At 71.3% G+C, this 174,514-nt stretch carries 156 protein-coding genes, 2 tRNA genes, 2 pseudogenes and 1 riboswitch; of the genes and pseudogenes, 75 read left to right on the top strand and 85 right to left on the bottom strand.

What is annotated here, in order from left to right; translation table 11 throughout:
- Positions 1-686 precede the first annotated feature (686 nt).
- The 3 genes from ACWGJM_RS24700 to ACWGJM_RS24690 all read left to right on the top strand — a co-directional run bounded on the left by ACWGJM_RS24700 (position 687) and on the right by ACWGJM_RS24690 (position 2,648).
- Positions 687-1,007, top strand: a complete 321-nt coding sequence (locus ACWGJM_RS24700) for a PadR family transcriptional regulator (RefSeq protein WP_453413856.1) — start codon at positions 687-689, stop codon at positions 1,005-1,007.
- Complete coding sequence (locus ACWGJM_RS24695; protein WP_453413855.1) at positions 1,004-1,858, top strand: hypothetical protein; 855 nt, start codon at positions 1,004-1,006, stop codon at positions 1,856-1,858. Before ACWGJM_RS24700 ends, ACWGJM_RS24695 begins: the two co-directional genes overlap by 4 nt.
- Before the next feature lie 256 nt (positions 1,859-2,114).
- On the top strand, positions 2,115-2,648 hold the full coding sequence (locus tag ACWGJM_RS24690) for a hypothetical protein (protein ID WP_453413854.1): 534 nt from the start codon (positions 2,115-2,117) through the stop codon (positions 2,646-2,648).
- Between the two features lie 390 nt (positions 2,649-3,038).
- Here ACWGJM_RS24690 and ku read toward each other — a convergent pair whose 3' ends face one another.
- Positions 3,039-4,028, bottom strand: coding sequence for a non-homologous end joining protein Ku (gene ku / locus ACWGJM_RS24685; protein ID WP_453413853.1), 990 nt, complete (start codon positions 4,026-4,028; stop codon positions 3,039-3,041).
- Between the two features lie 61 nt (positions 4,029-4,089).
- On the opposite strand from ku, the gene ligD reads away from it, so the two are divergent.
- The gene (gene ligD, locus ACWGJM_RS24680; protein ID WP_453413852.1) at positions 4,090-4,971 is read left to right on the top strand and encodes a non-homologous end-joining DNA ligase; all 882 of its coding nucleotides are present in this window, start codon (positions 4,090-4,092) and stop codon (positions 4,969-4,971) included.
- A gap of 139 nt (positions 4,972-5,110) precedes the next feature.
- Here the strand turns inward: ligD and ACWGJM_RS24675 are convergent, their stop codons facing one another.
- On the bottom strand, positions 5,111-5,914 hold the full coding sequence (locus tag ACWGJM_RS24675; protein ID WP_453413851.1) for a nuclease-related domain-containing protein: 804 nt from the start codon (positions 5,912-5,914) through the stop codon (positions 5,111-5,113).
- Positions 5,915-6,180: 266 nt separating this feature from the next.
- Here ACWGJM_RS24675 and ACWGJM_RS24670 point away from each other — a divergent pair, with 266 nt between their 5' ends.
- From ACWGJM_RS24670 to ACWGJM_RS24655, 4 genes are read left to right on the top strand one after another with little or no spacing between them, the layout of a single operon-like run.
- A complete protein-coding gene (locus tag ACWGJM_RS24670; protein WP_453413850.1) occupies positions 6,181-6,936 on the top strand; it encodes a hypothetical protein in 756 nt (251 codons plus the stop codon).
- On the top strand, positions 6,933-8,291 hold the full coding sequence (locus ACWGJM_RS24665) for an ATP-binding protein (protein WP_453413849.1): 1,359 nt from the start codon (positions 6,933-6,935) through the stop codon (positions 8,289-8,291). Before ACWGJM_RS24670 ends, ACWGJM_RS24665 begins: the two co-directional genes overlap by 4 nt.
- Positions 8,292-8,316: 25 nt before the next feature.
- Positions 8,317-9,678, top strand: coding sequence for an FtsW/RodA/SpoVE family cell cycle protein (locus ACWGJM_RS24660; RefSeq protein WP_453413848.1), 1,362 nt, complete (start codon positions 8,317-8,319; stop codon positions 9,676-9,678).
- The gene (locus ACWGJM_RS24655; protein ID WP_453413847.1) at positions 9,675-11,132 is read left to right on the top strand and encodes a penicillin-binding transpeptidase domain-containing protein; all 1,458 of its coding nucleotides are present in this window, start codon (positions 9,675-9,677) and stop codon (positions 11,130-11,132) included. The genes ACWGJM_RS24660 and ACWGJM_RS24655 overlap by 4 nt, the downstream gene beginning before the upstream one ends.
- Before the next feature lie 40 nt (positions 11,133-11,172).
- On the opposite strand, the gene ACWGJM_RS24650 is transcribed toward ACWGJM_RS24655, so the two are convergent.
- Complete coding sequence (locus tag ACWGJM_RS24650; RefSeq protein ID WP_453413846.1) at positions 11,173-12,285, bottom strand: ferritin-like domain-containing protein; 1,113 nt, start codon at positions 12,283-12,285, stop codon at positions 11,173-11,175.
- A gap of 125 nt (positions 12,286-12,410) precedes the next feature.
- Here ACWGJM_RS24650 and ACWGJM_RS24645 point away from each other — a divergent pair, with 125 nt between their 5' ends.
- From ACWGJM_RS24645 to ACWGJM_RS24630, 4 genes are all read left to right on the top strand, one after another.
- Positions 12,411-13,349: an AurF N-oxygenase family protein gene (locus tag ACWGJM_RS24645; RefSeq protein ID WP_453413845.1), complete on the top strand. Its 939-nt coding sequence runs from the start codon at positions 12,411-12,413 to the stop codon at positions 13,347-13,349.
- A 204-nt stretch (positions 13,350-13,553) separates the two neighbouring features.
- Positions 13,554-14,207 (top strand): TetR/AcrR family transcriptional regulator, encoded by a 654-nt coding sequence (locus ACWGJM_RS24640; RefSeq protein ID WP_453413844.1) that lies wholly within the window; start codon positions 13,554-13,556, stop codon positions 14,205-14,207.
- Between the two features lie 10 nt (positions 14,208-14,217).
- A complete protein-coding gene (locus tag ACWGJM_RS24635; RefSeq protein WP_453413843.1) occupies positions 14,218-14,520 on the top strand; it encodes a hypothetical protein in 303 nt (100 codons plus the stop codon).
- 115 nt (positions 14,521-14,635) lie between these two features.
- A complete protein-coding gene (locus ACWGJM_RS24630; RefSeq protein ID WP_453413842.1) occupies positions 14,636-15,775 on the top strand; it encodes an NlpC/P60 family protein in 1,140 nt (379 codons plus the stop codon).
- A 22-nt stretch (positions 15,776-15,797) separates the two neighbouring features.
- Here ACWGJM_RS24630 and ACWGJM_RS24625 read toward each other — a convergent pair whose 3' ends face one another.
- From ACWGJM_RS24625 to ACWGJM_RS24605, 5 genes are read right to left on the bottom strand one after another with little or no spacing between them, the layout of a single operon-like run.
- The gene (locus ACWGJM_RS24625; protein ID WP_453413841.1) at positions 15,798-17,060 is read right to left on the bottom strand and encodes a styrene monooxygenase/indole monooxygenase family protein; all 1,263 of its coding nucleotides are present in this window, start codon (positions 17,058-17,060) and stop codon (positions 15,798-15,800) included.
- 48 nt (positions 17,061-17,108) lie between these two features.
- Positions 17,109-17,753, bottom strand: coding sequence for a GTP-binding protein (locus ACWGJM_RS24620; protein ID WP_453413840.1), 645 nt, complete (start codon positions 17,751-17,753; stop codon positions 17,109-17,111).
- Positions 17,734-18,153, bottom strand: a complete 420-nt coding sequence (locus tag ACWGJM_RS24615; RefSeq protein ID WP_453413839.1) for a DUF742 domain-containing protein — start codon at positions 18,151-18,153, stop codon at positions 17,734-17,736. Before ACWGJM_RS24615 ends, ACWGJM_RS24620 begins: the two co-directional genes overlap by 20 nt.
- On the bottom strand, positions 18,150-18,683 hold the full coding sequence (locus tag ACWGJM_RS24610) for a roadblock/LC7 domain-containing protein (RefSeq protein WP_453413838.1): 534 nt from the start codon (positions 18,681-18,683) through the stop codon (positions 18,150-18,152). The genes ACWGJM_RS24615 and ACWGJM_RS24610 overlap by 4 nt, the downstream gene beginning before the upstream one ends.
- On the bottom strand, positions 18,680-21,496 hold the full coding sequence (locus ACWGJM_RS24605; protein WP_453413837.1) for a nitrate- and nitrite sensing domain-containing protein: 2,817 nt from the start codon (positions 21,494-21,496) through the stop codon (positions 18,680-18,682). Before ACWGJM_RS24605 ends, ACWGJM_RS24610 begins: the two co-directional genes overlap by 4 nt.
- Positions 21,497-21,881: 385 nt before the next feature.
- On the opposite strand from ACWGJM_RS24605, the gene ACWGJM_RS24600 reads away from it, so the two are divergent.
- Positions 21,882-22,670, top strand: coding sequence for a protein phosphatase 2C domain-containing protein (locus ACWGJM_RS24600; protein WP_453413836.1), 789 nt, complete (start codon positions 21,882-21,884; stop codon positions 22,668-22,670).
- A gap of 36 nt (positions 22,671-22,706) precedes the next feature.
- Here ACWGJM_RS24600 and ACWGJM_RS24595 read toward each other — a convergent pair whose 3' ends face one another.
- Positions 22,707-23,198, bottom strand: coding sequence for a MarR family winged helix-turn-helix transcriptional regulator (locus ACWGJM_RS24595; RefSeq protein ID WP_453413835.1), 492 nt, complete (start codon positions 23,196-23,198; stop codon positions 22,707-22,709).
- Between the two features lie 254 nt (positions 23,199-23,452).
- On the opposite strand from ACWGJM_RS24595, the gene ACWGJM_RS24590 reads away from it, so the two are divergent.
- Entirely contained in the window at positions 23,453-24,274 is an 822-nt protein-coding gene (locus ACWGJM_RS24590; RefSeq protein WP_453413834.1) for a lysozyme, read from the top strand.
- Positions 24,275-24,336: 62 nt separating this feature from the next.
- On the opposite strand, the gene lon is transcribed toward ACWGJM_RS24590, so the two are convergent.
- On the bottom strand, positions 24,337-26,760 hold the full coding sequence (lon, locus tag ACWGJM_RS24585) for an endopeptidase La (RefSeq protein ID WP_453413833.1): 2,424 nt from the start codon (positions 26,758-26,760) through the stop codon (positions 24,337-24,339).
- Between the two features lie 210 nt (positions 26,761-26,970).
- Here lon and ACWGJM_RS24580 point away from each other — a divergent pair, with 210 nt between their 5' ends.
- Positions 26,971-27,771 (top strand): GNAT family N-acetyltransferase, encoded by an 801-nt coding sequence (locus ACWGJM_RS24580; RefSeq protein WP_453413832.1) that lies wholly within the window; start codon positions 26,971-26,973, stop codon positions 27,769-27,771.
- Here ACWGJM_RS24580 and ACWGJM_RS24575 read toward each other — a convergent pair.
- The 3 genes from ACWGJM_RS24575 to ACWGJM_RS24565 form a co-directional block, all read right to left on the bottom strand.
- Positions 27,768-28,049 carry a hypothetical protein gene (locus tag ACWGJM_RS24575; protein WP_453413831.1) on the bottom strand — a complete coding sequence of 94 codons (282 nt, stop codon included), beginning with the start codon at positions 28,047-28,049 and terminating at the stop codon, positions 27,768-27,770. The genes ACWGJM_RS24580 and ACWGJM_RS24575 overlap by 4 nt on opposite strands.
- Position 28,050: 1 nt before the next feature.
- Complete coding sequence (locus ACWGJM_RS24570) at positions 28,051-28,320, bottom strand: maleylpyruvate isomerase N-terminal domain-containing protein (protein ID WP_453413830.1); 270 nt, start codon at positions 28,318-28,320, stop codon at positions 28,051-28,053.
- 591 nt (positions 28,321-28,911) lie between these two features.
- Positions 28,912-29,709: a rhomboid-like protein gene (locus tag ACWGJM_RS24565; RefSeq protein WP_453413829.1), complete on the bottom strand. Its 798-nt coding sequence runs from the start codon at positions 29,707-29,709 to the stop codon at positions 28,912-28,914.
- A gap of 200 nt (positions 29,710-29,909) precedes the next feature.
- On the opposite strand from ACWGJM_RS24565, the gene ACWGJM_RS24560 reads away from it, so the two are divergent.
- The 4 genes from ACWGJM_RS24560 to ACWGJM_RS24545 all read left to right on the top strand — a co-directional run bounded on the left by ACWGJM_RS24560 (position 29,910) and on the right by ACWGJM_RS24545 (position 36,780).
- On the top strand, positions 29,910-30,587 hold the full coding sequence (locus tag ACWGJM_RS24560) for a spermidine synthase (protein ID WP_453413828.1): 678 nt from the start codon (positions 29,910-29,912) through the stop codon (positions 30,585-30,587).
- Positions 30,588-30,710: 123 nt separating this feature from the next.
- Positions 30,711-31,451, top strand: coding sequence for a response regulator transcription factor (locus ACWGJM_RS24555; RefSeq protein ID WP_361809921.1), 741 nt, complete (start codon positions 30,711-30,713; stop codon positions 31,449-31,451).
- On the top strand, positions 31,448-32,557 hold the full coding sequence (locus tag ACWGJM_RS24550; RefSeq protein ID WP_453413827.1) for a HAMP domain-containing sensor histidine kinase: 1,110 nt from the start codon (positions 31,448-31,450) through the stop codon (positions 32,555-32,557). Before ACWGJM_RS24555 ends, ACWGJM_RS24550 begins: the two co-directional genes overlap by 4 nt.
- Before the next feature lie 416 nt (positions 32,558-32,973).
- Positions 32,974-36,780: a multifunctional oxoglutarate decarboxylase/oxoglutarate dehydrogenase thiamine pyrophosphate-binding subunit/dihydrolipoyllysine-residue succinyltransferase subunit gene (locus tag ACWGJM_RS24545; protein WP_453413826.1), complete on the top strand. Its 3,807-nt coding sequence runs from the start codon at positions 32,974-32,976 to the stop codon at positions 36,778-36,780.
- 102 nt (positions 36,781-36,882) lie between these two features.
- Here the strand turns inward: ACWGJM_RS24545 and fxsT are convergent, their stop codons facing one another.
- The 8 genes from fxsT to ACWGJM_RS24505 form a co-directional block, all read right to left on the bottom strand.
- Complete coding sequence (fxsT, locus tag ACWGJM_RS24540; protein WP_453413825.1) at positions 36,883-39,888, bottom strand: FxSxx-COOH system tetratricopeptide repeat protein; 3,006 nt, start codon at positions 39,886-39,888, stop codon at positions 36,883-36,885.
- A gap of 161 nt (positions 39,889-40,049) precedes the next feature.
- The gene (locus ACWGJM_RS24535; protein WP_453413824.1) at positions 40,050-41,504 is read right to left on the bottom strand and encodes an aKG-HExxH-type peptide beta-hydroxylase; all 1,455 of its coding nucleotides are present in this window, start codon (positions 41,502-41,504) and stop codon (positions 40,050-40,052) included.
- Positions 41,501-42,676: an FxsB family cyclophane-forming radical SAM/SPASM peptide maturase gene (locus ACWGJM_RS24530; protein ID WP_453413823.1), complete on the bottom strand. Its 1,176-nt coding sequence runs from the start codon at positions 42,674-42,676 to the stop codon at positions 41,501-41,503. The genes ACWGJM_RS24535 and ACWGJM_RS24530 overlap by 4 nt, the downstream gene beginning before the upstream one ends.
- 118 nt (positions 42,677-42,794) lie before the next feature.
- Positions 42,795-43,004 carry an FxSxx-COOH cyclophane-containing RiPP peptide gene (gene fxsA, locus ACWGJM_RS24525; protein WP_453413822.1) on the bottom strand — a complete coding sequence of 70 codons (210 nt, stop codon included), beginning with the start codon at positions 43,002-43,004 and terminating at the stop codon, positions 42,795-42,797.
- Positions 43,001-46,309, bottom strand: a complete 3,309-nt coding sequence (locus tag ACWGJM_RS24520) for an SAV_2336 N-terminal domain-related protein (protein WP_453413821.1) — start codon at positions 46,307-46,309, stop codon at positions 43,001-43,003. Before ACWGJM_RS24520 ends, fxsA begins: the two co-directional genes overlap by 4 nt.
- A 7-nt stretch (positions 46,310-46,316) precedes the next feature.
- The gene (locus tag ACWGJM_RS24515) at positions 46,317-47,375 is read right to left on the bottom strand and encodes an AAA family ATPase (protein WP_453413820.1); all 1,059 of its coding nucleotides are present in this window, start codon (positions 47,373-47,375) and stop codon (positions 46,317-46,319) included.
- A 111-nt stretch (positions 47,376-47,486) separates the two neighbouring features.
- Entirely contained in the window at positions 47,487-49,640 is a 2,154-nt protein-coding gene (locus ACWGJM_RS24510) for a VMAP-C domain-containing protein (protein ID WP_453413819.1), read from the bottom strand.
- Complete coding sequence (locus ACWGJM_RS24505; RefSeq protein WP_453413818.1) at positions 49,637-50,194, bottom strand: CU044_2847 family protein; 558 nt, start codon at positions 50,192-50,194, stop codon at positions 49,637-49,639. The genes ACWGJM_RS24510 and ACWGJM_RS24505 overlap by 4 nt, the downstream gene beginning before the upstream one ends.
- 196 nt (positions 50,195-50,390) lie before the next feature.
- Here ACWGJM_RS24505 and ACWGJM_RS24500 point away from each other — a divergent pair, with 196 nt between their 5' ends.
- The 3 genes from ACWGJM_RS24500 to ACWGJM_RS24490 all read left to right on the top strand — a co-directional run bounded on the left by ACWGJM_RS24500 (position 50,391) and on the right by ACWGJM_RS24490 (position 52,719).
- Positions 50,391-50,570 carry a DUF6104 family protein gene (locus ACWGJM_RS24500; protein WP_028420339.1) on the top strand — a complete coding sequence of 60 codons (180 nt, stop codon included), beginning with the start codon at positions 50,391-50,393 and terminating at the stop codon, positions 50,568-50,570.
- 177 nt (positions 50,571-50,747) lie between these two features.
- Positions 50,748-51,680 (top strand): DUF4097 family beta strand repeat-containing protein, encoded by a 933-nt coding sequence (locus ACWGJM_RS24495; protein ID WP_453413817.1) that lies wholly within the window; start codon positions 50,748-50,750, stop codon positions 51,678-51,680.
- 1 nt (position 51,681) lies between these two features.
- Entirely contained in the window at positions 51,682-52,719 is a 1,038-nt protein-coding gene (locus tag ACWGJM_RS24490) for a helix-turn-helix transcriptional regulator (protein ID WP_453413816.1), read from the top strand.
- A 26-nt stretch (positions 52,720-52,745) separates the two neighbouring features.
- Here the strand turns inward: ACWGJM_RS24490 and ACWGJM_RS24485 are convergent, their stop codons facing one another.
- The 4 genes from ACWGJM_RS24485 to ACWGJM_RS24470 form a co-directional block, all read right to left on the bottom strand.
- Complete coding sequence (locus ACWGJM_RS24485) at positions 52,746-53,309, bottom strand: Clp protease N-terminal domain-containing protein (RefSeq protein ID WP_453413815.1); 564 nt, start codon at positions 53,307-53,309, stop codon at positions 52,746-52,748.
- On the bottom strand, positions 53,309-53,518 hold the full coding sequence (locus ACWGJM_RS24480; RefSeq protein WP_018571396.1) for a helix-turn-helix domain-containing protein: 210 nt from the start codon (positions 53,516-53,518) through the stop codon (positions 53,309-53,311). Before ACWGJM_RS24480 ends, ACWGJM_RS24485 begins: the two co-directional genes overlap by 1 nt.
- Before the next feature lie 113 nt (positions 53,519-53,631).
- The gene (locus tag ACWGJM_RS24475; protein ID WP_453413814.1) at positions 53,632-54,597 is read right to left on the bottom strand and encodes a zinc-binding dehydrogenase; all 966 of its coding nucleotides are present in this window, start codon (positions 54,595-54,597) and stop codon (positions 53,632-53,634) included.
- Positions 54,598-54,764: 167 nt separating this feature from the next.
- On the bottom strand, positions 54,765-55,988 hold the full coding sequence (locus tag ACWGJM_RS24470) for an NAD(P)-dependent malic enzyme (RefSeq protein ID WP_453413813.1): 1,224 nt from the start codon (positions 55,986-55,988) through the stop codon (positions 54,765-54,767).
- A 508-nt stretch (positions 55,989-56,496) separates the two neighbouring features.
- Between ACWGJM_RS24470 and ACWGJM_RS24465 the strand changes: the two genes are divergently transcribed.
- Genes ACWGJM_RS24465 through ACWGJM_RS24455 form a run of 3 tightly spaced genes read left to right on the top strand, consistent with a single transcriptional unit; the run spans position 56,497 to position 59,218 of the window.
- A complete protein-coding gene (locus ACWGJM_RS24465; RefSeq protein WP_453413812.1) occupies positions 56,497-57,459 on the top strand; it encodes an ABC transporter substrate-binding protein in 963 nt (320 codons plus the stop codon).
- A 32-nt stretch (positions 57,460-57,491) separates the two neighbouring features.
- Positions 57,492-58,421 carry an amino acid ABC transporter permease gene (locus ACWGJM_RS24460; protein WP_453413811.1) on the top strand — a complete coding sequence of 310 codons (930 nt, stop codon included), beginning with the start codon at positions 57,492-57,494 and terminating at the stop codon, positions 58,419-58,421.
- On the top strand, positions 58,418-59,218 hold the full coding sequence (locus tag ACWGJM_RS24455) for an amino acid ABC transporter ATP-binding protein (RefSeq protein WP_453413810.1): 801 nt from the start codon (positions 58,418-58,420) through the stop codon (positions 59,216-59,218). The genes ACWGJM_RS24460 and ACWGJM_RS24455 overlap by 4 nt, the downstream gene beginning before the upstream one ends.
- 113 nt (positions 59,219-59,331) lie before the next feature.
- Here ACWGJM_RS24455 and ACWGJM_RS24450 read toward each other — a convergent pair whose 3' ends face one another.
- The gene (locus ACWGJM_RS24450; RefSeq protein WP_453413809.1) at positions 59,332-60,090 is read right to left on the bottom strand and encodes a class I SAM-dependent methyltransferase; all 759 of its coding nucleotides are present in this window, start codon (positions 60,088-60,090) and stop codon (positions 59,332-59,334) included.
- A 100-nt stretch (positions 60,091-60,190) separates the two neighbouring features.
- Here ACWGJM_RS24450 and ACWGJM_RS24445 point away from each other — a divergent pair, with 100 nt between their 5' ends.
- The gene (locus ACWGJM_RS24445) at positions 60,191-60,820 is read left to right on the top strand and encodes a CGNR zinc finger domain-containing protein (protein WP_453413808.1); all 630 of its coding nucleotides are present in this window, start codon (positions 60,191-60,193) and stop codon (positions 60,818-60,820) included.
- Here the strand turns inward: ACWGJM_RS24445 and sodX are convergent.
- Positions 60,724-61,158, bottom strand: a complete 435-nt coding sequence (sodX, locus tag ACWGJM_RS24440; RefSeq protein ID WP_453413862.1) for a nickel-type superoxide dismutase maturation protease — start codon at positions 61,156-61,158, stop codon at positions 60,724-60,726. The two genes, ACWGJM_RS24445 and sodX, sit on opposite strands and share 97 nt — an antisense overlap.
- Before the next feature lie 145 nt (positions 61,159-61,303).
- Between sodX and sodN the strand changes: the two genes are divergently transcribed.
- Positions 61,304-61,699, top strand: a complete 396-nt coding sequence (sodN, locus tag ACWGJM_RS24435) for a superoxide dismutase, Ni (protein WP_388804633.1) — start codon at positions 61,304-61,306, stop codon at positions 61,697-61,699.
- A 253-nt stretch (positions 61,700-61,952) separates the two neighbouring features.
- On the opposite strand, the gene ACWGJM_RS24430 is transcribed toward sodN, so the two are convergent.
- The 4 genes from ACWGJM_RS24430 to ACWGJM_RS24415 form a co-directional block, all read right to left on the bottom strand.
- Positions 61,953-62,075, bottom strand: a complete 123-nt coding sequence (locus ACWGJM_RS24430) for a hypothetical protein (RefSeq protein ID WP_453413807.1) — start codon at positions 62,073-62,075, stop codon at positions 61,953-61,955.
- A gap of 118 nt (positions 62,076-62,193) precedes the next feature.
- Complete coding sequence (gene ppk2 / locus ACWGJM_RS24425) at positions 62,194-63,096, bottom strand: polyphosphate kinase 2 (RefSeq protein WP_453413806.1); 903 nt, start codon at positions 63,094-63,096, stop codon at positions 62,194-62,196.
- A 33-nt stretch (positions 63,097-63,129) separates the two neighbouring features.
- Positions 63,130-63,393: a hypothetical protein gene (locus tag ACWGJM_RS24420; protein WP_453413805.1), complete on the bottom strand. Its 264-nt coding sequence runs from the start codon at positions 63,391-63,393 to the stop codon at positions 63,130-63,132.
- A 15-nt stretch (positions 63,394-63,408) separates the two neighbouring features.
- Complete coding sequence (locus ACWGJM_RS24415) at positions 63,409-64,563, bottom strand: anion permease (RefSeq protein WP_453413804.1); 1,155 nt, start codon at positions 64,561-64,563, stop codon at positions 63,409-63,411.
- A gap of 104 nt (positions 64,564-64,667) precedes the next feature.
- On the opposite strand from ACWGJM_RS24415, the gene ACWGJM_RS24410 reads away from it, so the two are divergent.
- The 6 genes from ACWGJM_RS24410 (at position 64,668) to ACWGJM_RS24385 (ending at position 69,398) form a co-directional block, all read left to right on the top strand.
- Positions 64,668-65,066: a helix-turn-helix domain-containing protein gene (locus ACWGJM_RS24410; RefSeq protein ID WP_453413803.1), complete on the top strand. Its 399-nt coding sequence runs from the start codon at positions 64,668-64,670 to the stop codon at positions 65,064-65,066.
- Positions 65,067-65,175: 109 nt separating this feature from the next.
- The gene (locus tag ACWGJM_RS24405; protein WP_453413802.1) at positions 65,176-65,550 is read left to right on the top strand and encodes an effector-associated constant component EACC1; all 375 of its coding nucleotides are present in this window, start codon (positions 65,176-65,178) and stop codon (positions 65,548-65,550) included.
- Position 65,551: 1 nt separating this feature from the next.
- Complete coding sequence (locus ACWGJM_RS24400; RefSeq protein WP_453413801.1) at positions 65,552-66,874, top strand: caspase, EACC1-associated type; 1,323 nt, start codon at positions 65,552-65,554, stop codon at positions 66,872-66,874.
- Positions 66,867-68,210 carry a Clp protease N-terminal domain-containing protein gene (locus ACWGJM_RS24395; protein WP_453413800.1) on the top strand — a complete coding sequence of 448 codons (1,344 nt, stop codon included), beginning with the start codon at positions 66,867-66,869 and terminating at the stop codon, positions 68,208-68,210. The genes ACWGJM_RS24400 and ACWGJM_RS24395 overlap by 8 nt, the downstream gene beginning before the upstream one ends.
- 37 nt (positions 68,211-68,247) lie before the next feature.
- Positions 68,248-68,664: a VOC family protein gene (locus ACWGJM_RS24390; protein WP_361809865.1), complete on the top strand. Its 417-nt coding sequence runs from the start codon at positions 68,248-68,250 to the stop codon at positions 68,662-68,664.
- Complete coding sequence (locus ACWGJM_RS24385) at positions 68,661-69,398, top strand: VOC family protein (protein WP_453413799.1); 738 nt, start codon at positions 68,661-68,663, stop codon at positions 69,396-69,398. Before ACWGJM_RS24390 ends, ACWGJM_RS24385 begins: the two co-directional genes overlap by 4 nt.
- Positions 69,399-69,417: 19 nt before the next feature.
- Here the strand turns inward: ACWGJM_RS24385 and ACWGJM_RS24380 are convergent, their stop codons facing one another.
- The 3 genes from ACWGJM_RS24380 to ACWGJM_RS24370 all read right to left on the bottom strand — a co-directional run bounded on the left by ACWGJM_RS24380 (position 69,418) and on the right by ACWGJM_RS24370 (position 72,839).
- Positions 69,418-69,750 carry a DUF952 domain-containing protein gene (locus ACWGJM_RS24380; protein WP_453413798.1) on the bottom strand — a complete coding sequence of 111 codons (333 nt, stop codon included), beginning with the start codon at positions 69,748-69,750 and terminating at the stop codon, positions 69,418-69,420.
- Between the two features lie 421 nt (positions 69,751-70,171).
- On the bottom strand, positions 70,172-71,320 hold the full coding sequence (locus ACWGJM_RS24375) for a family 2 encapsulin nanocompartment cargo protein polyprenyl transferase (RefSeq protein WP_453413797.1): 1,149 nt from the start codon (positions 71,318-71,320) through the stop codon (positions 70,172-70,174).
- Positions 71,321-71,432: 112 nt separating this feature from the next.
- Positions 71,433-72,839, bottom strand: a complete 1,407-nt coding sequence (locus ACWGJM_RS24370) for a family 2B encapsulin nanocompartment shell protein (protein WP_453413796.1) — start codon at positions 72,837-72,839, stop codon at positions 71,433-71,435.
- Positions 72,840-73,135: 296 nt separating this feature from the next.
- Between ACWGJM_RS24370 and ACWGJM_RS24365 the strand changes: the two genes are divergently transcribed.
- Positions 73,136-73,729: an N-acetylmuramoyl-L-alanine amidase gene (locus tag ACWGJM_RS24365; protein WP_453413795.1), complete on the top strand. Its 594-nt coding sequence runs from the start codon at positions 73,136-73,138 to the stop codon at positions 73,727-73,729.
- Between the two features lie 31 nt (positions 73,730-73,760).
- Positions 73,761-74,663, top strand: a complete 903-nt coding sequence (locus ACWGJM_RS24360; protein ID WP_453413794.1) for a 1-aminocyclopropane-1-carboxylate deaminase/D-cysteine desulfhydrase — start codon at positions 73,761-73,763, stop codon at positions 74,661-74,663.
- A 36-nt stretch (positions 74,664-74,699) separates the two neighbouring features.
- Here ACWGJM_RS24360 and ACWGJM_RS24355 read toward each other — a convergent pair whose 3' ends face one another.
- Positions 74,700-76,295, bottom strand: a complete 1,596-nt coding sequence (locus tag ACWGJM_RS24355) for a Na+/H+ antiporter (protein WP_453413793.1) — start codon at positions 76,293-76,295, stop codon at positions 74,700-74,702.
- 61 nt (positions 76,296-76,356) lie between these two features.
- Between ACWGJM_RS24355 and ACWGJM_RS24350 the strand changes: the two genes are divergently transcribed.
- The 3 genes from ACWGJM_RS24350 (at position 76,357) to ACWGJM_RS24340 (ending at position 78,408) form a co-directional block, all read left to right on the top strand.
- Entirely contained in the window at positions 76,357-76,617 is a 261-nt protein-coding gene (locus ACWGJM_RS24350; protein WP_390738392.1) for a UBP-type zinc finger domain-containing protein, read from the top strand.
- 262 nt (positions 76,618-76,879) lie between these two features.
- Positions 76,880-77,293, top strand: a complete 414-nt coding sequence (locus ACWGJM_RS24345) for an anti-sigma regulatory factor (protein WP_453413792.1) — start codon at positions 76,880-76,882, stop codon at positions 77,291-77,293.
- Complete coding sequence (locus ACWGJM_RS24340) at positions 77,290-78,408, top strand: RNA polymerase sigma factor SigF (RefSeq protein ID WP_453413791.1); 1,119 nt, start codon at positions 77,290-77,292, stop codon at positions 78,406-78,408. The genes ACWGJM_RS24345 and ACWGJM_RS24340 overlap by 4 nt, the downstream gene beginning before the upstream one ends.
- Positions 78,409-78,440: 32 nt before the next feature.
- Here the strand turns inward: ACWGJM_RS24340 and ACWGJM_RS24335 are convergent, their stop codons facing one another.
- On the bottom strand, positions 78,441-78,890 hold the full coding sequence (locus ACWGJM_RS24335; RefSeq protein WP_453413790.1) for a hypothetical protein: 450 nt from the start codon (positions 78,888-78,890) through the stop codon (positions 78,441-78,443).
- A gap of 115 nt (positions 78,891-79,005) precedes the next feature.
- Here ACWGJM_RS24335 and ACWGJM_RS24330 point away from each other — a divergent pair, with 115 nt between their 5' ends.
- Positions 79,006-79,974, top strand: a complete 969-nt coding sequence (locus ACWGJM_RS24330; protein WP_453413789.1) for a diacylglycerol/lipid kinase family protein — start codon at positions 79,006-79,008, stop codon at positions 79,972-79,974.
- Positions 79,975-80,294: 320 nt separating this feature from the next.
- Entirely contained in the window at positions 80,295-80,552 is a 258-nt protein-coding gene (locus tag ACWGJM_RS24325; protein ID WP_016639615.1) for a WhiB family transcriptional regulator, read from the top strand.
- Positions 80,553-80,778: 226 nt separating this feature from the next.
- Here ACWGJM_RS24325 and ACWGJM_RS24320 read toward each other — a convergent pair whose 3' ends face one another.
- Positions 80,779-82,254 (bottom strand): sensor histidine kinase, encoded by a 1,476-nt coding sequence (locus ACWGJM_RS24320; RefSeq protein ID WP_453413788.1) that lies wholly within the window; start codon positions 82,252-82,254, stop codon positions 80,779-80,781.
- 504 nt (positions 82,255-82,758) lie between these two features.
- Between ACWGJM_RS24320 and nagB the strand changes: the two genes are divergently transcribed.
- The 8 genes from nagB (at position 82,759) to ACWGJM_RS24280 (ending at position 92,162) form a co-directional block, all read left to right on the top strand.
- Positions 82,759-83,544, top strand: coding sequence for a glucosamine-6-phosphate deaminase (nagB, locus tag ACWGJM_RS24315; protein ID WP_453413787.1), 786 nt, complete (start codon positions 82,759-82,761; stop codon positions 83,542-83,544).
- Between the two features lie 189 nt (positions 83,545-83,733).
- The gene (locus ACWGJM_RS24310; protein ID WP_453413786.1) at positions 83,734-84,498 is read left to right on the top strand and encodes a GntR family transcriptional regulator; all 765 of its coding nucleotides are present in this window, start codon (positions 83,734-83,736) and stop codon (positions 84,496-84,498) included.
- 245 nt (positions 84,499-84,743) lie between these two features.
- Entirely contained in the window at positions 84,744-85,007 is a 264-nt protein-coding gene (locus tag ACWGJM_RS24305) for a DUF3311 domain-containing protein (RefSeq protein ID WP_453413785.1), read from the top strand.
- Entirely contained in the window at positions 85,004-86,632 is a 1,629-nt protein-coding gene (gene mctP / locus ACWGJM_RS24300; RefSeq protein ID WP_453413784.1) for a monocarboxylate uptake permease MctP, read from the top strand. The genes ACWGJM_RS24305 and mctP overlap by 4 nt, the downstream gene beginning before the upstream one ends.
- Before the next feature lie 87 nt (positions 86,633-86,719).
- On the top strand, positions 86,720-87,226 hold the full coding sequence (locus ACWGJM_RS24295) for a GNAT family N-acetyltransferase (RefSeq protein WP_453413783.1): 507 nt from the start codon (positions 86,720-86,722) through the stop codon (positions 87,224-87,226).
- Between the two features lie 52 nt (positions 87,227-87,278).
- Positions 87,279-87,403, top strand: a riboswitch (cobalamin riboswitch).
- Positions 87,404-87,527: 124 nt separating this feature from the next.
- Entirely contained in the window at positions 87,528-89,939 is a 2,412-nt protein-coding gene (locus ACWGJM_RS24290) for a ribonucleoside-diphosphate reductase subunit alpha (protein WP_453413782.1), read from the top strand.
- Positions 89,939-90,949 carry a ribonucleotide-diphosphate reductase subunit beta gene (locus ACWGJM_RS24285; RefSeq protein WP_453413781.1) on the top strand — a complete coding sequence of 337 codons (1,011 nt, stop codon included), beginning with the start codon at positions 89,939-89,941 and terminating at the stop codon, positions 90,947-90,949. The genes ACWGJM_RS24290 and ACWGJM_RS24285 overlap by 1 nt, the downstream gene beginning before the upstream one ends.
- 247 nt (positions 90,950-91,196) lie before the next feature.
- Entirely contained in the window at positions 91,197-92,162 is a 966-nt protein-coding gene (locus ACWGJM_RS24280; RefSeq protein WP_453413780.1) for a GlxA family transcriptional regulator, read from the top strand.
- Positions 92,163-92,199: 37 nt separating this feature from the next.
- Here the strand turns inward: ACWGJM_RS24280 and ACWGJM_RS24275 are convergent, their stop codons facing one another.
- The 10 genes from ACWGJM_RS24275 to ACWGJM_RS24230 all read right to left on the bottom strand — a co-directional run bounded on the left by ACWGJM_RS24275 (position 92,200) and on the right by ACWGJM_RS24230 (position 102,289).
- The gene (locus ACWGJM_RS24275) at positions 92,200-93,570 is read right to left on the bottom strand and encodes a bifunctional albaflavenone monooxygenase/terpene synthase (protein WP_453413779.1); all 1,371 of its coding nucleotides are present in this window, start codon (positions 93,568-93,570) and stop codon (positions 92,200-92,202) included.
- The gene (gene cyc1 / locus ACWGJM_RS24270) at positions 93,567-94,652 is read right to left on the bottom strand and encodes an epi-isozizaene synthase (RefSeq protein ID WP_453413778.1); all 1,086 of its coding nucleotides are present in this window, start codon (positions 94,650-94,652) and stop codon (positions 93,567-93,569) included. Before cyc1 ends, ACWGJM_RS24275 begins: the two co-directional genes overlap by 4 nt.
- A gap of 245 nt (positions 94,653-94,897) precedes the next feature.
- Positions 94,898-95,548 carry a peptide deformylase gene (gene def, locus ACWGJM_RS24265; protein ID WP_453413777.1) on the bottom strand — a complete coding sequence of 217 codons (651 nt, stop codon included), beginning with the start codon at positions 95,546-95,548 and terminating at the stop codon, positions 94,898-94,900.
- A 76-nt stretch (positions 95,549-95,624) separates the two neighbouring features.
- Positions 95,625-96,632, bottom strand: coding sequence for a tetratricopeptide repeat protein (locus tag ACWGJM_RS24260; protein ID WP_453413776.1), 1,008 nt, complete (start codon positions 96,630-96,632; stop codon positions 95,625-95,627).
- Positions 96,633-96,732: 100 nt separating this feature from the next.
- Positions 96,733-97,989, bottom strand: coding sequence for an HD-GYP domain-containing protein (locus ACWGJM_RS24255; protein ID WP_453413775.1), 1,257 nt, complete (start codon positions 97,987-97,989; stop codon positions 96,733-96,735).
- Positions 97,986-99,302: an HD-GYP domain-containing protein gene (locus ACWGJM_RS24250; RefSeq protein ID WP_453413774.1), complete on the bottom strand. Its 1,317-nt coding sequence runs from the start codon at positions 99,300-99,302 to the stop codon at positions 97,986-97,988. Before ACWGJM_RS24250 ends, ACWGJM_RS24255 begins: the two co-directional genes overlap by 4 nt.
- Before the next feature lie 126 nt (positions 99,303-99,428).
- Positions 99,429-99,740 (bottom strand): mycothiol system anti-sigma-R factor, encoded by a 312-nt coding sequence (rsrA, locus tag ACWGJM_RS24245; RefSeq protein WP_453413773.1) that lies wholly within the window; start codon positions 99,738-99,740, stop codon positions 99,429-99,431.
- Positions 99,737-100,420, bottom strand: coding sequence for an RNA polymerase sigma factor SigR (gene sigR / locus ACWGJM_RS24240; protein ID WP_453413772.1), 684 nt, complete (start codon positions 100,418-100,420; stop codon positions 99,737-99,739). The genes rsrA and sigR overlap by 4 nt, the downstream gene beginning before the upstream one ends.
- 256 nt (positions 100,421-100,676) lie before the next feature.
- A complete protein-coding gene (locus tag ACWGJM_RS24235; protein WP_453413861.1) occupies positions 100,677-101,309 on the bottom strand; it encodes an alpha/beta hydrolase family protein in 633 nt (210 codons plus the stop codon).
- 164 nt (positions 101,310-101,473) lie between these two features.
- Positions 101,474-102,289: an SOS response-associated peptidase gene (locus ACWGJM_RS24230; protein ID WP_453413771.1), complete on the bottom strand. Its 816-nt coding sequence runs from the start codon at positions 102,287-102,289 to the stop codon at positions 101,474-101,476.
- A gap of 50 nt (positions 102,290-102,339) precedes the next feature.
- Here ACWGJM_RS24230 and ACWGJM_RS24225 point away from each other — a divergent pair, with 50 nt between their 5' ends.
- The 5 genes from ACWGJM_RS24225 to ACWGJM_RS24205 all read left to right on the top strand — a co-directional run bounded on the left by ACWGJM_RS24225 (position 102,340) and on the right by ACWGJM_RS24205 (position 106,356).
- The gene (locus ACWGJM_RS24225; RefSeq protein WP_453413770.1) at positions 102,340-103,062 is read left to right on the top strand and encodes a M50 family metallopeptidase; all 723 of its coding nucleotides are present in this window, start codon (positions 102,340-102,342) and stop codon (positions 103,060-103,062) included.
- Positions 103,063-103,135: 73 nt separating this feature from the next.
- Positions 103,136-104,461 carry a 3-phosphoshikimate 1-carboxyvinyltransferase gene (gene aroA / locus ACWGJM_RS24220; protein ID WP_453413769.1) on the top strand — a complete coding sequence of 442 codons (1,326 nt, stop codon included), beginning with the start codon at positions 103,136-103,138 and terminating at the stop codon, positions 104,459-104,461.
- 12 nt (positions 104,462-104,473) lie between these two features.
- Positions 104,474-105,484, top strand: a complete 1,011-nt coding sequence (gene rsgA / locus ACWGJM_RS24215) for a ribosome small subunit-dependent GTPase A (RefSeq protein ID WP_453413768.1) — start codon at positions 104,474-104,476, stop codon at positions 105,482-105,484.
- A 94-nt stretch (positions 105,485-105,578) separates the two neighbouring features.
- Positions 105,579-105,902, top strand: a complete 324-nt coding sequence (locus ACWGJM_RS24210) for a DMT family transporter (protein WP_453413767.1) — start codon at positions 105,579-105,581, stop codon at positions 105,900-105,902.
- 112 nt (positions 105,903-106,014) lie between these two features.
- Complete coding sequence (locus ACWGJM_RS24205; RefSeq protein WP_453413766.1) at positions 106,015-106,356, top strand: DUF1330 domain-containing protein; 342 nt, start codon at positions 106,015-106,017, stop codon at positions 106,354-106,356.
- Here ACWGJM_RS24205 and ACWGJM_RS24200 read toward each other — a convergent pair.
- Positions 106,308-106,583, bottom strand: coding sequence for a hypothetical protein (locus tag ACWGJM_RS24200; protein ID WP_453413860.1), 276 nt, complete (start codon positions 106,581-106,583; stop codon positions 106,308-106,310). The genes ACWGJM_RS24205 and ACWGJM_RS24200 overlap by 49 nt on opposite strands.
- Before the next feature lie 89 nt (positions 106,584-106,672).
- Here ACWGJM_RS24200 and ACWGJM_RS24195 point away from each other — a divergent pair, with 89 nt between their 5' ends.
- Positions 106,673-106,948, top strand: coding sequence for a hypothetical protein (locus ACWGJM_RS24195; RefSeq protein WP_453413765.1), 276 nt, complete (start codon positions 106,673-106,675; stop codon positions 106,946-106,948).
- Here the strand turns inward: ACWGJM_RS24195 and ACWGJM_RS24190 are convergent.
- Positions 106,874-107,110 (bottom strand): annotated as a pseudogene (locus ACWGJM_RS24190) (ABC transporter ATP-binding protein); the annotation flags it as partial. The gene ACWGJM_RS24195 and the pseudogene ACWGJM_RS24190 overlap by 75 nt on opposite strands.
- Before the next feature lie 89 nt (positions 107,111-107,199).
- Between ACWGJM_RS24190 and ACWGJM_RS24185 the strand changes: the two are divergent.
- Positions 107,200-107,418 (top strand): annotated as a pseudogene (locus ACWGJM_RS24185) (ABC transporter family substrate-binding protein); the annotation flags it as partial.
- A 13-nt stretch (positions 107,419-107,431) separates the two neighbouring features.
- Here ACWGJM_RS24185 and ACWGJM_RS24180 read toward each other — a convergent pair.
- On the bottom strand, positions 107,432-108,037 hold the full coding sequence (locus ACWGJM_RS24180; RefSeq protein WP_453413859.1) for a TetR/AcrR family transcriptional regulator: 606 nt from the start codon (positions 108,035-108,037) through the stop codon (positions 107,432-107,434).
- Between the two features lie 210 nt (positions 108,038-108,247).
- On the opposite strand from ACWGJM_RS24180, the gene hisN reads away from it, so the two are divergent.
- Together hisN and ACWGJM_RS24170 are read left to right on the top strand one after the other, a co-directional pair.
- Positions 108,248-109,048: a histidinol-phosphatase gene (gene hisN, locus ACWGJM_RS24175; protein WP_453413764.1), complete on the top strand. Its 801-nt coding sequence runs from the start codon at positions 108,248-108,250 to the stop codon at positions 109,046-109,048.
- 161 nt (positions 109,049-109,209) lie between these two features.
- Positions 109,210-109,611, top strand: coding sequence for a CBS domain-containing protein (locus ACWGJM_RS24170; protein WP_453413763.1), 402 nt, complete (start codon positions 109,210-109,212; stop codon positions 109,609-109,611).
- Between the two features lie 52 nt (positions 109,612-109,663).
- Here the strand turns inward: ACWGJM_RS24170 and ACWGJM_RS24165 are convergent, their stop codons facing one another.
- The gene (locus ACWGJM_RS24165; protein WP_453413762.1) at positions 109,664-111,115 is read right to left on the bottom strand and encodes a catalase; all 1,452 of its coding nucleotides are present in this window, start codon (positions 111,113-111,115) and stop codon (positions 109,664-109,666) included.
- Between the two features lie 126 nt (positions 111,116-111,241).
- On the opposite strand from ACWGJM_RS24165, the gene ACWGJM_RS24160 reads away from it, so the two are divergent.
- Entirely contained in the window at positions 111,242-111,658 is a 417-nt protein-coding gene (locus ACWGJM_RS24160) for a Fur family transcriptional regulator (RefSeq protein ID WP_453413761.1), read from the top strand.
- 109 nt (positions 111,659-111,767) lie between these two features.
- Here the strand turns inward: ACWGJM_RS24160 and ACWGJM_RS24155 are convergent.
- The 4 genes from ACWGJM_RS24155 to ACWGJM_RS24140 all read right to left on the bottom strand — a co-directional run bounded on the left by ACWGJM_RS24155 (position 111,768) and on the right by ACWGJM_RS24140 (position 117,249).
- A tRNA-Met gene (locus ACWGJM_RS24155) sits at positions 111,768-111,841 on the bottom strand.
- A 338-nt stretch (positions 111,842-112,179) separates the two neighbouring features.
- A complete protein-coding gene (locus tag ACWGJM_RS24150) occupies positions 112,180-113,940 on the bottom strand; it encodes a sel1 repeat family protein (RefSeq protein WP_453413760.1) in 1,761 nt (586 codons plus the stop codon).
- A gap of 304 nt (positions 113,941-114,244) precedes the next feature.
- Positions 114,245-114,318 (bottom strand) — tRNA-Met (locus tag ACWGJM_RS24145).
- 51 nt (positions 114,319-114,369) lie between these two features.
- Positions 114,370-117,249 (bottom strand): UPF0182 family membrane protein, encoded by a 2,880-nt coding sequence (locus ACWGJM_RS24140; RefSeq protein WP_453413858.1) that lies wholly within the window; start codon positions 117,247-117,249, stop codon positions 114,370-114,372.
- A gap of 164 nt (positions 117,250-117,413) precedes the next feature.
- On the opposite strand from ACWGJM_RS24140, the gene ACWGJM_RS24135 reads away from it, so the two are divergent.
- The gene (locus tag ACWGJM_RS24135; RefSeq protein ID WP_453413759.1) at positions 117,414-117,956 is read left to right on the top strand and encodes a PPA1309 family protein; all 543 of its coding nucleotides are present in this window, start codon (positions 117,414-117,416) and stop codon (positions 117,954-117,956) included.
- Positions 117,957-117,982: 26 nt separating this feature from the next.
- On the opposite strand, the gene ACWGJM_RS24130 is transcribed toward ACWGJM_RS24135, so the two are convergent.
- From ACWGJM_RS24130 to ACWGJM_RS24120, 3 genes are all read right to left on the bottom strand, one after another.
- On the bottom strand, positions 117,983-119,080 hold the full coding sequence (locus tag ACWGJM_RS24130) for a YlbL family protein (protein WP_453413758.1): 1,098 nt from the start codon (positions 119,078-119,080) through the stop codon (positions 117,983-117,985).
- Between the two features lie 342 nt (positions 119,081-119,422).
- Positions 119,423-119,884, bottom strand: coding sequence for a molybdenum cofactor biosynthesis protein MoaE (locus tag ACWGJM_RS24125; protein ID WP_453413757.1), 462 nt, complete (start codon positions 119,882-119,884; stop codon positions 119,423-119,425).
- A gap of 469 nt (positions 119,885-120,353) precedes the next feature.
- A complete protein-coding gene (locus tag ACWGJM_RS24120) occupies positions 120,354-121,466 on the bottom strand; it encodes an SDR family oxidoreductase (RefSeq protein ID WP_453413756.1) in 1,113 nt (370 codons plus the stop codon).
- 191 nt (positions 121,467-121,657) lie between these two features.
- Here ACWGJM_RS24120 and ACWGJM_RS24115 point away from each other — a divergent pair, with 191 nt between their 5' ends.
- Positions 121,658-123,115, top strand: coding sequence for a zinc-dependent metalloprotease (locus tag ACWGJM_RS24115; RefSeq protein WP_453413755.1), 1,458 nt, complete (start codon positions 121,658-121,660; stop codon positions 123,113-123,115).
- Positions 123,112-123,633 (top strand): NUDIX hydrolase, encoded by a 522-nt coding sequence (locus tag ACWGJM_RS24110; protein ID WP_453413754.1) that lies wholly within the window; start codon positions 123,112-123,114, stop codon positions 123,631-123,633. Before ACWGJM_RS24115 ends, ACWGJM_RS24110 begins: the two co-directional genes overlap by 4 nt.
- Positions 123,634-123,691: 58 nt before the next feature.
- On the opposite strand, the gene ACWGJM_RS24105 is transcribed toward ACWGJM_RS24110, so the two are convergent.
- The 4 genes from ACWGJM_RS24105 to ACWGJM_RS24090 all read right to left on the bottom strand — a co-directional run bounded on the left by ACWGJM_RS24105 (position 123,692) and on the right by ACWGJM_RS24090 (position 127,589).
- Positions 123,692-124,447 (bottom strand): AIM24 family protein, encoded by a 756-nt coding sequence (locus tag ACWGJM_RS24105; RefSeq protein WP_453413753.1) that lies wholly within the window; start codon positions 124,445-124,447, stop codon positions 123,692-123,694.
- Positions 124,448-124,462: 15 nt separating this feature from the next.
- On the bottom strand, positions 124,463-125,143 hold the full coding sequence (locus tag ACWGJM_RS24100; protein WP_453413752.1) for an AIM24 family protein: 681 nt from the start codon (positions 125,141-125,143) through the stop codon (positions 124,463-124,465).
- Between the two features lie 11 nt (positions 125,144-125,154).
- A complete protein-coding gene (locus ACWGJM_RS24095) occupies positions 125,155-126,855 on the bottom strand; it encodes a TerD family protein (protein WP_453413751.1) in 1,701 nt (566 codons plus the stop codon).
- Between the two features lie 143 nt (positions 126,856-126,998).
- Positions 126,999-127,589 (bottom strand): M48 metallopeptidase family protein, encoded by a 591-nt coding sequence (locus ACWGJM_RS24090; protein ID WP_453413750.1) that lies wholly within the window; start codon positions 127,587-127,589, stop codon positions 126,999-127,001.
- Positions 127,590-127,838: 249 nt separating this feature from the next.
- On the opposite strand from ACWGJM_RS24090, the gene ACWGJM_RS24085 reads away from it, so the two are divergent.
- The 4 genes from ACWGJM_RS24085 (at position 127,839) to ACWGJM_RS24070 (ending at position 131,292) form a co-directional block, all read left to right on the top strand.
- Positions 127,839-129,053: a TOMM precursor leader peptide-binding protein gene (locus ACWGJM_RS24085; protein ID WP_453413749.1), complete on the top strand. Its 1,215-nt coding sequence runs from the start codon at positions 127,839-127,841 to the stop codon at positions 129,051-129,053.
- Positions 129,046-130,404 (top strand): ABC1 kinase family protein, encoded by a 1,359-nt coding sequence (locus ACWGJM_RS24080; protein ID WP_453413748.1) that lies wholly within the window; start codon positions 129,046-129,048, stop codon positions 130,402-130,404. Before ACWGJM_RS24085 ends, ACWGJM_RS24080 begins: the two co-directional genes overlap by 8 nt.
- An 88-nt stretch (positions 130,405-130,492) precedes the next feature.
- Positions 130,493-130,951 (top strand): SRPBCC domain-containing protein, encoded by a 459-nt coding sequence (locus ACWGJM_RS24075; RefSeq protein ID WP_453413747.1) that lies wholly within the window; start codon positions 130,493-130,495, stop codon positions 130,949-130,951.
- On the top strand, positions 130,948-131,292 hold the full coding sequence (locus ACWGJM_RS24070; RefSeq protein WP_453413746.1) for an ArsR/SmtB family transcription factor: 345 nt from the start codon (positions 130,948-130,950) through the stop codon (positions 131,290-131,292). The genes ACWGJM_RS24075 and ACWGJM_RS24070 overlap by 4 nt, the downstream gene beginning before the upstream one ends.
- A gap of 156 nt (positions 131,293-131,448) precedes the next feature.
- On the opposite strand, the gene ACWGJM_RS24065 is transcribed toward ACWGJM_RS24070, so the two are convergent.
- The 4 genes from ACWGJM_RS24065 to ACWGJM_RS24050 form a co-directional block, all read right to left on the bottom strand.
- Positions 131,449-131,772 (bottom strand): hypothetical protein, encoded by a 324-nt coding sequence (locus ACWGJM_RS24065; protein WP_453413745.1) that lies wholly within the window; start codon positions 131,770-131,772, stop codon positions 131,449-131,451.
- Positions 131,769-132,137 (bottom strand): WhiB family transcriptional regulator, encoded by a 369-nt coding sequence (locus tag ACWGJM_RS24060; protein ID WP_019072119.1) that lies wholly within the window; start codon positions 132,135-132,137, stop codon positions 131,769-131,771. The genes ACWGJM_RS24065 and ACWGJM_RS24060 overlap by 4 nt, the downstream gene beginning before the upstream one ends.
- Positions 132,138-132,311: 174 nt before the next feature.
- Positions 132,312-132,632, bottom strand: a complete 321-nt coding sequence (locus tag ACWGJM_RS24055) for a hypothetical protein (RefSeq protein WP_453413744.1) — start codon at positions 132,630-132,632, stop codon at positions 132,312-132,314.
- 182 nt (positions 132,633-132,814) lie between these two features.
- On the bottom strand, positions 132,815-134,995 hold the full coding sequence (locus tag ACWGJM_RS24050; RefSeq protein ID WP_453413743.1) for an ATP-dependent DNA helicase UvrD2: 2,181 nt from the start codon (positions 134,993-134,995) through the stop codon (positions 132,815-132,817).
- A 182-nt stretch (positions 134,996-135,177) separates the two neighbouring features.
- Between ACWGJM_RS24050 and ACWGJM_RS24045 the strand changes: the two genes are divergently transcribed.
- Both ACWGJM_RS24045 and ACWGJM_RS24040 read left to right on the top strand, forming a co-directional pair.
- Positions 135,178-135,435, top strand: coding sequence for a mycoredoxin (locus ACWGJM_RS24045; RefSeq protein WP_453413742.1), 258 nt, complete (start codon positions 135,178-135,180; stop codon positions 135,433-135,435).
- A gap of 97 nt (positions 135,436-135,532) precedes the next feature.
- On the top strand, positions 135,533-136,345 hold the full coding sequence (locus tag ACWGJM_RS24040; protein WP_453413741.1) for a phosphotransferase: 813 nt from the start codon (positions 135,533-135,535) through the stop codon (positions 136,343-136,345).
- 194 nt (positions 136,346-136,539) lie between these two features.
- On the opposite strand, the gene ACWGJM_RS24035 is transcribed toward ACWGJM_RS24040, so the two are convergent.
- From ACWGJM_RS24035 to ACWGJM_RS24010, 6 genes are all read right to left on the bottom strand, one after another.
- Positions 136,540-136,806 carry a recombinase family protein gene (locus ACWGJM_RS24035; protein WP_453413857.1) on the bottom strand — a complete coding sequence of 89 codons (267 nt, stop codon included), beginning with the start codon at positions 136,804-136,806 and terminating at the stop codon, positions 136,540-136,542.
- 101 nt (positions 136,807-136,907) lie between these two features.
- Positions 136,908-137,852: an NAD(+) diphosphatase gene (gene nudC / locus ACWGJM_RS24030; protein ID WP_453413740.1), complete on the bottom strand. Its 945-nt coding sequence runs from the start codon at positions 137,850-137,852 to the stop codon at positions 136,908-136,910.
- A gap of 84 nt (positions 137,853-137,936) precedes the next feature.
- Complete coding sequence (locus ACWGJM_RS24025) at positions 137,937-139,340, bottom strand: dipeptidase (protein ID WP_453413739.1); 1,404 nt, start codon at positions 139,338-139,340, stop codon at positions 137,937-137,939.
- A 10-nt stretch (positions 139,341-139,350) separates the two neighbouring features.
- A complete protein-coding gene (locus tag ACWGJM_RS24020; RefSeq protein WP_453413738.1) occupies positions 139,351-142,839 on the bottom strand; it encodes a UvrD-helicase domain-containing protein in 3,489 nt (1,162 codons plus the stop codon).
- 142 nt (positions 142,840-142,981) lie between these two features.
- Positions 142,982-146,392: an ATP-dependent helicase gene (locus ACWGJM_RS24015; protein WP_453413737.1), complete on the bottom strand. Its 3,411-nt coding sequence runs from the start codon at positions 146,390-146,392 to the stop codon at positions 142,982-142,984.
- A gap of 266 nt (positions 146,393-146,658) precedes the next feature.
- On the bottom strand, positions 146,659-147,045 hold the full coding sequence (locus tag ACWGJM_RS24010) for an MGMT family protein (RefSeq protein WP_453413736.1): 387 nt from the start codon (positions 147,043-147,045) through the stop codon (positions 146,659-146,661).
- A 186-nt stretch (positions 147,046-147,231) separates the two neighbouring features.
- Here ACWGJM_RS24010 and ACWGJM_RS24005 point away from each other — a divergent pair, with 186 nt between their 5' ends.
- The 3 genes from ACWGJM_RS24005 (at position 147,232) to ACWGJM_RS23995 (ending at position 153,293) form a co-directional block, all read left to right on the top strand.
- Positions 147,232-149,982 carry a lysylphosphatidylglycerol synthase transmembrane domain-containing protein gene (locus ACWGJM_RS24005; RefSeq protein WP_453413735.1) on the top strand — a complete coding sequence of 917 codons (2,751 nt, stop codon included), beginning with the start codon at positions 147,232-147,234 and terminating at the stop codon, positions 149,980-149,982.
- A 73-nt stretch (positions 149,983-150,055) separates the two neighbouring features.
- Positions 150,056-151,600: an alpha/beta hydrolase gene (locus ACWGJM_RS24000; RefSeq protein ID WP_453413734.1), complete on the top strand. Its 1,545-nt coding sequence runs from the start codon at positions 150,056-150,058 to the stop codon at positions 151,598-151,600.
- A 148-nt stretch (positions 151,601-151,748) separates the two neighbouring features.
- Positions 151,749-153,293: an alpha/beta hydrolase gene (locus tag ACWGJM_RS23995; RefSeq protein ID WP_453413733.1), complete on the top strand. Its 1,545-nt coding sequence runs from the start codon at positions 151,749-151,751 to the stop codon at positions 153,291-153,293.
- 563 nt (positions 153,294-153,856) lie between these two features.
- Here the strand turns inward: ACWGJM_RS23995 and moeZ are convergent.
- The 12 genes from moeZ to ACWGJM_RS23935 all read right to left on the bottom strand — a co-directional run bounded on the left by moeZ (position 153,857) and on the right by ACWGJM_RS23935 (position 168,580).
- Positions 153,857-155,035: an adenylyltransferase/sulfurtransferase MoeZ gene (moeZ, locus tag ACWGJM_RS23990; RefSeq protein WP_361809735.1), complete on the bottom strand. Its 1,179-nt coding sequence runs from the start codon at positions 155,033-155,035 to the stop codon at positions 153,857-153,859.
- A 63-nt stretch (positions 155,036-155,098) separates the two neighbouring features.
- Positions 155,099-155,875 (bottom strand): spherulation-specific family 4 protein, encoded by a 777-nt coding sequence (locus ACWGJM_RS23985; protein WP_453413732.1) that lies wholly within the window; start codon positions 155,873-155,875, stop codon positions 155,099-155,101.
- Positions 155,863-156,813, bottom strand: coding sequence for an NAD-dependent epimerase/dehydratase family protein (locus ACWGJM_RS23980; protein ID WP_453413731.1), 951 nt, complete (start codon positions 156,811-156,813; stop codon positions 155,863-155,865). The genes ACWGJM_RS23985 and ACWGJM_RS23980 overlap by 13 nt, the downstream gene beginning before the upstream one ends.
- Positions 156,814-156,979: 166 nt before the next feature.
- Entirely contained in the window at positions 156,980-158,272 is a 1,293-nt protein-coding gene (locus tag ACWGJM_RS23975) for a hypothetical protein (RefSeq protein ID WP_453413730.1), read from the bottom strand.
- On the bottom strand, positions 158,269-159,960 hold the full coding sequence (locus ACWGJM_RS23970; RefSeq protein WP_453413729.1) for a DUF3492 domain-containing protein: 1,692 nt from the start codon (positions 159,958-159,960) through the stop codon (positions 158,269-158,271). Before ACWGJM_RS23970 ends, ACWGJM_RS23975 begins: the two co-directional genes overlap by 4 nt.
- 350 nt (positions 159,961-160,310) lie before the next feature.
- Positions 160,311-161,903 carry a dipeptide ABC transporter ATP-binding protein gene (locus ACWGJM_RS23965; RefSeq protein ID WP_453413728.1) on the bottom strand — a complete coding sequence of 531 codons (1,593 nt, stop codon included), beginning with the start codon at positions 161,901-161,903 and terminating at the stop codon, positions 160,311-160,313.
- Positions 161,900-162,898, bottom strand: coding sequence for an ABC transporter permease (locus tag ACWGJM_RS23960; RefSeq protein ID WP_453413727.1), 999 nt, complete (start codon positions 162,896-162,898; stop codon positions 161,900-161,902). Before ACWGJM_RS23960 ends, ACWGJM_RS23965 begins: the two co-directional genes overlap by 4 nt.
- Positions 162,895-163,887, bottom strand: a complete 993-nt coding sequence (locus ACWGJM_RS23955) for an ABC transporter permease (RefSeq protein WP_453413726.1) — start codon at positions 163,885-163,887, stop codon at positions 162,895-162,897. The genes ACWGJM_RS23960 and ACWGJM_RS23955 overlap by 4 nt, the downstream gene beginning before the upstream one ends.
- 4 nt (positions 163,888-163,891) lie before the next feature.
- Positions 163,892-165,610 (bottom strand): ABC transporter substrate-binding protein, encoded by a 1,719-nt coding sequence (locus tag ACWGJM_RS23950; protein ID WP_453413725.1) that lies wholly within the window; start codon positions 165,608-165,610, stop codon positions 163,892-163,894.
- Between the two features lie 185 nt (positions 165,611-165,795).
- Positions 165,796-165,891 (bottom strand): Ms4533A family Cys-rich leader peptide, encoded by a 96-nt coding sequence (locus ACWGJM_RS23945; RefSeq protein ID WP_453413724.1) that lies wholly within the window; start codon positions 165,889-165,891, stop codon positions 165,796-165,798.
- Positions 165,892-165,947: 56 nt separating this feature from the next.
- Positions 165,948-167,549, bottom strand: coding sequence for a DUF3152 domain-containing protein (locus ACWGJM_RS23940; RefSeq protein WP_453413723.1), 1,602 nt, complete (start codon positions 167,547-167,549; stop codon positions 165,948-165,950).
- A gap of 8 nt (positions 167,550-167,557) precedes the next feature.
- A complete protein-coding gene (locus ACWGJM_RS23935) occupies positions 167,558-168,580 on the bottom strand; it encodes an alpha/beta fold hydrolase (protein WP_453413722.1) in 1,023 nt (340 codons plus the stop codon).
- A 210-nt stretch (positions 168,581-168,790) separates the two neighbouring features.
- Here ACWGJM_RS23935 and ACWGJM_RS23930 point away from each other — a divergent pair, with 210 nt between their 5' ends.
- The 4 genes from ACWGJM_RS23930 (at position 168,791) to ACWGJM_RS23915 (ending at position 170,686) form a co-directional block, all read left to right on the top strand.
- Positions 168,791-169,018: a hypothetical protein gene (locus ACWGJM_RS23930; protein WP_453413721.1), complete on the top strand. Its 228-nt coding sequence runs from the start codon at positions 168,791-168,793 to the stop codon at positions 169,016-169,018.
- A gap of 182 nt (positions 169,019-169,200) precedes the next feature.
- Positions 169,201-169,842 carry a TetR/AcrR family transcriptional regulator gene (locus tag ACWGJM_RS23925; RefSeq protein ID WP_453413720.1) on the top strand — a complete coding sequence of 214 codons (642 nt, stop codon included), beginning with the start codon at positions 169,201-169,203 and terminating at the stop codon, positions 169,840-169,842.
- Between the two features lie 154 nt (positions 169,843-169,996).
- Entirely contained in the window at positions 169,997-170,224 is a 228-nt protein-coding gene (locus ACWGJM_RS23920) for a DUF3107 domain-containing protein (RefSeq protein ID WP_453413719.1), read from the top strand.
- Between the two features lie 192 nt (positions 170,225-170,416).
- A complete protein-coding gene (locus tag ACWGJM_RS23915) occupies positions 170,417-170,686 on the top strand; it encodes a hypothetical protein (RefSeq protein ID WP_453413718.1) in 270 nt (89 codons plus the stop codon).
- Positions 170,687-170,713: 27 nt separating this feature from the next.
- Here the strand turns inward: ACWGJM_RS23915 and ACWGJM_RS23910 are convergent, their stop codons facing one another.
- Positions 170,714-171,460, bottom strand: coding sequence for a ferritin-like fold-containing protein (locus ACWGJM_RS23910; RefSeq protein WP_453413717.1), 747 nt, complete (start codon positions 171,458-171,460; stop codon positions 170,714-170,716).
- Positions 171,461-171,955: 495 nt separating this feature from the next.
- Between ACWGJM_RS23910 and ACWGJM_RS23905 the strand changes: the two genes are divergently transcribed.
- Positions 171,956-174,439, top strand: coding sequence for a DEAD/DEAH box helicase (locus ACWGJM_RS23905; protein ID WP_453413716.1), 2,484 nt, complete (start codon positions 171,956-171,958; stop codon positions 174,437-174,439).
- Positions 174,440-174,514 lie beyond the last annotated feature (75 nt).

The following is a 174,514-nucleotide window of genomic DNA, read 5'->3' as shown; positions in this document are numbered from 1 at the left end:
CCAGGCCCCTGTTCAGCCGCGTCGTTGAAGGTGGCCTGCCACTCGGTGCGAGCAGTACGGGGCAGGCTCACTGATCAGGTTGGAAAGGGCTCATTGACGCCGTCACCGGTGCCAGCGACAACCACAGTCACCGCGGCCGACGGCTACAAGCGAACCGTCACCGAGGGCGCTACCTTCTGGACCATCCGTGGACCGGTCACCCGCACCTTCTAAGGAAAGGGGTCTTCAGCAGCACATTTACTGCTAGATGAAAGGGCCTCCGGAGCCGTGTGCGCAGGTTCGAATCCTGCCGGGGGCACCCTGCATGAGGTGCCCGAAGACCTCGTCACCAGCGGAAACGCTGTGGTCGGGGTCTTGGTGTATATGCAGCCGTATGCAGCGCTGAGCGACCCGTGGACAGGATCTTGGCGCGTCTGTCCAGGTCAGTCCCTGCCTTCAAGGCTGCTGTTACGCGCCCATCGGACAGCATGATCCACCGAGGCTCCGCCGGCACCTTAGGGCCCGGGCAGCGCGACCGGCCGCCCCGCAGCCGACGCGGTTGCCCTTCGGAGACCCCCATGTGTGGACTCCACGGTGGACGGGGTGCTGCGGGAGTCATCGTGCGCGGATGCTGCCGCACTTACCACTGCTACGTACTACGCAGTATCGTATAACGTAGTAGTCGCAAGGGATGAAGGAGGTGTCTGATGCCGCGTCAACGGGACCGCGTCGGATGGGCCGAACCCGCGCTGTTGATCCTGGCCAGCCTGGCCGACGGCCCCAAGCACGGCTACGCGATCACCAAGGACGTCGAGGAACAGACATCCATCAGGCTGGGACCGGGCACGCTGTATGCCGCCATCGCGCGGCTGGAGGAACGCGGCCTGGTCGCGCCGCTGGACGAGGACGAGCGTCGGCGGCCTTACTGCCTCACCGCGGAAGGCCAGACCGTGCTCGACGACAAACTCCGGGCGATGGCCCGCTTCGCACGCACCGGGTTGACCCGGCTGGGGGTGGCAAACGCGTGATCAGCATGGCGGCCCGGTTGGCCTTGCGGGCATACCCTCCCTCGTTCCGGGAGCGCTACGGTTGCGAACTTGAAGCACTCGTCGAGGACACCGGCGCCGGTCCAAGCGTCGTCGCAGACCTCTTCATCGGCGCGCTGAAGGCATGGCTTCGCCCGGTGATGCCCGATGAGTCCGCTGAACGGCGCCGTCGCCGCATGCAGGCAAGCGTCGCCACCACCTGGGTCACCTGGTGCGCCGCGCTGTATACCCTGCCGATACTGCACTTCATCCTGTCCGAGGAACCCTGGCCGACGCCGGTGTTGGTGCGCGGACTGCTCGACGTTGCGCAGTACGCCATGTACGGCGCTGGGCTCGTCCTGCTGGTCGGCGCCCTCGCGCTCCTCGCGGACACCTCCAGAACCGGCAGCTGGGCCGCATGGCGCCCGCTGGTGGCTCTCATCCCGACGCTGCCCACATGGGTGATCGCGCCGTTGCTCCTGATGTTCGCCTCCATCGACCCGTTCTCCTATTGGGTCGGGGCCTTGGCGGTGCTTGGGCCGGCAGCGTTCCTCATCACCGTGGCGGTGACGCCCGCCGTCGTCGTCACGCGGTGCCGGCCATCTGCCAAGGTCCTGCGGCTACTTGCCCTGTCCGGGGTTGCGGTGGCGCTCGCCGTAACGGCGACAGGCATCGCCTGCGTCGCGGTCGTCACAGGGTTGATCATGAATACCGGTGACGCAGCCCAGCTGGTCACGATGCCCATGCTCGCCGTGACCGTCGCCGTTTCCACAGCAGCCCTGGTCAGTTCCGGTCGCGGAGCCAGGGCAGCGCTCCACAGGGAGCATCCGGTGGATCTTGGTGTTGACGTGTGAGTGGCGCGGCTAGGTGACGCTGCGGCCGGTGCGCAGCCTGTTCGTCGATCGGTCCAAGTCCTTGCTGCGTTACGGAGGTTCGTGAAGATCCGATGATCGGATGGAGCCAGCGCTGCTGCGGTTTCGGCTTGATGATCTAATGACGCGTCGAACGGAAGTCGGTCTGCATCCACTTCCGGGGGTCGGCAACCCCGCTCACCGGCCCGGCCGCGAACGGCCCGCCGACCCCACACTCGTTTCCTGGAGGAAAGCCACCATGCCCGCGCTCAAGCGCACCGCCGTTACCCTGCTCGCCGCCGTCGCTGTCACCGGCACCACGCTCGCCACCGCCGGGACGGCTTCCGCGGCCAGCTACTACTGCAAGACCAGCAGCCACTCCGTTGACGACCCGTCGTACTCCGGCCCGGACTCCGACAACTGGGACTTCGACGTGAAGCTGTGCGCCAAGCGGTCCGGCGGCTACATCTACACCACAGCCACGGTCTCCTGGGACGGCCCCTACTCGGACAGTACGAACAACACCTACACCTTCAACAACGCGCGCTTCCACCTCCAGACCAAGAAGAGCGTGAGCGGCCCGGACACCGTTGTGAAATCCGCCGACTACAACGGACTTGAGAACGCGCTCGAACACAGCAGCGCTGCGGGCAACGGCTCGTACGAGACCGGGACGCTCACGTACAAGGCCACAGCGGCCAGTTACCTCGCTGACGGTTACATCCAGCTGGACTGGTCGGGTGACGGCAAGGGCTACCAGACCATCCAGTTCACCGCGTCCCCGACCGTGTAGACGCGGCCCGACTCCCGGCCGAACGCGCCACTTCCCGTCGGCTGCCAGTCCCGATCCGCCACGCCTGGGCCGGAACCTTGCACCTGCTTTGCAGGGGACGGCGTGATCAAGCCGCTGCATGCTGCGATTCCTGACACGAAGGGGTGGACCCGGTCCCACTGGGTCCGCCCCTTCGGTGCGACCAACTCCGCCAGGCACGCGTGAAGCGGACCGGTGATGGGGCGACCGTGGCGTGACACGCTCCACCGCCGCCCCGGGCGGCACGTCGGTGCTCGACAGCGGAGGGCTGGCCAAGGCCGTGCCGCGTGAGCGAACGGGCGCCGCCTGGCAATGGAATGGACTCAGTCGTCAGTGAGCGATGCCCGCCACCCGGCAACCTGTCACCGGGCCTCACGCGGAGCGCTTGCGGGAGGCGGTTTTCTTGGTTGTGCTCTTCTTGGCCGTGGTCTTCTTGTCGGCCGACTTCGCCGTCGTCGTCTTCTTGGTGGTCGACTTGTGTGCGGGCTGCGCCGTTTTCTTCGCTGTGGTCTTTCTGGCGGTGGATGTCGACTTCTTGCCGCCGGTTTGCTTGGGCTCGGTGCGGCCCGCTCGTCCCGCGGCCTCGCCACGGGATTCCTTCGCGGCGCGGACGCTGTTCTCCAGGGCGGCCATCAGGTCGAGCACCTTGCCGCCCGACGGCGGGGAGGGGGCCTCCGGTGGGGTCTCGCCGGCCGCCTTGGCCGCGATGACCTCCTCCAGGGCCTCGCGGTACTCGTCGTGGAGGTCCTGGAGGTCGACCTCGCCCAGGGTGTCCATCAGGGCGTCCGCCAGGTCCAGTTCCTTGTCGCGGACCGTGACATCCACGTCCGGGGCGACGCCCTCGGGGGCGCGGACCTCGTCCGGCCAGAGGAGGCCGTGCATGGCGATGGCCTCGCCCACCACCCGCAGCATGCCCAGTCGCTCGCGGCCGCGCAGGGCGTACTTGGCGATGGCGACCTTGTTGCTGCGCTTCAGGGCCTCACGCAGGAGTGTGTACGGCTTGGCCGCCGGGGCGCCGCTCGCGGCGAGGTAGTACGCGGCGTCCATCTGGAGCGGGTCGATGTTCTCGGCCGGGACGAAGGCGACGATCTCGATCGTCCTCGCGGTCGGGATGGGCAGGTGGGACAGGTCCTCGTCGCTGATCGGGATGATCGTCCCGTCCGCGTCCTCGTAGCCCTTGCCGATCTCGGCCTGGCTGACCTCACGCTCTTCCAGCTCGCACACCTTGCGGTAGCGGATGCGGCCGCCGTCCTCGATGTGGATCTGGCGGAAGGAGATGGAGTGGCTCTCGGTGGCGTTCACCAGCTTGATCGGAATGCTGACGAGACCGAAGGAGATGGCGCCGTTCCAGATGGATCGCACGTGCAGCACCCTTCCGATGATTCGCCATGATTTGTACCGTAACGCGTGGGATTCTCATCGTATGACGCCTATCACAGAGGTGGAGGGGCGGAGAGTCGCGCTCAGCAACCTGGAGAAGGTGCTGTATCCGGCGACCGGCTTCACCAAGGCCGAGTTGCTGCATTACTACGCGACCGCGGCCGGGGTCCTGCTCCCCCATCTCCGTGACCGTCCGGTCTCCTTCCTGCGCTATCCGGACGGGCCGGACGGCCAGGTCTTCTTCACCAAGAACGTGCCGCCCGGTACGCCCGACTGGGTCACGACCGCCGAGGTGCCGCGCTCGGAGGGGCCGGCGCGGATGGTGCTGGTGCAGGATCTGGCCTCGCTGATGTGGGCGGCGAACCTCGTTGCGGAGTTCCACACCCATCAGTGGCTGGTCCAGGATCCGGGTGTGGCCGACCGGCTCGTCTTCGATCTCGACCCCGGGCCGCCGGCGGACGTGGTGCACTGCTGCGAGGTCGCTCTGTGGCTGCGGGAGCGGCTGGCGGCGGACGGGGTCGAGGTGTGTGTGAAGACCTCGGGGTCGAAAGGGCTGCATCTGGTGGCCGCGGTGCGGGGGGCGTCCTCCGAGCGGGTGTCGGAGTATGCCAAGGGGCTGGCGGTGGAGGCTGAGCGGGCCATGCCGCGGCTGGTGGTGCACCGGATGACACGGAGTCTGCGGCCCGGGAAGGTGTTCGTGGACTGGAGTCAGAACGCGGCGCGGAAGACGACCGCTACGCCTTACACCGTGCGGGCGCGGGCCGAGCCGTTCGTTTCGGCGCCGGTCACGTGGGAGGAGGTCGGTGCGTGCCGGGTTCCCGAGCAGCTCGTGTTCCGGGCCGGGGACATCGCGCCGCGGGTGCAGGACTTCGGGGATCTGCTGGCGCCGCTGCTTGAGCCTGGGCGGGCCGCTGTGCTGCCGTGACGGTAGTTTTTTCGCCCCCGCCGCCCCTACCCGTCCCGTCCCCGGGGGCTGCCGCCCCCGGACCCCCGCTTCGGCCCTGAAGGGGCCTCGTCCTCAAACGCCGGACGGGCTGAGTTTCACCGACCCGCGCTCACAAGGGTCACGCCTTCCCCCACGTCCCCCGATCCCGCGCCATCGAATGCAACGCCTCCACATCCGCCGGCTTCAGCACGCCCCCCAGCCGCGCCAACCCCTCGATCTCGGTCTCCCGCAGGATGCGGATCTCGCGCGGCGGCACCGGTATCGACACCTCCGTCGGGTCGACCAGGGCCAGGACGGGGCGGACCTCCGCGGTCAGGGCGTGGGAGGCGCGGTCGGCGTCCGCGCGGGCCCGCCGTAGCAGCGGCAGCGGCTCGCGGCGGCCAAGGGCGACCATCGGGTCGGTCACGGTGACCCGGTGTCGCCGGGCGTAGACGGTGTGCACGGCGAAGAGGCCGCCGGGGCCGATGGCCAGGTGGTGGATGTGGTCGCCGCCGGGGAGCGGGACGGAGTGCAGGGTGTGCCAGCCCGCGCCGTCCAGGCGGTCCAGTGCCTCGCCGACGGCCTGCTCGGCCGTGAGGGCCCTGCGGCGGGGGTCGGGGCGGAGCCGATGGGGTGGGGCCGGGTCCCGGTCGAGGGCGACGAGGAGGGCCTCGCCGGGGCGGTTGGGGGCTAGGTCGTCGTCCGGGTGGAGGGTGAGGCGGGCGAGTTCGGCGGGGGTCGGGACGGGGGGCGGGCCCACCGTGACCGGGCCGGTGAGGAAGGGGCCGAGGGCTTGGAGTACGTCCTCCCTGCGGTCCTCGTTCAGCAGGTTGACCCGGGCCGACTCACGGTCGTACCAGGCGACGTTGCCGCCGTCCCTTCCACAGACGTACAGCCGCTCCTGACCGTGCCGCCAGGTCGGCACGACGCGCAGTCCGCTCATGCGCCATCACCCCTCGACCATGGGAACAGGAGGGGTGGTCCAGGAGCAAGCACTCCGTTGTCTTTGACGGCGGTGGGGGCGACGGAATTGGCCGAAGGACGGGGGTCCGGGGGCGGGGGGCCGACTGGCGGAGTGACCGTTTCTCCGGGCGAATAGGGTGTACTGCGCCGCCGCGCGGTCGTACCACCGAATGATCTCAGCCACCGAAACGTACTCCCTGCCGGCGAACCCCCCAATAACATAACGAACCGAGCCACAGGAGCATCGTGCCCCGCACCCGCCCGACCCGCAGCGCCCTCGTCGCCGGGGCCGTCGTCCTCGTGGCGGTGACCGCGGCCGGCTGCGGTGACACGGGCGGGCTGCGCGGTGCCGGGTCGACCCCGACCGCGATCAGCCCCGCCAAGCTCTGGCCCGACCTGCGCCCGGCGTCCAGCCCGGCCTGGCCGTACGACGAGGCGAGTACGGAGACCGTGAAGGGCGTCAGCGTGCCCGGCGACGACATCCACGAGGCGGACCCGGTCGCCGTCGTGCGCACGGAGATAGCGGCGCACCCGGACGACTACGGCGGCAAGGGCGCGTACCACGCCACGGTGGCCCGGATGGACGACTGCGGGGCTGGTGGCGACGCGCGGCGGTGTCCCCTCATGAAGGCGTACTACCGCGACCTGACCGGGGACGGGCGCGACGACATGACGCTCGGGTTCCGGCTGTATCCGACCAACCAGACGGCCGTGCGGGTGTACACCGTCGAGCACCACAAGCTGGTGCAGGTGCTGGCCGACAACGACGCGATCACCGGGGTGGAGCTGGCCGGGCGGGCCGTGATCGTCCGCTCGCCGGCCGGGATCACCGGCTACGAGTACCGCACCACCTGGGCATGGGACCCGCAGCAGCGGGCGATGGTCTTCTCCCGCGACGAGTTCCTGCGCACCGGCAAGCGCACCGGCAAGCACGCCGGCCGCACGCCCGCGCCCGGACCCACGCCCGCGCCCGCCCTCTCCCCCTCGGCGAGCACCCGATGAGGCTCGCGCTCCCCCAGTGGGCCGGCGCGCTCGCGGTGAAGGCCGCCGCCTTCATCACGGTGATGTGCTGTGCGCTGGCCGCGCTGCTCGGGGTCCTGGTGCATGTCTCCGTCACCGACCAGACCGTGGGGCAGGCCCGCGACCAGGCGCTGGACCGGCTGGCCGACGCGACCGAGGCCTACCAGGCGGGAGACGCCCTGCTGCCGGGCACCGGGGTGGATCCCGAGGGGCTGCCCGCGCCGCTGCGGGCGCTGGCGGGGGCCGGGGAGCGCGGCACGATGGTCGCGACGTACCGCGGGCGCCCCACGATGTGGGCGGCGGGCCCCGCCGACGGCGGCCGGGCGCTCGCGGTGGAGGTCGACTACTCGCAGCAGGCGGGCACCATAGCGGGTCTCGACCGGGCGATCCTGTGGTCGTCGGTGCTGGCGATCGGGGCGACGCTGCTGGTCGGGGCGTTCGCGGTGACCCGGGTGACGCGGCGGCTGCACGGGACGGCGCGGGTGGCCCGGCGGATCAGCGCGGGCGATCTGGACGCGCGCGTGGACGATCCCCGTACGCGGGATCCGAGCCGGCCGCAGGACGAGGTGGCCGCGGTGGCGGCGGCGCTGGATTCCATGGCGTCGTCGTTGCAGAGCAAGCTGCTGAGCGAGCAGCGGTTCACCGCGGACGTGGCGCACGAGCTGCGCACCCCGCTGACGGGGCTGCACGCGGCGGCCGAGCTGCTGCCGCCGGGGCGGCCGACGGAGCTGGTGCGCGACCGGGTGGCGGCGCTGCGCACCCTCACCGAGGACCTGCTGGAGATCTCCCGGCTGGACGCCGGCCGGGAGCGGCTGGAGCTGGACACCGAGGAGCTGGGCGCGCTGGCCGAACGGGTGGTGCGGGCGTCGGGCACGGACACCGAGGTGCGGGCCGTACGGGACGTGCGGGTGGAGACCGACCGGCGGCGGCTCGAGCGGGTGCTGGGCAATCTCGTCGCCAACGCCCACAAGCACGGGCGGGCGCCGGTGGAACTGACGGTGGAGCCGGCGGCGGACGGGCCGGTCGTCACCGTACGGGACCACGGGGACGGCTTTCCGGAGTACCTGGTACGGCACGGCCCGCAGCGCTTCCGTACCGAGGGCGGGGCGAAGGGTCATGGGCTCGGGCTGACCATCGCGGTGGGCCAGGCGGAGGTGCTGGGCGCCCGGCTGACCTTCGCCAACGCGCTGGACGGCGGGGCGGTGGCGACCCTGACCCTTGCCCAGACCCACACCCACACCCACACCCGGATCCACACCCAGGCCCACGCCCAGAACCACGCCCAGTCCCCGCAAGCTGACACCTCGGCAGGTGAGGGACAAACACGGCACACATGACACCATATTTAGGTAGGTTCCGGGCATGACCAAGGCCGGAACCACCGTGGCAGCGGCGCAGACCCCCGCACCCGCCGTACGCCTCAACCGGCGCCGTGGCATCGAACTCGCCCTGATCGTGCTGGCCGTCCTGCTGTCCGTGTACGGCTACTGCGCCGTCGGTCTGGCCAGGTACGGCTCCGTACCGCCCGGTGCCGCCGGGTACGGCGCCGGGCTCGGTGTGCTCGCCCTGGTCGCGCATCTCGCCGTCCGGGTGCGCGCACCCGGCGCCGATCCGCTCCCGTTACCGATCGGTGTGCTGCTCAACGGCCTCGGCCTGGTCCTGATCTACCGGCTCGACCTGGAGACGCCGGGCGACCGGGCTGCGCCCGCCCAGCTCGTGTGGTCGACGCTGGGGGTCGCCCTGTTCATCGTGGTCGTCCTGCTGCTGCGCGACCACCGGGTGCTCCAGCGCTACGCCTATGTGTGCGTGGCCGCGGCCCTCGTCCTGCTCACGCTGCCGATCCTGTTCCCGGCCGTCAACGGCGCGCGTATCTGGATCCGGATCGCCGGATTCTCCATCCAGCCGGGCGAGTTCGCGAAGGTGCTGCTGGCGGTGTTCTTCGCCGCGTATCTGGCGGCCAACCGCACCGCGCTCGCCTACAGCGGCCGCCGGGTCTGGTGGATCCTGCTGCCCACCGGCCGGGTCCTCGGGCCGATCGTCGCGATCTGGCTGCTGAGCGTCGGCGTCCTGGTCCTGGAGCGCGACCTCGGCACCTCGCTGCTGTTCTTCGGCCTGTTCGTGGTGCTGCTGTACGTCTCCACCGGCCGCACCGGCTGGATCGCGGTCGGGCTGCTGCTCGCGGTGCTCGGCGCGGTCGCGGTCGGCTGGCTGGAACCGCACGTGCACGGCCGGGTCGAGGACTGGCTGCACCCGTTCGCCACGATCGACGCCGGCCAGGGCCCCAATCAGCTCGCCCAGTCCCTGTTCGCGTTCGCGGCGGGCGGTGTCCTCGGCACCGGACTGGGGCTCGGCCACTCCATTCTGATCGGCTTCGCCGTCAAGTCGGACTTCATCCTGGCGACGGCCGGCGAGGAGCTGGGTCTGGCCGGACTGTCGGCGATCTTCGTGCTGTACGCCCTGCTCGTGGAGCGCGGCTACCGGGCGGGCCTGGCCCTGCGCGACCCCTTCGGCAGCCTCCTCGCGGTGGGGCTCGCCTCGCTCCTCGCGCTCCAGGTGTTCGTGATCGCGGGCGGGGTGACCGGTCTGATCCCGCTGACCGGCATGGCGATGCCGTTCCTGGCGCAGGGCGGCTCGTCCGTCGTCACCAACTGGGCGATCGTCGCCCTGCTGATCCGGCTGAGCGACTCGGCCCGCCGGCAGTACGACGGGCAGGAGGCCCTGTGACGAAGTACATCCGGTACGCCGCCTTCTTCTGCGTGCTGCTGCTGGCGGCCCTACTGGTGAACGCGGCCCGCGTCCAGGTCGTCCAGGCCGGTTCCTACGACCACAACCCGGCCAACCGCCGCCCCACGATCGCCCGTTACCACCAGCCGCGCGGGAACATCCTGGTCGGCGACGAGCCGGTCACCGGCTCCCGTGACAGCGGGGAGCAGCTGCGCTACGAACGCGCCTACCAGAACGGCCCGTTGTACGCCCCGGTCACCGGCTTCTCCTCGCAGAAGTACGGGACGACGCTGCTGGAGCGCAGCGAGGACGCCGTGCTGTCCGGCACGGACCCGATGCTGTCGCCGCTGCCGCTGTGGAACGGCGCCACGCGGGCCCGGAACCCCGGCGGGCACGTGCTGACGACCCTGAACCGGGACGCGCAGGAGGCGGCGTTCGAGGGCCTGGGCGCCCGCAAAGGCGCGGTGGCCGCGATCGAGCCGGCGACCGGCCGGATCCTGGCCCTGGTGTCCACCCCGTCGTACGACCCGTCCGAGCTGTCCGGGAACGGCGAGGCGGTGACCTCGGCCTGGGCGCGGCTCAACGACGACCCGGAGAAGCCGATGCTCAACCGGGCGGTGCGGCAGACGTATCCGCCGGGTTCCACCTTCAAGGTAGTGACCGCGGCGGCGGCCCTGGACGCGCGCGTGGTCCGGAACCTGGACAGGCGGACGCACTCCCCCGACCCGTACACCCTGCCCGGCACCAGGACCAGGCTGACGAACGAGGCCGACGGCTGCGCGGACGCCTCGGTGCGGATGGCCTTCGAGTGGTCGTGCAACACGGTGTTCGCCAAGCTGGGCGTGGACACGGGCGCCGAGCACATGCTGGCCACGGCGCAGGCCTTCGGCTTCAACGACCGGCGCCTGAAGGTTCCCTTCGCGGTCGCGCCGAGCACCTTCGACACGGGGGCGGACCGGGCGCAGCTGGCGCTGTCCTCGATCGGGCAGTACAACACGCGGGCCACGCCGTTGCAGATGGCGATGGTCGCGGCGGCGGTCGCGAACGGCGGGCAGCTGCGGCCGCCGTACCTGGTGGAGCGGACCACCCGCGAAAGCGGGGAGATCGTGGCGGAGTACGGTCCCCGTCCGCCACGGCAGGTGATGCGGCCGTCGACGGCCGTGCGCATGCGGGAGCTGATGACCGATGTGGTGCGGGAGGGCACCGGCCGCAAGGCCGCGATCCGCGGCGCCACGGTCGGCGGCAAGACCGGCACCGCCCAGCACGGAGTCGGCAACGCCGGTGTGCCGTACGCCTGGTTCGTCTCCTGGGCGCAGGCCGACGAGGCCCCGGAGCCGAAGGTCGCGGTCGCGGTGGTCGTGGAGGACGCCTCGGCCGACCGCGGCGACATCAGCGGCGGCGGCGACGCGGCGCCGATCGCGAAGGCGGTGATGGAGGCGGTTCTCGGTCTGTGAGACCCGACGTTGTGTGAGACCTGTCGTGACCTGGCGTTCATCATCCGCTGAGGCGTTGGCCCTCCTCGATGGCCTCCTCGACCTCCGCGACCCGTTCCCGCTCCTGGGCCGCGAAGCGCTCGGCGTCCAGCTTCTCGGCCATCTCCTCGTCCTGGGCCATCAGCAGGTCCAGGTTCGAGTCGCCCATCTCGAACACGCCCATGTCGACGTAGGCCTCCTGGAGGCGCTTGCCCCACAGGCCGATGTCCTTGACGCAGGGGACGATGCGGCTGAAGAGCAGCTTGCGGAACAGCTGGAGGAATTCGGAGCGTTCGCTCAGTTCCTCCGCCTCGGCCTTCGGAATGCCGAAGTTCTCCAGCACCTCCACGCCCCGGAGGCGGTCCCGCATCAGGTAGCAGCCCTCGATGACGAACTCCTCGCGCTCCCGCAGTTCCGCGTCCGTGAGCTGCTTGTAGTAGTCGCGCAGGGCCATCCGTCCGAAGGCGACGTGCCGGGCCTCGTCCTGCATGACGTAGGCGAGGATCTGCTTGGGCAGCGGCTTGTCGGTGGTGTCGCGGATCATGCCGAAGGCGGCGAGGGCCAGGCCCTCGATGAGTACCTGCATGCCGAGGTAGGGCATGTCCCAGCGGCTGTCGCGGAGGGTGTCGCCGAGCAGCGCCTGGAGGTTGTCGTTGATCGGGTAGACCATCCCGATCTTCTCGTGCAGGAAGCGGCCGTAGATCTCGGCGTGCCGGGCCTCGTCCATGGTCTGGGTCGCCGAGTAGAACTTGGCGTCCAGGTCGGGGACGGACTCCACGATCCGTGCCGCGCAGATCATCGCGCCCTGCTCGCCGTGCAGGAACTGGCTGAACTGCCAGGAGGCGTAGTGCTGCCGCAGCTCGCCCTTGTCGCGGTCGGTCATCTTCGCCCAGTGCGGGGTGCCGTACAGGGTCATCATCTCGTCGGGGGTGCCGAGCGGGTCGTGCGGATCGACCTCCAGGTCCCAGTCGATGCGCTTCTGCCCGTCCCACTGCTTGTCCTTGCCCTTCTGGTACAGGGCGAGCAGCCGGTCGCGGCCATCGTCGTACTCCCAGCTGAAGCGGGCCGCGCCGCTCGCCGGCACCTGCCAGTGGGGGTCACCCGGGTCCATGGCGTACAGGTCGTAGGTCGGCATACCCCGCAGGCTCACACGTAGACGCCGAGTCAACAAGTGGTGTGCAAGGGATTGACGCCCTTGCTGACAGGCAGTCTCATAAGAGCGGCAGAACATGTGACTCCGGGCAACGAGGTGGGACAGCCATGACGACCGTGACGGAAGCGGACGCGCTCGCGGGACTGCGCGACGCGCTCGGCCTGCTCAAGGACCGGGAGCAGGTGGCCGAGCGGCTGCTCGTCTCTTCCGCCAAGCACTCCTTCGACCCGGACGAGGAGCTGGACTGGGACGCGCCCTTCGAGGAGGGCAAGTGGTTCTGGCCGCCGGAGCTGGTGTCGCTGTACGACACGCCGCTGTGGCGGCGGATGAGCGAGGAGCAGCGGATCCTGCTGTCGCAGCACGAGGCGGCGGCGCTGGCCTCGCTGGGCATCTGGTTCGAGATCATCCTGATGCAGCTGCTGGTCCGGCACATCTACGACAAGGCGGCGACGAGCGCGCACGTCCGGTACGCGCTGACGGAGATCGAGGACGAGTGCCGGCATTCGAAGATGTTCGCCCGGCTGATATCGCGGGGGGACGCGCCCTGGTATCCGGTGAGCCGGGCCCACCAGAACCTGGGCCGCCTGTTCAAGACGGTCTCCACCACCCCCGGCTCGTTCACGGCGACGCTGCTCGGCGAGGAGGTCCTGGACTGGATGCAGCGGCTGACGTTCCCCGACGAGCGGGTGCAGCCCCTGATACGGGGCGTGACACGCATCCACGTCGTGGAGGAGGCCCGCCACGTCCGCTACGCCCGCGAGGAGCTCCGCCGCCAGATGGTGACCGCGCCGCGCTGGTCCCAGGAGTTCACCCGGGTCACCTCCGGGGAGTTCGCCCGCGTCTTCTCGGTCGCCTTCGTGAACCCGGACGTGTACACCAACGTCGGCCTGGACAAGCGGGAGGCCATGGCCCAGGTGAAGGCAAGCGGCCATCGCCGCGAGGTCATGCAGACCGGGGCCAAGCGTCTGACGGATTTCTTGGACGACATCGGGGTGCTGCGGGGCGTCGGCCGACGGCTGTGGCGGTCGTCGGGGCTGCTCGCCTAGGGACCTGGCATGGCCTCACAGGTGGGCGAGGAGCCGGCTTCGCCGTCCGTCAGCCATCCCCGTCGTGCCACCGCGTTCGCAGACCCCGCCGCGCCCCTTCGGAGAGCATCCCGTACGGATCCTCCGGGATCACGATCAGCCATGTGTCGCTCATCGCCCACCTCCGCCCGCCACCGTGGTGCCGCCCCGATTACGCTGCGGAGCATGACCCCGCAGGCTCCCACCCCCGCCTACCGCCGGCTCAGCGTCGAGGAGCGCCGCAGTCAGCTGCTCGACGCCGCGCTGGGCCTCTTCGCGCACCGCGCCCCCGAGGACGTCTCCTTGGACGACGTGGCGGAGGCGGCGGGAGTCTCGCGCCCGCTGGTGTACCGGTACTTCCCGGGCGGCAAGCAGCAGCTGTACGAGGCCGCCCTGCGCTCCGCCGCCGAGGAGCTCGAGCAGTGCTTCGACGAGCCCCACGACGGCCCTCCGCTCCCCCGCCTGGCCCGCGCCCTCGACCGCTACCTCACCTTCGTCGACGAGCACGACGCCGGCTTCAGCGCCCTCCTCCAGGGCGGCAGCGTCGTCGAGACCTCCCGGACCACCGCCATCGTCGACGGCGTGCGCCGGGCCGCCGCCGAGCACATCCTCAGTCACCTCGGCGTCACGGACCCGGGCCCGCGGCTGCGCATGACCGTCCGGATGTGGATCACGGCCGTGGAGGCGGCCTCCCTCATCTGGCTCGACGAGGACAAGCAGCCCCCCGCCGACGAGCTCCGCGACTGGCTGGTGGAACAGTTCGTGGCCGTGCTGACGGTGACCGCGGGCCGCGATCCGCAGACGGCGGCGTTGGTCACCGGCCTCGCCGAGGATGGCTGACACTGGTCGCGTGAAGAGTCAGGACACCCCCTTCGAGGGCGGCCCCATGGACGGGCGCGTGCTTCCCGTGCTGCTGGGCATGACCGGCCACCCCCCGAAGACGTACCGCATCCCGGTCCCGGACCCGCACGGCGGCCCGCCCACGGTCCTCGTCTACCGCCGTGTGCCCCGGGGGCAGAGCAAGCGCACGGGACTGGTTCGGGGATGGAAGTACCAGTACGACCCGGAGGCCGGTCCGGGCGGCAGGTTCGCCTGGCCCTGGTCCAAGCCACACAGCGCGCCGGCCGGCAACCCGGACGACGCGGACGGGTGACATCGTTGCGCCGAACGGCGCAGACCTCACCACCTGCGCGCGCACTTCCCCCTCATGCTCGCGGTGCGGAAATACGAAAGGCGGATGGTCCGCCCGCCGCACCGGAGGTGATGACGTGTCAGGAAGGTTTCTGCGCCTGGTGTGTACGGCCACGGTGGCGGCCCAGGCCGTCCTCGCACCCGCGCCCGCCGTGGCCACCGCTCCCCAGCCCCCACGCTCCGTGGCCGAGCTGCTGACGGACCTGCAACGGCTGTACCGGCAGGCCGAGCAGGCCACCGAGACCTACGACACCGCCGAGGAGAAGCTGAAGACGCAGCGCGCCGAGGTGGACCGGCTGGAGGGGGAACTCGCCCTCGCCCGCCGCTCCCTGCACGACAGCAGAGGCGCCGTCGGCCGGCTTGCCCGGCAGCAGTACCAGGGCAGCACCGGCATCTCCCCGTATCTGCGCCTGCTCCTCGCCCGCGATCCGCAGCACGCGCTCGACGAGGGCCATGTCATCGGGCAGCTCGCGCGGGAGAGGGTCAGGACCGTGGGACGGCTGACGAGCAGCGAGCAGCGGATCGACCGGCTGGCCCACCAGTCCCGCAAGGCACTCGACGCACAGCTCACCCTCGCCGGGCAGAAGAAGAAGGCACGCGACGACGTACGCGGCAAACTCGCCGAGGTCGAGAAGCTGCTCGCCTCCCTCACCGCCGAACAGCTCGCCGCGCTCGCCGAGTTCGAGCAGGACGGAATCGCCGACGCACAGCGCAAGTTCGTGGCGTCCGGCGCGCTCAGTGGCGAGCGGGCCCCGTCCCCCGAGGGCGACCGCGCTGTCCGCTACGCCGTGGGACAGCTCGGCAAGCCGTACCAGTCGGGCGCGCAGGGCCCGGCGTCGTACGACAGCCCGGGCCTGACCTCGAGCGCCTGGCAGCAGGCCGGAGCCCCGATCCCCCGCACCACCCGGCAGCAGTGGACCGAGCTCCAGCACATCCCCCTGGGCGAACTCCGCCCCGGAGACCTCGTCGTCTACTTCCCCGAGGCCACCCACGTCGCCCTCTACCTCGGCGACGGAATGGTGGTCCAGGCCCGGAGACCCGGCGACCGGATCATGATCTCCCCGATCGCGGCCTATCCGGTGCTGGGCGCGGTTCGCCCGGATCCGAAGGGAAGTCCCCTGGCCCACTACACCCCGCCCGAGGTGACCTGCCCAGGGGGCGGGGCTGAGACATCGTGCGGCTCCGCCGCGTGGGCGCGGCAAGCCACGACAACCTGAAGCCGCCGGCCCCCCACAACCCCTACGGCGTCTGGGCTCCCGCCACAGAGGCGAGGTACGCCCCCGCCTTCTCCGGCTCGTAGAAGAAGTTCTCGAAGTCCGCCGGATCATTGAACCCATTGGCGAATCGGTCGGCCACCGGCTGAAGCTGACCGGCGGCACCGATCAGGTTGAGGATGTGCTCCGGCGGCGGAGCCAGCATCGCGTTCGTCCACTTCGTCACGTGCTGGGCCGTGTTCCAGTACCGCTCGAAGGTCGCCTGCATCCACTCCTCGTCGAAGGGCTTGTCACCCTGTTCCAGGATGGAGGCGAGGTACGAGGCGGCGCACTTGGACGCCGAGTTGGAGCCCTGGCCGGTGATCGGGTCGTTGGCGACGACCACGTCGGCCACGCCGAGCACCAGGCCGCCGCCGGGGAGGCGGCCGATGGGGTTGCGGACGGTCGGGGCGTAGCGGCCGGCGAGGGTGCCGCCGGCGTCGGTCAGTTCGACCCTGGTGGCCCGCGCGTACTCCCAGGGCGTGAACTTCTCCATGAGTCCCAGGGTCAGGGAGAGGTGCTCCGCCGGGTCCTTGACGCCGTGGAAGACGTCGAGCGGGCCGCCGGGTATGCCCTCCCAGAACAGGATGTCGGCCGGGCCGGAGGTGGTCAGGGTCGGCATGATGAACAGCTCGCCGACCCCGGGGACCAGGTTGCAGCGCACCGCGTGGAAGTCGGGGTGCTCCGGGCGCGGGCCGAGCCCGTGCACGTACGCGACCGCCAGCGCGCGCTGCGGCTCGCTGTACGGGGACCGCTCGGGGTCACGGGCGAACATGGACACCAGCTCGCCCTTGCCCGCCGAGACCAGCACGAGGTCGTACGTGCGGGAGAAGTAGTCGAGGTCGGAGACCGCCGCGCCGTGGATGACGAGCTGGCCGCCGCGCTGGGCGAACGTCTCCATCCAGCCGGCCATCTTCACCCGCTGGTCCACCGACTGGGCGTACCCGTCGAGCTTGCCCACCCAGTCGATCGCGCGCTGCGTCGGGCCCGGGTCGTGCGAGCCGGGGGCGGCCACCGAGACGCCGAGTCCTTCGATCTTCGGGGCCTGGGACTCCCAGAAGTTCAGCTGAAGGTCACGCTCGTGCTGGAGTGCCGTGTCGAACATGCACTGGGTGGACATGACCCGGCCGGCGCGGATCTCGTCCGCGGTCCGGTTGGACATCAGGGTGACCTCGTACCCGTGCGACTGGAGGCCGAGGGCAAGCTGGAGGCCGGACTGGCCGGCCCCCACGACGAGTATCTTCCGCATGCGGGTGGTGCTCCTCATTCGCGACTGCTCGGGGACTGCTCGTTGGGGCTACTCGGGGGTTTCGTCGAGCGCGTGCCCGACGAGGGACAGAAGGGTCTCGATCACCGATATCCGGCGGCGCGCATCCATGATCATGACAGGTATGTGCGCGGGGATCGTCAGTGCCTCCCGCACGTCCTCCGGCTGGAACAGCTCGCTGCCGTCGAAGTGGTTGACCGCGACCACGTACGGCAGGCCACAGCTCTCGAAGTAGTCCAGCGCCGGGAAGCAGTCCTTCAGCCGGCGGGTGTCGGCCAACACCACGGCACCGATCGCGCCGCGCACCAGGTCGTCCCACATGAACCAGAACCGCTGCTGGCCCGGCGTGCCGAACAGGTAGAGCACCAGGTCGTCGTCGAGCGTGATGCGGCCGAAGTCCATGGCCACGGTGGTGGTCAGCTTGCCCGGCGTGGCGGTGAGGTCGTCGGTCTCCTCGCTCGCCTCGGTCATCAGCGCCTCGGTCTGGAGGGGCGTGATCTCCGAGACGGACGTGACCAGCGTGGTCTTGCCGACGCCGAAGCCGCCCGCCACGACGATCTTCGTCGCGATGGGAGCCCGGGTGTGGTCCGTCTGCCAGGACTTCAGGTCCTCGTCGGGCTCGACGAGGGGGGCGCCCCCGAAGGGGGCGACGGCGTCAGAGACGGCGGAGTCCATTCAGCACCCTTTCCAGCAGTGCGCGGTCCGGCCGGCCGACGCCGTGGTTGGTTCCGGTTCCGTACACACGGATCTTTCCCTGGTCCGCGAGGTCGCTCAGGAGTACGCGGACCACGCCGAGCGGCATCTTCAGCAGCGCGGCGATCTCGGCCACCGTGCGCATACGGCGGCACAGCTCGACGATGGCCCGCATCTCCGGCATGACCGCCGAGAGCGGCGCACTCGTCAGCTCCTTGCGCTGCTCGGGAGCCTCGATCGCCGCCGTGCTGGCCACGAACGTCTCCACGAGCAGGACATGGCCGAACCGGGTACGGCCGCCGGTGAGCGAGTAGGGGCGGACGCGGGCGGTCCTGCGGTCGCCGCCGCGTACCGGGAGCGTGTTCGGCGTGCTGCTGCTCATCGAACGCTCCCCGTCGAGTCGGACTCCATGGATTTGCGGAGTTCGCTGCGCAGTTCGGGCGTCAGGACGTGGCCGGCGCGGCCGACGAAGAGCGCCATGTGGTACGCCACCACGCTCATGTCGCACTCCGCGGAGCCGTGCACGCCGAGCAGCGAGCCGTCGCTGATCGACATCACGAACAGGCTGCCCTCGTCCATCGCGACCATCGTGTGCTTGACCCCGCCGAACTTCATCAGCTTCGCGGCGCCGACGGTGAGGCTGCCGATGCCGGAGACGATGGTGGCGAGGTCGGCGGAGGAGCCGCGGGGGCCCTTCACCGGGCGGGCCTGGCGGGATTCCGCCACGGGGATCCCCCCGCGCGAGTGGGTTCGAGCGTGGGGGAGGCTGGGGTCCGAGGAGAGGAGCAGGAGGCCGTCCGAGGAGACCACGGCGACGGACTGGATGCCGGGGACTTCCTCGACCAGGTTGGTCAGCAGCCAGTGCAGGTTGCGGGCCTCCCTGCTCAGTCCGAAGGTACTGGGCGCGGTCAACTGCTTGCCTCCTCGACTGTGCCCCCCGTGGCTTCTTCGGTTGTGGTGATTTCCGCCTCCGCGCGGCGGTAGCCGGCCTGCGCCCCCTGGCGGAAGCCGCCGAGCCTGCGGCGCAGGGCGTCGGCGTCCACGGATCCGCTGCGCTGGCGTGGGGCCTGTGCGGGTGCGGTGATCTTGGGGGTGCGCTTGGGCAGGCCCTTGGCGGTGAGTCGCTCTTCGTCGTCGGTGCGGGTGTGTTCTTGCGCCGGCCCCGCCTCGGCTTCGCCTTCGGCGGGTGTGTTCCCACCCGCACCACCTGTGGGGGATTCGTGGGCGGGTGCCGGTGGCCCTTGTGGGGGTTCCGCGCCGTCGGCGACTGCGGGTTCGTGGGCGGGGGCGGGGATGGGGGTGGGGGTGGGTGGGCCCTGTGGGGGCTCGGCGGCGGCGTCGGCCTCAGGTTCGACGGCCGACTCGGGGGCGGGGGGGGGGTCCAGGTCCGGGAGCAGGAGTTCCATCGTGGTTTCCGCGGGGGTCTCCGGGATCTCTCCCGGCCGGCGCTCCGCGGCCTCGTGCACGGGCTTCTCCGGGTCCGGTGCGTTCCGTACCGCCCGCTCCGCCAGGGTGACCAGCGGGTCCCCGTCCGTGGAGCGGCCGGGCAGGACGTTGGAGTTGACCTCGGCGTCCGCGCCCGGCAGGGAGAAGGTGTGGGGGCCGCCCGCCATGGTGGCGGAGGCGGGTACGGCCGCCGCCGGGGGCTCGGCCAGCAGGGACGCGGGCAGGACCACGACCGCCGCCACGCCACCCTGCTTCTGCTCGCGGAGCTGGACGCGTGCGCCGTGACGGTGGGCGAGGCGGGCCACGACGTACAGGCCGAGGCCGAGGCCCTCCTCGCCCTCCTGGTCGTAGGGCGACTCGGGGTCGAACGCGGCGAGGCGGGAGTTGAGGCGCTCCAGGCGCGCGGTGGCCATGCCGATGCCCTCGTCCTGCACGGAGAGCATGACCTCGCCGCTCTCCAGCAGCCAGCCGGAGACCTCGACGGGCATGTCCGGCGGGGAGAACGAGGTGGCGTTCTCCATCAGCTCGGCCAGCAGGTGGGAGAGGTCGTCGGCCGCGAAGCCCGCCACGTGCGCGTGCGGGGGCAGGACGGCGATGCGGACCCGTTCGTAGCGCTCGATCTCGCTGACCGCCGCCCGGACGACGTCGACCAGCGGGACCGGGCCCGGGTGCTGCTGGACGTGCTCGGTGCCGGCGAGGACCAGGAGGTTCTCGCTGTGGCGGCGCATCACCGTGGCGAAGTGGTCCAGCTTGAAGAGGGTGGACAGACGCTCGGGGTCGTGCTCGCGTTCCTCCAGGCCCTCGATGACCGCGAGCTGGCGTTCGACGAGGCCGAGCGTGCGCAGGGCGAGGTTGACGAAGGTGCCGCCGATGCTGGTGCGCAGCCGCTCCAGCTGGGCGGCGGAGCCGGCGAGTTCGGCGCGCAGTTCCTCGCGCGCGTCGGCCATCTTCTGGCGCTGGCCGACCAGGTGCTTGCGGTCGGTCTCCAGGGTGGTGATGCGCTCGTGGAGGGCGGCGGCGTGCGCGTGCAGGGCGTTGACGGAGCGGACCACCTGGGCGAACTCGTCGTTGCGCCCGGTGAACTTGACCGGCTCCACCGTCGTCGGGTCCGTGGCCTCGGCCAGCCGGGCCGAGCCCCGGCGCAGGACCGACAGCGGGCGGGTGAGGGTGCGGGCCATGGCGGTGGCGATGCCGACGGCGGCCAGCAGCAGGGCGCCGAGGACGGCGATCCGGATCTCCAGCGCGGTGACGTCGTCGTCGCGCAGCTTGGCGAGGTCCTTGGTGCGGTGGTCGTAGAGGGACGACTCCGCGCCCCGCATCAGGTCGACGCGGGCGGACAGGGCCGCGTCGAGCTTCTTGGTGCTGGTACCGAGGTCGCTGCCGCTCAGCGTCGGCTGGTCGGTGAGGGAGGCGAGGTACTTCTCGGCGGAGTTGACCTCGGGGCCGGTGACCGTCGAGTCGTAGGAGGAGACGGACGCCTTGGGCGCGGTCTCACGGAAGTCGGCGAGGGCCGCGTCCGAGCGCAGCCTGGCCTGCTGGGCGGCGGCGGTGAGGGCGTCGCGCTGCTTCCTGTCGGCCGCCGAGGTGGTGGTGGTCGTGGTCGGCAGGCCGGTGGCGGGGTTGATGACCGTCTGCTCGGTGCTCGGCACGTTCAGGGCCGCCAGGAGCAGGCCGCGGGCGGCGGCGGACTGCTCGACGGCGGAGTCCAGCTCGGCGAGCGAGTACGCGCCGGAACCGGCCCGCGGGGGCATCTGCTCGGCCAGCTGATCGGCGAGCCCGTGAAGTTCGGTGATGGCGGCGGAGTAGGCCTGGTGCGCTTCGAGGGCCGTGCTCTTGCCGGTGAGCGCGGCGCGGCGTACGGCGGCGATGCCGTCGAGGTCGGTGCGCAGGGAGCCGGGTGTGTCGCTTTCGGCGCGCAGGTCCTCGACCTGCCGGTCGACACGGGCGCTGCGCTGCTCCGAGGGCGCCTTGGACTTGGGGCGGCCGGCCGCGATGTAGGAGGTGACCTCGTCGCGCTCGTCGGCGAGCGAGTGGGCGAGGGCGAGGGCGTCCTGGGTGCGCTGGGCGAGGGTCACCAGGTCCTGGGAGTCGCTCAGCTGCCCGGAGGCGGTGAGCAGCGACGGCGCTCCCGCCCCGGCTATCGCCGCGGCCACCACGGCGACGGCGACTATCAGCCGATTGCGTACGTGGGTCGGGCGGCCGGTGCCGACGGGGGTGCGCTCGGCGCCCTCTTCGGAGGCCGTCTGCTTGCCTGTGCGCCGAGGCCGCTTTTTCTGCACCGGTGCTCGCATTCCTGAACTCGTCTACCCCTAGGCCCGGGTGGCGCCCCGTCACATCGGTGCCAAGTCGTGCCCACACCCGGTGCGGTCCGTCCCCCGACCCTCCCAGTGCCGGTGGTCAGTGGTCGCGCATCCCCTGGCTCGCCACCCAAAGGAGTGAACATCGGAGGCGAGTTGGCGGGCAAGTTCCTGTGACACGTACAGGGGCCTTGCGCGGTGGGCCGGTTGGACGCGGGCGGCAGGCTTTGACAGTATTCGCCACCACGCCTTCCCGGAGGGCGCCATTCCACCTCAAAACAGGCGCCTGACCTGCGCGGTGGCGGGAATTCCGTGGCCGTTGCCAGCCTTTGGCGGACCTTGTGAAGGGATCGTGCAGACTGGCCGAATGCGTACTGAACTCGTTTCGGAACCCGGTGACGCCACCCGCCCCAACGAGGACTTCGCCGCGGTCGGGCTACCGGCCTCCGGACAGGGCGGTTGCGTGGTCGTCCTGGACGGCGTCACCCCGCCGAAGGGCGGGACGGGGTGTCTGCATTCCGTCGCCTGGTTCACCGCCCGGCTGGGCGGCGCGCTGACCGAACTGGCCGTTTCGCTCACGGATGTGACGCTTACGGAGATACTCGCCCGGGCGATCCGCCGAACGGCCGAGGCGCACGCGGCCACCTGTGACCTTTCTCACCCGCGCACCCCCCAGGCGACGGTGGTCCTGGCCCGCTGGGCCCCGGACGCCGTCGACCACCTGGTCCTCTCCGACTCCGCACTCCTCCTGCGGTCCCCGGAGGGCACCGTCACCCCTGTCCTGGACGACCGCCTCGACCGCCTCCCCCGCGCCTGGCTGGTCAGCGACGCCGTCTGCGACGCCCGCGCCCGCAACAAGGAGGGCGGCTTCTTCACGGCCGCCGCGGACCCGGACGTCGCCGCCCGCGCGGTCACCGGCACCCTCCCCCGCCACGAGGTCCGCGCCCTGGCCGCGCTGACGGACGGCGCGACCCGCTGGGTGGAGAAGTTCGGCGAGGGCGACTGGACGGCCCTGTTCGACGTCGTCCGCAAGGAGGGCGTCCGGTCCCTGATCGACCGCGTACGAGGTCTGGAGGCGGCGGACCGGGCCGAGCGGGCGTTCCTCGGGCGCAGCAAGACGCACGACGACGCGACGGTGGCGTACGTGGAGCTCTGAGGAGCCGCGCCTGCCGCTCGGCCGCTTCCCGCCCGGCTACTTCTCCATGACCCCGTTCAGCTCGTGCAGCAGCCGCGCCAGCTCCGCCACCTCACGCCGGTCCCAGTGGGCGAGCTGGCTGACGTAGCGCGCGCGGCGGGCCACACGGACCTTGCCGACCCGGCCGCGGCCCTCGTCGGTGAGGGCCACCAGCCAGGCCCGCCCGTCCGCCGGATCCGGCTCGCGGGCGACGAGGCCGAGCTCCTCCAGGGCGCGCAGCTGGCGGGACATGGTGGCCTTGCCGACGCCGATGTAGGCGGCGAGTGCCGTGGCGCGCTGGCGGCCGTGCTCGTCGAGGCGGACGAGCAGGCCGTACGCGGCCGACTCCAGGTCCGGGTGGACCTCCCGGGCCATCTCGCCCTGGTTGGCGCGGGCTCGCCGCAGGAGCACCGTCAACTCGCGCTCCAGCGCCAGGAACTCCTGGTCCGCACCGCTCGGCATCACCTCGCCGGCGGCGGGTTGTCCGCCACCGTTCGCGTCCTCGTGCACGTCAGCACTCCTGCTCGGTTTCCCGGTCCTGAAAGTTTCTGCCAAATCTCGTCATCGCCGCAGCTACGTAAGTATTTCGCAGGAGTAGACCAACGGCGGCATCCGGACCCCCTTCCACGCCGTCCTCTACGTGCGTAGCTTCATTGGCAGGCAATCAATGGCATGCCCACGCCAGTGCTTCAGCGTGGGTCACCGTGGGCCCCCCACTCCCCACACCTCCCCCCTCCTCGCCCTCCTCGTCTCGGAGGCACGTCATGCCCGTGCTCAGATCCGGTTCCCTCCCACGCCCGCTGACAGTGCTCGCCGCCGCCCTGCTCGCGGCCCTCTCCCTCACCCTGCCCCTGTCGCCCGCGCACGCCGCGAGCATCCCCACCCGCGGCTCCGCCCACATGGGCATGGGCGTCCTGGCCCACGACGGCCAGGACGGCAGCCCCGCCCCCACCGCCGTCACCCAGACCGAGGGCGTCGACGTCTCCGCCCACCAGGGCAACGTCGCCTGGTCGACCCTGTGGAGCAGCGGGGTCAGGTGGGCGTACACGAAGGCGACGGAAGGCACGTACTACACGAACCCGTACTTCGCCCAGCAGTACAACGGCTCCTACAACGTCGGCATGATCCGGGCCGCGTACCACTTCGCCACCCCGGACACCACGAGCGGCGCGACCCAGGCCGGCTACTTCGTCGATCACGGCGGCGGCTGGTCCAAGGACGGCAAGACCCTGCCCGGCACCCTCGACATCGAGTGGAACCCCTACGGCGCCGCCTGCTACGGCAAGTCCACCAGCGCGATGGTCAGCTGGATCGCCGACTTCCTGGACACGTACAAGGCGCGTACGGGACGGGACGCGGTCATCTACACGGCCACCAGCTGGTGGACCCAGTGCACGGGCGACTACGGCGGCTTCGCGTCGGACAACCCGCTGTGGATCGCGCGGTACGCGTCGGACGCGGGAACGCTGCCGTCGGGGTGGTCCTTCTACACGATGTGGCAGTACACCTCGTCCGGGCCGACGGTCGGGGACCACGACAAGTTCAACGGGGCGCTGGACCGGGTGGTCGCCCTCGCGAACGGCTGACGCACGGCGAAGGCCCGGGCCTCCCTCAGGGGACCCGGGCCTTGCCTGTCCGGTCACGTCCGTCACGCCGCGACCGGAACCTCCGGCGTCGCCTCGCTCGTGGCGGGCGCGAGCGCCAGCTCCAGGACCTGGCGGACGTCGGTCACGGCGTGGACGTCGAGCTTGTCCAGCACCTCGGCCGGGACGTCGTCCAGGTCGGGTTCGTTGCGCTTGGGGATGACGACGGTGGTCACCCCGGCGCGGTGGGCGGCGAGCAGCTTCTGCTTCACGCCGCCGATGGGCAGGACCCGGCCGGTCAGGGAGACCTCGCCGGTCATCGCCACGTCCGTGCGGACCAGCCGGCCGGACAGGAGCGACGCGAGCGCCGTGGTCATCGTGATGCCGGCGCTCGGGCCGTCCTTCGGGACCGCGCCCGCCGGGAAGTGGATGTGCACGCCCCGGTCCTTCAGATCGGCGACGGGCAGCTCCAGCTCGGCGCCGTGGCTGCGCAGGAAGCTCAGCGCGATCTGCGCCGACTCCTTCATCACGTCGCCCAGCTGACCGGTGAGGGTCAGCCCCGCCGCGCCCGTCTCGGGGTCCGCGAGGGACGCCTCGACGTACAGGACGTCGCCGCCCGCGCCGGTCACCGCCAGGCCGGTCGCCACGCCCGGGACCGCCGTGCGGCGCTCGGCCGGGTCCTGGGCGGACTCGGGCACGTGGTGCGGCCGGCCGATCAGGCCGCGCAGGTCGCCGTCGGTGACGGTGAACGGGAGCTCCCGCTCGCCCAGTTCGTGCTGGGCCGCGACCTTGCGCAGCAGCCGGGCGACCGTCCGCTCCAGGTTGCGCACGCCCGCCTCGCGCGTGTACTCGCCGGCGAGCTTGCGCAGCGCGCTCTCGTCGAGGGTGACCTCGTCCTTGCCCAGGCCCGCCCGGTCCAGCTGGCGCGGGAGCAGGTGGTCGCGGGCGATGACGACCTTCTCGTCCTCGGTGTAGCCGTCCAGGCGGACCAGCTCCATGCGGTCGAGCAGGGCCTCGGGGATGGCCTCCAGGACGTTGGCGGTGGCGAGGAAGACCACGTCCGACAGGTCCAGCTCGACCTCCAGGTAGTGGTCCCGGAAGGTGTGGTTCTGGGCCGGGTCGAGGACTTCGAGGAGGGCGGCCGCGGGGTCGCCGCGGAAGTCCGAGCCCACCTTGTCGATCTCGTCGAGCAGGACGACCGGGTTCATCGAACCGGCCTCCTTGATCGCGCGGACGATCCGGCCGGGCAGCGCACCGACGTACGTACGCCGGTGGCCGCGGATCTCGGCCTCGTCCCGGACACCGCCGAGGGCGACGCGGACGAACTTGCGGCCCATGGCGTGCGCCACGGACTCACCGAGGCTGGTCTTGCCGACGCCGGGCGGGCCCACCAGGGCCAGTACGGCACCGCCGCGCCGGCCGCCGATCACACCGAGGCCGCGGTCGGCGCGCCGCTTGCGCACCGCCAGGTACTCGGTGATCCGCTCCTTGACGTCCTCCAGTCCCGCGTGCTCGGCGTCCAGGACGGCCTTGGCTCCCTGGATGTCGTACGCGTCCTCGGTCCGCTCGTTCCACGGCAGTTCGAGGATCGTGTCGAGCCAGGTGCGGATCCAGCTGCCCTCGGGCGACTGGTCGCTGGCCCGCTCGAGCTTGTCGACCTCCTTCAGGGCCGCCTCGCGGACCTTCTCGGGCAGGTCGGCGGCCTCGACGCGGGCGCGGTAGTCGTCGGACTCCTCGCCGTCCTGTTCGCCGTTGAGGTCGCGCAGCTCCTTGCGTACGGCCTCCAGCTGGCGGCGCAGCAGGAACTCGCGCTGCTGCTTGTCGACGCCCTCCTGGACGTCCTTGGCGATGGTCTCGGCCACGTCCTGCTCGGCGAGGTGGTCGCGCAGTTGCTGGGTGGCGAGCTTGAGGCGGGCGACCGGGTCGGCGGTCTCCAGCAGCTCGACCTTCTGTTCGGTGGTCAGGAACGGCGAGTAACCGGAGTTGTCGGCGAGGGCGGAGACGTCGTCGATGGCCTGGACGCGGTCCACGACCTGCCAGGCGCCTCGCTTCTTCAGCCAGCTGCTGGCGAGAGCCTTGTACTCCTTGACGAGTTCGGCGACCTGACCCGGCAGCGGGTCCGGCACGCTCTCGTCGATCCTCGTGCCCTCGACCCACAGGGCCGCGCCCGGCCCGGTGGTCCCGGCGCCGATCCTCACCCGGCCGCGGCCGCGGATCAGGGCGCCCGGGTCGCCGTCGGCGAGCCGGCCGACCTGCTCGACCGTGCCCAGCACACCGGTCTTGGCGTACGTCCCCTCGATGCGCGGCACCAGCAGCACCTTGGGCTTCCCCGGCGCCGACCGGGCGGCGGCCTGTGCGGCCTCCACCGCGGCGCGCACCTCGGAGTCGCTCAGGTCCAGCGGGACCACCATTCCGGGCAGCACGACCTCGTCGTCGAGCGGCAGAACGGGCAGGGTGAGTGGAGTGGACGCCGTGGACTCAGCAGTCATGATCTCCCCTTAGGCAGTCAAATTGAGCTATGCCGACTCAATGCTTGTGAGTCTTCGATTGTTCCCCAAGGGGTGTTCGCTGTGAGCGATCATCGGAAGACCTCCCGGCCCACCGCGGCGCGGGCCGCTTCGGCCACGTCTGGCGAGCCACTTCAGCCACCTCTGAAAGCAGTTGCCGCCCGCCCCCGCATTCCCCGTACCGTGCCCCCGATGAAGACCGACCCCGCGGCCCTGCTCGCCGCCTACGACACCCAGATACGCGCCACTCCGCCCGCCCCGCCGCCCGGGATCACGCACGAGTACGAAGGCAGGCTGCTGCGGGTCGTCGGGGATTTCCGCGGCTTCCTCAGCGCGCCGCCCGACCTGGGCCTGCGCGGGCGGGAGCTGGACGAGCTGATCGCCCGGCAGCGGGACTTCTTCGCGGCGCGCGGCGAGGCGGTGGAGTGGAAGATCCGCGGCCACGACACCCCGGCCGACCTGACCGACCGGCTGCGCGCGGCGGGGTTCGAGCCCGAGGAGCAGGAGACGGTGCTGGTGGCGCCCGTGGCGGAGCTGGCCGTGCGGCAGCCCGTACTGCCCGACGGCGTCACGCTGCGCCGGGTCACCGCCGACGCGGACATGCACCGGATCGCCGCCCTTCAGACGGCTGTCTGGGGCCAGGACATGAGCTGGCTCGCCGAGCACCTGATCGGGCGGCTCACGGTCGGCCCGGACGACATCTCCGTGCACGTCGCCGAGGCCGACGGCGAGCTCGTCTGCGCGGCCTGGCTGCTCTTCCGCCCCGGTACCGAGTTCGCCGGCCTGCTGGGCGGCTCCACGCTCGCCGAGTGGCGCGGCAAGGGCATCTACCGCGCCATGATTGCCACCCGCGCCGACCTCGCCGCCGCCCGCGGCGTCAGATACCTCCACGTCGACGCCTCCGCCGCCAGCGCCCCGATCCTGCAACGCCTGGGCTTTTACGCGGTGACGACGACCACGCCGTACGTCTGGTCGCCGGAGGGGCAGGCCTAGGGGGCTGCCTGGGCCGGCGGGCTGGCGGGGCAGAAGACCGTGCGGCCCAGGAAGGCCAGCAGGCGGGTGTGTGCGGGGGTGTTCGGGGGTGCCGGGGTCTCCTTGGCGAAGACTCCGGGCACCCGGAAGGCGTCGAAGTCCATCTGCCGCAGCGTGCCGAGCAGCCCCTCGCACAGCTCCTCGTCGAGCAGCGCCCGCCGGCCCGTCGCGATGGCCAGGTCGGCGCCGTGCACGCAGACCTCGGTGAGGTGGATCCGCGCCGCGAGCGGCCCGGGCACGCTATCGAGAGCCGGAGGGTGTGTCGAGGGCGCCGGGCCGGGTCCAGGCCACGCGGTCCAGCTCGGCCGCCGAGGCGTACGCGGCCTTCGGGTCGTCCGCCAGCCAGTCGGACTCGTGGTCGGCTTCGGGTTCCCTGCCGTCCAGCTGGGCGGCGAAGATGCGCATACCGCCCACGGTGTGGTTGAGCAGGCCGCGCGCGTCCCAGTCCGCACACGGCGTCGGAAGCGTCCACTGCTCGTCCGAGACCCCGCTCACCACCCGCCCGGTCATCCGGGCCTCCCCCGTGCGCTTCCGCCATGCCTTCGCAGGGTCATCGCTACACCAGCGCAACGGAGTTCACAGGAAACTCGCTGAAACTGCCAGTGCGGGGCGCGGCGGCGGGCCCGGGCGGCGAGCGGTGATCGCGGGGGCCGCCGTGGTGGCGACCGGGGACGGTGGTGGCGGTGCGCCGGGCGGTGCTACGAGCGCTGCCGGCCGGGCACCACGCACCGCAACCCGGCGTCCTCGGCTTCATCGATGCCTCCTCACCGGCACCCCACCCGGTTCGCGTACGTCGCCACGCGCAGCGCGCACGAAGTCAACACCCCGGAGCGGAGGTACGCCCACGCGCGCGTGCCCGAGCGGTGGGACCGCCCGTCCGTCGTCGAGGCCGGCGACGACGGCAAGGCGGACAAGCCGCCGTTCCTGCGTGTGGCACGGCACGCTTTCGCCGAGGGACGCGCGCTGCGCACCCTGCTGTCCGTGGACGACGCCGTGCGGGACTCCCACGACAAGCTGCGCGCGCTCGGCCGGCTGGAGAACACGCTGGGGCGCTCAGCACGGCCCGGCCACACGTCGGCTCGCGGCGGGGAGGTGGCGGAGTCAGGCGGTGCGGGACCGCTGCCAGCGTCTGACCAGTGGCCAGGTGGTGAGGCCTATGGCCAGGGAGATCAGATGGCCCCAGTTGGTCATCGGGTCGGTGAAGGCGATCAGGTCCTGGCCGATGATTCCGCCGGCCAGGGCGAGCAGCGGCCAGCGCAGCCATGGGGTGAGCAGGCCGGCCAGGGAGCCGACGCCGGCCGCCACGCCGAAGCTGATCCCGTAGTCCAGCCGGTGCAGGGAGCTGTGCGGCAGGTGCCCGGCGAGGACCGCGAGGCCGACGGGCACTTCGGTGGCGAGGGTGGCCAGTACGTGCCCGAGCAGGAAGATCCCGGCCGCGCGCAGTCCCCCTATCCGCCGCTCCAGCGCGGTCAGCACGAGCACGAAGGCGAGCGCGTACGTCGACAGGAGCCCGCCGGCGATCCACAGCGCGCTCGCGAGCAGCACCAGTACGGGCGAGCGCAGCAGATGCGCGACGTCCGTGCTGGAGGCCTCGTGGAGGGCGTGGACGAGGGACGGGTCGGCGTACTCGGTGAACAGCGAGGTCAGGGCGAGCACGGCCGCGTAGCCGACGGTGAGCGGCGTTCCGGTGGGGCTGGGGAGCAGCCGCCAGGGGCGGAAGGCGGGGGCCGGGGCGGGGACCGGGCGCGCGACCGCGACCGCCGCGGGACCACTCGCCGTCGCCGGGCCGCGTTGGCGCGGCACGCCGTCCAGCAGTTCGGCCAGTTCGGCGGACGGGCGGCCGTCCTCGGAGAGGGGCGGGAACGAGGCCGGCGACGCGGCACTCGCGGTCGGTTCCAAGGTGGGGCGCTCCCTTCCGTTCCGCCCCACCCTTCGCGTCCCACCCGCCGCTGTCTATGACCGACACCACGCGAGACCGGATTCACAGGAACCTTTCATCCTCCTCCTGCGTCCGCACGGACGGGCCGCCCTCGGCCGGCGCCCCGCAGGTCACCCGTAATTCGCCTGCCCGCCAAGCCCCGTTGGGGCAGGATGGCGCCATGGCAGCCACCTACGACATTCCCGTGGTCCTGGACCGTCGCGAGGGCCCGTACGGCGAGGTGGTCCTGCGCCGGCACGGCGAGTTGCTCCAGATCATCGCCAACGGCTGCTTCCTGATGGACACCTCCGACGGCCGTTCGGAGCGGCTGCTCGTGGACGCCGCGTACCGCGCGCTGGACGGCCGGCCGGAGCCGGACCTGCTGATCGGCGGGCTGGGCGTCGGCTTCTCGCTCGCACACGCGGCGGCCGATCCGCGCTGGGGCCGGATCACGGTGGTGGAACGCGAGCGGGCCGTCGTCGACTGGCATCTCGGCGGCCCCCTGTCCGCGCTCTCCTCCACCGCCCTCGCCGACCCGCGCACCCGGATCGTGGAAGGCGAGCTGCTGGCGCACCTCGATGAGACATCCGCCACGTACGACGCCCTGTGCCTGGACATCGACAACGGCCCCGGCTGGACTGTCACGGAGGACAACGAGGGGCTCTACTCGTCAGTCGGACTGGCGGGCTGTGCAAGGGCCTTGAGACCCGGCGGGGTGCTCGCGGTGTGGTCGGCGCGACCCTCACCGGAATTTGAAGGTACCTTGCGGAATGCCGGGTTCCGGCAGGTGCGTACCGAAGAGATCCCCGTTGCCCGGGGCGTTCCGGACGCCGTGCACCTCGCCATACGCCCTGGATAGCAAATGCGACGCCCATCCCCGTAATGTGCTTCCCTGACGCGGATCATTCAAGCGTCAATCGCAACCATGCGCAGACCGAGGAATCACCCCACTGGTTCCGGAAAGCACACTCAGGGGCGGGCGATGGAGCAGACACACACCTCCCACAACGGCGCGGCGGCGGCCACCCAGGGCGCACAGCGCCGGGTTCTGGTCGTCGAGGACGACCCCACGATCGTCGACGCCATCGCGGCCCGGCTGCGCGCCGAGGGATTCCTGGTGCAAACCGCCGGAGACGGGCCGGCCGCCGTCGACACCGCCGAGGCCTGGCAGCCCGATCTGCTGATCCTCGACATCATGCTGCCCGGCTTCGACGGTCTGGAGGTCTGCCGCCGTGTGCAGGCCGCCCGTCCGGTGCCGGTGCTGATGCTGACCGCGCGCGACGACGAGACCGACATGCTGGTCGGGCTGGGCGTCGGCGCCGACGACTACATGACCAAGCCGTTCTCGATGCGGGAGCTGGCCGCACGGGTGCACGTGCTGCTGCGCCGGGTGGAGCGGGCGGCGATCGCCGCGTCCACCCCGCGCTCGGGCATCCTGCGCCTGGGCGAGCTGGAGATCGACCACGCGCAGCGGCGCGTGCGGGTGCGCTCCGAGGACGTCCACCTGACGCCGACCGAGTTCGACCTGCTGGTCTGCCTGGCGAACACCCCGCGCGCGGTGCTCTCCAGGGAGCAGCTGCTGGCCGAGGTCTGGGACTGGGCGGACGCCTCCGGCACACGGACCGTCGACAGCCACATCAAGGCGCTGCGCCGGAAGATCGGGGCCGAGCGGATCCGTACCGTGCACGGCGTGGGCTACGCCCTGGAGACCCCGACGCCATGAGCGACGGGCCGGCCGCACGGAGAGGCCCCGGGGATCCCTGGGGCGGCGTACGCCCGTTCTCGATCAAGACCAAGCTGGGCGCGCTCGTCGTCACGTCGGTGCTGATCACCACCGGACTGTCGGTGATCGCGGTGCACACCAAGACGGAGCTTCGCTTCATCACGGTCTTCTCGATGATCGCCACCCTGTTGATAACGCAGTTCGTGGCGCATTCGCTCACCTCGCCGCTGGACGAGATGAACACGGTGGCCCGGTCCATCTCGCACGGCGACTACACGCGCCGGGTGAGCGAGAGCCGCCGGGACGAGCTGGGCGACCTGGCCCAGACGATCAACGTCATGGCCGACGAGCTGGAGGCACAGGACCTCCAGCGCAAGGAGCTGGTGGCGAACGTCTCGCACGAGCTGCGCACGCCCATCGCGGGCCTGCGGGCGGTGCTGGAGAACGTCGTCGACGGCATCGCGGAGGCCGACCCGGAGACCATGCGGACGGCCCTGAAGCAGACCGAGCGGCTCGGGCGGCTGGTGGAGACGCTGCTGGACCTGTCCCGGCTGGACAACGGCGTCGTACCGCTGCGCATGCGGCGCTTCGAGGTGTGGCCGTATCTCTCGGGCGTACTGAAGGAGGCCAACATGGTCGCCTCCGCGCGCGCGGGCATCGCCTCCGGCTCCGGCAGCCACACCCGTACGGACGTCCATCTGCACCTCGACGTCTCCCCGCCGGAGCTGACCGCGCACGCGGACCCGGAGCGGATCCACCAGGTCGTGGCGAACCTCATCGACAACGCGGTCAAGCACAGCCCGCCGCACGGCCGGGTGACGGTGAAGGCGCGGCGCGGACCGCAGCCGGAGTCGCTGGAGCTGGAGGTCCTGGACGAGGGGCCCGGGATCCCCAGGTCGGAGTGGCGCCGGGTGTTCGAGCGCTTCAACCGGGGTGCGGTGCGCCGCCCGCACGGCCCGGGCAGCGACGGCGGCACGGGCCTCGGCCTGGCGATCGCCCGCTGGGCAGTCGACCTCCACGGCGGCCGAATCGGCGTGGCCGAATCCGAACGGGGCTGCCGAATCCTGGTCGCCCTCCCGGGAGAACGCTCCCCCCTGAGCGGCTGACCCGCACGGCGGCCGGACCAGGCGTTCACCTTCTCGGGAGTGGATCCGCGTGGCGGCCGGAACCCGGTGGCCGGATTCGAGCGGGGTTGCCGGGGTCCGGTCACCCGTACGGGAGAGTCATCCGTGCCAAGTTGACGTAAAGTTCGAACCGGAGCCACATGATCCACGGCTGTCCCCGCTGGCGGACACGTGTGATCAGGGGGAGGCCTGCGGCGTGTCGCACCCAGGCCCCGACCGAGGCGGCCTTTCCGCGGGTGAACTACGCTTGTTTCCCGCCATATCAACCCCCGAAACGCACTTTTCGATGTGACTTACACGACGATGGACGGGCCCGACCTGACCTTCGCGGTCTTGGAGGCGTAGCCTTTATTCCCGCTGTCCATCACCTTGTGAAGCGGAAGAGGGCGGTTGCCGCCGTGTCGCCACAGTCCAGTAACTCGAGCATCTCGACCGACGACCAAGCCGGGAAGAACCCCGCTGCCGCGTTCGGTCCGAACGAGTGGCTCGTCGACGAGATCTATCAGCAGTACCTCCAGGACCCGAATTCGGTAGACCGCGCCTGGTGGGATTTCTTCGCTGATTACAAGCCCGGCGCCGCGGCCGCGGGGGCCGCGGAGACCCCCACCGCTGCCACTCCGGCCAAGCCCGCGGCTCCGGCCGCGCCCGCTCCGGCGCCCGCGGCTCCGAAGCCCGCGGCGAGCGCCCCGGCGCCCGCACAGCCCGCCGCGCCCGCCAAGCCGGCCCAGGCCGCGCCCGCCGCGCCCGCCGCACCGGCCGCCAAGCCCGCGCAGCCCGCGGCGCCCGCTCAGCCGAAGGCGAAGGCCCAGCCCGCCGCGGCGGCCCCCGCTGCCGCGGACGGCCCGGAGTTCGTGACGCTGCGCGGCCCGTCCGCCGCGGTCGCCAAGAACATGAACGCCTCGCTGGAGCTGCCGACCGCCACGTCGGTCCGCGCCGTCCCGGTGAAGCTGCTGTTCGACAACCGCATCGTCATCAACAACCACCTCAAGCGGGCCCGCGGCGGGAAGATCTCCTTCACGCACATCATCGGCTACGCGATGGTCCAGGCCATCAAGGCCATGCCGTCGATGAACTGGTCGTTCGGCGAGAAGGACGGCAAGCCGACCCTCGTCAAGCCGCCGCACGTCAACCTCGGCCTGGCCATCGACCTGGTGAAGCCCAACGGCGACCGCCAGCTCGTCGTGGCCGCCATCAAGAAGGCCGAGACCCTGAACTTCTTCGAGTTCTGGCAGGCCTACGAGGACATCGTCCGTCGCGCCCGCGACAACAAGCTGACGATGGACGACTTCACCGGCGTCACGGTCTCCCTGACCAACCCCGGCGGCCTCGGCACCGTCCACTCCGTCCCGCGCCTGATGCCCGGCCAGTCGGTGATCATGGGCGTCGGCTCCATGGACTACCCGGCGGAGTTCCAGGGCACCAGCCAGGACACCCTGAACAAGCTCGGCGTCTCGAAGGTCATGACGCTCACGTCGACCTACGACCACCGGGTGATCCAGGGCGCCGCCTCCGGCGAGTTCCTGCGTGCCGTCGCCAACCTCCTCCTCGGCGACAGCGGCTTCTACGACGACATCTTCGAGGCGCTGCGCATCCCCTACGAGCCGGTCCGCTGGCTCAAGGACATCGACGCCAGCCACGACGACGACGTCACCAAGGCCGCCCGCGTCTTCGAGCTGATCCACTCCTACCGGGTCCGCGGCCACGTCATGGCCGACACCGACCCGCTGGAGTACCGCCAGCGCAAGCACCCCGACCTGGACATCGTCGAGCACGGCCTCACCCTGTGGGACCTGGAGCGCGAGTTCGCCGTCGGCGGCTTCGCCGGCAAGTCGATGATGAAGCTGCGCGACATCCTCGGCGTGCTCCGTGACTCGTACTGCCGCACCACCGGCATCGAGTTCATGCACATCCAGGACCCCAAGCAGCGCAAGTGGATCCAGGACCGCGTGGAGCGCCAGCACTCCAAGCCGGAGCGCGAGGAGCAGCTGCGCATCCTGCGCCGGCTGAACGCGGCGGAGGCCTTCGAGACCTTCCTCCAGACGAAGTACGTCGGCCAGAAGCGCTTCTCCCTGGAGGGCGGCGAGTCCGTCATCCCGCTGCTGGACGCGGTCCTCGACAGCGCCGCGGAGTCCCGCCTGGACGAGGTCGTCATCGGCATGGCCCACCGCGGCCGCCTGAACGTCCTCGCGAACATCGTCGGCAAGTCGTACGCGCAGATCTTCCGCGAGTTCGAGGGCAACCTCGACCCGAAGTCGATGCACGGCTCCGGCGACGTGAAGTACCACCTGGGCGCCGAGGGCACCTTCACCGGCCTGGACGGCGAGCAGATCAAGGTCTCCCTGGTCGCGAACCCCTCGCACCTGGAGGCGGTGGACCCGGTCCTGGAGGGCGTCGCCCGCGCCAAGCAGGACATCATCAACAAGGGCGGCACGGACTTCACGGTCCTGCCGGTGGCGATCCACGGCGACGCGGCCTTCGCGGGCCAGGGCGTGGTGGCCGAGACCCTGAACATGTCGCAGCTGCGCGGCTACCGCACCGGCGGCACGGTCCACGTAGTGATCAACAACCAGGTCGGCTTCACCGCGGCCCCCGAGTCCTCGCGTTCCTCCATGTACGCGACGGACGTGGCCCGCATGATCGAGGCCCCGATCTTCCACGTGAACGGCGACGACCCGGAGGCCGTGGTCCGCGTCGCGCGGCTGGCCTTCGAGTTCCGCCAGGCGTTCAACAAGGACGTGGTGATCGACCTCATCTGCTACCGCCGCCGCGGTCACAACGAGTCGGACAACCCGGCCTTCACCCAGCCGCTGATGTACGACCTGATCGACAAGAAGCGCTCGGTGCGCAAGCTGTACACCGAGTCCCTGATCGGTCGCGGCGACATCACCCTGGAAGAGGCCGAGCAGGCCCTCCAGGACTACCAGGGCCAGCTGGAGAAGGTGTTCACCGAGGTCCGTGAGGCCACCTCCCAGCCGGTCGCCGGGGACATCCAGGCGCCGCAGGACGGCTTCCCGGTCGCGGTCCCGACGGCGGTCACCTCGGAGGTCGTCAAGCGGATCGCCGAGTCCCAGGTCAACATCCCCGACCACATCACCGTCCACCCGCGTCTGCTGCCGCAGCTCCAGCGCCGGGCGGCCATGGTCGAGGACGGCACGATCGACTGGGGCATGGGCGAGACCCTGGCCGTCGGCTCGCTGCTGCTGGAGGGCACCCCGGTCCGCCTGGCGGGCCAGGACTCCCAGCGCGGCACCTTCGGCCAGCGGCACGCGGTCCTCATCGACCGCGAGACGGGCCAGGACTTCACCCCGCTGCTGTACCTCTCCGAGGACCAGGCCCGGCTGAACGTCTACAACTCGCTGCTCTCCGAGTACGCGGCGATGGGCTTCGAGTACGGCTACTCGCTCGCCCGCCCGGACGCGCTGGTGATGTGGGAGGCGCAGTTCGGCGACTTCGTCAACGGCGCGCAGACGGTCGTGGACGAGTTCATCTCGTCGGCGGAGCAGAAGTGGGGCCAGACGAGCGGCGTAGTGCTCCTCCTCCCCCACGGTTACGAGGGCCAGGGCCCGGACCACTCCTCGGCCCGCCCGGAGCGGTTCCTCCAGATCTGCGCCCAGAACAACATGACGGTCGCGATGCCCACGCTCCCGTCGAACTACTTCCACCTCCTGCGGTGGCAGGTGCACAACCCGCACCACAAGCCGCTGGTCGTCTTCACGCCGAAGTCGATGCTGCGCCTGAAGGCCGCGGCCTCGAAGGCGGAGGAGTTCACGAACGGCCAGTTCCGCCCGGTCATCGGCGACGCGTCCGTCGACCCGGCGGCCGTGAAGAAGGTCGTCTTCTGCGCGGGCAAGGTCTACTACGACCTCGAGGCCGAGCGGCAGAAGCGCGGCGACAAGGAGACGGCGATCATCCGCCTCGAGCGTCTGTACCCGCTGCCGGGTGCGGAGGTCCAGGCGGAGGTCAACAAGTACCCGAACGCCGAGAAGTACCTGTGGGTCCAGGAGGAGCCGGCGAACCAGGGTGCCTGGCCGTTCATCGCCCTCAACCTGATCGACCACCTGGACCTGGCGGTCGGCGCGGACATCCCGCCGGGCGAGCGCCTGCGCCGGATCTCGCGCCCGCACGGCTCCTCCCCCGCCGTCGGTTCCGCGAAGCGGCACCAGGCGGAGCAGGAGCAGCTCGTGCGTGAGGTGTTCGACGCGTAGTCCTGTGTGAAACGGCGTCCTGTGTGAAACGGCGTCCTGTGTGACAGAGCGGAAGGGCCCGGCCCCGGATTCCCCGGGGCCGGGCCCTTCCGGTCGTTTCCGTCAGGTCGTCTGGGGCTCGAAGTCCCAGTACGGCCGGTTGCGGGAGCGGGCCGAGATGGTGTGGATGTGCTGCTTGCCGAGTGTGGCCTCCAGGTCGGACAGGGCCTCCTGCTCGACCTTCTCGGCCTGCTGGACGTCCCTCAGGCCGCGCAGGTCGGCCGCGTGGGCCACCCGGGCGGACAGGGTGAGGGGGTGGGTGCGGCCTAGGGACTCCGTCGCCCGGGTGATGGTGTCCCGGCTGAGCGCGGCGGCCCCCTCCGTGTCTCCCACCAGGTTGCGCAGGGCCGAGGCGTTGATGGCGCAGCCCAGGGCGTAGGGGTGGTTCTCGCCCACCGCCGCGGTCATGTCGGCCAGCGCCTGGTCGACCAGCACGTGTGCCTGGTCGCGTTCGCCGACCATGCGCAGGATCAGGGCGTGGTTGGCCCGCGCGCCCGCGATGAAGGGGTGCCCCTCGGTGAGCAGCTGCCCGTAGCGGGCCAGGATGGACTCGCTGTCCTCGCGGGCCTGGTCGATGTCGCCGTGCTCGCGGGCGAAGCAGCTCTGGCTGACGGCGGCGGCCAGGGTCTCCGGGTGCCGGTCGCCGACCTTGCGCTCGTAGCGTTCCAGCACCCGCGCCAGCATTGCCCCGGCGGCGGCCCGGTCACCGCCGCGCAGCCGGCACAGCGCCAGGTTGTGCTCGGCCCGCAGCGTCTGCGGGTTGTCGGCGCCCATGACGAGGCGGCACTCCCGGACGTTCTTCGTCTGGACGGACTCGGCCTCGGCGTAGCGGCCCAGCAGCCTCAGACAGGTGGCGTAGGACGCCTCCGAGAACAGCGCCCACGGGTGCCGTGCCTTGAGCAGGCGGCGGCGCATCTCCAGGGTCGTCTTGTCGATGTCGAGGGCCTGTTGGTAGTGGCCGAGCAGCCGGTGCGCGAAGCCCAGGTTGTTCAGCGCGTTGAGGGTGCGGGAGTCCTCCTCGCCCAGGAGGTCACGGTAGGCCGGGTACAGCCACTGGTAGTGCTCCAGTGCCTCCTCGTACCGGCCCAGCCCCCACAGGTTGGCGCCGACGCCGTTGGCCGCCCGCAGATGGTCCAGGTCCCGTTCGCCGCGCTCCTCGCGCAGGTGGTCCATCGCCTCCCGTTCGAGGGGCTCGCTGCGCTCGTAGTCGCCGGTGGCGCGCAGCAGGTTGGCGTACTGGTAGATCAGGTCGAAGACCCTCGGGTGGAACTCGCCGAGCAACGACCGCCAGGCGATCAGGGCACGCGCGCCGAGTCTGACGCCTGAGGTGTACTCGCCGGCGAAGTACATGTAGCGCAGGCAGTTCAGGACCAGGGTCTGCACCCTGCGGTCGTTGCTGTTCAGGACGTCGGCGTACTTCAGGTGCGGCACGATCTCCGCGTACGCGTCCCACAGACGGGTGTCCGTGGCGCGGCCGGGGTCGGCCGCCGCGAGGGCGCGCCGTACGACGTCGAGGAACTCCCGCCGGTCCGCCTCCGGCATGTCGTTGCGCACGATCTGGTGGACCATGCGGTGCAGGTACAGCGACTCGCCCGAGGAAGCGGAGTCGGCGCCCTGGTCGTGGGCCTCCAGGCGCACCACGGAGTACTGGCGCAGCTGGTTGATCACCCGGTTCCACAGCAGCGGGTCCTCGAGCAGCCCGGTGAGCTGTTCGGGCAGATCGTCCAGCGGCATCTCCCTGAGCAGTCGTACGGGGATGAAGCCGGGCGCGAAGAAGGTGCACAGCCGCAGCAGGTCGACGGACTCGGGGACCGTCTCACGGAGTTTGTTCAGCAGTATCGACCAGGCGGTCTGGAAGGCGACCGGGAAGTCGGCGGAGACCCGGACCACGTCCTGGTCGATGCCGCCCTCCAGCAGGGCGATGTAGTCCTCGACGGAGAGGTCGGAGTCGTTGAGCCAGCCGGCCGTCTGGTCCAGCAGCAGCGGCAGGTCCTCCAGGGCCTCGGCCAGCTGGTCTGCGTCCGCCTCGGACAGGCGCGGGGCGCGGCGCCGGATGAAGGCCACCGACTCGTCGCGGGAGTAGACCGGGATCTGGAGCAGCCGGCTGTTGTGTTCGCCCCACTGCGGGTTCCGGGAGGTGATCAGCACGTGTCCGGGGCCGGTGGGGACCAGGTCCCAGATCTGGTCGGGTTCGTCGGCGCCGTCGAGGATCAGCAGCCACCGGGTGGACGGCTCGCCCCGGCGCAGCGCGTCGCGTACCGCGCGCAGCCGCTCGCCGTATTCGGCGCCGGTCGACAGGCCGAGCTTCGGGGCGAGTTCGGCCAGCAGACGGCGGTAGGTCACGCGTTTCTCGGCGTTGATCCACCACACGACGTCGTACTCGGAGCTGAACCGGTACACGTATTCGGCGGCGAGCTGTGTCTTACCCACCCCGGACATGCCGTAGAGGGTGAGCACGCCCGCGCCGGGCTCGCTGCCGTTCAGCAGGTGGTAGGCCTCGTTCAGCAGCGGCTCGCGGCCTGTGAAGCGGGTGTTGCGGCGCGGTACGCCGCCCCACACCTCGGGCATGGCCGCCGGGAAGCGCAGTCCGCGCCGGTTCTCGGCGGGCTCGGGCAGCGGTTCGTACTCCAGGTCGAGCCGCTCGACGACACGCCGTTCGGCCTCGTCCGGGCCGGTGTTCACCAGGTCGACGGGCGCGAGGACGGCGGTGGCGGTGGGGATCGACGCGGTGGTCACCGAGACGGCGGCGAAGCGGGACGGGTCCGGCGCCACGACCTCGCGCAGCGCCGCGTTCCACTCCTCGTGGGTGCGCGGGCCGAGTTTGAAGTACCAGTCGCTGATGAGGATGAGAACGCGGCCCTCGGCCAGGCTTAAATCGCGCAGCAGTTCCACCAGCGGAACCTCGGGAGGCGCGTCCCACCGCAGGTACACCACCCGCAGGCCGCGCCGCTCCAGACGGTCCCCGATCCAGGCTGCCCAGGCCCGGTTGAACCCGGCGAAGCTGATCGTGACGGTCTGCTTCGCGGTCCCCCTCTCGGTTGACCCGAACGGCCTACGACTTCCAGACATGCAGCGGCCTCCCGCTCACGATTTTAGAAGCTGAACCCGGCCCCGGGAAGGCGCGTGCCCGCGCCTGCGCCGATGCTCGTGGACCGCATCCTTTCCCGCCGGCGCATCGATCTCCACCTCCGAGCGCAAGGTTGTACACGCGGACCACGGATCAAGGAGTCTCACTCACGCGAGCGGCGCACATCCACCGCATGGCGCTGCACCCACAGCCGGCGGGCGGCCCGGACGTACTCGCGGGCCCGGACGGCATGCGCCCGGGGGACGGCGATGCCACCCATACGCTCGTGCGTGTCGACCATGACCTCGACGAACTGCCGTCCCCGCGCGGTCAGATCGTCCGAGCCGACGAGCGCCGGCAGCGCCGCCGCCACCTGCTCGTGGTAGCGCGCGAACTGCCCCCAGGCCGTGTCGCGCCGCGCGGGGTCGCCTTCGCCGAGCGCGCGGTGCTGGAAGTAGTCCGCGAGACCGAGGTGCGCGTAGGCGCCCTGGAGCAGGCCGTCGTACGGTCGCGGCTCGGGGCGCCAGGGCGCGAAGTACCGTGCTCGGCCATCGGAGTGATGCAGCGTCACCATGCCGCTGACCACGGCGAGTTTGGCGTGCTGGAGTTCGTGCACCAGGGTCGCCGCGAAGGCCATGGCGTTCGGCGGTGTGCTGCTGAGCACGGCTCCGAAGGCCTCCTGCCGGGTGGCGCTGCACGAGCCGTGGGCGCGGCCCTCGGCCGAGTCTCCCGGCGGCACCGCGAGCGGCACCAGGCAGCGCAGCAGGGCCGTCGCCTCGGTGAGCCGTCCCGCACCGCCGAGCCGCAGCGCCGTGGCCGTGCCCGACCAGGCCTGAAGCCAGCGTTTGCGTTCGGCGTCGTCGAGGGTGACGGGGCCGCTCAGGCCGTAGTAGTGCGGTCCGCCGTGCACGGTGCGGTACGGGTCCAGGTCGTCCAGCGGGACCGGGGGGCCGTCGGCCGGCAGACCGGGCAGCGCGTACGCCGGGGTCCAGGCCCGGGAATCGGCCCAGGCGCCGACACCGTCCTCGAGGTGGACGACGACATCGGCGGCATCCGGCCGGCGCAGGGTCAGCCGGCCGCTCCGGTGGACGGCGTCGACCGGCGTCGGCCCCCGCTCGTCCGTGCCCAGCGCTCCGAGGGACGGCAGGACGAGCGTGCCGGCGTGGGCGGTGAGGCGTACGGCGAAGGGGATGCCGGCGCGGGCGGCGAGCGCCGCGGCCACGGCGCTGAAGTGGTCCAGGTCGGCGGCGAGGTCCCGCTGCCGTTCCGGGTCGGCGGCGGAGGCGGAGCCGAGTCCGCGCAGGGTGCGCTGGGCCCAGGGGCCGAGAAGGGGGTGCAGGAGGCCGGTGCGGACGGTGGGGCCGGCGGTGGCCGCGGCCCGTCCGCGGGGGTTCGCCGTCGCGGCCTCCGCCTCCTCCAGCAGTGCCCAGTCCTCCCGCAGCCGCTGCGGCGCGCCGGCCGAGCGGGTCCGGGCCTCGCTCGCCCCGTCGAGGACCGCGCGCAGGACGAGGAGCCGCCGGGTGTCCTGGTCCCGGGCCAGGAGGGCGAGGGTCTCGCTGCTGCCCCCGGTGCGGCCCAGCTCGGTGAGGGCGTGTCCGGGCAGCGACGGAAGTGTCACGGGGTGCCTCCTTCGGCCGAGGAGGCGGCCGGTACACGTGCCGCGTCCTCGGTGAGCCGTCGCGCCACGTGCCGGATGAAGCGCTGTAGGTCCGCGCAGTACACGGAGGGGTTGGCGAAGCCGTGTCCGGCCCGGTAGCGGTGGGCGTACTGGCCGCCGCCGCACACGCGGAGCAACGGGCAGGCGCGGCATCCGGCGGCCAGCGCGTCCTCGCCCGCCTGCCGGGCCGCCACCGCCGGGTGGCGCAGTACGTCGTCGAAGCCGTGCCGGAAGACGTCGAGACCGGTCTCTGCCGCGCCCTCGTAGCAGGACTTCAGGGAGTCGACCTGTTCGATCGATCCGTCCGTCTCCACGACGACCGATTCGAACGGCGCGAGGCCGAGGGCCTCGGTGGCGGCGGGCATGCCGAGCAGCAGGGCTATGCACGCCTCGAACAGACGGATTCTCGTCTCCCGCCGTCCCGCGTTCCACCAGCGGTCGAAGACGGCGCACAGCCACCGGCCGTGGCGTTCCTCGCCGAGGTGCGCCGGCGGGGCCGACCAGTTGCCGTGCGGCAGCAGCAGGTCGAGCGCCGGGGGACGCAGGTCGAGCAGTGACTCGTAGGTCTCCACCGGGTCCAGCGTGGGGTCCACGACCGTGAGGATGCCGGCGTACGAGCCGGGAAAGCGGTCGGCCAGCAGGCGGGCGCCGCGCGAGGCGGCGGTCCAGGACGGGCGTCCGGCGTGGTCGACGCGCTGGGCGTTGTGGCCGGGCAGGCCGCCGTCGAGGCTGATGCCGACGCGGACGCCGGCGGCGGCCAGCACGGCGAGGCGCCGCTCGGTGAGGAGGGTGGCGTTGGTCTGGAGCACCGGGTGGACCGGCGTACCGGGCCGGACGCGGTCACGGACCAGGGTGGCGAAGCGGGCCAGGGTGCCGGCGCCGGCCAGGAGGGGTTCGCCACCGTGCAGGACGAGGGCGAGCGCCGTCAGGCCGTGCGCGCTCGCGTGCTCGGCGATGCGGGTCGCGGTGCGGTCCAGGACGGCGGAGGACGCGGCCCGGGGGCGGTCGCGCCAGGAGTGGTCGGGCCCCTCGTACAGGTAACAGTAGCGACAGGCGAGGTTGCAGCGGCCGTGCATCTTCACGATGAACTGCCGGAAGGGGAACGGGGCAACGGGAGCAACGCCGTACGACACTCCGCCACCCCCATGCCTTCGGCCGTCGAATGGCCGCATTCCCGACCGGACCTCGTGCAAACTGAACTGACCTGTCGTCAAAGGGATTTGACCGGATCCCGCCCCTGCTCGGAGCGATTCAGAACGAGCTGTTGAACCCCCACAGCATCTCGCCGGGCTGAGCGGCCCGTTCCCGCAGGTCCTCCAGCACCTCGCGCAGCACGGGGTGCTGGACCGTCCTCAACTCGGCCAGGTCCATGGCCAGTACGTCCGGCAGCGGCTCGCCCCGCCCGGGCTCCGCGGACTCCACGCTCATGGTCTCCCCCTCGTCCCAGTCATGCGTCGTCACTCCAGCTCCGCCAGCCTGCGAGCCGTGTCCTCGGCGGTGGGCTCGCCCGAGCCGACGGTGTCCTCCGGCATCCGCTGCCACTCCGACCGAGCCGTCCGGTAGGCCTCGCGGGCGGCACGCGGGCGTGCGGCCGCCTCATAGGTCCTACCCCGCCAGTGGTGCGCCTGAGCGCGCAACTCCACGGCCGCCAGCCGTCGGCGCTCGGTCTCGGCCTCCTCCTCGGCGTCCCCCGCGGCCTGAGCGGCGTCCCGGAACACGTCCACCGCCGAGTCCAGCCGGGTGGGCCGGCCAAGGCTCCGGTAGGCCTCGAAGTGTGCCTGCCCGAGCGCCAGCAGACAGCGCGCGGCCGACAGCGCGTCGTCCGCCTCGGCCGCCGCCAGCCCGAACAGGTGCTCCGCCTCGCGCAGGTCGACCGGGTCGCCGCGGGTGCCGTAGCGGGCCATCAGCGCCCGCCCGAGCGACAGCAGGCGGCCCGCGAGCCGTGGGTCACCGGGTGGTGTCTCCGTACGGCACTCGCGCAGCACCCGGATCGCCTGGGACAGCGGGCCGAGGGCCCGGGAGCCGGTTTCCAGGTCGGCGAGCCGCAGCAGCGTCCCGCCCCACTCGGCGAGTACCTCGGCGTGGATGGGCGCGTCCCGGGGCATCCCCAGGGCGGCCTGCTCGAAGCGTTCGGCGGCCACCCGCAGCTCGCGCGGGTCGCCCGATTCGCTGTGCCGTGCCACGCCGATCCGCCCCGAGCGCACCAGCAGCTCCGACCGCAGCGCCCGTTCGCGGGTGAGCCGGAGCGCCTCGTCGACCCGGTCCTGTGCCTCGTCCAGGGAGCCGCCCGAGGTCAGCAGCGCGTCGACCAGGTCGAGCCGGATGCGCACCTGCTCACGTGGCGCCGGCACGGTGCCGGCCTCGGCGGCGGTCTCCAGCGCGTCCCGCAGCGACCGGGCGGCCTGCTCGGCGTGGCCGCGGGCCTGTTCGGGGTCGGCCGTGGCGTCGGCCAGCCGGAGCAGGATCCGGCCGTGGGCGAGCGGCAGTTCGGGCGGGCGCCTACGGCGGTCCGGCCAGGCGTCGGCGAACGCCTCCAGCATGCCGACGGCGCCCTGCAACAACGCGCTGTCACCGCCCAGGCGCCACTGCGTCTCCAGGGCGCGCACGCGCTCCAGGGTGAGTTTCAGCGCCTCGGCCTGCCCCAGGTCGGGGGCCGCGCAGGCCACCGCGTACTCGCGGTCGGCGCGGCTGAGCAGGTCCAGCGCGCCGTGCTGGTCCCCGCGCCGCCTGCGGTCGACGGCGGCCGCGTGCAGCACGCGCGCGAGGACGGCCCGTTCGCGCAGCGCGTGCGGGTGCGCGACGGCCCGCTCCGCGGCCTGCTCCGCCTCCCGTAGCAGGTCGGCGCCGCCCTGTACCTCCCACAGCCGCAGCGTTGCCTGCGCGTACTCCGCCCACAGTTCCGGGTCGGAGCCGGCGGGCCGTTCGTGCTCGGTCGCGCCACGCAGCAGCTGTACGGCGTCGATGAGGTCCTGCACCATGCCCTCGTCGTCGAACCGCGCGATCAGTGAACGGGCCCGGGTGACCGCCCGGTGCGTCGAGCGGGAACCGGCCGGACCGGGCGTCGTACGGCTGCCGTAGGCCGCGAACTGATCGGGCAGCGGCATGAACCTCTCCAGCACGCGCACGGCGACCTCCGCGAAGGGCTGCGGCACGAGCGTCGCGTCGCCGTGGTCACCGGGGTAGGAGCCGCCGGGCGCGTACGGCCGCCCCGCGCCGCCGTTGCCGAGCTGGGCCAGGGCGAGGGCGGGGAAGTTCGCGCCGCCCTTGCCGTAACGCTGCTCGATGTACTCCGAGCAGTGCTTGAGGACCAGCACCGCCTCGTCCCTGCCGAGCGTCGACAGCAGGGCCTCCTGCACATCGGGTTCCATCTCGTACCACTGGGCACCGTCGTCGCCGTGGCTGTCGCCCGCACGCGTGAGGAGGCCGCTGAGCAGCACCTCGGCCAGCTCGGACGGGCCGGAGTCGGGCAGCATCGTCCGCTGGACCAGCTGCATCACCGGCAGGCAGAGCGGGGCGGCGGCCAGGCAGACCGCGAGCCGTCCGGCGGCCGGGGAGGCGGTGGAGCGGAAGCGGCCGAGGCGCTGCACCCAGGAGCGCTGCCCGGCGGGGCCCGCGGCCGGGGCGGGCGGCTGATCGGGGCGCACCCAGCCCACGGCACCGGCGACGGGAGCGGCGCCGGCCCCGGACAGCAGCCGGGCCCACGCGCCGAGGGCCACCGGCTCGGGGGGCAGCACGGGGACGGGCAGGCCGCCGCGCGGCTCCACGGGTGCGCCGGCCGGGGTGCGTACCCGCAGCGCGGCGGCGCCGCCCAGGATCGCGCCGCGGGTGAGTTCGCCGTACGTCACCGGCAGCCGGGTGCGGCTCCACAGGCGCTGCGGAAGCGGCTGGAGCACCGCGGCCGGGGCCTGCCGGGCCAGCTGGTGCAGCAGCCGGTGGGCCCGGCCGCTGCGCCACAGGGGGCCCGCGCAGTCGCTCACCAGGAGCGTGATCCGCCGGCCGGTGGGGTCGCTGAGCCGGTCCGCCGCGTGCAGCGGGGCCGTGTGCGCGTCCGGGCTGCGGCTGACCACCGGCTCACCGTCCGGCCCCTCGTGCAGATGGCTGACCAGGACGTCCCTGAAGGCGCCCAACTGTGCGAAGACCGCTTCGAGTTCCGCGAACATGCGGTCCCACACGCGCATCGACGGGGAGGCGTCCAGCACCAGTTGCAGCCGGGTGTCGCCGCGGGTCACGGCCCGGTGCACGGGCATCACCAGACCCCCTGCCCGTGCGCTGAGTTCGGCCGTCGCGGTCTCGTCCAGCTCCTTGTGCAGCGGCGGTGCGGCGCTGCGGTAGCCCTGCAACGGCCGTAAGGCGCGCTGGAGTTCGAGCGGGGCGGGCAGCGCGGAGGCGGCGGGCACCCCGACCGGCAGTGCCGACGCGCGGCCCGGCGCACGCGCGCGTCGAGCCCCGCCGCGCGTCGGCGGGTACAGGGGCACGCTTCCGTCGGCCCGGACGCCGTACGCCGGCGGCGCGGGCGGCTCGGGCCGCGGGGTGTCCTGGTCCGCCGGCACCGGAGGGCGGGTGGGCGAAGGATCCCCCGGACGACCGGGCCGGTCTTCCGCGCCGCCCCGCGGCTCCCCGTCCGGGTCCGGCACTTCCGACGGGCGCGCCCAGCGGGCCAGCCACAGGGCGTCACTCAGCGCCTCGGCATCCGGATCGAGCCCGACCTGCCGCAACCGCGCGACGAGTTCGGCGATCGGATCACCGGTGCGGTGCGCCTCGGGCATCAGCGCCTCACCTCGGACGGTCGAGTCGCTGGATGAGCAGGTCGGCGAGTCGGTCGCGGCTGGGCGGGGCGGCCGCGTCGGTGAGGTAGATCGCGTTCAGCAGCTGGTCGGCGGCGAGGAGTTCGCCGCGGGAGCGCTCCAGGAAGCGGGTGATCAGGTCGTCGCCCGCGCGGGCCGCCTCGTCGCCGAGGTGGGCGCGTACGAAGGTGGCGAGCCGGTTGTGGTCCGGGCGCCCCAGCTCCAGGTGGATGCAGCGGCGCATCAGCGGGGCGGGGAAGTCCCGTTCCCCGTTGCTGGTGAGGACTACGAACGGGAAGGCCCGGCAGCGCACCCGGCCGTCGCGGACACGGACCTTGGTGCCGTCGGCGGTGAGCACCTCGGCCTCGCCGTCCGGCAGCCGGTCGGCTATGCGCTGGAGCTCGGGTATCTCGAACTCGCCCTCCTCCAGGACGTTCAGCAGGTCGTTGGGCAGGTCGATGTCGCTCTTGTCGAGTTCGTCGATGAGCAGCACGCGCGGCGTGCCGGAGGGCAGCAGGGCGGTGCCGAGCGGACCGAGGCGGATATAGCTGCCGATGGCCTCGACGGCTCCGGGGCTGCCCGCCGCCGTCCCTCCCCCACTCTCGGCTTCGCTCGAGCGGGAGGTGCCCCCATCTCCCTGCGCGGCGATCTGGACGTCCTGGAGCCGGGCGATGGCGTCGTAGTGGTACAGGCCGTCCTGGAGTGTGGAGCGGCTGACGATGGACCAGCGCAGTACGTCGCCCAGGCCCAGCTCGTACGCCACCGAGTGGGCCAGCGTGCTCTTGCCCGCGCCGGGGCTGCCGGTGACGAGCAGGGGGCGGCGCAGATAGAGCGCCGCGTTGATCATCTCCAGTTCCTCGGCGCCGGGCCGGTGGAGTTCCGCCAGGTGCCGGTGCGCGCCCAGCCTGCGGTCCCGGGAGCCGTCGCCGTCGCCCGCGGTGTCCCGGCCTGCGAAGTCCCGCCAGGGCGGGGGCGGGGGCAGCCGGCTCATTCCGTCGTGGGGTTCTCCGGCGCCTCGGTAGATGAGCCACTCACTGGATTCGGTCATGGTCCGGTCCTCGTCGTCACTCGTCCGCCATGGCAGCCGTCGAACGTGCATCACGGTATCGATCCGCAGGAAAGCTGGTAAGAGGCCGAGGGGTGCTCGGGGCGCGTCGCATCAGGGGGCCTCCAGGAGATCTCCGGCGCCGGGCAGGGGCCGGTGCGGATCGTCGTACAAGAGTGCGATGCCGTCGGCCCAGTAGGCCTCCGTGAGGCCCGCGTGCCGCTTCACCCGCAGCCCGTGCACCAGGTCGGGGAGGAACACGGCGCCCGCCCCGTCGTCGACGACCTGCTTGGTTCCCCGGTGGAACTCCCCGCACACGGCGTCCGGTTGGCTCCGCCAGCGGCGCCACAGGACCACCCCGAAGCCGGCGTGCAGGATCCTGCCGAGCGCGGCGGCGTCGTCCTCGTAACGCTGGTCGCCGTAGCGGCACAGCACCGGGACCGTACGGGGCGGCAGACGGCGCAGTTCCGCGACGGTCGGCACCGGCTCGCGCACCCCGTCGTCGCAGTCCAGCACCTCGGTCAGGGCGTCGTGGGCGTGCAGCCGGCGCCAGCGGTCCTGACGTTCCGGGTCCTCGTCCCCGGCCGCGCCCCACTCGGCGCCGGGCGTCCCGTACTCGCCGTCGCCCGGCAGCTGATCGCGGTCGGAACAGCGCACGACGACCGGCCGCTCGGCGCCCAGCGGGGGGCCGTCGGGCCGCAGCCGCCAGTCGTCCACGGCCAGGCCGAGCAGCAGGTGCGGCAGGGCCGCGTGCAGGACCGCCGGCCGCCCGGGCTCGTCGCACTGGCGGAAGGCCTCGGCGAGCGGAGCGGTCGCCCGGGCCGGCAGCTCCTCCAGCGAGGTCCGCTCGGCCTCGTGCAGACGGATCACGTCGCCTTCCGGGGCGGTCACGGAGACCGACCAGTCGCAGCGCTCGGGCTCCCAGCCCCTCGGCAGCACTTCGAGCAGCACGGACAGCCGCGGCCCGGCGTCACCCGGCCGCTCCCGGGCCGGCTCCCCCAGCGGCGGCGACGGGGTGCCGAGGGTGGGGGCCGGCGGACCGACCAGGACGGCGGGGGAACGGCGGCGCAGCCCCAGCCACTGGGCGCGGCGCCGGGCCAGGCCGTTGCGGTAGCCGCTGTCGAGGCCCGTCGACGCCTGCTTCACCCACTCCCACAACGCCTGTTCGGCGTCCAGCAGGCTGGGCGTGGCCGGGCGTTCGGCCGCCATCACCTGCATCGCGTAGTCGAGTACGAGCTTCAGCACCCCGTCCTGCCGCGCGTTTTCGTACAGCACGCCCAGGCCGTCCCGCCAGCCGCGGGGAGCCGGTACCAGGGTGGGGAGCTGGAAGTTCGGCAGGGAGTCGAGGATGTCGAGCAGGCCGCGGGTGGTGGCCGGCGGCGGCAGGTCGGCGAGCCGGCCGAGCAGCTCGCTGCGTTCGTCGGGGCCGAGTGTCCGGCCCGGGCGGGCGCCGAGCTCCGCCTGGAGGTCGGCCCAGGTGGGGCGCCGGGAGTCCGAGGGCTGCTGCCGGTCGCGGTGGTAGCGGTCGTGGGCGTGGAAGACCGTCTGGTAGACGTCGTCGTGCTCGGTCCTGACGGCGTCCGGCGGCACCTGTAACGTCCGCAGGCGCTCGATCCCGGTGGAGGTGCCCCCCGTCCCGTGGTCGGCGCGCGATTTCAGCACGCCGATGACCTCGCCGCGCACCGGGTCGATGACGGGGCCGCCCGAGACGCCCGGCGGCAGGTCGTTGTGCCCGAGTCGCATCTGTGCCCCCGCCGACCAGCCGCCGATGGTCCCCTGCACGGAGAGGAACCCGTCCAGGATCTGCAACTGGCCTCCGGTCACCGTCCAGCCCGCGTAGAACACCCTGCCCTCGCCGTAGTGCGCGGCGGGCCGCTCGGAGACGTACACGCAGTCGTGGTCGACGGGTTCGCGGAGCCGGACGAGGGCCAGGTCGGGAGCCGGCCAGCTGCCGGGCACAAAGCGTTCGACGTGCTCCGGGAGGGTGGCCGCCACCTGACCGGGGACGGCGGACGGGCCCTGGCCCGGGCCGGTCTGGTAGACCACCGCCACTTCGTCCCCCTCCCCGCCGTTCACCACGTGCGCGCAGGTCAGAACCCAGTTCGGGGCGATGAAGAATCCGCTGCCGAGAAAGCTGCCGGGTTCGTCCAGGGCATACCCGACACCTGTGCGATGAATGCGCACGGTCGCCGCCATGACGAGTTCACGCAGCGCATGGTGGGCGGCATGGGAACCGCCCGGTGCGCCCCCGTCGTATCCGTTCGTCATGCCCCGCCACCACCGCGGGCGTCCGGGGCGCCCCCGTGCGCCGGGGCGCCGGTGGACACACCCGCGCGGGTGGCTCCGCCGCTGCCGGGCGGCGATCCGTCGTGAGGCGCACGGGGGGCGGCCGGAGGCGTGGTGGCGCCCGGGTCGCCCCCGTCCTCCGCGCGGGAGGCCGGTTCCGGGGCGGATCCGGGAGCCGCCGGGTCCGGTGGGCCTCCGCCGTTCCAGGTCAGGGTCACCGTGATGCCGGCCTTGGCCTCCCCGTCCGCCAGCAGCCCGACGACCTTCCCGGCCTTCGCGGTCAGCTCGATCCCGAACTCGACGCTCACCTCGTCCGGACGCACCGCGCGCAGCGGGCCGGCCAGCGAGCGCGCGACACCGGTGACGAGCGAGTGGAGGCTCTCCACGCTCGCCTCCACCCGTTCGGCGAACCCGGTGTCCGTGTACGACAGCTCTCCCGACGGCACGGCGAGCTCCTCGGCCCCCGATATCCGGGCCCACACCGGTGTGCCGTCCGGCAGCTCGATCCGCGCCACCCGCGTCACTTCGTGCCCCATGCCACTCCCCCGTTCCCCCGTCTCCCCATGGGCGGCCCGCCCGCCGGGCAGCCGATCCCGCACTCGTTCCGCCTATCCTTTTCCTGTCCTGTCGCGGCTTCCCGGGCGGGAAGCCGGCGCCTCTCCTTCCCGCAGGGAGAGGGTTCTTCCCGCGCGGGAGCCCCCCTACCCCTGTACTCACCACGGAGCACCAGCCATGTACTTCACCGACCGAGGCATCGAGGAACTGGAGAAGCGGCGCGGCGAGGAAGAGATCACCTTCGAGTGGCTCGCCGAGCAGCTGCGCACGTTCGTCGACCTGAACCCGGACTTCGAGGTCCCGGTGGAGCGACTGGCGACCTGGCTCGCCCGCCTGGACGACGAGGACGACGAGTAGCCGCGGGTCCGCCGAGGAGCACCCTCACCGACCACCGGGCCGCCGAGGACGGGGCCCGGTGTCAGCCATGCCCTCACATGCCCTCAAACGGGTGACTTGACTTCCCACGGCCACGATATATCGTGTTTCTCAGAAGACGCGATATGGCGTGTCGCGTCCCTGCGAGGAGGTCACACCATGTCCGAGTGGTCCGTCGCCGAGCCCACCAAGCTCACCTTCGACACCCCCGTCCGCGATCTGCACGTACGCGTCGTCAACGGAACGGTCAACGTCGTGGGTACGGACGAAGGTTCCGCCCGCCTCCAGGTCACGGACATCGAGGGCCCACCCCTGGTGGTCACCCAGCAGGGCGGCACCCTCACGGTGGCCTACGAGGACCTGCCCTGGAAGGGCTTTTTGAAGTGGCTGGACCGGAAGGGCTGGCGCCGCAGCGCGGTCGTCTCCCTCGCGGTCCCGGCGGACACCCGGGTGGAGGTCGGCGTGATCGGCGCCGGGGCCGTCGTCTCCGGGCTCCGCGGGCCCTCGGCGGTCAAGGGCGTCACCGGCGACACCACGCTCGTCTCCCTCTCCGGCCCGGTGCACGCGGAAACGGTGTCCGGCAACCTCGAGGCACAGGCCGTCACGGGCGACCTGCGGTTCAACTCCGTCTCCGGAGACCTGACCGTGGTGGAGGCCTCGGGCTCCTCCGTGCGGGCCGAGTCGGTCAGCGGCTCGATGATCATCGACCTCGATCCGGACGGCCCGACCGACGTCAGACTGACCAGTGTCTCCGGTGAGATCGCCATCCGGCTCCCGCACCCGGCCGACGCCGACGTCGAGGCGAACACCGCGAGCGGAAGCATCTCCAACGCCTTCGAAGGCCTCCGGGTGCACGGCCAGTGGGGCGCCCACAAGGTCACCGGACGGCTCGGCGCGGGCACCGGCAAGCTCAGGGCCACGACGGTCTCCGGCTCGATCGCCCTGCTCCGCCGGCCGCCCAGGGACGACGAGGAGGACGCCCCACCGGCCGGACCACAGCACGACTCGGGGGACAATTCCGTTTCCGGCCCGGGCGGCCACGCAGACAGCGGCGCCCCGGCCGACGGCACGACCGACAAGAAGGTGCTCTGACATGCCCCCCGTCTTCGCCCACGGCCGCCTCCGCCTCTACCTGCTCAAGCTGCTCGACGAGGCCCCGCGCCACGGCTACGAGGTGATCCGGCTCCTCGAGGAACGCTTCCAGGGGCTGTACGCACCGTCGGCGGGCACCGTCTACCCCCGGCTGGCCAAGCTGGAGGCCGAGGGCCTGGTCACCCACACCACGGAAGGCGGCCGCAAGGTGTACGCCATCACGGACGCCGGCCGCACGGAGCTGGCCGACCGCAGCGGTGAGCTGGCCGACCTGGAGCTGGAGATCCGCGAGTCGGTCGCCGAACTCGCCGCCGAGATAAGGGCCGACGTGCGCGGCGCGGCGGGCGATCTGCGGCGCGAGATGCGGGCGGCGGCCTCCGAGGCCCGGCGGGGCGGCAAGGCGGGCACCGGGGACCACGGCCCCTTCGGGGAGTACGGCGGGCCGGACAAGGAGGCCTGGCGCGTCGCCAAGGAGGAGATGCGCCGGGTCAAGCAGGAGTGGAAGGAGCAGGCCCGCCGCGCCAAGGACGAGAGCCGCCGGGCCCGCGAGGAGGCCCAGCGGGCCCGCCACCAGGCCCAGGAGGCGCAGTCACGGGCTCGGGCCCAGGCCCAGGAGGAGGTGCAGCGCATCGCCCGCCGCGTCCAGGAGCACGTCCAGGACCACTTCGCGCGGGGGGACTGGCCGACGGGGGTCCGGGAGGGCCTCTCCGAACTCACCAAGGAATTCAGCGAGTTCGGCAAGGACTTCGGCTTCGGACGCACGGACACCGAGACCGGTGCAGGCACGGGGAAGTCCACCCCGGAGTACTCCGACACCCCTGAGGGCTTCCCCGCCGACTACGAGCCGGCCTGGGCCCACGAGGACACCACCGGCGACCCCGCCCGCGATCTGGACCGCCTGCTCGACCGGTTCCGGGACGACATCCGGGACGCGGCCCGCGACCACGGCGTCACCGGTGACCAGCTCCGCGACACCCGCCGCCACCTGTCGACGGCGGCGGCACACATCGGGGCGATACTGCGGGGGCCCAAGGTCTGAGCGCGCCCGCAGGAAAGGGGCGGGCGTCAGCCCGCCTTCGCCTCGCCGTCGCCGTACAGCACCCTCGTCAGCGACTCGAAGGTCACGCCGTGGTCGGCGAGGACCTCGGCGGGTACGCCGGGACGGGTGGTGAGGGCGAGCAGGAGGTGCTCGTCGCCGATGTGGCGGTCGCGGCGGGCGACCGCGACGCGCAGCGCCCCTTCCAGGACGTCCTTCGCGTCCCGGCTGAAGGAGCGGCGGCCCGACCACCAGCCCTTGTCCTGGCGGTCGCCGGACATCGCCCCGACGCCGTGCACCTCCTCGACCCGGGAGACGATCTCCGAGACGTCGATCCCGAGCCCGGCGAGGGCGTCCGCCTCGGCCCGGGACAGACCTGCCCGCCGCCGCGTCTCGGCCAGCGCCTCCCGCACGGAGGCCTTGCGCTCCGCGAGTCCGAGCGCGGCCAGCGCGAAGGAGGCGCGGCTCACTTCCCGGTCGAGCAGGGCCAGCAGCAGATACTCCGCGCCAACGGACTGCGACCCCGCGCGTTCCCCGTGCTCGAACGCCCCCCGTACGACTTCCCGCGCGTCCTTGGTGAACCTCTCGAACATCACTGCCTCCCGTACTTCTTGTGCACGGCCTGCCTGCTGACGCCCAGTTCGGCGGCGATCTCCTGCCACGACCAGCCCTGGTTGCGCGCACTGCGCACCTGCACCGCCTCGAGCTGCTCCAGCAGCCTGCGCAGTGCGGCGACGGCCCGCAGCCCGACCCGTGGATCGCGGTCGCCCGCACGCTCGGCGAGATCCGTTGCTTCGGTCATGACGTCAACATAGGTTGACACCACCTCTCACGTCAACCATGGTTGACAAACAGCGACGGCCGGCCCGGAAACCGGACCGGCCGTCGGTCAGCCGCGAGGCGCAGAAGTGAGGATCAGCCGTTGGTGAGGACGATCTTGCCGAACTGGTCGCCGGACGCCAGCCGTTCGAAGCCCTCGCGGGCGCGGTCGAGCGGGAGCACCTCGTCGATGACGGGGCGGACACCGGTGGCGGCGCAGAAGGAGAGCAGGTCCTCCAGCTCGTCCTTGGTGCCCATCGTGGAGCCCACGACCTTCAGCTCCAGGAAGAAGATGCGGGTCAGCTCGGCGTGTGAGGGACGGTCGCCGCTGGTGGCACCGGAGATGACGATCGTGCCGCCCGGCCGCAGGGACTTCACCGAGTGGGACCAGGTGGCGGCGCCGACGGTCTCGATCACGGCGTCCACCCGCTGCGGCAGCCGCGCCCCCGACTCGACCGCCTCGACGGCTCCGAGCTCCAGGGCCCGCTTCCGCTTGGCCTCGTCCCGGCTGGTGGCGAAGACCCGCAGACCGGCCGCCTTGCCGAGCACGATCGCGGCCGTGGCGACACCGCCGCCGGCCCCCTGGACCAGGACGGAGTCACCGGGCCGTACCCCCGCGTTGGTGAACAGCATCCGGTACGCCGTCAGCCAGGCCGTGGGCAGACAGGCGGCCTCCGCGAAGGAGAGTTCCTTGGGCTTGGGCAGGATGTTCCAGGTGGGCACGGCGACCTGCTCGGCGAAGGTGCCCTGGTAGCGCTCGGTGAGGATGGAGCGGGGTTCGTTCGGGCCGACGCCGTGGCCGGTCTGCCCGATGACGGAGTGCAGGACGACCTCGTTGCCGTCCTCGTCGATGCCGGCGGCGTCACAGCCGAGGATCATCGGCAGCTTGTCCTCGGCGAGGCCGACGCCGCGCAGGGACCAGAGGTCGTGGTGGTTGAGGGAGGCGGCCCTGACGTTGACCGTGCTCCAGCCGGGACGGGCCTCGGGGGCCGGGCGCTCCCCCGACTCCAGGCCGGAAAGCGGCTGGTCGCGGTCGATTCGGGCGGCGTAGACAGCGAACATGGGCTCGACGATAGGTTCCCGGCGGGGCCGGCGGAACCACAGGGCCCTGTGACACATGCCCTCTTGCCGACTCGGCCCAATGATCTCAACCTCGGCCCGGCGGTCCCAGCCCGCCCGTTCGAGTGGGCACGAAATGGCCCCGCCCGAACGGGCGGGGCCATTCAAGCTCACCGACGGGCAACGCCCTCGGCCCGAGCAGCGGCAGCGACCGCCGCGGTCACCGCGGGAGCCACCCGCTCGTCGAACGGCGAGGGAATCACGTAGTCGGCGGCGAGGTCGTCCCCGACGACCGCGGCGAGCGCCTCGGCCGCCGCGATCTTCATCCCCTCGGTGATCCGGGAGGCCCGCACCTGAAGCGCGCCCGCGAAGATCCCGGGGAACGCCAGCACGTTGTTGATCTGGTTCGGGAAGTCCGACCGGCCGGTGGCGACGACAGCCGCGTACTTGTGCGCGACGTCGGGGTGCACCTCCGGGTTCGGGTTGGCCATCGCGAACACGAAGGCACCCTCCGCCATGGAGGCCACCGCCGCCTCGGCGACCGTGCCGCCGGAGACGCCGATGAAGACGTCGGCGCCGGCCAGTGCGTCCTCCAGCGACCCGCTGATGCCCGCCTTGTTGGTGAAGGAGGCCAGCTCGCGCTTGACGGAGGTCAGGTCCTCGCGGTCGGCGGACACCACGCCCTTGCGGTCGGCGACCGCGACGTCCCCGATGCCGGCCTCGACCAGCATCTTGGCGATGGCGACACCGGCCGCGCCGGCGCCGGAGATGACGGCCCGCAGGTCGCCGATCGACCGCCCGCTCAGCCGCGCCGCGTTCCGCAGCGCCGCCAGCGTCACCACGGCCGTGCCGTGCTGGTCGTCGTGGAAGACCGGGATGTCCAGCCGCTCCTGGAGCTGCCGCTCGATCTCGAAGCACCGGGGTGCCGAGATGTCCTCGAGGTTCACTCCACCGAAGGACGGGGCGAGCCTGACCACGGTCTCGACGATCTCGTCCACGCCCGTGCAGTCGAGCGCGATCGGCACCGCGTCCACGCCGCCGAACTGCTTGAACAGGATCGCCTTGCCCTCCATCACCGGGAGGGAGGCCTGGGGACCGATGTCCCCGAGCCCCAGCACGGCCGTACCGTCGGTCACGACGGCGACCACCGACGACTTCCACGTGTAGTCGTCGACCAGCTCGGGCTTCTCCGCGATCGCGGTGCACACGCGCGCCACACCGGGCGTGTACGCGAGGGAAAGGTCGTCCTTGTCACGGACCGGCACGGTGGCCTGCACGGCCATCTTGCCGCCGCGGTGCAGCGCGAACGCCGGATCGAAGGAATCGAGGGGCTCGGCCCCGCCGTCCTGGTCCGTATTGCTGTCGCTGCGAGGATTGACGATCTCCGCTGCCACTTTGTTTTACCCCTTAAGTAATCATGAGTTGAGGGTTGACCACTCCTGGTGAGGGGTGGGCGGGACCGTGTACGGCCCGATTCACTGATACGTACGGGCGTACACGACGGGCGCGCCGCACACGCGCCCTGAGCCCCGGATGAGGGGTGTAAAGAACCTTCTTACCGGACGGATGGCACCGACGACGAGTCCATTAGGTCCAAGGTCACATCGCGGCCCTCGACGGGGCCTGGTCGTAGCCTCAAGCACCGGCCACATCATGAGATGCACCGAAGATTTTCCGGCCGGATGGCTGGACTCCCGCAGATACCGGGTGATGAGGTGCCGAGGATGTGCCGACCTGATGTGGTTCGGGGGGTCACCCGTTATCCGATTTTGACATAATCAGTCACCTGAACGGCGTAGTCCGAATGGCAGGATGCGGTAAACCCACGAGGTCGCGACACCCGAAGGTGTGTGTTCTCGTCGACGCATCGGCATCTCCACCCATCCGCCGGAGGAACCCACAATGACCGCAAGCTCCACCTGTCGTACGAGCGCCGCGCACTCCCGCCTGGCCGCGGTCGGTGCGACCGCGGTCGCGGGCGCTCTGCTGCTCACCGGCTGCGGTGACCACACCGACAAGAGCGGTTCGGACAACTCCAGCTCCGCTTCCTCCTCGGCGCCCCTCGCCGCCAAGCTCCCCGCTGACATCCGCAAGGCGGGCGTCGTCAAGGTGGGGTCCGACATCGCGTACCCGCCGGTCGAGGTCATGCAGGGCGGCAAGGCCGTCGGCATCGACCCGGACATCGCGGACGCCCTCGGCAAGCAGCTGGGCGTGAAGTTCGAGTTCCAGAACGGCAAGTTCGACAACCTGATCGTGGGCCTCCAGGCCAAGCGGTTCCAGGTGCTCATGTCGGCGATGAACGACACCAAGGACCGCCAGAACGGCATCAACTCCGACAACGGCAAGAAGGTCGGCAACGGCGTCGACTTCGTCGACTACTTCACCGCCGGCACCTCGATCCTGGTCCAGAAGGGCAACCCGAAGGGCATCAAGTCGCTCGACGACCTGTGCGGCAAGGTCGTGGCCCTGCAGAAGGGCACCACGTCCGAGGGCATCGCCAAGGCGCAGAACAAGAAGTGCACGAAGGACGGCAAGAAGGCCATCGACCTTCAGACCTTCGACACCGACCCCGAGGCGCTGCTCCGTCTGAAGCAGGGCGCCTCCGTCGCCGACCTGAACGACTTCCCGGTGGCGGCCTACAACGCGAAGACCTCCGGTGGCGGCAAGGACTTCGAGGTCGTCGGCGACCAGATCGAGGCGGGTCCGTACGGCATCGCGGTCAGCAAGGAGAACACCCAGCTGCGGGACGCCCTCCAGGCCGCCATGGCCGCGATCATCAAGAGCGGCGAGTACCAGAAGATCCTGGAGAAGTGGAACGTCACGCAGGGCGCCGTCACCGAGTCGAAGATCAACGGCGGCTCCTGAACAGCCTCGGGCAACACTGAAGGGCTGTCATTGTGACTGACATCGTCGACAAGGTTCCGGCACCGTCGCTGCCGCCGGAGCAGATCAAGGCCATTCCGGTGCGGCACTACGGCCGCTGGGTCTCCGGCGTCGCGGTCATCGCCATCGTGGCGATGATCGGGATCGCATTCTCCAACGCGAAGATCAACTACAGCGTCATCCCCGACTACGTCTTCGATCCGGAGATCGTGTCCGGCGCCTGGACCACGCTGTACATCTCCGTGCTCGCCATGGTGCTCGGCGTCGCCCTCGGCGTGGTCCTCGCCGTGATGCGGCTGTCGTCGAACCCGGTCACCAGCACCGTGGCCTGGTTCTACATCTGGTTCTTCCGCGGCACCCCGGTCCTGGTCCAACTGCTGCTCTGGTACAACATCTCGCTCGTCTTCCCCGTCCTGAACCTGGGGTTCTACAAGGACGAGATGAACCAGGTGATGACGCCGGTCCTCACGGCCCTGCTGGGTCTCGGCCTGAACGAGGCCGCGTACATGTCGGAGATCGTCCGCGCCGGCATCCAGTCGGTCGACGAGGGGCAGACGGAGGCTTCGCACGCGCTGGGCATGACCCAGGGCCAGACGCTGCGCCGGGTGATCCTCCCGCAGGCCATGCGGGTCATCATCCCGCCGACCGGCAACGAGTTCATCAACATGCTGAAGACCTCGTCGCTGGCCTACGCGGTCCAGCTCCCCGAGCTGATCAAGAAGGCCAATGACGTCTCCAGCGCCTCGCTGGCGGTCGTCGAGATGTACTTCGTGGCCTGTATCTGGTACCTGTTCCTGACCACGATCTTCAGCATCGTCCAGTACTACATCGAACGCCGCTACGCCCGTGGTTCGACGCGCAACCTGCCGCCGACCCCGTTCCAGCGCCTGAAGAAGAACCTCCGCATGTTCGGTTCGTTCCGCCGTCCGGAGGTGGCCCGATGACCGGTCTCAGCAAGGACATCACGCCGCCGAGCAGCGGCGCGCCGATGGTCAGGGCCGAGGGTGTGCACAAGTCCTTCGGTCTGGCGCACATCCTCAAGGGCATCGACCTGGAGGTGAACCCGCGCGAGGTGTTCTGCCTGATCGGCCCGTCCGGTTCCGGCAAGTCCACCTTCCTGCGGTGCATCAACCACCTGGAGAAGATCAGCGCCGGCCGGCTGTACGTCGACGGCGACCTGGTGGGCTACCGGCAGAAGGGCGACAAGCTCTACGAGCTGAAGGAGAAGGAGGTCGCGGCGCAGCGGAGGGACATCGGCATGGTGTTCCAGCGCTTCAACCTCTTCCCGCACATGACGGCGATGGAGAACGTCATGGAGGCGCCGGTCCAGGTCAAGCGCGAGTCGAAGGCGGTCGCCCGGGAGCGCGCGGAGCGGCTCCTCGACCGGGTGGGCCTCGGCGACCGCAAGGGCCACTACCCGGCCCAGCTCTCCGGCGGTCAGCAGCAGCGCGTCGCCATCGCCCGGGCGCTGGCGATGCAGCCGAAGCTGATGCTCTTCGACGAGCCGACCTCGGCTCTCGACCCCGAGCTGGTCGGCGAGGTGCTCGACGTGATGCGGGATCTCGCGGAGGACGGCATGACGATGATCGTCGTCACGCACGAGATGGGCTTCGCCCGCGAGGTCGGGGACTCCCTGGTGTTCATGGACGACGGTGTGGTGGTCGAGTCCGGCCACCCCCGCGAGGTCCTGACGAACCCGCAGCACGAGCGGACGAAGTCCTTCCTGTCCAAGGTGCTGTGACACTCCGCTCCAAGCTGCTGTGACGCTCCGCTGAGAGAAGGGCGGTACGGATCGTCCGTACCGCCCTTCGGCATGCGCGCGGGTCGCTCAGCGCCCGCCGGCCGCCCGGACGGTCACTTCAGCGCCAGCAGCAGGGTGTCCGACGGCGAGCACCACACCGCCCGGGCCTCGCCGAAGCCCTTCTCCCGCAGGACACGTGAGTGCCATGCGGCGGGCGGCATGTCGCCGTCGGCGTGCTCGCCGTAGATCTCGAAGCGACGGGCCGTCGGCCCCGCCAGGACCGGGTCCTGGGCCGCCAGCTGCCACCACTCGGACCAGTCCGGGGCGCCCGCGGCCCTGGCCTGATCCATGCGGGCGTGGCGCTGGGCGCGCTCGGCCGCGTTGATCCGGGGCGTCGTGTCGTCGATCATGTGGTCCGCGTTCATGAAGACACCGCCGTCGCGGACGAGTCCCGCGACCTGACCGTAGAGGGCCGCGAGGGGTTCGCTGTGCAGCCAGTGCAGGGCCGTGGCGGTCAGGACGGCGTCGTAGGAGTCGTACGGCAGTTTCGCCGGCCAGTCGGGGTCCTTGAGGTCGGCCGTGACAAGGGTGACCCGCTCGTCGCCCGCGAAGGTGCCCTCGGCGATGGCGAGGAGGGCCGGGTCGAGGTCGACGCCGACGCTGGTGGCGCCGGGGAACCGGGCGAGCAGCCGGGCCGTGATGCTGCCGGTGCCGCAGGCGAGGTCGAGGACGCGCGGCGCGGTGCCGACGAGCGCCTCGACCATGTCGAGCATGATGCGGAAGCGTTCCTCGCGGTCCGGCATGTACCACTCCTGCTGGCGGTCCCAGCTCTCCTGCCAGGCCGCCCAGTCGGTTCCGGTACTGGTGGTCATGGAAACCCCGTCTCCCCTCGCCCGCGTAATACCCTGGAAGTACGACCGGCTATTACCCGACCGCATCCCAAACCATAGAGTGCCTCCGTAAGGACTACAAGTGGAACTGGCCTATTACTCGGACTACGCGGTGCGTCTCGTCAACAGCGAGGAACCGGTCCGCGGCAAGGACACCCTGACCTCGGTCGACGCGGTCCGCGATCTCTTCGGCGCCAACTCCTCCGCGGCCCGCCGCACCACCGACGCGGACGTCACGCGCTTCCGCTCGGTCCGCGCCCGGCTGCGCGCGGTCTTCGAGGCGGCCGACACCGGCGACGAGACCCTGGCCGTCGACCTGCTGAACTCCCTGCTCATGGAGTTCCCGGTGAGCCCGCAGATCTCCGGGCACGACTACCGGGACGAGGACGGCCGCCCGCTGTGGCACATGCACCTGACCGACCACCCGTCGAACGCCACCGCGGGCTACGCGGCGATCGCCGCGATGGGCCTCGCCTTCCACCTCACGGAGTACGGCGTCGACCGCCTCGGCCTGTGCGAGGCGGCACCCTGCCGCAACGCCTACCTCGACACGTCCACCAACCGCTCCCGGCGCTACTGCTCGGACCGCTGCGCGACCCGCGCCAACGTGGCCGCCTACCGCGCCCGCAAGCGCCTGGAGGCCGACCGGTCGGAGAAGACCGGCCTCGCGGCCGACAGCGCCCAGCGAGCCACCGCCAGCGGCGAGCGCTGACCGGCCTTGAGCGGCCGGAACCGCAACCGGACCCGTCCAAGCACCAGGTCCTCCGGCACGACCCCGTAATCGGTGCTGTCCCCTCCCGCGAACGTGTTGTCCCCGAGCACCCACCAGCCGCCCTCGCGCAGCTCCACCGCGCGCTTGACGACGAGCAGGTCCTGCTGGAAGGGATGGCGCAGGACGACCACGTCCCCCGGCCTGATCCTGGTGCCGTAGTGCACCACGAGCCGGTCCCCGTGGTACAGCGTGGGCACCATGGACGGGCCGGTCACCTCGGCCAGCCCGAAGGGCGGAGCGGCCCTCCCCCGTTCGGTCTCCTGCGACAGCTCCGGCATCCCCGGCACCTCCCCGGTCCGTTCCTCCACCAGTCTCAGTTTCACCCCGGACTTTTGTCCTAAGCCCAAGGGGGCACTCGCGAAAACCCGTCCCTCAGGGAGTAATGTCCCACCTGAGAAGACGATCACGAGGAAGGAATGCTCCATGCTTTCCCGCCTGTTTGCCCCCAAGGTCAAGGTCAGCGCGCACTGCGACCTGCCCTGCGGCGTGTACGACCCGGCCCAGGCCCGCATCGAGGCGGAGTCGGTGAAGGCCATCCAGGAGAAGATGGCCGCCAACGACGACCCGCACTTCCAGGCGCGCGCCACCGTCATCAAGGAGCAGCGCGCGGAGCTCGCCAAGCACCACGTCTCCGTGCTCTGGAGCGACTACTTCAAGCCCCCGCACTTCGAGAAGTACCCGGAGCTGCACCAGCTGGTCAACGACACCCTGAAGGCCCTCTCGGCCGCCAAGGGCTCCACCGACCCGGCGACGGGCCAGAAGGCGCTGGACTACATCGCCCAGATCGACAAGATCTTCTGGGAGACCAAGAAGGCCTGATATCGCATCATGCCTTCTGACCTGCGATTACGTCGGTTGCAGCGTCTCCCCGTCCGCACCCGGTCCACAGGCCGCGCCAACCCCGGCGCGCCTCCCGGACCGGGTGCGGTCCTTTTCGCCCGGCCACGGATGGGTGCGGACCCGCGACGACGGCTCAGGCTCGTGCGGGCCCGCTCGACCGCGAGGACGACCGTGTGCTGGAGCCGTTCACGCAGGCGTGTGGCCCGCGCGGCTCCACCGTACTGCGGGCCGCTCAACTCCCGTCCCAGAGCGGCGAGTCGGCGCACGATGCCGGGTTGACGTGGCCGGTGCGGCGGTCGACGTCGATCTCGCGGACCATGTCCTGGTCGAGGACGGTGCGGTAAAGGAGAAGCACTACGTGGACGGGGTGGCGATGCAGGCCGCTCTCGCGCCCCCCGAGGCAGCCGCGGCGGAGACTCGCTGAGGACGAGGCAGGGCCCGGTCGGACGGTCGACCGGGCCCCTTCGGCGTCCTCAGCGGTCGCCGTCGTCGTCCTCCCCGGCCTCCAGGAGGCCCGCCGCGGCGCCCACGACGCGCGGGTCGGGGCGGCCGACGATCTCCTCGTCCTTGTCGGCGTAGTCGAAGCGGGCGAGGACGCTGCGCATGGCCTCGACCCGGGCGCGCTTCTTGTCGTTGCTCTTCACCACGGTCCAGGGCGCGTGCCCGGTGTCCGTCTCGCGGAACATGGCGACCTTGGCGGCGGTGTAGTCGTCCCAGCGGTCCAGCGAGGCCAGGTCCATGGGGCTGAGCTTCCACTGCCGTACGGGGTCGACCTGTCGGATGGTGAAGCGGGTGCGCTGCTCGCTCTGGGAGACCGAGAACCAGAACTTCACCAGGTCGACGCCGTCGTCCACCAGCATCCGCTCGAACAGCGGCGCCTGGCGCATGAAGCGCCGGTACTCGTCGTCCGTGCAGAAGCCCATGACCCGCTCGACACCCGCCCGGTTGTACCAGGAGCGGTCGAACATCACGATCTCGCCCTCGGTCGGCAGGTGCTCCACGTACCGCTGGAAGTACCACTGCCCACGCTCGCGCTCGGTCGGCTTCTCCAGCGCCACCACCCGGGCGCCGCGCGGGTTGAGGTGCTCCGTGAAGCGCTTGATGGTGCCGCCCTTGCCGGCCGCGTCCCGCCCCTCGAAGACGATCACCAGCCGGCGCCCGGTTGCCTTGATCCAGCTCTGGAGCTTCAGCAACTCGATCTGCTGGAGCCGCTTGTGCCAGTCGTACTCCTTGCGCTCCATCCGGTCCGCGTACGGGTAGTTCTCGCGCCAGGTGTCGATCGGACTGCCGTCGGGGCGGACGAGTACCGGGTCGTCGGGATCGGTGTAGTCGACCTTCAGGTCGGCCGGCTCGGTCAGCAGGGGCGGCGTCGTCATGCTTGCTCCCGTCTCGTCATCCTTGCTCCCGTCTCAGTGGAACTGCGGCACGATCAGCCAGATGCCGTACGCCACCACGGCCGCGCAGGCGAGGAAGCACAGGCCGGCCTGGGCCATGCCGAGGGCCGGCGCGCCGCCGCCCTCCGTGCCTCCGCCCTCCGTGCCTCCGCCCTCCTCGCGGGCACTCTCGAAGCGGGCGAGGCCCAGGACGCCGAGGGCGAACACGACGACCACCGCGACGGTGACGCCGATGCTCACCGCGGTGACCTGGCCGAGTGCGTTCCAGTCCAGATGCATCTCGAGTCTCCTGGGTCAGGCGGCCGTGCCGACGTGGGCCGGTGCCGTGGGGCGGACGTTGACCTCGTGGTGGTCGTTGACATTGCCGGCGTCCACCGGGTTGCGGCGCGAGATGACAACGATGCCCGCGGCGAGGGCCACGCCGACCAGCGCGACGACGACCGTGCCGAGGTTCCCGCCGTGCGTGACCACGCTCGCGGCGAGCCCTCCGACCAGTGCGGCGGCGGGCAGGGTGACCAGCCAGGCGACCACCATCCGGCCCGCGACGCCCCAGCGGACCTCCGCCAGGCGCCGGCCGAGGCCCGCGCCGAGGATGCTGCCGGAGGCGACCTGGGTGGTGGACAGGGCGAAGCCGAGGTGGGCGGAGGTGAGGATGACGGTCGTGGAGGCCGTCTCCGCAGCGAAGCCCTGCGGGGACTGGATCTCGGTGAGGCCCTTGCCCATCGTCCGGATGATCCGCCAGCCGCCGATGTAGGTGCCCAGGCCGATGGCCAGCCCGGCCGACGCGATCACCCACGCCGGCGGTCCCGCGTCATGGCCCAGCGCGCCCGCCGAGATCAGGGTCAGCGTGATGACGCCCATGGTCTTCTGCGCGTCGTTGGTGCCGTGCGCGAGGGAGACCAGCGAGGCCGAGGCGATCTGCCCGAGCCGGAAGCCCTTGGTGACCGAGTCCTTGCGGGCCCGCTGAGTGAGCCTGTAGGCGAGGTAGGTCGCGATCAGCGCCGCCAGGCCGGCCACCACCGGCGAAGCCACGGCCGGGATCAGTATCTTCTCGACAACCTTGTCGAAGTGCACGCCGTGCGACCCCGCACCGACCCAGACGGCCCCGATGAGCCCGCCGAACAGCGCGTGCGAGGAACTCGACGGCAACCCGGCCAGCCAGGTCAGCAGGTTCCACAGGATCGCCCCGACCAGCCCCGCGAAGATCATCCCCGGGGTGACGAGGGTGTCGTCCACGATCCCGCCGGAGATCGTCTTGGCGACCTCCGTGGACAGGAAGGCGCCGACCACGTTGAGGGCACCGCACACCAGCACCGCGGTTCTCGGCTTGAGCGCGCCGGTGGCGATGGACGTGGCCATAGCGTTCGCCGTGTCGTGGAATCCGTTGGTGAAGTCGAAGGCCAGCGCCGTGACGATGACGACCGCCACGAGGAACGTGATGTGGTCCATCCCTTGAGGGAAGCAACCGCGGGCCAACGCCCGGCTAACTGGAGGCGAAGGGTCCGTCGAAGTGAGGCGCACCGTAGGCGCACCCGCCGTGCCATCCTGTCGGGGTGACGCGCGAAGACCTCGTCCGCCTGCGCCGGACCCGCGACCGTATGAACCGCGAGTACGCCGAGCCCCTCGACATGGCCGAGCTCGCGCGCACCGCCCTGATGTCCCCCGGCCACTTCCAGCGCAGCTTCCGCAAGGCCTTCGGGGAGACGCCGTACAGCTACCTCATGACCCGCCGCGTCGAACGCGCCAAGGCCCTGCTGCGCCGCGGTGACCTCAGCGTCACCGAGGTCTGCCTCGCCGTGGGCTGTACCTCCCTGGGCTCGTTCAGTTCCCGCTTCACCGAGTTGGTCGGCGAGACCCCGAGCGCGTACCGGGCCCGCTCGCACGAGGAGACCGCGGTGATCCCGTCCTGCGTGGCCCGCACCTTCACCCGGCCCCGGCGCCGCCCCTACTGACCGGCACTCACCCACCCCTCACCCACCCCTCCCGGCTTACACTGGTCTCTTCCCAACAGCCTTGCCGATCAAGGTCGTTGCAAGGTCATTGAGCGGAAACGGGGGAGCCGTGGCGACCGCACTCATCTCCGTCCTGAGCCAGGACCCGGTCAAGGACGCCGAGTCGCTGACCGACTGGCTCAGAGGCGAACCGGCGCTCGCCGGGAAGGTCCGGCTGACCGGAAGCGCACCCGCGCCGGGACAGCTGGGCACAGCCCTGGACACAGTGACCGTGCTGCTGGGGGCGGGCGGCCCGCTGACCGTGCTCGCCTCCTGCCTGCGCACCTGGATCGCCCAGCCGCGCCGCAGCGACGTGCGTCTGAAGGTCGAGCTGGACGGCGGGCGCGTCGTCGAGATCGACGCCAAGCGGGTCGACACCGAGGACGTGGCCCAACTCCTGCGGCAGGCCCGCGAGGAGGGGCCGGAGCAGAGCGTGCGGGACTGACGTGCGCCTCCCCGACCCCCACCGCTCCCGGGTCGTGCTGATCGGCGCCGGCCACTACTCCGACCCGGCTCTGCCCGACCTCCCGGCCGTGCACCGCACGATCACCGACCTGGCGGGCCTCTTCACCGACCAGTACTACGGGCTGGTCCCCGACAGCCACTGCACGATGCTGCTCGACGAGGGCGATCTCAGGACCGTCGGCGGGCGGCTGCGGGCCGCCGTGGCCGAGGCGGAGGACCTGCTCCTCGTGTACTACGCGGGGCACGGGCTGGTCAGCGGCCGACGCCACGAGCTGTACCTGGCGCTGCCCGACAGCGAGTGGGCGGCGCCGGAGTTCAACTCCCTCGAGTACGACAAGCTGCGCGACGCCGTGCTCGACAGCCCGGCCGAGACCAAGGTGGTCGTCCTCGACTGCTGCTTCTCCGGCCGGGCCGTCTCCGACTCCCTCTCCGGCGGCGAGGCCGAGCGGATCGGGCAGCTCGAGGTGGCCGGCACCTATGTGCTGACCTCGGCGCAGCGCGACCAGGTCGCCCTCGCGCTGCCGGAGGAGGACCACACCGCGTTCTCCGGCCGGTTCATGCGGCTGCTGCGCGATGGTGTGGTCGGCGGGCCCGAGCTGCTCACCGTCGACGACCTCTACCAGCGGCTGCGGGCGATCATGGAGGCCGAGGGCCTGCCCACCCCGCTCAACCGCGGCGCCGGGACCGCGCACCGGATCGCCCTGGGCATCAACCGCGCCTTCGCCGCGACCGCCGGTCCCGACCTGCGCAGACGTCACGTCGGCGCGGTGGAGCAGGGCAAGGCCGGGGACTGGAAGGGCGCGGCCGGTCAGCTTCAGAAGATCCTCGACGAACAGATCAGGATCCTCGGTCCCGAGGACCCCGACACCCTGCGCACCCGCCAGTCCTACGCGCACAGCCTGGGCGGCGCCGGCACCCCGGTGGAGGCCGCCGGACTGCTCCGGCAGCTGCTCGCCGACCAGCTACGGCTCCTCGGCCCCGACCACGAGGACACCCTGCGCACCCGGCAGTTCCTCGCCGTCAACCTCGGCGAGGCGGGTCACCGCGAGGAGGCCATCGGCATGCTGCGGGTACTGCTGGCCGACCGGGGCCGCGTGCTGGGCGCCGAGCACCCGCACACCCTGCGCACCCGGCACATCCTGGCCCGCAACCTCGCCCTGACCGGCGCACGGGACGAGGCGGTGGCTCTGCTGCGGCAACTGGTGGCGGAGCGGGAGCGGGTGCTGGGGGCGGAGCATCCGCATACGCGGAGGGCTCGGGGGGACCTGGCGGAGGCCGAGGGAGAGGTGGCGGGGAGTGGTTGATTTCGAACGGTTCAGCGATGACACGAAGCATGTGGTGGTTTGCGGGGACCGCGCAGCCCGTGAACTCAAGCACAGTGTCATCGATACGGGGCATCTCCTGCTGGGATTGATCGCAGCAGCCGGCGAATCAGGAACCGGCTCGGAGATCGAGAATCTCCTTGGTATCTCCAGCGCGCAGATTCGCGGTGGAGTGGTGGGTGCCCTCGGTCTGGGCAAGGACCAGCTTCCGAAACACCTTCCCTTCAGTTCCGAGGCAAAAGCGGTAGTCCAAGAGGCGCCCAGCGAGGCCGACCGGCTCGGCCAGGCAAGCGTGGAGCCGATACACATCCTCCTCGCCCTGATCGCCCAGGACGGCGGCACTGCGGTGAGGGTCCTTCGTGCGAACGGGGTGGACCTCAGTCGTGTGCGACAGTCGATCATCCAGTCGGAGACCAGGTCCGCGCAGGCCGCACCCCGCCGCCTTCTCGACACAGTCACCCGCGTTCTGACGCTCGACAGTGGCCCGGTCGTCGGCCGCTCCCACGAGATCGGCCGAGTGATCCAGATCCTCAGCCGCCATCAGCGCAACACCCCCCTCCTCATCGGCGCCCCGGGCGTCGGAAAGGAGGCTGTGGCCGCGGGTGTCGCAAACACAATCACCGAGGGACTCGTGCCAACCTCGCTACGGAACCGCACCGTCCGCGCCCTCGACCTCGGTTCCGTCCTCGCTGACTCACAGCGCCGGGCCCAGGGTGCCGCCCTGATCACCGAACTTCTGGACGAGGTCAGTAACAGTCCGAACCTCATCCTCTACCTCAATGGCGCCCTCGCCGCCCTGCACCTCCCCGACGGCACCACCAGTCCGCTCGCCCTGTTCCGCCCGCTGCTCGACGCCCCGGGCGTCCTCGTCTTCGGCGACTGCGGCCGCGCGGAATACGAGCGGCGGGACCCGGACCCCGGACTCGACCGGTTCGTCCAGCCAGTGCCTGTCGAGGAGCCGCCGGAAGACGACGTGCGGGAGATCCTCCGTACGGTCCGAAAGCGCCTGGAGGCTCACCACAACGCCGCCCTCAGCGACGAGGCCCTGCTGGCCGCCGCCGTCCTGGCCCGCGGCCATGTTCCCGACCAGTCGCTGCCCGGCGCCGCCATCGATTTGCTGGACGAAGCCGCGGCGCTGGCCCGGTTGCAGGCCGCGCGGTCTGGCACAGCGTCGGACGAGCCCTTGTCCATCACGGAAACCGATGTACGCAGGGCCCTCGCCGCCTACTCCGGCATCCAGTCCCCCGCGCACCACCCCTCCCCCGCCCCCGCCCCCGCCCCCGCCGAACACGACCCCTACATCTGGGCCATGAGCTGAGGCAGCGTGGCCCGCCGCCCCGAACTAGCGTGAGCACATGGACCTGAAACTCAAGCAGTGCTTCATCGCCGTCGACGACCACGACAAGGCGCTCCACTTCTACGTCGACATCCTGGGCATGGAGGTCCGCAACGACGTCGGCTTCGAAGGGATGCGGTGGGTGACCGTCGGCTCGCCGCTCCAGCCGGACGTGGAGATCGTGCTGGAGCCGCCCGGCATGAACCCGGACGCCTCGCCCGCCGACCGGCAGGCGATGGCCGAACTGCTCGCCAAGGGCATGCTGCGCGGGGTCATCTTCACCACCCGTGACTGCGACGCCCTGTACGCGCGGGTCGAGGAGGCCGGCGGCGAGGTGCTCCAGGAGCCGACGGACCAGCCGTACGGCATGCGCGACTGCGCGTTCCGCGATCCGGCCGGGAACATGCTGCGGTTCATCGAGCGGACGGACGCGTGAACATCCGCTGGACGTATGCCTTCGTCGACCGGCCGGCCGGGCGCCTGGACCGCGCCCGGGAGTTCTGGACGGCCGTCACCGGGACCCGCCTGTCCGAACCCCGGGGCAGGCGGGGCGAGTTCGTGACACTCGAGCCCGATGACGACACCGACCCCTGTGTGAAGCTCCAGGGCGTCGGCGCGGGAGACGGCGGCGCGCATCTCGATCTCTGTGCCGAGGACGTGCCGGCACTGGTGAAGTCGGCCCGGGAGCTCGGCGCGGGCGTGGTCGCGGAGCACGACGGGTGGGCCGTACTGAGGTCGCCCGCCGGGCAGTCGTTCTGCGCGGTGCCGTGGCACGGGGAGTCGGTGGGGCCGCCGGTGGTCGCCGGCAGCAGGCTGGACCAGGTGTGCCTGGACGTGCCGCCGTCCGCGTACGACGCCGAGGCCGCCTTCTGGGCGGAACTGACCGGCTGGGACCTGCTGGCGGGCTCGCTCACGGAGTTCCGGGTGCTGAGGCCGCCGCCGGGCCTGCCGGTCCGCGTCCTGCTCCAGCGGCTCGGCGAGGAAGGGCCCACCTCCGCGCACCTCGATATGGCCTGCGCGGACATCCCGGCGAGCCGCGCACGTCACGAGCGCCTGGGCGCCTCCTTCGTCGCCGACGGCCTTCACTGGACGGTGATGCGCGATCCGGCGGGCGGGATCTACTGCCTGACCGGCCGGGACCCGCGGACGGGCGCGCTGCCGCCCGCGTAGGGCGCCGGGGTAGGACGCGTCACCCCCAGGGCTCCACCTCCACCACGGCGTCGACCGGCACGGGCCCGTAGACGTGGGGGAACTCCTCGCCGCCCGGTTCCATGGCCTCGTACTTCACCGGCACGCCGAGCCGGCCGGGGTCGACGACCAGGACGACCAGGTCGTCGGGGCCTTCGTAGGAGCCGTACAGGAAGGCGGCGATGCGCGGGAGCTGGTCGCGGGTGGAGAAGTGGATGAAGCCCTCCTCCTGGAGGGTGCGGCCGCGGGTCGACACCTCGTAGGTACCGCGTTCGCGGGCCGCGTTCCACAGGGAGCGTTCGGTGATGTGCAGGATGTACGGCAGCTTCGTCATGCGGCCACGCTAAGGGCCGGGTTCCTGCCGCGCCGGATCATTTTCGGGGGGCGCCGGAGGCGTGGGCCGCTCCTCGGGCGCGGACTCGGCATTCGTCGGGCAGTCGGGATTGCGGCAGGGCCCGGGCACCCACAGCGGGACCCAGGCGCCCAGCGTCTTGTGCCGCCGGATCACCGTCTCGACGGGCTGTCCGCAAGCCGGACAGGTATGTCCCTCACCGCCCATGCTCCTCAGCGTAGGAGACGAAGGGCGGGGCCCGCACACCGTGGGGATGTGCGGGACCCGCCTGGCCGGAGCCCCCGGTGACCGTGCGGGGTCAGGAGCCGCACGGCCCCGGAGGCTCCGGGGTCTCTTCACGGCCGACGGAACGGCCGATGGAACAGCCGACGAGCAGCCGACGAGCAGCGGACGGGCGCCGGCCTCAGCTGCTGCGCCGGGTCACGAACTCGGCCAGCGCCAGCAGACCGCCCGCCGCCTCCGGATCCGGGACCGCCCGGGCCAGCTCCTGCATCGCCCGGGCCATCCGGTCGGCCGCCTGGGCCTGCGCCCAGTCCCGTCCGCCGGCCCGTTCCACGGCCCGGGCCGTGCGGGCGATCCCTTCTGTGTCGCCCTCCTCGTACGGCTTCCCGTACAGCTCGGCGAGTTCGGCTGCGGGCGGGGTGCCCGAGGTGAGCGCCGCGACGACGGGCAGCGACTTCTTGCGGGCCGCGAGGTCGGCCCCGGCCGGCTTGCCGGTGCGCTCGGGGTCGCCCCATATGCCGATGACGTCGTCGATCAGCTGGAAGGCGAGCCCCGCCTGGCGGCCGAAGGCGTCCAGCGCCGCCACGTCCTCCGCCGCCGCCCCCGCGTACAGGGCACCGAGCGCGCAGGCGCACCCCAGCAGCGCGCCGGTCTTGGCCTCGGCCATCACGAGCACCTCGTCGAGCGTGACGTCGCCCGGGGCCCGCCTCTCCATGGCCGTGTCCGTGTGCTGACCGGCGCACAGTTCGACGACGCAGTCCGCGAGCCGGGCCGCCGCCTCCCCGGACGCGGGATGCGGGTCCCCGGCGAGCAGCCGGAGGGCGAGCGCCTGGAGGGCGTCCCCGGCGAGGATCGCGTCGGCGTCGCCGAACACCGTCCACGCGGTGGGCCGGTGCCGACGGGAGGTGTCGCGGTCCATCACGTCGTCGTGCAGCAGCGTGAAGTTGTGGACCAGTTCCACCGCCGCGGCCGCCCGCAGGGACGCCGCCCGGGCCCCCGGTCCGCCCAGCGCGTCGGCCGCCGTGAGGACGAGCGCGGGGCGTATGGCCTTGCCCGCGCTGCCGGTCGCCGGGGTGCCGTCCGCGTGCCGCCACCCGAAGTGGTACTGCGCGATCCGCCGCATCGAGCCGGGCAACGACTCGACGGCGGCGCGCAGTACGGGGTCGACCGAGGAGCGGGCCCGGTCCAGGATCGCCGCGGCCTCGTGCCCGTCGGGCGAACCCGGGGGGTCGTCCCCCGCGGACTCTCGCCGTTCGGGCGGATCCAGCACCCCGCCGGGCCGCGGCGGTCCCCCCGCGCGCCGCTTCGTCCCCGTCATGAACTCGGCCATGGGTCCCCCTCGCGAAGCCCGCGGACCGTGGCGTTTACGCCCCGGCTGAGCGCGTACCCGGAGGGTCTACCCGTCCCGGCCGACGGGGACACGGCGACCAGGTGCGGAAACGTCACCTCCAGCGACCGATCTCGACGTTCTCCAGTACACCCAGCGCGTCCGGTACCAGGACCGCCGCCGAGTAGTAGGCCGTGACCAGGTATTTGATGATGGCTTGTTCATTGATGCCCATGAAGCGCACGGACAGGCTGGGCTCGATCTCGTCCGGGATGCCCGACTGGCGCAGCCCGATGACGCCCTGTTCCTCCTCTCCCAGTCGCATGGCGATGATGGAGCTCGTCCGTGCCTCGGTGACCGGGATCTTGTTGCACGGGAAGATCGGCACCCCGCGCCAGGTGGGGATGCGGTTGCCGCCCATGTCGACGGTCTCCGGGACGAGTCCGCGCTTGTTCAGCTCGCGGCCGAACGCGGAGATCGCGCGCGGGTGGGCGAGGAACAGCTTGGTGCCGCGCCGGCGGCTGAGCAGTTCGTCCATGTCGTCCGGGCCGGGGACGCCGTCGTGCGGCTGGAGCCGCTGGTCGTACTGGCAGTTGCTGAGCAGGCCGAACTCACGGTTGTTGATCAGCTCGTGTTCCTGGCGCTCCTTCAACGCCTCGACGGTGAGCCGGAGTTGCTGCTCGGTCTGGTTCATCGGCTGGTTGTAGAGGTCTGCCACGCGCGTGTGGATGCGCAGCACGGTCTGCGCGATGCTGAGCTCGTACTCGCGCGGGCTGCCCTCGTAGTCGACGAAGGTGTGCGGGATGTCCGGCTCGCCGCTGTGGCCGGCCGCGAGGTCGACGGCCTTCTCGCCGTACTTGTTGGTGCGCTGATGCGGGATCGAGCGCTGCTGCCGGACGTGCTCGCGCAGGGAGTCGGCGCGCTCGGCGACCTGATCGAAGTCCTCGCGGGAGAGGATGAGCACGGTGCAGGCGGTGTCCGCGCGCGCGGTGTACTCCCAGATGGCGTCCGGGTCGAGGAGTGCCTGCTCGCCGAAGTACGCGCCGTCGGCGAGGACGCCCAGGACCGCGTCGTCGCCGTACGGCCCCGTGCCGACCTTCTCGACCCTGCCGTGGGCGAGGAGGTAGACCTTGTCGCTCTGGCTGCCGAAGGAGGCGATCACCTCCCCCGGGGCGAAGTCCCGCCGGTGGCAGCGCTGGGCGAGCTCCGAGAGCACCTCCTGATCGTCGTAGGACCGCAGGGCCGGCAGTTCGGCCAGTTCGCCGGGGACGACCTCGACGCGCTCGCCGGTCTTCACGAAGGTGATGCGCCCGTCGCCGAGCGCGTACGTCAGTCGCCGGTTGACCCGGTACGTGCCGCCCTGGACGTTCACCCATGGCAGCATCCGCAGCAGCCAGCGGGAGCTGATCTCCTGCATCTGGGGTGCGGACTTGGTGGTCGTGGCCAGGTTCCGCGCCGCCGCGGTGTTCAGACTCTGCTGCGGCTTGTTCTGTTCCTCGCGGACCTCTTCGCCTACCGACATAGAGAATTGCCCTCCCGGTCATGCTCCGGCGCCGAACTGCGCCGGGCATCGATCTCACAGCCAGGCTCGCATCACTCAGCGTGTCGACGCCATTACCCGAACGAGCGGGATTGGATCATCGGACCACCGGGCAAACAGAGGGACCACGCCCACCGCTTGCCGGGATCGCGGGTGTTGTCCTGATCGGCTCGCACAGTGTGCGAACGATGTATGCCGGGACGTCCGGTTTAGGTAGAAGCAGCTGTACGAGGCGGTCGCGGCCGGCTGCCGCCCGGCACAGCACGAAGGAGGCGACCATGGCCTCACCCATGTCCGCGAGCGGTTTCCTCAACGCCCTGAGAGCCGAGGGGCTCACCGTCATGGAGGTCGGCGACTGGGAACACCACAACCGCAACCACAAGGGGCCCTGGGGCCCTGTGCACGGCGTGATGATCCACCACACGGTGACCAAGGGCAGCGAGCGGACGGTGGACCTCTGCCGGGACGGCTACACCGAGCTGCCGGGCCCGCTGTGCCACGGCGTGATCACCAAGGACGGCACCGTCCACCTCGTCGGCTACGGCCGCGCCAACCACGCCGGGCTCGGCGACGACGACGTGCTGCGCGCCGTGATCGCCGAGAAGGGGCTGCCGCCGGACAACGAGGCCGACACCGACGGCAACCGGCACTTCTACGGCTTCGAGTGCGAGAACCTCGGCGACGGCGACGACCCCTGGCCCGTGGCCCAGCTGGAGGCCATCGAGAAGGCCGCCGCGGCGGTCTGCCGCCACCACGGCTGGACGGAACGCTCGGTCATCGGCCACCTGGAGTGGCAGCCAGGGAAGGTGGACCCGCGGGGCTTCACGATGAGCTGGATGAGGGAGCGGATCAGGGAACGCCTGAAGGCGTAGCGACCGGGCCGTCCCGGGCGACAATGGACCCGTGACCAGCCCCGACGCTCTCCGCCCCCGCCTGCCCTCCCCCCTGCGGGAGGTGACCGACGAGCGGTTCACGAGGCACGGCGTGCGTCTGCTGCTCAAGCGGGACGATCTGATCCACCCGGACCTGATCGGCAACAAGTGGCGCAAGCTGGTCCCGAACATCGAGGCGGCGGCCGGCCGCACGATCGTGACCTTCGGCGGCGCGTACTCCAACCATCTGCGGGCCACCGCCGCCGCGGGCCGCCTCCTCGGCCTGACCACGGTCGGCGTGGTCCGCGGCCAGGAGCTGGCCGACCGGCCCCGTAACCCGTCCCTGGCCCGCTGCGAGGCCGACGGCATGCGCCTGCACTTCATCGACAGGTCGACATATCGCCGCAAGGCCGAACCCGACACGCTTGACGCCATCCTCCGCGCCCTCGACGAGCCGCACGCCCACGTCGTCCCGGAGGGCGGCAGCAACGCCGAAGCCGTCCGCGGCTGCCAGGCCCTCGGCCGGGAACTTCGCGGCCACGGCGACTTCGTCGATGTCGTCGCCCTGGCCTGCGGCACCGGCGGCACCCTCGCCGGTACGGCCGCCGGCCTGGCCCCTGAGCAGCGCGCCCTGGGCATACCCGTCCTGAAGGGCGGCTTCCTTGCCGCCGAGATACCGGAGCTCCAGGAGCGTGCCTTCGGCGGCCGCCGGGGCACCTGGTCGCTCGACGACCGCTTCCACTTCGGCGGCTACGCGCGCGTCACCCCGGAGCTCGAAGCCTTCGCCGCGGACTTCGAGGACCGCCACGGCCTGCCCGTGGAGCGTCTGTATGTCGCCAAGATGCTCCACGCGCTCGTCATCCTCACCGGCGAAGGCGCCTTCCCGCGCGGGACGACGGTCGCCGCCGTCGTCACCGGCCGGCCTTTCCCGTGACCGGCCCTTCCCACGGCCGGCCCGCACAGCCAGGACCTATGCCGCCTCCCGGTACGCCGCCGCCTCCTCCAGGTCCAGCCTGCGCAGCAGCGTGCGCAGCATCTCGTCGTCGATGTAGCGGTGGTCGCGCAGCCGGACGAACACCTCGCGCTCGGCGCTGATCATCTCCCGGGACAGCCGGCGGTAGGTGTCGTCGACCGTATCCCCGGTCACGGGGTTCACCGCGCCGAGCCGCTCCCAGACGGCGTTGCGGCGGCGCTCCAGGACCATGCGCAGGCGGTCGGCGAGCGGTGGGGGCAGGGCGTTGCGCTCGTCCGAGAGGAGTTCCTCGAGGCGCTGCTCGGCGACCCGGGAGGCCTGCGCCTGGGCATTGGCCTCGGCGAGCGTCTCGGCCTGCGCGTCCCGTCCGGGGAACCTCAGCAGGCGGATCAGCGGGGGCAGGGTCAGGCCCTGCACCACCAGTGTCCCGATCACCGTGGTGAAGGTCAGGAACAGGATCAGGTTGCGCTGCGGGAAGGGGCCGCCGCCGTGCACCGTGAGCGGGATGGAGAAGGCGATGGCCAGGGAGACCACGCCCCGCATCCCGGCCCACGAGGTGACCATCGCGCCCTTCCAGGTGGGGTTCGCCTCCCGCTCCCTGATCCGCGACGACAGCAGGCGCGGCAGGAAGGTCGCCGGATACACCCATACGAACCGGGTCGCGACGACCACCAGGAAGACGGCCACCGCGTACCAGGTGGCGTCGGCGCCCTCGTACTCCCCGAGGCCCTTGAGGACGACCGGCAGCTGGAGTCCGATGAGCGCGAAGACCGCGGACTCCAGGACGAAGGCGACCATCTTCCACACCGCCTCCTCCTGGAGCCGGGTGGCGAAGTCGACCTCCCACGCGCGGTGGCCGAGGTAGAGGGCGACGACCACGACGGCGAGGACTCCGGAGGCGTGCAGCTGCTCGGCGACGCCATAGGCGACGAACGGGATGAGCAGGGAGAGCGTGTTCTGAAGCAGGGGTTCCTTCAGGTGCGTGCGCAGCCAGTGCAGGGGAGCCATCAGGACCAGGCCGACGCCGACGCCCCCGACCGCCGCGAGCAGGAACTCACCGAACCCGCCGAGCCAGGTGGCGCCCTCGCCGACGGCCGCGGCGAGGGCGACCTTGTAGCCGGTGATCGCGGTGGCGTCGTTCAGCAGGGACTCGCCCTGGAGGATCGTGGTGATCCGCGAGGGCAGGCCGACGCGACGGGCGACGGCGGTCGCCGCGACGGCGTCCGGCGGCGCCACCACGGCGCCCAGCACCAGCGCGGCGGTCAGCGGCATCCCGGGGACGATCAGATAGACGGCCCAGCCGACGACGAAGGTCGCGAAGATCACGTATCCCACCGACAGCAGCGCCACCGGCCGCAGCTGGGCCCGCAGGTCGAGGTAGGAGCTGTCGGTCGCCGACGTGTACAGCAGCGGGGGCAGCAGGAGGGGGAGCACGACCTCGGGGTCGAGGGTGTAGTCGGGCATGCCGGGGACGTACGAGACCAGCAGGCCGACCGTGACCAGCAGCAGCGGCGCCGGCACCGGCGTCCGCCGGGCCGCCCCCGCGATCGCGGCACTCCCCGCCACCAGCAGCAGCAGCGGCATCACGTCCATCGTCCTCGCCCGCCCTCGTTTTCCGCGCGGTCACCCGCACGCCCGTCGTAATCTGGCAATCATGAAACAGTGCACGCACGCCGACGCGCTGCCGCACCCGGAGCCCGAACCGCAGAACGAGACCTGCCCGGAGTGTCTCGCGAACGGCACACACCCGGTGCAGCTGCGGAAATGTCTTACCTGTGGCCACGTCGGCTGCTGTGACTCCTCACCCGGGAGGCATGCCACGGAACATCATGAGAAGTCCGGTCATCCTGTGATGCGGACCTTCGAACCTGGAGAGAGCTGGCGCTGGTGCTTCGTAGACCACGTACTCGTGTGACCCTGTAAGCAGCCGCCGATCCGGACGGTTCGAGCGTCTGACGTCTGGGTACGTCAACCCGGCGCGCGCTCTCCCCAATTGGGACCGCTCGGCCTCTAGACACGGAGCGTATCCACAGCTTTACTGTGAGTGACGCCAGGGGGTTGGGGTCCCGGGGACAGGAACGTTCGGAGCGCGATAGCGTCACCGCTGAACCACGTGTCGCGTTACCCCGAGGGGCGACCCTCGGCCCCTTAAAGCTTGTACCACCATGGAGGTGAGGGTGTCCCAGATCGCAGGCGAGCCCGCGACCCAGGACTTCGTGGAAGTCCGGCTGCCGGCTGCGGGTGCCTACCTGTCGGTGCTGCGGACGGCGACGGCCGGTCTCGCCGCCCGCTTGGACTTCACCCTGGACGAGATCGAGGACCTGCGCATCGCCGTGGACGAGGCCTGCGCGATCCTGCTCCAACAGGCCGTGCCCGGCTCCGTGCTCAGCTGTGTCTTCCGGCTCGTCGACGACTCGCTCGAGGTCACGGTCTCGGCGCCGACCACGGACGGGCACGCTCCCTCACGGGACACCTTCGCCTGGACCGTGCTGTCTGCCCTGGCGGGCAAGGTCTCCTCGGCTGTCGACGAGGACAAGACCGTGTCGATCTGCCTCTACAAACAGCGCGGCGCGGGACCCGGGCCGGCGTGAGGAACGGGGACGGTCCGGTGCGGGACGAAGAGCGCGGCACACGTGAGCTGCCGGTCGGAGGCGCGGGCTCTCCGGACGGTTCCCCACGCATGCGGGACGGCATCGACGGGATCCCAGAGCAGGCCAGGCCGCACCCGGAGGACCACTCCGCGGAGGCCGGCTTCCCGGACGACGGGCAGCGGGATCGGGAAGGTGCCGTGCAGAGCGCGCCTCTCGAGCGGCGGAGCGGGGTGTCCCCGGCCCGGACGGAGGCGAGGGCTCGGGGAAGGGCGACGGGCGGGACGATGAGCGAGCACGAACGGGACGACGACGAGGTGAACGCACAGGCCGTGCCGGGCCTGCGGGGCGCGCAGCACGACCCCCAGGACCGCAGTGGGGCGCGTGCGATGTTCGTCGAGCTGCGGGCGCTGAGCAACGGCAGCCCGGAGTACGCGGAGCTGCGCAACAAGCTGGTCCGCATGCACCTGCCGCTCGTCGAGCACCTCGCGCGCCGCTTCCGCAACCGTGGTGAGCCGCTGGACGACCTCACCCAGGTCGCCACCATCGGGCTGATCAAGTCGGTCGACCGCTTCGACCCGGACCGGGGCGTGGAGTTCTCCACGTACGCCACTCCGACCGTCGTCGGCGAGATCAAGCGGCACTTCCGTGACAAGGGCTGGGCGGTCCGCGTGCCGCGCCGGCTTCAGGAGCTGCGTCTTTCGCTCACCACGGCCACGGCCGAGCTGTCCCAGCAGCACGGGCGCTCCCCCACGGTGCACGAGCTGGCCGAGAAACTCGCGATCTCCGAGGAGGAGGTCCTGGAGGGCCTCGAGTCGGCGAACGCCTACTCCACGCTTTCCCTGGACGTCCCCGACACGGACGACGAGTCCCCGGCGGTGGCCGACACCCTCGGCGCGGAGGACGAGGCCCTGGAGGGCGTCGAGTACCGCGAGTCCCTCAAGCCCCTGCTGGAGGATCTCCCGCCCCGAGAGAAGCGGATCCTTCTTCTCCGCTTCTTCGGCAACATGACCCAGTCCCAGATCGCCCAGGAGGTCGGCATCTCCCAGATGCACGTCTCCCGCCTCCTGGCCCGCACCCTGGCCCAGCTACGGGAGAAGCTGCTGGTCGAGGAGTAGCCGATGAGGCTGGTCCGCCGAACCCCGGAGGGCTACCGTTCCGCGCGCCCCGGTCCCTTGATGCCCAGGGCCCTGGTCGTGGCGGGGTTCAGCAGGAGGACCAGCGCGGTCAGCGCGACGACGGCGAGGGCGATGCCCGCCGGGATCGCGGCGCTGTCGGCCTGGAGGAGGCTGTAGGCGACCGGGAGTGCCATGATCTGCGTGATCACGGCGGGGCCCCGGCTCCAGCCGCGCCGCAGCAGCAGGCCGCGCGCGGCGAGCAGCGGCAGCAGGGCGAGCACGATCAGGGTGATGGCCAGGGTCACGGCCTGCTGCCGGTCGTCCGGGTCGCCGGTGACGCCGAGTACGAGCGTCCACACACCCCCGACCACCAGCGCGGATCCCTCCAGCGCGGCCAGCGCCGCCGCGTAGGTCAGACGCCGCGGACGGGGGCCGTCGGCCTCCGCGGGGGTCTCGTGGGTGGAGTTCTGCTCGCTGCTCACCCCTGAAGAGTAGCCCTCGCCCCGGAGCCCAGGTGTCCAGGCTCACGTCCCCTTCTCTTACCGGATCCCTACCTCGGTCTGGGCCCAGTACCACCCAGTAGGTAACCTGCAACCCATGCGTGCACTTCTCGTGGTCAATCCGGCGGCAACCACCACAAGCGCACGTAGGCGTGACGTGCTGATCCACGCGCTGGCGAGCGAGATGAAGCTCGAGGCGGTGACCACCGAGTACCGCGGTCACGCCCGGGACCTGGGCCGGCAGGCGGCGGAGAGCGACGACATCGACCTGGTCGTGGCCCTCGGCGGCGACGGCACCGTCAACGAGGTGGTCAACGGCCTGCTGCACGCCGGCCCCGATCCGGACCGGCTGCCCGGCCTCGCCGTGGTCCCCGGCGGCTCCACCAACGTCTTCGCCCGCGCCCTGGGCCTGCCCAACGACAACGTCGAGGCCACCGGCGCCCTGCTGGACGCCCTGCGCGAGGGCCGCGAGCGCGTCGTCGGTCTCGGTCTGGCAGCCGGCACGCCCGGCACCGAGGACGAGGCGGTCCCCTCCCGGTGGTTCACGTTCAACGCGGGCCTCGGCTTCGACGCGGGCGTGGTCGGCCGGGTCGAGCAGCAGCGCGAGCGCGGCAAGAAGTCGACGCACGCTTTGTACGTCCGTCAGGTCGTCCGGCAGTTCCTCGGCGAGCCGCACCGTCGGCACGGCACGATCACGCTCGAACACCCCGGCGGGGACCCGGTCACCGATCTTGTCGTGGCGATAGTCTCGAACACGTCGCCTTGGACCTATCTCGGCAATCGCCCGATGTACACGTCGCCTAAGGCCTCGTTCGATAAAGGCCTCGACGTACTCGGTCTCAGTCGTCTGTCCACAGCCGCGGTTGCCCGGTATGGCACCCAGTTGCTCACTTCGTCCCCCGAGCGTGGACCCTACGGAAAGCACGCCGCCTCCCTGCACGACCTGGACGGCTTCACCTTGCATTCGAAGGTGCCGCTCCCCCTCCAGATGGACGGCGACCACCTGGGACTGCGTACCAGCGTGACGTTCACAGGCGTACGCCGTGCACTGCGTGTGATTGTGTGAGCGGAACGGGCCAAAGTCCTTTCACTCGAACGTTTAGACCAGGGTCCACCCCATGGAAGTACGGCTGTGACCTAGTCGACACCGAGGAATCAAAAAAAACTTTCCGGAAGGGGTTGTATCCGCCGCTGAGGTTTGCGAGTCTCTACGTGGCGATCGGGACGGCCCGCAACACCGGCCTCCACTGATCACCGGAACCCCTCTTCAGACACAGGACCACGCCGGGGAAGACTCGGCGGTCGGCCCTTCACTTGTTGAGGGATTCGTGAAAGCGTTCACATTCACAAGCAATCTGCATGTAATACCAAGGAGAGGTAGCAGCCATGGACTGGCGTCACAACGCCGTTTGCCGCGAGGAAGACCCCGAGCTCTTCTTCCCCATCGGCAACACCGGTCCTGCGCTGCTGCAGATCGAGGAAGCCAAGGCCGTCTGCCGTCGCTGCCCGGTTATGGAGCAGTGTCTGCAGTGGGCGCTCGAGTCCGGCCAGGACTCCGGCGTCTGGGGTGGTCTCAGCGAGGACGAGCGTCGTGCCATGAAGCGCCGCGCCGCCCGCAACCGGGCTCGTCAGGCCTCCGCCTGACAACCCACCCCTGCTGACAGCCTGAGCTTGGCGGCGCGTGTGCCTTACGGCATTACTTCGTAGACAGCGAGTACGCATCTCCCGCCCCCGAGCCGCAGCGCGCAGTACCCCCGATGCGCTTAGTAGAGCAGCAACGAGCTTAAGCCCCGGATCACTTGTGGTCCGGGGCTCAATGCTGTCCGGGGTGCCTCCGCCGCGTCCGCGCCGGCTTCTGCCGCGTCCGCGCCTACTTCTGCGCCAGCACCGGAATGTCGAGGATCACCCGCGTCCCCCGCTGCGGCGCCGGGACCATGTCGAAGGTGCCGCCCAACTCGCCCTCCACCAGGGTCCGTACGATCTGGAGACCCAGGTTGCCCGAGCGGTGGGGGTCGAAGCCGTCGGGGAGGCCGACGCCGTCGTCCTGGACGGTGACCAGGAGGCGGGCCTCCTTGGTGGTGCCGCCGCGGACCGCGGAGACCTCGACGGTTCCGGTGTCTCCCTCGCGGAAGCCGTGCTCCAGGGCGTTCTGGAGGATCTCGGTCAGGACCATGGACAGCGGGGTGGCGACCTCGGCGTCGAGTATGCCGAAGCGGCCACTGCGCCTGCCGGTCACCTTGCCCGGTGAGATCTCGGCGACCATCGCGAGCACCCGGTCGGCGATCTCGTCGAACTCCACCCGCTCGTCCAGGTTCTGGGACAGCGTCTCGTGCACGATGGCGATGGAGCCGACCCGCCGCACGGCCTCCTCCAGCGCCTCCCGGCCGCGCTCGGAGTCGATGCGCCGGGCCTGGAGGCGGAGCAGAGCGGCCACCGTCTGGAGGTTGTTCTTCACCCGGTGGTGGATCTCCCGGATGGTGGCGTCCTTGGTGATCAACTCGCGTTCGCGGCGGCGCAGTTCGGTGACGTCCCGCAGCAGGACCAGCGAACCGATGCGCGTCCCCTTGGGCTTGAGCGGGATCGCCCGGAACTGGATCACGCCGTCGTGGGCCTCGATCTCGAACTCGCGCGGCGCCCATCCGCTCGCGACCTTGGCCAGCGCCTCGTCCACCGGGCCTCGGGTCGGGGCCAGTTCGGCGGTGGTCGTGCCCAGCTCCTGGCCGACCAGGTCGGCGGCGAGCCCGAGACGGTGGTAGGCGGACAGGGCGTTCGGCGAGGCGTACTGGACGATGCCATCCGCGTCCAGCCGGATCAGGCCGTCGCCGACGCGCGGCGATGCGTCCATGTCGACCTGCTGGTCGGGGAACGGGAAGGAGCCGGCCGCGATCATCTGCGCCAGGTCGGAGGCGCTCTGGAGGTAGGTGAGCTCCAGGCGGCTCGGGGTGCGCACGGTCAGCAGATTGGTGTTGCGGGCGATGACTCCGAGGACCCGCCCCTCCCGTCGTACGGGGATCGACTCGACCCGCACCGGGACTTCCTCGCGCCACTCCGGGTCGCCCTCGCGCACGATCCGGCCCTCGTCCAGCGCCGCGTCCAGCATGGGACGCCGGCCGCGCGGGACCAGATGGCCGACCATGTCGTCCTGGTAGGAGGTCGGGCCGGTGTTGGGGCGCATCTGGGCCACCGAGACGTACCGCGTGCCGTCGCGCGTGGGGACCCACAGGACCAGGTCCGCGAAGGAGAGGTCGGAGAGCAGCTGCCACTCCGAGACCAGCAGGTGGAGCCACTCGAGGTCGGAGTCGTCGAGGGCGGTGTGCTGGCGTACGAGTTCGTTCATGGAGGGCACGTCTGCGAGCGTACCCGGGGGCTCGGACCTGCCCGAAAAACACCCGCGGGCCGCGGCGCCTGGGAGGGACCCTCAACCCTCCCGGCACCGCAGCCCGGAGCAGCAACGGCCGTGGGGTGTGCGGTCCCGGTCGGCCGATGGATGAGGATCCGGGGCAGTCAGGGCAGAGAGCTCCGGTTCCTCGGTCCGCCTTCCTGTGCGGGGAAGACGGAAGAATGCGTCCTTACGCATTGTGGACTAGACCAGCAGATGTGTCCATGCGTCGGGAGTTGTTGCAACTTGGCGCTTCGCAGCCTAGCCCGCCCGGGTCACGTACGGGGCCAGATGGCCATGGCAATTTCCGATAGTGCCGCCCGGGTTCCGGGTGAGGCCGGCGACGGAGGCCGCTGCGTAGCCGTGCCGTCACAGGGGGCTCGCTGACGGGGTCAGGGTGTGCGCGGTACCATTCTTTCGATTGGTCTAAACCACACTGACCGGTAACCACACAGATCGGCAGGCCCCAGCGTGGAAGTTGTCATCGTTCCGGACGCCGAGTCGGGCGGCGAGCTCATCGCCGAGGCCATGGCACAGCTGTTGCGACGCAAGCCCGGGGCCCTGCTGGGCGTGGCCACCGGCTCGACCCCGCTGCCCGTCTACCGGGCCCTGGCGGCCAAGGTGCAGGCCGGGGCCGTGGACACCTCGCGGGCGCGAATAGCGCAGCTCGACGAGTACGTGGGACTGCCCGCCGAGCATCCCGAGTCCTACCGGTCCGTGCTCCGCCGGGAGGTGCTGGAACCGCTCGGGGTCGCAATGGACGCGTTCATGGGCCCGGACGGCACCGCCGAGGACGTGCAGGGCGCGTCCGAGGCGTACGACCGGGCGCTCGCCGAGGCCGGGGGCGTGGACCTTCAGCTGCTCGGGATCGGCACCGACGGCCACATCGGCTTCAACGAGCCCTGCTCCTCGCTCGCCTCGCGCACGCGCATCAAGACGCTCACCGAGCAGACCCGCATCGACAACGCCCGCTTCTTCGAGGGCGACATCGAGCAGGTGCCGCACCACGTCATCACCCAGGGCATCGGCACCATCCTGGAGGCCCGTCACCTGGTGCTGCTCGCCACCGGCGAGGGCAAGGCGGACGCGGTGGCGGCGACGGTCGAGGGGCCGGTCGCGGCCGTCTGCCCGGCCTCGGCGCTCCAGCTGCACCCCCACGCCACGGTGGTCGTCGACGAGGCCGCCGCGTCGAAGCTCAAGCTCGCGGACTACTTCCGGCACACCTACGCCAACAAGCCGGACTGGCAGGGCATCTGAGGCCGGCATGAGGTCGGTATGAGGCCCGGTGACCCCGGCTTTGGACTAGACCAAGGGGGATCACAACGGTATACAGAGGAGATCACGGAGCGTGCGGGTGGGGCCCGACGCGCTGAGCCGTGCCACGATGTGAGCCGTGGCCGATGGGCATGTCGGTCGCTTGGGCACCCGGAGCCGGGAAGGCAGAGCATGAGCACCGACGTCAGCAGTGCGGAGAACGAGAATGGCGCCACCGTCCGTACCGCGCGCGTGCCCAAGTACTACCGCCTGAAGAAGCACCTGCTCGACATGACGGAGACCCAGGCGCCGGGCACCCCCGTCCCGCCCGAGCGCACGCTGGCCGCCGAGTTCGACACCTCTCGCACCACCGTGCGCCAGGCCCTTCAGGAGCTGGTCGTCGAGGGCCGGCTGGAGCGCATCCAGGGCAAGGGCACCTTCGTCGCCAAGCCGAAGGTCTCGCAGGCGCTGCAACTCACCAGCTACACCGAGGACATGCGTGCCCAGGGCCTGGAGCCGACCTCGCAGCTGCTGGACGTCGGCTACATCACCGCCGACGAGCGGCTCGCCGAGCTGCTCGACATCACGGCCGGAGGCAGGGTGCTGCGCATCGAGCGGCTGCGCATGGCCAACGGTGAGCCGATGGCCATCGAGACCACGCATCTGTCGGCCAAGCGCTTCCCGGCGCTGCGCCGCAGCCTCGTGAAGTACACCTCGCTGTACACCGCGCTCGCCGAGGTCTACGACGTCCACCTCGCCGAGGCCGAGGAGACCATCGAGACCTCGCTGGCCACCCCGCGCGAGGCGGGCCTGCTCGGTACGGACGTGGGCCTGCCGATGCTGATGCTCTCCCGGCACTCCCTGGACCGCGAGGGCAAGCCCGTGGAGTGGGTGCGGTCGGTGTACCGGGGGGACCGCTACAAGTTCGTGGCGAGACTCAAGCGGCCGCAGGACTAGGGCCTGTTGCGAAAGTCCCTCCCCCAGCCTTCGGCCGGGAGGTGCCCCCAGCCCAGCGACGCCCGGCCCGCCCTCCGGGCGGACGACGGGACTTTCGCAACAGGCCCTAGGCGCGTCGGCGTCTTCACGCCACGCCCCCGAAATCGACATACCGATATGCGGATGAGGTCTTCCGCTGACGTGACACTGTCCCCTAGATTGCCTGCGCATTACACAGGTGATCAGTGAGGGGACGGAGCTGTGGCATGTCGGAAACGCCTGAAGTGAAACCACCGGTCGTGACACCGGTCCGGGTGATCATCGGCCTGTGTCTCGTCGCGCCCTTCGTGGCGATGCTGTGGGTCGGCTCCTTCGCCAAGGCGGACCCAGCGTTCATAGGGATCCCGTTCTTCTACTGGTACCAGATGCTGTGGGTGCTCATCTCCACCGCGCTGACCGTGACCGCCTACCAGTTGTGGCGCCGTGACCAGCGTGCCCGCCAGACCGCGAAGGGGGGTGCGGCGGAATGAAGGACGGCGTGAACGGCGTCGCGCTCGGCGTCTTCATCTTCTTCTTCCTGGCCGTCACGGTCATGGGCTTCCTCGCCGCGCGCTGGCGCAGGGCCGACGACGAGCACAGCCTCGACGAATGGGGCCTGGGCGGCCGGTCGTTCGGCACCTGGATCACCTGGTTCCTGCTCGGCGGCGACCTGTACACGGCCTACACCTTCGTGGCGGTGCCGGCGGCGATCTACGCGGCGGGCGCGGCGGGCTTCTTCGCGGTGCCGTACACCATCCTCGTCTACCCGTTGATCTTCACCTTCCTGCCCCGCCTGTGGTCGGTCTCGCACAAGCACGGCTATGTGACGACCTCGGACTTCGTGCGCGGCCGGTTCGGCTCCAAGGGCCTGTCGCTGGCGGTGGCGCTGACCGGCATCCTGGCGACGATGCCGTACATCGCGCTCCAACTGGTCGGCATCCAGGCCGTACTGGACGTGATGGGCGTCGGCGGCGGCGAGAACACCAACTGGTTCGTGAAGGACCTGCCGCTGCTGATCGCCTTCGGCGTGCTGGCCGCGTACACGTACTCCTCGGGCCTCAGGGCACCCGCGCTGATCGCGTTCGTCAAGGACGCGCTGATCTACATCGTCATAGCCGTCGCGATCATCTACATCCCGGTCAAGCTGGGCGGCTTCGACGACGTCTTCGCCAAGGCGGGCCACGCGTTCAGCCAGGTCAACCCGGCGACCGGGAAGCCGCGCGGCGCGCTCGTGCCGGCGGAGGCGGGCCAGTGGACGTACGCCACGCTGGCGTTGGGCTCGGCGCTGGCGCTGTTCATGTACCCGCACTCGATCACCGCGACCCTGTCCTCGCGCAGCCGTGAGGTGATCCGCCGCAACACCACGATCCTGCCGCTGTACTCGCTGATGCTCGGTCTGCTGGCGCTGCTGGGCTTCATGGCGATCGCGGCCGGGGTGAAGGTCACCAACGGCCAGCTGGCGATCCCGCAGCTGTTCGAGGACATGTTCCCGGACTGGTTCGCGGGCGTGGCCTTCGCGGCGATCGGCATCGGCGCGCTGGTGCCGGCGGCGATCATGTCGATCGCGGCGGCCAACCTCTTCACCCGCAACATCTACAAGGACTTCATCAAGCCGGACGCCACGGCGAAGGAGGAGACCCGGGTCTCCAAGATCGTGTCGCTGCTGGTGAAGGTGGGCGCGCTGGTCTTCGTCCTGACCATGGACAAGACGGTCGCCATCAACTTCCAGCTGCTCGGCGGCATCTGGATCCTCCAGACCTTCCCGGCCCTGGTCGGTGGCCTGTTCACCCGCTGGTTCCACCGCTGGGCCCTGCTGGCCGGCTGGGCGGTCGGCATGGTGTACGGCACGGTCGCCGCGTACGGGGTGGCCTCGCCGACGCAGAAGCACTTCGGCGGCTCGGCGAAGGAGATCCCCGGCATCGGCGAGATCGGCTACATCGGCCTCACGGCGTTCGTCCTCAATGTCGTCGTGACCGTGGTCCTGACCTTCGTCCTGAAGGCGGCGAAGGCCCCCGAGGGTGTCGACGAGACCAAGCCGGAGGACTACACGGCGGACGCGGGCGACCCGGGCGTCGAGGTGGAACTGCCGCCGGCGACGGCCGGAGCTTCCCACTAGCGGAGGCCCCACACCGGGCAGGGCTGTCGGCGGGCCGTCGGAAAATCCGGCGGCCCGCCGTCGTGTGCGTGGGGCACACTGCGCGCCATGGACATCCGGATCCGCGAAGCGAAACCCGCCGAGTACGCCGCTCTCGGTGACATAACCGCCCGCGCGTACCTCGACGACGGCCTCCTCGACTACGGCGAGGGCGACGAGTACCTGCCCGTGCTGAAGGACGTCGCGAAGCGAGCCGCCGCCGCCGAGGTACTGGTCGCGGTGCGCGACGGCAAGCTGCTCGGTGGCGTCACCTATGTCCCCGACGGCGGTCCCATGGCCGACATCGCCGGCCCCGGAGAGGCCGAGATCCGCGCCCTGGCCGTCGAGCACGGGGCCCGCGGGCAAGGTGTCGGCGAGGCCCTCGTCAGAGCCTGCATCGACCGCGCCCGCGCCACGGAAGGCCGCACCCACGTCGTCCTGTCGAGCCAGCGCTCCATGCACACCGCCCACCGGCTCTACGAACGTCTCGGCTTCGTTCGCACACCGGAGCGGGACTGGAATCCCGTGCCGCACCTGGACGACCTCACTCTCCGCACCTACAAGTTGACGCTCTGAAACCACCCCGACACAACATCTGGTGGTGGCGTGACAGGCGAGCACAAGATGTATGCTCATGCTCGCTGTCGCCACAGGGGAATCCGGTGCGAATCCGGAACTGTCCCGCAACGGTGTACTTGTGCATGTCTGTGCACAGGAGTCAGTCCGAGGACCTGCCGACAGCGCGCCCCGGCCGTCCGGCCCGGGTGCCTTGACGTCCGGGCCTCGTGGAGTGGGCCGGTGGACGCGACGCCGTGCGCGCTCGTGTGCTGCCCCCTGCCCTCCGCCAGGCCCCCTGCCGAGCGAGGGAGTGCCCCACGTGACCATCGCGCCAGCCGACCCGGCTTCAGCCATCCCGGCGACCGAGGCGACCCCGGTGGAGTCCGACGGTCCCGGTGCCGCGCTGTTGCGGACCCTGACCGAGCTGACCGCCGACCTGCCCGACGCCGACCCCGGCCGGGTGGCCGCCGCCGCGCTGCGCGGCCGGTCCGCCCGTGCCGACGAGGCGGAACTGCGCGAACTGGCCACGGAGGCGGCCGCCGGCCTGATCTCCGAGGACCCGGCCTACTCGCGGCTGGCCGCCCGGCTGCTGACGATCAGCATCGCCGCGGAGGCCGCCTCCCAGGGCGTCACCTCGTTCACCGGGTCCGTGGCCGTCGGCCACCGCGAGGGCCTCATCGCCGACCGCACCGCCGACTTCGTACGGCTGCACGCGGCCCGCCTGGACGCGCTGATCGACACCGACGCCGACGACCGCTTCGGCTACTTCGGCCTGCGCACCCTGCACAGCCGCTATCTCCTGCGGCACCCCCACACCCGCAAGGTCGTCGAGACGCCCCAGCACTTCCTGCTGCGGGTGGCCAGCGGCCTCGCCGAGGACGCTGCGTTCGATCCAAAAACGGGGACCCACTCCGTCGACGAAGTCGCCGCGCTCTACGGCCTGATGAGCCGCCTCGACTACCTGCCCTCCTCCCCCACCCTGTTCAACTCCGGCACCCGGCACCCCCAGATGTCGTCCTGCTACCTCCTCGACTCCCCCAAGGACGAGCTGGACTCCATCTACGACCGCTACCACCAGGTCGCCCGGCTCTCCAAGCACGCCGGCGGCATCGGTCTGTCGTACAGCCGGATCCGTTCACGCGGCTCCCTCATCCGCGGCACCAACGGGCACTCCAACGGCATCGTGCCGTTCCTCAAGACCCTCGACGCGTCGGTCGCCGCGGTGAACCAGGGCGGCAGGCGCAAGGGCGCCGCCGCGGTCTACCTGGAGACCTGGCACTCCGACATCGAGGAGTTCCTGGAGCTGCGCGACAACACCGGCGAGGACGCCCGCCGTACGCACAACCTCAATCTCGCGCACTGGGTCCCGGACGAGTTCATGCGCCGCGTGAACGCCGACGGGCAGTGGTCCCTGTTCTCCCCGGCCGACGTGCCCGAGCTGGTCGACCTGTGGGGCGAGGAGTTCGACGCCGCGTACCGCAAGGCCGAAGCCGAGGGTCTCGCCAAGAAGACCATCCCGGCCCGTGATCTGTACGGCCGTATGATGCGCACCCTCGCGCAGACCGGCAACGGCTGGATGACCTTCAAGGACGCCGCCAACCGCACCGCCAACCAGACGGCCGAGCCGGGCCACGTCGTGCACTCCTCGAACCTGTGCACGGAGATCCTGGAGGTCACGGACGACGGGGAGACCGCGGTCTGCAACCTGGGTTCGGTCAACCTCGGCGCCTTCGTCGACACCGCGACCGGCGACATCGACTGGGAGCGGCTGGACGCCACCGTCCGTACCGCCGTCACCTTCCTCGACCGCGTCGTCGACATCAACTTCTACCCCACCGAGCAGGCCGGCCGCTCCAACGCCAAGTGGCGCCCGGTCGGCCTGGGCGCGATGGGTCTTCAGGACGTCTTCTTCAAGCTGCGGCTGCCCTTCGACTCGCCGGAGGCGAAGGCGCTGTCCACGCGTATCGCCGAGCGCGTCATGCTCGCCGCGTACGAGGCCTCCGCCGACCTCGCCGAGCGCAACGGCCCGCTGCCGGCCTGGGAGAAGACCCGTACCGCGAGGGGTTTCCTGCACCCCGACCACTACGACGCCGAGCTGACCTGGCCGGAGCGCTGGGCGGCGCTGCGCGAGCGCGTCGCGACGACCGGCATGCGCAACTCGCTGCTGCTGGCCATCGCCCCCACCGCCACCATCGCCTCGATCGCCGGCGTCTACGAGTGCATCGAGCCGCAGGTGTCCAACCTGTTCAAGCGCGAGACGCTGTCCGGCGAGTTCCTCCAGGTCAACTCGTACCTGGTGAAGGACCTCAAGGAGCTCGGCGTCTGGGACGCCCGCACCCGTGAGGCGCTGCGCGACGCCAACGGCTCGGTGCAGGACTTCTCCTGGATCCCGGCCGAGGTACGGGCGCTGTACCGCACGGCCTGGGAGATCCCGCAGCGCGGCCTGATCGACATGGCCGCCGCCCGCACCCCGTTCCTGGACCAGTCCCAGTCCCTGAACCTGTTCTTGGAGACGCCGACCATCGGCAAGCTCTCCTCGATGTACGCGTACGCCTGGAAGCAGGGCCTGAAGACGACGTACTACCTGCGTTCCCGCCCTGCGACCCGTATCGCCCGCGCCGCCCAGGGCCAGGCACAGGCCCAGAAGACCATCCCCGTCCAGCAGGTCGCCGACCCCGACGCGGTCGCCTGCTCCCTGGAAAACCCCGAGTCCTGCGAGGCCTGCCAGTAATGCCCAGCAACCAGAACCTGCTCGACCCCGGCTTCGAGCTGACTCTCCGCCCGATGCGCTACCCCGACTTCTACGAGCGCTACCGGGACGCCATCAAGAACACCTGGACCGTGGAGGAGGTCGACCTGCACTCGGACGTCGCCGACCTCGCGAAGCTGACTCCGGCGGAGCAGCACCTGATCGGCCGTCTGGTCGCGTTCTTCGCGACGGGCGACTCGATCGTCGCGAACAACCTGGTGCTGACCCTCTACAAGCACATCAACTCCCCCGAGGCCCGGCTGTACCTGAGCCGCCAGCTCTTCGAGGAGGCCGTGCACGTCCAGTTCTACCTGACGCTCCTGGACACCTACCTTCCCGACCCGGACGACCGTACCGCCGCCTTCGCGGCCGTGGAGAACATCCCGTCCATCCGCGAGAAGGCCGGGTTCTGCTTCAAGTGGATCAACGAGGTCGAGAAGCTGGACCGGCTGGAGTCCAGGGCGGACCGCCGCCGCTTCCTGCTCAACCTCATCTGCTTCGCCGCGTGCATCGAGGGCCTGTTCTTCTACGGTGCCTTCGCGTACGTCTACTGGTTCCGCAGCCGGGGCCTGCTGCACGGTCTGGCCACCGGCACCAACTGGGTGTTCCGCGACGAGACGATGCACATGTCCTTCGCCTTCGACGTCGTGGACACCGTCCGCAAGGAGGAGCCGGACCTCTTCGACGACGAGCTCCAGCAGCAGGTCACCGGCATGCTGCGGGAGGCCGTCGAGGCCGAGCTCCAGTTCGCGCGCGACCTGTGCGGTGACGGCCTCCCGGGTATGAACACCGACTCGATGCGACAGTATCTGGAGTGCGTCGCCGACCAGCGTCTGACGCGCCTCGGCTTCGCCCCGGTGTACGGCTCCGAGAACCCCTTCTCCTTCATGGAGCTCCAGGGTGTTCAGGAGCTGACCAACTTCTTCGAGCGGCGTCCTTCGGCGTACCAGGTGGCGGTGGAGGGCACCGTCGACCTGGACGAGGACTTCTGATCCGCGGTCTCTTCCCTGGCCTGCTGGGCCTCCCTGATCTGTCGGTCGACGCGCCGGTCGTGCGCGATGCCGATCAGTGACGGGAGGACCAGGAGGACAAAGATCCCGAGGACGACGAGCATTGCGGTCAGGCCTTCTGTCTGCGCTGTAGTCATGACACCACTGTCGCGCCGGATACTGCTTACCGTGAGTGGCAGGACTGCCGTACACCTTCAAATTCCTGCCACTGCGGGGGCACACTGGCAGCATGCTGAAGAACGTGGCGGCCGTGCTGCTGGACGGCGTCCATCCCTTCGAGCTCGGCGTCGTCTGCGAGGTGTTCGGCATCGACCGCAGCGACGAGGGGCTGCCTGTGTACGACTTCGCGGTGGTGTCGGCCGAGGGCCCGGCGCTGGGCACGCACGTCGGCGGGCTGACCGTGTCCACGCCGTACGGTCTCGACCGGCTCGACCAGGCCGATCTGATCACCGTGCCGGCCGGTAGCGAGTACCACCGCCGGGACTACCCGCCCGCGCTCCTCGACGCCCTGGTGCGGGCCGTGGAGCGCGGGGCCCGGGTGCTGAGCGTGTGCTCAGGGGTGTTCGTGCTCGGTGCCGCCGGGCTGCTCGACGGGCGGCGCTGCGCGGTGCACTGGCACCATGCGGACGAGCTGACCCGGCAGTACCCGCGCGCGCTCGTCGAACCCGACGTCCTCTACGTCGACGCGGACCCGGTGATCACCTCGGCCGGTACCGCCGCCGGGATCGACGCCTGTCTGCACATCGTGCGCAAGGAGCAGGGCCCGGAGGTCGCCAACAAGATCGCCCGGCGCATGGTGGTGCCGCCGCACCGGGACGGCGGGCAGGCGCAGTACATCGAGCGGCCGCTGCCGAAGAGCTCCTGCGACACCGTGGGCGAGGTGCTGGCGTGGATGGAGCAGCACCTCGACGAGGAGGTCACCGTGGAACAGCTCGCGGCCCGCGCCCATATGGCCCCGCGCACCTTCGCCCGCCGCTTCCAGCAGGAGACGGGCACCACCCCCTACCGCTGGATCCTGCGCCAACGGGTGTTGCTGGCTCAGGAGTTGCTGGAGGGCACGGACGAGACGATGGACGCGATCGCCTGGCGGACCGGGTTCGGTACGGCGGCCGCGCTGCGCCACCAGTTCGTCCGGGCGCTGGGCACGACACCGAACGCCTACCGGCGCGCGTTCAGGGGACCTGAGGCCGCCTGAGCGCGCGCCGGTATCGGCAGGCGTCACACGGGGTGCGTCACCACTCCACGGGCTTGAGCAGCAGCCGGTGCGGGCGGAGCGTGATGCCCACCCGGGTCGCGTCGTTCGACCCGCTGACCTGCTCGAAGCGGTACTTCGCCGACACCGCCGCGGTGATCAGGGTCAGCTGGGCCATGGAGAAGTGGTCGCTGGGGCACTTGCGGTTACCGACGCTGAAGGGACTCATCGCGTACTTGGGCACGTCCTTGGCCCGCTCCGGCAGCCAGCGGTCGGGGTCGAACCCGAGGTGGTCCGGGTAGGAACGCGCGTCGCGCTGGATCGCGTACGGGCTGTAGACGATGTCCGCCCCCGCCGGAATGCGATAGCCGCCGAGAGCGGTGTCGGTCACCGCCCGCCGCGTCAATATCCATACGGCGGGACGCAAACGCATGGCCTCGACGACGAGATTGTTCGTGTGGGCCAGCCGCCGCACGTCGTCGAATCCGACGGGCCGGCCGCCTGTCACGGATTCGACCTCGGTGCGCACCCTGGCGGCGTGTTCCGGGTGTTCGGCGAGGACCTGGAGGAGCCACATGATCGTGGAGGCGACTGTTTCGCTTCCGGGGGTGAGTATCGCTACCACCTGATCGTGGATCTCCTGTTCTCCGATGGGGTCGCCATTGTCGTCCCTCGCCTCCAGCAATGCCGTCAGCAAATCGTCCGGCTTTTGACCAGATGCCCGGCGTTCGGCGACGATCTCGTCGACCAGTAGATGCAAATCGGCCAGGGCCCGGTTGAATTCCCGGTTGGCCGGCAGCGGCAGCCGGTAGAGCGGTCCGAGCGGGACGACCATCCGGCGGTACATACCCCGGAAGACGGTGGCGAGGGCGACGCACAGCCGCTCGGCCCGCTCGTCCATGTACTCGCCGCGCAGCAGGCAGCGGGCCGCGATGCGCACGGCGACGCGGAAGGACTCGGAGGTGCAGTCGAGGGTCTCACCGGCCCGCCAGCGCTCGGTCAGCGCGTGCGCCTCCTCCTCCATGATCGGCCCGTAGGCGGGGATCGCGTCGAGGCGGAAGGCGGGCTGGATGGTGCGCCGCTGGCGGCGGTGCCGGGAGCCGTTGGCGGTGGCCACGCCCTCCTTGCCGAGCAGGCCCTCCAGGGACTCCCACAGCGGCCCGTCGATCTTGTAGTCGGGGCTGAGTGCCAGCGCGCCGGTGAGCTCCGGCGTGGTGACGGCGTACACCGTCTTGGGGCCGAGCCTGAGGCGCACGACATCGCCGTGGTCGCGCAGCCGCGACATGAAGACCAGCGGGTCGCGGGCCAGCTGCCAGCCGTGGCCGAGGAGCGGGACGGCGCCTGCGGCGAGGGGTGGTTCCCGCAGCTCCGGCGCGTCGGGCGTCACGGGTCGCGCGGATTCGACGGTCATTTCTCACCTGCCGCTTCGTTGTTGACGTACGGGGGCGTGGACCGGTCGTCCCAGCTGTCGACCATGTACCGTCCGGATTCGTGGTGGAACCAGTAGACGGAGCTGAACCAGTTCCGCATATTGCCGAGGCAGGCCCGTACGGCCGCGCCGAGTTCCTTTCCCGGCGCCGTGCCGTCGTCGAGGTCGTCGGCGAACCGTAAGGCGGTCCGCTCCGCCTCCAGGAATTCGTCGATGCATTGCTCGACGCGCCGCCTGACTTCCCCGACCGCCTCTTCCAGGGTGAGTTCCTGATGGGTGATCAGGCTGATTCCGAGATTGTGCACCTCGTCGCCCGCGATTTCCTTCGGCAGCGAGCAGAGGTCGTTGTACCACGCGGCGAATTCCTGGCTCAGCAGGGCCGGGCGGCGGTATGCCGGGTGTTTCCGTACGGCGTCCGGGAGTTCGAGTCCCGCGCTCGGCTCCAGCAGGTCCGTCCATATCCAGTGGGCGAATGTCTGGCGCCTGAGGGCGAGGTACTCCTCGACCTCGGGGACGTGTCCCTGGGTGCGGTTGCGGAACTCCCGGTCGTACGCCTCGATCACCGCGTGGAAGTGCCGGGCGAACCGCGCGTTCCACGTGTCCGGCAGGAAGGAGTACAGCCGCAGCACGCTGTCCGCGAAGCCTGCTACCAGAGGGTCCGGGTGGCGCAGTTGGTGCCCGGGTGAGTCGAGGGCCGTGTGCAGGCGGAACCTGAGCCGCCGCCAGTCGCCCGCGCGGCCGTGGACGATGTCCCGGTCGTGGCGGTCGTCCCAGACGAAGAACCACGCGCTGTAGTCGGCTATGGCCTGGAGCACCTCGTCGGGCGCCCCGAGGTAGTAGCCGGCCATGAGGTCGGTGTAGCACAGTCCGTCGGCATATTCCGCCACCTTGTCCGCCGGCATGAGCCGTTTTTCGAGCAGCCACAGGCGGGTCTTCTCCTGAAGCTTTGGCCAATACGGGTGCAGGTTCCGGGGAAACGCGTCCTCGATCACCGGAAGGGCGAGCGACGGCGGAACCGCGACCGCCGTCGGTGTCGATGTGGTGCCGCGTGGAAAAGCATGCACGAACAAACCCCTCTCAGCCGCCAGTTACGCACGCCCCTCCCGCTGTGCCGGGCGTGCGCCGTTGCGTATCCCCGCACTTCCATTCAGCACTACAACTGACCAGTCTGGGAACGGATTTGCCTCACTCACCACCCCAAGATGCCGGAAATCATGCGACGAACAAACGAACGACGCCCGGTCGGGACGGATCCTGACCGGGCGTCGTCGCTGCTCTCGTACGGTCCTCGCACGCGCGGAGCGGGGACTCAGCCGTTGGCGACCACGGGGTAGCGTGGCTCGTTCTCGGCCATCTGCCGCAGCGCGTCCTTGCGTTCACGCTTGGAGAGACGGTCGATGTAGAGGTAGCCGTACAGGTGGTCGGTCTCGTGCTGCAAACAGCGAGCGAAGTAGCCGGTGCCCCGTACCTTGATCGGGTTGCCCTTCTCGTCCTGCCCGGTGACCTCGGCGTAGTCGGGCCGCGCGAGCGGTGCGTACGCGGTCGGGACGGACAGGCAGCCCTCGTTGCTGTCGTCCAGCCGGCGCTTGTCGGCGGGCAGGTCGACGAGCTTCGGGTTGCAGACCACGCCGACGTGCCGCACGCCCTCGTCGTCCTGGCAGTCGTAGACGAAGACCTTCAGGTCGACGCCGATCTGGTTGGCGGCCAGGCCCACGCCCTCGGCGGTGCGCTGGCTGGCGAACATGTCGGCGACCAGCTTCTCGAGCTCCTCGCCGAACTCGGCGACGTCCTTGCACTCCTTGTGCAGCACCGGGTTGCCGACGACCGTGATCGGCCGCGAGGTGCCGCGCTCGCGCCAGGCGGTCTCGCGCTCCTCGCAGTCCTCCGTGTCGACGACGAAGCCCTCCTCGTCGACGGGGAGCACGCCCGCGTGCTGCTGATCGGTGTCCTGCTGGGCCATGACCGACGTACGCCTTCCTCGGAAAAACTGGGGTGCACACCACAGGTGTGGTGCTGATACAGGGTACGGCGAACGCTCAGCAGACCTCTTCCAGATCCCGCCAGTCACGCGAGTCCGGGCTGTCCGCCACCCAGCCGTCCAGCAGCCCCCTCACCAGTGAGGCGGGCGCCGCGACGCCGCATTCCCGCTCCGGCATCCACAGCTGCCCGTCGGTCCGGTGGCCCAGCGGGCCCGGGTGTCCCGGCTCGCTGTGGTCGTGGGGGTCCAGGTGGACACCGTCGCCCTCGTCGGACGGCATCCGGGACTCGGAGCACATCCGGCACAGCAGCCGCACGGACGACGACCAGTCCTCCGCCGCGAAGCCGGCGTCGGCGGCGAGCTGCTCCAGGGCGTCCCGGTCGGACTCGGTGGCGGCCTCCAGGAGGACCACCCAGGTGGGTACCGGCGAGGGCGCCCACAGCTCGATCTCGTCGAAGACGGGGTAGGCATGCCCGGCGGCCGTGGTCCGCTCACCGTGCGGCACACCGTCGTGGAGCACGACCTCGCCCCAGCGCCGTCCGGACGAGGGAAGCGGAATCGACAGCACCTCGATCCGCGCCGGATCGAGCCTGCGGCCCCACACGACCTCGGCCTCGCCCTCCGGCGACAGCCGTACGGCCGCGCTGCCCAGGTCCATCCCCAGCGGCTCCCCGGAGCCGGTGGCCCCTCCCCCAGCCTTCGGCCGGGAGGTGCCCCCAGGCACCCTCAGGCCGTAGGCCTGCCAGGCCCGGCGGGCCAGCGGCCAGTCCTGGAGGGCGGTGGCGGCGATGCCCACGTTCCACCAGTCGGGCGCCCCGGTCTCCCGGTCGAGCAGCGCCACGGCCCTGAGGCCCGCCGCCCGCGCCTGCTCCCAGTCGTGCCGGAACTTGTGCAGCAGGGCGAGGTTGAACCAGGACTCCGACAGCCAGGGCTCCAGGTCGGCGGCGCGCGTCAGCAGCTCGCCCGCGTCCTCGTACCGGCCGTCCCCGATCAGCGTGAACGCCCGGTCGGTGGCCTGCCGCCAGGAGGCGGAGGGCCGGTGCCGTCCCTTGCCGAAGATCCTCACGATTCCCGCCTGCCAGTTCCAGTTCCGCACAGTGGGCTGGCTTGTGCCCCCGGACACCCTCTCCCTCGCATCCAACCACGTACGCAGACCAGGACGCTCATTACCCATGGGTTACCCAGCCTGCCGCACGGTCAGACAGGCTCCCGCCGCCCCGCTGATGCCACAGCACCCGCGCGAGGGACTCCACGACCTCGGGCGCGTACTCCCCGGCCGTACCGAGCCGCAGCTCCTCCAGCGCCTTCAGCGGCCCGCCGGGCCCGGCGTCCCGGGTCTTCTCCTCGTAGGCGTTCACGGCCCGGACGATCCGCGCGGCGAGCGGCTGCTCCGGATAGGGGTCGGCCTGCCGCTCCACGACCACGGCGACCGCCGCGTCCACCCCGGTCTGCCGTACGACGGCCCCGCCGAGCAGCGCTATGCGCCGCTGTTCCTCGGCGGGCAGCACCGCGGTGGCACCGGCCGGCACCGGGTCGACGAGGCTGAGCTGGCCGATGTCGTGCATGAGGGCCGCGTACTCCAGCACGGTCAGCTCGGGCCGGGTGAGCCCCAGGTCGCGGCCGACGGCCCGGCTGAGCGCGGCGACCCGGTGGGCGTGCCCGGCCGGGGTGTAACCGGCTATCTCGGTGGCCCGCGCGAGGGAGGCGATGGTCTGCCGGTAGGTGGCGCGCACGGCCGCGTACCGGCGCAGCGACTGCTGGGTGAGCAGCAGGGGCAGGCAGAAGACGGGCAGCGCCCACAGGCCCGCGACGGCGATCGCGAGCGCGATCACCGCCCCGGTCGCGCACACGGCGGACCCGATCCCGACGAGTCCCCGCAGCTCGTCCCTGAGGAGCGGGCCGAAGGGCCAGCGGCTGCGGGAGTGCGCCAGCGCGGCGGCCAGCAGGGCGTCGCACAGCGCGGTGAGGGAGAGCAGCGCGATCAGCAGCAGTGCGTAGGCCGGCCCGCCCCAGGTCTCGAACACGCCCCGGTTGTACAGGGGTTGGAAGCAGACGGCGGCGAAGCCGACGGTGAGGACGCGGCGCGCCAGGTGGTCGAGGGTCGGGGTCCGCCCGCTCCAGATGTGCGGCACGCTGCCCAGCAGGGAGGCGGCGAGGACGACGGCGACGATCTGGGGCGCGTCGTGCCGGGTGGCGTGTCCCGCGTCCTCCCCGAGCAGCGCGTACGCCAGCGCCCCGGCGGCGCCGATGGGCGCGGCCTCCCTGACCCGCGCGCCGGTCCACCGGCTGAGTTCACCGACGGTGACGAGGACGCCGAAGGCGAGCGCGGCACCGCGTTCGTCCAGGCCGGTCCAGAGGGTGTCGGCGAGGGCGGCGGTGGCGACGAGGGCGGCGGAGGCGTGGATGAGGCGCAGCGCGGTCATCGCCGCGCTCCGGTCCGGCCCGCGACGGGTTCGGGTGGTGCCGTGGCGCACTCCGGCTCGTCGGCGGTGACCGCGGGACGCCAGCCGTGCCGTCCCAGGGCCCGGGCCAGCGCGGCGACCATCCGGGGGTCGAACTGCGCCCCCGCGCACCGCTGGAGCTCCTCCATGGCGACCGGTACGGGCCGGGCCCTGCGGTAGGACCGGGTGGACGTCATCGCGTCGAAGGCGTCCGCGACGGCGACGACCCGGGCGCACTCGGGGATCTGGCCGCCCACCAGCCCGTAGGGGTATCCGGTGCCGTCCAGGCGCTCGTGGTGGTGCAGGATCGCCGCCCGCGCCTCGCCGAGGAAGGAGATGCCGCGCACCATCTCGTGGCCGTACTCGGGGTGCAGTTCGATGATCCGCCGCTCCTCGGGGGTGAGCGGTCCGTCCTTGCGGAGCAGCCGCGTGGGCACGCCGAGTTTGCCGACGTCGTGCAGGATCCCAGCGAACCGCAGCACCTCGACCCGCTCGTCGTCCATGCCCAGTTCCCGGGCGATCAGCACGGACGCCTGTCCGACGCGCTCGCTGTGCCCGCGGGTGTAGCCGTCCTTGATGTCGACGGCCTGCACCAGTGCGCGGATGGTCGCCTGGTGGGCGGCGCGCTCCCGGTGGTACTGGGCGAACACCCACCAGGACACGCACATCGGCAGCAGCACGAGCAGCGCGGCGACCGGCCCGTACGGGCTGCGCCACAGCACGGCCATCATCAGCCCGGCCAGCCCGTGCACCCCGGTCGGCGCCAGGGACCGCGACAGCAGCCCCCGCCAGGCCCGGCGCACCGGCACCCGGCCCTCGACGGCGAGCATCCCGCCGTCGAGGGCGGCCAGCACCAGGCAGAACGCCGGCACGGCGGCCACGGCGGGCAGCAGGGCGTACGGGAAGTCGGAGGCGACGACCGCGGCCTGGCCGCCCAGCGCCCAGTGCACCTGCGCCGCGCCCCACACGGCGAGCGCCAGCCGGGCGGCCCGCCAGATCCGCCGCGCCGTCGCGGGCCGCTGGTCCACGCGGGACAGCAGCGCGCCCGGCAGCGGTACGAGGGCGGCGGCGGCCGGAGGCAGCAGGAACGCCCCGGCGAGCAGGACGGGGTAGACGGGGTGGAACGTGCCCGGGAAACGGCGCCGTACGACGTGCTCGCAGGCCGTGTACAGCGCGGCGAGCAGGGCGACCGCCCACCAGGGGGTGTGGAGTGCCGGCAGCGGCAACGGACACAGCAGCGAGAGCAGGGCCACACCGGCCACATAGCCGCGTACCCGTGCCGGAACCGCCTCCATGACCCCTCCCCCGACCATGCCCTGCCCTTCCAGGCGTTCGGAGCCTAGGGCGGTAGTCGGGGGGTTCGAGGGCCTATGACCCGAGGATTAGCACGTTCGGGTGATGACCCGAGGGTCAGAACCGGGTCAGGACTCCTGGCTCGTGACCGGTGCGGCCGTCACGTCGTGCTCGGGAACGGCCTGGCCGGAACGGATCAGGTCGAGCCGCCCCAGGACCTTGGCGCGCAGGTCGGTCGGCACGTCGTCATGCCCGCAGCACCGCTTGACCAGCTTCTTCACGGCCTCTTCCAGGCCGTACTTCTCCAGGCACGGCGAGCACTCCTGGAAGTGCTGCTTGAACTTGTCGCGATCGACGTCCGGCATCTCACTGTCGAGGAACTCGTACAGATGGTCCAGGACCTCACGGCAGTCCGTCTCGTGCGGCTCTCCGCAGCTCATGAGCCCGAGCCTTTCGCTTCGTTCGACTCCCCGGCGCCGGCCGGGACCAGCCCACGCTCGCGGGCGTAGTCCTCGAGCATGCCGCGCAGTTGACGGCGGCCCCGGTGCAGCCGGGACATCACCGTACCGATGGGTGTCCCCATGATGTCCGCGATCTCCTTGTACGCAAAGCCCTCTACGTCCGCGAGATAGACGGCGATGCGGAATTCCTCGGGGATCGCCTGCAGCGCCGACTTCACGTCCGAGTCGGGCAGGTGGTCGAGCGCCTGCGACTCGGCGGAGCGCAGACCGGTCGACATGTGCGACTCGGCACGGGCGAGCTGCCAGTCCTCGATCTCCTCGGCCGCGCTGCGCTGGGGCTCGCGCTGCTTCTTGCGGTACGAGTTGATGAAGGTGTTCGTGAGGATCCGGTACAGCCACGCCTTGAGGTTGGTGCCCTCGCGGAACTGGTGGAAGGACGCGTACGCCTTCGCGTACATCTCCTGCACCAGGTCCTCGGCGTCGGCCGGGTTGCGTGTCATGCGCAGGGCGGCCGAATACATCTGGTCGAGGAATTCGAGCGCGTCCCGTTCGAAGCGCGCGCTGCGCTCCGCGGTCGACTCCGCGCCGGCGCCCTGGCCCTCGGGCAGCTCCGCCTGGCCGTTGTCGGTCCCTGCGTCCGTCCCAGTGACCGGACCCACCTCCTCAAGATCGCGCGTGAGACCGAAACCGGACCCACTCGATTCGGAGGATAGACGACGACCGGTGCCTGCCGCCGCTCGAATAGGAGCGGTCTTGGCCGCGTGCAGCACTGTCCAGTCCAGGTCAGTACGGCTGCTGCGGCTCGGGCAGAAGGTCGAACCCATGCGGCGGACTTCCTCTCCTACGACATCCGTGCTGGTGCTTCAGCACTTCCGTCCGCCACAACAGTGCCGCGGTGCCGCGCATTCCCGGCGGTCAGCCGAGTGACGCGGTCCACTGGACGACCGCGTCGGTGATGACCTCCAGTGCCCGTTCCTGGGTGATCCCCGCGCGCTTGGGCACGGCGAAGCCGTGATCGCCGTACGGCACCTCGACCAACTCGTGGGTCCCCTCGGGGAACTCCTCCGGCCTCCCGAACGGATCGTTGCCGCCCTGCACGACGAGCGTCGGCACCCCGGCGCCCAGCAGCTCGTCGGCGCGGGACTTCTCGGGCCTGCCCGGCGGGTGCAGAGGGAAGCTGAGCGCGAGAACGGCGTGCGCACCGAGTTCTCCGGCCGTACGGCAGGCGACCCGCGCCCCCGCACTCCGCCCGCCGGAGACCACCGGCAGCCCCAGCTTGCCGATCACGGGCCAGACCCCGCGCCACCCGGCGTCCAGCGTCCTGGGCGCGGGCGCCACCTTCTTCCCGGCCACCCGCCAGGGCTGCTCGACGAGCGCGACGGTCACCCCGTGGCCAGGCAGCACCCCGGCGAGCGCCTGAAGATCCCGCGCCTCGATACCACCGCCGGCACCGTGGCTGACGGCCAGCACGAGCTTCGGCTTCTTGGCCGGGTGCCAGGTGATACGGGCGGTTCCGGCATCGGTGTCGACGGTGTCGGTACGGATCACGGTGTCCACGCGCGCCAGCCTAGCCGCGTACGCCGCCCCAGCTGCGGGCAAGTCGTGCCTCCCCCCGTGCCTCAAGGGCCTGGGGAGACCCCCCGGAGGCACCCCGCAACGCCGGGCTGCGCGACCTCGCCCCGGCACCAGCCGCGGGCGCCGCCGAACCCCGCTCAGAACAGCGTGCCCACCTCCGGCCCCTCCAGCTCCTTCAGCAGGTCAGCACCGTTGTTCCGCACATTGCTCACCGCCGTGGAAACGGGATACGCCCGCATCAGTCCCGCAGGCGGCGGCACCAGCAGCGACCGCAGATCCTCGACATCGGTGCGGGAAGGATCCAGCCAGGCGTCCCACCGATCCGCCGTGAGCATCAGCGGCATCCGGGGATGAATCTCGGCCAGCGAATGCGGCCCCTCCGCGGGCGCGACGGCCAGCGGCGTCTGCTCCGCCTCCGTGGTGATCACCGAGCACGTCGCCCACCAGGCCTGCGGATGATCGTCCGGCAGCGTCCGGTCCCGCCAGAACTCGTACAGCCCGGCCATCGCGAAGACCGACCCGTCGGCGGGCAGCACGAAGTACGGCTGCTTGCGCGGCCGCTTCTTCTTCCCTTCGACCTCCAGGTCACGCTCCTGACTGCCGGTGACCCACTCGTAGTAGCCGTCGGCGGGCAGGATGCAGCGCCGGGCGGCGAAGGCGCGGCGGTAGGACGGCTTCTCGTGCACGGTCTCCGCCCGCGCGTTGATCATCCGCGCGCCGCCCTCGGGCGATTTGGCCCAGGAGGGGACCAGACCCCACTTGAGCTTGCGCAGCTGGCGAACCGGGCGCGGGGCGTCGGCGTCCTTCACAGGACGGTCCAGGACCGCGTAGACCTCCTTGGTCGGAGCCACGTTGTAGTCCGGCTCCAAGGTCTCCTCAGGTTCCCACTTCTCGATTTCAAAGATTCCCGCGAGATCCTCGGGCCTACGACTCGCCGCATACCGTCCGCACATACGTGCCACACTGCCAGACTCCGCATAGCGAGAGGGAGCAACCGCCGAACATGGAGAGCACCGCCGCCACCGCGCTGCCCGACCTCTGGGACCGCCTCATGGGGACCCAGCCGGACCCCGATCTGTGGGTGGTGCTCGCCACCCTTGGCGCGGCGCTCGCGGTGGTCGTCCCGCACACCGTGTGGCGCGTCTCCCGCAACGCGATCACCATCGCCCACGAGGGCGGCCACGGACTCGTCGCGCTGCTCACCGGCCGCCAGCTCACCGGCATACGGCTGCACTCCGACACCAGCGGCCTCACCCTCAGCCGGGGCAAGCCGTACGGCATAGGCATGATCCTCACCGCCGCCTCCGGTTACACCGCTCCCCCGCTGCTGGGCCTGGGCGGCGCCGCCCTGCTGGCCGCCGGGCGGATCACGCTGCTGCTGTGGCTGGCGACCGCGCTCCTGGTGGCGATGCTGGTGATGATCCGCAACGCGTACGGCGTGCTGACGGTGGTCCTGGCGGGCGGCGCCTTCCTCCTGGTCTCCTGGCTGGCCGGACCCCAGGTGCAGGCCGCGTTCGCCTATGCGGTGGTGTGGTTCCTGCTCTTCGGCGGCGTCCGCCCGGCGTTCGAGCTCCAGGCGAAGCGGGCGCGCGGCGGCGCGGGCGACTCCGACGCGGACCAGCTGTCCCGGCTCACGCACGTCCCGGCGGGCCTGTGGCTGTTCCTGTTCCATGTGGTGTCGCTGTGCTCGCTGATCGGTGGCGGCCGCTGGCTGCTGGAAGTCTGAGGCTCGCGCGACCAGCCCCGACGGGCCCGCAGCCGCGCAACGCCCCGGACCGTCCACCACTAAAGTGGGGCCCATGGCCCCGAACGACGCACACACCGCCCTCTGGCCCGCCCCGCACGCGAGCGGAGCCGTCGACGCGACGGTCCACGTGCCCGGGTCCAAGTCGGTCACCAACCGCGCCCTGGTGCTCGCCGCCCTCGCCTCCGAGCCCGGCTGGCTGCGCCGCCCGCTGCGCTCCCGCGACACGCTGCTGATGGCCGGCGCCCTGCGCGCGATGGGCGTGGAGATCGAGGAGGGGGTGGGCCCGGACGGCACGGGCGAGGCCTGGCGCGTGCTCCCGACGGGCCTGCACGGCCCGGCCACGGTCGACGTCGGCAACGCCGGCACCGTCATGCGCTTCCTGCCGCCGGTGGCCGCGCTGGCCGACGGCCCGGTCCGCTTCGACGGCGACCCCAGGTCGTACGAGCGTCCCCTGAACGGCGTGATCGACGCGCTGCGCGTGCTCGGCGCCCGGATCGACGACGACGGCCGGGGCGCGCTGCCGCTGACCGTGCACGGCGGCGGCGCGCTGGACGGCGGCCCGGTGTCGGTCGACGCCTCGTCCTCGTCCCAGTTCGTGTCGGCGCTGCTGCTGTCCGGCCCCCGGTTCAACCAGGGCGTCGAGGTCCGCCACACCGGCGCGACGCTGCCCTCCATGCCGCACATCCGGATGACGGTCGACATGCTGCGCGCGGTCGGCGCCCAGGTGGACACCCCCGAGTCGGGCGGCGAGCCGAACGTCTGGCGGGTGACCCCGGGCGCGCTGCTCGGCCGCGACCTGACCATCGAGCCGGACCTGTCCAACGCCCAGCCGTTCCTGGCGGCGGCGCTGGTCACCGGCGGGAAGGTGCTGATCCCGGACTGGCCGTCCAGGACGACCCAACCGGGTGACCGGCTGCGCGAGATCTTCACCGAGATGGGCGGTTCCTGCGAGCTGACCGAGTACGGCCTGGTCTTCACCGGCTCCGGCTCGGTGCACGGCATCGACGTGGACCTGGGCGACGTCGGCGAGCTGACCCCGGGCATCGCCGCGGTCGCCGCGCTCGCGGACTCCCCCTCGACGCTGCGGGGCGTGGCCCATCTGCGGCTGCACGAGACGGACCGGCTGGCCGCGCTGACCAAGGAGATCAACGAGCTGGGCGGTGACGTCACCGAGACGGCCGACGGCCTGCACATCCGGCCGCGCCCGCTGCACGGGGGGATCTTCCACACGTACGAGGACCACCGCATGGCGACGGCCGGTGCGATCATCGGCCTGGCGGTCGACGGCGTGCGGATCGAGAACGTGGCGACCACGGCGAAGACCCTCCCCGACTTCCCCGAGCTGTGGGCCGGGATGCTCGGGAGCGACAGGGCGTAGGGGACCACCGCCATGCGCCGTTACGGCAAGCACACCGACGAGGACGACATCCGCAGCCGCCCCAACCGCAAGGGCAACCGACCCCGCACGCACATCCGGCCCAAGCACGAGGACGCGGCAGAGGGCATGGTCCTCACCATCGACCGGGGCCGTCTGACCTGCCTCGTCGACGGCCGTACCGTCATGGCGATGAAGGCCCGCGAGCTGGGCCGCAAGGCCGCGGTGGTGGGCGACCGGGTGGCGCTCGTCGGTGACCTGTCCGGGAAGAAGGACACGCTGGCGCGGATCGTCCGCATCGAGGAGCGCTCGTCGGTGCTGCGCCGCACCGCGGACGACGACGACCCGTTCGAGCGGGTGGTGGTCGCCAACGCCGACCAGCTGGCCATCGTCACCGCCCTGGCCGACCCCGAGCCGCGCCCGCGTCTGATCGACCGCTGCCTGGTCGCGGCATACGACGGCGGCCTGGAGCCCCTCCTGGTGATGACCAAGTCGGACCTGGCACCGCCGGACAAGCTGCTGGAGCTGTACGGCGCCCTGGACATCCCGTACGTCGTCACCAGCCGCGAGGAGCTGGCGGACGGCGGCGCGGCCGACCGGGTGCGGGAGCAGCTGGAGGGCCGGGTCACGGCCTTCGTCGGCCACTCGGGCGTCGGCAAGACGACCCTCGTCAACGCGCTGGTCCCGGAGGACCGCCGCCGCACGACGGGCCATGTGAACGCGGTGACGGGCCGCGGCCGCCACACCACCACCTCGGCCCTCGCCCTGCCCCTGGAGGCCGCGGGGAGCTGGGTGATCGACACCCCGGGGGTACGGTCCTTCGGCCTCGCGCACGTCGACCCCTCCCGCGTCATCAACGCCTTCCCGGACCTCGAACCCGGCACGGAGGGCTGCCCGCGCGCGTGCAGCCACGACGAGCCGGACTGCGCGCTGGACGCCTGGGTGGCCGAGGGGCACGCCGACCCGGCACGGCTGTACTCGCTGCGCAGACTGCTGGCCGCCCGTGAGCGCACGGAAGGCGACTGACGGCCGCGCGTCCTGTTGTTCGCGCGTTGTTTGGGAGGGCTTGGGTCCGGTAAGTGCATAATCGCACCGAGCCGGACCTACGGGAGGACAGCACATGGCGTGGCTGCTGGTCATCGTGGCCGGAATGCTCGAGACCGGCTTCGCCGTGTGCCTCAAGCTCTCCCACGGTTTCACCCGGCTGTGGCCCACGATCGCCTTCTGCTGCTTCGCCCTCGGCAGCTTCGGCCTGCTCACCCTCAGCCTGCGGAAACTGGACGTGGGCCCGGCCTACGCGGTGTGGACCGGCATCGGCGCGGCGGGCACCGCGATCTACGGCATGGTCTTCCTCGGCGACCTGGTCTCCACCCTGAAGCTCGTCTCCATCAGCCTGGTCATCGTCGGCGTGATCGGCCTGCAACTGTCGGGCTCGGCGCACTAGTCCCGGTCACCCGGCCTTACCTCGGAGGTAATCGCGGGGCGCGGGTGCCCGCCGCTACGTTCCTGTACGTCGTCCCGCAGGGGGCGTCTACGAACGAGCGAAGGAGCGTGCCGTGGCCGCCTATGGCTTCGCGCATCTGCGCGATCGTCGTCATCACCCGGATGTCCTGGAGTACTTGGAGCGCATCCAGGACACCCTCGACCCCTTCCACGGGCGTTTCGTCATCCACGGCCCGCCGGCCGAGGTGGTGGAGGGCGACTGGAAGGGCAGCATGGTGCTGATCGAGTTCCCCGGGCTGGCCGAGGCGCGCGCCTGGTACGTCTCCCCCGCCTACCAGGCGATCCTCCGCCTGCGGACCGACCACATCGTGGGCGACCTGCTGCTGATCGAGGGCGTCGGCCCGGACTACGACCCCCGGCAACGGGCCGAGAAGCTGCGGGACGAAGCCGCGTAGACGACCTCCCGTACCCGCGGGAAGTGGCAGGCCGCCCCGTCGCCGTCTCCGTCCGCGTCCAGCACGGGCACGTCATGGGCACACCGCTTCCGCTCCTCCTCCGCGAGCTTCCCGTACAGCGGGCAGCGGGTCCGGAAGCGACAGCCGTCGTGGCGGCGGGTGGGGCTCGGCGGGTCGCCGGCGAGCAGGATCCGCGTCCGCTGCCGTTCCCGCTCCGGGTCGGGCAGGGGTACGGCGGACAGCAGGGCCTGGGTGTAGGGGTGCCGGGGCGGGCGAACACCTCGTCGACCGGGCCGGCCTCGACCGTGCGGCCGAGGTGGACCACGCTGACGCGGTCCGCGATGTTCCGTACGACGGACAGGTCGTGGGAGACGAAGAGGTAGGCCGGCCCCAGTTCCTCCTTCAACCGCTGGAGCAGTTCCAGCACCCCGGCCTGGACCGAGACGTCGAGGGCGGAGACCGGCTCGTCCAGGACGAGCAGTTCCGGCTCGACGGACAGGGCACGGGCGATGCCGACGCGCCGGCGCCGGCCGCCGGAGAACTCGTGCGGGAACGCCCGGGCCCGCAGGGCGGGTTCGGGGATGCCGACTAGGTCGAGCAGTTCCACGGCCCGGGCCGTGGCGTGCTCGCGGGAGACGTCCTGGCGGGCACGGACGGCCTCGGCGATCTGGTCGCCGATCCGGTACACGGGCGTGAACGCGGACAGCGGGTCCTGGAAGACCATCGAGACACGGCGGCCCCGGATCCGGGTCAGCTCCCGCTCGGGGGCGCCGAGGAGTTCGGTGCCGTCGAGCCGTACCGACTCGCGTACCGACGCGTTGCCGGGCAGCAGCCCGAGGACGGCGAGTCGACGCGCTGCTGAAGCAGGCCGGGGAGAGCACCGACCGCGCCGAGGCGATCAAGCTCTACAACCAGGCCGACGCCGAGATATGGAAGCTGGGCCACTCGATCGAGCTCTACCAGCGCCCCGAGATCATCGCCGTGCGCAAGGACCTCGCCAACCACGGCGCGGAGGGCCTCGCGAGCGTCGACTACACGAAGGTCGGCCGGCTCGAGAAGTAGCCCCGGCCGAGCCTCACACCAACTGCCGGGGAAGGACGGCCCGCACCAGCTCCGCGACCCCGCCCTCCCCCGGCGGAGCCGCGACGCAGGACAGGGCCAGCCGTACGGCCAGTTCGCAGGACCGGACGAGCTCGGCGATGTCCGCCGGGGCCGCCCCGGGGCCGGCCAGCACCGCGACCGCCCGGTCGCGCACGATCTGCACGAAGTCGCCGGGCGAGGGCAGCGGGCCGTCCGCCCGGCGCTGTGCCGGTACGGCGGAGGAGGACGGCACGGCGGGCAGCGTCGGCGTGGGCAGGCGTTCGCTCCAGCAGCCCGTGAGCATGGCCCGTACCAGCGCGTTGTCCCGGGCGGCCGACGTCATCCACTCGGCGGTGGCGGTGAGCCGGTCGCGCGGGTCGGCGTGCGCGGCGAGCGCCCGCTCCACCCCGGCGACGTACCCGTCGGCCTCTCTCCGTACCAGCGCTCTGGCCAGCCCTTCCTTGCTGCCGAACTCGTTGTACAGCGTCTGCCGGGACACTCCGGCCGCCGCGGCCACGTCCACCATCCGCACAGCGGACCACGGCCGGCGCGCAAGCGCCGTGGAGGCGGCGTCCAGTAGGGATTCCCGCGCTGCAGGCATCATCGCCTCCCTCGGGCGAGCGGCTCTGCGCCCAGATTTGACGCGCACACAGGCACTGTCAAGGGTTCACGAAGGCACCGGGGGGCGCCTTTGAACCGCCATGCGCGTGCCCTCCGGTCATCTCCGCACCCCGGCCCGGTACACCCCCGTACCTCTCGTACCCCCCGCCCCCGGTAGCCCCACCCCGAGTCACCCGGATACGGTTCCTGCATGCCCGACTACCTCGACGACCTCCGTCTCGCCCACGTCCTCGCGGACGCGGCCGACGCGGCGACGACGGCTCGCTTCAAGGCCCTCGACCTCAAGGTGGAGACCAAGCCGGACATGACCCCGGTGAGCGAGGCGGACAGGGCCGCCGAGGAGCTCATCCGCGGCCAGCTCCAGCGCGCCCGCCCCAGGGACGCCATCCTTGGCGAGGAGTACGGCATCGAGGGCACCGGCCCCCGCCGCTGGGTGATCGACCCGATCGACGGCACCAAGAACTACGTCCGCGGCGTCCCCGTCTGGGCCACCCTCATCTCCCTGACGGAGGCGGGCGAGGGCGGCTACCAGCCCGTCGTCGGCCTGGTCTCCGCCCCCGCCCTCGGCCGACGCTGGTGGGCCGCGAAGGGCCACGGCGCCTTCACCGGCCGCAGCCTGTCCTCCGCCACCCGCCTGCACGTCTCCCGTGTGTCGAAGCTCGCCGACGCCTCCTTCGCGTACTCCTCGCTCAGCGGCTGGGAGGAGCAGGGCCGTCTGAACGGCTTCCTCGACCTCACCCGCGAGGTGTGGCGCACGCGCGCGTACGGCGACTTCTGGCCCTACATGATGGTCGCCGAGGGCTCGGTCGACCTCTGCGGCGAGCCGGAGCTGTCCCTGTGGGACATGGCCGCCAACGCGATCATCGTCACCGAGGCCGGCGGCACCTTCACCGGCCTCGACGGCCGCCCGGGCCCGCACAGCGGCAACGCGGCCGCGTCGAACGGCCTGCTGCACGACGAGTTGCTGGGGTATCTCAATCAGCGCTACTGAGCATCGCGGGACGATCACGCACGCCCTCAACTGGCTACGCACGCCCTCTTGTTGACCCGCCCTTTACCTGGGACGCTGAGAGCACCCTCATTTGTGAACTTGTGAATCGATGAACTTGTCCTTCACGGGTTCATCGGATTCGTAGGAGGTGCCTCCATCCCATGCTCGTCCGAGACGCCATGAGCACGGTGGTCCTCACCGTCGGCCCCGCCCACACCCTCCGCCAAGCCGCCGCCCTGATGTCCGCCCGCCGGGTCGGCGCCGCCATCGTCCTCGACCCGGACGCCGGCGGCATCGGGATCCTGACCGAGCGGGACATCCTCAACTCCGTGGGCCTCGGCCAGAACCCGGACACGGAACGCATCCACGCCCACACCACCAACAACGTCGTGTTCGCCGCCCCGACCTGGACCCTGGAGGAGGCCGCCCGCGCCATGGCCCACGGCGGCTTCCGCCACCTCGTCGTCCTCGACCGCGGCGAGCCCGCCGGGATCGTCTCGGTCCGCGACATCATCCGCTGCTGGGCACCGGCACCCGCCCGGCCGCACGTCGTACCGGCCTGAACGCGCGACGGGCCGGGCCCCCGCGAGGGACCCGGCCCGTCACCGGTGCGCGTCAGCCGCGCAGGGCCTGGACCGCGATCTCCAGCCGCTTGCCGAAGTCCCCGTCGGCCCGGCGGAAGTTGTCTATCGCACGCTCGGCGATGTCCTCCCGCGAGACCTGCGCGACGGCGCCGGCGAGGTTGCCGATCAGGCGCTCCTTCTCGCCCTCCGACATCAGCCGGTAGAGGTTGCCCGCCTGGACGAAGTCGTCGTCCTCGGCGTGCACCGGGGCCGCGTGGTCGCCGGTGGCGCCGGAGACCGGGACCGGCTGCCAGAGCGGGCGGTCCGTCTGGAAGGGGCCGCCGAAGCTGTTCGGCTCGTAGTTCTTGGCGCCCTTGTGGCGGCCGTCGTACAGGTGGCCGTCACGGGAGTTGGTGCGCGCCTCGGTGGCGTGCGGGCGGTTCACCGGCAGGTGGCCGGCATTGATGCCGACGCGGTAGCGGTGCGCGTCGCCGTAGGCGAAGAGGCGGCCCTGGAGCATCTTGTCCGGGGACGGGCCGATGCCGGGCACGAAGTGCGCCGGGGAGAAGATCGACTGCTCGACCTCGGCGAAGACGTTCTCGGGGTTGCGGTTGAGCTCCAGCTTGCCGATCTCGACGACCGGGTAGTCCGCGTGCGGCCACACCTTGGTCAGGTCGAAGGGGTTGAAGCGGTAGGTCCGGGCCTCGGCGGCGGGCATGATCTGCACGCCGACCGTCCAGGTCGGGTACTCACCGCGCTCGATGGCCTCGCGCAGGTCGCGCTGGTGGGAATCGGGGTCCTCACCGGCAAGCCTGGCGGCCTCCTCGGCGGTCAGGTTCTTGATCCCCTGGTCGGTCTTGAAGTGGTACTTGACCCAGAAGACCTCGCCGGCCTCGTTGCTCCACTGGAAGGTGTGCGAACCGAAGCCGTCCATGTGGCGGTAGGACGCCGGGATGCCGCGGTCGCCGAACAGCCAGGTCACCTGGTGGGTCGACTCGGGGGACAGACCCCAGAAGTCCCAGACGTTGTCCGCCTCCTGCGAGCCCGTGTACGGGTCGCGCTTCTGCGTGTGGATGAAGTCCGGGAACTTGATGGCGTCCTTGATGAAGAACACCGGGGTGTTGTTGCCGACGAGGTCGTAGTTGCCCTCCTCGGTGTAGAACTTCAGCGCGAAGCCGCGCGGGTCACGGACGGCGTCCGCGGCGCCCAGGTTGCCGGCCACGGTCGAGAAGCGCAGGAAGACCTCGGTCTGCTTGCCGACCTCGGAGAGGAAACCGGCGCGCGTGTACGGGGTGACGTCGGCGGTCACCGTGAAGGTGCCGTAGGCGCCCGCGCCCCGGGCGTGCACCACGCGCTCCGGAATGCGCTCGCGGTTGAAGTGGGCCAGCTTCTCCAGGAGGAGCTGGTCCTGGACGAGCACCGGGCCGCCGGCGCCCGCGGTCTCGCTGTTCTGGTTGTCGGCCACCGGTGCACCGGTGGCCGTCGTGAGCGGTCCCTGCGTCACTTCTACCCATCCCTACGACTCGATCAATTTCAGCCCCGATCCTACATTAGACAGAATCCAAATCAAGCAGGGCTCCAAACTCACACCTGTTCGGAAACTGGTCCTCTTGCTGTTAAGCTGGTTCGCATGAGCGACCTTCTGGAACGACTGCGCGGACGCGGATGGCGGATGACCGCGCAGCGACGCGTCGTGGCCGAGGTCCTCGACGGCGAACACGTCCATCTGACGGCCGACGAGGTCCACGCCCGGGCTGTCGCCAAGCTGCCCGAGATCTCCCGGGCGACCGTCTACAACACGCTCGGCGAGCTGGTCTCCCTCGGTGAAGTGATCGAGGTCTCCACCGACCAGCGGGCCAAGCGGTACGACCCGAACGCGCACCAGCCGCATCAGCACCTGGTCTGCGCCCGGTGCGGCGCGATACGGGACGTCCACCCGATCGGCAACCCGCTGTCCGACCTCCCCGACTCGGAGCGCTTCGGCTTCACGATCTCGGACGTCGAGGTGACCTACCGCGGCGTCTGCCCGAACTGCGCGGCAGCCTGATCCACACCCCGAAAGCCCCGGCGTCCCCCGAGGAACGCCGGGGCTTCGAGCTGCCTCCAAAACACCGAGGGCCGGAATCCATTCCTGGATTCCGGCCCTCGGCCTTCAGTAGCGGGGACAGGATTTGAACCTGCGACCTCTGGGTTATGAGCCCAGCGAGCTACCGAGCTGCTCCACCCCGCGTCGATGAACTAGACATTACGTGAAGGATGCGCCGGGAAGCAAATCGCTTTGGATCACCCAGCCTGCACGGCGGTCGGGGGGCGGAGGGCGCAGCCCCGCAGGGACCCAGAAGGCTCAGCTCCGGCAGGGTGCAGGGGCGCAGCCCCACAGGGGGGCAGGGGGCGCAGCCCCGCGGGAGCCAGGGGGCGCAGCCCCCGGTGGGGTCGAAGGGGCCGAGCCCCCGGTGGGGTCGCAGGGGCGGAGCCCCTGGGGATGGGAATGGGTAGGGGCGGCGGGGGCGAGACACCCGGCGCCAGCCGCAGCCCCGCCCGCCCACCCGGCGGAGCCACAGCGCAGCGCTACGCGGACAACTCCTCCCGCAGCGCGTCCCGCAACCGCGCCGCCCGCGCAGCGACCTCCGCCGGCCCGAGCGTCACCGCCCGGTCGGCCCACCGCTGCCCGACAGCCAGCTCCCCCCGACGCGCGTAGACCAGGGCCAGCCGAAGCGCCGCCCGCCCGTGCCCGGCGTCCGCGGCCCGCTCCCACCACACCGCCGCCTCGGGCTCACTGCCCTCCCGAGCGAGCAGCAGCCCAAGGTTGAACGCCCCGTTCCGCGATCCGGCCTCCGCCGCCGCCCGGTACCACCGCGCCGCCTCGACCACGTCCCCCCGGGCCGCCGCCAGCATCCCGACCCGCACCTGCGCCCGCCGGTGTCCCTGGCACGCCGCCCGCTCGTACCACTCCTCGCACTCGGTCTTCTCGTGCACGACCTCACCGAGCTCGTGCGCCGGCTCGGCCGGCCGCCGCGCGTCGAGCACGGTCGCCAGCCGGTACGCGGCCTCCGCGCTGCCGCCGCCCGCCGCGCACCGCAGATGCCGCTCGGCCTCCTGCTCGTCGCCCTCCCGCAGCCGCGCGATGCCCACCTGGAGCGCCGCCTCCGTGTGCCCGGCGGCGGCCGCACGCTCGTACCAGCCCAGCGCGACGACGTCCTCGCCCCGCCCGGCGTACAGGATCCCCAGGTTGAACGCGGCGTCCACGCTCCCTGCCTCGGCCGCCTTGGAGAACCACGGCTCCGCGCCCGTCGTGTCGCCGCCCTGCAACAGCAGGATCGCGAGCGCATTCGCCGCCTCCCGGTGTCCGGCGTACGCGGCCCGCCGGTACCACTGCTCGGCCTGCGCGGTCCGGCCCTGCTCGGCGCAGAGCAGGGCGAGGTTGTAGGCGCCGTTGTCGTCACCGGCGTCCGTCGCCGCCCGGTACCACCGCTCGGCGGTCTGCGTCTCGCCGCGTTCGGCGTGCAGCGCGCCGAGCGCGTTGGCCGCGTTGCCGTCGCCGTCCTGCGCGGCCCTGAGCCACCAGACGGCCGCGCTCTCGGTGTCCCCGGCGTCGCGCAGCAGGAAGCCGAGCGCGCAGGCGGCGCGCGCCTCACCGTCCTTGGCGGAGGTCAGGTACCAGCGTCCGGCCTCCTTCAGTTCGCCCCGCTTCTCCAGGATCGCGCCGAGGTGCAGCGCGGCCCGCCGGTGCCCGCGCGCGGCGGCCTGGCGGTACCACTGCTCGCTCTCCTCGACAGCGTTGTCGGCGCCGGTTTCCTCCTCGTTCGCGGCTCTGCGGTCGAGTGCGCGCGCCAGCCGGTACGCGGCCTCCCGGTGGCCGCGCTCGGCGGCGGCCCGCATCCACAGCTCGGCGGCGGGCTCGTCCCCGCGGTGCTCCAGCAGGTCGGCGAGCGCGTACGCGCCCAGCGCGTGCCCCTGCTCGGCGGACTGGCGCAGCCAGTACTCGGCGGCGGGCTCGTCCCCGCGCTCGCGGTGGTGCCGGCCCAGCGCGTGCGCGGCCGCCGCGGAGCCGGCGACGGCGGCGATCCGCCACCATCCGGCGGCCTCGTCGGCGTACCCGCGCTGGTGCAGGAGGACGCCCAGGTTGTTGGCGGCGGCCCGGTCGCCGGCCGCCGTGGCGGCACGCAGATGGGATTCGGCGCCGTCGAGGTCGCCGCGGCGCAGCAGCATGGCTCCGAGGACGCTCATCGCCTCGGCGTCACCGGCCTCCGCGGCGAGCCGCTGACGCGCCTCCTCCGCGGCCTCACCGGCCTCGTCGCGGTCGGCGGACGGCACGAGGTCGGCGGGCATCACAACGTCGGCATCCTGCGCAAAGTCAGCAGGATGCACAAAAGGCCCTGTTTCCAACAGAGATGCCTTGTCCCCCATAACGTCCATCGTCGCACCACCTACAACCGGGGTACACCCGGTATACCGCAGCCCGTGAGGTCACTTCAGCGTTTTGTCGACATGCCCACAGAGAGACAAGTCAAACACAGATCGACGAACTCCCCACGGCGGCGCGGCGGCTCCGCACACCGGAAAATGCGTTCGCCGCCCCCTCGCACACCACGAAGGCCCGGATCCAGTTATGGATCCGGGCCTTCGATTTCAGTAGCGGGGACAGGATTTGAACCTGCGACCTCTGGGTTATGAGCCCAGCGAGCTACCGAGCTGCTCCACCCCGCGCCGTTGTGTGCCAACCGTATCACGGCTCGGGGTACCTCTTGATCAGCCCGGTCAGCCGCCGCTGGTCTTGTCGGGCTGGGACTGCGCCTTCTCGGCCCGCTTCAGCGCTTCCTCGAGGTCCTTCTGCGCCTGGCCGTACGCCGTCCAGTCGTTCTTCTTCAGGGCTTCCTGGCCCTCGTCGAACGCCTTCTGGGCGTCCTTCAGGGCCTGCTGGACCGTCGGGTTGCCGGACGTGGGCGGGTTGGCGTTGCCGGTGCCGGTGTCCGTGTCGGACGGTGTGGTCGACGGCTTGGCTCCGAAGACCACGTTGAGGGCGTCGTCAAGGGTGTTCTCGAAGGCGGTCTTGCCCCCGTAGGTCACCAACACCTTTTTCAGCAGCGGGTACTTGAGGCCGCCACCGCGCACATAGACCGGCTCCGCGTACAGCAGGCCTCCGTCGAGCGGCACGGTCAGCAGATTGCCGTACTCGATGTCGGAGTCGCCGCCCTTGAGCAGCTTGATGGCCGCGGCGATGTCCTGTTCGGAGTTGAACTTGCTCTGGACCTGTTTCGGTCCTTCGACCGCCGTACTCGTCGGCAGTTTCAGCACTCTGATCTTGCCGTAGTCGCTGGTGCCCGCCTCGGCGTCGACCGACATGAACGCGCTCAGGTTGTCCCGGCCGTTGGGCGTGAACGTCGTCGACAGCGAGAAGGCCTGCGAGGCCTGGCCGGGCATCATCATGCTCAGGTAGTACGGCGGCACCGCGTTGCCCGACTTGTTGGTCGGGTCGTCCGGCACCTGCCACACCTCGCTGCCGGTCAGGAAGGTCTGCGCGTCGGTCACGTGGTAGCGGGTGAGCAGCTCGCGCTGGACCTTGAACAGGTCCTGCGGGTACCGCAGATGGGCCATCAGGGAGTCGGAGATGGCGCTTCTGGGCTTCACCGTGCCCGGGAACGCCTTCATCCAGGTCTTCAGGACCGGGTCCGCGGTGTCCCACTGGTAGAGCTTGACCTCGCCGGTGTAAGCGTCGACGGTCGCCTTCACCGAGTTGCGGATGTAGTTGACCTGGTTCTGCTGGGCCACCACCGCACGGTTGTTGTTGGTGGCGGTCAGCGAGTCGGCGGTCGTGTCGCCGAGGGTCGTACGGGAGGCGTAGGGATATCCGTTCGTCGTCGTGTACGTGTCGACGATCCACTGGATACGGCCGTCCACGACCGCCGGGTAGGCGTCACCGTCGATGGTCAGCCAGGGGGCGACCGCCTCCACGCGCTCCTTGGGCGTGCGGTTGTAGAGGATCCGCGAACCCTTGCCGATCGCGCCCGAGTAGAGCATCTGCGGCTCGTTGAAGGTCACGGCATAGGCGGCGCGGTTGATCGGGCTGGAGAGGCTGACCCCGCTCTTCGCCTGGTAGCTGGTGGTCTTCTCGCCCTGGTCGTCGGAGTAGTCGACCTCCTTCTGGGGGCCGCCGACGATGGAGTACGTGGTGGTCTTCTCGCCGTAGTAGACGCGCTGCTGGTACGTCGGGAGGTCACCCTTGGACGGCAGGTCGTACTCGGTGAAGACCGGCTGCCCCTCGGAGTCCGCCTCGGTGCCCTTGGCGGCGACCACGCCGTAGCCGTGGGTGTAGCGGAAGTGGTTGTTGATCCAGTTCTTCTTCGGGATGCCGTCGAGGTTCAGCTCGCGCAGACCGATGACGGTGTCCTGGTCCTTGCCGTCCTTGGTGTACCGGTCGACGTCGAGGTTGGTCGGGAAGCCGTAGTAGTTCCGCATCTGCTGGAGCTGCTGGAACGTGGGCGAGACGATGTTCGGGTCGAGGATCCGGATGCTCGCCGCCTTGCCGACGTCGTCGCGCAGGCTGGTCCTGTCCTTGGTGGTGCTCTTGCCCTCGTACTCCGAGACCTGCGCGTCGTCGATGCCGTACGCCTCACGCGTGGCCTTGATGTTCTTCTCGACGTACGGGGCTTCCTTGGCCTGCTCGTTCGGCTGGACCTGGAACTTCTGGACGATCGCCGGGTACAGGCCGCCGATGAGGATCGCCGAGAGAACCATCAGGCCGAAGCCGATCACGGGCAGCTGCCAGGTGCGCCGCCACAGGGTGGCGAAGAACAGCAGGGCGCAGATGACGGCGATGAAGAACAGGATCGTCTTGGCGGGCAGGTAGGCGTTGGCGTCGACGTACCTCAGGCCGGTCCAGTGGTCGCTGGCCTTGAAGTCGCTGGACTTGACCGCCAGCCCGTACCGGTCGAGCCAGTAGGCGACCGCCTTCAGGGCGACGAAGACACCGAGGAGCACCGACAGGTGCCCGGTCGCCGCTGCCGTGGCGCGCGCGCCCGGGCTGGTGACGCGCAGCCCGCCGTACAGGTAGTGGGTGAGCGCGGCGGCGATCAGGGACAGGATCGCGGCGGCGAAGCCGAAGCCCACCAGGAACCGGTACCAGGGCAGGTCGAAGGCGTAGAACGAGACGTCCAGGTGGAACTGGGGGTCCTTCTGGTGGAAGGGCACGCCGTTGACCCACATCAGCCACGTCCGCCACTGGCCGGCCGCGGAGGCGCCCGCGATCAGGCCCACCAGGGCGGTGATGGCGAACAGCAGCCACTTCTTGTAGGGCGCGATGCCCATGCGGTAGCGGTCCAGGTTCTGCTGCTCCATGGACATGGCGCTCAGCGGGGGCCGCAGCCGGTGGGCGAGCCAGATGTTGAAGCCGACCGCTATGGCCATCAGCAGCCCGAAGACGAAGAACAGGCCGGTCTTCGTCCACAGGGTGGTGGTGAACACGGACGAGTAGTGCACCGAGCGGTACCAGAGCCAGTCCGTCCAGAAGCCGGCGAACATGGTGAACGCCATGCCGAGCGCGGCGAGGACCCCCAAGGTCATGAGCAGGGTCCGGGCTCGCCGGGACGGGCGGCCCACTCTGATCCGCGGCCCCGTCGGGCCTCCGCCGCGGTCCGGCATCTGGAAAGCCAAGGTGCGCCCCTCGAAGTTCGCTGTCGATCCGTCAGGCCCTCGTGTTCTCGGGCCGTCCGTGGTCCCCCGTGATCGCGGTCCCACACCTATGCAACTTACTCACGGTTTACTCGGTTCCCGATTCCGGCCGGGAACGAGGCAGGATTGTGACCATGTCCAACACTCCCATGGCAGCGAGCCCGCTCACCCGGGCCGTACTCGAGATCGACGAGTACGCCTCCGGCCTCGGCTGGGACCAGCCCGCTCGCCTTTTCGCCCTCGTAGACACCGCGCGGCTGCGGGCCCAGGAACCCTCGCTCGCGGCGCAGCTCGGCCTCCAGGACGAGCCGGAGACCACCGGTCTCACCCCGATCGAGCAGGACGAGGTTCCAACGGACCGGCCGCTCGACGAGTTCCTCGGCACCATCGCCTGGCCCGACGCGGTGGTCGGCTGCGCGCTGACCGTGGAGCGCCTGATGCTGCCGCCGTCCGCCGAGGCCCAGGTCCCCGAGGGCCTGAACGAGACGAAGCTGGCGCAGTGGGTGGCCGCCCACCCCGAGCGCCAGGAGGTCCGCATGACGGTGGCGGTGCTGCGCGACGGCACCCGCGAGTCGGCGCTGCGGCTGCGCGAGAAGGACTCCCCGACGGAGGTCCTCACCGGCCCCGAACTGGTGCCGGGGCTGACGCAGGCGCTGAGGGCGACGTTCGAGGAGTGAGCTGACTGAATTCCCGGCTGTCGGGGTCAGCCCTTGGTGGTGCACTTCGGCAGGTCGGCGGTGTGGCCGCCGCGGATGTCCTTGAGGGCCCCGAGGGCGTCCTTGATGGTGTGCACCTTGACCAGCTGGAGTCCGCTCGGGGTGTCCTTGGCGGCGGCGGCGCAGTTGTCGGCGGGCGTCAGGAAGTACTGGGCGCCCTTGTCGCGCGCGCCGACGGTCTTCATCTCGATGCCGCCGATCGGTCCGACCTTGCCGTCGTCGTCGATGGTGCCGGTACCGGCGACGAACTTGCCGCCGGTCAGGTCGCCCGGGGTGAGCTTGTCGTAGATGCCGAGGGAGAACATCAGGCCGGCGCTGGGGCCGCCGACGTCGGCGAGCTTGATGTCGATGGTGAACGGGAAGGTGTGGTCGGTCCCGGCGGAGATGCCGACGATGGCGCGCTTGGCTCCGCTGTCGTGGGAGGTCGCCGTGGTGATCTTGACGTCCTTGGTCGTGGTCGCCGCCCGGTGCTCCTTCTCGGCGGCGGCCTGCTCCTTGGCCGGGACGACCTTGAATACGACGTCCTGGCCCGGCTTGTGCTTGGTCACCAGCTTGGCGACGTCGGCCGGCTCCTTGACCACCGTGCCGTCCACGGCCTTGATCACGTCACCGGCGTGCAGTCTGCCCTCGGCCGGGGAGTCCTTGACCACCGTGGAGACGATCACCCAGGACTTCACCGGGACGCCCAGTTCCTTCAGGGCGGCGACCTTGGCGCTCTCCTGCGACTGGGTGAACTCCTCGGCGTTCTCCTGGGTGGACTGCTCCTCAGTCTTGCCGTCCGGGTAGAGCGTGTCGTGCGGCACGACCTTGCCGTCGTGGGCGAGCCATCCGTAGACGGCCTCCGCCAGGTTCATCCGGTAGTCGGCGCTGGTGACCCTGACGGTGGTCATGTTGAGGTGCCCCGAGGCCGCGTACGTCTTGTGCCCGGAGATCTGGAGCACCGGCTCGCCCTCGTGGTCGCCCAGGGTGTTCACGGTCGGCCCCGGAGACATCTCCGAGTACGGCACGGGGATGAAGACTCCCGCGCACAGGAGCGCGATCAGCATCAGGGTGGAGGCGAGCATCGTCGCGGTGCGGCGTGGCATGTCTCGACAGTACGGGACGCCCCTGTCGGCGCACCGTCAGGGCCGCGTTTGTACCGTCCCCGTCAAGTACGGGAGTGGGACCTCTCCATGGCCTCACGGAAACGGGCGTATCCGTCCAGCTCTGGACCGTCGCTCCGTGCCCTCCGTGTCCGGTTGGCCCAACTGCCCCACAAACCGGCACCGATGGCAGCCACCAGCGGAATCAGCAACCAGGCGAGCGCCGCCATGACGACCTCCCAACCCCATGTGAGCATCCGGACTGACTGATCAGCAGATTAACCTTCCGCTCTGACAACGCTCGCGGGAGGGGTCCGGTTACGCAACCGGGATACGGCAGGTGGCTCAGCAGGCGCCGACCCACTCCTCGGTGCCGTCCGAGAACTTCTGGTGCTTCCAGATCGGCACCTCGTGCTTGAGGTCGTCGATCAGCTTCCGGCAGGCCTCGAAGGCCTCCGCCCGGTGCGGACACGCCACCCCGACGACGACGGCGAGATCGCCGACCCGGAGGTCACCCACACGGTGCACGGCCGCCAGCGCCCGCACCGGATAGTCCGCTACGACCTTCTCAGCGATCCGCCGCATCTCCGCCTCGGCACTCGGGTGACACGAATACCCCAGCGCGTCGACGTCGGCACCCCCGTCGTGATTCCGCACCGTCCCCACGAACAGCGCGATCCCCCCGGCGGCATCGTCTCCGACGGCCCGGAACACCTCGTCCACCGAGAGCGCGCTCTCCCGGACACCGATCAACCTGATGGGATCCTGACCGGCACGCTCTCCGGGGTGCCCACTATTGGCTTCCATACGACCATCGTGCCGCACCCCACGAGCAACACGAAATAGCGAGGTCCCCCGCACAAGCCCGCCCACGTCGGAGCCTCCCACAGCCCCGTCCCCCGGACCCCCGTTTCCGCCAGGCACAGCGGCCACACCGAGGCCACCCGGCCCGAAGGGGGCTGGCGCACGCAGCCCCCGGTGGGGTGCAGGGCGGAGCCCCGCGGGCCCGGGGCACAGCCCCGCAGGGGTCATGCAGCGGAGCCACTGCCCCTGGCGGGGTGCAGGGGCGCAATCCCGCAGGAGTCCAGGGGCATAGCCCCCACGAGGTGCCCAGGGGCCACAGCCCCGCCAGGGGTCCAGGAGGCACGGCCCCCGGCGGCGTGCAGGGCCACAGCCCCGCCATGGGTCCGGGACGCGCAGCCCCCGGTGGCGTGCAGGGGCGGAACCCCTGGGGTCGGGGAAGGTAGGGGCGGCGGAGGGCGAGAAACCCCCTTCCTCAGATGCGGCGCCGCGCCTTCCGGGCCCGCCGCACCACGGCGGCGGCGCCCAGCAGAGCCACCGTCGCCCCCGCGGCCCCGGCCGCCGTCGCGTCCTTCCGCCCCAGCCGTCGCCCGGCAACGGTGTGCCGCCCGGAAACCTCCTCCAGGAGCTCCTCGAGGACCTCCTCGTTGGTCCACTTCGGCCGCCATCCGGCGTCGTGCAACCGGCTCCCGCTCACCACCCACGGGTACATCGTGTACGCGAGATCCCCCGCCGGCGACGGAGTCAGCCCGATCCGGTGCAACCGCGCCGCCGCCCCCAGCGCAACCGCCGACGGCAGCTCCATCCGCCGGATCCCGCTGAGCTCCTCGACCTCCTCCTGCTCCAGCCACCCGTCGCACCCGACGGCCAGCTCCCCGTCGACCTTCTCCAGAACGGCGTACTCCAGCGCCCCGCACAGATCCTCGACGTGACAGAACTGCCACGCCGGCCGCGACCCGGCCACCACCAGCAGCCGAGGCGACTCGAAGTACCGGGTCAGCGCGGTGTCCGTGCCCCCGACCAGCACCGCCGGCCGCACGACGGTGACGTTCAGCCCGGGATGCGCCCGCGGAGCGCGCCGCGCCAGCCGCTCGATCTCCAGCAGGTCCCCGACCCCGGTCGCCTCGGCCGTCGCCCGCAGCTCCGCGTCCTCCGACAGCGGCAGCTCGTTGTCCGGCAGCGCCCCGTAGACCATCGCGGAGGTGCACAGCACCGCACGGTGCACCCCGGCCGCCGCGGCCGCGGTCAGCACGGTCTGCGTCCCCCGGACGTTGTAAGCCGTACGCGCCGCCGGATCGGTCTCCAGATCCAGGTCGAGCGCGAGGTGGACGACGACATCGGCGCCCCGCAGCTTGTCCGCGATCGCCGGGTCCCGCACGTCGAGGATGTGCCACTGCGCCGCCGCGCACTCCCCGCGCCGCTCGTCGATGGCGACGACCTGCTTGACCTCGTCCGACGCGGCGAGCCGCTCGGTGAGCAGCGCCCCGACCCCGGTCGCGGCGCCGGTGACGGCGACGACGGGCCCGCGCGTGGCAGGACCGGTTGAGTGGTTTCGCGCTGCGCGAACCTGCGGATCTGGGGAACTCACCAGGCGTCTCCAGCGGTTGTCTTCAGTACGAGCGTGAGTGACGCGTACGTACCAGGTGGCATCCATCCTGCCGCAGGCCGAGAGTCGGCGAAGCATCGAGGCCCTATCGGGTCGGGGTGTCTACGCTGGGTGGTGTTGTCGGGCAGCCGCGCCGCCGGAAGAACCGGTGGCCTTACCAGCCGAGGAATCCCGTGAGTGACACCCCATTCGGATTCGGCCTTCCGCCGGAGGAGCCGGAAGACGGCGACGAGGGCAAGAAGAAGGACCAGCAGAGCGGTGGTGGGCAGGGACCGGCCAACCCGTTCGGTTTCGGCGTGCCCGGAGCCGGCGGCTTCGGCGGCCCCGGCGCCGATAATCCGCTCGCAGCCATGTTCGGTTCGCTGAACCCCACCGACCTGGGCGCCGCCTTCCAGCAGCTGGGCCAGATGCTCTCCTACGAGGGCGGCCCGGTGAACTGGGACATGGCGAAGCAGATCGCCCGCCAGACGGTCTCCCAGGGCACCCCGGACGGCGTCAAGGACACGAGCATCGGCCCCGCCGAACGCCAGTCCGCGCAGGAGTCCGTCCGTCTGGCCGATCTCTGGCTGGACGACGCGACGTCCCTGCCGTCCGGTGCCGGCACCGCGGTGGCCTGGTCGCGCGCGGAGTGGGTCGAAGCGACCCTGCCGGCCTGGCAGGAGCTCGTCGACCCGGTCGCCGAGCGGGTCGGCGCGGCCATGGGCGACGTCCTGCCGGAGGAGATGCAGGCCATGGCGGGCCCGCTGATCGGCATGATGCGCTCGATGGGCGGCGCCATGTTCGGCACACAGATCGGGCAGGCCGTCGGCGTACTCGCGGGCGAGGTCGTCGGTTCCACCGACATCGGTCTGCCGCTGGGCCCGGCCGGCAAGGCCGCCCTGCTGCCGGCGAACGTCGAGGCGTTCGGCAAGGACCTCGGCGTGCCGAAGGAGGAGGTGCGGCTCTATCTCGCCCTGCGCGAGGCCGCCCACCAGCGCCTGTTCGCGCACGTCCCGTGGCTGCGCTCGCACCTGTTCGGCGCGGTCGACGGCTACGCGCGCGGGATCAAGGTCGACACCGCCAAGCTGGAGGACGTGGTCGGCCAGTTCGACCCGCAGAACCCCGAGCAGTTGCAGGACGCCCTCCAGCAGGGCATGTTCCAGCCGGAGGACACGCCCGAGCAGAAGGCGGCTCTGGCCCGCCTGGAGACCGCGCTGGCGCTCGTCGAGGGCTGGGTCGACGCGGTGGTCCACGCGGCCGCGAAGCCCCGTCTGTCGTCCGCCGACGCGCTGCGCGAGACGCTGCGCCGCCGCCGCGCCACCGGTGGCCCGGCCGAGCAGACGTTCGCCACGCTGATCGGCCTGGAGCTGCGTCCGCGTCGCCTGCGTGACGCCTCCCGCCTGTGGGCCTCGCTCACCGACGCGCGCGGCGTGGACGGCCGGGACGCTCTGTGGGCCCACCCGGACATGCTGCCCACGGCCACCGACCTGGACGACCCGGACGGCTTCGTCCACCGCGAGCAGCTGGACTTCTCCGAGCTGGACAAGATGCTCGGCGAGGCTGCGGGCGGCTCGGCCGGGAAGCCGGACCTGAGGAAGCCTGACCTCGGCGAGAAGGACGAGGACAAGGGCAAGGGCGACGACACCGAGTGAGCCTGTACGACGACGCGGTCCTCGTGATCAAGGGTCACGAGGGCCAGGGAGAGCTGCGCCAGGCGTACCTCGACCACTTGGCGGCCCATCCGGACGGTGTGTGGAAGGCCTGCGGGGACGGTCACATCACGGCGAGCGCGCTGGTGATCGACCCCGAGGGGGGCCGCGTCCTGCTGACCCTTCACCGGAAGTTGCGCATGTGGCTCCAGATGGGCGGCCACTGCGAGCCGGGTGACGCCACGTTGGAGGCGGCGGCTCTCCGGGAGGCCGCGGAGGAGTCGGGCATCACCGGCCTGACCCTGCTGCCCGGTGGCCCGGTGCGCCTCGACCGGCACCCGATCCCGCCGCCGTGCCAATGGCACTTCGACGTGCAGTACGCGGTCCTGGCGCCGCCCGGAGCGGTCCAGCAGATCAGCGAGGAGTCCCTGGACCTGCGCTGGTTCGCGTACGACGAGGTGGCGGACGTGGCGGACGACTCGGTCGTACGGCTGCTCCAGGCCACGCGCGCCAGGCTCTGACGGCGTAAGAGTCAAGCCGTAAGGGGTGACCGCCATGGCGGTCACCCCTTACGCATGCTCAGCTCCAGACGTTCCCCTGGTTCTGTCCATGCGCCCCCTGCTGTCCCATCCCGAACTGGGCGGCGAGGCCCTGTCCGATCTGGGCGTTCTGCGGCGGCAGCAGTTCACTCGGCTGAACCAGCGCGAAGCCGCTGCCCATGAAGCTGAGTTCCCAGCCCTCGCCGGTGTTGCCCCGGCGCCGCCACACCCCGGAGGAGTGCGTCTGGGCCTGCATCTGCACGCGCAGGCCGGTGGACCAGGCGACGATCGCGTCGGCGTCGCAGTTGACGTACTTGTCGGGCGTCACCTGCATCAGCAGCGGGGAGCCCGAGGTCATCAGGGCGACCTTGCCGCGCCCGGTGATGTTGAGCTGGTACTTCCCGGAGCCGGAGATGCCGTACAGGCTGTCGACGGCGATGACCTCGTGGTGCAGCGAGGAGTCCATGGCGAGGACGTAGCTGCTGTCGACCGTCAGCCCGTCCTGCTCGACCTCCATGACGTGGACGTGCTGGGCCAGGTTGGCCAGGTAGACGGTGCCCTGCCCGTGGCAGCGCATCAGGTCCAGGCCCTCGCCGGTGTACGCACGCGCGCGTGCCTGGTTGTTGCTGCGGTACTCGGCGTCGAACTCGACCAGGCCCTGATAAGCGACCATGGTGCCTTTGCGGGCCAGGATGTCGTCGTGCCCCTCCAGGGTGACGCGGAGCATCTGCTTGTTCTGCAGGCTCCAGCGCTCCTGCGTCTGCAGGTCGTTGTGGGCGAAAAGCGGGCTCTGCATGGTGTGTGCTCCCCCTCAGCCCCGGATCCGGAGGCGGTCGGTGCTGTCCTCGCTGGGCTGGACGACGACGATGCCCTGGCCGGAGAAGGCCATCTGGTAGGCCTCGCCGCTGCCCCTGCCGATCAGCGACTGCGCCTTGAAGCTGCGCTTGCCCTTGACCTTGAGGTTCGGGGACCAGGCGACGAGCGCATCCGGGTCGACGTACGTCTCGTCCTCGCCGCCGCCGCAGTCGACGACGATCGGCTTGCCCCGGGAGGTGAGGGCGACCCAGCCCTGCCCGGAGATCTTGGTGTTCCACAGGCCCTGCCCGGCGAACTTCGCCAGGCCCTTGACCCGCTCGACGCCCCAGGTGAGATGCGCGTCGAAGGCGAGCAGGTTGGTCGCGTTGACGGAGATGCCGTCGCCGTTGAGGTTGATCACGACGACGTTCGCCCCGTAGTCGGCGAGGTAGAGCAGGCCGTCGCCGGTGCACTTCATCAGGGGGGCGCCCTCGCCGGTCATCCAGTCACGTGCGATCTGGCGCACGGCGGGCGGGTTGGGCTCGTACTGGATGAAGCCCTCGTAGGCGACCATCGAGCCCACGCGCGCGAGGAGGTCGTTTCCGGTCTGCATGGCGACCTTCAGCATGTGGCTGCCGTGGTTCTCCATGCGGGCGGTGACGGGTGCGGGGGCGTAGCCCGCGAGCGGCTGGTTCATGACGGGCTCCCTCAGACCTCGTACGGCTGGACGACGATGAAGTTGCCGGGCGCGCCCCGGAACTGCAGGTTCACGCTCTCCCCGGTGTCGCCGGGGTAGGCGTTGCGGCGCATGCGCACCTGGCTGGAGACGATCACCTGGGAGGCGGCGGACCAGGCGACCACCGCGTTGCAGTCGGCGAACGTGGTGGGCGTGACCGGCAGGACGACCGGTGCGCCGTGGGTCTTGACGACGATCGTGCCGGTGCCCTGGAACTGCATGGTGAACAGGGCGCCGCCGGGGATGCCGTGGCCCTCGATGCGGCGGACCTCGTACTGGAGGCTCTCGTCGAAGGCGAGCACGTTCTCGGCGGAGACGCAGATGGCGTCGCCCTGGAGCTCGACCGGGTGCAGGTGCGTGGAGTTCTCTGCGAAGAACACCTGGCCCTGGCCGGTACAGCGCATCAGCTGCATCTCCTGGCCGGTCGCGTTGCCGACGAGCCGGCCGGCGAAGCCCGCTCCCTTGTAGCTGAAGTCGACCTTGCCCTGGTAGAGCACCATGCTGCCCTGGCGGGCGAGCACGGGCTGGCCGCCGATGCCGAGGTCGACGCGGATGAGCTTCTTGTTCTGCTGCGTCCAGCGCTGCCCGGTGGGCGTCTCCTTGAACTGCTGGAGCGCGGCGCTGACACCGGCACCCTGTGGGGCGCCCTGGGGCACGCCGTACGGCGCGGTCTGCTGGCCCGGGACCTGGCCGAACGGCGGCTGCTGGCCGTAGCCGGGGGGCTGCGTGGGCTGGCCGTAGCCCGGCGGCGGGGCCGGAGCGTGCGGGGCCTGCGGGGCGTGCGGGGCCTGCGGCTGGCCGTAGCCGGGGGGCAGGGGCGCGCTCGGGGCGGCGGGCTGGCCGTACTGAGGGGCCGGGGCCGGCGGCGCGACCGGGCCGGTGGGCGGGGTCAGGGGGGCGATGACGGTCGGCGCGGCGTGCAGGTTGGGCGCGGGTGCCGGAGCCGGGGGCTGGGTGGCCGCGTGCGGCGGCGTGAAGCCCTGGGGGGCGGGTGCCGGAGCGGGCTGCGGCGCGGGCACCGGAGCGGGGGCGGGCGCGGGTGCGGCCGGGACGCCGAACGCGGGCGGCGCGGTGGCCTGGGCGGGCGGGGCGAAGCCGGGCGCGGCTCCGGCCTGCGGCTGCTGCGGGGCGGCGGGCGCCTCCTCCTCGAGCACCTCACCACCGAAGTTCTTCAGCAGCGCGTCGAGGCCGCCGTCGAAGCCCTGTCCGACGGCAGCGAACCGCCACACGTCCTTCAGGTAGAAGTCACCCAGCATCACGGCCCGTTCGGTGGAGAACTCCGAGCCGTTGAACGAGTACCGGGCCACTTCCTCGCCGCCCGCCACGATGCGCAGGTGTCCGGGGCCGACCTGCGACATCTGACCGGCGCCGTCGACGGTCGCCGTGAACGACAGCTTCTGGATCTGCGGCGGGACACGGTCCAGCGTGATCCGGAAGGATTCCGTGTCACCCGCCTGCGCGCCCAGGAGCTGGACGGCCTCCTCGGGGGACTTCGGCTGGTTGAAGAAGATGAAGTACCGGTCGTCGGAGAGACGTTCGTCGGCGTCGAGACCGAAGCAGCTGATGTCGAAGGTCAGCCCGGGGGCGGAGATCTGCACGCCTACGTACAGATCGGTGCCCGCCGTGAGGTCACTGATCCTGGCCTTGTGGCCCCGTTGGAATTCCCTGGCCATGCGTTACGACCGTCCCCCATCCCGAATGTGAGTGCGTCGCGCCAGGCTAACGGCAAACCTTGAGACCGGACGAAGTCGGTACAGACCCGGTACACAACCGTGGTCGGCGTCCGTCGGGGGTCGCGACACACCAACCGGTCAGCTCACCGCGTACCGGGCACATGGGGCAACCGCTCGGCGGCGACCACTCCTTCGAGGTAACCGCGGGCCCGTTCGGTGCGCGGGTAGGCCTCCAGCAGCTGCCAGAAACGCGGGCCATGGCCGGGTACGAGCAGGTGTGCGAGTTCATGGAGGAGGACGTAGTCGACGACGTACTCGGGCATGCCCTGAAGCCGGTGCGAGAGCCGGATGCTGCCCTCGGCGGGAGTGCACGAGCCCCAGCGCGTGTTCTGGTTGGTGACCCAGCGCACGGTGGCGGGCCGGGCCCGGCCGCCGAGGTACTGGGCCGACAGCCGCTGTGCGCGCTCGGACAGTTCGGCGTCGTCCAGTACCCGCTTGCTCTCCTGGGCCGCCAGTTTGTCGAGCATGACGGTCACCCAGCGCTGCTCCTCCGCCTCGGACATCCGGGCAGGGATCAGCACCACGGTGCGATCGCCCTCGCGGTACGCGGAGACCGTCCGGCGTCGCCGGGCGCTCCTGCGGACCTCGATCGCGCTCGCCCCCGAGCCGCTCGGCGGCTGGCTCGTCGTGCTGCGCTGTGGCTTTCCGGCGCGGTGCAGTGGGTCGGCGGACACGCCCCGACGTTACCCGTTGCGCATGCGGGAAGTCCCGGGTCCGGAAGGGTTCCCGGCCGATCCCCCGCCATGCGTTTGATTCGTACGACCGCTGCGGGCGGGTGATTTATATGACGAACCGCGCCGCTTGTGGACAACTTCGGACACTCGCCCGCCGAACCGGGCATGCTGGCACTCGTCGGCGGAGCGTGACCGGCTCCGCCGCCCGGGAAGACGTTCGGGACTTTTCCAGGACTACGGGGGCCTGTGATGCATCCGATGGTGAAACCCGCGCTCCGGCGCGGCTGGCGTGACCTCAATACCGTGCAGTTCGGGATGACTCCGGCGCACGCGATGACACTCGGTCCGATGGACACGGCGACCGGCAGTTTCCTGGAACTGCTGAACGGCACTCGCGGGCTGCCTCTTCTGCGCGAGGAGGCACGCCACATGGACCTGCCCGACGGCCATGTCGACGGGCTCGTACGAAAACTGACGGGGGCGGGTCTCCTCGACGACGCGCAGGGGGGCGGGCCGGGCGCCGACGCGCTGCGCGCCAAGCCGGACGTCCTCGACCGGCTGCGGCCGGACCTGGCGTCGCTGTCGCTGACCGCGTCCGAGCCGGGAGAGGCGATCGCCCGGCTGGCGGCCCGCCGCTCGCAGCGCGTGCAGATCAGGGGCGCCGGCCGGGTCGGCGCCCTCCTGGCCTCCCTGCTGTCGGGGGCGGGCGTCGGCGAGGTGGACGTGCGTGACGTCGGGTGCGTCGAGCCGTGGGACGTGGGGCCGGGCGGGTTGCCGGTCGAGTCCGTAGGCGAACGGCGGGCCGAGGCCGTGCGGCAGGCGGTGCGCAAAGCGGCCCCGGGGCGGCTGTCGCGTCGTATCCGGCGGTCGCAGTCGGAGAGTGGTGAGCCCGGCTTCTCCCTGGTGATCCTCGCTCCGCGGGACGACGTGACCGTGTACGCCCCCGACCCGGCCACGGCCGAGCCCCTGATGGCTTCCGGGACGCCTCATCTCCATGCGGGTGTCGTGGAGGGAACCGGCATCGTGGGCCCCCTCGTCCTGCCCGGTGAGACGGGCTGCGCCGGATGCCTGCACGAGGGCCGTACAGACCGGGACCCGGCCTGGCCCCGCCTGGTCGCGCAGTGGCGCTCCGGGAAGACCCGGCCCGTGCCGCCATGCGACCTGACCCTGGCGACGACGGTCGCCGGCCTCGCGGCCGCGCACGCCCTGGCCTTCCTGGGCGGTGGATCACCGTCGAGCGCGGGGGCACGCTGGGAGGTCTCCGCACCCGGTCTGAACTGGCACGCCCGGCCGATCTGGCCGCATCCGGCATGCCCGTGCGGGGCCGCGGACAGAGGTAAGGGGGAACACTCCTCCACGGACGAGGAGCCGCACGAGACAATGGCGGTGCAACGGCCGTCGACGAATCGACGAAGCACGACAGACGCGACGCGGCCGACTGGGACTTGGAGGGCGCATGTCTGATCTTCCCCGGAAGGCGGTCACCCGGACCGCCAAGCTCGCCGCGCTCCCGCTCGGCTTCGCCGGGCGGGCGACCTGGGGCCTCGGCAAGCGAATCGTGGGCGAGTCCGCGGAGATCGTCGGCCGGGAGCTGCAACAGCGGACGGCCGAGCAGTTGTTCAAGGTCCTCGGCGAGCTCAAGGGAGGGGCCATGAAGTTCGGGCAGGCACTGTCCGTCTTCGAGTCGGCCCTGCCCGAGGAGATCGCCGGCCCCTACCGGGCCGCCCTGACGAAGCTGCAGGACGCGGCTCCGCCGATGCCGACCCGCACGGTGCATTCGGTGCTGGAGGAGCGGCTGGGGCCACAGTGGCGTGAGCTGTTCCTGGAGTTCGAGGACAAGCCGGCGGCGGCCGCCTCGATCGGACAGGTGCACCGGGGGCTGTGGCACGACGGCCGCGAAGTGGCGGTCAAGGTGCAGTACCCGGGGGCGGGCGAAGCCCTCCTGTCCGATCTGAACCAGTTGAGCCGTTTCGCCCGTCTACTGGGCCCACTCATCCCCGGCATGGACATCAAGCCGCTGATCGCGGAGCTGCGGGACCGCGTCTCCGAGGAGCTGGACTACGGCCTGGAGGCGCAGGCCCAGCAGGCCCACGCGGAGGAGTTCGCGGACGACCCCGACGTCGTGGTCCCGGCGGTGGTGCACCAGTGCGATCAGGTGCTGATCACGGAGTGGATCGACGGCATCCCGCTCTCGGAGGTGATCTCGGACGGCAGCACGGAGCAGCGGGACCGCGCCGGCCAGCTCCTGGCCCGCTTCCTGTTCTCCGGCCCGGCCCGCACGGGCCTGCTGCACGCCGACCCGCATCCGGGCAACTTCCGTCTGTTGCCCGACGGCGAGGACAGCTGGCGCCTGGGCGTTCTGGACTTCGGCACCGTCGACCGCCTACCAGGGGGGCTGCCGACGCCGATCGGCGACTCCCTGCGCATGACCCTGGAGGGCAGCGCCGAGGGGGTCTACGAGCTGCTGCGCACCGAGGGCTTCGTCAAGGAGTCCATAGACCTCGATCCGGACGCGGTCCTGGACTACCTCCTGCCGATCATCGAGCCGGCCCGGGCGGACGAGTTCACCTTCACCCGCTCCTGGATGCGCAGCCAGGCGGCCCGCATCGCCGACCCTCGCTCCCCCGCCTACCAGCTGGGCAAACAGCTCAACCTGCCCCCCGCGTACCTCCTCATACACCGGGTGACGCTGAGCACCATCGGGGTGCTGTGCCAGCTGGGGGCGACGGTACGGCTCCGCGATGAGTTGCAGGAGTGGCTGCCGGGGTTCGCCGAATCCGAGGAAGCGACGGAGGAGCCGGCGGCGGAGGCGTGAGCGGCCCACGATGTGCAACCACTCAGTTGCACATAGGGTTGTTGGTATGCAACCTTTAGGTAGCACTTCCGGACGAGAAGAGGTTGCCATGGTTCCCGACACGATCGAACGCGGCATAGTGATCGACGCCTCCCCGGAACGGGTCTGGTCGGTACTCACCGAGCCCTCCTTCCTCGGCCGCTGGTTCGGCAACGGGGAACCGGTCAAGATCGACCTGCGCCCCGGTGGCCTGCTGCTCTTCGATCATGGCTCGCACGGCACCATTCCCGCCCGCATCGAGCGGGTCGAGCCGCCGCGCGCCCTGTCCTGGCGCTGGTCCCAGGGTGCGGCCGGAGAGGAGCCCGACGACACCAATGCCACCCTGGTCGAGTTCACCCTGACCACGGAGGACTCCGCTGGAGGCACCCGGCTCACCATGGTCGAAAGCGGCTTCGCGCGGCTCGGGCTGCCGGGCGAGGAGACAGCCGTCCGCCACCGCGCCAACAGCCGGAACTGGCCCGGCAAACTCGATCACCTGCGCACGGACTGCGAGCACGACACGACATGACCACCAGCACCGACACCGAAGGGGCGCCTGAGGACATCCTGGTGGCCCTGGCCGATCCGATCCGCCGTCAGATCCTCGCCACCCTCGCCGGACAGGGCGGCACCACCTCGACATCGCTGGCGGCAGGGCTTCCCGTCACACGGCAGGCGGTGGCCAAACACCTGGCCGTCCTCGACCGCGCCGGGCTCGTCCGCGCCCACCGCACCGGACGCGAGGTCCGCTACGAAGCCGAGTTGCACCCGATGAAACGGGCGACACGCTGGATGGACGCACTGGCCGCCCAGTGGGAGCATCGTCTGCGAGCGATCAAGGACCTGGCGGAAGAGACTCCGGGACCCTGAAACCCCGCACTCCGTCGGGCGCCTCACCAGGCGGGGTGCCTGCCAAGGCTCGGTCGGCACAACGCACCGTGGGGGCCGGTCCGTTCGGACGGACCGGCCCCCACGGGGAGCTACCGCCTCCCGGACCCGGGAGGCCACCGCTTCAGGTGTGATCGGTTACTGCATGACCGCCATGGCGAGCGCGCGGCGGGCGCGCAGCGAGGCGCGCTCGGCCCGGCGCTGCATCCGGCGGGCGGACACCAGGCGTACTGACTGGCGTTCCCGCTCGGCCTCATGCAGTCGGTCGTGCATATGCGCACGAGCCAGGGCTTCTGGGATGAGTTGCATCTCTCGGGTCCTGTTCTGACGCGAGTCGGTCGCGCCGGTGGTGGAGAAGTCTGGAGTCGCGGAGCCTGCGGGCTCGCTGGTGGACGGCTTCATCGGGGCCTGCTTCTTGGGGTCGTGCGTGAGGGGGCGGTCGATCGTTCCTGCGGTGTTCATGCCGTGACCGGGTTCTTGCGCGGGCGGCCACGCGGCCGCTTCCGGGCGACGACGACACCCTGGACGAACAGCTCGCCACCCCAGACGCCCCAGGGCTCGCGCCGCTCCTTGGCCCCGGCGAGGCAGGCCTCGATCAGCGGGCAGGTGCGGCAGAGGGACTTGGCGTACTCGACGTCCGCCGGCGACTCGGCGAAGAAGACCTCCGGGTCGTAGGAACGGCAGGGGACGGGTACGCCGAGGTTCTCGATGGCGTCGTCGAGCGCGGTGAGCGCGGTGAGCGGGGTCAAGGTGGAGTCCTCCGTGAGGCCGGGCGGGGGGATCGTTTCGGAAGGCGGTACGGACGGGGCGTGCGCTTCGAGTTGCACGGTTCGTCTTCCTCGTCTGGTCGGTCCGGCCGGTTGACCGGGTGTCGGCTTGGTACCGGGTTCTTTTCTTGTCCCGAGGCCCCTTCGTTCCGCCGTCCCCGTTCAGGGAAAACAGAAGGGCCGCGGATCCCGGATGGGGTTCCGCGGCCCTGAAGGCGCCGGCCTGATCGGCGATCAGGCTGGATCACTCCAGGGTTCTGGCCCACGGAAGGCCCACATCAGGTGATGCTTCGTCGTCTGCTTCCGGAATCCGGCACCGGCCGCCGCAAAGGCATAGGCCTGGGCCTGTGCCGCTACTGCTTCCAGTGCCTTGGTCGGTCGCTCATTGCGCTCACGGACGGGAAGGCCCGCGATGACAACGGAGGACGCCGGACGCACGGCAGAGATGCCGGACAGACCGGTGCCCAGGTTCGAGACGCCGAGCATGCACAGGGAGACGGCCGAGCGATCGGTCATTTTGGCCGTGCTGATGATGCTGGTGTTGATGCTGATCACTGGACTCGCCTCCTCTCGGCGTCTCAGGAACTGGGGTGAACCAGCCCGTTCGGATATGCAAGTACATCACGGAATCAGGGCCTTGGAGAAGGCCGCCGCTTCCGTGCCTAGAACCTATGGGGATTGCCGGGGCATGCGCAAACTATTTTTTCGACGAGTTCGCGTCAGCCACCCCCGCCTTCTCAATCAGCCTGCTGGCCTGCGCAGATGGCCAGGACATCGGCTCCGTAGCGGTTGAGCTTGCGCACGCCGACGCCGGGGATGCGGGCCAGCTCCCCGTCGTCCCCGGGGACGGTCTCGGCGATGGCCATCAGCGTCTTGTCAGTGAACACACAGAACGGCGGCTGTCCGCTGTGCCGGGCCTGCTCCGCGCGCCACTCGCGCAGTCGCTCGTAGAGACCCTCGTCCATGTCGGAGGGGCAGTCCTCGCAGCGCATCAGCTTCATCTCGCCCGCGTCGGTGAGCGTGCGTCCGCACACTCGGCAACGGGCCGGGGTGCGCTGGGTCCGCCGCGGGGCCGCTGCCGTGGAGCCGTTCACCGCACCGCGCTCTACACCCCCGGAGGCCCCGGCGGCCGAGCGGCCGAGGGTGGTGGCCGAGCCGGGGCGCAGTCCGTCGAGGAAGCGGCTCGCTCGGCGGACGGGGCGGCCGCCGGGCGATCGAGCCAGCGCCCAGGAGACGTGGAGCCGTTCTCTGGCACGGGTCACGCCGACGTAGAGCAGGCGCCGCTCCTCCTCGATCTGCTCCTCCGTCTTCGCGTAGGTGATCGGCATCATGCCCTCGGCGGTACCGACCAGGAAGACGACGTCCCACTCCAGGCCCTTGGCGGAGTGCAGCGAGGCGAGGGTGACGCCCTGGACGGTCGGGGCGTGCTGGGCGTTGGCCCGCTCGTCGAGTTCGGCGACGAAGTCCCCGAGCGTGGCGTCGGGTCTGGCGGCGGCGAAGTCCTGGGCCAGGTTGACCAGGGCGGCCAGCGACTCCCAGCGCTCCCTGACGGCGCCGGAGCCGGCCGGGGGCTCGCTGGTCCAGCCCTCGCCGGAGAGCACCGCGCGCACCTGGGACGGCAGGGTCACGACGTCGTCCAGGAGGGAGTCGTTGCCGCCGAAGCGGGCCGCGCCGCGCAGCGCGATGCCCGCCTTGCGGACCTCGGGACGGTCGAAGAAGCGCTCGGCGCCGCGCAGCTGGTACGGGACCGCGACGTCGGCGAGGGCCTGCTCGTAGGTCTCGGACTGGGCGTTCGTGCGGAACAGGATGGCGATCTCGGCGGCCGGGACGCCCGCGTCGATGAGCTCGCGGATCCGGCGGGCGGCGCCTTCGGCCTCGGCGGGCTCGTCGGCGTACTCGGCGTAGACGGGCTCGGGGCCGGGGGCTCGTTGGGAGACCAGTTCCAGCCGGTGGTCGGCGGCCCGGCCGTGCGCCTGGGCGAGCAGACCGTTGGCGAGGTGGACGACCTGGGGGGTGGAGCGGTAGTCGCGGACCAGTTTGACCACCGTGGCACCGGGGTGCCGGGTGCGGAAGTCGAGGAGGTGGTCGGGGGTGGCACCGGTGAAGGAGTAGATCGTCTGGCTGGCGTCACCGACGACGCACAGGCTGTCCCGCTCGCCGAGCCACAGCTCCAGGAGGCGCTGCTGGAGGGGGCTGACGTCCTGGTACTCGTCGACCACGAAGTGCTGGTACTGGGAGCGGACCTGGTCGGCGATGTCGTGGCGGTCCTGGAGGATGGCGACGGTCAGCAGCAGGACGTCCTCGAAGTCGATGACCGCGCGGTCGCGCTTGAGGTCCTCGTAGACGGAGTAGAGCTGGGCGACCTCGGCCGGGTCACGGGGGGCCGCACGGCCGGCCTTGGCGGCGGCGGGCGCGTAGTCGGCGGGCACGGTCTGGGTGACCTTGGACCACTCGATCTCGGCGGTGACGTCCCGCAGCTCCCCCCGGTCGAGGCGGATGCGGCAGGCGGCTGCCGCGTCCGCGACGAGCTGGATCTTGCGGTCCACGAGCCGGGGCATGGAGCCACCGATCGCTTTCGGCCAGAAGTACTGGAGCTGGCGCAGCGCGGCGGAGTGGAAGGTGCGGGCCTGGACGCCCTGCGCGCCGAGCTGGCGGAGCCGGCCGCGCATCTCGCCGGCGGCGCGGTTGGTGAAGGTGACGGCGAGCACGCTGGAGGGCTGGAGGACCCCGGCGCGCACCCCATAGGCGATGCGGTGGGTGATCGCCCGGGTCTTGCCCGTGCCGGCGCCCGCCAGCACGCACACCGGACCGTGCAGGGCGGTGGCCACCTCGCGCTGCTCGGGGTCGAGCCCTTCGAGCACCGCGTCGGCAGAGTCCGGTACCTGCGGGAAGAGGGTGGAGTGCGTTGCTGCTGTCACATGGCCATGCTGCCAGGTCGCCGGAGACGGCTGTGGCGGTTGTCCACAGGGAGGGTCCCGTAGTCGTACTAATGCGGCAGGCATCACGTCGGGCCGCATACCCCCTGTGGGAATGGGGGCCCGGTCGTGTGCGTTCCCTCCCTGGACGACCTTCCCCGAGCTGCCAGAGGAGCGCGAGCGAGATGCAGGGCACTGTGACGATGTACAGCACCACGTGGTGCGGCTACTGCCGTCGGCTGAAGAACCAGCTGGACCGCGAGGGCATTGCGTACACCGAGATCAACATCGAGCAGGACCCGGAGTCCGCGGCGTTTGTCGAGAAGGCGAATGGCGGAAACCAGACGGTTCCCACTGTTCAGGTAGTTCCCTCCAGTGGTGGCGCTGAGGTCGTGATGACGAACCCGAGCCTTGCGCAGGTGAAGCAGGCGCTTGGCGTCTGACTCACATGACGCACATGACCCCCGACCGGCCTGGCGCCGGATCGGGGGTTTTGTATGCCCAGGCTGTACGAGGCGGCCCGGCGGTAGCGTGATCGACATGACGACCGAGGACGACGCGGACTGCGAGGCGCTGGTCGGAGGCATGGTGAACGCGGGGGCGGTGTTCCGCCGGGGTGCGTTGGTGGAACGTCCGGCACCGCACAACGCACACGCCCTCCATGCCCACCTCCTCGCGCTGAAAGAGCACGGCTTCGACGCGGCTCCGACTCCCGTGGGTCTGACTGCTGACGGTCGTGAGCAGCTGACCTTCATTCCTGGCGACGTGGCTCTGCCACCGTTCCCGCCCTGGGTGCTGACGACAACCGCTCTCGAATCGGTGGGGATCCTGCTGCGCCGCCTGCATGAGGCCAGCGCGACCATCCCGGTCGACACAGACGTCGAGTGGCCCCAGGACCTCGCCGACCCGGAGGGAGGAACGATGTTGTGCCACAACGACGTGTGCCCGGAGAACGTCGTCTTCCGCGACGGTCGTGCCGCCGCCTTGATCGATTTCGACCTGGCGGCTCCGGGCCGTCCTCTCTGGGACGTAGCCATGGCCGCCCGCTACTGGGTTCCCATGCTTGATCCGGTATCCGCAGCTGCCCTGCATCCCGCCGGATTGGATGCGCCTGCACGGCTGCGGATCCTCGCCGACGGCTACGGCCTCTCGGCGGGAGAGCGCGCCGAATTGCCCGGCGTGATCGAACAGGCCACGGAGATCTGCCGGGCCTTCGTCGCCCGCCGCGTGGCTGACGGTGATCCTGTCTACCTCCAAGCGCTGGCCGACCGTGGCGGATGGGAACGCTGGGACCGCATGCAGGCCTGGCTGACCGACCACCGCGAGACGTTCACTGTCGCGCTGCTGGACTGACGTGCTCGGGCGCTGATCCCCCTCACACCTGCCGAGGGCTACCGGGACCACACCGATGCCGGACGCCAAGTGTGCGACGTTCCCGTTCTGGAAAGTCGGGCGTCTTGACCTTGCAGCCGGCGAAGGCGGACCGCGTGAGCGGCCCCCTTGTGCTTCTTCAGCCATTCACGCTTGTGGACGGGTACGGGCGAGAGCTACGCGGAGTGGTGGGAGCGGTCGAGTGTCGGCGAACTGGCGCGTACGTACTCCCCGAGCAAGGAGCGGCTGATCAGTACGGCTTGCACTGTGGTCGGCGTCCACCTGGCTCCCCGAGGCTTCGGGTCGGACAGCCGAGTCGTGCTCTCGCCTGCCGCCGCGCGGATGCGAGCGATGTCCTGAGCCGTGGGTACGCCTTGCTCGTTGAGCCAGTCGGCGACGGCCGAGAAGCTCGGCTTCTCGATGAAGCGCCGGATCATCTCGATCAGCGTCGGGCCGTACTCGGGGTCAGCCTGAGGACGGCACGGCAGCCGAAAAAGGGCGGTACCCGAGACATCTCGGGTACCGCCCTTTCACATGCCGCGGCTCACACGAAGCTGCGGGTCGGCAGCGGCTTGCCGTACCAGAGCTCGATCAGGCGGGCGGCGATGGAGATGCCGTAGGGGGGCAGTACCTCGCCGGATTCGAAGGCGGCGCACAGCTCCTCGCGGGAGAACCAGCGGGCCTCGTGGATCTCGTCGCCGTCGACGTCGATGTCGGTCGAGGTGGCGCGGGCCATGAAGCCCAGCATGAGGCTGGACGGGAAGGGCCAGGGCTGGCTGGCGACGTACTCGACCGGGCCGACGTTGATGCCGACCTCTTCCTGGACCTCGCGGCGCACCGACTGCTCGATGGACTCGCCGGGTTCGACGAAGCCGGCCAGCGTGGAGAAGCGGCCCTCGGGCCAGTGGACCTGGCGGCCGAGCAGGATGCGGTCCTCCTCGTCGGTGACGGCCATGATCACGGCGGGGTCGGTGCGCGGGTAGTGCTCGGCGCCGCAGGCCTGGCAGCGGCGGATGTGGCCGGCGGCGGCGATGACCGTGCGTTCGCCGCAACGGGAGCAGAAGCGGTGGGTGCGCTGCCAGTTCTCCAGCCCGACCGCGTGCACCATGAGGCCCGTGTCGCGCGCGGAGAGCAGCAGGCCCGCCTCGCGCAGGCCCGCCGGGCGCGCCGACTGGTCGATGCGGCCGGGCAGCGAGTCCTTCTGGAGCGCGAAGTAGCTGACGCCTTCCTCGTCGATACCGAGGAAGTAGCGGTGGGCCTCGGTGAGCGGCGCCTCGAAGGAGGGGGTCATGACGAGTTCGGTCCGGCCGTCCGCCGTCTCGTCGATGAGGACCTGACCGCCGGAGACCACGAAGCAGCGGGTCGTGGGGTGGCTCCATGCCGCCGCGAGCCAGGCCTCGTCGAGCCGGTGGTGGGCGGCGCGGTCGATGCCGCTCGGGGCGGTGAGCGAGATGGGTCGGTCGGCGGTGTGGTCGGTCCAGGTGGTCACGGGTGCTTCCAACTCCCCCGGTGGAACGGATGTGTGTCGGCGGGCGGTTCAGCGGTACGTAGGGCGGGAAACGGCGTGGGGCGGTCAGGGCGCATGGCGCCAGTGCTCGGCGAGGTCGCCCCACAGGTAGGCGCTGGTCTCGACGCCCTTGAGGAGGAGGTCGAGCTCCACCTTCTCGTTCGGGGCGTGCCAGCCGTCGGAGGGGACCGAGATGCCCAGGAAGAGCACGGGTCCGCCGAGGACCTCCTGGAGGTCGGCCGCGGGCCCGGAGCCGCCCTCGCGGGTGAAGCGGACCGGCTGCTGGAACGCGCGGCCCATGGCGCGGACCACGGACTGCAGTGCGGGGTGGTCCAGCGGGGTCAGGCACGGGCGGGTGGCCGAGCCGAAGGTGATCTCGTGCCGGATGCCGGCGGGCACCTGTTCGGCGGCCCAGGCGCGGACCGCCTTCTCGATGTGGTCGGGGTCCTGGCCGGCGACCAGGCGGAAGGAGAGCTTCACCATGGCCGAGGACGGGATGATCGTCTTGCTGCCGGGGCCCTGGTAGCCGCCGCCGATGCCGTTGACCTCGGCGGTGGGGCGGGCCCAGATGCGCTCCAGGGTGGTGTGTCCGGCCTCGCCGTGGGTGGCGTACGACTTGGCGGTGCGCAGCCAACTCTGCTCGTCGAAGGGGAGTTCGGCGAAGAGTGCGCGCTCGCGGTCGGCGAGCTCGACGATGCCGTCGTAGAAGCCGGGGACGGCCACGCGCGCGTGCTCGTCGTGCAGGGCGGCGACCAGGCGTGCGGCGGCGGTCGCCGGGTTGGGCACGGCACCGCCGAAGGAGCCGGAGTGGATGTCCTGGTCGGGGCCGTACAGGTGGATCTCGCACTCGGCGAGGCCGCGCATGCCGGTGCACACGGTGGGGGTGTCCTCGGCCCACATGCCGGTGTCGGAGACGATCACGGCGTCGGCGGCGAGGCGGTGCGCGTGCTTCTCGGCGAGGGCCCGGAAGTGCGGGGAGCCGGACTCCTCCTCGCCCTCGATCAGGAGCTTCAGGTGGACGGCGGGGGCGGTGCGGCCGGTGGCGGCGAGGTGGGCGCGGACGCCGAGTGTGTGGAAGAACACCTGGCCCTTGTCGTCTGCCGCCCCGCGCGCGTAGAGGCGGTTTCCGCGGACTACGGGTTCGAAGGGCTCGCTGTCCCAGCCATCCTCTCGGGCGGCGGGCTGGACGTCGTGGTGACCGTAGACAAGGACGGTCGGCGCCTGCGGGTCGGCGGCGGGCCACTCCGCGAAGACCGCGGGGGCGCCCGGGGTCTCCCAGACCTCGGCGGTCGGGAAGCCGGTCTCCGTGAGCTTGGCGGCGAGCCAGTCGGCGCTGCGCCGTACATCGTGCGCGTGGTCGGGCTGGGCCGACACGGAAGGGATGCGCAGCCACTCGGAGAGGTCGTCGAGGAAGGCGGCGCGGTGCTGCTCGATGTACGTGCGGACGGCGCTGTCCGGGGTCTGGCTCATGTTCACGAGCCTATCGGCCCGTGGCGGCATCCTCGGCGGGCGGTTCGTCACACTCTGCTTGCCCCAGGAGCGATCTCTCCAGTTCCTCCCGTCCGGGCAGGTGCGCGGGCCGGACCACCTCGCCGCTGCGCACGTACAGGAACGCGGCCGTGACCGACTCCGGCGGCACTCCCTGCTGCTCGGCCCAGGCGAGCCGGTACACGGCGAGCTGGAGCGGGTCGGCGGTCCGACCGCGGCCGGTCTTCCAGTCGACGATCTCGTACGTCGTCTCCGCACCGTCGTCGTGCCGGTAGACGGCGTCGATACGGCCCCGTACGACGCGGCCGGCGAGGGCGAGCTGGAAGGGGGCCTCGACGCGGTAGGGCGTGCGGTGTGCGTACTCGGTGCGTTCGAAGGCGTCCTTGAGGGCCTCGAGGTCGCGTTCGTCGGCGATCTCCGCCTCGCCGCCGGGCAGCTCCTCGGGCTCCAGCATGGGCAGCGTCAACTCTTCGAAGCGGGATTCCACCCAGGCATGGAACCGGGTGCCCCGGCGCGCGGCCGGTTGCGGGGGGCGCGGCATGGGGCGCGCGAGTTCCTGCGCGAATCCGTCGGGGTCGACGGTCAGGCGCAGCAGCTGGGACGCGGTGAGTGTGGTCGGCAGGGGGACCTCCGTGACGCTCTCCCGGGCGCGCAGGAGTTCCCCGGTGAGGGCGTCCAGGTCGCGGTCCCAGGAGGCGACGGTGCGGGCCTCCTCCGGGGTGAGGAGCGCGGTGGGGTCGGGTTCGGCGGGGTGGGTGCGGGCGACGGGCGGCTCGGGGGCCGTCGCCTGGTGCGGGACCGTGGGCCGGTCGGTGGTCCACGCGTCCCAGTCGGCCGGATCCTCCTCGAAGGGGTCGGGTTCGTCGTGCGAGGGTGGCTCGTCGTATGCGAGCTCTTCGTCGTCCGGCGGTGCGGGCCAGTCCGGGTCCTCGTGGGTGTCGGGGTCGTGGGTGGCCACCGGGTGGCCGGCGTCCCCGGTGGCGAGGGTCTCGAGGTGGGCGAGGACGGTCTCGGCGGCGGCGCGGCGGCGGGTCAGGGCGACGTCGTCCAGGGGCAGCGGCCAGGCCTGGTCGGCGGTCGCCCGGTTGAGCGCGGGGTTCTCCTCGTCCTCCTCGGGTGCGTCGGCCCAGGCCTCGATCTCGCCGTGGCCGGCGGTGCAGTGGTCGTACAGGGCCATGAGGAAGTCGGACGGGCCGCGGGGTTTCTTCTGGCTGGGGCCCCACCAGTGGCCGGAGCCGAGGAGCAGGGAGCGGGGGCGGGTGAAGGTGACGTAGCCGAGGCGGAGCTCCTCGGTGTGCTGGTGGTCCTTCATGGCCTCGTGGAAGGCCTTCATGCCCCGGGAATCCCAGGTCTCGATGTCGGGCAGGGTGTCGGCGTCGCCGCGCAGCCCGTGCGGCAGCACCTTGGCCTGTGTGGTCCACTTCTCGCGGCCCTGGCTGCTGGGGAAGGTGCCGGTGACCAGGCCGGGGACGGCGACGACGTCCCACTCCAGGCCCTTGGACTTGTGCGCGGTGAGCACCTTGACGGTGTTCTCCCCGCCGGGGAGGGCGTTGTCGAGGCCCTTTTCGTACTGGGCCGCGGTGCGCAGGAAGCCGAGGAAGGCCAGCAGGCTCGCCTCGCTCTCGTTCGCGGCGAAGGACGCGGCGATGTCCAGGAAGTTGGACAGCGTCTCGCGGCGGCGTGCGGCGAGGGCGTGCGGGGACGCCGACAGCTCGACCTCCAGGCCGGTGACGGTGAGGACGCGGTGCAGGACGTCCATCAGGGGGTCGGCCAGTGAGCGGCGCAGTTCGCGCAGTTCGGCCGCCAGGCGTGCGAACCGCACGCGCGCCTCGGGCGAGAAGGGCAGCCCGTCGTCGTCCCCGGCGCCGTCCACGGGTGATTCGAGGAACGTGTCGAGTGCGTCCGCCAGTGAGATCACCTCGGACGGGTCGACCCCTTCGACGGCCTCGGCGAGCCGGCGATCCGGGTCGTCCCCGGCGTCCACGCGCGCGTGGGACACGAGCAGGCGGGCGCGCCGCCCCAGCAGAGCGAGGTCGCGGGGGCCGATGCGCCAGCGCGGGCCGGTCAGCAGGCGGACCAGGGAGGCGTTGGCGCCGGGGTCCTGGAGCACCTCGCAGACGGCGACCAGGTCGGCGACCTCGGGCAGGTGCAGCAGCCCGGAGAGGCCGACCACTTCGACGGGGATGTCCCGTGCGACGAGGGCGCCCTGGATCTGGGCGAAGTCGGTCGCCGTGCGGCACAGGACGGCGATCTCGCCGGGCGCCTTCCCCGTGTGGACGAGGTGGGCGATGGAGTCCGCGACCCAGTCGATCTCCTCGGCGTGGGTGCGCAGCAGGGCGCAGTGGACCGTGCCGTCCCGCTCGGCGCCGGGGGCCGGGCGCAGGGCTTCCACGCCCGCGTGCATGGCGCGCAGGGGCTCGGCGAGAGCGTTGGCGAGGTCGAGGAGGCGGCCGCCGCTGCGGCGGTTCTCGCTGAGTGCCTGGCGGGTGGCGAGGCGTCCGTCGGGGTGTGCGAAGTGCTCGGGGAAGTCGTCGAGGTTGGCGACGGACGCGCCGCGCCAGCCGTAGATGGCCTGGCAGGGGTCGCCGACGGCGGTCACCGGGTGGCCGGTGCCGCCGCCGAACAGGCCCGCCAGGAGGACGCGCTGCGCCACCGAGGTGTCCTGGTACTCGTCGAGGAGCACCACGCGGAACTCCTCGCGCAGGGCCCGGCCCACTTCGGGGATCTGCGCGAGGGTCGCGGAGAGGGCGATCTGGTCGCCGAAGTCGAGCAGGTCCCGCTCGCGCTTGATGGTCCGGTAGCGCAGCACCAGCTCGGCGAGTTCGCGCCGGGCGGCGGCCGTCTCGGGGACCTTGCGCAGGTCGGCGTTGGTGAGCTTGGCGCCGGCGAGGGTGCGCAGCAGGTCGGCGTCCCGGGCGCGCAGGTCCTCGGGGCGTACGAGGTGTTCGGCGAGCTCGGCGTCGAGGGTGAGGAGGTCGCTGACGAGGTCGGCGAAGGAGCGGGTCAGCGCCGGGTAGGGGCCGGGCGCCTCGCGCAGCACGCGCGCGGCGAGCTGGTAGCGGGTGGCGTCGGCGAGCAGGCGAGACGTCGGTTCGAGCCCGATGCGCAGGCCGTGGTCGGTCAGCAGCCGGCCGGCGAAGGCGTGGTAGGTGGAGATCACCGGTTCGCCGGGCGGGTTGTCCGGGTCGATGACATCGGGATCGGTGACGCCGGCCCGGATCAGGGCCTTGCGGACGCGTTCGGCGAGTTCGCCGGCGGCCTTGTTGGTGAAGGTCAGGCCGAGGACCTGTTCGGGGGCGACCTGGCCGGTGCCGGCCAGCCACACCACGCGTGCGGCCATCACCGTGGTCTTGCCCGAACCGGCTCCGGCCACGATCACCTGCGGAGCCGGCGGTGCGGTGATGCAGACCATCTGCTCCGGGGTGAACGGGATGCCGAGGAGCTCCTTGAGCTGCTCGGGGTCGGTGATACGGGCGGGCATGTCGTCAGAGGCTAGCGGTGGGCACTGACAGCCGGTGCACGATCGTCCCTCCGGGCCGGTGGAGGCGCTGGTCAGCAGGGGTGGTGCGATGCGTCACGTGCATCACTCGGTCACGTGCCGCGTCACTCGGTCACGTGCCGCGTCACTCGATCACTTGCCGTCCTTCGGGCTGCGCGCTGCACGACGCCCGGAATGCGCAGTGGGTGCAGTGCTGGCCCGTGCTCGGCGTGAACCGCTCGTCGAGCACCTTCCCGGCGGCGTTGGCCAGCAGCTCACCGACCCACTCACCCTCCAGCGGCTCCTGGGCCTGCACCTTGGGCAGGCTGTCGCCGCCGTCCCGCTGGGCGGCGCCCTGCCGCAGGTGGACCAGTTCGGCGCCGCCGGGCTCGGGCCGCACGCCGTCGAAGGCGTCGTCCACGGCGCCCTCGCGGATCGCGAGCTGGTAGACGGCCAGCTGCGGGTGCCGCTCCACCTCGCGGGCGGTCGGGGCCTGCTTGCCGGTCTTGAAGTCGACGACATACGCCCGGCCCTCGCCGTCCGCTTCGACCCGGTCCATCTGGCCGCGGATGCGGACTTCGTAGTCACCCGCTTCGAGGCTGACGTCGAAGTCGTGCTCGCTCGCCAGGGGTGTCCGCCCGGTCCGGTCCAGCACATGCCAGCGCAGGAAGCGTTCGAGCGCCACGCGCGCGTGCTCCTTCTCCTGCGCCGACTTCCAGGGAGCGTCGAAGGCGAGCGCGTTCCACACGGACTCCAGGCGCTCCATGAGGACGTCGAGGTCGGCGGGCGTGCGTCCGGAGGCGACCTCGTCGGCCAGGACATGGACGACGTTGCCGAAGCCCTGAGCGGCGGTGGCGGGGGCGTCGGCCTTCACCTCGCGTCCCAGGAACCACTGGAGGGCGCAGGTGTTGGCGAGCTGGTCGAGGGCGCTGCCCGACAGCACGACAGGCTGGTCGCGGTTGCGCAGGGGCACCTTGCTCTCGGTCGGCTCGAACATGCCCCACCAGCGGTAGGGGTGCGCGGAGGGGACAAGCGGGCGGCCGTCCTCGTCGGCGAGGGCGGCGAGCCGGGCGAGGCGGTGGGCGGCGGCCTCGCGCAGGGCCGCCGACACGCGCGGGTCGACCGTCGTGGCGCGCAGCTCGGCGACCAGCGCGGCCACGGACAGCGGGCGGCGCGGGCGGCCGGTGACGTCCTGCGGCTCGACGCCGAGTTCGGTGAGGAACCGGGAGGGCTGGTCGCCGTCGTCGGCCGGCGCCTTCACCGCGGTGACGACGAGGCGCTCACGCGCGCGTGTGGCGGCCACGTAGAACAGGCGGCGCTCCTCGGCGAGAAGCGCTCCCGGAGTGAGCGGTTCGGCGAGCCCGTCGCGGCCGATGCGGTCGGCCTCCAGCAGGGAGCCGCGCCGGCGCAGGTCGGGCCACAGCCCTTCCTGCACGCCGGCGACGACGACCAGGCGCCATTGGAGGCCCTTGGATCGGTGCGCGGTCATCAGGTGTACGGCGTCGGGTCGCAGCGCACGCCGGGTCAGTGTGTCGGCGGCGATGTCCTCGGCCGCGATCTGCTCGAGGAAGTTGAGGGCGCCCCGCCCGCCGGTACGCTCCTCGGCGCGCGCGGCGGTCGCGAACAGGGCGCACACCGCGTCCAGATCGCGGTCGGCGTTGCGGCCGGCAGCGCCGCCGCGCCGGGCGGCCCGCTCCAGGCGGGCGGGCCACGGCGTGCCCTCCCACAGCTCCCACAGCGCCTCCTCGGCCGTACCGCCGCCCGCCAGGCGCTCCCGGGCCTTCCTGAGCAGGGCGCCGAGGCGCTGGGCTCCGCGCGCGTACGCGGGATCGTGCGCGACCAGACGCTCGGGTTCGGCGAGCACCCGCGCCAGCAGTTCGTCCGAGGGCGGCGGCAGCGGGTTGCCTGCCGCCCGCTCCTCCTCGCGCAGGGCACGTCCGAGGCGGCGCAGATCGGCGGCGTCCATGCCGGCCAGGGGGGAGGCGAGCAGGGTGAGGGCGGTCTCGGTGTCGAGCCAGCAGGGCTCCTGGCCGGGCTGCTCGGAGTCCTGACCCGAACCCTGACCCGAGCCCTGACCCGAGCCCTGACCCGAGCCCTGGCCCGAGCCCTGACCGGTGTCCTGTCCAGTGTCCTGACCGGTGTCCTGGCCAGGGCGTTCCGCCGCCTCCGCCGTGGCCACCGCCCGGAGTGCCGTCAGGAGCGGTGCCACCGCCGGTTCGTGGCGCAGGGGCAGGTCGTCGCCGTCGATGTCCAGGGGGACACCTGCCGCCGTGAGGGCGCGGCGGAGCGTCGGGATGGTGCGGGACCCCGCGCGCACGAGGACGGCCATGTCGCTCCAGGGCACGCCGTCCTCCAGGTGTGCCCTGCGGAGGATGTCGGCGATGTTGTCGAGCTCCGTACCGGGTGTGGGGTACGTGTAGACCTCGGCGCGGCCCGAGTCCCGTACCGGGGTCAGCTCGCGGTGGGCGCGGACCTTGTCGGCGGGGAGGCGGGTCAGCGGCATGCGCTGGGTCAACAGGCGGGTCGCGGCCAGCAGGGCGGCGCCGGACCGGCGGGAGGTGCGCAGGACCTCCACGGCAGCCGGACGGCCGTCCGCGCGCGGGAAGGCCTGCGGGAAGTCGAGGATGCCGTTCACGTCGGCGCCCCGGAACGCGTAGATCGACTGGTCGGGATCGCCGAAGGCGACCAGGGTGCGGCCGTCGCCGGCCAGGGCGTGCAGCAGACGCACCTGGGCCGGGTCGGTGTCCTGGTACTCGTCGATGTACACGGCGTCGTACCGGGCGGCGAGCCGTGCGGCGGTCTCCGGGCGGCGGGCGAGGAGCACCGCGCGGTGGACGAGTTCGGCGTAGTCCAGCACGCCTTGCAGGTCGATGACGTCGAGGTACTCGGCGAGGAAGGCCGCCGCGGCCTGCCAGTCGGGGCGGCCGATGCGCCGGGCGAAGGCGTCCAGGGCGGCGGGGCCCAGGCCGAGCTCGCGGCTGCGGGCGAGGACCGCGCGGACCTCGTCGGCGAAGCCCCGGGTGGTCAGGCAGGCGCGCAGCTCGTCCGGCCAGCGCACATGGTTCAGCCCGAGCCGCTCCAGCTCCGGCTGGCCCGCGAGCAGCTCGCGGACGGTGACGTCCTGCTCGGGGCCGGAGAGCAGGCGCAGTGGCTCCACGAAGAGGTCGCTGTCCTGGTGGGCACGGACCAGGGCGTAGCAGTACGAGTGGAAAGTGGTCGCCTGGGGGGCGCGGGCCGCCCCTATGCGCCGGGCCATGCGGTCGCGCAGGTCGACGGCCGCCTTGCGGCTGAACGTCAGCACCAGGATGCGCTCGGGGTCCCCGCCACGGGCGATCCGCGCGGCCACCGACTCTACGAGCGTGGTGGTCTTGCCGGTGCCGGGACCTGCGAGGACGAGCAGCGGGCCGGCCCTGTGGTCAACCACGGCGCGCTGGGCGGCGTCCAGACGGAGGGGATCCGGCTCGGTCGGAGGGGTACGCACCAGTCGGTAAGCGCCACTGTTCCCCTGCCGCACCGGGGGGTGCGGCAGGCGCCTGGTGGAGGAAGAGGAGCTCACGTGGTTCGCCGGTCCTGGTGGGTGTGCTGGTTGGCAGGGGGTCACGCGTGTGTGACGGTGGCCGCGGGGTGAGGGGGACGCGCGCAGCCGACGCTACGCCGGTGACGCCGACGAAAGGGACGGAAGCAGGTCTTCCGGTTCATCCCTCGCGGCGCTCGCGTCACGCGAGTCCCACGACTCACGAACGTACGCCATGCCACGGGCGTGCCCCGTTTCCCCCTTATGGGCCACGGGCTCCCCTCGGGGGCGTCCGATGGCGGAAGCTGTCAGATGTGACCCTCCGCGCTCTCGCTGCCGTCCCACCTGGCCCGCCTCATGTCGAGGCGGGGCAGGTGGCCCTCGGCCGCTCTGCCCGCCTCCTTCAGCGGAGTGCCCTCGGCGCGGTAGTGCTCGAGCGCCCGCAGTTCGTGGCCGGGCAGCAGGAGGCCGTCCGCGCGGACGACCCGCCACCACGGGACGGCTCCGCCGTAGAGCGCCATGACCCGGCCCACCTGGCGCGGGCCGCCCTCCTGGAGCCACTCCGCGACGTCCCCGTACGTCATGACCCGCCCGGGCGGGATCCGCTCGGCGACGTCGAGGACCCGCTCGGCGTACTCCGGCAGCGCGTCCGCGTATCCGGCGCGCGTGTCCTCCGGATGCCTCTGCTCGCTCATCCGCCCCATCCTGCCCCACCCCACCGACAACGTGACGCGGACGGCGGCAGGACGGTCTCTCGCCCTCCGGCGGAGCTTCCGGCAGACTGTGCGCCCCCGCATTTGCACCCTGATGCCCCCGTGTGTCGGTGCGGCATGCCACCATCGTGCGGGCGGTGACTGGTGATACGAGATCAAGAAGAGACGATGAAGCAGCAGGGCGTGCACCCCGAAGGCGCGGAGGGCACCTCTGCCGCGGCGTCGCGCCCGGACTCCGCCGAAGCACACGCCGAGCGCCCGGCCCCCGAGGACACGCGGCGGCCCGACGACGCCGCAGCGCCCGGTACCGAGCCGGATGACGAGTTGCACGCCGACGCCGTCGAGGGCGACGAACCGCTGCTCCCCGCGCGCGTGCACCGCCCCTCCGACCTGATGCGCCTGCTGGTGGGCGTGCTCGCCATCGCCGTACTGCTGGCGATCGCCGCGTTCGCGCACGGGACCACCTCGGGGTTCGAACAGGACATCAACAAGGGCACCGGCCAGGCGCCCGATCTGCTGATCAAGATCGCGGGGCTGGCGTCGAGCATCGCGATCCTCCTGGTGCCGGTCGCGTTCGCGATCGAGCGGCTGATCAAACGGGACGGGCTGCGCATCGCCGACGGCGTGCTCGCGGCGGTCCTCGCGCACGGTGTGACGCTTGCCACAGACCTGTGGGTCGCCCGGGCCGCCCCGGGCTCCATCCAGGAGGCGCTCACCCAGCCCTCCCCCGGTGACATCCACGCCCTGACCGACCCGGTGCACGGCTACCTCGCCCCCGTCATCGCCTATATGACGGCCGTCGGCATGTCCCGGCGGCCCCGCTGGCGCGCGGTGCTGTGGATCGTCCTGCTGCTCGACGCCTTCTCGATGCTGGTCACCGGCTACACGACCCCCTTCTCGATCATCCTGACCGTGCTGATCGGCTGGACGGTGGCCTACGGCACGCTGTACGCGGTCGGCTCCCCCAATATCCGGCCCACCGGCCAGACCCTGATGGCGGGGCTGCGGCACGTCGGATTCCACCCGGTCAGCGCGGCCCGTGACGAGGCCCCGGACGCCGAGAACGCGGACCGAGGCCGGCGCTACTTCGTGACCCTGGAGGACGGCCCGCCGCTGGACGTCACGGTCGTCGACCGGGAGCAGCAGGCCCAGGGCTTCTTCTACCGCGCGTGGCGCAACCTCACCCTGCGCGGCTTCGCCACCCGCTCCAGTCTCCAGTCGCTGCGCCAGGCGCTGGAGCAGGAGGCGCTGCTGGCGTACGCGGCGATCGCGGCGGGCGCCAACGCCCCCAAGCTCATCGCCACGTCCGAGCTGGGTCCCGACGCAGTGATGCTCGTCTACGAGCACACCGGCGCGCGCAGCCTCGACTCGGTGGCCGACGACGAGATCACCGACGACCTGCTGCGCAGCACCTGGCACCAGGTGCGGGCCCTTCAGTCCCGGCGCATCGCGCACCGCAGGCTCGCGGGTGACGCGATTCTGGTGGATCGTTCCGGCACGGTGATCCTCACCGATCTGCGCGGCGGCGAGATCGCGGCCGGTGATCTGCTGCTGCGCATGGACGTCGCCCAGTTGGTCACGACGCTCGGCCTGCGGGTGGGCGCCGAGCGTGCGGTGGCCTCGGCGGTCGGCGTCCTCGGACCCGACGCGGTCGCCGACTGCCTGCCCATGCTCCAGCCGATCGCACTGACCCGCTCCACGCGCGCGACGCTGCGAAAACTGGCCCGGGAACGGGCCGAACGAGAGCGCGAAGCGGTCCTCGATGCGTCCCGGCAGGCCAAGCAGGCCCGCCTGGAGGAGGCCTCGGACGACACCAGACCCGCTCTGGAGAACCCCGACAAGAAGACCGTGCGCGCCGAGCAGCGGGCCGAGAAGCGGGCCATCGACGAGGCCCTGGAGGAAGCGCGCGAGGAGGATCTGCTCACCCAGATCCGGCACCAGGTGCTGCGGATCAGGCCGCAGGCGCCCGTCGAGCCGGCCCGGCTGGAGCGGGTGCGACCGCGCACGCTGATCAGTTTCATCGCCGGCGCGATCGGTGCGTACTTCCTGCTGACGCAGCTCACGCACATCGAGTTCGGTCCACTGGTCGCCAATGCCCAGTGGGGCTGGGTGGCCGCGGCCGTGCTGTTCTCGGCGGCGAGCTACTTCGCGGCGGCGATGGCCCTGCTGGGGTTCGTGCCCGAGCGGGTGCCCTTCCTGCGGACCGTGGCCGCGCAGGTCGCCGGCTCGTTCGTGAAGATCGTGGCGCCGGCCGCGGTCGGTGGTGTCGCGCTCAACACGCGCTTCCTTCAGCGGGCGAGCGTGCGCCCCGGGCTCGCGGTGGCGAGTGTCGGCGCCTCTCAGCTGTTCGGGCTCGGCTGCCACATCCTGATGCTGCTGTCCTTCGGCTATCTGACCGGGACCGAGAAGACGCCGTCGCTGTCGCCGTCCCGGACGGTCATCGCCGGTCTGCTGACAGTGGCTGTGCTCGTGCTCGTGGTGACCTCGGTGCCGTTCCTGCGGAAGTTCGTCGTCACGCGCGTGAGGTCGCTTTTCGCCGGTGTCGTGCCGCGCATGCTGGACGTTCTGCAGCGGCCGCAGAAGCTGGTCACCGGCATCGGCGGCATGCTGCTGCTGACCGCCTGCTTCGTGATGTGCCTGGACGCGTCGATCCGGGCGTTCGGTGACAACACGACCTCGCTGAGCATCGCCAGCGTCGCGGTGGTCTTCCTGGCCGGCAACGCGCTCGGCTCCGCGGCGCCCACCCCGGGCGGCGTCGGCGCGGTCGAGGCAACCCTGACCGTCGGCCTGATCGCCGTCGGCCTTCCCAAGGAGGTCGCCGCGCCGGCCGTCCTGCTGTTCCGGCTGCTGACACTGTGGCTGCCGGTCCTGCCGGGCTGGCTTGCCTTCAACCACCTGTCGCGCAAGGGCGCACTTTAGCGCCCGGTGCGGGGAGTACCTCGTACGGCTCGCGTCCCGCGCGCCCAGCGTCACGCGGCCGCAGGATGGAAACATGCCGAACCCCTCCCGGATCCGAGCCGCCGCTGCCCTGGCCTCCGCGGTGCTGCTGTCCTCACTGCTGGCGGGGTGTGATCAGGGTGAGGAGGACGGGGACCTGACGGCGCAGAAGCTGGACTGGAAGGACTGCCCGGCCCCCTCGGCGGCCGAGGGCGGCGGCAGCGCCCCGTCGCCGCTGCCGGGCGGCGCCAAGTGGCAGTGCGCCACGATGAAGGCGCCCCTCGACTGGAGCGACCCCAAGGGCGACACGATCGACCTGGCGTTGATCCGGGCCAGGGCGAGCGGGGCGGCGAGCGAGCGGATCGGCTCGCTCGTGTTCAACTTCGGCGGCCCCGGCGGCAGCGGCGTCACCACGCTGCCCGCGTTCGGCGAGGACTACGCGCAGCTGCGCACCCGCTACGACCTGGTGAGTTTCGACCCGCGCGGGGTGGGCCGCAGCGCGCCCGTGGAGTGCGAGAGCGACGCGCAGCTCGACGAGTACTTCCAGCAGGACGCCACACCGGACGACAGCGCGGAGCGCACCCAGCTCCTGGACCGCACCAAGCAGTTCAACGCGGCCTGCGAGAAGCACTCCGAGAAGATCCTGCCGCACGTGCGCACCACGGACGCGGCCCGTGACATGGACCTGATGCGCCAGGTCCTCGGCGACGCCAAGCTGTACTACTTCGGCATCTCCTACGGCACCGAACTCGGCGGCGTCTACGCCCACCTGTTCCCCAGGAACGTCGGCCGCGCCGTCTTCGACGCCGTCGTCGACCCCACCCAGGATCCCGAGCAGAGCTCGCTCGGGCAGGCCAGGGGCTTCCAGCTGGCCCTCGACAACTTCGCCGAGGACTGCACCTCGAAGACCACCGACTGCCCGATCGGCGACACCGCGCAGGACGTCAAGGACCGCATCGCCAAGCTACTGGCCGACCTTGATCGCAAACCGATCCCCGGCATCCTCCCGCGCGAGCTGACGCAGAGCGACGCGACCAACGGCATCGCGCAGTCGCTGTACTCGAAGGACTTCTGGGAGTACCTCACCGAGGGGTTGGAGCAGGCCTACGACGGCGACGGCAGGATCCTGATGCTGCTGTCCGACTCGATGAACGGACGCAACGAGAACGGCGAGTACAGCAACATCGCCGCCGCGAACACCGCGATCAACTGTTCCGACGCGAAACCGCGCTACACCACCGCCGACGTCCAGCAGAAGCTGCCGGAATTCCGCGCCGCCTCCGCCCTGTTCGGGGACTACCTGGCCTGGGGCATGATCGGCTGCACCGACTGGGCCACGCCGGGCGCCGGCGATCACCCCGACGTGAGCGCGCCCGGGTCGGCGCCGATCCTCGTCGTCGGCAACACCGGTGACCCGGCGACGCCGTACGAGGGCGCGAAGAAGATGGTGGACGCGCTCGGCAAGGGTGTCGGCGTCGAACTGACGTACAAGGGGCAGGGGCACGGCGCCTACGACAGCAAGAACAAGTGCGTGCAGGCCGCGGTGAACGGCTATCTGCTGGACGGCAAGGTGCCCCCGGCGGGAACGGTCTGCTCCTGATCCACCGCTCCTGATCCACCACGAGTCCACGAAAGAAAGCCGCAGGTCAGAGCGTTATCCACAGGCAAATACGGGTTTGGGAAGATCCGCCTACCATGGCTTGACCGCTCCGCGACCGAGACGCGGAGGGCTTGGCAAGGGGGTGTGCATGTCGCGTTTCGTACGATGGTCGGCCGTGGTCGCCGCCGCGATGCTGGTGGCCGGGTGCGGCGGCGGGTCCGGCGGGAGCGGGGACGACGCGAAGCGGCGGTCCGATGCGCCATCGGCGTCGCCGACCGCCCCCTCCGCCGCCGGCCTACCCTCCTCGCTCACGTCCCAGAAGCTCGACTGGGGCGGCTGCGAGGCCACCGGGGACTCCCCGGCGCCGAGCGGTGAGTGGCAGTGCGCGACGCTGAAGGTGCCGCTCGACTGGAGCAGGCCCGAGGGAGCCACCATCGGTCTGGCGCTGATCCGGGCGAAGGCCACCGGGGGCGACCGCATCGGCTCGCTACTGTTCAACTTCGGCGGACCGGGCGGCTCGGGAGTCTCGACGATGCCCGCCTTCGGGCCCACCATGTCCGCACTGCGCGAGCGGTACGACCTGGTCAGCTGGGACCCGCGCGGGGTCGGCACCGACAAGGGCATCCGCTGCCGCGCCGACAAGGACGTCCAAGCCGCCGAGACGGTGGACGCCACCCCCGACACCCCGGCCGAGGAGAAGGCTTACTTCCAGGACGCCACCGACTTCGGCAAGGGCTGCTCGCGGGCCGCCGGGAAACTCATGGCCCACGTCTCGACCACCGACACCGCCCGCGACATGGACCTGATCCGCCAGGTGCTCGGTGACGCCAGGACGCACTACTTCGGCTTCTCCTACGGCACAGAACTGGGCGGCGTCTACGCCCACTTGTTCCCGAAGAACGTGGGGCGCCTGGTCCTCGACGCGGTGGTCGACCCGAGCGCGGATTCGGTGGGCCACGCCGAGAACCAGGCCAAGGGCTTCCAGCGGGCACTCGACGACTACCTGAAGTCGAGGGGCCAGGACCCCGCGAAGGGCTCGCAGAAGATCGTGGACCTGCTGAAGCGGGTCGACGCGAAGCCGCTGCCCACGTCCTCCGGGCGCAGGCTGACCCAGACGCTGGCCGTCACCGGCATCATCCTGCCGCTGTACAGCGAGTCCCGCTGGCCGGAGCTGACCGGCGCTCTCACCGCGGCGGAAGAGGGAGACGGGACGCAGCTGCTGTCACTCGCCGACGACTACAACGAGCGGGATTCCTCGGGGCACTACGGCACGACGACCCAGGCCCAACGGGTCATATCGTGCCTGGACGACAAGGAGCGGCCCACGCTCCAGGAGACGAAGAAGCTGCTGCCCCGATTCGAGAAGATCTCGCCCGTCTTCGGGGACTTCCTGGGCTGGGACGCGGCCGGCTGGTGCCACAACTGGCCGGTGCCCGGACAGTACGAGACCCCCGAGGTGAGCGCGCCGGGCGCGGCGCCGATCCTGCTGGTCGGCAACACCGGGGACCCGGCGACGCCGTACGAGGGCACCCGCAGGATGGCCGACGAACTGGGCCGGGGCGTCGGCGTCGAGCTCACCTGGAAGGGCGAGGGGCACGTGGCCTACGGCCGAGGGAGCGACTGCGTCGACTCGACGGTGAACGCCTACCTGCTGAACGGCACGGTACCGAAGGACGGCAAGGTCTGCTCATGACGACGGCGGGGGCCCCGCGCACCCGCGGGGCACGGAATCCCCGCCGCCGGTCGAGCGGGACGAGCCGTGGCTCAGTGGTGGCTGTGCTGAGGGGCCCCTCAGATCACCACGAGTGAGATTGCGTTCGGTCGCGCCTGAGGAGTCTCCGGATTAGCAGGAACGCACCTACAGCGATCAAGGTAAGCCCCATAAGGATCAAGGTCACCCCTAGGGCGATCAGAAACGCCCCAACAAGGATCAGTAGTGCCCCGATGGAGACCAGGAGCGTCCCGACGATGAGGAGAAAGATGGCGAGGACGATCACAGTTGCCCTCCTGTCCCCCTCCCGTTCTGGCTTCTTCCCCGCTCCCCTGCAAACACTCTGCTCCGCCAGCCCTCCGGGGTCTTCATCCGTGCGACGGCGTTGCGGACGCCGTGAGGACGTATGCCGAGTGACCGTTCCCGGGCCGTCCGCGGGCCGTTCGAGGTCACCCGGCGCCGGCCGACAACGACAGAAGCCCACGGCATCTGAGTTGGTCAGAGCCGCGGGCTTCCTCAGTCTGGCTGGTCAGCGAGGCCAGTGCTCAGTAGACCGGCTTGTCCGGTTCGATCTGGTTGACCCAGCCGATGACGCCGCCGCCGACGTGGACGGCGTCGGCGAAGCCGGCGGACTTCAGGACGGCGAGGACTTCCGCACTGCGGACACCCGTCTTGCAGTGCAGGACGATCTTCTTGTCCTGCGGGAGGCCCTCGAGGGCGGTGCCCATGAGGAACTCGTTCTTCGGGATCAGGCGGGCGCCGGGGATGGAGACGATCTCGTACTCGTTCGGCTCGCGCACATCGATGATCTCGATGTTCTCGCCGTCGTCGATCCACTCCTTGAGCTGCTTGGGAGTGATCGTGGCGCCGGCCGCCGCCTGCTGGGCCTCCTCGGAGACGACGCCGCAGAAGGCCTCGTAGTCGATGAGCTCGGTGACGGTCGGGTTCTCGCCGCAGACCGCGCAGTTCGGGTCCTTGCGGACCTTGACCTGGCGGTACTGCATCTCCAGGGCGTCGTAGATCATCAGGCGGCCGACCAGCGGCTCGCCGATGCCCGCGAGGAGCTTGATGGCCTCGTTGACCTGGATGGAGCCGATGGACGCGCACAGCACGCCCAGCACGCCGCCCTCGGCGCAGGAGGGGACCATGCCGGGGGGCGGGGGCTCCGGGTACAGGCAGCGGTAGCAGGGTCCGTGCTCGGACCAGAAGACCGAGGCCTGGCCGTCGAAGCGGTAGATCGAACCCCACACGTACGGCTTGTTCAGCAGTACGCACGCGTCGTTGACCAGGTAGCGGGTCGCGAAGTTGTCCGTGCCGTCGACGATCAGGTCGTACTGGCTGAAGATGTCCATCACGTTGTCGGCCTCGAGCCGCTCCTCGTGAAGGATCACGTTCACGTACGGGTTGATGCCCTTGACGCTGTCGCGCGCGGACTCGGCCTTGGAGCGGCCGATGTCGGACTGGCTGTGGATGATCTGGCGCTGCAGGTTCGACTCGTCGACCTCGTCGAACTCCACGATGCCGAGGGTGCCGACGCCCGCAGCGGCCAGGTACATCAGCGCCGGCGAGCCCAGGCCGCCGGCGCCCACACAGAGCACCTTGGCGTTCTTCAGCCGCTTCTGCCCGTCCATCCCGACGTCGGGGATGATCAGGTGGCGGGAGTACCTGCGGACCTCGTCTACGGTGAGCTCAGCAGCTGGCTCGACCAGGGGTGGCAGCGACACGGGGACTCCGTTGGTCGGTCAAACAGTACGGTTGTTCTTCGCGTAACACTGCCACGGCCTTTTTCATTCCGAGACACCCGTTCCGACACGCGAGACGATTTCGTCCCAGTAGCCGGGCATGCCCTCCCACGGGTCGACGTGGCAGCCGCGACTGCCAGGACCGCGGCGACCGCCGCGATCGGTGCGGTCGGTGAACCAGATGGTCGCCGCGCCCTGCCAGCGGGCGATGCGGAGCGCCTCGTCGAGGTGGCCGCGAGGCACGCCGTGCACGAAGTGGCAGAAGCGGTCGGGCGGGTAGTCGGCGGTCCACTCGGCGACCTGCGACCAGCGGTAGTCGCTCCAGGAGCCGGAGAAGGTCACCAACTGGTCGGCGTTCTCGGCGTATCCCGGACAGGGGTGGGTGCCGTGTCCGAGGACTATGTGGGCGTCGTCACGGATCGCGCGCAGCGTGCTCACCGTGCGACGGACCTCGCCGAGCGCGGTGCGCTCGGCGGGGCAGCGGTCCAGCAGGAAGCCGTCGACCTGGTACCAGTCGAGGAAGCGGTGCGCGTCCGCGACCAGTTCACCGAAGGCGCGGAGGCCGTACCTGGCGTCCAGGTGACCGAGGACGCGCACGCCCGCGTTGCGTAACCGCCCGGCCGCCTGGAGACAGTGCGGGTCGGGGCGGATGCCGGGGCCCTGGGCGACGTTGAGGACGACCCAGTGCAGGGGTGCGCCGGAGCGGGCCAGCGCGGCCCACTCGGCCGGGGCGACGAGGGGGTGGGCGTAGCCCGGGACGCCGAAGCCGGTGCGGATGCCGGTGGTCGCGGTGCCCGACCTGGTGCTGGTCAGATACGGCATGCCGCCTCCATCCAGATGTCGGCGAGGGACTCCTCGAGGTTGATCCGGGGGCGCCAGCCGAGCCGGTCGCGGGCGGTGCGCACATCGGCCTGCTGCCAGCTGCCGCAGCCGTCCGGGTACGGGTACGCGACCGGGGAGGCGTGGTCGGCGTCGGAGCGGGGGTGGCCGATGGCGGGCCGCAGCGGGCCGTCGAGCTCGTGCAGGGCACCACCGTACCCGGCCACCCGGGCGAGGACGGTGGCGGCGTCCCTCAGACGCACGGCACGGCCCGAGCCGATGTTGATGACTCCTTGCGCGGCGGACAGCGAGGCGGCGTGTACGGCGCGGGCGACATCGCGTACGTCGACGAAGTCCCGCTGGACGCCGAGGCCACCGAGCTTGAGTTCGCCGTCACCGGACTGCATGGCGCGGCGCATGGCCTCGGCGAGGCGACCGAGCGGGGAGCCGGCCGGGGTGCCGGGGCCGGCGGGCGAGAAGACGCGGAGCACGACGGCGTCGAGGCCGGAGCCGAGGACCAGTTCGGTGGCCGCGAGCTTGCTGACACCGTACGGGCCGCCGGGGCGGGGGACGGCGTCCTCGGCCGTGGAGGAGCCGGGCTGGCTCGGGCCGTACTCGGAGCCGCAGCCGATCTGCACCAGACGCGCGCCGCAGCCGCTGCGGCGCAGGGCCTCGCAGACGGTGGCGACCGCGACGGTGTTGTGCCGGGTGAGCTCGCGGGCGCCGCCGCGGGTGGCGCCCGCGCAGTTGACGACGACTCCGGGGTGGACCGCGTCGAGGAAACGGGTGAGGGCGCCGGGGCTGCCCGTCGCCAGGTCGAAGCGGACGTCGGCGTCGTCGCCGCGGCCGAGTGCGGTGAGCTGGACGGCCGGGTCGGCGAGCAGACGGTCGGCGACGAAGCGGCCGAGGTAGCCGTTGGCTCCGATCAGCAGGACTCTCATCGGGCCGCTCCCGGGGTGATCGCTCCGGCTGTTCCGGTGGCTCCGGACGCTCCGGGTCGGGAGGTGGTCATCTGGTGTTCTCCTTCGAGGGGGTGGTGCGGTTGCCTGCGGTTGCCCGCGGCGAACGGCAGGGCGCCTGGGCCTGGGTTCGTCATGCCTGGTCTTGTCATGGCTGGTCTCCCGTCCGGCCCTCCGCCGGCGCGTGGGCCGAGGCCCGGGTCAGGGTGCGGCTCGCGTGGACCAGCAGGGCCAGAGCCGCGGTCGCGCAGGCGAGGGTGGGCACGCTGCCCGGGCCCCAGGTGTCCACGAGCGACTCGACGGGAGCCGCCACGAGGGCGCACCCGGGCAGGCGGCCCGTGAGGTCCAGGGCGGAGGCCGCCGCCTCCGTCACGGCCGCGCCGGCCAGGACCAGCGCCGGGGCGTGGCGATGGCGGTGGACGGTGAGCAGGCGGGCGAGCAGGAGGAGGGCGCCCAGACTGAGGGTCTGGGGGTAGGCGGCGGGCTGGTGCAGGGCCGCGCTGCACAGGGCGAGCAGGGCCGTGAGGAGGGCCAGGAACAGGGCGAACGTGCCGAACAACGCCGGTCGGGTGGCGGCGGCGAACTCCTCCAGGCCGCGGCTGGCCGTGAGTCTGCGGTAGGCCCGCGCGGCGAACAGGTGGGCGCACCAGGCCGCCGGGGCGCAGCTCAGGAAGAGGGCCAGTACGGGCGCGGTGGCCAGGGGCCAGAGGCCGTCCGCGGTGCCGGTCGGCGGCTCGTCGGGGCCACCTTCCAGGACGGCTCGGAGCAGGCCGTCGCCGAGCAGGGCGTAGGCGAGGAGCCAGATGGTCGCCACGCGCGTGCGGGTCGCCGCGCGCCACGCGCGTGTGCCGGCCGACGTGCTCAGCGGGCCCCGGCGCAGTGCCGCACGCACCGCGAGGGCCACGGCGAGAAGACCCACGGCGGCGACCAGCAGGCGCGGCCGGCCATGGGTGAGGCGCAGGCCGGTCACCACCGCCGTACCGAGGGCGCCCGGCAGGAGGGTGAGCAGGGCCCAGTCGAGACGGGGCCGGGGAAGGGCGGCGGTGTCGGCGGGCGGGAGGTTGTCGCCGTCGCGGGACGCGCGCGCGAACATCTCCTCGGCGAGCGAGAACACGTCCCGGTGGCGAAAGCTCGCGGCGGTCCGGTCGGTGACGCCGTGCGCCTCGAGGCCTGCCGCGATCTCCAGCGGGTCCACGGCCCGCTCACACAGCTCGCGGTGACGGTGCATCAGCGCCTTGACCGGGTCGGCGGCGCCTCGGCGGGCAGCGGGCCCGGGGATGCCGCCGACTCCGTTCTTACGCCGGTCGGGGGCGTCGGGCCCGGGTCCCTGCGCCGCTCCCGGCGCCGGCCTCTTCCCCGCCGGCCACTCCTGCGACCGTGAGTCCCACGCGCCGGGGTTGTCGGGGGCTCCGGGGCGGTCCAGTTCGCCCAGGCCGCTCATCGCGCCGCCTCCGGCGCCGCCGGCCCCACGGCCCGCACCGGTGCGCGCGTCGCCCAGCCGGGGCCGCCGCGGGCCACGACGCGGGCCGTGGGGCCGGTCCAGCGACCGGGGACGCGGGCCTCGGCGGGGACGGCGAACGGGAGGGGTTCGCCGGTCTTGCCGGTGATCACGCGGCGTACGGGACAGCGCGAGACGATCTCCAGGTAAATGCTGTGAAATGCCGCGATGTTCTGCTCGACGGTGAAGAGTTCGAGCGCGCGGGCGCGGGCGGCGGCGCCCAGGCGCGCACGACGCTCGGGGTCGCGCAGCAGCGCCACGCACGCCTCGGCGAGCGCTCGCGGATTGCGTGGCGGCACGACCAGTCCGGTGCCGCCGACGGCCTCGACCACCGCCCCGACGTCCGTGGACACCGTGGGCCGGCCGCACAGCATGGCCTCGACCAGGCTGATCGGGAAGCCCTCGACGACGCTGGACAGGACGACGACGGCGCCCGCCGCGTAGGCGTCGGCGAGGGTCGGGGCCTCGGGACCGCCGATCTCCTCGAAGGAGACGGGGTTCTCGCCGACCGCGTGGGCGCCCTCCGCCTCGTCCGGGAAGAGCTGTGCGGCCAGCACCTCGCAGTGCCCCAGGTACGCCTGAGCCTCGGGTCCCGTCGCCGCGCCCACGATGCGCAGCCGTGCCCTGGGCTCGACCCTGCGCACCTCGGCGAAGGCGTGCAGCAGGGACACCAGGTCCTTGGCGGGGTCCACCCGGCCGACCCACACCAGCGTGCCGGGGTCGGCACGGTCCGGGGACTCGCCGACCTCCGCGAAGCGGGACGCCTCCATGCCCGGGTGGACGGTGCGGATCCTGACGCGGTCCGCGCCGCAGCGTTCCTGCCAGCGGCGGGCGTGCGCGTTGCCGGGCGTGATGATCGCGGCCCGCCGGTAGATCTCGGCGGCGAGCAGGCGGTGGAAGGAGGCGAGCAGGGCCCGTACGGCCGGGGCCGCGGTGCCGGGGCCGGAGGCCAGGTAGTGGGAGCGCAGTTGTACGCCGTACTCGGTGACCAGCAGCGGCACCCCGCAGAAGTGGCCGACGAGGAGTCCGGCCAGGGCCGCCGGGCCGCCGGTCGTGGCGTGGCACAGGTCTGCGGCGCCGAGGTCGTCGTCCTCGTACCAGTCGAGGGAGAGGGGGCGCAGGGCGCGTTCGAGGTGTGCGGCGACGGTGAGCAGTTCGGGGACGCGGGCCTCGCGCGCGGCGCGCAGGGCGCCGGGCGCGCGACAAGCGCGCTCCAGGGCACGTACGGCGGTTTCGGAGCGCAGCGCGCCGGGCAGTCCCCCCTCGTCGCGGGCGAGTTCGGCGAGTCCGTACAGCGCGCTGCCGAAACGGTCCGTCATGGCATGGGGCTCAGCATCCGAGGCCGCGCAGACCGCCCCCGCGAGTTCCTCGTAGCATTCGGCGAAGCGCCGACGTGCGCGTCGCCCGTGCACCGCCCCGTCGTCCTCGGCGGCCCACAGCGGTGCGGTTCGTACCCGGCTGACCTGCGGTGGAAGCGGGATCCAGCCCTCGTCCTCCTGCCGCTGGGTGCGGCTGAGCGCGTAGACGTCGAACTCGTGCTGCCCGAGCCCGCGCACGAGCCGGTCGCACCAGAGTCCGGCGTCACCGCTCACATACGGATAGCCACCCTCCGTCAGCAGTCCGATGCGCACGTGTGCACCCCCGATCATCTCCCGTCCGGGGAGCCGCCGTTGTGCCGACGGCTCGTAGCGGGACGAACGTATGCGGACAAGCCGGTGGCGGGGCGGGCCGGTGGGGGGGCCGCGCCCCCCAGGGGGGGCCCGGGGGCGCAGTGGGGCTGGGGTGCGGGGGCCCCCCCCCAACAAGCGCCGGCGGGGGCCGCGGCCTTGGGGCCGCGGGCTGTTGGGGGTACTATGGTTGGCGCACCCGGGGGGGGGGCCCGGGGGGGTGGGCCGCCCCCCCACCAAAAGGGGTGAACGGTCGTAACTTTCCCGTGCGGGTCGCGTTCTGTCGCGCTATGAGATCGCGTGGACGCGCACGGTCATGCCGCGGCGAGCTCCCGGCGGGCGGCCCGCCGCTCGGTCGCGACCCGGGGGTCCAGGGCGGGTACGGCGGCCAGCAGCTGCCTGGTGTACGGCTCCCGCGGGTTGTCGTACACCTCGTCGGCGGGTCCGGACTCCACGACCCGCCCGCGGCGCATCACCGCGACCCGGTCGCTCACCTGTCGTACGACGGCGAGGTCGTGCGCGACGAAGACCAGTGCGAGTCCGAGTTCGCGCTGAAGCTCGCCGAGCAGGGCCACCACCTGGGCCTGCGTGGTGACGTCGAGGGCGGAGACGGGCTCGTCGCAGACGATGACGCGCGGTTCGGCCGCGAGCGCCCGCGCGATGCCCACGCGCTGGCGCTGTCCGCCGCTGAACTCGTGCGGGTAGCGGTCGTAGTGCGCTCCTTCGAGTCCCACGCGCTCCAGAAGTTCCGTCACGCGCCCCCGGATGCGCCCCTCGTCCCGATCGCCACGCGCGCGGAGCGGGTCGGCGATGGACTCGCCCACGCTGCGGCGGGGGTTGAGGGAGGAGACGGGGTCCTGGAAGACCATCTGCACGGCCGGGTTCACGCCGCCGACCGCACGGCCCTCGAAACGGACCCCGCCCGCCGTCGGCTCCAGCAGCCCGACCAGCATGCGCCCGAGCGTCGTCTTGCCGCTGCCGCTCTCGCCCACGATGCCGAGGGTCTCGCCCCGGCGGACGGTCAGCGACACGTCGTCGACGGCCGTGACCGCCCCCTTGCCGCGCCCGAACGCGCGCCGGAGGCCGGTCGCCTCCAGGACGACGTCCTCGGTCGCCCGCGAGGCGGCACGCGGCGCGTCCACGCGCGGCACCGCGCCGAGCAGCTCCCGGGTGTACGGCTCGCCCGGCGCTCCCAGAACGGTGCCGGCCGGCCCGTGCTCGACCGCCTTGCCGTGCCGCATGACCAGCACCTCGTCCACGCTCTCGGCGGCCACGCCGACGTCGTGGGTGACGAGGAGGAGCCCCATGCCGGTCTCCTCGCGCAGGGTGTGCAGCAGGTCGAGGATCTGGGCCTGCACGGTCACGTCCAGCGCGGTGGTCGGCTCGTCGGCGATGAGCAGCTCCGGCTCGCAGGCGAGCGCCATGGCGATCAGGGCGCGCTGGCGCATGCCGCCGCTGAACTCGTGCGGGCGCGAGCGGGACCGCCGTGCCGCGTCCGGGATTCCCACCCGGTCGAGGACCTCGACGGCACGCGCGCGTGCGGCCCGTCGTGACACGCGCGTGTGCACGCGGTGCACCTCGGCGATCTGGTCGCCGATCGCGTAGTACGGGTCGAGCGAGGACAGCGGGTCCTGGAAGACCATGGCGGCCTTCGCCCCGCGCAGCCGCCGGAGCTCCTCGTCGGAGGCGCCCTGTACGTCGGTGCCGGCGACGTGGACCGAGCCGCCGACCCGGGCTCCCGTGCCGCGGTGCAGGCCCAGCAGGGCGCCGGCGACCGTGGACTTGCCGGAGCCGGACTCGCCGACCAGGGCGAGGGCGGCGCCGGGCTCCAGGCGGAACGACAGCCCGTCCACGGCCCTGAGGGACCCGAACTCGACGCTCAGGTCCGTCACTTCCACCAGGCTCATGCGAGCACCACCCGTCGGTCGGCCACCGCGTACAGCACGTCCGCGGCGGCGTTGGCGAGGACCACGAAGAAGCCGACGACCAGGACCATGCCGACGACCACCGGCAGGTCGACGACGTTCACCGCGTGCACCAGCTCCTGGCCGATGCCGGGCAGGCCGAACAGGGTCTCGGTGAGGACCGCGCCGCCGACGGCCGAGCCGAAGTTGTTGGCGTTCAGCGCGATGACGGGCGCCAGCGCGCCGCGCAGCGCGTGCCGTCCGACGATCGACCGCTCCCCCACGCCGTACGCGCGGAAGGTGCGGATGTGGTCCTCGGCGAGCGTCTCCAGCATGGCCGCCCTGGTGAGGCGCGCGAACGCGGCGGCCTCGATCAGGGCCAGCGAGAGCCAGGGCAGCAGCAGGTTCCACGCCCACTGCTCGGCGTCGTCGGTGAACTGCACGTACTGCGGGAAGGGCAGCAGCTGTAGTTCGCCACAGACGACGATCATCAGGATCAGGCCGATGACGAAGACCGGCGTGGCCCAGCCGGCCAGGGTCAGGGCGGTCAGCACCCGCTCGGTGAGCCGGCCGCGCCGCCACGCGGAGAGGATGCCGGTGCCGACCCCGAGGACGAGCCACAGCACCATCGCGCCGAGCACGAGCGACAGGCTGACCGGGAGTTTCGTCAGGATGATGTCGGTGACCTGCTGGTCGCTCTGGTAGGACAGCCCGAGGCAGGGTGCCGGGCAGTGCGCCACGGACGTTCCCGTCGAGTAGTCCTGGCCCGCGACGATTCCCAGCAGGAAGTGCCAGTAGCGCACGTACAGCGGGTCGTCGAGCTTCAGCTGCTGGGCGACCTGGTGTACCTGCTCCGGCGAGCAGCGCGGGCCGCAGGTGATCTGGGCGACGTTGCCGGGGGTGACGTAGAAGACGACGTAGACGATCACCGAGAGGACGAACAGGGTGACCAGGGCGCCGGCGGCGCGGCGCAGGACGAATCCTCCGAAGCCGTTCATGCCTTGGCCTCCCGCTTGCGGCCGGTGCCGACGCGCAGCCGCGAGGCCGCGCGCGGGTCGAGGGCCGTGCGCACGCCGTCGCCGAGGACGGTGAGGGCGAGGACGGTGACGAACAGCGAGCCGGCGGGCAGCAGCAGGTACTGCGGTGCCGCCTGGTACCAGACGTCGGCGGCGGTGAGCATCTGTCCCCAGGAGGGTGTCGGCGGCTTCACGCCGACACCGAGGAAGGACAGGGCCGCCTCGATGGAGATGTTCGTGGGGACGAGCAGCGCCGCGTAGGTGATGACGGGTGCGGCGAGGCCCGGCAGGAGTTCCCGGCGGGCGATGCGCCAGGTGCCCCAGCCGCTCAGCCGGGCGGCGGAGACGTAGTCGAGCCCCTTCAGGGTGAGTGTCTGGGCGCGCGTGATCTTCGCGATGTTGCCCCAGGAGATGAGGCCGATGACCAGGGTGACCAGGACCGGCCGCGGGAAGCTGGAGGGGACGATCGCGAGCAGCGCCAGCGACATGATCATCAGCGGCATGGAGACGAAGACGTCGGTGGCCCGGCTCAACAGTTGATCAACCCACCGGGTGCCGAGCGCGGACGCGATACCGATCGTGACGCCGAGGACGACCTGCACCACCGTCGCCGCCAGCGCGACCCCGAGGGACACCCGCGCCCCGTACACCAGCCGCGCGAACAGGTCGCGTCCGGTCTGTGGTTCGACGCCCAGCCAGTGGTCGCCGCCGACCCCGCCGAACGAGCCGACGGGCACGCCCCCGCGCGCGGAGTCGATCAGGGACGGGTGGTACGTGGTCGGGTCCTGGCCCTCGATCGCGGTGAGCAGCGGCGCGGCGAGCGCGACCAGGACGAGCAGCGCGACGACGACGGCCGCGACGAGGGCGGCGCGCTGCTCCCGCAGCCGCCGCCAGAACTGACGGGCCCCCGAGACCGCCGGGACGGAGGTGTCCGTCCCGGCGGTCTCGACGGCGACAAGTGCCTCGCTCACGGTGCTACTTCACCGCGACCTGGGAGATGTCCAGGACGCCGGTCCAGTCGCTGATCACGACGTTCTTGATGTCCTTGCCGACCAGGCGCTTGTAGACGGGGTGGAAGAGCGGCACGGTCAGCGCCTGCTCGCCGATCTTCTTGTCCAGTGCGCCCCACCGCTTGGCGGCAGCGTCAAGGTCCGTCAACTTGTTGATCGCGTCAATCTCGGCATTGACCGACTTGTCGTTCAGCAGGCCGCTGTTGAAGTTCGCGCCGTCCTTGACGATCTGCCGGCCGTCGAAGATCGGGGCGAGGAAGGGGCCGCCGGAGGGCCAGTCGGCTCCCCAGTGGGCGAGGAAGAAGCCGGGCTCGGTCTTCACGCCGTGGATCTTGTCCCGGTAGTCGTTCTCCTCCAGGCCCTGGAGCTTGACCGTGATGCCGGCCTTCTTGAGCGCGTCCTGGACGGCGGTCGCGATCTCCGGGCTGGTCTCGAAGTCCTTGCTGTTGGAGTGGGTGAGGGTCACCGTGATGCCGTTCGGGTGACCGGCCTCCTTCAGCAGCTCCTTGGCCTTCGCCGCGTTGCCGGTCTTCCCGGCCGGGAAGAGGTCGTACGGCGTGTAGCCGAAGGACTTCTGGTCGGGCAGGAAGGTGGTCGCGGGCTCGGCGAGCGCCGAACCGCCCGCCGCGTTGACGACGGACGACCGGTCGATGGCGTAGGAGATCGCCTGGCGCACCTTGGCGTTGTCGAACGGCTTGACCGTCGGGTTGAACGCGATGTAGTTCGTGTAGCCGAAGTGACCGGTGCCCACGCGCGCGGCCAGTTCCTTGTCGCCGGTCACCTTGGCGAGTTCGGCCGGGCCGAGGTTGGTGTCGGTGGTGACCGCGGCGGCGTCCGTACCCTGGGACGCGGCCAGCCGCTGGTTGATCACCGAGGAGTCGAGCCCGGAGCGTACGTCGACCTTGTCCGGGTAGGCCTTGCGCTCCGGGTCCGTCGCCGACGACCAGTACGTGTTGCGTTCCAGGACCAGGTGCTCGCCGTCGTTCTCGTTCTTGACGACCTTGTACGGCCCCGAGGAGACGGGGTGCTCCTCGTACTTGGTGCCCGTGTCCTTGGTCTTGGGGACGGGCGTGAACTGCGTCTGGGTGGCCAGGTACGGGAACTCGCCCTCGGGCTTGTTCAGATGGAAGACGATGGTCCGGCTGTCCGGCGTCTCGATCGCCGACAGGCCCTTCTTGTCCTTGTAAGGCCCCTGGTAGTCGGCGGCGCCGACCAGCCAGTCCCTCAGGTAGGGGGCGCCGCCGGAGAGTTCGGGGGCGAAGGAGCGCTCGATGCCGTACTTGATGTCGGCCGAGGTGATCGGGGTGCCGTCCTCGTACTTGAGGCCCTTCTTCAGGGTGTACGTCCACACGGTCGCGTTCTTGCTGGGGCGCCCGGTGTCGGTGGCCAGGTCGGGGACGACCTTGGCGCCGGCCGCGCCGTTCTCGCGGTTGCGGGTGGTGAGTGTGCGGAAGACGAGGGAGGGGACGTTGCCGCCGCCGGAGGTGTACAGGCGGGCGGGGTCGAAGTCCGTCTGCGCCTCGGAGTTCAGGACCGTGAGGGTGCCGCCCTTGTGGGGCGTGGAGTCACCACCGGAGGCCTTGGCATCGTTGTCCTTCGGCCCGCAGGCGGCGGCGCCCGCTGCCACGACCAGGCTGACGGATGCCGCGGCCACGCGGCGCGCTATGAGGGACGGTTGACGCATCGGAGTGACGACCTCTCGGTTGGCTTGTCGGCTGTCTCCCGAGTCCTCTTGGATGGTGAGACAGGTGGACGAGGAGTGAGACGAAAATGAACAGACGTCTGCTCCGGCGCCGGGTCGTCGAAAAGGCCGTGACCACATCACGGGGAAAGCGGTGAGAATCGCGACGCGAACGCCAGGAGGCGGCGTCAGCGACAGTGGATGTCGGCCACGCAGAGCGCGGTCACGCCGAAGAGCGCCAGCTCGATGGCGGCGCTGCTGTCGACGGCATGACTAGACCACATGCGCAGAAATATGAACGAACTTCCGGCGCGTGTCAATGTGAGGTAAGCGCTGCCTGTCAACTCCTGGGATAAGGCCAGGGGTTGGGCAGACAGTGGATGCCGTCGTGGTTCAGGAACTTGGTCTGCTGCTGCATCACCGGGGCCAGCTCGCCGTTCTTGTCGCAGGTGACATGGCCGTAGCCGAGCCGGTGGCCGACCTCGTGGTTGATGAGCATCTGGCGGTAGGCGTGGATCTCGTCGCCGTACGTCTTCGAGCCCTGTGCCCAGCGATAGGCGTTGATCATCACGCGTTCGGTGGCGGCCGAGTCGCAGGAGACGTTGTCCTCCGTGGTGTCCAGGCCGGACTTGGCGCACCATGTGGCGGTGGTGCCGGGGCTGGCGAGGGTGATGACGAAGTCGGGCTTGCCGGAGTGGACGCGCTCGAAGGTACGGGCGCCGTCGTGGGCCCAGCTGCGGTCGTCGTTGAGCGTCTTCTGCACGGCCTCGGCGAAGAGCTCGCCGTCCAGGCCGAGTCCCTGCTCGATGTCCACACGGTAGGTGTACTTGCGCCCCATGCCGGGCGCCTTGGCCGCACCGGGGACCGCGTCGAACTTCCCCGGACCCTTCAGGGTGGCGCCGAGCGGGTACTTCTCGGCCATCTTCTGGTCGTACGTCAGTGTCGCCGCATTCGGGGATCCGGAAGGCGTCGGCCGGTCGTCCCCGCGCGAGGCGGAGTCGCGGGCGTCACGGGACCCGTCGGTGGCGGACCGGGACTGTGCGGCACTGTCGTCCTGGCCGTCGGTGATCTGCCCGGCCACGATCACCGCCAGCACGGTGGTGACGGCGGCCGCCGCGATACCGGTGAAGGTCCGCCCCTTGATCCTCTTGGTCTGCGTGGACTCACCGGTCGCGGATGCCTCGTCGTCCGCGCCGGTGGTCCCGGGTGCCCGGGTCGGCGCGGGAACGTACGACTCCGTGCGCCGCGTGCCGACTCCCGACCGCGGTGCGAAGACGTCGTCGTCCTCGTCGGGCCCGCCGTCGAAGGCGTCCAGGTACTCCTTCCGGGGCCCGCCGGGAACCTTCCGCCGCTGCCGCGGCACGGCGGCTCCGGGCCCGGCCGCGCCGGAGCGCGCCTCCCGGCCGCCGTCACCCCGGTCCGCGAACTCGCCCCAGCCACCGCCGGGTTCCCGCTGCTCGGGGTGGCCGCCACGGGCCTGGGGTACGCCGTGGTCGGGGGTGGCACCGGGAAAACGGGGCACGCCACCGGCCGGAGTGCCGTCCTGTGTACGGGGCACGTCACGCGTCTGAGTACCGTCCTGCATACGTGGCATACCACGCGCCGGAGTGCCGTCCTGCATACGCGGCACACCGCGCGCCGGAGTGCCGTCAGGCATACGAGGTACACCCCGAGCGGGCGTGCCCTGAGCGGGCGTCCCGCCGGGGCCGCGCGGCACGCCGTGCCCCGGTCCCTCGTCCACCGGCGCCCGGCGCTGTCCCGGCACCGGTACGGGACCGGGACCCGGCCGGCCGCCCGGCATCACCCCCGGAGCCGCTCCCGGCTCGCGCCCGTCCCGGGCAGCGCCCTGCCCGGGGCGGCTCCCGCCGGAGGTCTGTGCGGTTGTGGCCGCGGAGCCGGAGTCACCCTTGGGTGCCTTCCCGCGGCGGCTGTGGCGTCCCACGTCGCCCCTCAGCCCCCCGCACCCGTGACGGCGGAGCCGCCCGCACCGGCGGCATCCGGGCCGCCCTCGAGTACCAATTCGCCCACCTGGGTGAGAAGTTCCCGGAAGGCCCCGGCCACCGTGTCCGGGTACTCCATCATCGCCACGTGTCCGGCGTCCGGCAGGGACAGCAGACGGGAGTCACGGAAGGTACGGGCCGCCTTCCGGGCCATGCGGTAGCCGACCAGCTGGTCACGGCCGCCGTAGATCAGGAGCGTCGGGGCGAGGACACGTTCGGCCTGGCGCCAGAGACCGTGCTGGCCGCCGAGTGTGTAGGCGTTGACGATCCCGCGCGCGGAGCGCGTCATGGCGTCCCAGAAGTACGGCAGCCGCAGCCGCCGCTCCAGTTCCTCCACGGCGTGCCGGAACGCCTCGGGCGACACCCGCCCGGGGTCGCCGTAGCACAGGGCCGTGACGCCCCGGACGCGCTGCTCGGCCGTCCACTCCTTGGTGAAGCGGGTGAAGAGCGCGGCCACGCCTGGCACGCCCAGCAGCGCCGTCGGCACCGCCGTCCGCTGCACGCGCAGTTCGGGAAGCGCGGGCGAGACCAGCGTGAGGGTGCGGACGAGATCGGGACGCACGGCGGCCACGCGCGTGGTGACCGCGCCGCCCAGGGAGTTGCCGAAGAGGTGGACCGGGCCGCGGCCGGTCGCGTCGAGATAGCGGATGACCGCGCGCGCGTGTCCGGTGACGGAGTAGTCGCCGTCGTCCGGCGGCGGGGAGTCCCCGAAGCCCGGCAGGTCGACCGCCTCGCTGTCGACGACTCCGTCGAGCTCCAGCATCAGCGCCGACCAGTTCTGCGAGGAACCGCCGAGCCCGTGCACGTACAACGCGGGCGGCAGCCCCTCGCGCGCGGGTGGCCTCGACCGGACCGTCAGCGTGACCCCCGGCAGACCCACCGACCTGAGCCGCTCGCCCTCCGCGACCCTCACGGGCGACACCCTTGGCAGGACGCTCGCGGCCGGCACGGACGGCAACTCGGTCGAAGACATGCGGCAATGTTACGAGACGATCACGTAGTGGTTCATGTGTTCGCCGTCACAGAGTGGAACGTTCCCCACCGGTGAGTCGGCCGATGAGCCGCACAACGATCGGGGGCACATGGCATAGCGTCCGCATCGGGTGTCTCCTACGCTCATACAAAGGGCACCCGAATGTGGCCCCTGCTGCTTCCGGGGACGTACGTAGGAAGGGAGCCCATCATGGCCTATGACCCCAGCGATCCCGAGACGTTTCAGGAACTCGAGACCGAGGACGACCTGACGGAGACCGACGTCGAGGCCCCCGAGGTCGACGCCGCCGAGCAGCACGCGGACCTCGCCCCGGACCACGACGACCCCCTCACGGAGGTGGACCCGGACCGGGCGAACGAGGCCGATCTCATCGAACAGGCGCGGGTCGTCTCCCTCGACGAGGACGACTATCGCTGACCGCCGGCCGGCCATCGCTGACCAGGCAGGCGGCGACCTGCCCGGCTTTGTGGTTGTCCGTACGGCTTTCGCTGTCGTCCGGTACGTGAAATTCTGCGCTCTCACCGCGCACAGCACGGTTACCGAAAAGTACGATGGCCGCGCGGCGCACACCGCATGTGGACGTGATTTTGGGAGGCGGCGTGACAGCCATCGAGCAGACAGAGGCGGCACGCCCGCGGGGCACTCGCCTGCCGCGCCGTGCCCGCCGGAACCAGCTCCTGGGTGCCGCCCAGGAGGTCTTCGTGGCCCAGGGCTACCACGCGGCCGCCATGGACGACATCGCCGAGCGCGCCGGCGTCAGCAAGCCGGTGCTCTACCAGCACTTCCCGGGCAAGCTGGACCTCTACCTCGCCCTGCTGGACCAGCACTGCGAGTCGCTGATCCAGTCCGTACGGCACGCGCTCGCGTCGACGACCGACAACAAGCAGCGCGTGCGGGCGACGATGGACGCCTACTTCGCGTACGTGGAGGACGACGGCGGCGCCTTCCGCCTGGTCTTCGAGTCGGACCTGACGAACGAGCCCGCGGTGCGCGAGCGCGTCGACAAGGTCACGAACGAGTGTGCCGAGGCGATCTGCGATGTGATCGCCGAGGACACGGGCCTGTCGCGGGCCGAGTCGATGCTGCTGGCCTCCGGCCTCGGCGGGCTCGCCCAGGTGGTGGCGCGCTCCTGGCTGCACAGCGACCGCAGCGTCCCGCGCGACCAGGCGGTGCAGCTGCTGGCCTCGCTGGCCTGGCGGGGCATCGCGGGCTTCCCGCTGCACGGCACCGACCACCACTGAGCACGCGCGCGTGGCGGGCGCGAGAGGTTTGTTCCCGCCCGCTGTTCGCTCCTGGCGTTCTTGCGCTGAACATGGACGTCCCCTCACCGGGCTAATGTGTGCTGGGTACGGCGCGGAAGGTCGCGCACTCACTGACCGTCGGAGGGACATAGCCGTGGAGGTCAAGATCGGCGTGCAGCACGCGCCCCGCGAGATCGTTCTGGAGAGCGGTCAGAGCGCGGAGGAGATCGAGCGCGTGGTGGCCGAAGCGCTGGCCGGAAAGGCGCAACTGCTGAGCCTCGAGGACGAGAAGGGACGCAAGGTCCTGGTCCCGGCGGACCGCTTGGCGTACGTCGAGCTCGGCGAGCCGGCCGTCCGGAAGGTGGGTTTCGGCCCGCTGTAGTCCGTACGCGGAAGACGTCCTACGCACCGGGAAGGGGCCCGGCGGCAGTTCGCCGCAGGGCCCCTTCCCGTGTCCGGACCCGCTCCACAAAGGGAGCACAAGTCATCCACAGGGGAGGATTGCATTCCGCAGGTCACGGGTATGACGGGCTACGACCGTCCAGCGCAGCCGGCCACGTGGGAGGGACCCGCAATGATCTTGGAAGCTCTCGGCTCCGCCTTGCTCGGTCTGGCGCTGGCCTGGGCCGCGGTGCACCGGCTCGCCCACCGGCTGCCCGCCCGCGCCCTGGTGTTGGGTACGGGCGTCGCCGGAGCTCTCTTCGGTGACTTCGTCACCCACAGCGCGCTGGGTCCCGGCACCGTACTGCCGAGCCTGCTCGGCGCGGCGGCCGTCTCCGCGGCGTCGCTCTCGCTGCTGCTGCGCCCGGCCGGCCGCCTGCGCCGACGATCAGCGACGGCGTAGGGGCGTCCGCCCCCGCCCCACGAAGCGCTACGCCGCCAGGCCCAGCGCTGCCATCCGCTTGGTGTGGGCCTCGGTGATGCGGGAGAACATCCTGCCGACCTCGGCGAGGTCGAAGCCGTCCGCCACGCCACCGACGAGCATCGTGGACAGGGCGTCCCGGTCGGCGACGACCCGCTGGGACTGCGACAGGGCCTCCCCCATCAGACGCCGCGCCCACAGGGCGAGCCGGCCGCCCACGCGCGGGTCCGCGTCGATGGCGGCGCGCACCTTCTCCACCGCGAAGCCGGCGTGCCCGGTGTCGTCGAGCACGGCCAGCACCAGCTCGCGGCTGTCGGAGTCGAGGCGGGCCGCGACCTCCCGGTAGAAGTCGCTGGCGATCGAGTCGCCGACGTACGCCTTGACCAGGCCCTCCAGCCAGTCCGAGGGCGCGGTCTGCTTGTGGAAGCCGTCGAGTGCCGCGACGAACGGCTCCATGGCGACGGTCGGTTCCGCGCCGATCTCGGTGAGCCGGTCCCGCAACCGCTCGAAGTGGTGGAACTCCGCCGACGCCATCTTCGCCAGCTCCGCCTTGTCCTCCAGCGTGGGCGCCAGCTTGGCGTCCTCCGCGAGACGCTCGAACGCCGCGAGCTCCCCGTAGGCGAGCGCGCCGAGCAGGTCCACGACCGCGGCGCGGTACTGCGGGTCGGTGGAGGCCTTGGCCCAGTCCTGGGCGGCGACGCCGGTGTGTTCGGCGGTGGCGTTGTCAGGCTTGTCAGAGCTCGTCATGAAGCGCACAATAGCCCGCTCGCCGCCTGGATGAAGCCCCTGCTCAACCACTGTGACGACGACTACGTGACCAAATCGGCCATCACATGTGCACGATTCCGGGGTATGGTGGTAATGCGCCTGCTGGGTGGGTCGAGAGTGCTCGACGTGCCGCGACAGGCCGCACGCATGAGGATGCCCGGTCGGTGGCCCGATCGGCTCCGACCCGACAGCCCTCCCCGGCCGTACGCCACCGTGCGTACGACGACCGGAGGGACACCCTCAGCGGTACGAGCGCTAGAGCGTCGGCAGAGGTCCCGTGCCATACGGCTTGCCCGAGCGGTTTGCCCGTACGGCAGCCGACGTCCCCCGGCATGGTCCGACACGACCCCCGCGCTCGCCTCGCGCCGCACACACAGAAGAGGCAGCACCCTGACTACGACGTTTCGTGAACTCGGAATCCTTCCCGAGACCGCCGAGGCCCTGGAGGCCGTCGGCATCACCACTCCCTTCCCCATCCAGGAGATGACACTCCCCGTCGCCCTCTCGGGCACGGACGTCATCGGCCAGGCCAAGACCGGCACCGGCAAGACGCTGGGCTTCGGCCTTCCGCTCCTCGAGCGCGTGACCGTCCCCGCCGACGTGGAGGCGGGCCGCGCCCAGCCCGAGGCCCTCACCGACGCCCCGCAGGCGCTCGTCGTCGTCCCCACGCGCGAGCTGTGCACGCAGGTCACCAACGACCTGCTGACCGCGGGCAAGGTGCGCAACGTGCGCGTCACCGCGATCTACGGCGGCCGGGCCTACGAGCCCCAGGTGGAGGCCCTGAAGAAGGGCGTCGACGTGGTCGTCGGCACCCCGGGCCGGCTGCTCGACCTGGCCGGCCAGAAGAAGCTGGACCTGAAGCACATCAAGAGCCTGGTCCTCGACGAGGCCGACGAGATGCTCGACCTGGGCTTCCTGCCCGACGTCGAGAAGATCATCAACATGCTTCCGGCCAGGCGGCAGACCATGCTGTTCTCGGCGACCATGCCGGGCGCGGTCATCGGCCTCGCGCGCCGCTACATGTCCCAGCCCACCCACATCCGCGCCACCGCGCCGGACGACGAGGGCTTCACGGTCGCGAACATCAAGCAGTTCGTCTACCGCGCCCACTCCATGGACAAGCCGGAGATGATCGCCCGCATCCTCCAGGCCGACGGCCGCGGACTGGTGATGATCTTCTGCCGCACCAAGCGCACGGCGGCCGACATCGCCGAGCAGCTCCAGCGCCGCGGGTTCGCCTCCGGCGCGGTCCACGGCGACCTCGGCCAGGGCGCCCGCGAGCAGGCGCTGCGCGCCTTCCGCAACGGCAAGGTGGACGTCCTCGTCTGCACCGACGTGGCCGCGCGCGGCATCGACGTCGAGGGCGTCACCCACGTCATCAACTACCAGTCCCCCGAGGACGAGAAGACGTACCTGCACCGGGTCGGCCGTACGGGCCGCGCGGGCGCGAAGGGTACGGCGATCACGTTCGTCGACTGGGACGACATCCCGCGCTGGCAGCTGATCAACAAGGCGCTGGAGCTGGACTTCAACGACCCGGTGGAGACGTACTCGAGCTCCCCGCACCTGTTCTCGGACCTCGGCATCCCCGAGGGCACCAAGGGCGTCCTGCCGCGCTCGGAGCGTACGCGCGCCGGGCTGGACGCGGAGGAGCTGGAGGACCTGGGCGAGACCGGTGGCCGCGGTGCACGCGGTCGCGGTGGCCGGGGTGGACGCGGTGACGCCCGTGGCGGGGACACCCGTGGCGGGGACACCCGTGGCGGGGACACCCGTGGCGCCGAGCGCGAGCGTCCGGCGCGTACGCCGCGCCGTCGCCGCCGCACGCGCGGCGGGACCCCGCTGGACTCCGCGGCCGGCACGGCGCCGGTGGACACCGCGTCGCCGGCCGCCGAAGCGGTCACGGCGGAGGAGAGCACCGCGCCGCGCACGCTGCGCCGCCGTCGCCGTACGCGCGGCGGGGCTCCGGCTGAGGCGGCCCCGGCCGTCGCGGCCGCCGAGACCGTGGTGGCCGAGGTCGCGCCGGCCGCGGAGGCCGTCGTCGCGACGGCGGAGGGTGAGGCCACGGCCGACGCCGCCGAGAAGCCGCGCCGCCGCCGCACCCGCAAGTCGGCGGAGCCGGTCGTCGCCCCGGCCGAGGCAGCGCCCGCGGTCGAGGCCGAGGTGACCCCCGTCGTGGAGACGCCGGAGGAGAAGCCGCGCCGGACCCGCACCCGCAAGACGGCGGCCCCCGCCGAAGCCACGGTCGACACCGCCGAGGCCACCGAGGCCAAGCCGCGTCGCCGCACCCGCAAGGTGACGGCTGCCGCCGAGGCCGCGGTCGACACAGCCGAAGCCACCGAGGCCAAGCCCCGCCGCACCCGCAAGACCGCGGCCACCCCGGCAACCGCGGCGACCACCACCGAAGCCCCCGCAGACGCGGAGGCCGAGGCCAAGCCCAAGGCACGCCGCACCCGCAAGGCGACGGCCCCCGCCGAAGCGGCGGTCGACACCGCCGAAGCCACCGAGGCCAAGCCCCGCCGCACCCGCAAGACCGCGGCCACCCCGGCAACCACGGCCTCCACCACCGAAGCCCCCGCAGACACGGAGGCCGAGGCCAAGCCCAAGGCACGCCGCACCCGCAAGGCGACGGCCCCCGCCGAAGCCGCGGTCGACACCGCCGAAGCCACCGAGGCCAAGCCCCGCCGCACCCGCAAGACCGCGGCCACCCCGGCAACCACGGCGACCACCACCGAAGCCCCCGCAGACGCGGAGGCCGAGGCCAAGCCCAAGGCACGCCGCACCCGCAAGGCCGTCGCCGAGATCCCGGCGCAGGCCGGCGGCGAGGAGCCGGAGGTCAAGCCGCGGCGCCGTACGCGCAAGACGGCCGAGGCGGCGGTGGACACGGCCGAGGCCACGGAGGCCAAGCCGCGCCGCACCCGCAAGGCCGTGGCGACCGCGGCGGCCACCGCCGAAGCTCCGGAGGCCTGATCCGGCCTCCGGCAACCGGCAACCGGAGCGGCACGCGACGCAGCACCCTACGGCCCGGCCCACCTCGTGTGGGCC

It is taken from the genome of Streptomyces sp. NPDC054834 (genome assembly GCF_053611185.1).
Note: the sequence above shows the minus strand (reverse complement) of the source record. Positions and strands in the feature narration are given on the sequence as shown.

Coding starts and splice junctions, on each gene's coding strand:
- ACWGJM_RS24700 (WP_453413856.1), top strand. CDS start 687: ATGCCGCGTCAACGGGACCGCGTCGGATGGGCCGAACCCGCGCTGTTG.
- ACWGJM_RS24690 (WP_453413854.1), top strand. CDS start 2,115: ATGCCCGCGCTCAAGCGCACCGCCGTTACCCTGCTCGCCGCCGTCGCT.
- ligD (WP_453413852.1), top strand. CDS start 4,090: ATGACGCCTATCACAGAGGTGGAGGGGCGGAGAGTCGCGCTCAGCAAC.
- ACWGJM_RS24675 (WP_453413851.1), bottom strand. CDS start 5,914: ATGAGCGGACTGCGCGTCGTGCCGACCTGGCGGCACGGTCAGGAGCGG.
- ACWGJM_RS24665 (WP_453413849.1), top strand. CDS start 6,933: ATGAGGCTCGCGCTCCCCCAGTGGGCCGGCGCGCTCGCGGTGAAGGCC.
- ACWGJM_RS24660 (WP_453413848.1), top strand. CDS start 8,317: ATGACCAAGGCCGGAACCACCGTGGCAGCGGCGCAGACCCCCGCACCC.
- ACWGJM_RS24650 (WP_453413846.1), bottom strand. CDS start 12,285: ATGCCGACCTACGACCTGTACGCCATGGACCCGGGTGACCCCCACTGG.
- ACWGJM_RS24645 (WP_453413845.1), top strand. CDS start 12,411: ATGACGACCGTGACGGAAGCGGACGCGCTCGCGGGACTGCGCGACGCG.
- ACWGJM_RS24640 (WP_453413844.1), top strand. CDS start 13,554: ATGACCCCGCAGGCTCCCACCCCCGCCTACCGCCGGCTCAGCGTCGAG.
- ACWGJM_RS24625 (WP_453413841.1), bottom strand. CDS start 17,060: ATGCGGAAGATACTCGTCGTGGGGGCCGGCCAGTCCGGCCTCCAGCTT.
- ACWGJM_RS24620 (WP_453413840.1), bottom strand. CDS start 17,753: ATGGACTCCGCCGTCTCTGACGCCGTCGCCCCCTTCGGGGGCGCCCCC.
- ACWGJM_RS24615 (WP_453413839.1), bottom strand. CDS start 18,153: ATGAGCAGCAGCACGCCGAACACGCTCCCGGTACGCGGCGGCGACCGC.
- ACWGJM_RS24600 (WP_453413836.1), top strand. CDS start 21,882: ATGCGTACTGAACTCGTTTCGGAACCCGGTGACGCCACCCGCCCCAAC.
- ACWGJM_RS24590 (WP_453413834.1), top strand. CDS start 23,453: ATGCCCGTGCTCAGATCCGGTTCCCTCCCACGCCCGCTGACAGTGCTC.
- lon (WP_453413833.1), bottom strand. CDS start 26,760: ATGACTGCTGAGTCCACGGCGTCCACTCCACTCACCCTGCCCGTTCTG.
- ACWGJM_RS24580 (WP_453413832.1), top strand. CDS start 26,971: ATGAAGACCGACCCCGCGGCCCTGCTCGCCGCCTACGACACCCAGATA.
- ACWGJM_RS24570 (WP_453413830.1), bottom strand. CDS start 28,320: ATGACCGGGCGGGTGGTGAGCGGGGTCTCGGACGAGCAGTGGACGCTT.
- ACWGJM_RS24560 (WP_453413828.1), top strand. CDS start 29,910: ATGGCAGCCACCTACGACATTCCCGTGGTCCTGGACCGTCGCGAGGGC.
- ACWGJM_RS24555 (WP_361809921.1), top strand. CDS start 30,711: ATGGAGCAGACACACACCTCCCACAACGGCGCGGCGGCGGCCACCCAG.
- ACWGJM_RS24550 (WP_453413827.1), top strand. CDS start 31,448: ATGAGCGACGGGCCGGCCGCACGGAGAGGCCCCGGGGATCCCTGGGGC.
- fxsT (WP_453413825.1), bottom strand. CDS start 39,888: ATGTCTGGAAGTCGTAGGCCGTTCGGGTCAACCGAGAGGGGGACCGCG.
- ACWGJM_RS24520 (WP_453413821.1), bottom strand. CDS start 46,309: ATGCCCGAGGCGCACCGCACCGGTGATCCGATCGCCGAACTCGTCGCG.
- ACWGJM_RS24515 (WP_453413820.1), bottom strand. CDS start 47,375: ATGACCGAATCCAGTGAGTGGCTCATCTACCGAGGCGCCGGAGAACCC.
- ACWGJM_RS24510 (WP_453413819.1), bottom strand. CDS start 49,640: ATGACGAACGGATACGACGGGGGCGCACCGGGCGGTTCCCATGCCGCC.
- ACWGJM_RS24505 (WP_453413818.1), bottom strand. CDS start 50,194: ATGGGGCACGAAGTGACGCGGGTGGCGCGGATCGAGCTGCCGGACGGC.
- ACWGJM_RS24500 (WP_028420339.1), top strand. CDS start 50,391: ATGTACTTCACCGACCGAGGCATCGAGGAACTGGAGAAGCGGCGCGGC.
- ACWGJM_RS24495 (WP_453413817.1), top strand. CDS start 50,748: ATGTCCGAGTGGTCCGTCGCCGAGCCCACCAAGCTCACCTTCGACACC.
- ACWGJM_RS24490 (WP_453413816.1), top strand. CDS start 51,682: ATGCCCCCCGTCTTCGCCCACGGCCGCCTCCGCCTCTACCTGCTCAAG.
- ACWGJM_RS24485 (WP_453413815.1), bottom strand. CDS start 53,309: ATGTTCGAGAGGTTCACCAAGGACGCGCGGGAAGTCGTACGGGGGGCG.
- ACWGJM_RS24480 (WP_018571396.1), bottom strand. CDS start 53,518: ATGACCGAAGCAACGGATCTCGCCGAGCGTGCGGGCGACCGCGATCCA.
- ACWGJM_RS24475 (WP_453413814.1), bottom strand. CDS start 54,597: ATGTTCGCTGTCTACGCCGCCCGAATCGACCGCGACCAGCCGCTTTCC.
- ACWGJM_RS24465 (WP_453413812.1), top strand. CDS start 56,497: ATGACCGCAAGCTCCACCTGTCGTACGAGCGCCGCGCACTCCCGCCTG.
- ACWGJM_RS24455 (WP_453413810.1), top strand. CDS start 58,418: ATGACCGGTCTCAGCAAGGACATCACGCCGCCGAGCAGCGGCGCGCCG.
- ACWGJM_RS24450 (WP_453413809.1), bottom strand. CDS start 60,090: ATGACCACCAGTACCGGAACCGACTGGGCGGCCTGGCAGGAGAGCTGG.
- sodX (WP_453413862.1), bottom strand. CDS start 61,158: ATGCCGGAGCTGTCGCAGGAGACCGAACGGGGGAGGGCCGCTCCGCCC.
- sodN (WP_388804633.1), top strand. CDS start 61,304: ATGCTTTCCCGCCTGTTTGCCCCCAAGGTCAAGGTCAGCGCGCACTGC.
- ppk2 (WP_453413806.1), bottom strand. CDS start 63,096: ATGACGACGCCGCCCCTGCTGACCGAGCCGGCCGACCTGAAGGTCGAC.
- ACWGJM_RS24420 (WP_453413805.1), bottom strand. CDS start 63,393: ATGCATCTGGACTGGAACGCACTCGGCCAGGTCACCGCGGTGAGCATC.
- ACWGJM_RS24415 (WP_453413804.1), bottom strand. CDS start 64,563: ATGGACCACATCACGTTCCTCGTGGCGGTCGTCATCGTCACGGCGCTG.
- ACWGJM_RS24390 (WP_361809865.1), top strand. CDS start 68,248: ATGGACCTGAAACTCAAGCAGTGCTTCATCGCCGTCGACGACCACGAC.
- ACWGJM_RS24380 (WP_453413798.1), bottom strand. CDS start 69,750: ATGACGAAGCTGCCGTACATCCTGCACATCACCGAACGCTCCCTGTGG.
- ACWGJM_RS24375 (WP_453413797.1), bottom strand. CDS start 71,320: ATGGCCGAGTTCATGACGGGGACGAAGCGGCGCGCGGGGGGACCGCCG.
- ACWGJM_RS24370 (WP_453413796.1), bottom strand. CDS start 72,839: ATGTCGGTAGGCGAAGAGGTCCGCGAGGAACAGAACAAGCCGCAGCAG.
- ACWGJM_RS24365 (WP_453413795.1), top strand. CDS start 73,136: ATGGCCTCACCCATGTCCGCGAGCGGTTTCCTCAACGCCCTGAGAGCC.
- ACWGJM_RS24355 (WP_453413793.1), bottom strand. CDS start 76,295: ATGGACGTGATGCCGCTGCTGCTGCTGGTGGCGGGGAGTGCCGCGATC.
- ACWGJM_RS24350 (WP_390738392.1), top strand. CDS start 76,357: ATGAAACAGTGCACGCACGCCGACGCGCTGCCGCACCCGGAGCCCGAA.
- ACWGJM_RS24330 (WP_453413789.1), top strand. CDS start 79,006: ATGCGTGCACTTCTCGTGGTCAATCCGGCGGCAACCACCACAAGCGCA.
- ACWGJM_RS24325 (WP_016639615.1), top strand. CDS start 80,295: ATGGACTGGCGTCACAACGCCGTTTGCCGCGAGGAAGACCCCGAGCTC.
- ACWGJM_RS24310 (WP_453413786.1), top strand. CDS start 83,734: ATGAGCACCGACGTCAGCAGTGCGGAGAACGAGAATGGCGCCACCGTC.
- ACWGJM_RS24305 (WP_453413785.1), top strand. CDS start 84,744: ATGTCGGAAACGCCTGAAGTGAAACCACCGGTCGTGACACCGGTCCGG.
- mctP (WP_453413784.1), top strand. CDS start 85,004: ATGAAGGACGGCGTGAACGGCGTCGCGCTCGGCGTCTTCATCTTCTTC.
- ACWGJM_RS24295 (WP_453413783.1), top strand. CDS start 86,720: ATGGACATCCGGATCCGCGAAGCGAAACCCGCCGAGTACGCCGCTCTC.
- ACWGJM_RS24285 (WP_453413781.1), top strand. CDS start 89,939: ATGCCCAGCAACCAGAACCTGCTCGACCCCGGCTTCGAGCTGACTCTC.
- ACWGJM_RS24280 (WP_453413780.1), top strand. CDS start 91,197: ATGCTGAAGAACGTGGCGGCCGTGCTGCTGGACGGCGTCCATCCCTTC.
- ACWGJM_RS24275 (WP_453413779.1), bottom strand. CDS start 93,570: ATGACCGTCGAATCCGCGCGACCCGTGACGCCCGACGCGCCGGAGCTG.
- def (WP_453413777.1), bottom strand. CDS start 95,548: ATGGCCCAGCAGGACACCGATCAGCAGCACGCGGGCGTGCTCCCCGTC.
- ACWGJM_RS24255 (WP_453413775.1), bottom strand. CDS start 97,989: ATGACCGCGCTGCGCCTCATCCACGCCTCCGCCGCCCTCGTCGCCACC.
- ACWGJM_RS24250 (WP_453413774.1), bottom strand. CDS start 99,302: ATGGAGGCGGTTCCGGCACGGGTACGCGGCTATGTGGCCGGTGTGGCC.
- rsrA (WP_453413773.1), bottom strand. CDS start 99,740: ATGAGCTGCGGAGAGCCGCACGAGACGGACTGCCGTGAGGTCCTGGAC.
- ACWGJM_RS24230 (WP_453413771.1), bottom strand. CDS start 102,289: ATGTGCGGACGGTATGCGGCGAGTCGTAGGCCCGAGGATCTCGCGGGA.
- ACWGJM_RS24225 (WP_453413770.1), top strand. CDS start 102,340: ATGGAGAGCACCGCCGCCACCGCGCTGCCCGACCTCTGGGACCGCCTC.
- aroA (WP_453413769.1), top strand. CDS start 103,136: ATGGCCCCGAACGACGCACACACCGCCCTCTGGCCCGCCCCGCACGCG.
- rsgA (WP_453413768.1), top strand. CDS start 104,474: ATGCGCCGTTACGGCAAGCACACCGACGAGGACGACATCCGCAGCCGC.
- ACWGJM_RS24210 (WP_453413767.1), top strand. CDS start 105,579: ATGGCGTGGCTGCTGGTCATCGTGGCCGGAATGCTCGAGACCGGCTTC.
- ACWGJM_RS24180 (WP_453413859.1), bottom strand. CDS start 108,037: ATGCCTGCAGCGCGGGAATCCCTACTGGACGCCGCCTCCACGGCGCTT.
- hisN (WP_453413764.1), top strand. CDS start 108,248: ATGCCCGACTACCTCGACGACCTCCGTCTCGCCCACGTCCTCGCGGAC.
- ACWGJM_RS24170 (WP_453413763.1), top strand. CDS start 109,210: ATGCTCGTCCGAGACGCCATGAGCACGGTGGTCCTCACCGTCGGCCCC.
- ACWGJM_RS24160 (WP_453413761.1), top strand. CDS start 111,242: ATGAGCGACCTTCTGGAACGACTGCGCGGACGCGGATGGCGGATGACC.
- ACWGJM_RS24150 (WP_453413760.1), bottom strand. CDS start 113,940: ATGCCCGCCGACCTCGTGCCGTCCGCCGACCGCGACGAGGCCGGTGAG.
- ACWGJM_RS24140 (WP_453413858.1), bottom strand. CDS start 117,249: ATGCCGGACCGCGGCGGAGGCCCGACGGGGCCGCGGATCAGAGTGGGC.
- ACWGJM_RS24135 (WP_453413759.1), top strand. CDS start 117,414: ATGTCCAACACTCCCATGGCAGCGAGCCCGCTCACCCGGGCCGTACTC.
- ACWGJM_RS24130 (WP_453413758.1), bottom strand. CDS start 119,080: ATGCCACGCCGCACCGCGACGATGCTCGCCTCCACCCTGATGCTGATC.
- ACWGJM_RS24125 (WP_453413757.1), bottom strand. CDS start 119,884: ATGGAAGCCAATAGTGGGCACCCCGGAGAGCGTGCCGGTCAGGATCCC.
- ACWGJM_RS24105 (WP_453413753.1), bottom strand. CDS start 124,447: ATGCAGAGCCCGCTTTTCGCCCACAACGACCTGCAGACGCAGGAGCGC.
- ACWGJM_RS24100 (WP_453413752.1), bottom strand. CDS start 125,143: ATGAACCAGCCGCTCGCGGGCTACGCCCCCGCACCCGTCACCGCCCGC.
- ACWGJM_RS24095 (WP_453413751.1), bottom strand. CDS start 126,855: ATGGCCAGGGAATTCCAACGGGGCCACAAGGCCAGGATCAGTGACCTC.
- ACWGJM_RS24085 (WP_453413749.1), top strand. CDS start 127,839: ATGCATCCGATGGTGAAACCCGCGCTCCGGCGCGGCTGGCGTGACCTC.
- ACWGJM_RS24080 (WP_453413748.1), top strand. CDS start 129,046: ATGTCTGATCTTCCCCGGAAGGCGGTCACCCGGACCGCCAAGCTCGCC.
- ACWGJM_RS24075 (WP_453413747.1), top strand. CDS start 130,493: ATGGTTCCCGACACGATCGAACGCGGCATAGTGATCGACGCCTCCCCG.
- ACWGJM_RS24070 (WP_453413746.1), top strand. CDS start 130,948: ATGACCACCAGCACCGACACCGAAGGGGCGCCTGAGGACATCCTGGTG.
- ACWGJM_RS24065 (WP_453413745.1), bottom strand. CDS start 131,772: ATGAACACCGCAGGAACGATCGACCGCCCCCTCACGCACGACCCCAAG.
- ACWGJM_RS24045 (WP_453413742.1), top strand. CDS start 135,178: ATGCAGGGCACTGTGACGATGTACAGCACCACGTGGTGCGGCTACTGC.
- ACWGJM_RS24040 (WP_453413741.1), top strand. CDS start 135,533: ATGACGACCGAGGACGACGCGGACTGCGAGGCGCTGGTCGGAGGCATG.
- ACWGJM_RS24025 (WP_453413739.1), bottom strand. CDS start 139,340: ATGAGCCAGACCCCGGACAGCGCCGTCCGCACGTACATCGAGCAGCAC.
- ACWGJM_RS24020 (WP_453413738.1), bottom strand. CDS start 142,839: ATGCCCGCCCGTATCACCGACCCCGAGCAGCTCAAGGAGCTCCTCGGC.
- ACWGJM_RS24010 (WP_453413736.1), bottom strand. CDS start 147,045: ATGAGCGAGCAGAGGCATCCGGAGGACACGCGCGCCGGATACGCGGAC.
- ACWGJM_RS24005 (WP_453413735.1), top strand. CDS start 147,232: ATGAAGCAGCAGGGCGTGCACCCCGAAGGCGCGGAGGGCACCTCTGCC.
- ACWGJM_RS24000 (WP_453413734.1), top strand. CDS start 150,056: ATGCCGAACCCCTCCCGGATCCGAGCCGCCGCTGCCCTGGCCTCCGCG.
- ACWGJM_RS23995 (WP_453413733.1), top strand. CDS start 151,749: ATGTCGCGTTTCGTACGATGGTCGGCCGTGGTCGCCGCCGCGATGCTG.
- ACWGJM_RS23985 (WP_453413732.1), bottom strand. CDS start 155,875: ATGCCGTATCTGACCAGCACCAGGTCGGGCACCGCGACCACCGGCATC.
- ACWGJM_RS23980 (WP_453413731.1), bottom strand. CDS start 156,813: ATGAGAGTCCTGCTGATCGGAGCCAACGGCTACCTCGGCCGCTTCGTC.
- ACWGJM_RS23975 (WP_453413730.1), bottom strand. CDS start 158,272: ATGAGCGGCCTGGGCGAACTGGACCGCCCCGGAGCCCCCGACAACCCC.
- ACWGJM_RS23965 (WP_453413728.1), bottom strand. CDS start 161,903: ATGAGCCTGGTGGAAGTGACGGACCTGAGCGTCGAGTTCGGGTCCCTC.
- ACWGJM_RS23960 (WP_453413727.1), bottom strand. CDS start 162,898: ATGAACGGCTTCGGAGGATTCGTCCTGCGCCGCGCCGCCGGCGCCCTG.
- ACWGJM_RS23950 (WP_453413725.1), bottom strand. CDS start 165,610: ATGCGTCAACCGTCCCTCATAGCGCGCCGCGTGGCCGCGGCATCCGTC.
- ACWGJM_RS23945 (WP_453413724.1), bottom strand. CDS start 165,891: ATGTGGTCTAGTCATGCCGTCGACAGCAGCGCCGCCATCGAGCTGGCG.
- ACWGJM_RS23935 (WP_453413722.1), bottom strand. CDS start 168,580: ATGTCTTCGACCGAGTTGCCGTCCGTGCCGGCCGCGAGCGTCCTGCCA.
- ACWGJM_RS23930 (WP_453413721.1), top strand. CDS start 168,791: ATGGCCTATGACCCCAGCGATCCCGAGACGTTTCAGGAACTCGAGACC.
- ACWGJM_RS23915 (WP_453413718.1), top strand. CDS start 170,417: ATGATCTTGGAAGCTCTCGGCTCCGCCTTGCTCGGTCTGGCGCTGGCC.
- ACWGJM_RS23905 (WP_453413716.1), top strand. CDS start 171,956: ATGACACTCCCCGTCGCCCTCTCGGGCACGGACGTCATCGGCCAGGCC.